Origin of the sequence: Bombella sp. ESL0385, assembly GCF_009725755.1 — a bacterium.
GTDB lineage: Bacteria > Pseudomonadota > Alphaproteobacteria > Acetobacterales > Acetobacteraceae > Bombella > Bombella pollinis.
On the sequence record NZ_WNIJ01000001.1, the window covers coordinates 689,896 to 919,625 of the forward strand.

General features: G+C 53.6%; 204 protein-coding genes, 5 tRNA genes and 1 pseudogene (2 of these 210 only partly in view). 135 read left to right on the top strand and 75 right to left on the bottom strand.

Translation table 11 applies throughout. The features are described from left to right. On the bottom strand, window positions 1-249 hold the 5' end (the start) of the coding sequence (locus GM557_RS03145; RefSeq protein WP_155572924.1) for an MFS transporter. Its footprint begins 954 nt before the window's first position; 249 of the gene's 1,203 nt are visible here — the first part of the coding sequence; the start codon lies at window positions 247-249; its stop codon lies off the left edge, out of view. Window positions 250-368: 119 nt separating this feature from the next. On the opposite strand from GM557_RS03145, the gene GM557_RS03150 reads away from it, so the two are divergent. The 3 genes from GM557_RS03150 (at window position 369) to GM557_RS03160 (ending at window position 2,869) form a co-directional block, all read left to right on the top strand. Next, window positions 369-527 carry a hypothetical protein gene (locus GM557_RS03150; RefSeq protein ID WP_155572925.1) on the top strand — a complete coding sequence of 53 codons (159 nt, stop codon included), beginning with the start codon at window positions 369-371 and terminating at the stop codon, window positions 525-527. A gap of 81 nt (window positions 528-608) precedes the next feature. Then, on the top strand, window positions 609-1,226 hold the full coding sequence (gene rpsD / locus GM557_RS03155) for a 30S ribosomal protein S4 (RefSeq protein ID WP_043560719.1): 618 nt from the start codon (window positions 609-611) through the stop codon (window positions 1,224-1,226). An 89-nt stretch (window positions 1,227-1,315) separates the two neighbouring features. Further along, on the top strand, window positions 1,316-2,869 hold the full coding sequence (locus GM557_RS03160; RefSeq protein WP_099026130.1) for a peptide chain release factor 3: 1,554 nt from the start codon (window positions 1,316-1,318) through the stop codon (window positions 2,867-2,869). Here GM557_RS03160 and GM557_RS03165 read toward each other — a convergent pair. The 6 genes from GM557_RS03165 to aroB all read right to left on the bottom strand — a co-directional run bounded on the left by GM557_RS03165 (window position 2,866) and on the right by aroB (window position 10,954). Further along, on the bottom strand, window positions 2,866-3,777 hold the full coding sequence (locus GM557_RS03165; RefSeq protein ID WP_230880585.1) for an endonuclease/exonuclease/phosphatase family protein: 912 nt from the start codon (window positions 3,775-3,777) through the stop codon (window positions 2,866-2,868). The two genes, GM557_RS03160 and GM557_RS03165, sit on opposite strands and share 4 nt — an antisense overlap. Next, entirely contained in the window at window positions 3,767-4,459 is a 693-nt protein-coding gene (locus GM557_RS03170; RefSeq protein ID WP_155572926.1) for a carbonic anhydrase, read from the bottom strand. The genes GM557_RS03165 and GM557_RS03170 overlap by 11 nt, the downstream gene beginning before the upstream one ends. 136 nt (window positions 4,460-4,595) lie before the next feature. Then, entirely contained in the window at window positions 4,596-7,235 is a 2,640-nt protein-coding gene (gene alaS, locus GM557_RS03175) for an alanine--tRNA ligase (RefSeq protein WP_155572927.1), read from the bottom strand. A 92-nt stretch (window positions 7,236-7,327) separates the two neighbouring features. Next, window positions 7,328-7,762, bottom strand: coding sequence for a GtrA family protein (locus GM557_RS03180; protein WP_155572928.1), 435 nt, complete (start codon window positions 7,760-7,762; stop codon window positions 7,328-7,330). Between the two features lie 176 nt (window positions 7,763-7,938). Beyond that, window positions 7,939-9,087 (bottom strand): OmpA family protein, encoded by a 1,149-nt coding sequence (locus tag GM557_RS03185; RefSeq protein ID WP_155572929.1) that lies wholly within the window; start codon window positions 9,085-9,087, stop codon window positions 7,939-7,941. 187 nt (window positions 9,088-9,274) lie between these two features. Further along, window positions 9,275-10,954, bottom strand: a complete 1,680-nt coding sequence (gene aroB, locus GM557_RS03190; protein WP_155572930.1) for a 3-dehydroquinate synthase — start codon at window positions 10,952-10,954, stop codon at window positions 9,275-9,277. A gap of 131 nt (window positions 10,955-11,085) precedes the next feature. Here aroB and GM557_RS03195 point away from each other — a divergent pair, with 131 nt between their 5' ends. The 3 genes from GM557_RS03195 (at window position 11,086) to GM557_RS03205 (ending at window position 13,241) form a co-directional block, all read left to right on the top strand. Next, window positions 11,086-11,289 (top strand): hypothetical protein, encoded by a 204-nt coding sequence (locus GM557_RS03195; RefSeq protein WP_155572931.1) that lies wholly within the window; start codon window positions 11,086-11,088, stop codon window positions 11,287-11,289. 14 nt (window positions 11,290-11,303) lie between these two features. Next, window positions 11,304-12,200, top strand: coding sequence for a tyrosine recombinase (locus GM557_RS03200; RefSeq protein ID WP_155573485.1), 897 nt, complete (start codon window positions 11,304-11,306; stop codon window positions 12,198-12,200). A gap of 72 nt (window positions 12,201-12,272) precedes the next feature. Then, complete coding sequence (locus GM557_RS03205) at window positions 12,273-13,241, top strand: acetyl-CoA carboxylase carboxyltransferase subunit alpha (RefSeq protein ID WP_099026123.1); 969 nt, start codon at window positions 12,273-12,275, stop codon at window positions 13,239-13,241. A 126-nt stretch (window positions 13,242-13,367) separates the two neighbouring features. Here the strand turns inward: GM557_RS03205 and GM557_RS03210 are convergent, their stop codons facing one another. Continuing rightward, window positions 13,368-14,207: a DNA adenine methylase gene (locus tag GM557_RS03210; protein WP_155572932.1), complete on the bottom strand. Its 840-nt coding sequence runs from the start codon at window positions 14,205-14,207 to the stop codon at window positions 13,368-13,370. A 208-nt stretch (window positions 14,208-14,415) separates the two neighbouring features. Here GM557_RS03210 and GM557_RS03215 point away from each other — a divergent pair, with 208 nt between their 5' ends. Further along, complete coding sequence (locus GM557_RS03215) at window positions 14,416-15,135, top strand: MutH/Sau3AI family endonuclease (protein WP_196424584.1); 720 nt, start codon at window positions 14,416-14,418, stop codon at window positions 15,133-15,135. Between the two features lie 45 nt (window positions 15,136-15,180). On the opposite strand, the gene GM557_RS03220 is transcribed toward GM557_RS03215, so the two are convergent. Beyond that, entirely contained in the window at window positions 15,181-15,945 is a 765-nt protein-coding gene (locus GM557_RS03220) for a molybdopterin-binding protein (protein ID WP_155572934.1), read from the bottom strand. Window positions 15,946-16,080: 135 nt separating this feature from the next. On the opposite strand from GM557_RS03220, the gene GM557_RS03225 reads away from it, so the two are divergent. After that, a complete protein-coding gene (locus tag GM557_RS03225) occupies window positions 16,081-16,974 on the top strand; it encodes an SMP-30/gluconolactonase/LRE family protein (RefSeq protein ID WP_155573486.1) in 894 nt (297 codons plus the stop codon). Window positions 16,975-17,002: 28 nt separating this feature from the next. On the opposite strand, the pseudogene mutT reads toward GM557_RS03225, so the two are convergent. Continuing rightward, window positions 17,003-17,410, bottom strand: a pseudogene (gene mutT / locus GM557_RS03230) (8-oxo-dGTP diphosphatase MutT); the annotation flags it as partial. Window positions 17,411-17,650: 240 nt separating this feature from the next. Here mutT and GM557_RS03235 point away from each other — a divergent pair. Continuing rightward, entirely contained in the window at window positions 17,651-20,128 is a 2,478-nt protein-coding gene (locus tag GM557_RS03235) for a TonB-dependent receptor (RefSeq protein ID WP_370513416.1), read from the top strand. 43 nt (window positions 20,129-20,171) lie between these two features. On the opposite strand, the gene GM557_RS03240 is transcribed toward GM557_RS03235, so the two are convergent. Further along, the gene (locus GM557_RS03240) at window positions 20,172-21,047 is read right to left on the bottom strand and encodes an ATP-binding protein (RefSeq protein WP_155572936.1); all 876 of its coding nucleotides are present in this window, start codon (window positions 21,045-21,047) and stop codon (window positions 20,172-20,174) included. Between the two features lie 88 nt (window positions 21,048-21,135). On the opposite strand from GM557_RS03240, the gene yajC reads away from it, so the two are divergent. Then, complete coding sequence (gene yajC / locus GM557_RS03245) at window positions 21,136-21,486, top strand: preprotein translocase subunit YajC (RefSeq protein ID WP_099026118.1); 351 nt, start codon at window positions 21,136-21,138, stop codon at window positions 21,484-21,486. 83 nt (window positions 21,487-21,569) lie between these two features. Here the strand turns inward: yajC and GM557_RS03250 are convergent, their stop codons facing one another. Both GM557_RS03250 and GM557_RS03255 read right to left on the bottom strand, forming a co-directional pair. Further along, window positions 21,570-22,178 (bottom strand): superoxide dismutase, encoded by a 609-nt coding sequence (locus tag GM557_RS03250; protein WP_155572937.1) that lies wholly within the window; start codon window positions 22,176-22,178, stop codon window positions 21,570-21,572. A 212-nt stretch (window positions 22,179-22,390) separates the two neighbouring features. Beyond that, complete coding sequence (locus GM557_RS03255; protein ID WP_099026116.1) at window positions 22,391-22,999, bottom strand: NYN domain-containing protein; 609 nt, start codon at window positions 22,997-22,999, stop codon at window positions 22,391-22,393. Window positions 23,000-23,366: 367 nt separating this feature from the next. Here GM557_RS03255 and rpoZ point away from each other — a divergent pair, with 367 nt between their 5' ends. The 27 genes from rpoZ to dapE all read left to right on the top strand — a co-directional run bounded on the left by rpoZ (window position 23,367) and on the right by dapE (window position 48,426). Then, complete coding sequence (rpoZ, locus tag GM557_RS03260; protein ID WP_155572938.1) at window positions 23,367-23,732, top strand: DNA-directed RNA polymerase subunit omega; 366 nt, start codon at window positions 23,367-23,369, stop codon at window positions 23,730-23,732. A 112-nt stretch (window positions 23,733-23,844) separates the two neighbouring features. After that, window positions 23,845-26,151 carry a bifunctional (p)ppGpp synthetase/guanosine-3',5'-bis(diphosphate) 3'-pyrophosphohydrolase gene (locus tag GM557_RS03265; RefSeq protein ID WP_155573488.1) on the top strand — a complete coding sequence of 769 codons (2,307 nt, stop codon included), beginning with the start codon at window positions 23,845-23,847 and terminating at the stop codon, window positions 26,149-26,151. Between the two features lie 5 nt (window positions 26,152-26,156). Further along, window positions 26,157-26,588 (top strand): holo-ACP synthase, encoded by a 432-nt coding sequence (gene acpS / locus GM557_RS03270; RefSeq protein ID WP_155572939.1) that lies wholly within the window; start codon window positions 26,157-26,159, stop codon window positions 26,586-26,588. A 67-nt stretch (window positions 26,589-26,655) separates the two neighbouring features. Further along, window positions 26,656-27,495, top strand: coding sequence for a signal peptidase I (gene lepB, locus GM557_RS03275; RefSeq protein ID WP_155572940.1), 840 nt, complete (start codon window positions 26,656-26,658; stop codon window positions 27,493-27,495). Continuing rightward, window positions 27,495-28,247, top strand: a complete 753-nt coding sequence (gene rnc / locus GM557_RS03280; RefSeq protein WP_155572941.1) for a ribonuclease III — start codon at window positions 27,495-27,497, stop codon at window positions 28,245-28,247. The genes lepB and rnc overlap by 1 nt, the downstream gene beginning before the upstream one ends. Beyond that, window positions 28,240-29,181 carry a GTPase Era gene (era, locus tag GM557_RS03285; protein ID WP_155572942.1) on the top strand — a complete coding sequence of 314 codons (942 nt, stop codon included), beginning with the start codon at window positions 28,240-28,242 and terminating at the stop codon, window positions 29,179-29,181. The genes rnc and era overlap by 8 nt, the downstream gene beginning before the upstream one ends. Before the next feature lie 94 nt (window positions 29,182-29,275). Then, entirely contained in the window at window positions 29,276-30,013 is a 738-nt protein-coding gene (gene pyrH, locus GM557_RS03290) for a UMP kinase (RefSeq protein ID WP_155572943.1), read from the top strand. Window positions 30,014-30,064: 51 nt separating this feature from the next. Beyond that, the gene (frr, locus tag GM557_RS03295; RefSeq protein WP_099026109.1) at window positions 30,065-30,631 is read left to right on the top strand and encodes a ribosome recycling factor; all 567 of its coding nucleotides are present in this window, start codon (window positions 30,065-30,067) and stop codon (window positions 30,629-30,631) included. Between the two features lie 68 nt (window positions 30,632-30,699). Further along, entirely contained in the window at window positions 30,700-31,386 is a 687-nt protein-coding gene (gene uppS, locus GM557_RS03300; RefSeq protein WP_155573489.1) for a polyprenyl diphosphate synthase, read from the top strand. Continuing rightward, window positions 31,383-32,150, top strand: a complete 768-nt coding sequence (locus tag GM557_RS03305) for a phosphatidate cytidylyltransferase (RefSeq protein ID WP_155572944.1) — start codon at window positions 31,383-31,385, stop codon at window positions 32,148-32,150. Before uppS ends, GM557_RS03305 begins: the two co-directional genes overlap by 4 nt. 89 nt (window positions 32,151-32,239) lie before the next feature. Next, complete coding sequence (gene dxr, locus GM557_RS03310; protein WP_155572945.1) at window positions 32,240-33,415, top strand: 1-deoxy-D-xylulose-5-phosphate reductoisomerase; 1,176 nt, start codon at window positions 32,240-32,242, stop codon at window positions 33,413-33,415. After that, window positions 33,415-34,503, top strand: a complete 1,089-nt coding sequence (rseP, locus tag GM557_RS03315; RefSeq protein ID WP_230873252.1) for an RIP metalloprotease RseP — start codon at window positions 33,415-33,417, stop codon at window positions 34,501-34,503. The genes dxr and rseP overlap by 1 nt, the downstream gene beginning before the upstream one ends. A 226-nt stretch (window positions 34,504-34,729) precedes the next feature. Next, entirely contained in the window at window positions 34,730-37,237 is a 2,508-nt protein-coding gene (gene bamA / locus GM557_RS03320; protein WP_155572946.1) for an outer membrane protein assembly factor BamA, read from the top strand. 54 nt (window positions 37,238-37,291) lie between these two features. Then, on the top strand, window positions 37,292-38,212 hold the full coding sequence (locus GM557_RS03325; protein ID WP_155572947.1) for an OmpH family outer membrane protein: 921 nt from the start codon (window positions 37,292-37,294) through the stop codon (window positions 38,210-38,212). A gap of 18 nt (window positions 38,213-38,230) precedes the next feature. After that, a complete protein-coding gene (lpxD, locus tag GM557_RS03330; protein WP_155572948.1) occupies window positions 38,231-39,274 on the top strand; it encodes a UDP-3-O-(3-hydroxymyristoyl)glucosamine N-acyltransferase in 1,044 nt (347 codons plus the stop codon). A gap of 168 nt (window positions 39,275-39,442) precedes the next feature. Continuing rightward, the gene (gene fabZ, locus GM557_RS03335) at window positions 39,443-39,862 is read left to right on the top strand and encodes a 3-hydroxyacyl-ACP dehydratase FabZ (protein ID WP_155573491.1); all 420 of its coding nucleotides are present in this window, start codon (window positions 39,443-39,445) and stop codon (window positions 39,860-39,862) included. Between the two features lie 5 nt (window positions 39,863-39,867). Next, window positions 39,868-40,725, top strand: a complete 858-nt coding sequence (gene lpxA / locus GM557_RS03340) for an acyl-ACP--UDP-N-acetylglucosamine O-acyltransferase (protein WP_155572949.1) — start codon at window positions 39,868-39,870, stop codon at window positions 40,723-40,725. Then, on the top strand, window positions 40,722-41,561 hold the full coding sequence (locus tag GM557_RS03345) for an LpxI family protein (RefSeq protein ID WP_370513417.1): 840 nt from the start codon (window positions 40,722-40,724) through the stop codon (window positions 41,559-41,561). Before lpxA ends, GM557_RS03345 begins: the two co-directional genes overlap by 4 nt. 19 nt (window positions 41,562-41,580) lie before the next feature. Further along, window positions 41,581-41,988: a lactoylglutathione lyase gene (gene gloA / locus GM557_RS03350; RefSeq protein WP_155572950.1), complete on the top strand. Its 408-nt coding sequence runs from the start codon at window positions 41,581-41,583 to the stop codon at window positions 41,986-41,988. 155 nt (window positions 41,989-42,143) lie between these two features. Beyond that, window positions 42,144-42,278, top strand: a complete 135-nt coding sequence (gene rpmH, locus GM557_RS03355; protein ID WP_018979184.1) for a 50S ribosomal protein L34 — start codon at window positions 42,144-42,146, stop codon at window positions 42,276-42,278. Then, entirely contained in the window at window positions 42,278-42,628 is a 351-nt protein-coding gene (gene rnpA / locus GM557_RS03360) for a ribonuclease P protein component (RefSeq protein ID WP_266137725.1), read from the top strand. Before rpmH ends, rnpA begins: the two co-directional genes overlap by 1 nt. After that, entirely contained in the window at window positions 42,625-42,846 is a 222-nt protein-coding gene (gene yidD, locus GM557_RS03365; protein ID WP_155572952.1) for a membrane protein insertion efficiency factor YidD, read from the top strand. The genes rnpA and yidD overlap by 4 nt, the downstream gene beginning before the upstream one ends. Before the next feature lie 122 nt (window positions 42,847-42,968). Then, window positions 42,969-44,762 (top strand): membrane protein insertase YidC, encoded by a 1,794-nt coding sequence (yidC, locus tag GM557_RS03370; protein WP_155572953.1) that lies wholly within the window; start codon window positions 42,969-42,971, stop codon window positions 44,760-44,762. Continuing rightward, on the top strand, window positions 44,762-45,424 hold the full coding sequence (gene yihA / locus GM557_RS03375) for a ribosome biogenesis GTP-binding protein YihA/YsxC (protein ID WP_155572954.1): 663 nt from the start codon (window positions 44,762-44,764) through the stop codon (window positions 45,422-45,424). The genes yidC and yihA overlap by 1 nt, the downstream gene beginning before the upstream one ends. A 50-nt stretch (window positions 45,425-45,474) precedes the next feature. Then, window positions 45,475-46,389, top strand: coding sequence for an acetylglutamate kinase (gene argB, locus GM557_RS03380; protein WP_155573493.1), 915 nt, complete (start codon window positions 45,475-45,477; stop codon window positions 46,387-46,389). A gap of 52 nt (window positions 46,390-46,441) precedes the next feature. Further along, window positions 46,442-47,272, top strand: coding sequence for a 2,3,4,5-tetrahydropyridine-2,6-dicarboxylate N-succinyltransferase (gene dapD / locus GM557_RS03385; RefSeq protein ID WP_155572955.1), 831 nt, complete (start codon window positions 46,442-46,444; stop codon window positions 47,270-47,272). A gap of 8 nt (window positions 47,273-47,280) precedes the next feature. Then, the gene (dapE, locus tag GM557_RS03390; protein ID WP_155572956.1) at window positions 47,281-48,426 is read left to right on the top strand and encodes a succinyl-diaminopimelate desuccinylase; all 1,146 of its coding nucleotides are present in this window, start codon (window positions 47,281-47,283) and stop codon (window positions 48,424-48,426) included. On the opposite strand, the gene GM557_RS03395 is transcribed toward dapE, so the two are convergent. The 5 genes from GM557_RS03395 to def are packed head-to-tail and all read right to left on the bottom strand — an operon-like array spanning window position 48,423 to window position 53,372. Further along, a complete protein-coding gene (locus GM557_RS03395) occupies window positions 48,423-49,571 on the bottom strand; it encodes an AGE family epimerase/isomerase (RefSeq protein WP_155572957.1) in 1,149 nt (382 codons plus the stop codon). The two genes, dapE and GM557_RS03395, sit on opposite strands and share 4 nt — an antisense overlap. After that, the gene (rfaE2, locus tag GM557_RS03400; RefSeq protein WP_155572958.1) at window positions 49,571-51,058 is read right to left on the bottom strand and encodes a D-glycero-beta-D-manno-heptose 1-phosphate adenylyltransferase; all 1,488 of its coding nucleotides are present in this window, start codon (window positions 51,056-51,058) and stop codon (window positions 49,571-49,573) included. The genes GM557_RS03395 and rfaE2 overlap by 1 nt, the downstream gene beginning before the upstream one ends. A gap of 32 nt (window positions 51,059-51,090) precedes the next feature. Next, entirely contained in the window at window positions 51,091-51,891 is an 801-nt protein-coding gene (gene truA, locus GM557_RS03405) for a tRNA pseudouridine(38-40) synthase TruA (protein WP_155572959.1), read from the bottom strand. Further along, a complete protein-coding gene (gene fmt, locus GM557_RS03410) occupies window positions 51,884-52,816 on the bottom strand; it encodes a methionyl-tRNA formyltransferase (RefSeq protein ID WP_155572960.1) in 933 nt (310 codons plus the stop codon). Before fmt ends, truA begins: the two co-directional genes overlap by 8 nt. Window positions 52,817-52,820: 4 nt before the next feature. Continuing rightward, window positions 52,821-53,372, bottom strand: coding sequence for a peptide deformylase (def, locus tag GM557_RS03415; RefSeq protein WP_155572961.1), 552 nt, complete (start codon window positions 53,370-53,372; stop codon window positions 52,821-52,823). Between the two features lie 173 nt (window positions 53,373-53,545). On the opposite strand from def, the gene GM557_RS03420 reads away from it, so the two are divergent. Next, entirely contained in the window at window positions 53,546-54,064 is a 519-nt protein-coding gene (locus GM557_RS03420; protein WP_230873253.1) for an Hsp20 family protein, read from the top strand. A gap of 49 nt (window positions 54,065-54,113) precedes the next feature. Further along, on the top strand, window positions 54,114-54,323 hold the full coding sequence (locus tag GM557_RS03425) for a DUF1150 family protein (RefSeq protein WP_155572962.1): 210 nt from the start codon (window positions 54,114-54,116) through the stop codon (window positions 54,321-54,323). An 8-nt stretch (window positions 54,324-54,331) separates the two neighbouring features. Here the strand turns inward: GM557_RS03425 and lptB are convergent, their stop codons facing one another. The 6 genes from lptB to GM557_RS03455 form a co-directional block, all read right to left on the bottom strand. Then, the gene (lptB, locus tag GM557_RS03430) at window positions 54,332-55,078 is read right to left on the bottom strand and encodes an LPS export ABC transporter ATP-binding protein (protein WP_155572963.1); all 747 of its coding nucleotides are present in this window, start codon (window positions 55,076-55,078) and stop codon (window positions 54,332-54,334) included. Next, window positions 55,075-55,995 (bottom strand): LptA/OstA family protein, encoded by a 921-nt coding sequence (locus tag GM557_RS03435; RefSeq protein ID WP_230873254.1) that lies wholly within the window; start codon window positions 55,993-55,995, stop codon window positions 55,075-55,077. The genes lptB and GM557_RS03435 overlap by 4 nt, the downstream gene beginning before the upstream one ends. A 7-nt stretch (window positions 55,996-56,002) precedes the next feature. Further along, window positions 56,003-56,743, bottom strand: coding sequence for an LPS export ABC transporter periplasmic protein LptC (gene lptC, locus GM557_RS03440; RefSeq protein WP_155572964.1), 741 nt, complete (start codon window positions 56,741-56,743; stop codon window positions 56,003-56,005). Continuing rightward, the gene (locus GM557_RS03445) at window positions 56,740-57,717 is read right to left on the bottom strand and encodes an SIS domain-containing protein (RefSeq protein ID WP_155572965.1); all 978 of its coding nucleotides are present in this window, start codon (window positions 57,715-57,717) and stop codon (window positions 56,740-56,742) included. Before GM557_RS03445 ends, lptC begins: the two co-directional genes overlap by 4 nt. Before the next feature lie 12 nt (window positions 57,718-57,729). Next, window positions 57,730-58,380: a ribonuclease D gene (locus GM557_RS03450; RefSeq protein WP_155572966.1), complete on the bottom strand. Its 651-nt coding sequence runs from the start codon at window positions 58,378-58,380 to the stop codon at window positions 57,730-57,732. Between the two features lie 60 nt (window positions 58,381-58,440). Beyond that, window positions 58,441-58,527, bottom strand: a tRNA-Leu gene (locus GM557_RS03455). Window positions 58,528-58,746: 219 nt separating this feature from the next. Between GM557_RS03455 and GM557_RS03460 the strand changes: the two genes are divergently transcribed. The 4 genes from GM557_RS03460 to GM557_RS03475 all read left to right on the top strand — a co-directional run bounded on the left by GM557_RS03460 (window position 58,747) and on the right by GM557_RS03475 (window position 68,041). Next, the gene (locus GM557_RS03460; protein ID WP_155572967.1) at window positions 58,747-60,180 is read left to right on the top strand and encodes an NAD(P)-dependent oxidoreductase; all 1,434 of its coding nucleotides are present in this window, start codon (window positions 58,747-58,749) and stop codon (window positions 60,178-60,180) included. Beyond that, a complete protein-coding gene (gene gltB, locus GM557_RS03465; protein WP_155572968.1) occupies window positions 60,180-64,742 on the top strand; it encodes a glutamate synthase large subunit in 4,563 nt (1,520 codons plus the stop codon). Before GM557_RS03460 ends, gltB begins: the two co-directional genes overlap by 1 nt. A 72-nt stretch (window positions 64,743-64,814) precedes the next feature. Beyond that, complete coding sequence (locus GM557_RS03470; protein WP_099026083.1) at window positions 64,815-66,635, top strand: M3 family oligoendopeptidase; 1,821 nt, start codon at window positions 64,815-64,817, stop codon at window positions 66,633-66,635. Window positions 66,636-66,682: 47 nt separating this feature from the next. After that, window positions 66,683-68,041 (top strand): AarF/ABC1/UbiB kinase family protein, encoded by a 1,359-nt coding sequence (locus tag GM557_RS03475; protein ID WP_155572969.1) that lies wholly within the window; start codon window positions 66,683-66,685, stop codon window positions 68,039-68,041. Window positions 68,042-68,104: 63 nt separating this feature from the next. Here GM557_RS03475 and GM557_RS03480 read toward each other — a convergent pair whose 3' ends face one another. Continuing rightward, a complete protein-coding gene (locus GM557_RS03480; protein WP_099026081.1) occupies window positions 68,105-68,461 on the bottom strand; it encodes a hypothetical protein in 357 nt (118 codons plus the stop codon). Between the two features lie 168 nt (window positions 68,462-68,629). On the opposite strand from GM557_RS03480, the gene uvrB reads away from it, so the two are divergent. From uvrB to gshB, 4 genes are all read left to right on the top strand, one after another. After that, window positions 68,630-70,765, top strand: a complete 2,136-nt coding sequence (gene uvrB / locus GM557_RS03485; RefSeq protein WP_155572970.1) for an excinuclease ABC subunit UvrB — start codon at window positions 68,630-68,632, stop codon at window positions 70,763-70,765. A gap of 2 nt (window positions 70,766-70,767) precedes the next feature. Further along, window positions 70,768-71,673 (top strand): aldose 1-epimerase, encoded by a 906-nt coding sequence (locus tag GM557_RS03490; protein ID WP_155572971.1) that lies wholly within the window; start codon window positions 70,768-70,770, stop codon window positions 71,671-71,673. Between the two features lie 5 nt (window positions 71,674-71,678). Beyond that, window positions 71,679-72,179 (top strand): transcription elongation factor GreB, encoded by a 501-nt coding sequence (greB, locus tag GM557_RS03495; protein WP_099026078.1) that lies wholly within the window; start codon window positions 71,679-71,681, stop codon window positions 72,177-72,179. Window positions 72,180-72,241: 62 nt separating this feature from the next. Beyond that, the gene (gene gshB / locus GM557_RS03500) at window positions 72,242-73,228 is read left to right on the top strand and encodes a glutathione synthase (protein ID WP_099026077.1); all 987 of its coding nucleotides are present in this window, start codon (window positions 72,242-72,244) and stop codon (window positions 73,226-73,228) included. A gap of 12 nt (window positions 73,229-73,240) precedes the next feature. On the opposite strand, the gene GM557_RS03505 is transcribed toward gshB, so the two are convergent. Next, window positions 73,241-73,549 carry a hypothetical protein gene (locus GM557_RS03505; protein WP_155572972.1) on the bottom strand — a complete coding sequence of 103 codons (309 nt, stop codon included), beginning with the start codon at window positions 73,547-73,549 and terminating at the stop codon, window positions 73,241-73,243. A 188-nt stretch (window positions 73,550-73,737) separates the two neighbouring features. On the opposite strand from GM557_RS03505, the gene GM557_RS03510 reads away from it, so the two are divergent. From GM557_RS03510 to GM557_RS03520, 3 genes are all read left to right on the top strand, one after another. Continuing rightward, complete coding sequence (locus tag GM557_RS03510; RefSeq protein ID WP_155572973.1) at window positions 73,738-74,397, top strand: class I SAM-dependent methyltransferase; 660 nt, start codon at window positions 73,738-73,740, stop codon at window positions 74,395-74,397. 64 nt (window positions 74,398-74,461) lie between these two features. After that, window positions 74,462-75,691 (top strand): hypothetical protein, encoded by a 1,230-nt coding sequence (locus tag GM557_RS03515; RefSeq protein WP_155572974.1) that lies wholly within the window; start codon window positions 74,462-74,464, stop codon window positions 75,689-75,691. 52 nt (window positions 75,692-75,743) lie between these two features. Then, on the top strand, window positions 75,744-76,664 hold the full coding sequence (locus tag GM557_RS03520) for a heme o synthase (protein WP_155573496.1): 921 nt from the start codon (window positions 75,744-75,746) through the stop codon (window positions 76,662-76,664). 199 nt (window positions 76,665-76,863) lie between these two features. Here GM557_RS03520 and GM557_RS03525 read toward each other — a convergent pair whose 3' ends face one another. From GM557_RS03525 to GM557_RS03555, 7 genes are read right to left on the bottom strand one after another with little or no spacing between them, the layout of a single operon-like run. Further along, complete coding sequence (locus GM557_RS03525; RefSeq protein WP_155572975.1) at window positions 76,864-77,829, bottom strand: Tim44-like domain-containing protein; 966 nt, start codon at window positions 77,827-77,829, stop codon at window positions 76,864-76,866. Window positions 77,830-77,836: 7 nt separating this feature from the next. After that, window positions 77,837-79,183, bottom strand: a complete 1,347-nt coding sequence (locus GM557_RS03530; RefSeq protein ID WP_155572976.1) for a TldD/PmbA family protein — start codon at window positions 79,181-79,183, stop codon at window positions 77,837-77,839. Further along, on the bottom strand, window positions 79,180-80,448 hold the full coding sequence (locus tag GM557_RS03535) for a pitrilysin family protein (protein ID WP_155572977.1): 1,269 nt from the start codon (window positions 80,446-80,448) through the stop codon (window positions 79,180-79,182). Before GM557_RS03535 ends, GM557_RS03530 begins: the two co-directional genes overlap by 4 nt. A 48-nt stretch (window positions 80,449-80,496) precedes the next feature. After that, on the bottom strand, window positions 80,497-81,894 hold the full coding sequence (thrC, locus tag GM557_RS03540) for a threonine synthase (protein WP_155572978.1): 1,398 nt from the start codon (window positions 81,892-81,894) through the stop codon (window positions 80,497-80,499). Window positions 81,895-81,920: 26 nt separating this feature from the next. Next, window positions 81,921-82,931, bottom strand: coding sequence for a hypothetical protein (locus GM557_RS03545; protein WP_155572979.1), 1,011 nt, complete (start codon window positions 82,929-82,931; stop codon window positions 81,921-81,923). A 54-nt stretch (window positions 82,932-82,985) separates the two neighbouring features. Continuing rightward, window positions 82,986-83,264, bottom strand: coding sequence for a hypothetical protein (locus GM557_RS03550; RefSeq protein WP_155572980.1), 279 nt, complete (start codon window positions 83,262-83,264; stop codon window positions 82,986-82,988). Then, window positions 83,261-84,733, bottom strand: a complete 1,473-nt coding sequence (locus tag GM557_RS03555; protein ID WP_155572981.1) for a PepSY domain-containing protein — start codon at window positions 84,731-84,733, stop codon at window positions 83,261-83,263. Before GM557_RS03555 ends, GM557_RS03550 begins: the two co-directional genes overlap by 4 nt. 203 nt (window positions 84,734-84,936) lie before the next feature. Between GM557_RS03555 and GM557_RS03560 the strand changes: the two genes are divergently transcribed. Further along, window positions 84,937-87,174, top strand: coding sequence for a TonB-dependent siderophore receptor (locus tag GM557_RS03560; protein ID WP_155572982.1), 2,238 nt, complete (start codon window positions 84,937-84,939; stop codon window positions 87,172-87,174). Window positions 87,175-87,238: 64 nt separating this feature from the next. On the opposite strand, the gene GM557_RS03565 is transcribed toward GM557_RS03560, so the two are convergent. Then, window positions 87,239-90,031, bottom strand: a complete 2,793-nt coding sequence (locus GM557_RS03565) for a [protein-PII] uridylyltransferase (protein ID WP_196424586.1) — start codon at window positions 90,029-90,031, stop codon at window positions 87,239-87,241. 40 nt (window positions 90,032-90,071) lie between these two features. Further along, a complete protein-coding gene (gene mutS, locus GM557_RS03570) occupies window positions 90,072-92,768 on the bottom strand; it encodes a DNA mismatch repair protein MutS (protein WP_230880586.1) in 2,697 nt (898 codons plus the stop codon). A 179-nt stretch (window positions 92,769-92,947) separates the two neighbouring features. Here mutS and GM557_RS03575 point away from each other — a divergent pair, with 179 nt between their 5' ends. Beyond that, window positions 92,948-93,421: a GAF domain-containing protein gene (locus tag GM557_RS03575; protein WP_155572984.1), complete on the top strand. Its 474-nt coding sequence runs from the start codon at window positions 92,948-92,950 to the stop codon at window positions 93,419-93,421. Window positions 93,422-93,425: 4 nt separating this feature from the next. On the opposite strand, the gene murJ is transcribed toward GM557_RS03575, so the two are convergent. Genes murJ through tsaD form a run of 4 tightly spaced genes read right to left on the bottom strand, consistent with a single transcriptional unit; the run spans window position 93,426 to window position 97,623 of the window. Beyond that, on the bottom strand, window positions 93,426-94,982 hold the full coding sequence (gene murJ / locus GM557_RS03580) for a murein biosynthesis integral membrane protein MurJ (RefSeq protein WP_155572985.1): 1,557 nt from the start codon (window positions 94,980-94,982) through the stop codon (window positions 93,426-93,428). Between the two features lie 3 nt (window positions 94,983-94,985). Then, window positions 94,986-95,483 carry a glutathione peroxidase gene (locus tag GM557_RS03585; protein WP_155572986.1) on the bottom strand — a complete coding sequence of 166 codons (498 nt, stop codon included), beginning with the start codon at window positions 95,481-95,483 and terminating at the stop codon, window positions 94,986-94,988. Between the two features lie 56 nt (window positions 95,484-95,539). Further along, window positions 95,540-96,511 carry an NAD(P)H-dependent glycerol-3-phosphate dehydrogenase gene (locus GM557_RS03590; protein ID WP_099026062.1) on the bottom strand — a complete coding sequence of 324 codons (972 nt, stop codon included), beginning with the start codon at window positions 96,509-96,511 and terminating at the stop codon, window positions 95,540-95,542. Then, window positions 96,508-97,623 carry a tRNA (adenosine(37)-N6)-threonylcarbamoyltransferase complex transferase subunit TsaD gene (tsaD, locus tag GM557_RS03595; protein ID WP_155572987.1) on the bottom strand — a complete coding sequence of 372 codons (1,116 nt, stop codon included), beginning with the start codon at window positions 97,621-97,623 and terminating at the stop codon, window positions 96,508-96,510. Before tsaD ends, GM557_RS03590 begins: the two co-directional genes overlap by 4 nt. Window positions 97,624-97,692: 69 nt before the next feature. On the opposite strand from tsaD, the gene hemC reads away from it, so the two are divergent. Together hemC and GM557_RS03605 are read left to right on the top strand one after the other, a co-directional pair. Next, window positions 97,693-98,742, top strand: a complete 1,050-nt coding sequence (gene hemC, locus GM557_RS03600) for a hydroxymethylbilane synthase (protein WP_099026060.1) — start codon at window positions 97,693-97,695, stop codon at window positions 98,740-98,742. 2 nt (window positions 98,743-98,744) lie between these two features. Then, a complete protein-coding gene (locus GM557_RS03605; RefSeq protein ID WP_155572988.1) occupies window positions 98,745-99,428 on the top strand; it encodes a uroporphyrinogen-III synthase in 684 nt (227 codons plus the stop codon). Between the two features lie 46 nt (window positions 99,429-99,474). Here GM557_RS03605 and secB read toward each other — a convergent pair whose 3' ends face one another. Further along, the gene (gene secB, locus GM557_RS03610) at window positions 99,475-99,993 is read right to left on the bottom strand and encodes a protein-export chaperone SecB (RefSeq protein WP_155572989.1); all 519 of its coding nucleotides are present in this window, start codon (window positions 99,991-99,993) and stop codon (window positions 99,475-99,477) included. 330 nt (window positions 99,994-100,323) lie between these two features. Between secB and GM557_RS03615 the strand changes: the two genes are divergently transcribed. The 7 genes from GM557_RS03615 to GM557_RS03645 all read left to right on the top strand — a co-directional run bounded on the left by GM557_RS03615 (window position 100,324) and on the right by GM557_RS03645 (window position 106,896). After that, window positions 100,324-101,019 carry a Tim44/TimA family putative adaptor protein gene (locus GM557_RS03615; protein WP_196424587.1) on the top strand — a complete coding sequence of 232 codons (696 nt, stop codon included), beginning with the start codon at window positions 100,324-100,326 and terminating at the stop codon, window positions 101,017-101,019. Window positions 101,020-101,105: 86 nt separating this feature from the next. Continuing rightward, complete coding sequence (locus tag GM557_RS03620; RefSeq protein WP_155572991.1) at window positions 101,106-102,329, top strand: murein transglycosylase A; 1,224 nt, start codon at window positions 101,106-101,108, stop codon at window positions 102,327-102,329. Beyond that, a complete protein-coding gene (locus GM557_RS03625) occupies window positions 102,326-103,150 on the top strand; it encodes a site-specific DNA-methyltransferase (protein WP_155572992.1) in 825 nt (274 codons plus the stop codon). Before GM557_RS03620 ends, GM557_RS03625 begins: the two co-directional genes overlap by 4 nt. A 21-nt stretch (window positions 103,151-103,171) precedes the next feature. Continuing rightward, window positions 103,172-103,744 (top strand): Smr/MutS family protein, encoded by a 573-nt coding sequence (locus GM557_RS03630; protein WP_266137669.1) that lies wholly within the window; start codon window positions 103,172-103,174, stop codon window positions 103,742-103,744. Between the two features lie 151 nt (window positions 103,745-103,895). Beyond that, window positions 103,896-105,035: an ABC transporter substrate-binding protein gene (locus GM557_RS03635; RefSeq protein WP_155572993.1), complete on the top strand. Its 1,140-nt coding sequence runs from the start codon at window positions 103,896-103,898 to the stop codon at window positions 105,033-105,035. A gap of 7 nt (window positions 105,036-105,042) precedes the next feature. Then, window positions 105,043-106,119 carry an iron ABC transporter permease gene (locus GM557_RS03640; RefSeq protein WP_230873257.1) on the top strand — a complete coding sequence of 359 codons (1,077 nt, stop codon included), beginning with the start codon at window positions 105,043-105,045 and terminating at the stop codon, window positions 106,117-106,119. Then, on the top strand, window positions 106,120-106,896 hold the full coding sequence (locus GM557_RS03645) for an ABC transporter ATP-binding protein (RefSeq protein WP_155572995.1): 777 nt from the start codon (window positions 106,120-106,122) through the stop codon (window positions 106,894-106,896). A gap of 26 nt (window positions 106,897-106,922) precedes the next feature. On the opposite strand, the gene hemF is transcribed toward GM557_RS03645, so the two are convergent. Further along, window positions 106,923-107,828: an oxygen-dependent coproporphyrinogen oxidase gene (gene hemF / locus GM557_RS03650; RefSeq protein ID WP_155572996.1), complete on the bottom strand. Its 906-nt coding sequence runs from the start codon at window positions 107,826-107,828 to the stop codon at window positions 106,923-106,925. Window positions 107,829-108,137: 309 nt separating this feature from the next. On the opposite strand from hemF, the gene GM557_RS03655 reads away from it, so the two are divergent. Then, a complete protein-coding gene (locus GM557_RS03655; protein WP_155572997.1) occupies window positions 108,138-109,034 on the top strand; it encodes an S-methyl-5'-thioadenosine phosphorylase in 897 nt (298 codons plus the stop codon). 100 nt (window positions 109,035-109,134) lie between these two features. Here the strand turns inward: GM557_RS03655 and GM557_RS03660 are convergent, their stop codons facing one another. Then, window positions 109,135-109,923 carry an SDR family oxidoreductase gene (locus GM557_RS03660; protein WP_155572998.1) on the bottom strand — a complete coding sequence of 263 codons (789 nt, stop codon included), beginning with the start codon at window positions 109,921-109,923 and terminating at the stop codon, window positions 109,135-109,137. A 297-nt stretch (window positions 109,924-110,220) separates the two neighbouring features. Between GM557_RS03660 and groES the strand changes: the two genes are divergently transcribed. Both groES and groL read left to right on the top strand, forming a co-directional pair. Next, a complete protein-coding gene (gene groES / locus GM557_RS03665) occupies window positions 110,221-110,511 on the top strand; it encodes a co-chaperone GroES (RefSeq protein ID WP_099026048.1) in 291 nt (96 codons plus the stop codon). 57 nt (window positions 110,512-110,568) lie between these two features. Further along, window positions 110,569-112,230, top strand: coding sequence for a chaperonin GroEL (gene groL / locus GM557_RS03670; protein WP_099026047.1), 1,662 nt, complete (start codon window positions 110,569-110,571; stop codon window positions 112,228-112,230). Between the two features lie 118 nt (window positions 112,231-112,348). Here the strand turns inward: groL and GM557_RS03675 are convergent, their stop codons facing one another. Beyond that, the gene (locus GM557_RS03675; protein WP_155573499.1) at window positions 112,349-115,279 is read right to left on the bottom strand and encodes an ATP-dependent DNA helicase; all 2,931 of its coding nucleotides are present in this window, start codon (window positions 115,277-115,279) and stop codon (window positions 112,349-112,351) included. 108 nt (window positions 115,280-115,387) lie between these two features. Here GM557_RS03675 and GM557_RS03680 point away from each other — a divergent pair, with 108 nt between their 5' ends. Then, a complete protein-coding gene (locus GM557_RS03680; protein ID WP_155572999.1) occupies window positions 115,388-117,004 on the top strand; it encodes a lysine--tRNA ligase in 1,617 nt (538 codons plus the stop codon). Between the two features lies 1 nt (window position 117,005). Beyond that, window positions 117,006-119,057 (top strand): lysylphosphatidylglycerol synthase domain-containing protein, encoded by a 2,052-nt coding sequence (locus tag GM557_RS03685; protein WP_155573000.1) that lies wholly within the window; start codon window positions 117,006-117,008, stop codon window positions 119,055-119,057. On the opposite strand, the gene GM557_RS03690 is transcribed toward GM557_RS03685, so the two are convergent. Beyond that, window positions 119,028-119,636, bottom strand: coding sequence for a 2'-5' RNA ligase family protein (locus tag GM557_RS03690; protein WP_155573001.1), 609 nt, complete (start codon window positions 119,634-119,636; stop codon window positions 119,028-119,030). The genes GM557_RS03685 and GM557_RS03690 overlap by 30 nt on opposite strands. A 93-nt stretch (window positions 119,637-119,729) precedes the next feature. Here GM557_RS03690 and GM557_RS03695 point away from each other — a divergent pair, with 93 nt between their 5' ends. From GM557_RS03695 to cyoD, 5 genes are all read left to right on the top strand, one after another. After that, window positions 119,730-120,497: a Bax inhibitor-1/YccA family protein gene (locus tag GM557_RS03695; protein ID WP_155573002.1), complete on the top strand. Its 768-nt coding sequence runs from the start codon at window positions 119,730-119,732 to the stop codon at window positions 120,495-120,497. A gap of 438 nt (window positions 120,498-120,935) precedes the next feature. After that, on the top strand, window positions 120,936-121,931 hold the full coding sequence (gene cyoA / locus GM557_RS03700; RefSeq protein ID WP_230880588.1) for a ubiquinol oxidase subunit II: 996 nt from the start codon (window positions 120,936-120,938) through the stop codon (window positions 121,929-121,931). A gap of 14 nt (window positions 121,932-121,945) precedes the next feature. Next, a complete protein-coding gene (gene cyoB / locus GM557_RS03705; protein WP_155573003.1) occupies window positions 121,946-123,943 on the top strand; it encodes a cytochrome o ubiquinol oxidase subunit I in 1,998 nt (665 codons plus the stop codon). A gap of 18 nt (window positions 123,944-123,961) precedes the next feature. After that, entirely contained in the window at window positions 123,962-124,576 is a 615-nt protein-coding gene (gene cyoC / locus GM557_RS03710; RefSeq protein WP_155573004.1) for a cytochrome o ubiquinol oxidase subunit III, read from the top strand. Continuing rightward, window positions 124,576-124,914, top strand: coding sequence for a cytochrome o ubiquinol oxidase subunit IV (gene cyoD, locus GM557_RS03715; protein WP_155573005.1), 339 nt, complete (start codon window positions 124,576-124,578; stop codon window positions 124,912-124,914). The genes cyoC and cyoD overlap by 1 nt, the downstream gene beginning before the upstream one ends. 143 nt (window positions 124,915-125,057) lie before the next feature. Here cyoD and fdxA read toward each other — a convergent pair whose 3' ends face one another. The 3 genes from fdxA to GM557_RS03730 form a co-directional block, all read right to left on the bottom strand. Continuing rightward, complete coding sequence (gene fdxA, locus GM557_RS03720) at window positions 125,058-125,390, bottom strand: ferredoxin FdxA (protein WP_155573006.1); 333 nt, start codon at window positions 125,388-125,390, stop codon at window positions 125,058-125,060. A gap of 102 nt (window positions 125,391-125,492) precedes the next feature. Further along, window positions 125,493-125,786 carry an RNA-binding S4 domain-containing protein gene (locus GM557_RS03725; RefSeq protein ID WP_155573007.1) on the bottom strand — a complete coding sequence of 98 codons (294 nt, stop codon included), beginning with the start codon at window positions 125,784-125,786 and terminating at the stop codon, window positions 125,493-125,495. Beyond that, a complete protein-coding gene (locus GM557_RS03730) occupies window positions 125,783-128,338 on the bottom strand; it encodes a helicase-related protein (RefSeq protein ID WP_230880589.1) in 2,556 nt (851 codons plus the stop codon). The genes GM557_RS03725 and GM557_RS03730 overlap by 4 nt, the downstream gene beginning before the upstream one ends. Window positions 128,339-128,413: 75 nt before the next feature. On the opposite strand from GM557_RS03730, the gene GM557_RS03735 reads away from it, so the two are divergent. The 4 genes from GM557_RS03735 (at window position 128,414) to GM557_RS03750 (ending at window position 132,029) form a co-directional block, all read left to right on the top strand. Then, the gene (locus tag GM557_RS03735) at window positions 128,414-129,823 is read left to right on the top strand and encodes a M17 family metallopeptidase (protein WP_155573008.1); all 1,410 of its coding nucleotides are present in this window, start codon (window positions 128,414-128,416) and stop codon (window positions 129,821-129,823) included. A 244-nt stretch (window positions 129,824-130,067) separates the two neighbouring features. After that, window positions 130,068-130,469 carry a MarR family transcriptional regulator gene (locus tag GM557_RS03740; protein ID WP_155573009.1) on the top strand — a complete coding sequence of 134 codons (402 nt, stop codon included), beginning with the start codon at window positions 130,068-130,070 and terminating at the stop codon, window positions 130,467-130,469. Window positions 130,470-130,474: 5 nt separating this feature from the next. Continuing rightward, window positions 130,475-131,626, top strand: coding sequence for a DegT/DnrJ/EryC1/StrS aminotransferase family protein (locus tag GM557_RS03745; protein WP_230880590.1), 1,152 nt, complete (start codon window positions 130,475-130,477; stop codon window positions 131,624-131,626). After that, the gene (locus GM557_RS03750; protein WP_155573010.1) at window positions 131,613-132,029 is read left to right on the top strand and encodes a hypothetical protein; all 417 of its coding nucleotides are present in this window, start codon (window positions 131,613-131,615) and stop codon (window positions 132,027-132,029) included. The genes GM557_RS03745 and GM557_RS03750 overlap by 14 nt, the downstream gene beginning before the upstream one ends. Before the next feature lie 19 nt (window positions 132,030-132,048). Here GM557_RS03750 and GM557_RS03755 read toward each other — a convergent pair whose 3' ends face one another. Together GM557_RS03755 and GM557_RS03760 are read right to left on the bottom strand one after the other, a co-directional pair. Beyond that, window positions 132,049-133,266 carry an AI-2E family transporter gene (locus GM557_RS03755; protein WP_155573011.1) on the bottom strand — a complete coding sequence of 406 codons (1,218 nt, stop codon included), beginning with the start codon at window positions 133,264-133,266 and terminating at the stop codon, window positions 132,049-132,051. A 64-nt stretch (window positions 133,267-133,330) separates the two neighbouring features. Beyond that, window positions 133,331-135,244 carry an ABC-F family ATP-binding cassette domain-containing protein gene (locus GM557_RS03760; protein WP_155573012.1) on the bottom strand — a complete coding sequence of 638 codons (1,914 nt, stop codon included), beginning with the start codon at window positions 135,242-135,244 and terminating at the stop codon, window positions 133,331-133,333. A gap of 111 nt (window positions 135,245-135,355) precedes the next feature. Between GM557_RS03760 and ndk the strand changes: the two genes are divergently transcribed. After that, window positions 135,356-135,778 (top strand): nucleoside-diphosphate kinase, encoded by a 423-nt coding sequence (gene ndk / locus GM557_RS03765; RefSeq protein ID WP_099026036.1) that lies wholly within the window; start codon window positions 135,356-135,358, stop codon window positions 135,776-135,778. Between the two features lie 79 nt (window positions 135,779-135,857). Here ndk and purN read toward each other — a convergent pair whose 3' ends face one another. Next, window positions 135,858-136,445, bottom strand: a complete 588-nt coding sequence (gene purN / locus GM557_RS03770; RefSeq protein WP_155573013.1) for a phosphoribosylglycinamide formyltransferase — start codon at window positions 136,443-136,445, stop codon at window positions 135,858-135,860. An 8-nt stretch (window positions 136,446-136,453) separates the two neighbouring features. Next, on the bottom strand, window positions 136,454-137,512 hold the full coding sequence (gene purM, locus GM557_RS03775) for a phosphoribosylformylglycinamidine cyclo-ligase (protein ID WP_155573014.1): 1,059 nt from the start codon (window positions 137,510-137,512) through the stop codon (window positions 136,454-136,456). Window positions 137,513-137,623: 111 nt separating this feature from the next. Here purM and GM557_RS03780 point away from each other — a divergent pair, with 111 nt between their 5' ends. The 4 genes from GM557_RS03780 (at window position 137,624) to GM557_RS03795 (ending at window position 142,975) form a co-directional block, all read left to right on the top strand. Beyond that, the gene (locus tag GM557_RS03780; protein ID WP_155573015.1) at window positions 137,624-138,358 is read left to right on the top strand and encodes a DnaA ATPase domain-containing protein; all 735 of its coding nucleotides are present in this window, start codon (window positions 137,624-137,626) and stop codon (window positions 138,356-138,358) included. Between the two features lie 205 nt (window positions 138,359-138,563). Then, entirely contained in the window at window positions 138,564-140,726 is a 2,163-nt protein-coding gene (locus tag GM557_RS03785) for an RNA degradosome polyphosphate kinase (protein ID WP_370513419.1), read from the top strand. Between the two features lie 2 nt (window positions 140,727-140,728). Beyond that, window positions 140,729-142,246 carry a Ppx/GppA family phosphatase gene (locus GM557_RS03790; protein ID WP_155573017.1) on the top strand — a complete coding sequence of 506 codons (1,518 nt, stop codon included), beginning with the start codon at window positions 140,729-140,731 and terminating at the stop codon, window positions 142,244-142,246. A gap of 9 nt (window positions 142,247-142,255) precedes the next feature. After that, window positions 142,256-142,975 carry a CDP-diacylglycerol diphosphatase gene (locus GM557_RS03795; RefSeq protein WP_155573018.1) on the top strand — a complete coding sequence of 240 codons (720 nt, stop codon included), beginning with the start codon at window positions 142,256-142,258 and terminating at the stop codon, window positions 142,973-142,975. Window positions 142,976-142,989: 14 nt separating this feature from the next. On the opposite strand, the gene GM557_RS03800 is transcribed toward GM557_RS03795, so the two are convergent. Together GM557_RS03800 and lysA are read right to left on the bottom strand one after the other, a co-directional pair. Next, the gene (locus tag GM557_RS03800) at window positions 142,990-145,653 is read right to left on the bottom strand and encodes a DUF4175 family protein (RefSeq protein WP_196424588.1); all 2,664 of its coding nucleotides are present in this window, start codon (window positions 145,651-145,653) and stop codon (window positions 142,990-142,992) included. A 5-nt stretch (window positions 145,654-145,658) separates the two neighbouring features. Then, window positions 145,659-146,984 (bottom strand): diaminopimelate decarboxylase, encoded by a 1,326-nt coding sequence (lysA, locus tag GM557_RS03805; RefSeq protein ID WP_155573020.1) that lies wholly within the window; start codon window positions 146,982-146,984, stop codon window positions 145,659-145,661. Window positions 146,985-147,165: 181 nt separating this feature from the next. Here lysA and GM557_RS03810 point away from each other — a divergent pair, with 181 nt between their 5' ends. Beyond that, a complete protein-coding gene (locus GM557_RS03810) occupies window positions 147,166-148,401 on the top strand; it encodes a hypothetical protein (RefSeq protein WP_155573021.1) in 1,236 nt (411 codons plus the stop codon). Window positions 148,402-148,407: 6 nt separating this feature from the next. Here GM557_RS03810 and GM557_RS03815 read toward each other — a convergent pair. The 3 genes from GM557_RS03815 to GM557_RS03825 form a co-directional block, all read right to left on the bottom strand. Next, window positions 148,408-148,484, bottom strand: a tRNA-Arg gene (locus GM557_RS03815). 30 nt (window positions 148,485-148,514) lie between these two features. Further along, window positions 148,515-148,591 (bottom strand) — tRNA-Arg (locus GM557_RS03820). A gap of 91 nt (window positions 148,592-148,682) precedes the next feature. Then, a complete protein-coding gene (locus GM557_RS03825) occupies window positions 148,683-149,222 on the bottom strand; it encodes a hypothetical protein (RefSeq protein ID WP_230880633.1) in 540 nt (179 codons plus the stop codon). On the opposite strand from GM557_RS03825, the gene guaA reads away from it, so the two are divergent. The 3 genes from guaA (at window position 149,190) to pyk (ending at window position 153,229) form a co-directional block, all read left to right on the top strand. Beyond that, window positions 149,190-150,785, top strand: a complete 1,596-nt coding sequence (guaA, locus tag GM557_RS03830) for a glutamine-hydrolyzing GMP synthase (protein WP_370513420.1) — start codon at window positions 149,190-149,192, stop codon at window positions 150,783-150,785. The two genes, GM557_RS03825 and guaA, sit on opposite strands and share 33 nt — an antisense overlap. 155 nt (window positions 150,786-150,940) lie before the next feature. After that, on the top strand, window positions 150,941-151,840 hold the full coding sequence (locus GM557_RS03835; protein ID WP_196424589.1) for an SH3 domain-containing protein: 900 nt from the start codon (window positions 150,941-150,943) through the stop codon (window positions 151,838-151,840). 24 nt (window positions 151,841-151,864) lie between these two features. Continuing rightward, window positions 151,865-153,229, top strand: coding sequence for a pyruvate kinase (pyk, locus tag GM557_RS03840; RefSeq protein WP_099026025.1), 1,365 nt, complete (start codon window positions 151,865-151,867; stop codon window positions 153,227-153,229). Window positions 153,230-153,359: 130 nt separating this feature from the next. Here pyk and GM557_RS03845 read toward each other — a convergent pair whose 3' ends face one another. Next, entirely contained in the window at window positions 153,360-154,253 is an 894-nt protein-coding gene (locus tag GM557_RS03845) for a prephenate dehydrogenase/arogenate dehydrogenase family protein (protein ID WP_155573024.1), read from the bottom strand. Further along, window positions 154,254-155,246 carry a lysylphosphatidylglycerol synthase domain-containing protein gene (locus GM557_RS03850; protein WP_155573504.1) on the bottom strand — a complete coding sequence of 331 codons (993 nt, stop codon included), beginning with the start codon at window positions 155,244-155,246 and terminating at the stop codon, window positions 154,254-154,256. It lies immediately after the preceding gene. 148 nt (window positions 155,247-155,394) lie between these two features. Between GM557_RS03850 and hpnA the strand changes: the two genes are divergently transcribed. From hpnA to cls, 11 genes are all read left to right on the top strand, one after another. Next, entirely contained in the window at window positions 155,395-156,402 is a 1,008-nt protein-coding gene (gene hpnA / locus GM557_RS03855) for a hopanoid-associated sugar epimerase (RefSeq protein WP_155573025.1), read from the top strand. Window positions 156,403-156,428: 26 nt separating this feature from the next. Beyond that, on the top strand, window positions 156,429-157,298 hold the full coding sequence (hpnC, locus tag GM557_RS03860; protein ID WP_155573026.1) for a squalene synthase HpnC: 870 nt from the start codon (window positions 156,429-156,431) through the stop codon (window positions 157,296-157,298). A gap of 86 nt (window positions 157,299-157,384) precedes the next feature. Next, a complete protein-coding gene (gene hpnD, locus GM557_RS03865; RefSeq protein WP_155573027.1) occupies window positions 157,385-158,269 on the top strand; it encodes a presqualene diphosphate synthase HpnD in 885 nt (294 codons plus the stop codon). Beyond that, window positions 158,266-159,558 (top strand): hydroxysqualene dehydroxylase HpnE, encoded by a 1,293-nt coding sequence (hpnE, locus tag GM557_RS03870; RefSeq protein ID WP_266137686.1) that lies wholly within the window; start codon window positions 158,266-158,268, stop codon window positions 159,556-159,558. Before hpnD ends, hpnE begins: the two co-directional genes overlap by 4 nt. 33 nt (window positions 159,559-159,591) lie before the next feature. Further along, a complete protein-coding gene (shc, locus tag GM557_RS03875) occupies window positions 159,592-161,547 on the top strand; it encodes a squalene--hopene cyclase (RefSeq protein WP_370513421.1) in 1,956 nt (651 codons plus the stop codon). Next, a complete protein-coding gene (locus tag GM557_RS03880) occupies window positions 161,547-162,176 on the top strand; it encodes a hypothetical protein (protein ID WP_155573029.1) in 630 nt (209 codons plus the stop codon). Before shc ends, GM557_RS03880 begins: the two co-directional genes overlap by 1 nt. Window positions 162,177-162,347: 171 nt before the next feature. Then, window positions 162,348-163,136 carry a 30S ribosomal protein S2 gene (rpsB, locus tag GM557_RS03885; RefSeq protein WP_099026018.1) on the top strand — a complete coding sequence of 263 codons (789 nt, stop codon included), beginning with the start codon at window positions 162,348-162,350 and terminating at the stop codon, window positions 163,134-163,136. 124 nt (window positions 163,137-163,260) lie between these two features. Continuing rightward, the gene (tsf, locus tag GM557_RS03890) at window positions 163,261-164,172 is read left to right on the top strand and encodes a translation elongation factor Ts (RefSeq protein ID WP_155573030.1); all 912 of its coding nucleotides are present in this window, start codon (window positions 163,261-163,263) and stop codon (window positions 164,170-164,172) included. Window positions 164,173-164,259: 87 nt separating this feature from the next. Beyond that, complete coding sequence (gene recO, locus GM557_RS03895) at window positions 164,260-165,030, top strand: DNA repair protein RecO (RefSeq protein WP_155573031.1); 771 nt, start codon at window positions 164,260-164,262, stop codon at window positions 165,028-165,030. 43 nt (window positions 165,031-165,073) lie between these two features. Beyond that, window positions 165,074-167,284 carry a DNA topoisomerase IV subunit A gene (gene parC, locus GM557_RS03900; protein ID WP_155573032.1) on the top strand — a complete coding sequence of 737 codons (2,211 nt, stop codon included), beginning with the start codon at window positions 165,074-165,076 and terminating at the stop codon, window positions 167,282-167,284. Window positions 167,285-167,303: 19 nt separating this feature from the next. Continuing rightward, window positions 167,304-168,725 (top strand): cardiolipin synthase, encoded by a 1,422-nt coding sequence (cls, locus tag GM557_RS03905; RefSeq protein WP_155573033.1) that lies wholly within the window; start codon window positions 167,304-167,306, stop codon window positions 168,723-168,725. Here the strand turns inward: cls and GM557_RS03910 are convergent. Further along, window positions 168,643-169,422, bottom strand: coding sequence for an endonuclease/exonuclease/phosphatase family protein (locus GM557_RS03910; RefSeq protein ID WP_230880591.1), 780 nt, complete (start codon window positions 169,420-169,422; stop codon window positions 168,643-168,645). The genes cls and GM557_RS03910 overlap by 83 nt on opposite strands. A 113-nt stretch (window positions 169,423-169,535) precedes the next feature. Between GM557_RS03910 and metC the strand changes: the two genes are divergently transcribed. After that, complete coding sequence (metC, locus tag GM557_RS03915) at window positions 169,536-170,759, top strand: cystathionine beta-lyase (RefSeq protein ID WP_155573034.1); 1,224 nt, start codon at window positions 169,536-169,538, stop codon at window positions 170,757-170,759. A 114-nt stretch (window positions 170,760-170,873) separates the two neighbouring features. Next, a complete protein-coding gene (locus GM557_RS03920) occupies window positions 170,874-171,038 on the top strand; it encodes a hypothetical protein (RefSeq protein ID WP_155573035.1) in 165 nt (54 codons plus the stop codon). A 46-nt stretch (window positions 171,039-171,084) separates the two neighbouring features. On the opposite strand, the gene GM557_RS03925 is transcribed toward GM557_RS03920, so the two are convergent. The 3 genes from GM557_RS03925 to GM557_RS03935 form a co-directional block, all read right to left on the bottom strand. Then, window positions 171,085-172,581, bottom strand: coding sequence for a YifB family Mg chelatase-like AAA ATPase (locus tag GM557_RS03925; RefSeq protein ID WP_155573036.1), 1,497 nt, complete (start codon window positions 172,579-172,581; stop codon window positions 171,085-171,087). Between the two features lie 98 nt (window positions 172,582-172,679). Beyond that, the gene (serA, locus tag GM557_RS03930) at window positions 172,680-173,960 is read right to left on the bottom strand and encodes a phosphoglycerate dehydrogenase (protein WP_370513422.1); all 1,281 of its coding nucleotides are present in this window, start codon (window positions 173,958-173,960) and stop codon (window positions 172,680-172,682) included. A 65-nt stretch (window positions 173,961-174,025) separates the two neighbouring features. Then, the gene (locus GM557_RS03935) at window positions 174,026-174,820 is read right to left on the bottom strand and encodes an inositol monophosphatase family protein (RefSeq protein ID WP_155573037.1); all 795 of its coding nucleotides are present in this window, start codon (window positions 174,818-174,820) and stop codon (window positions 174,026-174,028) included. Between the two features lie 68 nt (window positions 174,821-174,888). Here GM557_RS03935 and GM557_RS03940 point away from each other — a divergent pair, with 68 nt between their 5' ends. The 4 genes from GM557_RS03940 (at window position 174,889) to smpB (ending at window position 177,963) form a co-directional block, all read left to right on the top strand. Then, a complete protein-coding gene (locus GM557_RS03940) occupies window positions 174,889-175,638 on the top strand; it encodes a 3-deoxy-manno-octulosonate cytidylyltransferase (protein ID WP_155573038.1) in 750 nt (249 codons plus the stop codon). Then, window positions 175,629-176,468: a prephenate dehydratase gene (locus GM557_RS03945; protein WP_155573039.1), complete on the top strand. Its 840-nt coding sequence runs from the start codon at window positions 175,629-175,631 to the stop codon at window positions 176,466-176,468. Before GM557_RS03940 ends, GM557_RS03945 begins: the two co-directional genes overlap by 10 nt. A gap of 82 nt (window positions 176,469-176,550) precedes the next feature. Continuing rightward, window positions 176,551-177,450, top strand: coding sequence for a 4-hydroxy-tetrahydrodipicolinate synthase (gene dapA / locus GM557_RS03950; RefSeq protein WP_155573040.1), 900 nt, complete (start codon window positions 176,551-176,553; stop codon window positions 177,448-177,450). Between the two features lie 9 nt (window positions 177,451-177,459). After that, entirely contained in the window at window positions 177,460-177,963 is a 504-nt protein-coding gene (gene smpB, locus GM557_RS03955; protein WP_099026006.1) for an SsrA-binding protein SmpB, read from the top strand. 85 nt (window positions 177,964-178,048) lie between these two features. On the opposite strand, the gene GM557_RS08995 is transcribed toward smpB, so the two are convergent. Next, entirely contained in the window at window positions 178,049-178,747 is a 699-nt protein-coding gene (locus tag GM557_RS08995) for a cold-shock protein (RefSeq protein ID WP_304488802.1), read from the bottom strand. 243 nt (window positions 178,748-178,990) lie between these two features. Continuing rightward, window positions 178,991-181,093 (bottom strand): ATP-dependent DNA helicase RecG, encoded by a 2,103-nt coding sequence (gene recG, locus GM557_RS03965; RefSeq protein WP_155573041.1) that lies wholly within the window; start codon window positions 181,091-181,093, stop codon window positions 178,991-178,993. A 107-nt stretch (window positions 181,094-181,200) separates the two neighbouring features. Between recG and mfd the strand changes: the two genes are divergently transcribed. Both mfd and GM557_RS03975 read left to right on the top strand, forming a co-directional pair. After that, window positions 181,201-184,695, top strand: coding sequence for a transcription-repair coupling factor (gene mfd, locus GM557_RS03970; protein ID WP_155573509.1), 3,495 nt, complete (start codon window positions 181,201-181,203; stop codon window positions 184,693-184,695). 18 nt (window positions 184,696-184,713) lie between these two features. Continuing rightward, window positions 184,714-185,190: an Rrf2 family transcriptional regulator gene (locus GM557_RS03975; protein WP_155573042.1), complete on the top strand. Its 477-nt coding sequence runs from the start codon at window positions 184,714-184,716 to the stop codon at window positions 185,188-185,190. Here the strand turns inward: GM557_RS03975 and GM557_RS03980 are convergent. Further along, the gene (locus GM557_RS03980) at window positions 185,180-186,028 is read right to left on the bottom strand and encodes a glycosyltransferase family 32 protein (protein WP_155573043.1); all 849 of its coding nucleotides are present in this window, start codon (window positions 186,026-186,028) and stop codon (window positions 185,180-185,182) included. The two genes, GM557_RS03975 and GM557_RS03980, sit on opposite strands and share 11 nt — an antisense overlap. Further along, window positions 186,018-186,809: an RlmE family RNA methyltransferase gene (locus tag GM557_RS03985; RefSeq protein WP_155573044.1), complete on the bottom strand. Its 792-nt coding sequence runs from the start codon at window positions 186,807-186,809 to the stop codon at window positions 186,018-186,020. Before GM557_RS03985 ends, GM557_RS03980 begins: the two co-directional genes overlap by 11 nt. Window positions 186,810-186,946: 137 nt before the next feature. Between GM557_RS03985 and GM557_RS03990 the strand changes: the two genes are divergently transcribed. The 8 genes from GM557_RS03990 (at window position 186,947) to GM557_RS04025 (ending at window position 195,552) form a co-directional block, all read left to right on the top strand. After that, on the top strand, window positions 186,947-187,969 hold the full coding sequence (locus tag GM557_RS03990) for a DUF475 domain-containing protein (RefSeq protein WP_155573045.1): 1,023 nt from the start codon (window positions 186,947-186,949) through the stop codon (window positions 187,967-187,969). Window positions 187,970-188,053: 84 nt separating this feature from the next. Further along, window positions 188,054-188,127: transfer RNA gene (locus GM557_RS03995), tRNA-Gln, on the top strand. 54 nt (window positions 188,128-188,181) lie between these two features. Continuing rightward, window positions 188,182-188,255 (top strand) — tRNA-Gln (locus GM557_RS04000). Window positions 188,256-188,370: 115 nt separating this feature from the next. Continuing rightward, on the top strand, window positions 188,371-189,759 hold the full coding sequence (hemN, locus tag GM557_RS04005; RefSeq protein ID WP_155573046.1) for an oxygen-independent coproporphyrinogen III oxidase: 1,389 nt from the start codon (window positions 188,371-188,373) through the stop codon (window positions 189,757-189,759). 145 nt (window positions 189,760-189,904) lie between these two features. Further along, window positions 189,905-191,389 carry an IMP dehydrogenase gene (gene guaB, locus GM557_RS04010; RefSeq protein ID WP_155573047.1) on the top strand — a complete coding sequence of 495 codons (1,485 nt, stop codon included), beginning with the start codon at window positions 189,905-189,907 and terminating at the stop codon, window positions 191,387-191,389. A gap of 48 nt (window positions 191,390-191,437) precedes the next feature. Continuing rightward, a complete protein-coding gene (locus GM557_RS04015) occupies window positions 191,438-192,751 on the top strand; it encodes an RsmB/NOP family class I SAM-dependent RNA methyltransferase (protein ID WP_155573048.1) in 1,314 nt (437 codons plus the stop codon). 115 nt (window positions 192,752-192,866) lie between these two features. Next, on the top strand, window positions 192,867-194,717 hold the full coding sequence (locus GM557_RS04020; RefSeq protein ID WP_155573049.1) for a sodium:proton antiporter: 1,851 nt from the start codon (window positions 192,867-192,869) through the stop codon (window positions 194,715-194,717). 133 nt (window positions 194,718-194,850) lie between these two features. Further along, the gene (locus GM557_RS04025; protein ID WP_155573050.1) at window positions 194,851-195,552 is read left to right on the top strand and encodes a response regulator transcription factor; all 702 of its coding nucleotides are present in this window, start codon (window positions 194,851-194,853) and stop codon (window positions 195,550-195,552) included. 67 nt (window positions 195,553-195,619) lie between these two features. Here GM557_RS04025 and GM557_RS04030 read toward each other — a convergent pair whose 3' ends face one another. Continuing rightward, window positions 195,620-196,417, bottom strand: coding sequence for an exodeoxyribonuclease III (locus tag GM557_RS04030; RefSeq protein WP_155573051.1), 798 nt, complete (start codon window positions 196,415-196,417; stop codon window positions 195,620-195,622). Between the two features lie 101 nt (window positions 196,418-196,518). Here GM557_RS04030 and GM557_RS04035 point away from each other — a divergent pair, with 101 nt between their 5' ends. The 5 genes from GM557_RS04035 to rpmG all read left to right on the top strand — a co-directional run bounded on the left by GM557_RS04035 (window position 196,519) and on the right by rpmG (window position 202,308). Next, entirely contained in the window at window positions 196,519-197,547 is a 1,029-nt protein-coding gene (locus GM557_RS04035) for a dipeptidase (protein WP_155573052.1), read from the top strand. Window positions 197,548-197,841: 294 nt separating this feature from the next. After that, the gene (uvrC, locus tag GM557_RS04040; protein ID WP_155573053.1) at window positions 197,842-199,740 is read left to right on the top strand and encodes an excinuclease ABC subunit UvrC; all 1,899 of its coding nucleotides are present in this window, start codon (window positions 197,842-197,844) and stop codon (window positions 199,738-199,740) included. A 29-nt stretch (window positions 199,741-199,769) separates the two neighbouring features. Next, on the top strand, window positions 199,770-200,336 hold the full coding sequence (gene pgsA, locus GM557_RS04045) for a CDP-diacylglycerol--glycerol-3-phosphate 3-phosphatidyltransferase (protein ID WP_266137731.1): 567 nt from the start codon (window positions 199,770-199,772) through the stop codon (window positions 200,334-200,336). Window positions 200,337-200,456: 120 nt separating this feature from the next. Further along, on the top strand, window positions 200,457-201,992 hold the full coding sequence (locus GM557_RS04050; protein ID WP_155573054.1) for a hypothetical protein: 1,536 nt from the start codon (window positions 200,457-200,459) through the stop codon (window positions 201,990-201,992). 148 nt (window positions 201,993-202,140) lie between these two features. Then, a complete protein-coding gene (rpmG, locus tag GM557_RS04055; RefSeq protein WP_043561310.1) occupies window positions 202,141-202,308 on the top strand; it encodes a 50S ribosomal protein L33 in 168 nt (55 codons plus the stop codon). Between the two features lie 81 nt (window positions 202,309-202,389). Here rpmG and GM557_RS04060 read toward each other — a convergent pair whose 3' ends face one another. Both GM557_RS04060 and eno read right to left on the bottom strand, forming a co-directional pair. After that, complete coding sequence (locus GM557_RS04060; RefSeq protein WP_155573055.1) at window positions 202,390-202,716, bottom strand: septum formation initiator family protein; 327 nt, start codon at window positions 202,714-202,716, stop codon at window positions 202,390-202,392. 140 nt (window positions 202,717-202,856) lie between these two features. Further along, a complete protein-coding gene (eno, locus tag GM557_RS04065) occupies window positions 202,857-204,140 on the bottom strand; it encodes a phosphopyruvate hydratase (protein WP_155573056.1) in 1,284 nt (427 codons plus the stop codon). A gap of 113 nt (window positions 204,141-204,253) precedes the next feature. On the opposite strand from eno, the gene GM557_RS04070 reads away from it, so the two are divergent. Then, window positions 204,254-204,736, top strand: a complete 483-nt coding sequence (locus GM557_RS04070) for a DUF3429 domain-containing protein (protein WP_155573057.1) — start codon at window positions 204,254-204,256, stop codon at window positions 204,734-204,736. Here the strand turns inward: GM557_RS04070 and kdsA are convergent. From kdsA to tpiA, 4 genes are all read right to left on the bottom strand, one after another. After that, window positions 204,727-205,554 (bottom strand): 3-deoxy-8-phosphooctulonate synthase, encoded by an 828-nt coding sequence (gene kdsA / locus GM557_RS04075; protein ID WP_370513423.1) that lies wholly within the window; start codon window positions 205,552-205,554, stop codon window positions 204,727-204,729. The two genes, GM557_RS04070 and kdsA, sit on opposite strands and share 10 nt — an antisense overlap. Next, window positions 205,551-207,194, bottom strand: a complete 1,644-nt coding sequence (locus GM557_RS04080; protein ID WP_155573058.1) for a CTP synthase — start codon at window positions 207,192-207,194, stop codon at window positions 205,551-205,553. The genes kdsA and GM557_RS04080 overlap by 4 nt, the downstream gene beginning before the upstream one ends. 140 nt (window positions 207,195-207,334) lie before the next feature. After that, window positions 207,335-207,718 carry a preprotein translocase subunit SecG gene (secG, locus tag GM557_RS04085; protein ID WP_155573059.1) on the bottom strand — a complete coding sequence of 128 codons (384 nt, stop codon included), beginning with the start codon at window positions 207,716-207,718 and terminating at the stop codon, window positions 207,335-207,337. Between the two features lie 18 nt (window positions 207,719-207,736). Then, entirely contained in the window at window positions 207,737-208,531 is a 795-nt protein-coding gene (gene tpiA, locus GM557_RS04090) for a triose-phosphate isomerase (RefSeq protein ID WP_155573060.1), read from the bottom strand. 164 nt (window positions 208,532-208,695) lie between these two features. Here tpiA and GM557_RS04095 point away from each other — a divergent pair, with 164 nt between their 5' ends. From GM557_RS04095 to GM557_RS04150, 12 genes are all read left to right on the top strand, one after another. Continuing rightward, entirely contained in the window at window positions 208,696-210,660 is a 1,965-nt protein-coding gene (locus GM557_RS04095; protein WP_155573061.1) for a peptidylprolyl isomerase, read from the top strand. Beyond that, window positions 210,660-212,132: an anthranilate synthase component I family protein gene (locus tag GM557_RS04100; protein WP_370513424.1), complete on the top strand. Its 1,473-nt coding sequence runs from the start codon at window positions 210,660-210,662 to the stop codon at window positions 212,130-212,132. Before GM557_RS04095 ends, GM557_RS04100 begins: the two co-directional genes overlap by 1 nt. A 39-nt stretch (window positions 212,133-212,171) precedes the next feature. After that, window positions 212,172-212,771 (top strand): aminodeoxychorismate/anthranilate synthase component II, encoded by a 600-nt coding sequence (locus tag GM557_RS04105; RefSeq protein ID WP_155573062.1) that lies wholly within the window; start codon window positions 212,172-212,174, stop codon window positions 212,769-212,771. Continuing rightward, the gene (gene trpD, locus GM557_RS04110) at window positions 212,771-213,844 is read left to right on the top strand and encodes an anthranilate phosphoribosyltransferase (protein ID WP_155573063.1); all 1,074 of its coding nucleotides are present in this window, start codon (window positions 212,771-212,773) and stop codon (window positions 213,842-213,844) included. The genes GM557_RS04105 and trpD overlap by 1 nt, the downstream gene beginning before the upstream one ends. A gap of 50 nt (window positions 213,845-213,894) precedes the next feature. Beyond that, entirely contained in the window at window positions 213,895-214,857 is a 963-nt protein-coding gene (trpC, locus tag GM557_RS04115; RefSeq protein ID WP_196424590.1) for an indole-3-glycerol phosphate synthase TrpC, read from the top strand. Window positions 214,858-214,969: 112 nt separating this feature from the next. Continuing rightward, window positions 214,970-215,974 (top strand): pyruvate dehydrogenase (acetyl-transferring) E1 component subunit alpha, encoded by a 1,005-nt coding sequence (gene pdhA / locus GM557_RS04120; protein WP_099025980.1) that lies wholly within the window; start codon window positions 214,970-214,972, stop codon window positions 215,972-215,974. 3 nt (window positions 215,975-215,977) lie between these two features. Further along, window positions 215,978-217,354 carry a pyruvate dehydrogenase complex E1 component subunit beta gene (locus tag GM557_RS04125; protein ID WP_155573064.1) on the top strand — a complete coding sequence of 459 codons (1,377 nt, stop codon included), beginning with the start codon at window positions 215,978-215,980 and terminating at the stop codon, window positions 217,352-217,354. 5 nt (window positions 217,355-217,359) lie between these two features. Then, entirely contained in the window at window positions 217,360-218,607 is a 1,248-nt protein-coding gene (locus tag GM557_RS04130; RefSeq protein ID WP_155573065.1) for a pyruvate dehydrogenase complex dihydrolipoamide acetyltransferase, read from the top strand. 2 nt (window positions 218,608-218,609) lie between these two features. After that, window positions 218,610-220,016 (top strand): dihydrolipoyl dehydrogenase, encoded by a 1,407-nt coding sequence (gene lpdA, locus GM557_RS04135; RefSeq protein ID WP_155573066.1) that lies wholly within the window; start codon window positions 218,610-218,612, stop codon window positions 220,014-220,016. Window positions 220,017-220,018: 2 nt separating this feature from the next. Further along, a complete protein-coding gene (gene lipA / locus GM557_RS04140; protein WP_155573067.1) occupies window positions 220,019-220,996 on the top strand; it encodes a lipoyl synthase in 978 nt (325 codons plus the stop codon). Then, complete coding sequence (locus tag GM557_RS04145; protein WP_155573068.1) at window positions 220,996-221,460, top strand: type II toxin-antitoxin system RatA family toxin; 465 nt, start codon at window positions 220,996-220,998, stop codon at window positions 221,458-221,460. The genes lipA and GM557_RS04145 overlap by 1 nt, the downstream gene beginning before the upstream one ends. Window positions 221,461-221,586: 126 nt before the next feature. Next, complete coding sequence (locus GM557_RS04150) at window positions 221,587-221,904, top strand: hypothetical protein (RefSeq protein ID WP_155573069.1); 318 nt, start codon at window positions 221,587-221,589, stop codon at window positions 221,902-221,904. Between the two features lie 66 nt (window positions 221,905-221,970). Here the strand turns inward: GM557_RS04150 and GM557_RS04155 are convergent, their stop codons facing one another. Beyond that, window positions 221,971-223,872 (bottom strand): lytic transglycosylase domain-containing protein, encoded by a 1,902-nt coding sequence (locus GM557_RS04155; protein WP_155573070.1) that lies wholly within the window; start codon window positions 223,870-223,872, stop codon window positions 221,971-221,973. After that, window positions 223,835-224,488 carry a TerC family protein gene (locus tag GM557_RS04160; RefSeq protein ID WP_155573071.1) on the bottom strand — a complete coding sequence of 218 codons (654 nt, stop codon included), beginning with the start codon at window positions 224,486-224,488 and terminating at the stop codon, window positions 223,835-223,837. The genes GM557_RS04155 and GM557_RS04160 overlap by 38 nt, the downstream gene beginning before the upstream one ends. 224 nt (window positions 224,489-224,712) lie before the next feature. Between GM557_RS04160 and purB the strand changes: the two genes are divergently transcribed. The 6 genes from purB to purL form a co-directional block, all read left to right on the top strand. Further along, window positions 224,713-226,044: an adenylosuccinate lyase gene (gene purB, locus GM557_RS04165; protein WP_155573072.1), complete on the top strand. Its 1,332-nt coding sequence runs from the start codon at window positions 224,713-224,715 to the stop codon at window positions 226,042-226,044. 114 nt (window positions 226,045-226,158) lie between these two features. After that, window positions 226,159-226,923, top strand: a complete 765-nt coding sequence (gene purC, locus GM557_RS04170; protein WP_155573073.1) for a phosphoribosylaminoimidazolesuccinocarboxamide synthase — start codon at window positions 226,159-226,161, stop codon at window positions 226,921-226,923. Next, window positions 226,920-227,162 carry a phosphoribosylformylglycinamidine synthase subunit PurS gene (gene purS, locus GM557_RS04175; RefSeq protein WP_370513425.1) on the top strand — a complete coding sequence of 81 codons (243 nt, stop codon included), beginning with the start codon at window positions 226,920-226,922 and terminating at the stop codon, window positions 227,160-227,162. The genes purC and purS overlap by 4 nt, the downstream gene beginning before the upstream one ends. Next, the gene (locus GM557_RS04180; protein ID WP_155573074.1) at window positions 227,159-227,896 is read left to right on the top strand and encodes a Rap1a/Tai family immunity protein; all 738 of its coding nucleotides are present in this window, start codon (window positions 227,159-227,161) and stop codon (window positions 227,894-227,896) included. The genes purS and GM557_RS04180 overlap by 4 nt, the downstream gene beginning before the upstream one ends. Further along, window positions 227,893-228,591, top strand: a complete 699-nt coding sequence (gene purQ / locus GM557_RS04185; RefSeq protein ID WP_155573075.1) for a phosphoribosylformylglycinamidine synthase subunit PurQ — start codon at window positions 227,893-227,895, stop codon at window positions 228,589-228,591. Before GM557_RS04180 ends, purQ begins: the two co-directional genes overlap by 4 nt. Continuing rightward, window positions 228,591-229,730, top strand: the 5' portion of a protein-coding gene (gene purL / locus GM557_RS04190) for a phosphoribosylformylglycinamidine synthase subunit PurL (RefSeq protein WP_155573076.1). 1,101 nt of this gene lie beyond the right edge of the window; the window shows 1,140 of its 2,241 coding nt (coding positions 1-1,140); its start codon is at window positions 228,591-228,593; its stop codon lies beyond the right edge, outside the window. The genes purQ and purL overlap by 1 nt, the downstream gene beginning before the upstream one ends.

A 229,730-nucleotide genomic window follows, 5' to 3' on the forward strand; every position in this document is an offset into this window, starting at 1 on the left:
TGATAGATGCGCCCCAGCAATCGCCATTACAGGTGCGCCAATGACGACCCCTAAGGCATAGGCGGAGATGACGGAACTTGCATGCTCGACAGAGATATGAAGTGCCTTGGAGAAGGCGGGCAGAATGCCCATCATGGCGAATTCGCCCGTGCCAATGGTGAAGGTACCCAGCATGAGGGCTGCAATGGCCGGGGCAAACCCATGTGGTGGGGTAAGCTGTGGCCCGGTGTTGGTTTGAGTTTGCTCCATGAGGAAGCATTCTCCCTTAATGACAAAGAGGTATATGGGGCGATATTACGGGATAGCGAAGGCGTTTTCCAAGATGGACTTATAAAAACGCATCTTAATTTTATAGTTTTTATAAGGCGATGGTAGCGATTGCTTCCTGTTTCTTGACATTCCTCATCCCTTCATGTACTCGCAACCCCATTGCCGGGAATGTGGATGGTCTGGCTGGGAGGCAGCGCGCTGTGGCGTTGTTCTTCCGTATGGTCGTAGGCGATTCCGTTCTGTCTAACCATTGTTGAACATGGGGAGAGAGCCTACCGGTGCAACAAAGGGCTGCCGCGCAGAATCGGTACGTCTGAGAGAGAATACGGGTTTAACCGATGTCAAAACGTCTTGAGAGCAAGTATAAAATTAACCGCCGCCTTGGCGTTAACCTGTGGGGCCGTGCAAAATCCCCCGTTAATCGCCGTGAATATGGCCCCGGCCAGCATGGGCAGCGTCGCCGTCAGAAGCCATCTGACTATTCTGTTCAGTTGATGGCGAAGCAGAAGCTGAAGGGTTATTACGGTAACATCAGCGAGAAGCAGTTCCGCCGTTATTATGATGAGGCTGTGCGCCGCAAGGGTGATACGTCTGAGAACCTGATTGGTCTGTTGGAGCGTCGTCTGGATGCGGTTATTTACCGCCTGAAATTTGCTATGACGCCATTTGCTGCACGTCAGTTTGTCAGCCACGGCCATGTGTTGGTGAATGGTAAGCGCGTCAATATTCCTTCTTACCTCGTGAAGGAAGGGGATGTGATTGAGGTGCGTGAGAAGTCCAAGCAGCTCGCAATTGTTCTGGATTCCGTCCAGAGTGCTGAGCGCGATGTGCCTGAATATATCGAGGTTGATCATCGCCAGATGAAGGGTACCTTCATCCGCGTGCCGCAGCTTTCCGATGTGCCGTATCCGGTGCAGATGGAGCCGAATCTGGTGGTCGAGTTCTACTCCCGCTAAGAGACGGTTTTTGAGCCGTATAAGAGACGCCGGGCGGTTTGTACCGTCCGGCGTTTGCTGTTTCATGCTCATAAGTGAGGAAAGTCCCTATGTCCGAGTCTCCTAAAGCTGGTGATATTGCAGCGGAGGTGTCACGCCGGCGCACATTTGCCATCATCTCCCATCCTGACGCTGGTAAAACCACGTTGACAGAGCGTATCCTTCGCGCTGGTGGGGCGATTCAGCTAGCTGGGAATGTGCGGGCCAAGGGGGAGCGGCGGCGCACCCGTTCGGACTGGATGAGCATTGAGAAGGACCGTGGTATTTCTGTTGTTACCTCGGTGATGACCTTCAATTACGGGGGCTGTGTCTTTAACCTGCTAGACACACCGGGCCATGAGGATTTCTCTGAAGATACATACCGCACGCTAACGGCGGTGGATTGCGCCGTGATGGTGATTGACGCGGCAAAGGGGATTGAGGCACGGACGCGGAAACTCTTTGAGATTTGCCGGTTGAGGGATATTCCCATCGTCACCTTCATCAATAAGATGGACCGTGAGGCACAAGATTGCTTTGAGCTGCTTGATGAGATTTCTAGCGCATTGGCGTTGGATGTCTCCCCTGCGACATGGCCGGTTGGGCGTGCTGCAAAATTTGCCGGGATTTATGATATCCGCACCAAATCTCTGCATCTCAAAGAGGAGTTAGCAGAGGATGATGAACGCTTGCAGCTGATGCGGGAGGAGGTAGAGCTTGCTGAGGGCGTATTGCCCCCCTTTGAGCAAGAGTTTTTTGATGAGGGCCATTTAACGCCCGTCTTTTTCGGCTCCGCGATGAAGGAAATTGGCGTTACGGATTTGCTGGATGCGCTTGTTGCGTACGGGCCGCCACCGCGCGCGCAATCCTCTGAGACGCGTGAGGTTGAGGCAACGGAGGAGAATGTCACGGCCTTAATCTTTAAGATTCAAGCCAATATGGACCCTAACCATCGGGACCGCATGGCCTTTGCGCGTGTGTGCTCTGGCCGTTTAACGCGTGGTATGCGCCTTAAACATGTGCGGGTTGGTAAACAATTCGCCCTGCACACGCCGCAATTCTTCTTCGCCCAAGACCGTCAGTTAGTGGAGGAAGCCTTTGCAGGTGATGTGGTGGGCATCCCGAACCATGGCACATTGCGGATTGGGGATACATTAACCGATGGCGAGGAGCTGCGCTTTACCGGTGTGCCTCATTTTGCACCAGAAATTCTTCGCCGTGTGCGTTTAGATGATGCTATGAAGGCCAAGAAACTCCGCCAAGCATTGGTTGAATTAGCAGAGGAAGGGGTTGTCCAGCTCTTTCGCCCTCAAGATGGAGCACCGCCGATTGTCGGGGTGGTGGGTACCTTGCAGCTTGATGTTCTACAATCCCGCCTGAATGCTGAATATAACGTGCCTGTTGGTTTTGAGAGCACGCCCTTCACTCTAGCGCGTTGGGTTACGGGCGAAAAGGCGGCGTTGGAGCAATTTACGGCTGTCAATCGTAGTGCCATGGCTGATGATTTGGATGGAGACCCCGTCTTTCTCGCTGGTTCAGGCTTTATGATGAATCGCGCTATGGAGATGAATGAGGCCCTCAGCTTCCATGATATTAAGCAGATTGGGCTTGTTGAGAAGGCTTAAGGCAAAGCTAGCTGGACAGAAACGGGGCAATGATCCGAGAGGGTTATGCCCCGTGCTGTATGGGGAAAGACCATAACCCTTAGACTATCGGCAATAAGCCACTCCCGCGCTTGGTTGCCGAGGATAATATGGTCGATAAATTGCCGCCCTCCTAAACATGGGCTGGAGAAGCCAGCAGTGGTCAGGGTGAGGGGGGCATCGCTTTGCAGGGTTTGCATAAGTGGGTCGAGCGGGGTGAGGCGGCGGTTAAAATCGCCTAGAATGGCAAAAGGGATACCGTCATCTTGACGGTCTAAAATCCAATTTTCAATGACGTGAAATTGTTGATAAAGCAGCCGACAAGCCCGTTTTTTAGAGGTCAGTGGCTGGGCCCAGCAGCCTGTTTTTAAGTGCAGGATGAGGAGGCGTAAATGGGCATCCCCATGATGGATGGTGATGTCTAGCCCCCCTCTTAGGGGGTGGTGATGGCCCTCTTGTAGTATATTGAGGGCCGTAAGCTCCGGGTTGAGGGTTGCTGTCAGCCCCTTATCGCGCCGCATAGCAAGGCCGACTTGCTGGATGATGGGGTCAGGCGCAAAGAACAGAACATAATCCTGCGGGGGGAAAACCTGTCGTGCTGCGTCTGGGCCATCGACTTCCTCAAAGGCGATAAGGTCGCTTTGGAGCTTCTCTGCATAAGCGCGCAAGGCAGCAAAATCGGCCTGTGTCCGGGTAGGGACGTTAGGCGGTAAGGCGGGGTCATTAGCGGGGCGGAGGGTGAGCCAATCCATATTCCAGCTTGTGAGTTTAAGCGGGGTAGAGGCTTGAGCGGATGAGAGGAAGCCAAAGAGCATGGCACATAAAAAACCGCCTACGAGCGCGCGCAGGCGGTTTTTATAGTTTGTCATGATGGCATGATTAAACATCATTGGGGTTTTTATTTTTTCTAAGGATAGCGATAGCCTCTTTGACGGAATGTTCTGTTTTGGCATCCTCAGTAAGAATATAAACACGGCCCTTCTTAATATCGTAATACCATCCTTGCACATTTAGCTCCCCACGGGAGAGGGCTTTGGCAACGATGGGATGGGTTTTTAGATGTGTAATCTGCAAACGAACATTTGCTTCCGCAAGGTCGCGCACATCCTTAGGGCCGACATCTTCGGCACGGAGGTCACTAATAGTCGCAGCGGCGGCCTCTGCATTATGCAACCAACGGCGGACGGTGGGCATATGTTTTAGCTTGTCCGGTTCCGTAGCTAAGTCGATGAGAGCCGACATAGCCCCGCAGTTAGAATGACCGCAGATGATGATGTTCTTTACCTTGAGCGCACCGACAGCATATTCAATGGCTGAGGCGATTGCCCCAACCATATTGCCATAGGCGGGGACGATATTACCGACATTGCGGATGAGGAACAGCTCACCCGGCTCTGTCTGTGTAATCAGGCTAGGGCTGATGCGGCTATCCGCACAGGTGATGAACAAGGTTGGCGGGGTCTGATCGTAAGCTAGACTCTGGAATAGATCCTGCTTTTGTGGATACACTTCGCTCTCGAAAGTCTGCACGCCATCCAGCAGCTCTAGCAGAGTGTTACGGTGAAAGACCATATTTTTGTTTCCCCGGTTAAGACGCCTCATACAAAAATAAAAGATGGCGTAATGGCAGGTGGAGCGATAGAGAGATACAGCCCTATCGCTCCGCACCCTTAAAAAGATTTTTAATCTCCGTCTAGCTGAAAAGACCTTAACCCTCTGTAAGTTTACGGCGAATCATCTCAAACACAGCTTCAGCAGCGGGTTCAGTCCCACCGGCTTGGGCCATGTCGGGACGGCCACCGCCACCTTTACCATCCATGAGGGCAGAAGCCTCACGGACAAGGGCTACAGCATCAAAACGTGTGGTGAGGTCTTTGCTAATGGCAATGACGATGCTGCCACGCTCATTCGCCCCGGAGATTAACGCGACAACGCCGGAGGAAATCTGTTTGAGCAGCCCCTCAGCTAGTCCTTTGAGGTCCTTGGGGTTTACATCCTCCAAGAAGCGGGCTGCAAGCGTAACACCGTTGATTGTCTCGCTTGATGCCGCACCATCCCCCGTTGTTAGCTTATGTTGCAGAGAGGAAATCTGCGCATTTAAGGCTTTGCGCTCCTCTAACAAAGCGGCAAGACGAGCGGGAGCCTCAGCCGGTGTGACCTTGAGCAGAGCGGCCATCTCGGCAAGGCGGTCCTCACTAGTGCGAATAGCCTGTTCTGCTGCGGCCCCACATACGGCCTCAATGCGGCGCACACCAGATGAGACCCCGCTTTCGGACAGGATGCGGAAAAGGCCAATCTCACCCAGACGGTTTACATGCGTTCCGCCGCAAAGCTCGATGGAGTAGGCTTGGCGGTTTTTCTCATCCTCATCCCCCATGAAGACAACGCGCACCTCGTCGCCATATTTCTCACCAAAGAGGGCCATAGCCCCGCTCTCAATGGCTTGCTCCTGCGTCATGAGGCGCGTTTCAACCGGGCTATTTTGCCGGATGCGCGCATTAACCTCAGCCTCAATGTGCTTTAGCTCCTCCTCAGTGAGGGGACGGGGCTGGCTGATGTCAAACCGCAAACGATCCGGCGTGTTGAGGCTACCTTTTTGGGTGACATGCTCGCCAATGTGACGGCGCAAGGCCTCATGCAATAAATGTGTGGCAGAGTGATGCCCGCGCACGGCCGTCCGGCGTGTATGGTCGATTTCGGCATGGACATCCATACCGGGTTTGAGGACACCCTCCACCACGCGGCCATAATGCACGATGAGCGTGCCGTTCTTCTTTTGCGTATCGGTGATGTCGATTTTCAAACCGGGGCCTGTGAGCGTGCCGTGGTCGCCCACTTGCCCACCACTCTCCCCATAAAAAGGCGATTGGTTGAGAAGAATAGCGACTTCATCACCCGCTTTTGCCTCGGCGAGTTCATCACTACCGCGGAAGATAGATTGCACTTGGGCATCCGCGGCTTCACTTACATAGCCGAGGAACTCCGTCCCCCCGAAGCGGTCGCGCGCATCAAACCACACAGTCTCTACAGCACTATCGCCAGAGCCCACCCAGGCCGCACGGGCACGTTGGCGTTGCTCAGCCATGGCATTTTCAAAGCCTGCCTCATCCACTTTATGGCCGCGCTCACGGAGGACATCTTGGGTAAGGTCCAGCGGGAAGCCAAATGTGTCGTAAAGCTTAAAAGCCACATCACCGGGGAGCTGCCCTTTGCTGGAGAGGCGTCCCATTTCCTCTTCCAGCAGAGCCATCCCACGGCCAAGTAAGGCGGTGAAGCGTTCTTCCTCGCCTTTCATGGTCTCAGCAATGAGGGCTTTATGCTGGTTTAGCTCTGGGTAGGCATGGCCCATCTGTTGGATGAGCGCGGGGAGGAGGCGATAAAAAACAGGCTCCTTCGCGCCCATGAGATGGAGATGGCGCATGGCACGGCGCATAATGCGGCGTAAGACATAGCCGCGCCCTTCGCGGGAGGGGAGAACACCATCGGAGATGAGGAAGGCTGTAGAGCGTAAATGGTCAGCCACAACGCGATGGCTGGTTTTAAAACGCCCATCAGCATCTTGATGCATTAACTCCGCAGAGGCCTCAATTAAAGCGCGGAGGGTATCTGTATCGTAATTATCCTTCTTACCCTGCATAACGGCAGCGAACCGCTCTAGCCCCATGCCGGTATCAATAGAAGGATGGGGGAGGTTGGAGCGTTTGCCCTCACCTTCCTCAAAGAATTGCATAAAGACGAGATTCCAAATCTCGACAAAGCGGTCGCCATCTTCATCAGGGCTACCGGGAGGGCCCCCAGCAACAGAGGGGCCGTGGTCGTAAAAGATTTCGGAGGAGGGGCCACAAGGGCCAGTATCGCCCATGCGCCAGAAATTATCAGAGGTAGCAATGCGGATGATTTTTTCGTCCGTAAGACCTGCGATTTTTTTCCACAATTCTGCGGCTTCATGGTCATCTGCATAGACAGTAACAAGCAGCTTTTTCGCAGGGATGGAGAAGCCCTTGGTTAGGAGTGTCCAAGCGAATTCAATCACTTCCGCTTTGAAGTAGTCTCCAAAGCTGAAATTACCCATCATCTCAAAGAAAGTATGATGCCGGGCTGTATAGCCAACATTATCAAGGTCGTTATGCTTCCCGCCCGCCCGGACGACCTTTTGGGCTGTTGTTGCACGCTTGAAGGGTAAGCTCTCTTGCCCGGTAAAGACGTTTTTAAAAGGGACCATCCCCGCATTGGTAAAAAGAAGGGATGGGTCATTTTGTGGCACAAGAGACGCAGAGGGTAGAATCTGATGACCGTGAGATTCAAAGTAGCTGAGGAATTGAGAGCGGATATCGTTGGTGCTGATCATGAGCCTATAAGTCCGAAGGGCGGAAAGGAGGAATGCTTTCCGTATGTTAGAGGATTCCCGCGTTATTGGAAATGGCAGGATTCTTAGTCGGATTAGTCTTTCTTTTTGTGAAAGACGAAATGATGACAGAAGGCGAAATTGATGAACATGCCGCCAGCCGTGCCGCAAAGAAGGGCGATAAAAGTATAATGGCGTGTAAGGGGCCAGAGGCTGAACAGAGCCAGCACAATTCCGCGATTGATGATAAATCCGGGTAAGTTAGCGAGGATGAATCGTCCCCATTGGTGATGAAGTGTATAGCTTTCGCGGCAACGGTCGCGGAATGTCCAATAACGATTTAACAACCAGTTATTGCTAGAGGCCACAATATAAGCAAGCAAAGCGGCGAGGCGCAGGCCAAGGGCATGACGAAAGAGCGATAATGTAGCCCAATCTACCAGGAAGCCTATCGCACCAACGATACCAAAATAGAAGAACCGTTGGAGGAGGGGATAATATTTTTGCCAGTTTTGTTTGATGAGGTGCATTGCTTCTTTTAGGTGCCAACGCTGTGAGGGATGGAATAGCTAGGGGCTTAGCATAGCTTGGCTCTAGACGTAAGGATTTCTAGAACGGTTTTAGAGATAAAAAGCCCACAAAAAAGGGCACCCGGAGGTGCCCTCTTTCACAAACCTTAGATGGTCCGCTGAGTGTTCATCTGAACTTACTTCAGGATGATCTCAACACGACGGTTCTGCGGCTCACGTGTGTTTTTAGCTGTTGTAACCAGCGGCTTGGCATCGCCGTAACCGTGGATGTCGATAGCTGTAGCAGGCACGCCGAGACGGACCAGCTCAGCCTTCACGCTGTTAGCGCGCTTGATGGAGAGACCCATGTTGTACTTCTCACCACGCGGGCCAGGATGAGCAGCGGAGTTATCGGTGTAACCGTTAACTTCGATGCGTGTTGTCTGGACGTGTGTGGAAGCTTGAGCAGCCTGAGCAACGATCTCACGAGCGCGACCTGTCAGGTTGGACTTATCCCAGTCGAAGAAGACGAGGTAAGTGCGAGCAGCCTGAGCCGGCGGCGGAACGACAACATGCGGTGCAGCAGGCGGAGCTGGCGGTGCGCTGTTGAAGGCGTAACGAACACCGAAGAGGAACTGGTGGGTATAGCGTGTGCCATAACCAACGCGATCACCGCGTTCACCGTCATGATGCAGGTAGTGACGGCCGTTGGAGCCCCCCCCTGAAGAACCAGCCTGACCGATGAAACGATACTGGGTGGTCAGAGCCAAACCGGGAACGCCTGGGATGTCGTAAGCCGCACCAACAATACCCTGAGCAGCGAGGCCACCTGTGGTGTTGTTGAAGTTAGGATAGTTTGTGCCGCGGTTGTAAACCTTACGGTAGTTCTGCCACATATAGCCAGCACCGATACCAACGAACGGTGTGACAGGGAAGTTGTTCAGGCCGAACATGCCGAGGTCAATGTCATACAGGACGTTGACGAACGCGCCATAGCCTTCGCTCTTACCATGAGCGTGACGTGTTCCACCATCAGCGAAGGTGCCTGTCAGACGATTGATATGCGTCTGGTTGTAGTTACCCTCAACCTCAGCACGCAGGCCGTTGCCGAAGCCATAACCAGCGGACAGATAGCCGTTAAAGCCTGTGCCGGAGTGCATTTTGCCGTAGTCTTGCGTAGCATCGCGCTTGATGCTGCGGCCTGTGCCAACGCGGGCACTCTGGTGCTGAACCAGGTTATAGCCGGCTGCCATATCGACATACGGGCCGGTGATCGTGCTGGCCATGGCGAGGGAGGGCAGAGCCACCATCGAGGTCATGGCGAGAAGTGCATTACGAATACGCATTTACTTCATCAGTCCTTAACATTGTGTAACATACGGCCATTACGGTTGGCGGGCATCGGAATGATCACCGTGTGAAGCCAGCGCGGCCGATGAGTCTGATTTAGGGGAAAGATGCCTCAAAGTTAAGAGCTTTTAGGCATCTCTGTTGCGAAGAAGTAGATACTGTGTCTAATTGAACACAGATTGATTAAGGGGCGAACCCTTCGGCAAGAAGGAGAGCGCGAACATCCTCCAAGGCGACATCACGACAGGTGAAGGCTTTGCCAATGCTGTGGAGGAGGACGAAGGTTACTTTTCCTTCGCGGAGTTTTTTATCCCGCCCCATATGTGCCAGAAGAGTCGCTGTACTGAGATTATGGGGCAAGTCGGCCTTTCCTACAGGCATATTGAGCTTATGTAGATGGGCATCTAGGCGTGCGAGATCGTCTTGGGGGGCGAGTCCCATTTTGACCGAAAGAGCAAGAGCCATATGTAGGCCGATAGATACAGCCTCCCCATGTAAGAGCCGCCCATCATAATGAAACTCGGCCTCAAAAGCGTGGGCGAAGGTATGGCCCAGATTAAGCAAGGCGCGCCCGCCAGAGTGGGCAGATTCCCGCTCATCGTCTTGTACGACTCCGGTTTTAAAGAGGCAGGCACGGCGTACCGCTTCGCCTAGAGCGGCAGGGTCGCCTTTTAAGACGGCATGGCCATGTTGCTCACACCATGCGAATAATCTTTCATCCGCAATTAAGCCTGACTTAACGATTTCTGCATACCCCGCTACGAGCTGGCGTGGGGGGAGTGTGTCCAGCACGGTTGTATCAGCTAGAACGAGGTTAGGCTGCCAGAAGGCTCCGATGAGATTCTTCCCGGCTTTTGCGTTGATGCCGGTTTTCCCGCCGACAGAGCTATCAACTTGAGCAAGCAATGTGGTGGGGATTTGGATAAAGGGTACGCCGCGCAAAATGCTTGCAGCAACAAAGCCAGCAAGATCCCCTACAACACCACCGCCAAAGGCTATGATGGTTGTGCCGCGCTCTATCCCTTGGGCGAGAATCGTTTCAATGACGTCTTCAAATCGCTTGAGGGATTTGCTGCTTTCCCCGGGCGGTACGGTGATGGTGGCAAAATGGATGCCAGCGCGGGTGAGGCTTTCTTCTAGCGCAGCGAGATGCAAGGAGGCGACCGTGCTATCTGTGAGGATAACAGCGCGGTTATTGGGCAGGTGAGGGCGGATGCGTAAGCCTGCATCATGCAAAAGCTGAGGGCCGGTGAGTACTTCATAGCTATGGCCTGCCAATGTAACGGGAACATGATGCGGTGGTGTGGCTGTGGCGAGTTGGGTTGTGATGGTGTGTGTGGCGTGTTCCACGCTTTCATCTCCACATTCGATGATGAGGTCGGCCTCTGCGTAATAAGGGTAACGCTCTTGGGCGAGGCGGCGGAGGGTTGCTTCTGGGTCGCCTTGGGCTAAGAGAGGCCGGTTATGGCGATTATGGAGGAGACGTTTGAGGAGGGTTGGCATGGGGACATGCAACCATATAGTGCAAATGTCTGTTCGTTTATGGCTAAGGGCGCGGGTGCGTGGGTGCATCCACGCTCCGCCGCCTGTGGCAAGGATACATGGCCCCCCCTTGAGGAGGCGGCGTATGACCCGATGCTCTCCCGCACGGAAATGGGCCTCTCCATGTTGGGAGAAGATTTCTGCAATGCTTTGGCGGCTTGCTTTTTCAATTTCGGCATCAGTATCGATAAAAGGGATACCGTAATAGTGGGCAAGTTGGCGGCCTAGCGTGGTTTTGCCAGCCCCCATGAGGCCAACAAGCACAATAATATGAAAAGGGGGCTTCTCTGACGAAGCGCGCGGGGAAGGAGAGTGCGACATAGCGTTTTTCTATCACGGCTAAAGAGGCGGGGGTAGGTCTCCTCTATGTTTAAGAGCATGTTGGAGAAGGAGGGTTTTTAAAATGGCTTCTTCCCTTTATAAGCGTGTCATATCCTTTGGGGAGTGATTTTATGAAAGTCATTGTGCGTTTGGCTGTGGCCTTATTGGTCCTGATTATACTGGCAGGGGGCGGCTATATCTTAACGCATGGGGAGCATGCTCCTGCTCCTGTTATGGTTCATCATGACTTAGTGCCCCATGCTGCACCTAGCGCGCCAGCACAGACAAGCGGGGGGGCAAGCTTGCCGGAGCTACCCCCTGTTGGAGGGCATTGAAGCATCGCACTTTTATGGTGGAGTCTGCGGCTCTTATAGATTCGTTCTTGGAGACGATGTTGGCCGAGCGCGGGGCGGCTCAAAAGACGCGGCAAGCTTATCGTGCTGATTTGGAGGATTTCGCCCGTTGGTGTGCGCCGGAGTCCGTAGCTGTAGTGCCAGCAATGCGTGTTCACGCCTATTTTGCGGCGTTAGGGCGCGCGGGGCTTGCCGCACGCACACAAGCGCGGCGGCTTTCTGCCCTTAAACAATTTGCCCGCTTTTTGCTTCAAATGGGTGTGCGTGAGGATGATTTTACAGCAGGCCAAGCAACGCCACGTTATCAGGCAGGCTTGCCTCATCCGCTTAGCGAAGCTGAGGTGCAAAAACTGTTAGAGAAAGGCACGCGCGGCCATGCTGATGTGCGGCGCGATTTACTGGCTCGCGTAGCGTTAGAGCTGCTCTATACAACGGGCCTGCGGATTAGCGAGCTCCTCACCCTTCCTGCGCAGGCAGTGCGTCATAAGGGAGGGATGTTGCCCATCCGCGGTAAAGGCGGGCGGGAGCGGCTTGTGCCGTTCTCTTATGCTGCGCGCGAGGCGGCAGAGGCCTTGATAGCTTATGATAGTGTGTTGGATAGCCCGTGGCTGTTCCCCGGTCGTAACCCCAAAAAGCCTCTAACCCGGCAGGGTTTTGATAAGATTTTGCACGCTTGTGCGCTTCAAGCGGGAATAGACCCGCAACGGGTTAGCCCGCATGTATTGCGACATTCCTTTGCTACACATTTGCTCAATCGTGGTGCGGATCTTAGAGCGTTACAGATGTTGTTAGGTCATGCTGATATTACGACCACGCAAATTTACACACAGGTGATGACAGAGCGGTTGAAAGAAACTGTTCGGCAGTATCATCCCTTAGGACGAAGGGGATAAGGGGCGAGTTTCTCGTTAGGAAATGCAAATAAGGGCTATTTTAGGCTTTCTTGGCGTGCTATCGGGCAGGGTATGCGCCAGTTCCTAGATTTTGAAAAATCAGTTGCCGAGCTTGAGACCAAGATCGGTGAACTTCGTCAGGTTAGCCGCCAAGAAAATGGGGCCGGCCTGGATGGTCTGAATATTGATGAGGAAATGACCCGTCTGTCTGAAAAGGCGGATAAGCAGCTTCGCACTTTGTATGGCAAATTAACGCCATTGCAGAAGGTACAAGTTGCACGCCATGCACAGCGGCCTCACGCTTTGGATTACATCGAATCCCTCATGACAGAATACACCCCTCTTGCGGGGGATCGTCTTTTTGGGGATGACCAAGCTCTTATCGGGGGGCTTGCGCGCTTTCGGGGTCAGCCTGTTGTGGTGATTGGCACAGAGCGTGGCTCTGATACAGAGAGCCGTTTGCGTCATAATTTTGGGATGGCACGGCCAGAGGGGTATCGTAAGGCGCAGCGTTTGATGCGTCTGGCAGAGCGTTTTGGCCTACCGATTCTCACTTTTGTGGATACTGCTGGCGCATGGCCGGGGATTGATGCTGAGGCACGCGGTCAGGCCGAGGCGATTGCGCGGGCGATTGATACATGCCTGCAAGTAAAAGTGCCGTTGATTGCTACCGTAATTGGTGAGGGTGGCTCTGGTGGGGCGATTGCCATTGCCGCAGGGGACCGTGTGTTGATGTTAGAACATGCGATTTACTCGGTTATTTCGCCAGAAGCGGCGGCTTCTATTTTGTGGCGGGACCCGAAGATGGCCCCTAATGCCGCTGAAGCTTTGAAATTGACAGCTCATGATTTGAAGAAATTAGGGCTGATTGATCAGATTATTGAGGAGCCTGTTGGTGGTGCACAGCGTATGCCTGCCGAGGCGATTGACCGTGTTGGTGAGGCCATCGCAGAGGCTTTGGCCGCTGTGAAGGCAATCCCTAAAGAGGATTTGCTGCCATCCCGCCGGGAGCGTTATTTGGAGATGACGCGCGCTCACTGATGTGTAGGTAGTATTACGCCGTATAAGGCCGCCCCTCTCATTATAGGGGCGGTTTTTTTATGGTGAGACTGGTATGTGGCAGCTTTAAGGGAGTTTTTTTAGTACCTTAGAAGGCTCTGTATTACATCAATAATTCTTCACAATAACCTCGTTTGGCTCTTTTCCTCTGCTTCCCCCTTTGCAGTTAATGGCTCTTTTGGCGGATACTGTTTTGATATCAAAATCGCGATATAGCTCTCTAACAATCTCGGTATTAGAGTTAGAGAGCATGGCTTTTACCCCTTTGTGTGAAAGCTCTTTAAAGAGTGCGGCAAGGTCTTCTTGGTCTTGCAGAGTAAACCCCTGCTTTGTGTAGCTAGAAAAGTTAGCTGTTGGTGTCAGCGGCACATAAGGGGGGTCGAGATACACAAAATCCCCTTTTTGAGCGGTAGAACGCACTTTTTTATAATCATGGCGGCTAATGGATATAGATTTTTCATTAAGATAGCCATGGATAGCGGTTAAGTTTGTCGCATCTAGGATGTTTGGATTTTTATATTTGCCGAATGGGGTATTGAATTGGCCCTTTTTATTCTCTCGATACAGGCCGTTAAAGCATGTTTTATTCAAGAATATAAACCGGCTGGCTTGCTCTACCTTGGAGAGCGTAGTCGGGTCTTGGGCGCGTATGGCGTAAAAATAATCAGGGGTGTTCTGATGTCTGCTGAGAGCCTGCAATAGGCGGGGCAATTCATCTCTGATGATCGTATAAGCGTTGATGAGGTGAGAGTTAATATCCGAGATGGCCGCCTTTTGGGGCAGTTGGCTAAAAAAGAGTGCGCCACCGCCTAAAAAAGGTTCATAATATGTATCAAATCTTTCAGGCAGTTCCTCTTGCAGGATAGCAACTAATTGACGTTTACCGCCAGCCCATTTCACAAATGGTTTGGGGTGGATAAAATTGCTTTTGTCTCTTGAGAGAGGCATTTTGCTGATTTTCTTCCAGACAAAGGAACAAAGGAATACCTTGTTTAATGATATATCATACCTATTTATGTATGGCTATTATAGAAAATATCTTAGATTGACATAAGCTTTAATACATTCTCTATCTTAGGACAGGGCGTTTTTTAACGGTCTATCTTTATAGCGTTATGGCTTCAGCTTACTAAAAAACATGAGTAGGGGATATAAGATGACAAAAAAGACCATATCAAGGGATGAGGCTCTACATAATTTACGAAAATATATAGGCCATGATTTAGGGCTTTATGCTGAGAAATATAACATTACTATAGAAAAAGATGGAAAGATTAATAAAGGGTGGAAAGGGCAGGTTTTAGAACAGTTAGCGGGTTTGGATAATAACAATATTAGGGCACCAGACGGAGGAGATTTTGAGTTAAAATCTGTAGTGCATACAAGAAAAGGCGATAAATGGGACCCCAAGGAAACAATGGCCATTACGATGATAGATGAAGCGTCCTTAGCGAAAGAGGATGATTTTTATAAAACTCATCTATGGAGCAAGTTAGAAAAATTAATATGCTGCGCTACCTCTTTTGAGGGGAGCGGGGCGAAGACAAGTAAATTATTAAGCGTAACCTCTTTTGAGTTTTTAGATGGTGATGAGACAATAAAGGAGATAAAGAAAGACTATGAGGATATTAGAGAGAAATCTATAAAAGATGGTTTCCATAGTTTAAGTGGAAAAGATGGAACATGGATTCAACCAAGAACAAAAGGTCAAGGAGGGGTTAATCCAAGAACTGGGCAGCCTAACCCTAAGACCCGTGCATTTTATGCGCGCAAAGATTTAGTGAGGAAACTCTTCGAGCCTAATGCCAAGGCTAAGTCTTCCTTACATAAGGTCTCTGGCGCGCAAATAGGTATCCCACTAACAGATGACGAATAAACGCACTGACTCCCCGTTGGGGGAAGGGGCCGCTTAAAGGCGTGTTTAGTCTGTATGACGGGGAGGGTCGCCTTCTAGCGGTGTGAAGCCGAGGCCTTGCAATAAGTGCTTAAGGGCGGCCCCTGCATGGGAGACGGCTTGGTCATCATACCCTTTAGCTACAAGAGCCACGCCGCGTTTTGGGCCGGCATTAAAGGGGTAAGAGCCAATATCTAGCATAGGGTAGTCATGTTGCAGGGCAGTGAGGGGCTCAGCAAGGTCGCCTTCATACACATCATAGCTATACCAGCTTACGCTGGATAAAGGGGAGCCTGCCTCTAATTGCGGGATGAGCCATGAGACCATGGCTTGAAAAATACGCGGCACCCCCGCCATGACATGGACATTGCCTAAAGAGAAACCCGGCGCGGTGGAGACGCTGTTTTTAATAGGCGTTGCCCCTTGGGGGAGCCACGCCATACGCTGGCGAGCTTTATTAAAGCTCCCAGCAGGGAAAAGGGCTTCAAGCTGGCGGAAGCTTTCCTCATGGCATATCAGCGGGACGTTAAACGCCTCAGCAATGCACGCGGCGGTAATATCATCATGGGTGGGGCCAATGCCCCCGCTTGTAAAGAGGAGGTCGAACCGGGCGCGACATTCATTAACCGTTGTGATGATATGAGCAGGAATATCGGGGATGACACGGACCTCTACCAACCGAATCCCTTGATGATTGAGGGCTTGAGCAAGGACGCGCACATTTGCATCTTGTGTGCGGCCGGAGAGAATCTCATTACCAATGACAAGAAAACACGCTGTACGGGGAGCCATAAGCCTAGAATTACCTTATAATAGCCACATCCCCACAGGTTGTAGGATGTCCTATCAGCCTAGGGACGTGATGAAGGATGTATGAACCACCCTCACTATGGGCCTATTCCGGTGGTAAGAAAAGGAGTGTTCGCTATGGAGCTAGAATATCACAAACCTGTTTGTCTCTCGGACCTTCGCGCCATGCTAGGGGAGGGACCAGTTTGGATAGCGGCAGAGCAGTCCTTTTATTTTGTGGATATTCATAGCCATCGCGTCCATCGCTATTGCCTTGCAGATGCTACGCTCAAGAGTTGGAATGCCCCTAATCGGATTGGCTTTCTTCTCCCTGTCAGTGATGGCACATTTTTGGCGGGGTTGCCTGATGGGTTGCATCGGTTTGATGTTAAAACCGGGTATTTTGAACATGCGTGCACGATAGAGGCAGAGGATCCCGATAACCGCCTTAATGATGGCTGTGTGGACCAAAAAGGGCGTATCTGGTTTGGCACGATGGATGAAGGCGAGAGCCGGGAGAGTGGTGCCCTGTACCGTGTTGAGCATAAAAAGGGTCAACTTAGCGTGTCTCATTGGGATAGTGGCTATACGGTCTCAAACGGGCCAGCGCTCTCACCTTGTGGCAAGGTACTTTATGCTTGCGATAGCCCGCGCCAACGTATTTATGCGTTTGATATTACAGAGGCAGGCGAGCTTAAAAATAAGCGTATCTTCGCAACCCTGACGAAAGGGTATCCCGATGGTGTGGTGACCGATAGTGAAGGTAATCTATGGTGCGGCACATGGGCTGGTGGTCAGATTACGCGTTTCCGGCCTGATGGAACGATGATGGAGCCTATCGCTTTGCCAGTCTCTAATGTAACGAAGGTTGCTTTTGGGGGCGTGGATTATAAGACCGTTTTTGTAACGACCGCACGGAAGGGCTTAACCCCTGGTATGGCAGAGGCGCAGCCTCAAGCGGGGGGGATTTTTGCCTTCCGTACCGATATTGCTGGTAACCCCCAACATAGCTTCGCGCTGGAGCCGCTATAAGGCGGCGTCTCAGCCATTATGCCCGCTATTAGTGAGTGAGCAATTCTTGGATGTGGGGGATGAGGGGCGCATCTGCCTTTGGCATAGGATACGTCCCTAAATCTTCAGCAGAGACCCAAGCGAGGGTTTGCCCTTCCCGCCCGATAGGGTCGTTCTCCCATTGCCGGACGACATATAGCACCATGAGGAGATGGAAGGTTGCGCAATCCTCACTCACAAAAGTAAGGGGCTTTAGGGCTTCTGGTGCCACAATGAGGCCCAGCTCCTCATGGAGTTCGCGCACTAAGGCGGCCTCTGGTGATTCGGGGACTTCGACCTTCCCACCGGGAAACTCCCATAATCCTGCAAAGCTTTTGCCCTCTGGACGTTGGGCCAGCAGGACCGTGCCATTATCTTTTATGAGAGCGGCTGCTGTGACGAGTAAGGTACGGGGACGGAAGGGTGTCGTCATGCAATATTCCCATTAAGATGGACTGACCAGAGGAAAGATAAGGTTAAAATGCGCCTTTTATGCCACAGGGGGAAGAGGAAAAGTTAAAAAATGGACACAATGCTTGGCGTAAGCGCAGTAGGCCGGTAAGGAAACCGGCCTGTTATGAAAGGATAATCATCGGTTATTCTGTAACAGTGTGTGGCTAGTTTATCACCATTGGAATATGCGAGGGATTTGAGCATAGTGCGCCGTCATCTTCTTTTATCGTCTGTTGTGATGTCTGTTGGCTTGGGGGGCGCGTCTGCTTTTGCACAGACAAAGCCGCAGAAGCCTGCTTTAGCACATGGAACAGCAGGCAAGAAGCTGGCGTCCTCTATGGCTGCGCATCCGGCAAAGAAGGGGGCTGCGCCTGCCCAGCAGGCGGGGGTTCATGCTGCTCCAGCTCATCATAAGCCGAAATATGTTTCCGCAAAAGGCGTGCAGACGCTCTCTGTTCATGCAGGGCATGTTAGCCGCGCGGCAGAGATGGTGGTGCCGAAAAGCGTGATGAAGCAATATGTCCCCGGTACCAGCCCGTATAAGGCGTTGGACCGTATGCCGGGGGTTAGTTTTACCTCGACTGACCCTTTCGGTGTGGATAGTTTTGGGGCCAATCTTTACGTCCGTGGTTTCTTTATGAATCAGCTAGGCGTAACGCTTGATGGCATCCCGCTAAATGACCAGACCTATCAATCGGTTAATGGGTTGAGCTTGGCCTCTGCTATCATCCCTGATGATATTGATAGCATCACTATGTCCCAAGGTGGGGGTGGGGTGGATGTCCCCTCGACCAACACGCTGGGCGGGACAATTCGTTTTACCTCAAGCGACCCGGCCGATAAATTGGGGGGGAAGGTTAGCCAAGCTTTTGGGAGCTATGGCTCCTATCGGACTTATGCTCGGTTTGATTCTGGACGGCTGAATGAGTCGGGGACGAAGTTTTACACCTCTTATGCGCGTACAGATGAGGGAATGTGGGAAGGGAAGGGTGATCAGTTCCTCCAACAAGTGAATGCGAAGTTAGTGCAACCTGTTGGTGAGCGTAGCAAAATCTCTGCTTTTTTTGACTGGACAGACCTGCAACAGCAAAATTACCCAGACCTCTCTTTGGGGATGATTCATAATCTGGGATGGCGTGTGCCTCATCTCTATCCTGATTACAAAAAAGCCTATCAATGGGCGCAGCAATGCAATAGTAGCCCGAATAATTTTCTCGCTTATCCGGGGTCTAATGGGCAGGTCAATGCGTGCCAAATGCCGTATTATGACGGGGGGCAGCGTGAGACGAACTTTTTAGGTGGGTTGAACTTCGATTTCGCATTAACTGACCATCTCACATGGCACACAACTGTTTATGGGCATGGGCAGTCGGGTAATTATAGTTACACAGCCGCCGCCTCTGCTGCTTCGACCGACCCGGACCTCCAAGTAGCAACACCTAATGGTGTACCGCTTTATCAAGAGGTGTGGAAGAATAGCCAGCAGCGTTTTGGGGTTAATAGTAGCCTGCAATATCGTATTGCTCATCATAAAATTGAGACCGGTATTTGGTATGAGAATAATAACCAAACAGCAGGTTTATATAATTACCTAGAGCCAGAATTAGGGGCGGGGAATCCTGTTAAAGCCGTTGGGCCATATAATGTGTATGGCCCAGCTGACCGGGTATATAACTTCCGCTGGCGTACCAATGTGGTGCAGACGCATCTACAGGATATTTATAGCATCACGCGTAATTTGACGCTGACAGCGGGCTTCCGTTCTCTTATCTCCCAGACATCTGGTGGTGGGCATGAGAATGATAATTCATGGGCTGCGCTGGATGCAGGGGGGCTGCCTGCTGGCTCCTTACATGCGACAGGGGCATTTTTGCCGCATTTCAATCTTGATTGGCGGGTGAATCGCCATCATGAGTTCTATATTGATGTCTCTAAGAATATGCGTGCTTATGAGGTCTCCGGTACAGGGGTGGCAAACTCCCTCTTTTCCGTCCCGAATCAGCAGGAGTTCCTACGGCAAAAGGCGCAGAGCAAGCCTGCAAGAGCATGGACCTATCTAGGGGGGTATCGTTTTACGACCTCCATTGTGCAGCTAGATGCTACCGTTTATCACTCCACCTTAATGCACGAGCTTCTCGCTGGGGCACGCGGGACGATGTTTAACCCGATCTCTGAGGAGTTTGACTTCGGGCGTATCTCTATGACGGGGGCGAATGGGAGTATTGCCATCCGTCCATTGCCGGGCTTGGTGATTACCAATACGCTTAGCTATAATAGGGGGCGATATGAGCGTAATATTACCTCTAGCGCGGGGAATTATTATCCGCTCAAAGGTAAGAGCATCGCTAATTACCCAACATGGATGTATAAAGCCTCTATTGCCTATACATGGCATGGATTGAACGCGCATCTTGATGCGAATTATTTCGGCCGGCGTTATTATAGCTTTATGAATGATACCTCTATTGGTGGTTATTGGCTGGCCAATACAGGGGCTAGCTATACGTTTAAGAAACTGGCTGGCGTGCGTGATGTTACAGTGAGTTTTAACGTCTATAACCTCTTAAATACAAAATATATTGCCATGATGGGTGAGAATAATAACCCACCTGTAGGGGATTATCAGTCCCTAGAGCGTGGGGCCACGCGGGAATATTTCGGGACGATTAGCGCAGCGTTTTAAGGGGAAGGTCCAGCCTGTATTATGAGAGGCTGGACCGATTGTGCTAGCGTTGTGCTGTTGCAAGCTCTGCAGCAAGGGCGGTTATAAACTGAGCGGCGACCCGGCCAGAGCGGCTTCCTCGTTGGATAGCCCATTGGAGGGCACGGCGGTGGAGGTCCTCCTGAGCGATGGGGAGGTGCCTTTCTGCGGCATAAGCATCAATGATGCTGAGATAATGCTCCTGCGTTGCCCCATACAGGCCAATCCAGAGGCCGAAGCGGTCGGAGAGGGAGAGTTTTTCCTCAATCGCTTCCCCCGGATTGATGGCATCTCCGGCTTCATTATCAATCATATGACGAGGCATGAGATGGCGGCGGTTAGAGGTTGCATAGACCAATACATGCTCTGGCCTGCCTGCAATGCCACCATCTAGGATGGATTTGAGCGATTTATAATCGGCATCTTGTGCCTCAAAGGAGAGGTCATCACAAAAGAGGATGACCCGGCGGGTGCTACAGCGCAATAGGGCGAGAAGCTGCGGGAGAGTGTGGAGGTCATCGCGGGGGATTTCGATGAGGGCGAGGGGAGGCTGGCCTGCCTTGCGCTGCTCCTCATTCACCCGGAGAAGGCAAGCTTTGACGAGGGAGGATTTCCCCATCCCGCGCGCACCCCATAGCATGACATTATTTGCCGCTAAGCCTTGGGCAAAAAAGCGCGTATTGGCCAGCACTTTTTGCATTTGCTGGTCGATCCCTTTTAACAAAGAGAGTGGGACGGTCTGCATAGCTTTAAGTGGTTGTAGGTTGGCTGTTGTGCCTTGCCAGAGGAAGATGTCGCTGCGTTCATCCTCTAATACGGCAGGGTCTGCTGGGGGTGGGGCGATGCGCTCCAAACTCTCGGCGATGCGGGTTAAAAGGGGGAGGAATGCAGCGGAAGGCATGGTCTTTTCCTAGAATGAAGGTTGACGTGTGGTGTCGGCACTATATGGTCGCCAAGCGTTTCTCCCTAAGATGGAACTAAACTGACTTATGAACAATCTTCTTTTCTCTACAGCCTATGCGGCTGATGCAGCAGCTAGCCCGTTTAGTGCAGCGGGATTGGTGCAATTTGCTCCAATCCTTTTGGTGTGTGTTGTGTTCTATTTCTTGCTGATTCGCCCTCAGCAAAAACGCCAGCAGAAGCTGCGTGAGGAGCAAAGCAATTTGCGCCGTGGTGACCGCATCGTGACCTCGGGCGGCATTGTGGGGACTGTGCAAGCAACCCGTGATGATTCGCAGGAAGTGGATGTGGAGATTGCCCCCGGTGTGAAGGTGAAGGTCATCCGCAGCACGATTAACACCGTCCTTTCACGCGAAGGCAAAGCGGCTAACGATTCATAATCGTTATAAACGATGCCCTAAAGAACCCCCGCCACGAGTAATCATGGCGGGGTTTCTTTTATAGATGCCGTGGGGCAGGAGGTTTAGGCCCCTTTAAGGCAGGCCTCGGCATAGTCGTAATTAGCGAGCTTATCGAGGAAGTTTGTCACATAATCAGGGCGGCGATTGCGGAAGTCCAGATAATAGGAATGTTCCCACACATCTAGCCCAAGGAGTGTACGCCCTTCATCCTCGGAGAGGGGGTTGGCGGCATTAGCGGTTTTGGTAACCTTCAGCTTGCCATCAGAGCCTAAAACCAGCCACGCCCAGCCGGAGCCGAACTGCGTTGTTGCGGCTTGTTTAAAGGCGGCCTTAAAAGCATCGACAGAGCCGAAATCCTCAACCAGCTTCTTCTCTAACGCACCGGGGATGCGCCCGCCTTTAGGGCTGAGGCAGTTCCAGAAGATGATGTGGTTCCAATGCTGGCCAGCATTATTAAAGACTGGGGTGAGGGCGGAATCTGTATGGGAGAGGGCGATAATTTCCTCAAGGGATTTACCAGCAAGTTCTGGTTTACTTTCAATAAACCCATTAAGGGCCGTAACATAGGCTTGATGATGTTTACCGTGATGCAGCTCCAGCGTTTCTTGGCACATGCCAGCAGCAGCCAAAGCATTTTCCGCATAGGGGAGTTTGGGGAGCTCAAAAGCCATTGTGAATCTTCCTTACTTATAGGAGAGGGGAGGCACGGAGTACCGACCCCCTCATGACGTCCCTTTAGCTATGGCGGCGGTGCGGGAACGTCAAGGGAGCGAGAGGAGAGATGGGCAAAAAAAGAGTAAAATGGTCCAAATAATCTTATAATTGAGAAATCGTATCAAAAAAGCCCCGCTCTAGCAGGGCGGGGCTTTTAGGGAGGGGAGAATTATTCCCCATCATCATAATCATCATCGACATCAGCAGGATGACGAATAGGCGGGCGGGAGCGGTTATCGGCATTGCGGCGGGTGAAATGATGGGCAATATCCGCCAACTCTACAAAATGGTCGGTCTGGCGGCGGAGGTCATCACCAATCATTGGGGGGGTGGTTTTAACGGAGGAGATGACTGTCACACGGACACCACAAGCTTGCACCGCCTCTACAGCACGGCGAAGGTCGGAATCGCCACTGATGATGACGATGTGGTCCAACCGTGGGGCCTGCTCGATAAGGTCCACAGCCAGCTCGACATTCATATTCCCTTTGATGCGGCGTTGGCCAGATTGGTTGGTGAACTCCCGTGCTGTTTTAGTGACGAGATGGTAGCCATTATAAGCAAGCCAATCTGTCAAGGGGCGTAGGGGGGAGTAATCCTCTGTCTCTGGCATAGCAGCGTAATAAAAGGCGCGTTGAAAGGCTGATTGCTGCTCAAACAAATCCCGCAGTGCTAGGAAGTCCACCTCAAAGCCAAGATTGCGGGCTGCATGGTGGAGGCTGGCCCCGTTGATGAAAAGTGACGTGCGATCGTTTTTGCGTAGCAGAAGGTTAGACATATAGCTCACTATAGGATTTTAAGTTGATGGGGTTATGCTAGGAGGAACGTCCTGTTTGCTCAGGTTTAGACCGTCAAATACTCTTGGCTTATGTGGTGGTAAACACCTTTTTCTTTCCCTGCTCCATAAATGGCTTTTGTGATGATGTAGCATCATCTGTGGTAAAGGCATGCCGCATGGAGGACAGGACAGCCCCTATGCCCCTTCTTACAGCTTTACGTTGCATCAATAAAGAGATTTATGATAGTTGCTCGCACAGATTGTGCGATAGGTGGGTGTGATGCCATTCTTTTCGTGCTAGGCTGGGGCGGCTTTGCGAGAGAGCAAAGTCTGCTCGGTGTGATATTACAGGGGGAGAGCCAGTTTTATGGCACGTGTGACCGTAGAGGATTGCATTGAGAAGGTTTCAAACCGTTTTGACCTCGTATTGCTGGCTGCTCAGCGGGCGCGTGGTCTCTCCCGTGGGGAGGAGTTACAGGTCCCACGCGATAATGATAAAAATACTGTTGTAGCCCTGCGTGAAATTGCGGAGGACCATGTCAGCCTTGAAGGGCTGAAGAATGGGATTGTCCGCTCCATGGGCCATCAGCCAGAAGTTGAGCCTTCGGATGAGGAAGTGCTAGATTTGATCCCAACAGACCAGAATATCTTTGGTTTGCAGGATGTCTCCGCTGAGGAAGAAGCCGCTAATATGGCTGCTGATGAAGCTGGTTCTGGCCGGAGACGTCGCTAATCTTTAAAAGACCGCCTCCTCTGTAAGCGGGGGAGGGGGTTGTTCTCGCACTGTTCTCCCAATTAGGGGGCTAGCGGGATGGAATGGAGGCGGGGTCGTGGGTGGTGAGTCGTTGCTTTCATCTGGAGGTTCAGAGGGAAAAACGGGTGAGACGGCCAACCCCGCGCCTAAAGACTTTTATCCGCCTATTCATGGTCTGTTAGAGCGTATTCGGCAATATGATGCTTATGCCGACCTTGCCCAGATAGAAAAAGCCTATGACCTAGCGGCAAAAGCACATGAGGGGCAATGCCGTGATAATGGCGACCCTTACATCACGCACCCTATCGCCGTAGCGAATATTTTGGCGGGGTTTCATATGGACCCTGTCTCCATCATGGTGGGTTTGCTCCATGATACGGTGGAGGATACGGGCGTTACGCTGGAGAGCTTAACGCAGCAATTTGGTAAAGATGTTGCTGCTATTGTGGATGGCGTAACCAAGCTTACGCGTTTGGAGCTGCAATCCGACCGGACAAAACAAGCAGAGAACTTCCGTAAGCTCGTTTTGGCGATGTCGCGCGATATTCGTGTCCTCATCGTCAAATTGGCCGATAGGCTGCATAATATGCGGACCTTGCATTATGTGCAGCGGACGGATCGCCGCCAGCGTATTGCGCGTGAGACGTTGGATATTTACGCTCCCCTTGCCGAGCGCATCGGTATGGACCGCGTTAAGACAGAATTGCAGGATGTCGCTTTTGCGAATCTGGAGCCTGATGCTGATGCGACTATTCGCGCCCGGTTGAATTATCTGCGTGGCCAAGGCGCGGATATGATTGAGCAAATACGTTGTGAGTTGCTCACTCTTTGTAAAGAAGCTGGGGTAGAGGGGGCGGAGGTTGTTGGCCGAGAAAAGACGCCTTATTCCATCTGGGAGAAGATGAAGCGGCGTAATGTCGCCTTTGAGCAGCTCTCGGATATTATGGCCTTTCGTATCCTCGTGCCTACGCGGGAGGCATGTTATGCGGCCCTGGGGGCTGTGCATGGGGCTTACCCGATGATTGCCGGGCGGTTTAAGGATTATATCTCCACGCCGAAAACAAACGGTTATCAATCCTTGCATACAGGGGTGACGCTTTACCGCCCTCATAGCCAAAAGATTGAAGTGCAAATCCGCACGCCAGAGATGCACGACCTTGCCGAAAATGGCGTGGCCTCGCATTGGAGCTATAAAGATGGCTCTAACCCGAGTGAATATGAAACGGCTGTCTTGTCTGAGACCTTCGGGGCTTACACGCGTAAGCTGCGTTGGGTGCAAGATTTGTTGGATATTTTGGAGGATAGCCAAGGCCCTGATGAGTTCTTAGAGAATACGAAGTTAGAGCTTTATCAAGACCAAGTCTTTTGCTTTACCCCCAAAGGGCAGCTTATCTCTCTCCCGCGTGGGGCGACCCCGGTGGATTTTGCCTATGCGGTGCATAGCCAGATAGGGGATCGCTGCGTTGGGGCTAAGGTGAATGGTAGGCTCGTCCCGCTAAAGCATATTTTGCAAAATGGGGACCAAATCGACATCATGACCGCACGGGGGGGCACACCTTCACCCTCGTGGGAGCGGTTTGTCGTTACCGGCAAAGCGCGGGCGCGTGTACGGCGGTTTGTTGCTCTCCAACAGCGGCAGAATAATGTAGAAAATGGCCGTGGTGCGGTGGCGCGGGCCTTCCGTCAAAAAGGGGTGGATGGCTCTGAAAAGGTGTTGGAGGGTATTTTAGGCACCTTAAAGCAGAATAGCCTTACAGATTTATACGGGGCTGTTGGGGCGGGTCATATAGACCCGAAAGATGTTGTTGGGGCGGCATATCCCGAGCTTTCCCGCCAAGGGCGCGCCCCGCGGATTGTCCCCGGCTTATCTCCGCGTTTGGAGGAGCGGTTAGGCCAGCGGCCTGCACCACCCAAACCCCTTAATAGCCATGATAGCCCCTTGATTGAGGGCATCGGGAGTGGGATTGAGATTAATTTCGCGGGGTGTTGTCGCCCTCTGCCGGGGGACCGGATTGTCGGGATTATTGCGCCCTCAAAAGGGGTGACGGTGCATCGGCGGAAATGTCATAATCTCAGCATGTTCTCCGACATGCCGGAGCGTTTTTTGGAGATTTCGTGGAGCGATGAGGCTATGGGGCGTGTCGGGCGGGATGCCCCCCGCTATATGGCGCGGCTCTCTGTTGTGGCAGGGAGTGACCCGGCTGTTCTTGCGGCTCTTACCAATCTCGCAACGCGGCATGAGGCGAGTGTGGTGAATTTGCGGATTGTGAATCGTCAGCTCGATTTTATGGAGATTTTGGTGGATTTGGAGGTCCGTAATAAAGGCCATCTTGCCACGGTATTAGCGAGTTTCCGCTCCGAGAAAGGCGTCCTCCAAGCAGAGCGGACGAAGGGATAACCCGTATGATTTTGGGCATTGGGGTGGATGTCTGCGCCATAGCGCGGATAGAGGGAGCCTTGGCGCGGCATGGGGAGGCGTTTTTGCAGCGTGTTTTTACGCCAGCGGAGCAATCTTACATACGCAGCCTCGCCCCTACGGCCCAAGCGGGGGCTTGTGCCAAGCGTTGGGCAGCAAAGGAGGCTTGTGCTAAAGCTTTGGGGACAGGCTTTGCCGAGGGCGTGCAGATGCAGGATATAGCCGTGGAGCGTAACGCGAAGGGTGCGCCGCTTATGAGTCTCTCTGGTAAGGCTGCGGCTCTTTTGCAAAAGCGTACGCCAGCGGGTCATTATGCTGAGATTTTGGTGAGTATGAGTGATGATGCCCCTCTCGCAATGGCACAGGTTTTGATACAGCTTGTCCCTATAGGTGATGTAGAGAAAAGCGCAGCACGGTAAATTAACGCATGACCCCACAGGCCAAGCAGGCTATGCCGGGTGGGTTAGATTTAGGATATAGAGAGATATGAGCGCAGAGACACCATTAGAGCCATCAGAGCAGAAGGAGAGCCTTGGGGCCTCTATTCGGCAGATTATTTTATGGATTGTGCTGATTGTGGCTGTGCGGTCTTTATTGGTGGAGCCTTTTAATATTCCCTCCGCCTCGATGGTGCCTACTCTGCAAGTGGGGGATTTTGTTGCTGTCTCTAAGATGAGCTACGGCTATTCCCGCTATTCCTTCCCGATGTCGCCTTCTTTCATCTCTGGGCGTTATTTTGCCAGTATGCCTCATCGTGGGGATGTGGCGGTGTTCCGTTATACGCAGAATACCTCCATTGATTATATCAAGCGTATTGTTGGCTTGCCGGGGGACCGGATTCGTATGGAGGAGGGGCGGCTCTTCATCAATGGGCAGGCCGTGCCAAGGCAGGATAAAGGCCCTTATAGCGTGCAGGATGAGCGTGGCTATGTGCTTTCTGGCACGCGTTATCGTGAGGTGATACCGCGGGAGGATGGTCGCGTTGTTGCGCATGATATTTTGAAAATGCGTGACCATGACCTCGCTAATAATACGCCGGAATATATCGTCCCGCAGGGCTGTCTTTTCGCTATGGGGGATGATCGAGATGATAGCTCTGATAGCCGCTTCCAAGGGGGGCGTGAGACAGGGGCGTGTGCGGCCCCACCGGGGAATGCGTATCTCAGCGATAGTAGCGGGCATGACCTCGGATTCGTCCCTGTAGGGAATCTGGTGGGTAAGGCGAAGGTTGTTCTTTTCTCTGTAGAGATGCGCCATCCAGCATGGCAATTTTGGTACTGGCCTGTGGAGATTCGGTGGGGCCGCTTTTTACACGGTATCGACTAATGATGACACGAGAGGACGCCGTTCGCCTTGTGGAAGCTAAGCTGAATCATCATTTTGAGGATTCAGCTCTGTTGCATGAAGCTTTGACCCATCGCTCTGCCGTGCCTCGGCGGGCAGGGCGGAATCGGGGACAGAAGAAGGACCAAAAGGGCGTAAAGAAGCCCCGTGGGCAAGGCTCTAATGAGCGGTTGGAGTTTATAGGTGACCGTGTTTTGGGCTTGCTCATGGCTGAATGGCTGTTTGAGCGGTACCCAGAGGAGCAAGAAGGGGCCTTAGGGGCGCGCCATGCACATTTGGTCTCACGCCCTGTTTTAGCCCGCATTGCGGAGCGGATTGAACTTTCTGAGGCTATACAAATTGCCCAACATGAGGAACATGCCGGGATTCGCGAGTTAGCGAGTGTCCTTGCCGATGGGATGGAGGCCCTTTTAGGGGCGTTATATCTTGATGCTGGGCTGGAGCCTGCACGGCATGTTGTCCGCCGCTTATGGGATAGGGATATTGAGCGGAGCGGCCAGCCGCATAAAGAGCCTAAAACGTTATTACAAGAGTTTTTGCTAGGCCGTGGGGAAGCTTTGCCGCATTATGAGCTGACGTCTGCTGAGGGGCCATCTCATGCGCCTGTATTTTGTGTGGAAGTGCATGCGCTAGGGCAGGTCGGTGTTGGGCAGGCAGGCAGTAAACGCGCGGCAGAAAGTGCTGCTGCAAAAGCGTTGTTAAAGCAGTTAGGACGGGAGGTGGACCATGACTGAGGCTTTTACCCATCCAGAGACATTATCCCCCGCTCATGATGGTGTGGCTCGTTGCGGGTTTGTGGCTCTAGTAGGGGCTCCTAATGCTGGTAAATCCACCTTGATGAATTATATCGTGGGGACCAAGCTTTCCATCGTTAGCCCTAAAGCACAGACGACACGCTTTCGGACTTTAGGCATTGTCATGCGTGGGGCAGCGCAGATTGTGTTTGTGGATTTGCCGGGGATTTTTAAACCCCGTCGGCGGTTGGACCGCGCGATGGTAAAAGCGGCTTGGAGCGGTGTGCAAGATGCTGATTTAAGCCTTTTATTGATTGATAGCCGCATTGGTTTGACGGATGAAATCCGCGACATCATCACCACGCTAAAGGAAAGCAAACGTCCTGTCTGGTTGGTGCTGAATAAAACCGACCTCATCGCCCATGATCAGCTTCTCCCCCTGACTAAAGCCGTTACGGATTTGCTGCGGGTGGAGGAGGTGTATATGGTCAGTGCGCGCTCTGGTGACGGGGTGGATGGGTTGTTAGATGGGCTGGCCAAAGTCTTGCCTGCAGGGCCATACCATTATCCAGAGGATGACCTAACGGACCTGCCTGACCGTTTTCTTGCTGCTGAGATTGTGCGGGAGCAGGTGTTTTTACAGACCCATGAGGAGATTCCTTATCATGCCACTGTGGAGACGGAATCGTTTAAAGTGCGGCCTGATGGGTCAATCCGTATTGATGTAACAGTTTATGTCTCGCGGTCTGGTCATAAAGCGATTTTGATTGGCGAGCGCGGCCAGCGCATCCGGGAGATTGGGATGCGGGCGCGGAAGCAGCTATCAGGCTTGCTTGGCGCGCCGTGCCATCTTTTCCTGAATGTGAAGGAACGTGCAGCATGGGATGAAGAAACAGCCCGCCTCCGTGCCCTTGGTCTTGCTGAGCATAGCTGAGGGTTATGAGTTTTTCTTGTTTGCTGAGAGTTGGCTCTGTATGAGAGGGCTGACAAATATCCGGACACCCCTAAGCTAGAGAGCCCCTACGATTATGAGTTCCGCCCCACAAAACCCTTCCTTCCCTTATAAACGTGTTCTCCTCAAAGTGTCTGGTGAGGCCCTCATGGGCAAAGGGACAGCCGGTGTAGACCCGGAGATGGTGGATATGGTCGCGGCCGATATTGCCGCCGTGGTCGCGATGGGAGGGGAGGTGTGCCTTGTTGTTGGGGGCGGCAATATCTTTCGCGGGTTAGCCGCAGCAGCCAAGGGGATGGACCGCGTACAGGGCGATTATGCCGGGATGTTGGCAACGGTTATCAATGCGCTCATGTTGCAAAATGCGTTGGAGAAGCGCGAGGTTGAAACCCGCGTGATGACGGCTATTCATATGGCGTCTATCGCTGAGCCTTACATCCGGCGGCGTGCTTTGCGGCATATGGAGAAGGGGCGAGTTGTTATTTTCGCTGCGGGGACGGGTAATCCTTTCTTCACGACCGACACCGCCGCGGCGTTACGCGCAAATGAGATGGAGTGCGATGCCCTCTTTAAAGGGACGCAGGTTGATGGTGTTTACTCTGACGACCCACGCCGCAATCCTGAAGCCACGCGGTATGAGCAGCTTACCTATATGGATGCTTTAGCACGCAACCTGAAGGTTATGGACGCTGCCGCTGTGAGCCTTGCGCGAGAGAATACGCTGCCCATTATTGTTTTTAACATTCATGCACCGGGTGCCTTTGCTGCGGCGATGAAGGGGGAAGGACCCTTTACGCGCATTGTTGAAGGCTGAGGTAAGACGCGCTAAGCGCGTTTAAAAGAATGGTTTTTGAGGAAGCATGTTATGAGTACAGAATTAAACACCCTGTTAGATGACCTAAAACGCCGCATGGAAGGCGCGATAGAGAGTTTGCGGCGAGACCTCTCCGGCCTGCGTTCTGGTCGGGCTAGCCCTAATTTGTTGGAGCCGGTGCGGGTGGAGGTTTATGGCTCTGTTGTGCCGCTCTCGCAGGTTGGCTCTGTCGCTGTGCCAGAAGCGCGTATGCTAACAGTCTCCGTATGGGATGCTAGCGTTGTGTCCTCTGTTGAGAAAGCGATTCGCGATAGCGGGCTGGGGCTGAACCCTGCCGCTGAGGGTCAGACGATTCGTGTACCCATCCCTCAATTGACGGAAGAACGCCGCAATGAGATGGCCAAAGCCGCGGCACGCTATGCCGAAGGCGGACGTGTTGCTGTGCGTGGTGTCCGCCGTGATGGGATGGATAAAGCCAAAGGGCTAGAGAAGGATGGCGATATCAGCCAAGATGACCTGAAGGTCTGGACAGCTGCCATCCAAAAACTAACCGATGATTATATTGGCCGGGTTGATACGCTGCTTGCTGATAAAGAGCGTGATATTAAGCAGGTCTGATCGCTAGAGTCGTGGTGGCTTCTTCCCTCTCATCATCTGCTAAGGATGTTCCCGCCGTGCCGCGCCATATGGCTGTGATTATGGATGGTAATGGGCGTTGGGCGCAGCAGCGCGGCTTACCTACAGTGCAGGGCCACCGCGCTGGTGGGGAGGCTGTGCAGCGTTGTGTGCGGGCTGCCATACAAAATGGGGTGAAGTATCTCACCCTTTATGCTTTCTCCTCCGAGAATTGGCGGCGCTCTGGTGATGAGATCAAGGACCTTACCGGTCTGATGCAATTTTACTTGCGCCATCGCTTTAAGGAGCTGGATGAGCAAGGGGTACGGCTGCGGATTATTGGTGAGCCTGAGCGTTTTGGGGCAGCTTTTTGTAAAGAGTTACGCCGTGCGGAAGATAAAACCGCACAGAATACGCGGCTAACGCTAATTTTGGCTTTGTCTTACGGGGGGCGTGCAGAAATTGCCGCAAGTGCGCGCGCTTTGGCAGAGCAAGTAAAAGCCGGGACATTACAGCCAGAAGCGATTGATGAGGGCCGCTTTGCCTCCGCTTTGCAGACACATGATGTCCCAGACCCGGATATTGTGGTCCGTACAAGTGGAGAGGCACGCCTGTCCAACTTCCTCTTATGGCAGTCTGCCTATGCGGAACTGATTTTTCTTGATGTGTTCTGGCCGGATTTTAGCGAGGCTGATTTTGCAGAGGTTCTCCAGCATTATAAAAGCCGCCAACGGCGGTTTGGGGGACGGCCATCATGACGGAGCTGCAAAAGCGTATTCTCTCTAGCCTCGTTTTAGTGCCTATCGTGCTGTTTTGCTTATGGTCGGGCGGATGGGTGTACCGGGCATTAGTGCTTCTGGTTATGATTGGTCTGGTCTGGGAGGGTGAAAGCCTGCTCGGCCAACGGATGAAAACTCTGCGTGGTGTCTTGTTGATGTTATGGCCGCTTTGCGCGGGGTTGATCGCGATTAAGGGGCAATGGTTGGCTGTGGCGTCTTTGGTGGGGGCGAGTCTTTTGTTTGGTCTCCCCACTTGCGGGCCGGTGTTGGTCTCCATTTTTGGGGGGATTGCCCTTTTATGGCTGCGTAGTCGCCCAGAAGGCTTGTATGAGACACTCTTTGTCATATTTGCCGTGATTGCGAGTGATAGTTGCGCTTATGCGACAGGCCGTTTGATTGGCGGGCCTAAGCTTGCCCCAGCGATCTCCCCCGGTAAGACCATTTCTGGCTCTATCGGAGGGATTATAGGAGCTGTGGTGATGGGCGGGGTCATTGCTCATGCTGCGGGGGCGGGTTGGTCTGTTAGTGCCTGTCTTATGGGGGGCATTTTAGCCATTGCGGCCCAATGTGGGGACTTGATGGAAAGTGCCTTTAAGCGGCGTTTAGGGGTAAAGGACTCGGGTAAGCTGATTCCCGGTCATGGCGGGTTGCTAGATAGGCTAGATGCGCTGTTACTGGCAGCCCCCATTGCGGCGTTATGTGCTCTATGCAGCGGTCAGGCAGCCTTGTGGACACTATTTTAGACTTATTTCTTTAAGGATTTGGTGGGTGATCTGCTATAGGGCAGAGGCTTTTATGCGAGATGATGGAACAATTAAAGGAGAGGGTGTTTATGGGTGGAGGTTCTGAGCGGCGGCGGGTCAGCGTATTAGGCAGCACGGGCAGTATTGGTGTTTCTACCGTTGACCTTTTAAAAACGCAGGCAGAGTCCATCCAAGTGCGGGCTCTGGTAGGCGGGCGGAATGCGGCTCTTTTGGCAGAGCAAGCGCGTGCGTTAAATGCGGAGCTAGCCGTCTTAAATGATGAGAGCCATTATGCCGAGCTTAAAGAGCGTCTAGCCGGGACATCTACAAAGGTCGCAGCAGGGCGGCAAGCTGTGATTGAGGCAGGCGCGCTAGAGGCAGATTGGACCATGGCCGCCATCACAGGGGCGGCGGGTCTCGCCCCTACATTGGCAGCGGTGCAAAATGGGCATCAGGTCGCTTTAGCCAATAAAGAAGCCCTCGTTTGCGCGGGGGATGTCATGCTCAAGGCCGTGCGCGATGCCGGGGCAGAGTTGCTGCCGGTTGACTCCGAGCATAATGCGATTGTCCAATCCCTCGGCGGGGCGGATATGTCTTTAGTGGAGAAGATCGTCCTTACCGCTTCTGGCGGGCCATTCCGCCGGGCGAGCAAGGAGGAGATGGCCAAAGCCACGCCAGAGCAGGCTTTAAAGCATCCAACATGGTCTATGGGGGCGAAGATTACGATTGACTCAGCCTCTATGGCCAATAAAGGGTTAGAGGTCATTGAGGCCGCACGCCTCTTTTCGCTGCCGGAGCATCAGATAGATGTTCTGGTTCATCCGCAATCGGTCGTGCATGGGATGGTGTGTTTTCGGGATGGGAGCTTCGTAGCCCAGATGGGTACGGCTGATATGCGGATTCCCATCGCTCACACATTAGCGGCCCCTACGCGGATGGAGACAAAATGCGAGCGGTTGGATTTTGTAAAGCTTGGCCGGATGGAGTTTGAGGCCGTTGATGAGGACCGTTTCCGCCCTCTCGGTCTAGCTCGCCAAGTATTGCGAGCAGGCGGTGTGGCCCCAACGGTGTTCTCCGCCGCGAATGAGATTGCCGTTGAGGCGTTTTTAGCAGGGAAGATTCGTTTCCTCGGTATTGGCCAGCTTATTGAGGCAAGTTTGCAGGCTATGCCCGAGAATCCAGAGCCAACCTCTTTGGAGGATATTTATCATTGGGATGAACGTGGTCGCGTCCTCGCCCGTGAGCAAATGGAGCGTATGAGCTGATGATGCATACCGTATATACGGTTATTGCCGGGTTAGTCGTTTTTGGGATTGTCGTGTTCGTTCACGAGATGGGGCATTATTTGGCCGCGCGCTGGCGTGGGGTGCAGGTGGATGTATTCTCCATTGGTTTCGGCCCAGCTCTGACATCATGGCAGGACCGGGTAGGGACAAAATGGCAAATTAGCCTCTTGCCACTGGGGGGATATGTTAAGCTGCATGGCTTTGAGAAGCACCCTGATGCCCCCGCTGAGGAAGGCGATGAGAACGCCTTCAACCGCAAGTCCGTTCTCTCCCGTGCGCTTGTAACTGTCGCAGGGCCGGTGTTCAATTTCTTACTGACCATCATATTATTTGCTGTTTTGCTTTCATGCTTCGGCAAACCAGAGGCAAAGCCCGATATTGGTAGCCTCGCTGCTAATGGTGCCGCTAGCCGTGCGGGCTTAAAGTTGGGGGATGAGATTACCAAGCTGGATGGGCATCGTATCCTCAGCATTGGTGATATTCAGACGCAAGTAGCGGCTCATCCGGGGGCAGTGATGCAGGTCAGCGTGATGCGGGAGGGCAAAGAGCTAGAACTCCCCGTGACGTTGGATCGTCTCACACAAGATGGGCATGAGGTCGGCCGTTTAGGCGTGGGCTTTATGTTGAAGCATGGGGCACCTTTGCCTGTTTACAAGGCTATTCCCGCAGCGTTTGGGCAAACATGGGATATGTGCGCTAATATGCTGGAGGGCATTTGGCAGATTGTCAGTGGGCAGCGGAGCGCGAAGCAGCTCTCGGGGACGATAGGCATTATTCATATGTCCGGCCAAGCGGTGGACTATGGGGTGGCGAGCGCAGTTGGGTTTGTGGCACTTTTGTCGCTTAATTTAGGTTTGATTAATCTGTTCCCCGTGCCGATGCTTGATGGCGGGCATTTGCTGTTTTATGCCTGCGAGGCTGTCTTAGGTCGTCCTTTATCAGAACGGACACAAGGTTACGCGCTGCAATTTGGATTATTGCTCGTTGTGGCTCTTTTTGTCTATTCAACAGTGAATGATCTCAGGGGGTTGGGTGTTTTTCACTGGTTGTTTGCACATGGGGGTTGATTTTTGCCCCCTCAATGAGGGAAAAGACCATACTTGGGTAGCGTATTATAACTAAAATAAGTGGGTCTTTGGTCATTATATGGTTAAAGAGCTGCGGTGGGTTGCGCTATGCGTATAGGACTGTGTTGAGCGGCTTGCATCGGAATGATGTGGGATGGCTGTTCGTAGAACTTTGAGACGAGGAATACCGGTTTTGTCAGGATTGCGTACAAAAAGCTTTCGGCCAATGGCCGTTCGACTGGCTCTGCTGGCGTCTGTCTGTACGGCACCAACCCTGCTTAGTGCTGCACAGGCTGCGCCTCTGGGAGGTCATGGGCGTGGGGGGCATGCTCATCCCGTAGCGAATCAGGCCGAGCCGGGGGGGCTCGCCTTAGGGGGGATGATTCAGTCTATTGATGTTCGTGGGAATACGCGGATTGAGACCAGCACCGTCCTATCATATTTAGTGGTGCAGCCGGGCGATAGCTTTAACCGCGATGCTCTTAATCGCTCCTTAAAAACATTATACGCAACGGGTTTGTTTCGGGACGTTACTTTGCAGCGTCAAGGCAGCACGTTGATTGTCAATTTGGTAGAAAATCCGGTGGTGAATCGGATTGTTTTTGAGGGAAATCATACCCTCAAAGATGCTGATTTGAGAAAAGAGATTAGCTTGCGGACGCGTGCGGTCTTCTCAACACAAATTGTTGCCGCAGACCGTCAGAAGATTTTGAATATGTATGCTGCCCGTGCCCGCTACGGGGCAACGGTGGTCCCGCAAGTGATTCGGCTATCGCATAATCGTGTTGATGTCATTTTTAATATTAACGAAGCGCAGCAGACGCTAGTGCGGAAAATCTCCTTTGTGGGGAATAATACCTATAGTGAGGCTGTATTATCGCATGCGATCTCCTCCAAGGAATCTGCATGGTATCGCTTTTTCTCATCCTCTGATGAGTATAATCCAGAGCGCGTCCGGTATGATGCAGAGCTGTTAAGGCGGTTCTATTTGCATAATGGTTTTGTGGATTTTCATCTTGTTGATTCCACAGGCGAGTTATCACCGGATCATAAGAGTTTCTATATCACCTTCACGATCCATGAGGGACCACGTTATAAGCTGAATAAGATTGGCGTGCGCTCTAATGTGCATCATGTCACCCCAGAGATGGTGAAGAAGCATATCGAGGTTTATAAAAACCAGTATTATGACGGCACAGCCGTGCAAGATAATGCGACCGATATGCAGGAATGGTTGCAGGCAAACGGTCATCCCTTCGCGATGGTCCGTCCAGAGATTGCACGCAACCCAGAAAAGAAGGTGGTTGACCTCCTTTTTGATATTGTGGAAGGTCCACATGTTTATGTGGAGCGGATTGATATCAACGGCAATACTGTCACGCGTGACCATGTCATCCGCCGTAATCTGCCTATGGTCGAGGGGGATGCTTATACGCCCTTCAACCGCAAATATACAAAGATGGCCCTGCAAGATATGGGCTATTTTAGCAGTACAAATGTGGATCAAAGCCAAGGCTCTGCTCCAGATAAGGTTAATGTCAGTGCTAATGTGGTGGAGAAGCCAACAGGGGAGTTCTCCCTTGGTGGTGGGTACTCGACAGATGCCGGTGTGATGGGGAATGTGGGCCTCAAGCAGCATAACCTTTTAGGGACAGGTGTGGATGCTGGGTTCTCCGGTACGGTTGCGTATTACGAGAAGCAGGCGGATTTGTCTTTTACAGACCCTTACTTTTTAGGGCGTAACTTTGTTGCTGGGTTTGATATTTATACGGTTCAGAATAATTATCAAACGTATCAGAGCTATAATGAGGGGCAGTATGGTGCCTCTATCCGTCTAGGCTACGCTTATAACCGCTATCTTTCCCAATCGTGGACTTACACGGTGGTGGATCGTCATGTGGGTAATGGCGTGCCGAATCAAGATTATGCAGGGTGGCAGGATGATACGCCTTCTGTCTATGTGCGTAATGCGGCGGGTTGGTCTCTGCTATCGCAGATTGGTACTACGATTACATATGATCGGCGCGATAACCGCATGAACCCACGCTCTGGTTATGTTGTGAGCGCGGGCGGGGAGTTTGCTGGCTTAGGGGGTAATGAGAAATATTACCGCGTAAAGGCAAATGGTGCGTATTATGTACCGTTGGATGATTTGACAGGAACCCATAATTGGGGCCTCCAATTTAAAGGTGGCGTGGGTTACATGCATGACTGGAGCTCTAGCGGGGATAGAAACATCGTTGATAACTTCTATCTCGGTGGTGAGAATCTGCGCGGCTTCCTGCAAGGTGGTGTGGGGCCGCGTAGCTCCCACTATCCTGCCCCCTGTCATCCAACCGCAGCGAATAATACGCTCGCACAAGCGCGTAATGGTTATTGCCCCGGTGCTGGGCAGGATGACCTGTTAGGGGGTACTTTCATGTACACAGCCTCAGCGCAGGTGAACTTCCCGCTGCCATTTGGCGAGAGTCTCGGTATTTCTGGGCGTGGCTTTATTGACGCAGGTAGCCTCTCTGGCAAGCGCGTGAAGGACCGTAGCCATTATCGTAATTTTAATGACCCCTATTATACGCCAATCGGTGGTAGCACGATGACGCCGCGTGTCTCTGGTGGTTTGGGGATTTCATGGAAAAGTCCTTTCGGATTGGTTAATATTGATGGTGCTGTGCCGATTCGGCGTGAGAGAGGGGACCGCCTGTATCCAATTCGCTTTGGCTTTGGGCAGCAATTTTAAAATCTGTTGAGCAGTCTTTTCGTTACGCTAGGACTTTTTGGATAAGAGGGTTTCATGTCACGCTTTTCCGTCTCTTTGATGCTCGCCAGCACGGTGGCTCTTTTGCCGCTAGGGCAGGCTGTTGCTGCTGACAATAATGGAAGTGGGGCATGGTTCGTGCCGAAGGCGGCTCAGCCAGCCACCCCAGCAGTGCATCACCATGCTGCGGCGGCTCCTACGGTGCCTGTGGCTTCACAAAATGCCGCTGGTGTGGATGATGGAGCCTCTGATGAAGGTGAGGGTGATGCACCACAGCAGGCCCCGGCTATTTTGCCACTTCCTGCTGTGCCTAGCTCACCAGCTGTTCCACGGGAGGATGCTCCACCACCGCTTACATTGGGGTTGATTAGTGTCCAAGGTGTGATGCAGCTTTCTACAGCAGCGCAAGAGATGCAGCAGGTCCTTGGGGCACGGCGTGATCGCCTCGCACAGCAGGTCCAAAAGGAAGAAGCGGCATGGCGGGAGGAGCAGCAGAAGCTCCAAGTGCAAGCGCGTAGTCTGACATCCGACCAACTCCAGCTGCGTGTACGGCATTTGCAAGAACGCCGCGCGAAGGATCAGCATGATTTTGGCAATCAAGCACGAATCATTCAAGAGGCTTATCAAGTGGCCTTCCATCAGATTGAGCGGGTGTTGGAGCAACGCGATGGCATTATTGCCAAGGTTGCGGCTGCCCATGGCATGAATCTTATCCTCCATGCGGAGCAGGCAGTTCTTCATGTTGATGGTCAGGATATTACCGAGGAAGTGGCAGACCGCTTGAACAAGGTTTTGCCCCATGTGTTCATCCCTGCCGATGGTGTGGACCCGGAGGTTCTGGCAAAATCTGGTAAAATGCCGACTACTGCTGATGAGGAGCGTATGATGCAGGCTGCACAGCAACCACCTGCACCTGCGCAAACACCAGCAGCAGGCTCTGTAGTACGGCGTCACTAAAACCAGAGGGCGGCGGCCATGGGGGCGGATGCACAGAAAACACAATTACCGGGTGATTCTCGTTTCTTCACGCGTGCTGGGCCGTTTTCTCTAGATGAGTTGGTGAAGGCCACCGGGGCGGAGGCAACGGGTCCTGCTGGGGGAGGAACCCTCTTTGAGGGGGTTGCTCCGCTCCATGCAGCAGGGCCGCAGCATGTTAGTTTTTGTGATAACCGTCGTTATCTGCCTTTGTTAGAGAAAACGGGGGCGGGTCTGGTCGTGCTAGGGCCTGCTTTTGTTGATAAAGTGCCTGAGGGCTGTACCGCGCTGGTGAGTCGTGAGCCTTATTTGCTCTGGTCCCGTGTTGCGCGTTTATTCCATCCTTTACCGCCTGTTCAAGCCAAACGGCATCCTACTGCCGTTATTGGGCAGGATGTTACGATTGGGGAGCGGGTGGAGATAGGGCCGTTCGCTGTTATTGGTGATGGGGTGAGCCTTGGGGATGGCTGTGTGGTTGGCGCGCATGCCTCGGTGGGCGACCATGTTGTTATAGGGGCAGGGTGCCGGATTGGGGCGCATGTTTCACTTAGCCACGCCTTGTTGGGGGAGCGCGTGGTTTTGTATCCCGGTGCGCGGATTGGGCAAGATGGTTTTGGCTTTGCCGTGGGGCCGGAAGGGTTTGAGACGGTCCCGCAGCTAGGTCGTGTTGTGCTGGGTGATGGTGTTGAGGTTGGAGCGAACTCAACTATTGATCGTGGATCAATGCGTGACACGGTGATTGGGGCGGGGACACGCATCGATAATCTGGTGCAAATAGGCCATAATGCACAGCTTGGCCGTTGCTGTATTGTTGTGTCCCAAGCGGGTGTATCTGGGTCCACCGTGATTGAGGATTTCGTAACGATTGCCGCGCAGGCGGGTCTGATTGGCCATATTCATATTGGCCGTAAGGCGCGGATTGGTGCGCAATGCGGCGTTATGAATGATGTGGAAGCGGGGGCCGATGTGATTGGTAGCCCCGCGATGCCTTTCCGAGAGTTTTTTCGCAATGTGGCGACATTAAGGAAGTTGTCGCGCAAATAACATTCCCGGATTGGTTTTTGGGGATTTTTTTGGTAAAAGGGGCAAAGATTGCTCCCTTCATCCTAAGGTGATGAGGGCTGGTCGCGTTTTGTCAAAAAAATCCGGGAGATGAAATAGGTGGGAGAGGCTGCTGAGCAGACACATCAAGTGCCAGAGAGCGTTGATGTCATGCAGATTATGAAGGCGATTCCGCATCGCTATCCTTTCCTCTTGCTGGACAAGATGGAAGACATTGAGGCAGGGGAATCCGCTGTCGGCATTAAGAATGTGACAGTTAATGAACCTTTCTTTCAGGGGCATTTCCCGGCGCGGCCTGTTATGCCAGGTGTTCTCATCATTGAGGCCATGGCGCAAACAGCGGCAACCTTGGTGGTGCTAACCCTCGGGAAGGCTTTCGAGGGGAAGTTGGTCTATTTCATGACGGTGGAGAACGCGAAGTTCCGCCGTCCTGTTGGTCCGGGCGACCAGTTGCGGATTCATGTTAAAAAAGAGCGCGCACGGGGGACTGTGTGGCGTTTTCGTGGGGTGGCAAAGGTTGATGATGTCGTTGTGGCTGAGGCATCATTCAGCGCGATGATTGTGGACTGACTTTGATGCCAGAACCGGGACATCTCCCTAAAAAGACGGAGATTCACCCCACCTCCTTTGTGGACCCACAAGCGACTTTAGGCCGAGGGGTACAGATAGGCCCTTGGTGTGTGGTGGGTCCGCATGTGCGTATGGGCGATGATGTCCGCCTGCATGCGTCTGTTATGATAGAGGGGCATACTGTTGTGGAGGAAGGGGTGGAGATTTATCCCTTCACGACAGTGGGGTATCCCCCGCAAGACTTAAAATATAAAAAAGAGCCGACACGGTGCCATATTGGGGCGCGGACCATCGTGCGGGAGAGTGTCACAATTCATCGTGGTACAGCCCAAGGCGCGGGGGAAACCCATATCGGGCGAGATTGTCTCATCATGGCCAATGCCCATATCGCGCATGATTGTGTGTTGGGTGATGGTGTTATCATTGTCAATAATGTGGTGATGGGCGGTCACGTGATTATTGGGGAGCAAGCACGCATTATGGGATCGGCTGCGTTGCATCAGTTTGTCCGCATTGGCCGTGGGGCCGTTGTGGGGGGGCTGTGCGGTGTGGAGATGGATGTTATCCCCTATGGGAGTGTTTTAGGTAACCGTGCTCGTCTCGTAGGGCTTAATTGGGTAGGGCTGAAACGTGCGGGGGTGGATGCAGGGGAAATCCAGAAGATGCGTCTTGCTTTTCGGGAATTATACCCTCGTATTCGTGGAGGGGACGCCCTTTTAGGGGAGCGTGTGAAGGCTGTTCGCCAAAAATATGGGCATATTGAGCGTGTGGCGGAGATGCTCCACTTTATGGAGGCCCCAACGCGCCGCGGTCTGACCCGCCCGGGGAGAGGGGCTGCGTGGGAAAAGGATGATGAGGGGTGATCCAGCAAGAGCGGGTTGGGATTTTAGCCGGTGGTGGTCCCTTGCCTGCTCGTGTTGCTGCGGCCCTACGCCAGCAAGGGCGTGAGCCGTTTCTTATCGGTTTTCAAGATTTTGTAGATGAGGCGTTGCTTACGCCCTACCCTCATGAGGTTATACGCCTCGGTGAGGCTGGGGCGATTCTGCGCGCTTTGAGGGCGCAGCATTGCCGAGAGCTTGTTTTAATAGGCCCAATTAAGCGACCCTCATGGCGGGCTTTACGGCCTGATGCAGAGGGGATGCGCTTGATAGGCCGGTTAGGCCGCGCCCTCTTTGCGGGGGATGATGGCCTTCTTGCTGCGATTGTACGCCTATTGGAGGAGGAAGGCTTTCGCATCCGTGGGGCGCATGAGTTTCTCACACCGTCATGTTGCCAGAAGGGAGCATGGGGCAGGTTTCAGCCTGATGAACAAGCGTTAGCGGATATAAAGCAAGCGATGCATATTTTATCCGTGATGGGACCGCTAGATATTGGGCAGGGCTGTGTTGTTCAGCAAGGGCTGACCTTGGCGGTAGAAGCTCTGGAGGGGACGGATGCGATGCTCCAGCGTTGTGCGGCTTTGCAGCAGGAGGGGGCGGGCGGGGTGCTCGTTAAAATGCCCAAAGCGGGGCAAGAGCTGCGTGCTGATATGCCAACAATCGGTCCGATGACTCTTGTAAGGGCGGCAGAGGCTGGGTTGCGTGGGATCGCTTTTCCCCCACAGCTGACCTTGGTGCTGGATGAGAAGCACTGTATAAAAGAGGCAGACCGTTTAGGATTGTTTCTTTATGGCTTGGGGGCGGAAACACCCTCTTTATAGAGAGTAGGACGAAAGAGATATGAGCATTTATCTTCACACAATGGTTCGTGTACGTGACCTTGAGCGTAGTTTAAGCTTTTACCGGCTGCTAGGCATGCGTGAGCTGCGGCGGTTAGAAGTGCCAGAGGGGCGGTTTACGCTGGTTTATATTGGCTATGGCGGCAATGAGCATGGTGAAGCGGAAATTGAGTTCACCTATAATTGGGACCAAACAGAAGATTATACTCACGGCACGGGCTTCGGGCATTTTGCTGTTGGGGTGCCAAATGTTGCGGAGGCGGTAGAGGTTGTTCGCCAGGGAGGTGGGCGCGTTACGCGTGAGGCTGGGCCGATGGGCAATACGGGCATTGTGATTGCCTTCGTGCAGGACCCTGATGGCTATAAGATTGAGCTGATTGAGAAAGCTGACGCTCCGAAGCCTGCCTAAGTTCTAATGCCTTATAAGCAATGAGTGGGCATTGTAGGATTGACAGAGTAGGGCCAGCCCCTTAAAAGCCACCCCTAAGTGGAGGGGCGTTATTGGGTGCGTCCTGTTCTAAAACGTGCCATTGAGCATGTTCTAAAGATTAGAGGATAGAAAGAATGAAGCGCACATATCAGCCTTCCCGTCTGGTTCGTAAGCGTCGTCACGGCTTCCGTACACGCTCCGCTACTGTTGGCGGGCGTCGCGTGCTGGCTAACCGCCGTGCAAAAGGTCGTAAGAAGCTTTCTGCCTAATTATGGAGCGGCTTGACCGTCTCAAAAAGCGGTCGCAGTTTCTATATTTAGCCCGTAAGGGGCAGAAGGTCGTGTCTCCCGGTCTCATTGGGCAGGTTCTGCCGCGAGAGGGGGATGTGGGGGTGCGTGCTGGTTTTACCGTAACGAAAAAGGTCGGTAATTCTGTTGTGCGTAATCGCACCCGCCGCCGTCTGCGTGAGGCTTTACGTGTGAGCGTGAAGGAGGAGGGCTGCCCTCCTTCTGGTGACCTTGTTTTGATAGGCCGTGCCGCAACGAGGCAACGGCCTTTCTCTCTTTTAAAGAAAGATGTTCGGAAAGTCCTCCGCGCCTTAGAGGGTGAGGGGAGATGAGGCATGTGCTTAGTGTCTTTTTGGTCGGTTTAATAAAGCTGTACCAGATTTTGCTAGGGCCGCTTATGGGTGGGCGTTGTCGTTTTTACCCGTCTTGCAGTGCTTATGGTGAGGAATCGATACGCCGATATGGGCCGTTTTATGGCTCTTGGTTGACGATACGCCGTATTTTAAAATGTCATCCCTTTCATCCGGGGGGTGTGGATCATCCCCCTTAGCAGCCTATTTAATAAGGGCGGGATGGATAAAAAAATGAACCCGGCTATTGTTTTAGGGATGATTTTACGCCAGTGAAGGGCCATCTACCCTTCCAGTTCAACGAAAGAGCGGCTCTAGCCCGATGGAAAGTAGCAAAAGATTTATCCTCGCTTTTGGCTTATCAGCGTTAATTCTGATTGGCTTTAATTTTCTTGTGCCGCAGAAAGCGCATAAGCCAGAGGCCGCGCCCCCACCGGCTCCGGCCTCTGTTGTGGCGAATCAATCGCCCGCTGTTACGACTCCTATGGCCTCTCCGGCTGTGGCAGAGGCAGCACAGGACGACCACAAAGAGCATCGTCTAGCGGTGCGGAGTCCTGATGTGCAAGGCTCCTTCAATCTGCGCGGGGCGCGGTTGGATGATTTGGAGCTTACGCGCTATCGCGAAACGATCGCCCATGATAGTCCGCTCGTGCGGTTGTTGGATAAAGCAGGCAGCAAAATGCCGACCTATCTTGTGTTAGGCTGGCAGAATGGGGAGGGGGATAAAACCCGTGTGCCTGATGAGCAATCCCTCTGGCAGGTCGATGGTGGGCAGGAGGCCCTTACACCAGAGCAGCCCGTGACGCTTTATTGGGATAATGGCGCGAATGTGCGCTTCATTATTCATTTAGCGCAGGATCGTCACTATATGGTGACGGTACGGCAGGAGGTGGAGAATCACTCTGGCCAGCCTGTCTCACTTTATCCTTTCCAACGGATACAGCGTGATTATCTGCCGCAAAACACAGGCTCTTTAACAGAGTTTGAGGGCCTTGTTTCCGTCATGGAAAATGACCTGACACGCAATGGGTATAAAGACATTCGTGGTGATGCTGGCAAGCCGAATCATGTCTCGTGGGAGGCCACGAGCAAAGGTGGTTGGGGTGGCATTACGGATAAATATTGGTTAGCAGCCATCGGGGCGGATTCGGCTTTGCCTGTCCGTTTGCAAGAAAGTTACCTCCCACAGAGCGGCTCTTATCGCGCAACCTTTACCCCACAAGAGCCGATGGTCATTCAGGATGGTGCGCGGCTAGGGCAGGGGAGTTACCTGTTTGCTGGTGCGAAAGAACCCGGATTGCTGCGTTATTATGGCCGCAAGCTAGGTTTGCCCCGCTTTGATGATAGTATTGATTTCGGTTGGAGTGCTTTCTCCTACCTGAATAAGCCCATCCTTTTCGTGCTGCATTGGCTTTATATCCATATTGGTAATTTCGGCCTTGCTTTGATGGCTTTAACGCTGTTGGTGAAGATTGTTCTCTTTCCCTTGGCGTCTAAAGCGGCACAATCATCAGCACGTATGCGGCTCGTGGCCCCTAAAGTCACGGAGATACGGCAGAAATATAAAGATGACCCGGTGACGATGAATCAGAAGGTCATGGCCTTGTATAAGGAGGAGCAAATTAACCCGGTTGGGGGTTGTTTGCCGATGCTTATCCAAGCTCCTATCTTCTTCTGCTTGTATAAGATGCTGAATCTGAGCATTGATGAGCGGCACGCGCCCTTCTTTGGGTGGATTAAGGACCTCTCCGTCCCAGACCCAACAAATCTGTTTAACTTATTTGGTCTCTTGCCGTTTGACCCAACCCATATTTTCTCCTTCTTGCATCTTAGCGTCTGGGGAGCGGCATTGGGCATTACCTTCTGGCTGTTGCAGAAGCATAGCATGATTCAGATGGACCCAGCACAGGCACGGATTATGCAATTCATGCCGGTGGTGTATGTCTTTGTGATGTCGAGCTTTCCTGCTGGTCTGCTGGTTTATTATACATGGAACAACGTGCTGACCTTCCTCCAGCAACATTATATCGAGCGGCGGACGGCCCTGCCTGTACCGTTGATGAAGCTGGGCGGGCGCGCTTTGCGTAAACGCTTTGGCAAGAAGAACGAGCCGTGATGCCACATCATATCCCTGCTCTGAGTGAGGAAGAACTTGAGGAAGGTCGGCGGCTTTTTGCAGGCCCTTGTGACTTCTTCTTCGGCGCGCAGACGATCGAGCAGCTTCCCCCGCCAGAGCGGGCAGAGGTGGCGTTTGCAGGACGCTCTAATGTAGGCAAATCCAGCATCATTAACGCTTTGACGGGGCGGCGGGCTTTGGCCCGTGCCTCATCAGAGCCGGGGCGGACAAAGCAGCTTAATTTCTTCGACCTCGGCGGGCGTCTTTCTTTGGTGGATATGCCGGGTTATGGCTTTGCTAAAGCCTCCAAAGCGGTGAAGGAAGATTGGCAGAGGACGATGTTCGCTTATTTGCGTGGTCGTCCGAATCTGGCTCGTGTGATTTTGCTGATTGATGGCCGGGTTGGCCTTAAGGCCTCTGATAAAGAGGTCTGTGCCCTTTTGGATAAAGCGGCGGTTGTCTTTCAAATCGTGCTGACAAAATGCGATGCTTTATCCCCCACGGTTCTAACAGAGCGTGTGAAGGAAGTGGAAGCCTTGGCGAAAAGCCATGCGGCAGCTTTCCCCCATATTGTGGCGACAAGTAGTACAACTGCGTTGGGTATTGCGGAATTGCGTGGCATAATAGCGCAGTTTGCTGAACCCGCTATTGGGCGTCCTTGAAAAATAGTGTCTGAGAGTGAATGGTCATGTCTTCTTCATCCTCCCCTCCTATGCCACTCCCGGAAGAATTTCTGGCGTCCGATAAATTAAGCGAGCAAGAGCAAGCGGCTATTCTTGCAGGGGCTTTGCCTTATCTGCGTCGCTATGCCGGTGATACTATTGTGGTGAAATATGGCGGCCATGCAATGGTTGAGAATGACCTTGCCGCGACATTTGGGCGCGATATTGCCTTGCTCAAGCTTGTGGGGATTAACCCCATCGTGGTGCATGGCGGGGGGCCGCAAATTAACGCTATGATGAAGCGTCTGGGGGTTGAAGCCCAGTTCGTGGACGGGCTGCGCGTGACAGACCGTGAGATGATTGATGTCATCGAGATGGTCCTCTCCGGTACGGTCAATAAGCAAGTGGCAGACCTTATCAGCCATGCAGGGGCCTTGGCCGTTGGGATTTCCGGCCGGGATGGGCGTTTGATTCAGGCCGAGCGGTTAGTCCATTATCGCCGGGGTGATGCGGCACATCAGGAGGCTATAGACCTCGGCTTTGTCGGCACGCCTGTGCGGGTGGAGCCGCGCGTTCTTTATGCGCTTTTAGGGGCGGGGTTGATTCCCGTTGTTGCTCCTTTAGGGGCCGGTAAGGAAGGCGAGATTTATAACATTAATGCCGATACAGCCGCCGGGGCCGTAGCGGGGGCTGTGCGGGCCTCTCGTCTATTGATGCTGACCGATGTACCCGGTGTTTTGGATGAGCATGGTAAGCGCATTGAGGAGCTTACCGCAGCAGAGGCACGCCGGCTTATTAAAGAGGGGCATATCACAGGCGGGATGATTCCGAAGGTGGAGACATGCCTTAAAGCCGTGCAAGCAGGGGCTAAGGCTGCGGTTATTTTGGATGGTCGCGTGCCTCATACATGCTTGCTAGAGCTGTTTACCCGCGCTGGACCGGGCACGCTCATCACGGCAGAATGAGGAAAAGGGCACGCTATTTGCCTTCATGATGGTTGTTAAAAAGGAATGAATTATGGACCACGCAACGCTGCGTAAGCATGTAGAAACTTTGTGGGAGGACCGTGCAAGCCTCTCTCCTCAAACCAAAGGGGAGGCGCGCGATGTCGTAGAGGCTGCTCTGGCCGGGTTGGATAACGGGACCTTCCGTGTTGCAGAGCAAAAGGGCGAGGAGCGTATTGTTCATGAATGGCTGAAGAAGGCCGTTCTTATGTCCTTCCGTCTTTATGAGTCCGAGCCTATGGCTTATGGCTGTGGTGGTGCCCCGGGCTTTGATAAAGTGCCGCTCAAATTTGCTGGTTGGGGCAAGGCTGAGTTCGAGAAAGCAGGCTTCCGCGCTGTACCGGGGGCTGTTGTACGGCGTTCGGCTTATATTGCGCCGGGTGTGGTTTTGATGCCCAGCTTCGTTAATCTCGGTGCCCGTGTGGAAAGCGGCACAATGGTTGATACATGGGCCACAGTGGGCTCCTGCGCTCAAATTGGGAAGAACTGCCACATTAGTGGTGGGGCAGGGATTGGCGGGGTGCTGGAACCCCTCCAAGCCGCACCGGTGATTATTGGGGATGATTGCTTCATCGGCGCACGCTCTGAGGTGGCTGAGGGCGTCGTGGTCGAGCGTGGCTCTGTTCTCTCCATGGGGGTTTTCCTTGGGGCCTCCACGAAGATTGTGGATCGCACAACAGGTGAGATTCATATGGGCCGTGTCCCGGCTTACTCTGTTGTTGTGCCGGGTACATTGCCACCCAAGACACCGGGTGGGCCTTCTTTAGCTTGCGCGGTCATCGTGAAGCGTGTGGATGAGCGGACACGCTCTAAAACATCCATCAATGAGCTCTTGCGCGACTGAGTGACCTTATGAGCCTGTCATCTTCCCTGCGGGACCCGCTTGCCCTTGTGCAGGCCCTTCTTCGTTGTCGTTCTGTTACCCCGGCTGATGACGGAGCTTTGGGCGTCGTGGCAGAGGCGTTGGAGATGATGGGCTTTACCGTCAGAAGGTTGGCCTTTGGCCCTAAGGGGGAGGAGACCCCCAATCTTTATGCGCGGTTAGGGGAGGGTCGTCCCTGCCTTTGCTTTGCTGGTCATACAGATGTTGTGCCCCCCGGTGAGGGGTGGAGCAGCGACCCATTTGCGGGGGAGGTGCGCGAGGGTCGTATTTATGGCCGTGGTACAGCGGATATGAAAGGCGGTGTAGCGGCCGCTCTGGCCTCTGTAGCGCGCCGGCTGGAGGCCGGGCCTCTTAAAGGAAGCCTTGCCTTCCTGATTACAGGGGATGAGGAAGGCCCCGCGCATTACGGCACACGCTCCGTGTTGGAGTGGATGAAAGAGCAAGGGGAACAGCCTGATTTCTGCCTCCTGGGTGAGCCGACCAACCCAACGGAGATGGGTGAGGTGATTAAGATTGGCCGCCGTGGCAGCATGAATGCCGTCATTGCGGTGCGTGGGGTGCAGGGGCATGTGGCCTATCCACATTTGGCAGATAACCCCACCCATCGGCTTGTGAAGATTTTAAGTGACCTAACAGCGCGTGTGCTGGACCAAGGCAATGAGTGGTTCGCGCCCTCATCTTTGCAAATTACCAGCATTGATGTCGGTAATTCTGCAACGAATGTGATTCCCGCTACGGCACAAGCGCGGGTGAATATTCGCTTTAATGACCTCCATACGGGGGAAAGTCTTTCGGGCTGGATAGAGGATGTTGTGGCGTGCCATACAGCGCATGGCACGGTGGATGTCTCCATCAGTGGGGAAGCCTTTCGCACTATAGCGGGGGCGGAGGTAGAGCATCTCTCCCAAGCGGTGGAGGCTGTAACAGGGCAGACGCCGAAGCTCGATACTGGCGGGGGCACGTCCGATGCCCGTTTTATCACGCATTGCTGCCCTGTGGCGGAGTTCGGTCTCGTGGGGGCAACGATGCATAAATGTGATGAGCATGTCTCCCTCGCTTCATTGGAGGAGCTAACCCAGATTTACGGGGAGTTCATGCAGCGTTTTGGTGTTTAAGCGGGTGGGGCGTTAAGGATAGCCTGCCCCGCGCTATAGATATGATACAAGCTGCTAGCGGGCATATGGTCCGTTGCGCTGTTGCCTGCTTCATCTAGCCGGTCAATCCACCCACCAAAGAGCGTAGCAGGCGCGTATTGGGTGAAGAAAAGTTGGCTCATACGACATAGACGTTGATACCGCGTAGCAGGATCAGCGGGCGCGTGTTGAGCGAGCAGGCGCATCATCTCCGTTTGGGGCCAGATGCGTGTTGTGGCCTCTAGTAGGGTACCATCATCATATAACGCATCGGGTAGGAGTGGACCGGGAACAGTTTGGTGGAGGCGGTCATAGAGCTTATGTTGAGCCTTGCGTGCAGCAGTGGCGTGGGCACCTGTTGGGGCAAGGCGATGATACTCTCCTAACAGCCAGCACCATTCGGCTTGATGGCCGGGTTCGACACGATTGCGCCCATAGGGTTCTTCTGGCGTCCAAGCGGGGGTAAAGAACTCCAACAGCGCATCTGTCCCTTGAGGAATGAAGGCGCGCAGGGCCAGAGCCAGAATAGCTTCTGCATGATGGAGAAAAACCTCCCTTTGTGAGACTTCAAAAAGGGTCAGGCAGGCTTCCAGAAGATGCATATGCGGGTTTTGGGAATGTCGCTCAGAGAGGGCAGGAATAGCGTCACGATACCCCCCTTGAGGGGATGGAAAGAGGGCATCAATCTCAGCAAGGCTTTCCTCAGCTATGGTAAGGAGGGCTGTATCCCCGCTAAGGCGGTAGGCCCATCCATGGGCAAAGAGGATGAAAGCATGGCCGTAAAGGTCGCGCTTGGTGTCAGAGGGGGCAAGGTCCGGCCCTAAAGCAAAGACCCATCCCGCTTGACCATCAGCACGATGATAGCGTTTGGTGAGTTGTGCCAAACAGGCCAAAGCGCGTTCTCCTGCTTTATAATGGCCGTTTAAAGCCGCTTGGCAATAAGTCGCAACCTGACGTGCTTGGACCATCAAACGGCGATGAGGGAGGGGGATGGGAGCGCCTGCAAAGGTGAGGCGTTCATGATACAAGCCAGCTTGTTCATCAAAACCAGCTTGGTTCCAGAGGGGTAGGGCCTTCTGGCATAACCATGAGTGCCATTGTGTTTGCTCTGTTGTGAGAGACGGCATTAGGGAACGTCCTTTAAAGGGTGCGTGTCATCCATGATTTTAACGATGCGGCTTGTGGAATGGCCATCTAGCAGTGGAGCAAGGCAGACCCGTCCGCCATAGGCCTTGACGAAATCTCCCCCTACGACTTCATCCTCTTTGTAATCAGCCCCTTTAACGATGATGTCCGGTTTAAGGGCGGTAATGGTCTCAAGGGGGGTGTCCTCATCAAATAGAACAACAAGATCGACATGGCGTAGGGCGCGTATAACCGTTGCGCGGGCTTGCTCATGCTGCAAAGGCCGCCGTGGACCTTTGAGCCGTTTGATAGAAGCATCGCTATTGAGGGCTACAATGAGTTTATCACCTTGCCCTGCAGCATATTGAACAAGGGCAACATGGCCGGGATGGAGCAAGTCAAAACAGCCATTCGTAAAGACGACCGAAGCCCCATGACGCTTCCACGTCTCCACAATCGCACAGGCATCAGTAAGAGGGAGGTAAGAGCCGTTATCGGCAATTTCCGCGAGGAGATGCTGATGCAATTCCTCATGCGTCACATAGGCTGTGCCTAATTTGCTCACCGCAATAGCGGCGGCTGTGGTAGCCATAGTGACCGCGCTGGGGAGGGTATGACCATCGGCCAACGCGCAGGCGATTGTGGCGATGACCGTATCGCCCGCGCCAGAGACATCATACACCTCTGAAGGATGAGCTTGGCAATGGAGGGGGGCGGCCTCTTGCTGCCAGAGGGTCATTCCTTTCTCGGAGCGTGTGAGGAGGATATCGCTACCTGTAAGAGAGGCTATGGCTGTGCAGGCTTGTTCAATCTCTGCCTCCTCATCTAAGGCCCATTCATGTCCAGTAGGCGGGCGGATAGAGGCGGTTTTTAACGCGGTGCGCAATTCTTGCCGGTTGGGTGTTAAAAGGCTTGCCCCACGATAGGCGGATATATCAGCCCGTTTAGGGTCCACTAAGATAGGAATGTCCCGTGCGCGAGCGGCGGCAATAACATGTTGCAGCACATAATCAGACAGCACACCCTTGGCGTAGTCGGAGCAAATGAGGATGCGGCTTGTCTCTAACGCGGTGAGCGTTGCAGCAATGAGGGCATCCTCAACCGCACGGGGGAGGGGGTTCAGTTTCTCTTGGTCTAAGCGAACAATTTGTTGCCGCCCGCTAAGAACACGGGTTTTGGTAATGGTTGTCCAGTTAGGATCGGTGATAAGGCCCGTTAAAGCGATGTCCGACCATTGTGCTAGGGCCTGACGGAGTGTTTCTGCCGCAGGGTCCTTGCCTACAACTCCGATGAGATGGACCGGATGGCCAAGAGCCGCTGCATTCACCGCGACATTTGCGGCCCCACCGGGGGTTACATGCTCTTGAGTGTGCAATAAGACGGGGACGGGGGCCTCTGGGGAGATGCGATTGACCTCACCGCTAATATATTGGTCTAAAAGCAGGTCGCCCAGAATGGTGATGGTGCGGGTTGTTACAGGCTTGGACAAAATACATACCCCTTCATAGAAGTCATAGGATGTTAGCGCGTTTGGGTTGCGAAGGGATTATCAGGATAACCAACATCCATCAGGCATAGCCCATCAGGTGGAGCCGTAGGGCCTGCTTTGCAGCGATTACGGGCCTCTAAGGCTGTTTTTACACGCTCGGGGGACCATTGATGATGGCCAACTAACGCTAACGTTCCCACCATATTGCGGACTTGATGATGGAGAAAAGAGCGTGCTTGTGTATCAATATACACAGCCTCTCCCGAGCGTGTGATGGTCAGCTCATCCAAGGTGCGGAGGGCATCACGCGCTTGGCAAGCGACAGCACGGAAGGATGTAAAATCGTGACTGCCGAGGAGGTGATTGGCCCCCGCCTGCATTGCCTCAATATCGAGCGGGGCGCGAATATGCCAGACAAAGCCCTCCTGCATCGCAGGCCGAGCCGGGCGGTTGAGGATGGTGTAACGATATCGCCGCCATGTTGCAGAGAAGCGGGCATTCCATCCATCCGGTGCGGGGGCAGCCTCTAAAATGGAGATAGGGTGGGGTTTGAGGTGATAGCCCAGCGCATCACGCACAGCTTTGCGGCTGAGCGGGGCATCTTCTGGGAAGTCTAAATGCGCGACAAGCCCCGCTGCATGCACGCCCGAATCCGTCCGCCCTGCCGTTACGCTGCTGACCTTGCGGCCCTGTGTGAGATGCTGCGCAGCTTCTTCAATCAGTTGTTGGACGGAAAGGCCGCTCTTTTGCCGCTGCCAGCCTACAAAGGGCCGTCCATCAAACTCAATACGAATAGCCCAGCGGCTAATACCGGGGGGAGCAGCATCAAACAAAGCGGGTCCCTTTGCTAAGCGTGGTACCGCGGAGGAAGGCGTCTCGTGCCATCATGGCTCGCCCCGGTTTTTGAATTTGCTCAATACGCAAACAGCCTTGCCCGCACGCAATGGTTAAAGCGTTATCCAATATGGTGCCCGGCATAGGGGATGCAGCGGTGAGAGCAGTGGCTTCGGCGTCATCCACTAGCGTTACGGCCCCAATGCGATAGCTTTGCTCATCCAATAAGGCATAGCTTCCTGGCCAAGGGATAAAGGCCCGGATTTGCCGCTCAATCTCATGGGCGGGGCGTGTCCAATCGATATGCCCATCTTTGCGTTCTAAGCGCGGGGCGTAGCAGCTTTGGGCATCATCTTGCGGGAGAGGGGTGGGGTGCTCGGCTAAAGCACGGACGATTAAACGCCCACCACTCTCCGCTAATTTATCATGCAAGCTCCCAGCGGTATCCGTGGGGGTGATGGGTGTGGCCTCGGAGAGAATGACCGCCCCCGTATCAAGCCCTTTATCCATCTGCATAATGCAGACACCGCTTTTTTCATCCCCAGCGCGAATGGCTGATTGGATGGGCGAAGCCCCCCGCCAACGCGGCAGGAGGCTGGCATGAATATTTAAGCACCCAAGGCGGGGAGCATTAAGAATCGCCTCTGGAAGAAGCAACCCATAGGCCGCCACAATCGCCGCATCTGCGTTGAAGGATTGGAAGATAGCCAGCTCTTCCTCATTATGGCGCAGTCTTTCTGGGGTGCGAACAGGAATGTTTAGCGCATCTGCGGCCTCATGCACGGGTTGCCGGCGTAATGACTTCCCCCGGCCTGCGGGGCGTGGGGGCTGGGTATAGACGGCCACAATATCATGGCCCGCTTTTATAAGCGCATGAAGGGCAGGGACGGCAAAATCCGGCGACCCCATGAAGATGAGGCGCATGGGTTTATCGTCTCCGTTTTTGTTCCTTCGCTAGACGCCGCATAATCATATTGCGTTTTAGCGAGGAGAGATGGTCCACAAATAAAATACCATCGAGATGGTCAATCTCATGTTGGATACAGGTGGCCAGTAAGCCCGATGCCTCTTGCTCAATGGTCTCACCAGCTAAATTACGATAGCGCACACGGATGGATTCCGGGCGGATAACCTCAGCATATTGGTTAGGGAGGGAGAGGCAGCCTTCCTCTCGCGCGGCGAGTGTCTCAGCAGAATCGATGATTTCTGGATTGATGAGGACCATCGGGTCGCGTGGTTCATCTTCGCGGGCAACATCGACAAGGACAAAGCGTTGGCTTAGGCCCACTTGTGGGGCCGCAAGGCCAATACCGGGGGCCTTATACATAGCCGAGAACATCCCCGGCAGAGCCTCACGAATCCCGCTCATATCCTCTGGTCGTACCTCATGGGCGACACGGCTGAGAACAGGTTGCGGCGCAACAAGAATTGACGTTGGGGCTATATCATCAAGCCGCTCAAGAAAATCTAAGTCTTTCATACGGCTATGTTAGCGGCTGGGCGGTGTTAATTCCAGCGTCTTCTTTGTATGCCTAATGAGGGAGGGCTTGCATCTTAGGAGGTGGATTATCATATCATGCAGCGTGGGGGATGCCTTTGGTAGGGTCGCCTGCTTGTTATCACGTCTCGCTCCTTGAGGAGGCCGTTTCGCTTATGTCGTCAGGACGTCTTTTTACATCCCCCATGTTTTTGGGGTTTGACCATTTGGAACAAATGCTTGAGCGTGCTTCAAAAACAGCATCAGACGGTTACCCGCCGTATAATATTGAGCAGTTAAGCCGTACGGCTCTGCGGATTACCCTTGCTGTGGCAGGGTTTGTGATGGATGATTTGCAGATTACCCAAGAGGATAATCAGCTCGTCATTCGTGGTCGCCAAGCTGATGACGCGCAGGGCCGCGTGTTCATCCATCGCGGGATTGCAGCGCGGCAGTTTCATAAAGCCTTTGTCTTAGCAGAAGGCATTGAGATTGCTGGGGCGTGGCTTGATAATGGCTTGCTGCATATCGACCTCCATCGCCCAGAGCCAGAGGTGCGGATAAAACACATCACCATCCAGCAAGGCAGTGCTGAGCTTGCCACTGCGATGCCCGATATAGCCCGCCGGGATGATGTAAGCCCCGCGCGTGACCTATCCCCTGTGATGGAGGAGGGGCCGTTTGGGCGGGAGTAAGAAGGGGAAGCCCACTCAAACTAAGTCCGCACATGATGTTATAGAGGAGATGCACGCCCGTGCCCGTGCGATGACAGGTGCGGAGCTGCGGGATTGGGGTCTGACAGAGGTCGCTTATCTGCGGCCTCTCCCCTATGAGGGGGCTTCTCTTGTGGCAATTTATGCCGCTGATGGCACACCCGTAGCGATTGCTGAGGATGAAGCCAGCGCGGTTGATGCCATCCTCGAGCAAGATATGGTGCCGACCTTCCTGCATTAGCTCTGGGATTAGAGGGAGAAGTTCTCCCCCAGATAGACGCGGCGAACGTCCTCGTTAGCCACAATGGCTTCCGGTGTGCCTTCCATTAAGACGCGCCCGCTATGGAGGATATAAGCGCGGTCAATCACTTCCAGCGTTTCGCGGACATTATGGTCAGTAATTAACACGCCAATGCCGCGATCTTTTAGGTGCGAGACAAGGTCGCGAATCTCACTCACCGCAATAGGATCAATCCCCGCTAGAGGCTCATCTAGGAGGATATAATTAGGCTGGCTAGCAAGAGCGCGGGCGATTTCTAGCCGCCGCCGCTCACCCCCTGATAGAGCAAGGGCAGGGGACCGCCGCAGCCGTGTAATACCAAACTCTGCAAGCAGGCCATCTAGCATAGCGTGGCGTTTGTCGCGGTCTTTCTCTACTGCTTCGAGCGCGACAAGAATATTCTGCTCAACATTTAACCCACGGAAGATGCTGGCTTCTTGGGGGAGATAGCCAACGCCTAAGCGTGCCCGGCGATACATGGGGAGGGGGGTAATATCAGCACCATCAAGGGTGATGCTGCCCATATCGGCCTGCACAAGACCAACAATCATGTAAAAGCTGGTGGTTTTCCCTGCCCCATTCGGGCCAAGTAGCCCCACAGCCTCACCTCGTTGCACATGGAGGGAAACATCATGCACAACAGTGCGCTTTTTATAGCTCTTGGCAATGCCATGTGCGGCTAAGCCGGGGGTCTCGCTGATAAGGTCGGTAGTCATTGCTTGGTCTCATTTGGGACAATTAGGCCCTGTACAGGGTCACTAGAGCCAGAGAGCATGTGGGAAATGCCTGTTTTAAAATCCACAATCGCTTGGGAGCCGTTATTTTGATTTTGCCCTTGGGTGACATGTACATTACCCACCATACGGGCAAGTTGCGGCCCAGCCAGATACACCCCTCGGTCCCCCGTGGCGGTTTGTCGCTCGGTGCGGACGACCACATGCCCCCAACCGTAAGCGCGGTCTAGATTTGTGTCTTGTTGGTCAGAATTGTTAGCACTCTGCCCCTTTTGGCTGGCACGGTTAGCCGCCTTCTGGGCATCAGTGAGCTCAAAAGCTTGCATAATATCGGCGGTGATGCGTTTGCCGTCACTCGTATTGACAGTAGCATCTCCCCAGCCGATGGAGACGCGCGTATGGGGGTAATATTCCACAAGGTCGCGTGCGGTGAGGAGATGGCGTGGGCTTGTGAACTTCATGGCTTTGCCAGTCATCAGCATGACGCCTTTATCGACATCATAAAGCCCGTGATCCCCCCATCCTTGGTCCACAAGGTTATAGATATGGACATGCCCAAAGGCCTCTACGCGGTAAAGCTCCATATTCCCCGTATCGCTCTCTGTAGTTTGTGCGCTTTGGGGTTTGGGGCGGAGATAACCAACCAGCGTATCTGCATCCACAGTCATATCACCACGTTGGGCACGCGCTCCACCTGTGAGGGTAACGGTCTGGCGGTTATGGTCGTAAATCTCCTCCTTCTTCCAAAAGAGATGCACAACTTGCCCGTGTGATTGGTCGGGCATGACAGTATCAGCCGCATGAGCAGAGCAAGGGGCTGCAAGAAGGGAGGTGGCGAGTGTTAACCCGGCCACTGCCAGAGGAGTATAAGAGCGAGAGAGGACAGAAAAACGCATCATGCCCTCCTTATGGGCTTTTTACGGGTTTGGGAGAAGAGGGGGTGGGCGATAAATCAGCAAAATGATTCGTCTTTCCTGCCCCGATGAACTGAATCGTATTTGTTTGTTGGTCCATAAAAGCCCCTTCAGCGTCCTGTGTGCCAAAAGGCCCTTCTGCATGGACCCAATCATGCGTGGCGACAATTTGTTGTGGCAGGTCGATATCAGCCGTAGGGCTATTCAGTAATAAGCCATCACTGCGATAAAGGACAACATGGCCGGTTAGGGTCAATGTTTGTTCATGCTGGAGGTACATCCCTATATCAGCCCTCACATGAATCCATTGCCCGTTATGGAGCATAATATCGGCCACGGGGTCGGTCATATCAATGCGGTTATGCTCGCTTTGCTGGGCGATGCGCGCGGTGAGCGTGTAGGGCCGTTCATGCGAATCAATATCGTGATAAATAGCGTGTTCCATCATACCGCTATCAGTATGGGTATGGCGCATCATCTCTAAGATAGCTTTATTTTGGTGGATGAGATGATTGATCTCCGGCCAAATGGCAATGCAGAGCAGCATAAAAGCTGCAAAAGCTGGCAATCCCCATTTCGCCCGTTTGAATAATAGGCGGCGGCGGGCCATTGCGGCGGCAGAGGGCGGTGTACGCCGGCGCGCGAGGGCCTCTTGCCGTAATTGGGCTAGTTGCTGCGTTTTTGCTGCGCGGTCTGGGTCAAAATCATCTCGATTAGGAGGGGGAGCCTTCATGAGAGACCTGCCCGTAAAAGGTCATGGATATGGAGGATACCAAGAGGCCGGCGTTCTTCATCCAAGACGAACAAGCTGCTCACAGGGGTGGGACGGTGGCTCATAAGATGTTGCACCTCCTGTGCGCGGGCATGTGCTGTTGTGGTGAGCGGGCTGCGATTCATAATATCGGCTGCATAGGTTGCATCAAGGTCGCGCTCCAAAGCGGGGCGGAGGTCACCATCGCTGATAAAGCCACTTAGGCGGCCAGCTTCATCTAAAATGCCGATACAGCCAAAGCGTTTGCGCGTCATTTCTAAAATGATAGAACGCAGCGGCATGGTCTCTTGCCCGAGAGGCATCTCATCGCCGCTATGCATAAAGTCACTTACAGGGCGTAAGCGCGCGCCTAATGTGCCAGCAGGGTGCAGTTGGTGGAAATCGTCTTGATTAAACCCCCGGCGGCCTAAAAGGGCAATCGCTAGAGCATCACCCAGAGCGAGTTGCAGCAGGCAAGAGGTCGTAGGGGCTAGGCCCATTGGGCAGGCCTCGGGCACTTGTGGGAGGATAAGCGGAATCTGCACAGCACGAGCAAGGGTAGAGTCGGGATTGCTGGTGAGGGCAATTTGCACCAACCCCAATCGCGTCGCATGGAGGAGAATCGGGGCTAATTCATCCGTCTCGCCGGAGTTGGAAAGATAGAGGATGACATCGCCACGCTCGACCATGCCGAGGTCCCCATGTGCTGCCTCAGCAGCATGGAGAAAGAGGGAGGGGGTTCCCGTGGAGGCTAAGGTCGCGTTGATTTTACGCCCAATATGGCCAGACTTCCCCATCCCTGTGAGAACAAGGCGGCCTTTCATAGTGAGGATAGCCTCTAAAGCCGCCTCAAACCCTACCTGCATAGGCCCTTGCAAAGCGGCTTCAAGCTGCTCAAGCCCCTGACGCTCCATCAATAAGGCGTGGCAGGCTGTCGCGAGGGAGGGAGAGGTCATGAAGCAGTCGTATCAAGCGCGGTGAGCAAAAATATCCGACACATCATAGCCGAGAAGGTCTAGCTTTGCACGGGTGGGTAGAAACTCATAACAGTCTTGAGCAAGCTCACGCCGCTCTTCGCGGATGAGCATAGCTTCTAGCTTCTCCCAAAGGGCATGGAGGTACAACACATCAGAGGCTGCATAGCGGAGCTGCTCCTCTGTTAAATGCGGGCTCCCCCAATCGGAGCTTTGTTGCTGTTTGGACATCTCAATACCGAGAAGCTCCCGGCTGAGATAGGCAAGGCCATGCTTATCGGTGAATGTATAAACAAGCCGTGCGGCGATTTTTGTGCAGATGATTGCGTTAAGCGTGATGCCCAAATAATGCTGCAATACAGCGACATCAAAGCGAGCAAAATGCATCAGTTTGGTGACAGAGGCATCTTGCAATAAGGCTTTGAGATTCGGGCAATGATGATAGCCGCGCCCGCCAAGATGTTCCGGGATGAATTGGACAAGATGTGCCTGCCCATCCCCGCTTGAGAGTTGAACAAGGCATAGCCTATCGCGGTGAGGGTTAAGGCCCATTGTCTCGGTATCAATCGCGACAATTTTCCCTAGGTCCAATCCGTCCGGGAGGTCGCCCTCATGAAGATGAATGGCGTTGTGCGGAGTACTCATAAAACCACCGGATTGTCTAAGGGGAGAACACATCCCCCCACATGAGCGGGGAGAAAGCCTTGGTGCCCAGAAGAAGACTCGAACTTCCACGTCCTTGCGGACACAGGCACCTGAAGCCTGCGCGTCTACCAATTCCGCCATCTGGGCTTGAGGAGGGTTCTAAGAGGAACTGGTCTTTTTTGCAAGATGCTAAACAAGGCAGAGAGAAAAGGTCCGCTTCGGAACTATTTTATAAAGAGAAATAAGTTAAGAATCATTCTTAGTAAGAATAGGAAGATAAAATTAGTCAGCAATGCTGTCTATTTTTCTATTTCGCATCTGTTTATGAAAAGGGCTTAGATTATATAGCGAGGGATGGGGCGTAAAATGGCTGAGCAGATGTTGCAATTTGTAAAATGGTCTCAAAAACGCCCCACAAAACGCTCTGCTGCGGAGAGACGCCGGGATTTTAGGGAGATTTATGAAGGTTTCCGCTCGGACGCTGCGCGGGAGCAAGCCTCTCGTTGTTCGCAATGCGGTATCCCTTATTGCACGGTGCATTGCCCGTTAGGCAATATCATCCCCGAATGGTTGCGCTTAGCGACAGAGGGACGGTTACAGGAGGCTTATGCGCTGTCCTCCCAAACCAATAGCTTCCCTGAGATTTGCGGGCGTATTTGTCCCCAAGATCGCCTTTGTGAGGGGAATTGCGTCATCCAACCCGGCTTTAAGAGCGTGACCATCGGGGCAGTAGAGCGGTACATTACCGAGACCGCTTTTGAGGAAGGCTGGGTGCAACCACGCACACCGCGCCATGAGATAGGGCAGAGTATCGGGATTGTTGGCTCTGGCCCGGCGGGTTTAGCCTGTGCCGAGCGGCTGCGCGCGGCGGGGTATGAGGTGCATGTTTATGAGCGGCAGGAGAAGCCCGGCGGGTTGCTCATGTATGGCATCCCCGGTTTTAAGCTAGATAAAAGCGTGGTGGAACGCCGCTGGAAGTTGCTGGAGGCACAAGGCATTATCTTTCATCTAGGCCAAGCGATTGGGCATGGTGAAGGGGCGATTGCGTTAGAGACCTTACGCCAGCAGCATGATGCTGTGTTTCTAGCGACAGGTGTGTATCGGGCGCGGCAGGTCAAAGCCCCCGGTGTGGGTTTAGCCAATGTGGTGGAGGCCCTGCCTTATCTTAAAGCCTCCCAAAGTGATGAAGCCACAACAGAGAGCCTTACAGCGCGAGGGAAGCGCGTTGTTGTGTTAGGTGGTGGTGATACGGCAATGGATTGTATGCGCACCGCTATTCGGCAAGGGGCGGCGGATGTGGTCTGCGCGTATCGGCGGGATCGTGACAATATGCCCGGCTCTCGCCAAGAAGTGCTCAATGCCGAGGAAGAAGGCGCGCGGTTTGAATGGATGCTCACTCCAGAGGCCTTCTTAGGCGATGGGCATGTGGAAGCTGTGCGGCTGCGTGAGATGCGCCTTGGTGCGGCTGATGAGACAGGCCGTCGAGCCGTAGAGCCGACCGAGCAGGTGAGAGACCTTAAAGCCGATATGGTGATTTGCGCTTTGGGGTTTGAGGCAGAGCCTCTCCCCACCTTATGGGCAGAGCCAGACTTAGCGGTGACATCGTGGGGGACATTAGCTGTGGGGGAGCGTGGCTATGAGACGAGCCTACCCGGTGTGTTTGCTGGGGGGGATATTGTGCGCGGGGCGAGCTTGGTTGTGTGGGCTATTCGTGATGGGCGAGGGGCGGCAGACGCCATCATGAAGCATCTTTCTGCCTGCTCTGTGAGTGAAGAACCATCCGTTGGGGAGTGTGCCTAATGTCAGCCTCTTACAAACATTCTAAAAGCGCATCCTCTTCAGCCGAGACAGCGCAGGGTTTTGTGGCTTCTTATCAGGCGAATCTCCAACGGTTGGAGGGGTTGTACGACCCTCGCCAAGAGCATGATGCTTGCGGTGTTGGGCTGGTCGCAGCGATGGATGGCAAACCCAGCCGTGCCGTGGTGAAAGCGGGTATCGAGGCGTTAGGTAATATTTGGCATCGCGGTGCAGTAGATGCCGATGGCAAAACCGGGGATGGGGCGGGGATTCATGTCGAAATCCCGCAGAACTTCTTTGAAGATGCCATTCATAATGCGGGGGATTTACGGATTCAGGGCCGTATTTCTGTCGGGATGGTCTTTCTGCCTCGTACAGACCTTGCCGCGCAGGAGCGGTGCCGGCAGATTATTGAGACAGAAATCCTTAAATTTGGGTACGGGATTTATGGCTGGCGGCAAGTGCCGATTAATACAGCCTGCATTGGCGAAAAAGCGAATGAAACCCGCCCCGAGATTGAGCAGATTATGATTCGTAACGCGCTGGGGCGTGATGAGGAGACGCTCGAGCGTGACCTTTATATCATCCGCCGGCGTATTGAGAAGGTGGCCACACAGGCGCATGTGGATTTATATATCTGCTCTCTCTCATGCCGTTCTTTGATTTATAAGGGCATGTTCCTTGCGGAAAATCTGACGGATTTTTACCCTGATTTGCTTGATGAGCGTTTCATCTCTCGCTTTGCGATTTACCATCAGCGTTACTCCACCAATACCTTCCCAACATGGAAGCTCGCGCAGCCCTTCCGCAAGATTGCTCATAATGGGGAAATCAATACGCTTTCGGGCAATGTGAATTGGATGCGCGCGCATGAGACGCGCCTGAGCAGCCCTAAGCTTGATGCTTATATGGACGCCCTAAAACCGGTTGTGCAGGTTGCAGGTTCCGACACTGCGGCGTTGGATAATGTGTTCGAGCTGCTGACATTTGCGGGGCGTCATGCGCCTTTTGCTAAAGCGTTACTTATCCCCGCTGCTGCGGGGGCGAACTCGTCCCTCTCTAGCCGGGCGAAGGCGTTTTACCGCTATTGCAATGCCGTTATTGAGCCATGGGACGGCCCTGCGGCCTTATGTGGTACAGATGGCCGTTGGGTGATTGCGGGGTTGGATCGGGCAGGTCTTAGGCCCTTGCGCTACAGCCTCACAAAGGATGGGTTGCTGATTGTTGGCTCTGAGACGGGGATGGTCCGCGTGCCTGATGAGGCCATCGCACAACGGGGGCGGCTAGGGCCGGGCCAAACCCTCGCGCTCGATTTGGATGAAGGGCGTTTTTACACACCTGATGATGTGCAAGAGCAGCTCATCACACGGCAGGATTATGAGGGCTGGATTAAAGAGGGCATCCAAGACCTTGCCCCTATAATGGCACAGGTGAGTGAGCCTGAGGGCATCGACCCTGAAACACTCCGCCGCCGTCAATTAGCGGTCAACCTCACTTATGAGGATATGGAAGCCACACTTCACCCGATGGTGGAAAATGGGAGCGAGGCCTTGGCCTCTATGGGCGATGATACGCCCTTGCAGGTGCTCTCGCGCTATTATCGGGGCCTATCGCATTATTTCCGCCAAGGCTTTAGCCAAGTTACTAACCCCCCGATTGATAGTTTGCGAGAGACGCGGGCTATGAGCCTTGTGACCCGCTTGGGGAATCTGGGCAATATCCTTGCGGAGGAAGCAAGCCAATGCCGGCTTCTTCAACTCTCTAGCCCGATTTTAACCAATGGGGAGTTCCATCGCCTTCAGGAGATGTGCGGTTCGCAGGGGGCAACGATTGATTGCACCTTCCCCGTAGCAGATGGGGAGGAGGGCATGCGCGCGGCTTTGACCCATCTATGCCAACAGGCTGAGGAGGCCGTGCGCGGCGGTTGTGCGCATCTCTTCCTCACAGATGAGCATAGTACGGCAGAGCGTGCCGCCGTGCCGATGGTGCTGGCTGTAGCGGCGGTGCATGTGCATCTCATCACGCATAGTTTGCGGACTTTCACCTCCGTGAATGTACGAGCCTCAGATGTGTTGGATGTTCATAGTCTAGCGGTGATGGTCGGTGTTGGGGCCTCGACTGTGAATCCGTGGTTGGCTCAGCAAAGCATTGCAGAGCGTCTCCGCCGGGGCCTGTTTGGCAAAATGACCCTTCGCCAAGCGATGGAGCAATACCGTAAGGCCGTGGATAAAGGCCTTTTGAAGATTATGTCCAAAGCGGGGATTTCGGTCGTCTCGGCTTATCGTGGGGGCTATAATTTCGAGGCAATCGGCCTGTCGCGTGCTTTGGTGGCGGAGTTCTTCCCCGGTATGGCCTCGCGTATTTCGGGCATTGGGCTGCCGGGCATCGCGCGTAATGTCATCAAGGCGCATAAACGCGCATGGCAAGCGGCGAATATTTCGCCCCTGCCCATTGGGGGACGGTATAAAATCCGCCCCGGTGGGGAGGCTCATTCCTTCTCGGCGAGTGCTGTGCATATGCTGCAAACGGCAGTGCAGGCCAATAGTTACAAGCTCTTTCGCCGTTATGTTGAGACGTTGGAAGCCCAAGAGCCTGTTGCTCTGCGTGACTTGTTGGATTTCCGCTCCACCGCGCGGCCTATTGATGTTGATGATGTTGAAGGCATCACTCAAATTCGCCGCCGCTTGGTGGCACCGGGTATTTCCCTCGGGGCTTTAAGCCCTGAAGCGCACGAGACCTTAGCCATCGCCATGAATCGCATCGGTGCGAAGTCTGATTCCGGCGAGGGGGGGGAGGACCCGGCGCGGGCGATGCCGCGGCCAAATGGGGATAATGCGTCCTCTGCGATTAAGCAGGTTGCCTCGGGGCGTTTTGGTGTTACGGCAGAATATCTCAATAATTGCCGCGAGCTGGAGATTAAGGTTGCTCAAGGGGCAAAACCGGGGGAAGGGGGTCAGCTTCCGGGCTTTAAAGTGACGGAGCTGATTGCACGCTTGCGCCATGCAACACCGGGTGTGACGTTGATTTCTCCACCCCCGCATCATGATATTTACTCCATCGAGGACCTCGCCCAGCTGATTTATGACCTCAAACAAATCAATCCAGAGGCCAGCGTGACGGTCAAGCTTGTGGCACGGACAGGCATCGGCACGATTGCTGCTGGTGTGGCGAAAGCCAAAGCGGATGCGATTTTGATTTCTGGTCATTCAGGCGGGACAGGGGCGAGTGCCCAATCCTCCATCTATTATGCAGGCTTACCATGGGAGATGGGGTTGAGTGAGACGCATCAGGTGTTGATGCTTAATCGCTTGCGTCATCGGTTGAAGTTGCGTGTGGATGGCGGGATTAAAACCGGGCGTGATGTCGTCATGGCCGCGATGTTAGGGGCGGAGGAGTTCGGCATCGGTACGGCGGCTCTGGTAGCGATGGGCTGTATCATGGTGCGGCAATGCCATACCAACACCTGCCCTGTTGGGGTATGCGTGCAGGATGAGGAGCTGCGTAAGAAGTTTGAGGGCACACCAGAGAAGGTGATTAACCTCTTTACCCTCATTGCCGAGGATGTTCGTAATATCCTTGCACGTTTAGGCTTCCGCTCCCTTGATGAGATTATCGGGCGGACAGATTTGCTGCATCAGGTCTATCGTGGCTCGGATTATTTGGATGATTTGGACTTAAACGCGCTGCTCGTACAGGCCGATACGGGTGGTTTTGCCCGCCATTGCACCCTAGAGGGCCGTAATGAAGTGCCTGATACGCTTGATGCGCAGATTATTGCTGATGCTCAACCACTCTTTGAGCGGCGCGAGAAATTGCATCTTCATTATATTGTCCGCAATACACATCGCGCGGTGGGGACGCGTCTTTCCTCCCTCATCACCCGCCGCTTTGGGATGGCAAGTCTGCCAGAAGGGCACCTCACATTGTCGTTGCGCGGTTCTGCGGGGCAATCGCTAGGGGCTTTTGCCGTGCAAGGGCTACGCATTGAGGTAGAAGGGGATGCGAATGATTATGTTGGCAAAGGCCTCTCTGGGGCGACCTTAGTGCTGCGGCCTAGCAAAGCCACACCTTGTGCGACAGAGAAGAACGCCATCATCGGCAATACGGTGCTTTATGGGGCCACGGCGGGGGCATTATTTGCCGCTGGGCAAGCGGGGGAGCGATTTGCTGTGCGTAACTCCGGTGCTATTGCCGTGGTGGAGGGCTGTGGCTCTAATGGTTGTGAATATATGACCGGCGGGACAGTCGTTGTGCTGGGTAAAGCGGGCGATAATTTTGGGGCAGGCTTTACCGGTGGAACAGCTTATGTGCTGGACCGGGAAGGGGACTTCCTCAAACGGGTGAATCACGACACGGTGATGTGCCAGCCCGTGACAGCACAACGCTGGAAGGACGAGCTACGCACCCTTGTAGAGCGGCACGAGCGTGAGACAGGCAGTGCCTATGCAGCGGACTTACTGCACCATTGGGATGAGATGATGCCGCATTTTTGGCATGTCGTGCCGAAGGATTATGCTCGCATCATTGGCTATGAGGAGGCGGATTTAAAAAATCTTTCGGCCTAATTTAGCCTAATGAGGTGAGGAGAGTGATAAAGGGTGTTTTCAGAGGCTGCTTGCTTGCGGTAGTCTGACAGCATGATAACATCTTTTCTCACCTCGCCTTCGTCTGTCTCAGCCTCTGGCCCGGTTGCGGCCCCACGCTGGGATTTGTCAGACCTCTATACCTCACCAGAGGACCCAGCCCTTGAGTCGGACTTCATCCGCTTAACAGCGGAGGCTCAGAGCTTTGAGACCCGCTGGAAGGGTAAACTTGGCAAAGCCTCCGCTGCGGAGCTGGCCCATGCCCTGCAAGGGTATGAGGTGATAGAGGAGGGGCTCGGGAAGATTGGCTCTTATGCTCAGCTTCTCTTTGCGGCCCATACGACAGAGGCCAGCGTAGGGCGGTTTGCCCAGAGCGTGCGTGAGCGTCTAACGGCTCTTTCGGCTCATCTGCTCTTTTTCCCCTTGGAGCTAAACCGGCTTGATGATGCTGTTTTAGAGGCTGGCTTTCAGGAGAATAAAGACCTCGCCTCATGGCAATCTTATCTGCGGGATTTACGCGTCTTTCGGCCTTATCAGCTCTCTGATGAGGTAGAGCGTGTATTGATGGATATGGCCGTGTCTGGTCGTAATGCGTGGGTGCGTCTTTTTGATGAGACCATGGCCGGGCTGATGGTCCATTTTGAGGGGAAAGACCAGCCCCTTGGTGATGTGTTCAATTACCTTACCGATAGTCAGCGTGAGCGGCGGGAGGCCGCGGCAAAGGCCATTAGTGCGACATTAGCAGCGGAGAATAAGCTGCTTGTTGGCATTACCAATACCTTAGCAAAGGATAAAGCCACAACTGATGCCATGCGCGGTTATCCGCGCCCTGTGAGCAGCCGTAACCGGGCCAATATGGTGGAGGATGAGGTTGTTGATGCGCTGGTGGATGCTGTGCAGGCGGCTTTCCCGCGTTTATCGCACCGCTATTACAGCATGAAGGCCCGTTGGCTGGGGTTAGAGCAGCTGGAGCATTGGGACCGTAACGCCCCTCTGCCAGATGTTCAGGATAAACGGCTAAGCTGGGATGAGGGCAAGGCTATTGTTCATCGCGCTTATCAGGATTTTGATGAGGAGATGGGCCGTCATGCTCATAGTTTTTTGAGCAATCCATGGATTGATGCGGCAGCAGTGCCGGGTAAGTCCTCCGGGGCGTTTGCGCATCCTGTTGTGCCGTCTGTCCATCCTTATTTATTGATGAATTATCATGGCCGCCCGCGCGATGTGATGACCTTAGCCCATGAGATGGGGCATGGGATTCATCAGATGTTAGCAGGGCAGAAGCAGGGCTATTTACGCTCCAACACGCCTTTAACGTTGGCAGAGACAGCCTCAGTTTTTGGGGAGATGTTGACTTTCCAATCTCTATTGGATGGGGAGAGTGACGCTAAATGCCGCCATCATCTCCTCGCGTCCAAAGTGGAGGATATGCTCAATACTGTGGTGCGGCAAATTGCCTTTTACCTCTTTGAGGTACAGGTCCATGATGAACGCCGCAAAGGGGAAATCCCTGCCGAGCGTTTAGGGGAAATCTGGCGTGATGTGCAAACGCGCAGCTTAGGGCCGGCCTTCCATTTCACCCCGGATTATGACCTTTATTGGTCATATATCCCACATTTCATTCATTCGCCTTTTTATGTCTATGCTTATGCGTTTGGCGATTGTTTGGTGAATGCCCTTTATGGTGTGTACCAGGATAGTCCCGCAGGTTTTGCCGGTAAGTATAAGGAGATGTTGGCCGCTGGGGGGACGTTGCGTCACCAAGAGCTGCTCGCTCCTTTTGGGTTGAATGCGGGTGATCCATCCTTCTGGACGCGTGGGTTGGATGTGATTTCTGGCCTTATTGACCAGCTTGAGGCCACGCCTCATTCCTAAAAGGTCATTCCCCGCCCTCATGGGCAGAGTAAAGAAGGATGATGAGCATGGCGCGTGAACGTGACATCGATAAGACCGGCTTTGTCGATAACATGCAGCGTATGTTTCAGGCATCTGGCATGGTGGGCGGTGTTGCAGTGCGCATGGCAGGCCATAAGCTGGGGCTGCGCAGCAATAAAACGAGCCATGCGGAGGAGTTACGCGCTGTTTTAGGCTCATTAAAAGGGCCGATGATGAAAGCCGCGCAGCTTCTCTCCACCATCCCCGGGGCTTTGCCGGATGAATATGCGGAGGAGTTAGCACATCTCCAATCCAATGCGCCGCCTATGGGGTGGAGCTTCGTGCAACGGCGGATGAAGGCCGAGCTAGGGCCGGGCTGGGAGGGGCATTTCCGCTCTTTTAGCCATGAGGCTGTTGCAGCGGCATCATTAGGGCAGGTGCATCGCGCGGCTTTGGCCGATGGGCGCGAGGTTGCATGCAAACTGCAATATCCCGGTATGGCCGGCGCGATGGAGCAGGATTTAAAGCAGCTTAAACGCGGTTTAGGGGTCTTTAGTCTTGTGGGTAATGCCATTAGGCAAGATGAGGTCTATACCGAGCTTGCGGAGCGGATGCGCGAGGAGTTGGATTATATTCGTGAGGCCAGCCATGTGCGGCTTTACCAGCATATGTTGGCCGATGTGCCAGAGGTTACCGTCCCTCACCCTGTGGCAGAGCTAACAACAGGGCGACTTTTGACGATGGATTGGGTGCCAGGTCGCTCCATGAAGTCCGTTTTGGCCGAGCAACGCTCCCAAGAGGAGCGTAATGCGATTGCGGTAGCGTTGTTTAAAGCATGGTACACGCCTTTTTATCGCTATGGGGTGATTCATGGTGACCCGCATATGGGTAATTTTACCGTGCGAAAAAATGGCGGGTTGAATCTGTTGGATTTCGGCGCGGTGCGGATTTTCTCGCCTCGTTTTGTAGAGGGTGTCCTTGCGCTTTTTCATGCTCTGCGGGATGGGGATGAGGAGCGCGCTTATGAGGCTTATTATGCTTGGGGCTTTAAGGATATTTCCCGCGAGCGTGCAGCGGTGTTGAATGAATGGGCACGCTTTTTCTACCGCCCTTTGATGACGGACCATGTTTGTGATGTAGGGGAGAGCAATAACCCCCAAGAGGCCCGTAAAGTGTTAGAGCGTGTTTATGAGGGGTTAAAACGGACGGGCGGCATCACCTTACCGCGTGAGTTCGTGATGTTAGACCGCTCTGCCATTGGGTTAGGCAGTGCCTTCTTACGGTTGGGGGCGAAGGTGAATTGGCACCGGCTCTTTATGGAGCTCACACAGGACTTCACGGTGGAAGCCCTCACAGCCCGCCAAAAAGAGGCCTTGGAGAAAGCGCAGGTTAGTCCCGCTCAGTAAAAATAAGGCCCAACGCGCTTAATACGTGTTGGGCCTCATCATAATGCAGATTATGGCCGGTCCTTACCGGAGGAACTTCTTTAGCAATGCGCCACCAATCTCTTGGATAACATCTTGCTGAAGAGACTTGCCGAAGTTTGCGACATCGCCGCCTTGCTCCCCAGAGCTTGCTCCGTCTGTCTTTTCACCAAGATGGCTAACAAGCCCAGCAAGCTGCCCCACAAGGTCGCCCGCATGGCCTTGACCATTTTGGAAGATGGAGGAAATTTTCTGGAGGCTCTCGGCCCATTCACCAGCTTGCGCATCGCCATTTTGGGAGGCTTCCTGCATTTGGCCGGTTAACCGGTCAATGAGTTGAAAAGCCTCTTGCGCTGTGTTGCGAAACTGCGTGTAGCTCCGCGTAATTTGTTCAATATCCATAAGGGTCCAACCTTTTTAGAGATGTGACGTTTGAAGAAGCGGGCTCGCGGTAAATAATCTCTCAAGAGCTACTAGTTTTATAGGGATGGAGCAGCCCGAGGAGGGCGAGCCATTTATTCCGTCATTAGCATCTTGTGATAGCAGAAAGATAGTCCCATTTTAGGGGGCATGGTAGTCTCATCCTCTCGTAAGAAGAAAAAACCTATCGCCCCGCGTCAGACGGATTTTTTCCCTGAACGCCAACCGGCAAAGCCAAAGCTAAAGCGGCTTGTTGTGCAGTCGGACTATGAGCCTTCTGGTGATCAACCCCAAGCGATTGCAAGTTTGGTAGAAGGGTTGGCCGCTGGAGAGCGGGACCAAGTGCTTATGGGCGTGACAGGCTCTGGTAAGACCTTCACCATGGCGAAGGTGATTGAGGCCGCCCAACGCCCTACGCTCATCATGGCCCCCAATAAGACCTTAGCCGCCCAGCTTTATAGCGAGATGAAGCAGTTTTTCCCCGATAATGCGGTGGAATATTTCGTCTCCTACTATGATTATTACCAGCCAGAAGCTTACGTTCCGCGCTCAGATACGTTCATTGAGAAAGATAGCCAGCGTAATGAGCGCATCGACCGGATGCGCCATGCCGCCACACAAGCATTGTTGGAGCGCAATGATGTCATCATCGTAGCGTCTGTCTCTTGTATTTACGGTATTGGATCGCCCGAATCATATGCGCGGATGAAGATTCGCCTCGTGCCGGGGGAGATTATCGACCGTGACGACCTCATCCGTCATTTGGTGGAGCTGCAATATCAACGCAATGACCTCGCTTTTGAGCGTGGAACCTTCCGTGTGCGGGGGGAGCAGGTGGATATTTTCCCCATCCAGAATGAGGATCGCGCTTGGCGTGTAATGCTCTTTGGTGATGAGGTGGAGAGTATTACAGAGTTCGACCCGTTAACAGGGGAGAAAACGGCAGAGTTGGAGGAGGTAAGCCTCTATGCCAGCTCTCATTACGTCACGCCCCGGCCAACGCTGAATCAAGCGATGGTGAGCATCAAAGATGAGCTGCAAGAGCGGATTCGGTATTTCCAAAATGCGGGGAAACCGCTGGAGGAGGAGCGCATCCTCCAACGGACCAATTTTGACCTTGAAATGCTAGAGACAACAGGCGTGTGTAAGGGGATCGAGAATTATTCCCGCTATCTCTCTGGGCGTAGGCCCGGTGACCCGCCACCAACCCTCTTTGAATATCTCCCCGAAGATGCGTTGCTCATTGTTGATGAGAGCCATGTGGGCGTGCCGCAAATTGGTGGGATGGAGCGAGGCGACCGCGCACGGAAGGAAACGCTGGCGGATTTCGGCTTTCGTTTGCCATCATGTTTGGATAACCGGCCTTTATCTTTTTCGGAGTGGGATGCGTTCCGCCCGCAAAGTATCTTCGTTTCCGCCACGCCAGGGCCGTGGGAAATGGAACAAACAGAAGGGGCCTTTGCCGAGCAGATTATCCGCCCCACAGGCTTAACAGACCCGATAACCATCATCCGCCCGGTAGAAGGGCAGGTGGACGATTTGTTGCATGAGGCCAAAGCCACGATTGCCGAGAATGGTCGTGTTCTGGTCACAACCCTCACAAAACGCATGGCCGAGGATTTGACAGAATATCTCTCCGAACATGGCGTAAAGGTTCGCTATCTCCATTCCGATATTGATACGTTGGAGCGCATGGAGATTATTCGAGATTTGCGGCTAGGCGCGTTTGATGTGCTGGTGGGCATTAACCTCCTGCGGGAGGGGTTGGATATTCCCGAATGTGCCCTTGTGGCGATTCTTGATGCGGATAAAGAGGGCTTTTTGCGCTCGCGTACTTCGCTTGTGCAGACTATTGGCCGTGCCGCTCGTAACGTGAATGGCCGTGTCTTACTTTATGCGGATAAGGAGACCGATAGCCTACGTTATGCGATTGAGGAAACAGCCCGCCGCCGTGAGAAGCAAATGGCGTGGAATGAGGCCCACGGCATCACCCCGCAAACTGTGCGAAGCCGTATTAGTGATACGCTCTTTCAAGAAGAAATCGCGGGCAAGGAGCCTTCTGCCGAGGCAGACCCACAGCTTACCCTTGATGAATTGCGTAAAAAGATGCGAGAAGCCGCAGCAGAGCTTGACTTCGAGCAGGCAGCGGCCTTTCGTGATGAGATTCACCGGCGGGAGGCAAGTGATATTGGCTTGGTAGCTCCCCCCATGCCCGCCAAAGCCGCCCCCCAAGGGCCAGCCCGTAAGACGACCAAACGGACAAGCAAACGCAGAAAGAAGGATTAGCCATGTTAACCCTAAAGAGAGACGAGCAGAGCCTTACTATCCTGCCTGATGTCGGGGCCGCTTTGGTGCAATGGCAGGTGCGGGGGCATGATATTCTTCGCCCTGTCGCTAATGAGGCTTTACGCGGGCAAAAGGGTATAGCGGTGGGGGCTTACCCGCTTCTGCCTTATGTGAATCGTCTTGCGAAGGGGCAATTCGCTTTTGGGGGGGAGGCGCATCAGCTTGCTTTGAATATGGAAGGCTGCCCTCATTCTATCCACGGTAATGGGTGGGAGCATGAATGGCAGGTCTCTCATAAGACGGAGAGCCACGCTATTTTGACCTTCGAACATAAGCCAGAGGATGAAGCGGCGAAGCGGGAATGGCCTTACGCGTATCGAGCTGTCATCTCGTATGAGTTACGCGCTGATGGGCTGCATATCTCTTTAGTGATGAAGAATTGCGATGAGCGTGACCAGCCTGTAGGGTTTGGCTTTCATCCCTTCTTCCATGCAACAGAGGCAGCCCGTTTAACCTTTAACGCGGCCTCCGTGTGGTTGACGGATAAGACAGGCCTGCCAGAGACGCAAAAAGCCTGCGAGGGGGAGTGGGATTTCTCCAAAGGGCAGGCTTTGGCAGGGCGCGTGTTGGATAACGGTTTTGCAGGCTTTACCGGTTCTGCGCTTTTGGAGCCATCCCCTACAATTCCGTCTGTGACGATAAAGGCGGATGGAATATTCTCTCATCTGGTGGTGTTCTCCCAACTCGCTGATGACTATGTGGCTATTGAGCCTGTAACGAGCATGACGGACGCGCTTAATCGGCCTGATAGTGCAGGGCGGGGCGTACATGTTCTTGCGCCGGGGCAAAGCTGTGGGGGGATGCTGCATGTCCAAGTTGAGGCCCCACGCCGCCCGGCAGAAGGCTAGGCTGTATGGCTGGTGAGAAGATTGCGCTGCATCGTTATCTCTCCCCTCAAGGGGCTGCGCGGATGCGGGCGGAGCTTAAAGAGCTAACCCAAAAGGAACGCCCGCAGGTTGTGGAGATTGTCTCTTGGGCGGCGAGTAATGGGGATCGCTCCGAGAATGCGGATTATCAATATGGTAAACGCCGCCTCCGCGAGATTGACCGGCGCATCCGCTTCCTAACCAAAAGGCTGGATCAGGCCGTGATTGTGGACCCCGCCGCGCAGACCAATCGCCAGCGTGTCTTTTTTGGGGCTACTGTATGTTACGCTGATGAGGAGGACCGCCATTATACGGTGACCATCCTCGGTGTGGATGAAGCGCGGTTGGAGCATGGGGAGATTAGCCTGCAAGCCCCTGCTGCACGGGCCTTGATGAAGGCGGCTGTGCATGATGAAGTGACTATGCACACCCCCTCTGGCCCTGTATTGGTAGAGGTCCTATCTATCACCTATCCTCATCCGGCTTAAGTCCGGCCTAAGAGAGCCATCTGGCTTGCGCCTTTGTGACCTGCTTTGCGGAGTAATAAGTTATGGTGTCGTTATCATCGTCCTCATGCCGTGTGGCTGTGCAGATGGACCCGTTGGAGGAGATTAATATTGATGGCGATTCCACCTTCGCATTGATGTTAGAAGCCCAACGGCGTGGTCATGAGCTTTATGTCTATCATCCCACCACATTGTCTTTATTGGAGGGGAAGGGCACCTCAAGCCGCCTCCAAGCGCGGGGACGTAAGGTGAGTGTCCAGCGTAAAAAGGGGGACCATGCGGCTTTTGGCCCAGAGGAGGTATTAGACCTCGGCAGTTTTGATGTCATTCTCATGCGGCAAGACCCGCCTTTTGATATGGGCTATATCACAGCGACCCATATGTTAGAGCATATTCATGGCACAGGGCCGGGGCGGGCATTGGTGGTGAATGACCCTATCTCGGTGCGCAATGCGCCAGAGAAGTTGCTGGTCACGCATTTTCCCCAGCTTATGCCGCCAACCTTGGTTACATGGGATAAGGAGGCGATTGCCGCTTTCCGCCAGACGCATAAGGACATTATCCTCAAGCCTCTGTACGGCAATGGTGGGGTGGGCATCTTTCGGGTGAAGGAGGATGATGAGAACTTCTCATCCCTTTTGGAGATGCACTTCTCTCGCTCGCGTGAGCCTTTAATGGTGCAGCGTTACGAACCTGCTGTGCGGTTAGGCGATAAGCGCATCATCCTTGTAGATGGGGAGCCGATTGGGGCGATCAACCGCGTGCCAGCCCAGGGTGATGCGCGCTCTAACATGCATGTCGGTGGTCGTGCCGAGCGTGTGGCCCTGACAGCGCGGGATAAGGAGATCTGCAAAGCGATAGGCCCTTACCTTAAAGAGCACGGGCTTATCTTCACCGGCATTGATGTGATTGGCGATTGGCTGACGGAGATCAACGTCACGTCCCCAACAGGCCTACAAGAGCTGGATCGCTTTGATGGCATTAATAGTGCTGGGTTAATTTGGGAGTGTATTGAGGGGCGTCTAGCCTGACCTCTTTATACCCTATGGCTGGTGCGGGGGAGGTGGAGCATCACCCTCCGCACCATGCTTCTGCATCTGTTGAGGCGATGGCTCTGTGTTTTCCCCTTCTTCTGCTTGTGAGGGCTTTTTAGAGGGGTGGAGATTTTCGCGGAAGGGGACGGCTATACCGTCAGAGAAATAGCCGTCCTTTATGTCGATACTTTTAGGCATTTTATCGCGCGTAAAACGGTTAATCGCCCAGGGGATGAGTTTCTCTTTATAATAAACGAGATACAGGCTTACCCATGTAAGCAGGCAGAGCAGAGCAAGAATGAGGTTAAGATGCTTCATCCTCATAGTCCTGCCTCTTAGACCAAGGCGATGCAAGGCAGATACGCAATTTTTTTTACATTATACTGCTCCGTGACCTTGTCATCTAAGGGTGATGAGAGGCAAGAAGGAGGCGAACTGACTGGTGTCAGTAGCGATTATGCTCCCCGCTTTAATTGGGGGCAGACTGTTGAGGCTGCGTTTTTTTCATGGTGTCTTCCCCTAACCCTCGTTCTTCTCTTGATGCAGATAGTGTGCGTGAGGCGTATCGCCGTTGGGCACGGATGTATGACAAAGTCTTTGGTGGTGTCTCTGCCTTTGGGCGGCGGCGGGCTGTAGCCGCGGTGAATGCCCTATCGGGAGAGCGCGTGCTGGAGGTTGGTGTTGGTACCGGGCTTGCTTTGCCCTCTTATCGGGCTGAAAAACGCATTACAGGAATCGATCTTTCAGAAGATATGCTGGCCTTAGCCAAAGAGCGCGTAAAGCGCGATGGCCTGCGTAATATTGATGAACTTTTGGTGATGGATGCAGAGCAAACAAGCTTTGCTGATAATAGTTTTGACATCGCCGTAGGGATGTTTGTGGCTTCTGTGGTGCCGCATCCTGACCGCCTGTTGGCCGAGCTAAAACGGGTGGTAAAGCCGGGGGGGCATATCCTTTTTGTCAACCACTTCCTAGCCCGGGGGGGGATTCGTTTGCATGTGGAGCGTGTGATGGCACGGGCCTCGCGTGCGCTAGGTTGGCATCCTGATTTTGCGATTGAATCACTCCTGCCCCCGGAGGATTTAGCGCGTGCGACGATTACACCTGTTCCTCCAGCGGGGTTGTTTACCCTCGTGACATTGCCGCCAGAGCCGTCTAAAGAATAAGGTCTTCCATTCGTTTAAGGATGGTTAGATTGGATTGAGACAAGAACAAACTGGCATCAAAGACGTGACTGCAAGGCCCTTATTTCATAAAACATCCTCCGTTCCAGCGTATCAGGGGGGCGGGGCGTTCTTCCTATTGGCATTTTTTGCGGGCATGTTAGGGGGAATGTTAGGGCTGCCTTTCCTCCATGTGCAACCCTCTGCTGGTGTTGTGGTGGCTCATGCGTTGTTGATGACGCTTTATGTCGTCTGCCCTGTGATGTTGGGGGGCATGGCGCAATGGTTTCTCCCCAAGCTGTTAAAGGGTGAGGGGATGGCCCTCCCCACTGCCTCTCATATTGGGTTTGTGCTGTTAGCTGTCGGTGTGTTTTTGCTGCCTGTTATGCCCTATGGGGGGTTAGCCCTTTGGGCCTTGGGGATGTTGGCTTTGGCCGTCAATGTTCTTGCCACAATATTGGAGATGCGCTCTATCACCTTTCGGGCGTTTCCTCCCCTCATTTGGGCTTTTGTGGGGAGTGCTTTGTCCGTTCTCATCGTAGCACCGGTTCTTTTGGCTTTCCTCGTGCGTAGTGGCTTTGCGGGTGGTGGGGCAACAGCTTTGCTGGCAGTCCTGCATGGTGGGGTCGAGATGAGCTTGCTGAGCGTTCCTTCTTTAGGGATTATTGTTGCAGCCCTGCTCCCTGCCAAAGCGGAACGTGGCATGGTCGTACGATGCGCCCCTTATGCTTTTGGGGTGATGGGGCTTGTGCCTGTTTTATGCTGGGCAGACCATCTATTTGGGGGGCTATCCTCCACGGCGTATAGGGTCGGGCTTGTGGTGGGGCTCGCGATGCCCTGCTTGGCTCTTTTAGGAGCGTTTCTAGTTGATATGTGGCGCGCACGTTTGCCATCCGGCCCTGTGGCAAGCTGGGCCTCTGGTGGTTTGGTGTTGCTTTTAGCGGGCTGGATTTTGATGGTGTTGGGGGATGTGCAGTCACTCCCCTTTGGGCTTTCAGGCGCGGCGAGCCATCAATTAGTTATGTTTGGTAGCTTATTGGCATTAGGCGCGGCATTTTATGCGTGGTGCTCTACGGGGTTGGCTCAGCATAATAAAGGGCTGGCCTTTTTTGGCTCCCTTCATGCTTTTGTGACATTTATAGGGGCGGTCTGCTCGGTCATGCCGCAGCTTGCTCTCCCCGCGGTTATCTTGATGACGGCGAGTCTGGTCATGTTCGGCTTGGTCGCAGGGCGGCTTTGGTACGCTCTGTTAGTGGCGCGTGCCAACATTAGAGCCGAGCTTGAGTGTAAAGGGTAATCGCATCATGCAGGCATCATCCACACCATCCTCATCGCTACTAACGCGGTTTATGGCTATGTTGCGTGTAGAGGGGCAAAATGGTGATGCCGCCTTGCAAGATTGGATCGCCTTGCTCAAACCGCGGGTGATTTCGCTGGTTGTATTTACGGGGCTTGCAGGCATGGCTGTGGCCCCTAAATGGCCGTCTATCCCCGTTGGTCTTGTTATCATTGCTTGTATTTGCATCGGGGCTGGGGCGGCTGGGGCCATCAATATGTGGTATGACCGCGATATTGATGCGATTATGAAGCGTACGCAGGTTCGCCCTGTGCCAGGCGGGCGTGTAGAGCCGACGAGCGCGCTGGTTTATGCCGTGATTCTCTCCGTGGCGTCGGTTGTGGTGCTGTGGTTGGCGACAAACCTGCTCGCAGCGGGGATTTTGGCGTTCTCCATCTTCTTTTACGGCGTGATTTATACGATGTGGCTTAAGCGTAGCACGCCGCAGAATATTGTGATTGGTGGGGCGGCGGGGGCTTTCCCCCCCATGATAGGCTGGGCTGCGAGCATGGGCTCGCTAGATGTGTTGCCTGTAGTGATGTTCGCGATTGTCTTTTTATGGACGCCGCCGCATTTTTGGTCTCTCTCCCTTTATGCGTGTAAGGATTATGAGAGTGCGGGCATCCCCATGTTGCCAGTCGTAAAAGGTGCACGCCATACGCGCTGGCAGATTGTCATTTATACTGTGATTTTAAGCCTTGTCTCGCTCGTGCCGAGTGTGGTGGGTCAATGTGGCTGGTTCTACACAGTTTGCACCAGCCTGTTAGACCTCGGCTTTATCTATTACGGGCTGCGCGTTCTCTGTGATAAGCAAGATGACAAGGGTAACAGCCTGACAAAGGATAAACCAGCTCGCTACGCTTTTCGCTACTCGCTGGCATATCTCTTTTTTCTCTTTTGTGGTCTATTGATTGATAGGGTTCCTCTGATATGAGCGATCTTAATACGACCCCCCGTCGGCAAGGCCGCCTTTTTGGCATTGTTGTTGGCTTGTCCTTCTTTGCTCTTTCCCTTTTTGTGGCAGCTCTTTATCGGCTGTAAGGTGCCCTCAATAAGGGCCTATAAAAACCCCACATCCCACCAGCACAGGCAGGATGCGGGGTTTTCTTTACCTATGCTCAGCAGGTGTAAGATTACCCTGCTTGTTGGATGGCAGAGAGAATCCAATTACCGCGTCCATCGGCCCGGAGGAAGGTCCAAAGCTCTGTAATAGTTTGTGGCTCGGTTTTGCTGCCATCAAGCACTGTGCCCATACTATCGGTCGTGACATCGACAGCAGAATATTGCAGAGCAACGCTAGCATAAGTGATGTTGCCTTCTCGCCATGCCTCGGCGAGGTCCCCACGAATGAAACGTACCTGAGAGACAATATTGCGCGCCCCACGGCTTGTAAGCTCAGAGAGTTGGTTATTGAAGTAACTCACCATCTCCGGCGTGGCCATACGTTGCAGGGAGGCCATGTCCTGCGCGCTCCATGCCGCTTGGACATTGAGCAAGAGTTGTTGGAAGCTCTGATAATCCTCTGGTGTTAAGGTAACATCTTGTGCTGGTGTCGCCTGAGGTTGGCTGGGGAAGGGAGATGCCCCACCATTAGCGGGCGTAAACCCCGTTGTAGGGCCATTATTCGTGCTTGAGGATCGCCGCCATAATTTGATGATGAAGTTTATCAGCAACGCAACGAGCAGTGCTTGGAAGATAAAGCCAAAGAAGGAACCGCCACCACTAAAGCCCCCAAAGAAGCCATGCCCGCTAAGCATTCCAAAAAGGCCAGCCCCTAAGAAGCCACCGGCCAAGCTGGTCAGGAAGGGATGACGTGTCGCAAAGGGAGGGCGCATCCCACCACCAAAAGCAGGACGGTTAAAGCCACTGCCCATGGAAGGCTCTGCCGTGCCGTAAGAGGGGGTGCGTGGGGTCATGCTACGGTCCATAGGCCGTGTCCAGCTAGGGGTAACGCTGGTGCGGGGCGGTGCGCTCCATGTACGGGAGCCACGGCTGCCAAGGGAGGAGCCCATCCCAGCGCGGGCCTCAGCGGCAGGGGCGAGGGCAAAGAGCGGCAGGCACAGCACCGCTGTGGCAAGAGGGATAAGACGAATACGCATAATCGGGTTAGTCTCCAGCAAGACTCATATGGTCGATACGAATGGTCGGGGCGTGATAACCAGCCATGAGGTCGAGGTCATTGGCCGGGATAAGGCGGGCAAACATCTCAAGCAGATTGCCAGCAATGGTAATGCCAGAGACAGGCTCGGCAATCTCACCATTGCGAATCATAAAGCCAGAGCCACCACGGCTATAATCCCCAGTGAGCATATTGATGGCATTGCCCATAAGTTCTGTCAGTAACACGCCTTCTTTAATATCAGATTGCAACGCAGAGGGGGAATGGTCTCCAGGATGGAGATAGAATGTGGAAAGACCCGGCCGTACACTCCCTCCGCTGCGGACAGCCCGCCCATTGCTTGTAGGGAAGCCTAGCTTACGCGCGCAGCGGCTATCTAGCAACCAGTGGTTGAGTTGGCCATTCTCAACAAGATTTAATGGAAGAGTCGCGCTCCCTTCACCATCAAAGGGGCGAGACCCCGCAAGGCGAGGGAGGGTTGGGTCATCAGTTAAGGTGATGCCCTTATGAAAAAGGGCCGCTCCGCGCTTATCTTTAAGAAAGGAGGCCTCTTGTACAATGGCCGCGCCATTAATAGCTGCGGCGAAATGCGCTAAGAGAGAGGAGGAGACGCGTGGGGCGAATAATACGGGATAAAAGCCCGTTTTAGGCCGGATAGGGTTGAGACGAGCCAACGCATGACGGGCTGCTTCATCCCCTAAGTGAGTCGGATTGTGCAAATCGGCCTGATGCACCGCGTTATGGAAGGCATAATCACGCTGCATATGCGGACCTGTGCCTGCCACAACGCTGATGCTTCGGCTATGCCCACTGCGTTGATACTGCCCCGCAAAACCTGCGCTTGTGGCAAGGGCAATGTCATGCGTGCTGGCACTCGCTGCGGCCCCGCTACTATTTGTGATGCCCTTATGGGCGAGGGCCGTACCTTCCATTTCCTTCGCTGTGGCGAGGAGGGCGTCTATCTCTGGTGTGGGTGTGGAGTCAAAGAGGTCTAGCTTTGTGATGGCCTCTTGTGGGAGCGGGATGAGCGGATGCTCGGCTAATCCATCCCCTGGGGAGGGCGGAACGGCTTGAGCCATCGCACAAGCGCGTTCGGCTAGCTGGTCGAGTGCGTGTGTGGTGAGGTCATTGCCTGACACACTGGCAACACGCCCTTGATGAAAGACACGCAAGCTGAGGGAGAGCCCCTCTGCATGGCGGATGCCCTCCGCCTTGCCTTGCCGAATCATAGCAGAGCGGTTCTGGCTCCGCATAATGAGGGCATCAGCATGGTCCGCTCCGTGATGGCGCGCACGTGTGAGAGCATCGTGAAGGGAAGTGAGGAGGTCTGTCATGCCGCCTTCAAAGCGTTATGGAGGCTATCCAGCGTTGGAATGTTGCGCGCGGGCCCCATAGTGGTGAGGGTTGGTGCCCCTTCAAAGATGGTGCGTGCCATAGCGAGAACATCGCCCTCTGTCACAGTGTCAATCTTGCGGACAATCTCCTCTGTCGAGATGATGCGGTCATGAACCTGGATTTGCCGCGCAATTTGGGCGCAACGGCTGCCTGTACTTTCCAGCGACATGAGCAAAGAGGCTTTTAGCTGCGTGCGGGCGCGATTGAGCTCCTCATCATTGATGCCATGTTGCAGATTGCGTAGCTCAGCAAGGGCGGCGGGGATGAGTTCATCGGTTTTATCTGGCCCTGTCCCAGCATAAAGGCCGAACAAGCCGCTATCAGCAAAGGGGCTAGCGAAGGAATAGACGCTATAAACCAAACCGCGCCGCTCCCGGATTTCTTGGAACAAACGGGAGGACATGCCCCCACCGAGTAAGGTGGAGAGGACCATCGCGCTATAATAGCCTTGCTCCCGATAGCCAGGGGCGGGGAAGCCCATAAGGATATGCACCTGGTCTAGCTTGCGTTCTGTCTGCTTCATCCCCCCTTTATAATGGGCGGGAACAGCTGGCGGGGGCGTATGTGTGGGGAGGTCGGCAAAATGTTTGCGGACTAATGCGACCACCTCATCATGATGGAGATTCCCTGCCGCGGCGATGACCATATTTTGCGTGCTATAATGGCGGTGCATATAAGCCATTAAGGTGTCACGGCTCATAGTAGCGATGCCGTTTTCCGTCCCGAGGATGGGGCGGCCCATCGGTTGGTCGGGATAAGCACAATCCTGAAAATGGTCAAAAACGATGTCATCAGGCGTATCATTGGCTTGGCCAATTTCCTGCAGAATAACGCCCCGCTCACGCTCTACCTCCTCTGGGAGGAAGGTGCTGTGGGTGAGAATATCGCCAATGAGATCCACCCCTAAAGGGAGGTCATTTTTAAGGAGCTTGACGTAATAAGCGGTATTTTCGCGCGCCGTATAGGCGTTGATATACCCGCCGACATTCTCAATCTCCTCGGCAATGCGGATGGCAGAGCGGCGTTGTGTGCCCTTAAAGGCCATATGCTCAAGGAAGTGAGCCGCCCCGTTTGTCTCTGCCTCCTCATGACGGCTGCCAGCGGCAACATAGGCCCCAAAAGAGACCGTCTCGACCCGTTCCATTCGCTCTGTGACGATGTTGAGGCCATTATCAAGAGTTGTACGTTTGATTTGTTCGTTCATGCAGTTTCGTGATGGTCCATGCGTGTAAAAGAATGGGATATGCGCACTTTAACGGCCCCGATGAGCGCGCACAGCCGCTTTGACCTTGTCTATATCGTTTGGCAGGACGTCATAACGCTCCTTACGAGAGAACAAGTCGGCCAGATGAGGGGGAAGGGCTGGGTGAATCCCCGTTGCTTTTTTCACCGCATCGGGGAACTTTGCTGGATGCGCCGTGGCAGCGGCAACCATCGGCACGCCTGCCTCGCGGAAGCGTTTACCCGCAGCAAGGCCGATGGCCGTGTGAGGGTCCGCTAGATAATGGCTGCTTTTATAAAGTGCGCGCATAGTCTCGGCAGTGTGCTCATCATCCAAGGCCATGCCAGAAAAGATCTCCCGAATTTGCTCCCACGCATCATGGGGGACCGCCATGCACCCGGTTTGGCGGAACTCCGTCATAATAGCGCGGCAGCGGTTGGAATCCCGGCCTAGCATCTCAAACAATAACCGCTCGAAATTGGAGGAGACTTGAATATCCATCGAGGGTGAGAGGCTCGGCTCCACCTTGCGCTTGGTCATGTCGTTATTGAGGAGGAAGCGCGTGAGAATGTCATTACGGTTGGAGCCAACGCAGAGATGCTCAATGGGTAGGCCCATCTGGCTGGCGACCCATGCGGCGAGAATATTGCCAAAATTACCCGTCGGCACAGCAAAGGAGACAGGCCTATCCGGCCCACCAAGGGCGAGGGCTGCATGTACATAATAGGGGATTTGTGCGGCAATCCGTGCCCAGTTGATGGAATTAACAGCCGAGAGCGAACATTCCTGACGGAAGGTCTCATCAGCAAACATGGCTTTCACCATATCCTGACAATCATCAAAATCGCCCTCTATGGCGATGTTGAGGACGTTATCCTCCAACACGGTGGTCATTTGCCGCCGCTGGACCTCGGATGTCCGATTATGGGGGTGGAGGATGATGATGGAGATATGCTCTCGCCCGCGGAAGGCCTCAATCGCGGCAGAGCCTGTATCGCCAGAAGTAGCCCCAACGATGGTTACATGGTGGTTGCGTTGCTTCAACACATATTCAAAAAGGCGGCCAAGCATCTGCATGGCCATATCTTTAAAAGCGAGGGTAGGGCCGTGGAATAATTCTAGCGAGAACAGCCCGTCATCCACCTCAACTAACGGGGTAACAGCGGCATGGTCGAAGGTGCCATAAACCTCCCGCGCCATTGTGCGGAGTGTATCGCGGTCTATGCTGCCTTCGGTAAAGAGGCCGATGACCTCTGCAGCAAGGTCAGCATAAGGGAGGGCACGCCAGCTTGTTAAGGTCTCACGCGGGATGTGGGGCCAATGGTCGGGCATATATAGCCCGCCATCATCGGCCAATCCGCTGAGAAGGATATCGGAAAAATCAGGAGCAGCGGCATCTAATGTGCCGCGAGTAGATCGATAACGCATGGAACCTCTATAACACTGAAATGCCATTAGGGCAGAGCAATTTCCAGAAGATGATAATGGCTATCTGCTGCTGTTGGGCCAAGCAGGACCGCCAAATGGCGTTGTGGGCTGGTTTTATCCTTTAAAACAGTGAGGGCTTGGGCATCATAAAGCCGGTCATCATGGAGGAGACGCAGCGGGATTCGGTCTGGCCCAAAGGCGAGGAGGTCGCCATGCTCAATATCAGCCATATAAAGCACATCGTGGCTATCTATCGTTAGGCCACCAAGGCTAGGGGTGCGCCGCCAATTCGCCATGCCCTCAATGCGTTCAGCTGGGCCGAGGCTCGGGTCGGTGAGTAGGTTTGTACCAATGCGATAAAGCGGCCCTGTTGGAGCCTGATAAAAAAGCCATTGGCGGTTGTGATCTAAAGCGAGGAAGCGGATATTCCCGCCTGTCTCTGCTTGGCCGCTAGCGGTGGTAACAGGCTGCCCCCGGCGCATAAGAGGGCCGTGCCCGCTCAAGGTAGGGGAGCCTTCTAACAGCCGTTGCATTTTGCCTGTTTTTAGGTCGATGATGATAAAGGCCGGGACGCCATCATCAGCAAGAATGGCGGTATCATGCGCAATACGCATCGCTGCGATATGGCTACCCGTTGTGAGAACTTTTGTAATGCTAATATGATTAAGAATAACACCAGTATCAGGCGCGAGATTGAGGAGCTCTGGCTTAGGGGCTGGGGCTACAGCCCATAAGCCTTGTGCTGTAGCGGTGACGGCACTGAGGGGGGGAAGCTCATCCATGAGGGTGGTGAGGCGGCCATCAACGGGGTCTAAGCGGTAGAGCTTGCCTGTTTTGTCTAACGTAAAGGGAGCCCCAGCGGGGAGGGCTGTGAGCACAGGGGCGAGCGGTTGGCTGAGGGGGAACTCCTTTACCACCTGCGCAGGCGTGGGAACATCCCGCCAAGGGCGGTCCGCATGTGCGGCAGTACTCACGCCCAAGAGGGTGGCAGGGAGGATTAAGGCTGAGGCCAGAAGGCGAGAGAAACAGACTTTCATAACGGGTATTTTGAGGCTTCCTGTCATTTTTGCAAGTAGTGTTCCGCTAAGGTTTCATTTTCGCATGAGCTTTTGGGGAAGGTAAGGCAAGGCAATGCCGAGGAAAACACCCATAAGTGGCGCGCTAAAGCCCCAGAGAAAAAGGCCATCTAGCCCTGCAAGGCGATAGCTTAGGGCTAAGGCGATGAAAGGGCCTGCGATATAGCAGGAGCGTTGCCATGGGGTAGAGCGTGGAAGATGGCATGGGTTCTGCCGCCTATGGGGAGGCAGGCTGTTGAGATAACAGAGCCCAATGAATCCCCATAGGGGGAGGAGTATCAGGAGGGTTATCATCGTTTTGACCTCAAAATAGCGCGTTTTTTGGCATAATGAGGATGGTAAAGAAGGGCCAATAGGCACGCCCCTCCCAGACAGGCAGCAAGAGCATCAATGCTAAGAAAAAGGGCTGGGCGGCCTGTATGGAAGGGACGAGTGGCAAGGTCTAGCCCGCTTGTGCCAAGGCCTAAGAGCATCAACATCATCAATAAATGGCGGGCAGCATGGCGGCTTATCAAGGCGTAAAGAAGTGATACACCCCATAAGGTGAAGAAAAGCCCTTCCTCCCATAAGATGGGGGGGAGGGGGGCAGGGAGCCGTGTACTCCAGAAAAGAGCAAGGGTGGCGAGGGGTAAGCCGAATATTGTCGCCATGCTCACTGCGCGATAGAGCCGTTGCTGAATATGCTGACTGTAAGTGATGGCGTGATGATGGCAGAGGTGATTTTGCTCCGATTGTAAGAACAGCCTCATGCCGGAGCCGATAATTAAGCACCCTAAAAGGCCAGTGAGCCCATAAAGACAACGTGTGACGAACCCCGCCCAGCGCAGGTTATGCACCCCGAGGAAAACGCTATGTAGAGTAGGGCATAAATTGTGCGGGGGAAGGCGCGGGCGTGAAGCTGTTATGGCTTGGCGGTAAAGGCAGAAATGTAGTGTATCAGGGGCATATAAGGCGAGCTCTTTGCCCGCAAGCATGAAGAAGCCATCGCCCTCATCACCCCATTGCTGTTGTGCGTTTTGGGCTAATTTGGTGATGAGTGCATCAGAGATAGGGGGTGATGTTTGACTATGGGCCTGATGGCGGTTTGCAGGTCGTGCTGCGTGGGAGGGCGGATTGATAAAATGAAGGAGTTTTTGGGATTGCAGCACAAGGCCAGAGCCCCCCACGATGAAAAGAATTGGTATGCTGAGCGTTCCCCCAAGGAGGTGGAGGTCCAACCATTGGCGATGGCGTGCCGCATGAGGGCGGAAAAGGAGCAAGTCAGGGAGAAAGCGGCGGAGTTGAAGCCATAAACCGCTGATGAGGGCTATCATCAAGGTCAAGCCAGCTAAGGCAGTGAGACATTGTCCCCACGGCGTAGGAAGATACAGGCTGCTATGGAGGGTGGTGAAAAAGGAGCCCCCGACAACATCCGATGTGAGGAGAGGCAAGCCGGTATCGGCAGCAAGCGTAGGGCCGCGGAAAATATGGCCATCATAATGCCATAGGCGGAAAACAGGGTCTCGTTGTGAGGGCAGTTTTAAAAAGGCGAACAGGCCTTTATCAAGCTGGGCTTTAAGCTGATGGCTTGCCTCTATAAGGCCGGTTTGGCTCATGGGAGGGGAAGAGGGGCGCAAGGCTGCCTCTGGCTGCATCCAGTTTTGGACTTCTGGCCCAAAGCAAGCAAGGCTCCCTGTAAAACAGAGGATGAATAAAAAGACCCCAAAGGGAAAGCCAACCCAACGGTGGATAACGCGCAAAATGGTGCGGAGCCTAGGGGACATAGGGGTGCGACAACATATGAATGAGAATTGTTCGCATCTTTAATGGGCTTTCTAAACGCTGTAAATGGCGGTGAGAAAGATTGTTAAATGTCGGCAACAGAGGGAGGGGGAAGGTGAGAGTGCTGATAAAGAATCATTGCGAATAATTTTCATTTACATATAAACAGCACTCCCTGGCTCCCTTATTTAGGATGATTGAAGAGATGGTGTCTCTATTTCGTATGTCTTATAAAACTGTTGGTTTATGGGGATTGGTGGTTGGGAGTAGTGTGGCAAGCACACCTTTATGGGCTGCGGAATCATCTCACTATGCTCCTGTTGGTAAAGGAAAGAGTGACGCACAACACCCTTCTTCCAAAGTGACGAAAGCGAACCTAAAACAGCAACACCCTCCACAAGAGACGATCATCGTTAAAGCGCGGCGGCGTGAGCGGATGGAGGTTCAGCTTGGGGGGCAAGCTGGTGTGTTGGGGACTAAAAAGGGGTTAGACCTCCCCTTTAACCTCCGTAGCTATACCTCCAGCATGATTTTGAATCAGCAATCACAGACATTAGGTCAGGTTTTGGAGAATGACCCCTCCGTACGGACAACCTATGGCTACGGCAATTTCTCGGAAGTATTCATCATTCGTGGTCTGCCTATTTATGGGGATGATGTTGCCATTAATGGGCTTTATGGCATTACCCCGCGCCAGCTTGTCTCACCGCAGCTTTATGATTCTGTGCAGGTGATGAATGGGGCGAATGCCTTCCTCAATGGGGCGGCTCCCGGTGGGACCTCTATTGGTGGGAATATCAATCTTCAATTCAAACATGCCGGGAAAGACCCGCTATTACGCGTGACAGGCGATTATACCGGGACAGGCCAAGGCGGCGGTAATGTGGATATGAGCCGGCGGTTTGGGGAAAGTCAGCAATTTGGTGTTCGCTTTAATGCTGCTGGAATGGACGGGCAGACCTCCATCCACGGGGAGCGGCGACATTCCGTGGCATTAGGGTTGGATACGGATTGGCATAATGAGGCAGAGACAACCCGCATTACGATGGATATTAACTACCAGAATCAGAACGTCCAGCAGGGGCGCGGTGGGGTTTTGTTATCATCTGCCTTAACCTCTGTCCCCAAACCAACGGCACCGTCTCATAATTGGGGCCAGCGTTGGAGCTATGAAGACATGCATTATGTCTTTGGGATGGTGAATGTAGAGCATGACCTTAACAAGCACATCACGCTTTACGGAGCGTTTGGCGGGTTAACAGGGAAAGAGGAAGGGAATTATAGCTCTCTCACCGTGACGAACGCCCAAACAGGGGCGGGGACAGATGGCTTCCTTTATGTGCCGTATCAGGAGACGAATGAGAGTACGCGTGGCGGGGCGCGTGTGCATGTTAATACCGGGCCATTAAAGCATGAGATTAATCTTGGGGCATCCAGCTTGTGGAATGAGGTTGCACGCGCATGGGGTTTTGGGAAGTCGAGTGCGAGCAACCTCTATGCACCTATTTATTCGCCTTTGCCTGAAACGACCTTAACAGGGGGGAATGTTCATCATCCTAAAAGAGATATGATGACACGGCTTTATAGCGTGTTCTTCTCCGATACTGTGTCTTTCTGGCATGACCGTATCGCTTTGACAGGGGGCTTCCGTTATCAGAACATTATGACAAAATCCTACGGCTATAAGCAGGTTTTGACGGACCATTATGACCGTGATGCCATCACCCCTGTGGTAGGGCTTGTCATCCATATGACAAAACATTCCTCCTTTTATTTTAACCGTGTTGAAGGGTTGGCGCCGGGCCCACAGGCAACAGGGGCGAATATTGTTAATATGGGACAGCTCTTTGCCCCAGTGCGGACAGTGCAATATGAGTTCGGCGGGAAGTACGATATTGGACGGTTTAGCGCGTCTTTAGCTTTTTACCGCTTAACGCAGCCTAATAGCTATGTCCGCCCTTATGGCAATACAGGGCAAGGTATTTTCACCGTGGATGGAGAGCAGCGTAACCAAGGGATTGAGTTCAATATCAATGGGGAAATTATCAAGGGCCTGCGCTTTAATGGGGGAACGGCCCTCATTGATGCCAAACAGATGAAAGGAACCTATGAAGGGCAACGGGCCATCGGGGTGCCCGGTTATACGATCAATGGGAATATAGAATATGACATCCCTTTTGCTAAAGGGCTGACCTTAACGGGGCGCGTGATTCATACTGGCCATCAATGGGCGAATGCACAGAACACACAGCGTATTGCCAACTGGACGACTTACGACCTCGGCGGGCGATATACGTTCTTGATGACGCGTAAACAGCCTATGACATTACGCTTTGGTGTAGAGAACCTGACCAATAGCCATTATTGGGCATCCTCTTATGGTGGCTATCTGACAGAGGGGCTACCGCGGACCTTTAAAGCCTCGTTGACAATGGATTTATAAGACCAGCTTATGGAAAAGGACCATGCAGTAAAATGGCATGGTCCTTTTTAAGGGGCGGGTAAAGCTAGGTTGGTGGCTCTGCTGTTTGATGGAGGGTGTTGATTAACGCAGCCGCCAAGGCTTCTTCCTGCGCTGGGGAGGTGAGTTTATGGCCCGTTGCATCAGTGATGTAAAAGACATCCACCGCGCGTAGCCCATAGGTCATAATATGGGCGGAGGAGATATGCAGCTTCATCCGGCTGAGCGTGGCTGTGATGTTGTGCAGAAGAGCAGGCCGGTCCCGCCCATTGACCTCCACAATACTACAGCTTTCTGAGGCTTCATTATCAATAAGTACTTGCGAGGGGATATGCAGGGCCTCTAGCCGCCGTGTAAGCGGGAATTGCGCTGCCTTGAGCGTCTCGCTGAGGTCAATCTCACCATGAATGGCTTGGATGACCGTCTCACGCAAGCGGTCCAGATGCTCTTCCTCTATAAAGGCTTCCCCATAGGGGTCTTGGAACCAGAATGTATCGAGCACCATATTGCCGTTAAGCGTATGGATGCGCGCATCGGCAATGGAAGCCCCACATAACGCTAACGCCCCTGTAATGCGGGAGAATAGCCCCGGTTGATCCTTACAAAAAACAGTTAGCTCTGTAATGCCGCGCTCTGGTAGGGGGGCGATATCTAAGAGGATGGCATCATCCCGCCCTTCGGCACGATAGCGGCTAACAAGCCGTGCATGGCGGAGCTGGCTATCTCCATCAAAGCCGAGCCAATAGCCCGGGCGGCCTAACTTGATGAAATGAGCAATATCAGCAGGGGTCATGCCTTCTGCCTGCAATGCCTCTTGGACAAAGATTTTATTTTGCTCTACGCGTTCATCATCTTCTTGGGCTTGTAATCCACCCTCTAAGACATCAGCTATACGGCTGTAGAGGCGGCCAAGGAGAGTCGCCTTCCACGCATTCCATGCGTGTGGGCCAACGGCGCGAATATCAATAATGCTAAGGAGCAATAAAAGCCGGAGCCGCTTGGGGGACTGGATAATATCGGCTAGGTCTAAGATGGTTTGTGGGTCATCAATATCCCGGCTAAAGGCGGTGCGGGAGAGAAGTAAATGATGCAGCACAAGCCATGAGACTGTATCGCTATCGCTAGCAGAGAGACCAAGTTGTTGGCAAATGCGTGTAGCAATTTGTGCGCCAATTTCGGAATGTCCGCCCCCACGTCCTTTGCCAATATCGTGCAATAAGGCTGCGAGATAAAGGATTGTCCTTTGGGTAATGGTGCGGGCAATTTTATAAGCAAGAGGAAGCTCATCAGCCATTTGCCCTTGCTCAATTAGCCGTAAAATACGGATAGATTCAATGATGTGGGCATCAACACTATAAAGGTGATAGCCGTCAAATTGTGTCCGCCCTAAAATGCGAGACCAGCCGGGGAGGAAGTGTGAGAGTATCCCCGTCTCATTAAGCAAAGGCAGCCAGAAGGTGCGCTCTTTTATTGCCTCATGAGTAGGGGCGTCTGCTGGGGCATGGGCCTCTTTTAATGGGTCGCACAGGAGTTTTAAAAAGAGGGAGGCAGCCTCTGCGTTTTCGCGTAGGGCCGCGCTATGGCGTTCAAAGCGGATGAGTTGCTGTAGGGCTGTTGGATGAAGGGTGAGCTGATGGCGGCGGGCACAATCAAGAAAACGGAAAACCGTCACCGGCTCTTTAACCAAAGCGAGAGGGTTCGGCAGGCTAAGATAGCCATCAATACGTTTAAAAGCCTCAGGCCCGGCCTCAATATGCGGGGGGCTTTGCTGGATTTGATGGCGCAGATAGAGAATAAGAGCCGGTTGGAAAACATGCGATAGCCGCATCACCGCGCGTGCCATAAGGAAATGATGCCGCATAAAGCGATCCACCCCACGCTGATGGCCATGATTACCATAACGCATCCGCGCGCCAATAATGGGCTGGACGTCAAACGTTAGCCGTTCTTCATTACGGCCGGTGATGTAATGGAGGTGAAGGCGGACTGTCCAAAAGAAGTTCCATAAAATGCGGGTACGGGCGACCTCACGCTTTGTGAGTAAGCCTAATAAGGTGCTGATAGGCGCAAGACCGCGTGCATGTTGGCGGGTGGATTGCTCTGGTATATCATAGCCAAGAGCTGCATGGCCTATCCAGTTTAGGACTTGTAGGTCCCGCAATCCCCCTTTGCCTTCTTTAATATGGGGCTCGACAAGGTATGGGGTATCACCAAAAGCGAGGTGACGTTCCTCTCGCTGAGCGATGGCCCCGCGGATGAATTTTTTAAGCGAGGGGCCTTTAAGGTAAATATCATGCTGTTTGCGTAATGTATGGGCCAAAGCGGTTTGGCCATAAAGAGGACGAATATCTAAGAGGGTGGTGCAGGCTGTTTGGTCGGTTTTAGCCATCTCCATTGCGCTCTCTATGGTGCGGGTCGCATGGCCAACGCGCAAGCCAAGGTCCCAAAGCGTATAGAGGACATATTCAATAGATTTGATGAGATCGGCTGAAGGGGGCGTCTGGGTGAGAAAGAGGAGGTCCACATCGCTAAAAGGTGCCATGAGGGCCGCCCCATATCCCCCTGTCGCACAAAGGCAGAAGGCTTCACTATGTGCAGGCTGTTCCGTTTCAGAGCCGGGGAGGCCTGCATAACGGGCGAGTGTCTCGATAATATGGTCCATCAAAAGAGCGAGGTTACGGGCTGTTTCGACCCCGTTTGTCTCGCGTTGCTCAAAGGCTTGGCGGATATGCTCACGCCGTGTCCCAAGCTCTGTCCGCAAACGTGTGAGGGCTTCCTCCCTTGGGATGAGGGGCTGATAGGGCGATGGGGGGGCGGAGGTGTAAGGCGTGTTGGTCATAGGGCATTCCCATCTATCGGGGCGGTGGGCCGGGGGGTGGTCATGAGGCTGCACTCTCATCATGCGGCGTGTTGGCGGTGGGGTGCCCTTCAAGCAAGGTTTTTAACTGATAAAGGACGTTATGGGCCTCTCGTGGGGAGAGGGAGTCTGGGTCTAGTTCTTTTAGCGTATGCTCTATGGTGTCTAGCGCGGTGGGTGGTAACGCTGGTTGGGGAGAGGGGTCTTGTTGCTCAAAAAGGGGAAGGGAGGCGGCATGGTGGTTGCTTCTGTGGTCTTCTTCTAAACGGGTTAGAAGCGTACGGGCGCGTTGGATAATAGTAGTCGGTATTCCCGCTAATTTTGCAACATGTAAACCCCAGCTTTTTTGTGCGAGTCCGGGATGGACTTCATGTTGGAAGATGACCTCTCCCTTCCATTCCCGCACGGCCATTGTATAGGCCCCAAGGCGGGGGAGTGTGTCCAGTAATGCGCCAAGCTCATGATAATGCGTGGCAAAGATGGTGCGGCAGCGTAATTGGGAATGGAGTGCCTCTAACGTTGCCCATGCGATGGAAAGCCCATCCAGCGTTGAGGTGCCACGACCAATTTCATCCACCACGACCAGGGAACGCGGCCCCGCTTGGTTGAGGATAGCGGCAGTCTCAGTCATTTCCACCATAAAGGTGGAGCGGCCACGCGCGAGGTCATCAGCGGCTCCAACGCGGGAGAAGAGACGGTCCACAATCCCAATTTTGGCCTCTTGAGCAGGGAGGGGGAGGCCGGCTTGGGCAAGAATGACCGCTAGAGCATTTTGGCGGAGGAAGGTCGATTTCCCCGCCATGTTAGGCCCGGTGAGTAAGATAGCGTGCTTCTCTGGCGGTAGGGCGCAATCATTCGCGATGAAGGGGCTATTATGGGCGGGGTTATCCTGCAAAGCCGCTTCCACCACAGGGTGACGGCAGGCATGGAGGCTGAAATCCTGCCCCTCGGTCATGACCGGGCGGCACCATGAGCCGCGTGCCATGAGAGTAGCGCATGAGAGCAGAACATCCAGCTCGGCCAAAGCAAGGCCGATTTCATCAAGGGCAGGGGTGTTTAGGCATTGCTGGGCGAGGTCGGTAAAGAGGTGGCGTTCTAATTGGTCTGCTTTTTCAGATGCTTCTAAAATAGCTTGATTAAGGGATGTGAGTTCTTCGTTGGAGAAACGCGCGAGGCTTGCCGTCCCTTGGCGGAAGCTTAACTCCTCATGCTGGCGTAAGGTACGACCGGCCGCCGTGGGGACCTCAATAACATAACCAAGTTGATTGTGATGGCGGATACGCAAGCTCGTTATGTTATAATGCTCTGCCAAACGTACTTGAAGCTGAGCCACCAAACGGCGACTATTATCGCGGAGGTCCCGTTGATGGTCTAATTCCGCATCAAAGCCGGGGGCGATGACCCCGCCATCCTCAATCTTGGCGGGGAGGTCCGGGTTTAGCGCAGCGTCTAAGCGTTCAAGTAAGTTATCAGCACGGCCATAAAGACTTGCCCCGATTTGGCGGATGCGAGCGGGCATTGCGTCTGTTGCGAAAGCTTTAAGGGCCTCTGTAATCAGGTTAGCCGCCCTGAGCGTATCGCGGAGTGCTGCAAGGTCCCGTGGGAGGGGGCGTCCGCTAGAGATACGCCCTAAAGCACGCGCTGAATCAGGTGCCTGTTTGAGGATCTCGCGTAACGTAGTGGCAAGCTGAAGGTGTTGATGCAGCCAATCCCACCCCTCTTGTCGTTGCGTGATGAGGGTGAGGTCTGTGCTAGGGCTGCTAAGCCATGAGGCGAGCAGACGCGTCCCCGCTGCCATTGTGGTATGGTTAACACTGCTAAAAAGAGTGTGTTTTGTCCCGCCATCGCGGGATTGGAGAATATCAAGGCTGCTGCGTGTAGCAGGGTCTAGCCCCATGATGGTGTCTAAACCATGGTCGATGGGTGGGGCTAAGCGGGGGAGGCCGCCAGCCTGACTACGGCGGACATAATTTAGCAATACCGCACAAGCTATGCTTTGCTCTGTACTGAAATCCCCTAACGAATCTATTTGAGCAACGTGATAAGCCTCTTTTATCGTGCGCTCTGCTGCGGCTTGGTCTGGGCAGGCCGTGGAGGGGGTGAGAAGGCCTGCATAATCAGCAGGGATGAGGGATGGCTCAGCTACAATCTCGGAGGGGGCGAGGCGGGCAAGAAGTTCCGCTAGCGTATCGCGTTTGAGGCTAAGCATTTCCAACGTGCCGGTGGAAATATCAATCCACGCTGCGCCAAGCTGCTCTTTACGGCGTTTATCAGGGGCAATAACGGCAAGGAGGGTGTTAGCCCGCCCAGCTTCTAGGAGTTCATCCTCTGTGAGGGTGCCGGGAGTTATAACACGGATAATCTCGCGCCGGAGCGGGCCTTTTTGGCCTTTACTTGGGGTTTCCGTCTGCTCGGCAACAGCAACGCGAAAGCCACGGCGGATGAGGCGGGAGAGGTAAATCTGCGCCGTGCCAACAGGGACGCCGCACATAGGGATAGGGGCATCATCATGCATACCGCGCTGGGTGAGGGTGATGTCCAAAGCCAGAGAGGCGGCTTCCGCATCCCCGAAGAATAATTCGTAAAAATCCCCCATGCGGAAGAAAAGTAACGCGTCAGGTTCTTGGTGTTTTAGGCTAAACCACTGCTCCATGGTCGGTGTGACCTTGCCCGTTTTTTGAGCGGGGATTGGGGGGATATGTGGTTTCTGGTCGACCATGCAGAGAAGGGAGCCCTAACGAATATGTAATAATTTGACTAGGTTAGCTAAGATTAACAAGGATTCAACCGCTAAAGCGACTATTTTCTTGCCCTAAAATGGGGAAAAGGCTGGGTATAGGGGGAGATATGATATATTCCCTCTTGTCATCACAGTATTGAGAACGGCATGGTGTGTTCATGAGTACTGCACCGCAAAATCCAATTTTATTTGATGATGTTCTGCCGATGGCCCAAGGATTGCTAGAGGCCGAATGTGATGAGATTGCTAACCTCGCCAATATCGCTGCTTTGTTGTTTGAGGCAATGGCTCAAGTAAATTGGGTTGGGTTTTACATGATGAAAGCCGGCGATCTTGTGCTTGGGCCTTTCCAAGGGCGGGTTGCTTGTACGCGGATTGCTGTTGGTAAAGGCGTGTGCGGCACAGCCGTAGCAGAGCGTGCGACCCAGCGCGTGGCGGATGTGCATACCTTTCCCGGTCATATTGCCTGCGATGGGGCCTCAGCCTCGGAGATTGTTATCCCGATTATGCGCGGCGGGCAGGTTTATGGCGTGTTGGATATTGATAGCCCCGTGACGAATCGTTTTTCAGCAGATGACCAAGAGCAGCTTGAATCATTAGTCCGTTTGATAGAAGCGCATTTCGCTGGCTGAAGGCTTAGCGTTTTAAGCGTTGGAGGAGACGTGCGCGTAGCTCGGTGAGGTTTAAAACACCGAGGAGAAGGAGCAGCCCCCCATAAAGGGCCGCACTGCTGCTGATGAGCAGCATCAACATCCCTAATTTGGGTAGGGCATGCCAGTTGGGGAGGTTAGGGGTAAAGAGGGCGGCTCCACCCCATGCCCACAGCCCCATCAGCACGCCTGCCCCTAGGATACGCCCCGCGCGCGTCAGGCTTGTCATGGTGGGGCGGAAGGAGTCTCGCCGCCATAACATCCAGCCGAGGGCGAGCATATTCACGAGTGCGGCTAAGGTGCTGGCAAGGGGCGGGGCAAGATGAGCTAATGTGCGGTAAAGGAGGAGATTGAGGGCGAGATTGAGCCCTAGCGTGACGAAACCGATACGCACAGGCGTTGTGGTATCGCCCTCAGCAAAAAAGGCCGGGGCTAATAATTTCACGATGATAAAAGCGGGCAGGCCAAGCGCATACATACGCAAAGCCGCTGCGGAGTTGTGAACATCACGGGGGGTGAAGTGCCCATAGCCAAATAGGGTTGCCATAATTTCTGGGGCGAGGCTGAATAGGCCAATCATTGCCGGTAGGCTAAGGAGCAGCGCGTAATCCAGAGCGCGGTTAAGGCTTGCTTGGAGGGCGGGGCGGTCATTGGCGGTGATATGGCGTGTAAAGAGGGGGAGAAGCGTTGTGCCTAACGCCGCCCCTAAGACGCCTAAAGGCAGCTGATTAACGCGGTCAGCAAAATAGAGCCACGAGATAGAGCCTGTGGGTAATAAGGTGGCGATGATGGTATCAATCGTGAGGTTGATTTGCGTTACGCCAGAGCCAATAAGCCCCGGCATCATACGGCGGAGTAAGCGTTTTATGTCGGCTGAAAGAGTGGGGCGGACCAAAGGGGGCATGACCCCGGCGCGTTTAGCGGCCCATAAAAGGCCAGCGAGTTGGACAATACCAGAGAGGGTAATGCCCCAAGCACTGGCTGGGGCGACGCTATGTTGCCCGCAATAAGCCCCGATTAAGATGGCCGCAATCCCAACAATATTGAAGCTGATATAAGCAGCAGAGGCCGCCGCAAAATGGCTGCGTGCATTGAGGATGCCCGCCACAAGGGCCGCGCCGCAAATCAGCACCGTATAGGGCATTGTAATGCGCGTGAGCTGGACTGCGAGGGTGAAACGCTCTGCCCCAGAATGGCGGAAGCCGGGGGCGATGAGGTTAATCACCCATGGCATGAAGATTTCAGCAAGGAGGGTGAGGAAGGTGAGCCATAGCAGCAATAAAGAGAAGGCTTGCCCTGCGAGTAAGAGAGCTTGCTTGCGGCCCTGCTCCTCATAACGTGCGGTAAAGAGCGGCACAAAGGCTGCGTTAAGCGCGCCCTCGCCAAATAAGCGGCGGAACATATTGGGCAGGCGGAAGGCGATTTGATACGCATCTTGCACCGCTCCCGCACCGAGGAACATAGCAAGGAGCTGGTCTCGCACAAGGCCGAGCAGGCGGGAGAGCATGGTCCACCCGCCAACAGTGAGGAGGTTCCGCAGCATAAATTAGCGGCGTTGTGCGCTTACCCGTTGGATTTCCTCCAACAGACGGGGGGCATGCGGGGTTGTGAGGGGGGTGAACCAGCGTTGTAAATGCCCCTCCCGATTGATGAGATATTTATAGAAGTTCCAACGCGGGCGGGAGAGGAAGCCGCCCTCCTTTGCTAACCATTGAAAGAGCGGAATCGCCGCATGTCCCTTGACGATGGATCGCGCGGTAAGGGGGAAACTCACACCATAACGCCGTTGGCAGAATTGCTTAATCTGCCCTGAATCCCCCGGCTCTTGCTGGCCAAAATCATTACTGGGAACGCCTAAGATGATAAGTCCATCCGGCGTAGAATGGCCCATCTCCCGCCAGAGTTGTTGGAGGCCCTCATATTGCTTGGTAAAACCACATTCTGATGCTGTATTGACGATTAAAACCGGACGCCCCCGCCATTGTGAGAGGTCAATCTCTCCCCCTTCAAGCGCGGGTAGTTTGAAATCATACAGGCTGGTCATGAGGGTATATCCTGAAAGCAGCATAAGGCCATAAGAGCCGGACTCGGGGCGGCATATTATTCAAAACAAGGAGGACGGTCCAATAATTCATCACGGGCTTGATGGGGGGTCAGCTCCCCGGAGAGTAAGCGGGTGATGACATTAATAATGGGCGTATCAATTTCAAAACGGCGGCCAAGTTCGCGTAGGGTTGGGGCGGTGAGAACGCCTTCTGCCACTGTATTGCGGCGGGCGAGGATGTCATCAATATTCTCGCCCTTACCCATTGCCACACCAAGGCTATAATTGCGTGAGCCCGCCCCCGTGGCAGTGAGGATGAGGTCCCCCATCCCAGCGAGGCCGTACATAGTGCGCCCTTGCCCGCCCATAGCTTCGACAAGGCGGGCGGTCTCGGCTAAAGCACGGGTAATGATGGCAGCACGGGCATTTTCTCCCATGCCTGCCCCCACACTAATGCCCGCCCCAATGGCGATGACATTTTTCGCAGCCCCAGCAAGTTGCACACCAAGCGGGTCCGTACTGGCATAAAGACGTAAGCTCGGTGTCGTGAGGGCCTGCGTAAGTTGTGCGCTTAATGCGGCATCCTCTGTAGCTAGCGTGGCCGCGCTGGGCATACCTTGGGCGACTTCGATAGCAAAATTGGGACCGGATAAAACCGCAGCAGGGCGGCCGGGCATGGTTTGGGCGAGGACCTCCAACGGGAGGAGGAAGGTGCCTTGCTCCATCCCTTTGCAGCATGTGACGACAGGGACATGAGCAGCAAGCTGCTTTTGTAGTGCAAGGCTTGTATCACGCAGCCCCTGAGTGGGGACGACCAGCAACACAATATCCGCCTCGCTAGGCAATGAGCTGGAAATTGTAACGCTCTCGGGGACAGTCACTTGGGGGAGATGCGGCATGTTGCGCGTCCCTGCGGGGACGGGGGTGCGCGTCCATAAGCTGACCTTAGCAATAGGGGCGAGGCTACAGGCGAGGGCGATTCCCCACGCTCCAGCCCCGATGACGGCAATGCGTGGCGGGGCAGTCATGATGATGGCTCCATTAACGAGGGGGAGATTGAAGCAGAAGGATGAGCAGAAGGCGCGCAGCGTTCGCTTAAGGGCCAACGAGGGCGTGGGGCAAGGGCGATATCACCGGGTTGCTCACCTTGATATAGGCGTTCCAAAGCGGCCCAGCCAATCATGGCTGCATTATCGGTGCAGAAGCGCAAAGGCGGGGCGAGGAAGGCGATATGATGCTCTTGTGCAATGTTCTCTAAGCGTTGGCGCAGCGTTTGATTCGCAGCCACCCCACCCGCTACGACCAAAGCCGTGACAGGTGGGGCTATAGCGAGAGCTTGCTTTACACGGTCTGTCATTACATCAGCGACAGCTTGCTGAAAGGATGCAGCAAGGTCTGCGGCGATGTGTCGAGGCAGAGCCTCTCGGCCAAAGGGTTCAAGATGGCGGGAGACGGCTGTTTTAAGCCCGGAGAAGGAGAAGTCACAGCCGGGGCGACCTTTGAGCGGGCGGGGCAGGGTGTAAGCGCGGGGGTTACCCTCTTTTGCCAGTGCCTCCAAAGCGGGGCCGCCGGGCCAGCCAAGGCCAAGCATCTTTGCAACTTTATCGAAGGCTTCCCCCGCAGAATCATCAATCGTACCGCCAAGACGGCGATATTGGCCGACGCCTTCCACAAGGATGCATTGGCAATGCCCCCCAGAGACTAACAAGGCTAAGTAAGGGAAGTTTGGTGCGGTTTCTTCTGGGCGGAGAGAGGCCGGTAGGCGTGGTGTGAGGATGTGCGCTTCAATATGATTAATGCCCATAAAGGGCTTCCCGCGCGCCATGGCTAGCCCCTTGGCGTAAGAGCTACCAACAATCAAACCGCCAATTAAACCGGGGCCTGTCGTGGCGGCAAAAAGGGCAATATCGCTAAGGGCTAGCCCTGCACGCTCTAAGGTGAGGTCCACAAGGCTGGGCAAAGCTTTAAGATGGGCACGGGCGGCAATTTCCGGCACGACCCCCCCTAAGGCTGCGTGGTCCTCTTGCGAGAGGACGCTTTCCCCCAACAAGGTGCCATGACTATCGAGAATCGCGCAGGCGGTATCATCGCAGGAGGTCTCAATAGCTAAGAGGGGGGTGAGGGAGGATAGGTCGGACATAGTGCCTTATTATGCCGGATTCTCCAGAAGCATGACACCCCTTAGAAAATCGGTTATGGAGGGCAGACCATGAATGCTTCTTCTTTTTCTTCCGCTTCGCTCCAAAAGGTCGCTGCTGAGGCAGCGCGCCGTTCGCACGCGCAAACCCCGCCGGACCGCCGTAAACTCCCCTTACGAGTGGGGACGCGGGCATCCCCACTGGCCCTTGTGCAAACGCGGCATTTTTTAACGCGGCTAACGCGATTTTGCCCCGTATTGCGGGATATGGGGGCTTTTAAAGAGGAGCAGATGCAAACCTCTGGCGACCTGAATCTAAAAGACAGGCTCGCTGAGATTGGCGGAAAAGGGCTGTTCTCTAAGGAAATTCATGAGCTTCTCGCTGTCGGTGGGATTGATTTTGCCGTCCATAGTCTCAAAGACCTTGAGACGCATCTCCCGCCGGGGCTTGTGCTAGCTTGTACGATGAAGCGTGAAGATGCGCGCGATGTCCTCATGCTACGTAAGCGTGGGGTAAAGGTGGACCCGGCCAAGCCGTTTGATTGCCTGCCAGAAGGGGCCTTAGTGGGCTGTGCGTCTGTACGGCGGCAGGCGCAGATGCTCCATGTCCGGCCAGACCTCCGCTTCACCCTTCTGCGTGGAAATGTGCAGACTCGCTTGGATAAGCTGGGTGCGGGGCAATGTGATGCCACCTTGTTGGCTTATGCGGGGCTAAAACGGTTAGGCATGGAGGACCGGATTGATGTTCCTCTCTCCCCCGAGGTGATGTTGCCTGCCTCTGGCCAAGGGATTGTCGGCGTTACCGTGCGCGAGAGCGATCATGAATTACGGGAGCTTCTCTCAGCTATTGAGGACCCGGAGGCCCGCGCTGTTGCGACGGCTGAGCGTGCTTTATTGGCAGAGCTTGATGGCTCGTGCCGGACCCCGATTGGGGGCTATGCCCAGTTGAAAGAAGGGCGGTTGCATCTCTCTGGCCTTGTGGCGAGTGAGGATGGCACCTTCTTGCTACGGCGTGAGTATGAGGGCCTCCCAGAGGATGCCGCGCGGATGGGGTATGAGCTTGCTTGTGAGCTAAGGCGCGATACACCACCGGCGATTTTTGCAAAGATTGTTCAATCATAAAGATGATGCGCCGGGTTGTTCTTATCACCCGGCCAGAGCCGGGCTTGTGGGAGACGCTTGCGCGTGTGCAGGCACAAGGTTGGCACGGTGTGGCAAGCCCTGTGATGCACATACAGCCCACCCCGCCTATTGCTGATTATCCCTGCCAGGCGATGTTGGTGACGAGTCGGCAGGCCCTCCCTTTTTTAGCGCATCAGAATCGAGAGCGTTTGGTCCTGACTGTGGGGGAGGCCACAGCGCGTCATGCGCGGGCGATGGGCTTTCAGCATGTCGAGGCTGCAAGTGGTGACCAAGAAGCGTTAGAGACTCTTTGCCAGCAAAAAGGCTTGCGCGGGCCGAGCCTTGTTTTGGCGTGTGGACGTGGGCGTGATGGCCAGCTTTATGGGGCAGGGCTAGTGCAGTCCTTGGGGGTGCAACGGCTCGAGGCGTATCATGTGCGGCCGGTTCCGTCTTTAAGTGATGCAGCCCTGAGGGCTCTTGCTCATGATGAAGTAGCGGCCATCTTCTTTTATTCGCGTGAGACGGTAACGCTTTTTATGGAGCTCTGCCCCGCAGAGCTACGCGCTGTATTACGCCATTGCCGTGCGCTTTGCTTGTCGGAGGCCATCGCAGCCCATGCCAGAAGCTATAATATATGGGGCGAGGTGGAGTTTGGACCTCCTCTTACCCTTTTGGGCCACATATAGCGGCTATGGAGGGTAAAAGGAGGCCAAGAGGCTAGGCCTTCGGTGATTATGCTTCGCCTTCTGGCTCGGGGAAGTTTTGTTCCTGCTTTGCTTGCCATAGGGCTGCGAAATCAATCGGCTGGAGAACAACCGGCGGGAAGCCCCCATCACGCGTTACATCACTGATGATGGCGCGGGCGAAGGGGAAGAGCAAACGAGGGATTTCAACCAACAGAATCGGCTCAATCAGCTCTTGGGGTGGGTTCTCTAACGTGATGATGGCGGCATAGGAGAGCTCTGCAATAAAGACGACAGGCCCAGCCGTTTGTTCACCCTCAGCAGGGGCCTCGGTGGCTTCTGCACGGATGATGAGCGTGACCTCATAGATGGATTGCTCTTCCTCAATTCGGCTGGCTTGGACATCAATATTCACACCTACTTGCGGTGGTGCTTGGAGGGAAGCAAAGGTCGCTGCCCCGCGGGGGACTTCAAAAGAGAGGTCCTTTGTATATTGCAGATTAATGGCCAAAGGCAGGGCTGGCGGGGTGTTATCTTGTGCAGCGGTCGGGCCGTTAGAAGCTGACATGGGGGTCATCCTTGCATGATGTAGAGAGTAGGTTCGTAAAAATGATGTAAGCATACTGTAGTGAAGTGACCTTCACCATGGGCAGAGGCGTCTATCTTCTTTTGCCGGTAGCATGTCTTGGAGACAGGGCCAAGCGAGGGAAACATCTTTTATCGGGGCTCCGATATGTTTATTTAGCGGGGGTAAAAGCATCTCCTTTATATATGCATCATTTACGGGGATGTAATAGAGGCACTTGAGATTGTGGCGGGGGCGTCCTACCTTTGAGCTATTGTTGGGTGGGGGTGTTGAGGCTCCTTCCTTATTAGGATGAATAATTTAGGACATAAAATGGCGGACTTCCCTTGGGACATTGTGATGTGGGCCGTGTTGGCTGTCATTATTGGCAGCGCCGTGTTTTTCGTATTAGGGCGGCGTATAGGGGCGCAGGCCTTCCGGCGGGAGACCATCTCCTCGCCCCGTCCGGCGCAGCTTCCTAAGCAACCGGGTGCGACAGATGCCCTCAAGCCGCCACCATTACCAAAGAGCGTAGGGCTAGAGCAAAAGGCAACAGAGTACGGCCTCCCAGCGGAGGGAACAGCTCTTGCACAATCTCTGGCGCGAGTCGGTAGCGTAGTGAATGGCTTCTCAGCAGATTATTTTCTTAAAAATGCGGAAGATATGTTTGCGCGCACCGTTAAAGCCTTTGCCTGTGCTGATAAAGCTGTGTTGAAGTCTGTGCTTGCTCCTGCGGTTTTAGAGTCTTTTACAAAGGTTTTGGATGAGCGTGCCGAGCGGCATGAGCGTGTGCATCTGGAGCTAAGGCAGATTGAGCGGCTGGATTATGTCTCCATTACTGGTGTGGAGGTAGGGGAAGGCCCGTGCCAGATAGGGGTAAGAATTGTCTCATGGCAGGTGAGTTATTGCCGCGATGAGAAGGATGTTATCGTAGAGGGAACAGAAGCTCTCACGGAGTTCCGTGACCGTTGGGTGTTTGAGCCTAAAGTGAATGGGCAATGGATGATTGTTGCTACACAAGCTGACTAAGAGGTTCCTTCTGCGCTAAAGGGCCTCCCTGCGGGGCGTAATGCTAAGAAACTAGCGTCTATTAGACTGGGTTATGGTGTGTTCGTATGGCAAAGCATTATTCTCCGTTAGTATGTTTGGTAATGGTCCCACTTTGCATAGCACTAGCGGGGTGTATGCCGGGTTTGCCTTCTGCGCAGATGGATGTAAAACCCGCCGATTATAGCCAGCTCTCCGGTTGGGAGCGGGAGGATCATCTCCAGCTTTTTAAGATGCTAGCGGAGGAGTGTCAGCGTATAGACCACCTACCTGCCGGGACGTTCCTTGGTGGGGCGAGTACGTTGCCGTCTGGTAAGAATGTGGAGGAATGGAAGGGTGTTTGTACCGCTGTAAAAACGGGGGCAGTCGACCAGCCAGCGCAGGCACGGCAGTTCTTTGAGGCATGGTTTCAGCCTTACCTGATTACAAAACAGGCTTTCTATACAGGGTATTATGATCCAGAGGTCCCCGCATCCCTTACAAAAGGGGGAGAGTATCAGGTTCCGCTCTATCGCCGTCCAGCGGATTTGCTTCATGGTCGTAATGCGGCAGGTGAGTTAGAGTTCGGCCACTGGGTTGATTCTGTTTTCCGCCCGTATGATGACCGCGCCACGATTAATGCAGGTTCGTTAGAGGGAAAAGGATTGGAACTTGCATGGTTGAAAAGCCCTGTGGACCTTCTTTTTCTACAAACGCAAGGCTCTGGCCGTTTGAGACTACCTGATGGTGGGGAGTTATTTGTCGGATATGATGGGCGCAATGGTCGGCCTTATGTCCCAGTCGGTCGTATTTTAGTGCGCCGTGGCGCGATGCGTGCAGAAGATGTTAGCGTCAAAACCATCCGGGCATGGTTGGAGGCTCATCCAGACCAAGTAAAATCGGTCTTAGAATCCAATCCAAGCTATGTCTTTTTCCGTTCGGTGGAGCGTAAAGCGGGGGAAGGACCTGTAGGCGGATTTGGTATTGCTCTGCAAGCACAACGCTCTTTGGCTATTGATAGGCATTTTGTAAGTTATGGTATGCCCGTTTGGGTGGAGATAAATGATAAAGGCCGTGATGGGCAGGCTGTTTCATGGGCGCATATGACCTTTGCTCAAGATTCGGGGAGCGATATACGCGGGGCAGGTCGTGGGGACCTCTTCCTTGGGGAAGGGGAGAAAGCTGCCACGATTGCAGGGGATATGAAGGTATATGGCCGGATGTTTGTCTTAGCCCCGCGCCTCTCTTTGCCTAACGCACCGAATGTGGGTGCTAGCACAGCCTCTGCCAGTGGGGGACAGACGGCCAAATGATACGTGCGCGTCGCGAGACGCTAGGAGAACATGCTTTAATCCGGGGTGATTGCCTCAGCGTGATGCGGCGTATGCCTATAGGGAGTGTGGATGTCGTGGTGACATCGCCTCCTTATAACCTTGGTCTTGCCTATCGCAGTTATAAAGATAGCCTCTCTGAAGAAAGCTATTTGGATTGGATGGAGCTTATCTGCCAAAAGATAGCCCGTGTTCTTAAAGAAGATGGTTCGTTCTTTCTTAATATTGCAGGCTCCTCCGCACAGCCTTGGTTACCTTTTGAGCTTATGGTCCGGCTGCGTGGTATCTTTGTGCTGCAAAATCATATTTCATGGGTCAAATCTATAGCCATTGGTGAGGTCACGCATGGGCATTTTAAGCCTGTAAACTCCCCGCGCTATGTTAATCGTAATCATGAACATATTTTTCACCTCACCAAACAAGGTGCAGTAGAGCTTGATAGGCTAGGGGCGGGGGTGCCCTTTACGGATAAGAGCAATATTCATCGCCGCCAACATCAAGAGGATAGGCGGTGTCGGGGGGATACATGGTTCATCCCTTACGAGACGGTACGGAGTCGTCACGCGCGGTATAGCCATCCCGGTATCTTTCCCGTTGCCTTGCCAGAGCGTTGTATTCGCCTGCATGGCTTGAGGCCTGATATGATGGTATTAGACCCCTTTATGGGCACAGGCACCACCCTTATCGCCGCAGAGGCGTTAAAGGTGCGGTCCATCGGGATTGAAGCCGATACAACATATGTCCGCTTTGCGCGTAAGCGTCTGCGTGCGATGATAGAGCAAGGCCAAGAGGCGGATGTATGATGGAAGTGGGGCGGTAAGAGCGTGGCAAAGCGAGCATTAGGTGAGGATGAAGCCGCCCTTTGGCGTGCCGTGATGCAGGATGTCACGCCATTGCGCTCTCGTCAGGCTGTTAGGGCGGTGCGTCCGCCTAAGTCCCCTCATAAGCCAGAGTTAAAGCAAGAGGCGGGGGTAGAAACGCGGGCGCAGCCTGCCCCAATGGTGATGATGCAGCTTGCCGTATCGCCAGCTAAACCGCTCATCAAACCTCGGCCTGTGCCGCATGTGGGGGTGAGGGCGGCTGGGTTGGATGATACACAATGGCGGCGTCTCTCACGGGGGCAATTACGCGTTGATGCACGGCTCGATTTACATGGCTATATCGTGCAAGAGGCTTTTGAGGCGTTCCATCGGTTTATGCAACGCGGCCGCGTGATGGGGTGGCGATGTGTGGAAATTGTTACAGGGCTAGGTAGCGGGGCGCGCGGCGGAACCATACGTCAGGAATTGCCCTTGTGGTTGCAGCGCGGTGATATTGCGCCCATGGTGTTGGGGGTTGTTCATAGTCATCGTGGGAATCAGGGGGCTTTGAGGGTTTTATTACGGAAAAAGCGTTAGTTGACGAGAAAGATGTTATTTACCCTTGGATAAGGGCTTAGGCTCTTTTATAGATAGCGTAACGCGAATGATTATTAATTGAGGCATAAAGTCCAGACCATCGAGCAGAAGCAACGATGGGCCGGCGTCTCTAGCGGATAAAGGCGTAATAATGATGGTCTCACTCAAAAGCTTCTTTAATTCTGTAGGGTTAACAGTAGCCATGCTGGCGGGGGCTATGCTTCCGTTATCAGCACAGGCGAAGGATGTGCGTGATATTACGGGCGAGGTTGTCTCTGTCCCGGACCATCCGCAGCGGATTATCCTTGGTGAAGGACGGCTGATTTACGCGCTGGAGCCTTTAGAAGGCCGCCATTTGTTTGACCATATTGTGGGTTGGCAAGGGGAGTTTCGCGAGGCAGATACGCAGAATTATGAGCAAATGCTCAAAACCTTCCCAGAGGCGGCGCGTGTTGCAGTGATTGGCCGCACAACAGCCGATACGATTAGCCCAGAGAAGGTGCTAGACCTCCACCCAGACCTTGCCATCTTTAGCACAACAGGCCACGGGCCGGGGCAATCTGGCGATGTAACAGCGCGGCTTAGAGCAGCGCACATTCCTGTTTTATTTGTGGATTTCCGCCAAGACCCGGTAAAGACGACTGTGCCGAGTATGCTCATTTTAGGGCAAGCTCTTGGTCGTGAGGCCGAGGCCAAGGCCTATACAGATTTTTATGAAGAACGGTTAAAGGCTATTCGTTCGGTCGTGGAGACCATCCCAGAGGCACAAAAGCCGACTGTATTCATCAATATGCTAGCCGGGGCACGCCAAAGCTGCTGCCATACAGCTGGGCGTGGGAATATGGGTGCGTTTATTGAGGCCGCTGGTGGTCGTAATATCGCGGCATCTCTTTTGCCCGGTTATATTGGGGATGTCTCTGCCGAGATGGTTATCGCCCAAGACCCTGACGTGCTTATCTTGGATGGGACACGCGGCCCCGGCCATAGTGGTCCGGGCCTAAAGATGGGCTCTCAAGTCACGCCGGAGATGGCAGAAGCCTCATTAAATAGCCTCCTACAAGCCCCGGAGCTTGCAGGGTTGAAAGCGGTGCGGAATGGGCGTGCTTATGGCATTTGGCATACATTTTATGATAGCCCCTTCAATATCCTAGCGATTGAGGTCATGGCTAAGTGGTTTTACCCAGAGCGTTTTAAGGATTTAGATCCAGAGGCGGATCGTAGCCTTGTGCAGAGCCGCTTTACGGCTATGCCAAATAGCGGGACATATTGGATCAAGGCGCATGCCCAATAAGGATGTTATGAAAGACAGTGATGCTTCATCTGCGGAGATGACCCGTCTAGCCGCACGTTTGACGGGCATACAAACGGCCTACGCACAGCTTACGCGTCATAGGGTGGCTTTGTTGGGCATATTGGGTGGGTTGATACTGCTCTCATTATTGTTGGACTTCTCCTTAGGCCCAGCAGGGTTGGGGCCGCGCGCTTTAGTACATGCGCTCCTTAACCCCTCCTCCGGGACAAATGGTGTGATTGTCTGGCATATTCGTTTGCCTTACGCGCTTATGGCTATCCTTGTTGGGTGTGCTTTAGGCATTGCCGGTGGCGAGATGCAAACTGTGTTGGATAATCCATTGGCCAGCCCTTACACGCTTGGCGTGTCTGCGGCTGCGGCCTTTGGGGCATCTTTAGCGATTGTGCTGCATTGGCACATTCCTTATGTGCCAGAGACATGGATGGTCCCGCTAGAGGCCTTCTTATTTGCTGTTGGATCAGCTTGTTTGCTGGAGGTTGTGGCACGGGCACGGGGCCATTCCACCACGATGGTGGTTTTATTTGGTATTGCGCTTGTGTTTACCTTCCATGCTTTTGTGGCGTTGATGCAGTTCATTGCTGATGAGGATGCCCTACAAGACCTCGTCTTTTGGACAATGGGCAGTTTGACACGCGCTGATTGGGGGAAGATTAGCGTCATGGCGGTAGGCTGTGCGGTGGTCTTGCCTTTCTGCTTCCGTGCGGCCCCAGCTCTGACGGCTCTGCGTCTAGGCGAGGACCGTGCGGCGAGCTATGGGGTGGACGTTAAACGCTTGCGGATGATGTCTTTATTGCGGATTAGCATCCTCTCGGCCTTGGCGGTGTCCTTTGTGGGGACGATTGGGTTTGTCGGGCTGGTAGCCCCGCATATTGCACGGCGGCTTTTGGGGGAGGATCATCGTTTTTATCTTCCCGGTTCTGCTTTATGTGGGTGCTTGATAATGTCTCTTGCCTCCATCGCGGCAAAGAACATCATGCCGGGGGTTGTGATTCCTGTCGGGATTGTGACCTCCTTAGTGGGGATTCCTTTCTTCCTTGCTGTGGTTTTACGAAAGGGGGCGTAGATGCTGGAGATTGAGAGCCTTTGCGTCCATTATGGGCGGCGGGAAGTGCTGCACCGTATGACATTGGCCCCCATGCAAGCAGGGCGTGTTACAGCCCTTTTGGGGCCGAACGGGTCGGGAAAATCGACCTTTATGCGCGGTATTGCGGGGCTTATTCGGGCAGAGGGGCGTATTCGCCTAGGGGGGAAGGACCTCTCTAGCCTTGCCGTGGGGGAGCGGTCACGCTTAGCGGCGTATTTACCGCAGAGCCTTCCTCCAACAGTGCATCTTCAGGTGATTGAAGCAGTGATGGTAGCGCGCCGAGCGGGCGAGGCTGTCTCGGCTGAATGTGCGTTGCGCGATAGCACTGATGTGTTGGAGGAGCTGGGGATTGGCCATCTTGCCCTCCGCTATATGGATGAGCTCTCCGGCGGGCAGCGTCAGATGGTTGGTCTGGCACAAGCCTTAGTGCGCCGTCCCGCGATGCTGTTGCTGGATGAGCCCTTAAGCGCGCTAGATTTACGCTATCAGTTTGCTGTGATGGATGTTGTGAGGCGGGAGACGCGTAAACGCAATATCGTCACATTGCTGGTTGTGCATGACCTCAACATCGCTCTCCAACGCGCTGATGATGTCGTCTATATGCGCAATGGTCGCCTTGTCGCACAGGGTAGCGTGATGGGTGTTACCACACCTGAGGTTCTCGGTGATGTTTATGGGGTTGAGACCCGTCTCGAGGTCTGCCCCCGTGGCCTGCCTCATGTGCTGGTGGATGGCATTATAGGAGAGGATGCTTAAAAGAAGGGCATCCTCTTATAAGGGGATTAGGGCCAGATGACCTCTGGCGGCATGGACATAAGGATAGCCTCCGTATTGCCACCTGTTTTTAACCCAAAGAGCGTGCCTCTGTCGTAAAGGAGGTTAAACTCCACATAACGACCACGCCGTTTGAGCTGCGCTAAGCGGTCTTCCTCGGTCCACGGGGTGAACATGCGCTTGCGAACAATGGCGGTATAACATTCCAAAAACGCATCGCCGACATCGCGGGTGAAGGTAAAGTCGCTTGCGAGATTACCGCTATCGAGCCAATCGTAAAAGATGCCCCCAAGCCCGCGTGGCTCATTGCGATGTTTGAGGAAGAAATATTCATCACACCAAGCTTTAAAGCGTGGGTAATAAGCAGGGTCGTGCCTATCGCACGCTTGCTTAAAGGCGGCATGAAACATAGCCGCATCATCAAGAGCTTCTTGGCTCTCGGGGAACATGGGGGTGATATCGCCACCACCGCCAAACCAGCCCTTGGAGGTCAGGATCATCCGTGTGTTGAAATGCGCTGCACTGACATGCGGGTTACAGGGATGAGCTACGAGAGAAATACCAGTAGCAAAAAAGCGTGGGTCATTTTCTGCTCCGGGGATGGATTTGCGGAACTCCGGCGTGAACTCCCCCCACACGGTGGAAATATTGACGCCCACTTTCTCAAAAACGCGCCCTTTCATGACGGACATAACCCCGCCGCCACCTTCAGCACGCTTCCATGATGTTTGTTGGAAGCGACCAGCCTCCGCACGCCCCTTCAATGTTGGGGCATTTTCTGCAACAGCTTTATCCTCCAAAGCTTCATAAGTAGCACAAAGCCGATCACGCAGGTTCTCAAACCAATATTGGGCGTCTTTTGTTAGCCCAGTATGAGGGAGATCGGGGAGAACAAAGCTCGTGGAGGAAGGCATAATAATCTTCCTATTCTTCATAGAAGGATGTGATTTCTTTTACTTTACCATAGGGGGGATGCCTCACAAGACAAAAAGCCGTGTTCGCTTACTGGCTGTTCCTGATGCTGTCATTAGTAAAGGAAATGATTATGCTTTCCTTCATTTTATGGTGTAAGGGCAGAAGGAGGGCGTAATAATTTTTGCTCTTGATTTTAGGGGTGCCCTGCTGAAAAACTCTCCGTTATCAGAGGAGAGACTGTCAGCAGCCTGTATGGGGGCAATGTGCCCATCAGTAAGGCGAGTTCAGGCAGGATGAAGTGAGGATTTATGGTTGCAGAAGATACAATCGAGCCTGTCATCGGTGTTATCGGAGGCTCCGGCCTTTATGAGATTGATGGGCTGGAAAACCGGGAATGGCGTCGTTGTGAGTCGCCATGGGGTAAGCCTTCGGACGAGCTGCTTTTTGGTACGCTGGAGGGTGTGCGATGCGTCTTTTTACCACGTCACGGCCGTGGGCATCCTATCCCACCTTCCCATTTGAATTATCGTGCCAATATTGATGCGTTAAAACGCGCAGGCGTGACGGATATTATCTCCCTTTCTGCTGTTGGCTCTTTGAAGGAAGATTTAGCTCCCGGTCATTTTGTGTTGGTTGACCAGTTTATCGACCTCACACAAGGCCGCCCCCGGACCTTCTTTGAGGAAGGCTGCGTGGCCCATGTGGCCATGGGTGAGCCTGTTTCAGCACGAATGGCTAAAACATTAGCGGAAGAAGCTGAAAAGCTGGATATTTCCGTCACGAAGGGCGGGACTTATGTGGTGATCGAGGGGCCTCAATTCTCCACACGGGCTGAGAGTGAGCTTTATCGCTCTTGGGGGGCGTCTGTCATTGGGATGACAAACATGCCAGAAGCACGTCTCGCGCGGGAAGCAGAGATGAACTACGCTACCGTTGCGATGGTGACGGATTATGATTGCTGGCATGAGGAGCATGAGCATGTCACGGTGGAGGCTGTAATTCGGACGATGAAGAGCAACTCCACCCATGCGCGGGAGCTTGTCCGCCGCGCTATTCCTGCCCTTGGGAAGCCGCGGCCTATTTGCACAGGCCCCGGTGCGGCAGAGCGTGCGTTGGATAACGCCATTATCACCCCGCCAGAAGCACGGGATTTTGCGGCTATTTCACGTTTGGATGCGGTCGCAGGCCGTGTTTTGATGGGCTAAGTCCAGCCTGTAATGATGCAGGAATGACGCTGTAGAAAAGCCCCTCTGTTCCATCGTAAGCAGAGGGGCTTTTTTTATCTTTTTCTAGGATGAATGGGGCCTAAAATCCGTGAAGCAAGCCGCCATCAATCGGGATGCGCGTCCCGGTGATATAAGCGGCAAGCGGGCTTGCGAGAAATGCTACGAGATGGCCGAACTCCTCAGGCTGGGCATAACGGCCTGCGGGGATCCCAGCTTCTTTTTGTTTGCGAAACTCTGCGAGGGGAATACCCGCCTTTTCGGCACGGATTTTATTAAGCGTTGCGGTGCGCTCTGTCTCAAACCGACCGGGGAGAATGGTGTTAACAGTCACGCCATCCTGCGCTACCTCACGCGCAAGCGTTTTGCCCCAACTCGCTAAAGCAGAGCGTAACGCGCTAGAGAGAACAAGATTAGGGATAGGCTCCACAATACTGGTGGAGGAAATCATAAGGATGCGCCCAAATTGCCGTTGCCTCATCCCCGGTAGATATTGGCTGACAAGCTGCATAATGGGCAGCAGCATGGTTGTGGCTTCTTGCTGCCATAGGGCTGGGTCGCACTCTGTTGCAGGGCCAAGGGGCGGGCCGCCGCCATTGCCGATGATAATATCAACTTCTGGCAAATCTGCTTTTAAGGTTTTGAGGCACGCTTGGACACTCTCTTGAGAGGCAAAATCTACACTATGCCACTGTGGTGTGATGCTTGTCTCAGCCGTGATTTTTGTTGCAGCCTGCTGGAGGGTCGCCTCATTGCGGGCGAGGAGATAAGGGCGTACCCCTTCTTTTGCAAGGGCTAGGGCGGCCCCTAGTCCCAGCCCTTGGCTACCCCCCATAATAATGGCCGAGCGGCGCGTAAGATGTAGGTCCATAATCTGGCTCCCCCTTTTAAAAGACCTTCACACCATTCATCCTCTCGGAGAGGAGCGCAAGAGGGAGATGGTGTTTGACATAGAATAAGAAAATCTAATGAATAATAGATATTAAAAGGCAATAACGATTAAAAAACATCATAAGGACGCCTCTCTCCTGCTTGACGCTGCTAGAGGGCATCACTATTTCTCATTCGCCCCACAAAATGGGGAGTTTTCTTGGTGCGCTGCTAGATTGAGCGCAATAACCCGGCTGCGCTGCTTTATGAGAAGGGCCAGCCTAGAATGGAGTAATCCATGACGAAATTTCGTCCCCTTCACGACCGTGTAGTGGTCCGCCGCTTAGATGGTGAGGAAAAAACCGCTGGTGGCATTATCATTCCTGAGACCGCTAAGGAAAAGCCAATGGAAGGCGAGGTTCTCGCTGTTGGCTCTGGTGCCCGTAACGAGCAAGGCCAGGTTGTGCCGTTGGATGTTAAAGTGGGCGACCGTGTCCTCTTTGGCAAATGGTCCGGCACTGAGGTGAAGGTCAATGGGGAAGACCTGTTGATCATGAAAGAGAGCGACATTCTTGGCGTTGTTGGCTAAGGCTGCGCCCTCTCTTTAAATCCTGTTCTGACCTTTGTTTAAGGAAGTGATATTATCATGGCTGCTAAAGACGTAAAATTTGGTGCAGATGCTCGTGAGCGTATGCTCCGTGGTGTGGATATTCTCGCCAATGCTGTGAAGGTGACACTCGGCCCTAAAGGCCGCAATGTCGTGCTGGATAAAAGCTACGGTGCCCCGCGCATCACTAAGGATGGTGTCTCTGTCGCTAAAGAGATCGAGCTTGCTGATAAGTTCGAGAATATGGGCGCGCAGATGGTGCGTGAGGTATCCTCTAAGACCAATGATGTTGCTGGTGATGGTACCACAACAGCTACAGTTCTGGCTCAGGCTATCATCCGTGAGGGGGCTAAAGCTGTCGCTGCGGGCATGAACCCGATGGACCTCAAACGCGGGATTGATAAAGCCGTTCTGCGTGTTGTGGAGGAGCTGAAAAACCGCACTAAGAAGATTTCTTCTCAGGATGAGATTTCTCAGGTCGGCACAATCTCTGCCAATGGTGAGTCCGAAGTTGGTAAGATGATCTCCGAAGCTATGGGGAAAGTCGGTCATGAGGGCGTCATCACGGTAGAAGAGGCCAAGGGCCTGCACACCGAGCTTGATGTTGTTGAGGGCATGCAGTTCGACCGCGGTTACATCTCCCCGTACTTCGTGACAAACACGGAGAAGATGACCGCTGATTTGGAAAACCCTTACATCCTGATTCATGAAAAGAAGATTTCTTCCCTTCAGCCGATGCTGCCGCTGTTGGAGAGTGCCGTTCAGTCTGGCCGTCCGCTGCTCATTATCGCTGAGGAAGTGGATGGCGAGGCTCTGGCAACCCTGGTTGTCAATAAGCTGCGCGGTGGCTTGAAGATTGCTGCTGTGAAGGCTCCGGGCTTTGGTGACCGCCGCAAAGCTATGCTGGAGGACATCGCCATCGTCACAGGTGGGCAGGTTGTCTCTGAGGAAGTTGGCATCAAGCTGGAATCTGTAACGCTGGATATGCTTGGCACAGCCAAGAAGGTGCATATCGATAAAGAGAACACCACCATCGTTGAGGGTGCTGGTGCGGCAGAGGCTATCAAGGGCCGTTGTGCACAAATCCGCTCTCAGATTGAGGCCACAACCTCCGATTATGACCGCGAGAAGCTGCAAGAGCGTTTGGCTAAGCTTGCTGGTGGCGTTGCTGTCATCCGCGTTGGTGGTAGCACCGAGGTTGAGGTGAAGGAGCGTAAAGACCGCGTGGATGACGCTCTGCACGCAACCCGCGCTGCGGTTGAGGAAGGCATCGTCCCCGGTGGTGGTACGGCTCTGGCCCGTGCAAGCCTGCTGTTTGATGATCTCTCCTTCGAGAATGACGATCAGCGCGCCGGTGCCCATATTGTGCGCAAGGCTCTCCAAGCTCCGCTGCGTCAGATTGCCCATAATGCGGGTGAAGATGGTGCCGTGATTGCTGGTAAGGTGCTGGAGCTGAGCAATTATAACGAGGGCTTTGATGCTCAGAAGGGTGAGTATAAGGACCTCGTAGCGGCTGGTATTATCGACCCGACAAAGGTTGTGCGTACGGCTCTGCAGGATGCAGCCTCCGTTGCTGGCCTGCTCATCACTACCGAGGCTATGGTTGCCGAGCGTCCGGAGAAGAAGTCCGATGATGCTGCTGGTGCCGGTATGGGTGGCATGGGCGGAATGGGTGGCATGGGGGGTATGGGCGGCTTCTAATCGCTCATCCTTCCCCATCCCGGTCATGTGGCCGGGATGGCCACCTGTCACGACAGGTCAAAAGAAAAGCCCTGTTTCTTGCCGGAGCGGGGCTTTTTTTATGCGTTGTTTTTGTGCGTTATGGGTTAAGAAACCCATTAATATCCTCCAACGCTTCAGCAAGAGGGAGCCTTTGGATGGGCACTCCCTCGGGGAAGGCGGAGAGTAAGCGGGAGGGCATGCGGCGGTCTAAAATAATGAACACCCCGCGGTCATCCGCACGGCGAATAAGCCGCCCAAAGGCTTGTTGTAGGCGCATCCGGGTGATGAGGTCGTCATAATCACCAGGCCTGCCGCCGGAGAGATGGCGGCGGCGTTCACGGTGGAGGATATCGGGCCGTGGCCAAGGGGTGCGCTCTAACACGACCATACGCAGGGCCTCACCGGGGACATCCACGCCATCGCGCATCGCATCTGTGCCGAGTAAGCAGCTATTGGTCTCGGTGCGGAAAACATCCACCAAGGTGGCGTTATTCATCGCATCAATATGCTGGGCATAGAGGGGGATATGGTTCATCCCCAAAGGTTCATGAATACGGCGATGAACCTCTTTAAGCCGATTAATGGCGGTAAATAACCCTAACGCGCCGCCATGAGCAACTTCAAAAAGGGCTTGGAAGGCTTGCGCCTGCGCGGCAGGGCCTTTGGCGAGGTCGGTAATGATGTAAGCGCGGGTTTGATGGGCGTAATCAAAGGGACTCATTAAAGAAGCCCGCATAGGCGGCTTGAGGAAATGCGTCGTCCCTAGCCGCCTTTCAGCGCGTTCCCAGCCGTCTTTTTCATCATCATCAGCTTTGCGGTCCCGCAATGTTGCGGAGGTAATAAGCAGCCCGTGGGTGGTGCTTTGCAGTGTGCTGGCAAAGGGGATAGTAGGGTCTAACCAATGGCGGTTGAGGGCAATATTATGCCCCTCTTGCCCAAAGCGTGCCGTGGGTAAGAGTTCGCGATGGATGAAGTCCACAAAGGTGGGGAGTGTTGGGCTGAGGGGAGAGCTTGCAAGGATAGAGCGCAACATACTAATCCACCCCTGCAAACGGGAGAGGGCACGGCGGTAGAGGCTGCGTATTGCGCCTTCCACCCGTTGTTGAAAAGCGGTGTCGAGCTCCTCTTGGTCTTCCAACGCCTCACGAAGAATACGCAGGATGTCATCAAGTGGGGTGACAATCGCTTGCAGAGCAGTAAGGAGGGCCTCGGTTTGGTCTTTCAGAGTCGGGGGAATAGGGTGGAGGTCACATTCTTGCCGTGCATAGGCTCCATGCTCGCCTCGTGTTTGTAGGCTGATTTCTGCCAAGCGGGCATCAAGATGGGTATCAAGAGATTGAAGAAAAGCCTCTGCTGGTTGTTGTGCTGCGGCATCATCTAGGTTGGCTTCATGCTCGGCTTCCATAATAGGAGCATTGAGGCGGTTTTGCCGTGCCTCATGGATCCGGTCGCTCCAACCGGGGCGGGGTAAGCCTTGCTGCGTGGCATAGACCAGTTTTTGGAAGGGGTCTTTTAGGGCAGGGAGAGCCTCTATGAGGTCCTCCATCCGGCGTAATAAGCCGCGTGCGCGAGAGCGGCTCCCTTCCGCACCGAGAATCCAACGCCGTAGCTCTGCGGTTTCTAACCCGGAGAAGGTGAGGGAGAAGGCACTATCGGCAGCATCGGGGATGTGATGGCCTTCATCAAATACATAACGGGAGGGGATGCCGTTTTCATCGGGCAAATTGCCGGGGGCAAGCTCTTGGGGGAGGAGGGCGTTCCATGCCGCTTGGGAGAGGACGAGCGCATGATTAGCGATGACGAATTGGGCATGATGGGCACGGCGTATGCCATGCTCGATAAAGCAGCTTTGATAATGTGGGCAGGCCGAATGGATGCATTCACCGCGCCGGTCTGCCAGCGTATTTAATAAGCCACGTTGAAATAGCTCCCCAAACCAGCCGGGGAGGTCGCCCCCCATGAGGTCACCATCCTGCGTATGCTCAGCCCAAAGGGCGAGAAAGATAAGTGGGATAAGGCCATGTTGCTCATGCGGGGGGCGGTTAAGCCACGCATTTGTGAGGTCTTCCAAGTTTAAAAGGCAAAGATAATTCTCACGTCCTTTACGGATGACGGCTTGCTCCCGCCGCTCTATTGGGTCGGGATAGAGGCGGGTGAGTTCTTGCTCAATTTGGCGTTGTAGATGGCGTGTATAGGTGCTGACCCATACCGCCCCATCGTTCTTTTCCGCCCATAAGCTGGCTGGGGCGATATAGCCCATCGTTTTGCCTGTGCCTGTTCCAGCCTCGGCCAACATGATGTTGGGGGCGTTGGCAATATCGCGTGGGGCAAAAGCATAGCTGGCAGCAGAGGCAAAATCCGCTTGGCCGGGCCGTGGCTCTGCCGTGTGACCGAGCAAGGTGGCGAGGCGTTTGCGGGCCTCTTGCGGGTCCACCGGTTGGCTAGCGGCTTGGGGGCGAGGCGCGCGCTCCTCCCATTGGGGGAGACGTTTCCATATTTTCAGCGCATCAATCTCTTGCGCGCGGTTGGGGGGTGTTGTGTCAGGCGATGGCGGAAGGGCCTGCGTGACGATGTCATGCCAGCTCCACCCTGCTTGCTTTAGGGAGGGAAGAAGGAGGCGAATTGTGGCAAGGTGATGAGGTGGACGCGCGGGGAGGTCATCAAGCAGCTTCTGCGCGATTTCATAAAGGCTATCAGCTTGGAGGGGCTGTGTATTCTCGGGGGCGATGAGGCCAAGCTCTAAGGCGAGGCCACGGGCGGTAGGGGTAACATTACGCGCAGGATGAATGAGAAGGAAAAGCTCCAGCAGGTCTAACCACGGGGCTGGTGGGGGTTCTGGCGGGAGGTCCAACAGGCGTAGCGTGGCCGGGCCGTGGATGAGCAAAGGCGGGGGAAGCTGGTGTAATGTGCTGCGCAGCTCCTCTAACGGTAAGTCCAGCATTTCCCCATCAGGTGTGATGAGGGAGGATAAGCCATGGCGGGCAATGAGAGCCGGGGCATCAAAAAAGGAGTGAAAAAGGCTGGGCATTGCTGCTACCATACACGCGAATGGTCTTTTCTGCGAGAGAGAAGACATGCCTCCCTCGCATTAGGATACTTGACCCGTAGAGTGTGGCTTCATAATTACCGTGGGATTATGACAAAACATTCACCGTCTTCTCAGACTGATTCGTCCCTTCCCAAGCTCTGGCCGTTTGAGGAAGCCCGCAAGCTCGCCGCCCGAGTGGCAGAGAGGGACCCTAGCAAACCGGTCTTGATGGAGACAGGTTACGGCCCCTCTGGTCTGCCGCATATTGGCACATTTGGCGAGGTAGCGCGGACAACATGGGTCCGTCAGGCATTTGAGGAGCTTACAGGCCGTAAGACCCGGCTCTTGGCGTTCTCTGATGATATGGACGCTTTGCGTAAAGTGCCGGGCAATGTGCCACAACAAGAGATGTTGGCAGAGCATCTCGGCTTGCCCCTCTCACGTATTCCTGATCCTTTTGGTACGCATGAAAGCTTTGCGGCCCATAATAATGCTCGCTTGCGTCAGTTTTTAGATGCCTTTGGCTTTGATTACGAATTCGCCTCAGCCACTGATTATTACACCTCTGGCATTTTCGATGCGGCTTTGAAGCGTGTTCTGGAGGAGCATGATCGCATTATTGAGGTCATCGCCCCTACATTGGGGAAGGAACGCCGCGCGACTTATTCCCCCGTGCTGCCCATCCATCCAGAGACGGGCCGTGTCATGCAGGTGCCTATCATCAGTGTGGATCCTGATGCTGGTACAGTGGCTTGGAAGGATGAGGGTGGCAAGAGCTTTGAGACCTCTGTGTATGGCGGCCAGGCCAAAATGCAATGGAAGGCGGATTGGGCCATGCGCTGGTACGCCTTAGGGGTCGATTACGAGATGTCCGGTAAGGACCTCATCGATAGTGTGAAGCTTTCCTCCAAAATCTGCCGTATTTTGGGGAAAGAGCCGCCGCTAAATCTGACCTATGAGCTGTTCCTTGATGCTCATGGGCAGAAGATTAGTAAGTCCAAAGGTAATGGCCTCTCGGTAGAGGAGTGGCTGCGCTATGGCCCGGCGGAAAGTTTGGCGCATTATATGTTCCAGCAACCTACGCGGGCGAAGCGGCTTTACACCGATATGATTCCGCGTGCTACGGATGAATATTTGGCCCTTGTGCAAAAGGGCGAGCAGCAAACAGCGGAGGAGTTCCGCTCTAATCCGGTTTGGTTTGTGCATGATGGGACGTTACGCCCGCAAGATACCAGCCCGGTTTCCTTCACAGCTCTGTTGAATCTGGCTAGTGTGGCGAATGCGCGGGAGGTGGAGACCTTGTGGAAGTTCCTGCGCCGTTATGATGCGTCTCTCTCGCCAGAGACACATCCTTATGTGGCGCGGTTGGTGCAACATGCGTTGGATTATTTTAATGAACGCGTCCGCCCGACAAAGGTCTTCCGTGCCCCAACGGAGACAGAGCGCAAAGCGTTGGAGGACCTTGCCGCCACGCTAAAGACTGTACCCGAGACGGCCAGCCCGGATGATGTGCAAAATGTCGTCTTTGAAGTAGGTAAGCGGTATTTTGCCAAGCCAGAGCTGCGGTCATGGTTCGGTTGTTTATATGAGGTCCTACTGGGCCAGAAGGAAGGGCCGCGCTTTGGGATTTTTGCAGCACTCTTTGGGCTGAAAGAAACCATTGCTTTGATTGATGAAGCTCTAGCGCACCCTGTAGATGCCCATGCTGGAGAGGCTGAAGGCTAAGATGGCCGAGCATGCCGGTACGCCGCAGGAGGAGCCTGCCCAAACGCCATGCTCTGTAAAGGGTAAATGGTTAAGGCGGTTGCTTACTCGGTTGCCTGCATTGGTCGGGCTGGTGTTGTTGGTCGCTGCCATTATTGTGATGTGGCGTGAGGTGCAGCATCTTTCCTTCCCCCAAATTATTGGGGGATTACGGGCTATCCCCGCTCTGAGTTTGTGGGAGGGGGCGGGGGCTACTTTGCTCTCTTATGGGATTTTATCGTTTTACGATGGTCTTGCATGTCGCCATGTGGGGGCGGGTGTCTCGTGGGGGCGTTCGGCCTTTGTGGCGTTTTGCTCCTATGTGTTGTCTCATAATCTAGGCTGTGCTGCGATATCAGGCACGGCGGTGCGCTATAGGCTGTACCGAAATTGGGGCGTCTCGGGGCGGAAGATTGCCTCCATCGTCGCGTTTTGTTCAATTACATATTGGCTGGGGATGATTGGCTTAGTTGGGGTTATTTTGCTCACTCAGCCGGGCATTATCCCTTATATTCGCACGATGCCGCTTTGGGTGCCTAAGCTTGCCGGGGGTGGTTGCTTTGCTGTTTTGCTGGCTTATGTACTCATCCCATGTTGGAAGCGTGAGATAACGCTTTATAAATGGACTTTGCCGCTCCCTACATGGCGTATCGGGCTGGGGCAGATTCTTGCGAGTATGGCCGATATGTCCGCCACGGCTTTGATCGCCTGGTGCGTGATGGGTCCTTTGCCTGCGGGATGTAACCTAACCTTTGGCGGGTTCCTCGCGATTTATATCGGGGCTTATACAGCGGGGCTTTTGGCCAATGTTCCCGGGGGCCTCGGTGTGTTTGATAGCACCATGATGCTGGCTCTCTCCCCGTGGTTTTCCATCCCTCATATTATGAGCGGCATCCTCGTTTTTCGCCTATTTTACTACATTATCCCCTTACTTGTGGCTGGGCTGATGTTCGCAGGGCATGAGTTAATGGTACGCGGGGCTCCCTTCCTAGCGCGCTTTGGTCGTGTGGTTGAGGCCAGCCAAGCGTTGCGTACGTCTGAGGGGGACTTCTCCACCATCGTGGCAACGAGTAGCCAAGCCGTGTTGGGCGTGGCGTTGGTGCTGTATGGGCTGCTTACGCCTCTCCCTGCGTTTCGTTCCTCTCTAGAAGGGGATGTGATGCAAGCTGCGGCCTTTCTTCTGGTGGTCGCTGGGGTGGTGTTGATCGCCCTCTCCACAGGGCTTTCGCGCCGGGTTGCACTGGCATGGCGGCTCTCGGTGATTATGTTGAGCAGCACGGTGGGGATTTTAATGTTACGGCAAGCCCATTGGGCCGTGTTTGTTGTGGTGATGGCTATGTTAGTAACGTTAATCCCGTTTCGGAAGGCCTATTATCGGCAGGCTTATTGGCGGGTAGAGCCATGTTCTCCCTTTATTCTTGCCCCTTTATCCTTATGGCTTTGCGGTTTGGCAGGGGTGAGGTGGATTGCACGTCAGCATCATTTAGGGCCGATTTGGTGGCGGGCAATGGTTTATGATGCCCATACAGCCATAGGCCGCTGGGTTTTGGGTGGCTCGGCTTTATGTTGCTTATTAGGGTTCGGCTTAGCCCTCCGGCGGGCACGTTTGCATGTGCAACCATGGACCCTGACGATGAGGATTCGTTATGCCTGTTTGCAAGATGCGCGATCGGCTCTCCCCATACCGCAGAGCCGTGGTTTAATGCCGGAGGGCATTGTCGCTGATGCAACCGGTACCGCGGCTTGTGCGGTGATGCGTTTAAGCCCTTTTCTGTTCTCAGAGCCTATTTTGCTATGCCTTGGGGGAGCAGTAGGGGCCCCTAAACAGCGGGCCGGAGCGATTTGGCGATTGCGCGATTATGCGGTGCAGGAAGGATGCCGCTTAGCTATTTTCCAATACGGCGCACGGCAGGCAGAGATTTACCGCTCTATTGGCTTAGAGGCGTTCTCTTTAGAGGCAGAAGATGGGTGGTTTTTGCTCTGTCGGGTAGAGGATTATCTAGCTTTACGGAAAGTCATCGGGCTTTGGGGATGAACCGAGCGCATCATCAAGGAGAAGGCTGGGGATAGCGGGATATTGTTCCAAAAGTTGAAAATGGTCCTCGCCGTGAGAATGGAGATATTCTAGGAGCATGAGGTGATCAACCATCATGGGTGAACTGTGAAAGAGGTTATGACGTTGCACCCATGTCATAAGGTCGGTTGGGGCAGCGGGGTCGAGCCGTGCAATGGTCATTGTGGGGATGAAGGGGCGGCGCGATGCTGTAAAACCAGCACGTCTTAGTAAGGTTGAGAGCTTCTTTTGGAAGGTAATGAGTGCTTGCTTAGGCGTTATCCCAACGCTGAGCGTATCTTCAACCTCCCCTAAATGATGGCTGACCTCCTGCAATGTGATGGAAAAAGGCTCCCAGTGGAAATGGGAGAGCGTGGCATCTAGCTCCTCTAAAGCATGGCGTGCGGTGATTCGGCCTAAAGTGTAGAGAGGAATCATACAATGTGCAGGCGGGAGCCAGCGTACCTCATTTAAACTATCACGCAGCACGTTAAGTTCGTCTTGCATGGTAGCGGAGAGGGGGAGAGCGAGGAGGAAAGACATAGGGGGAGTGTAGTTCATCTTGACTTCAGCAGGAAAGACCCCACATTTTGCATAGGTTGGGGATGATGTATCCCTTTAGACTTATAGTTTAATTCCGGAACAGTGGGTATCATGGCTTTTTATTCCGATTTTGACTCCTCACGGGGATACTCGGCCGCTGCAGCGTTTGATGCTGGTTTGCGCGCTTATATGGTGCGCGTTTATAACTGGATGGCATTCGCTCTGTTTCTAACAGCCGTTACGGCTTATGCCGTGGTTCATACCTCTCTGCGGACGTTGTTTTTCCACGTGGTGCAGCGGGGGGACGAGTTTGTATTGGCCCCAACGGGCTTAGGTATGGTGGGGGTTTTCGCGCCGCTCGCTTTTGTTCTTGTGCTGTCATTTGGGGTTAATCGTCTCTCCCGCTCAACTGCGCAGATGCTTTTTGTGCTCTATAGTGTTGTTATGGGCATTAGCATGGCCTCTATATTGATGGCCTATACTGGGGCTTCAGTTGTGCGGACCTTCTTTATTACGGCATCGCTTTATGGTGTGATGTCCTTATGGGGCTATGTCACGAAGCGCTCTCTAATGGGGATGGGCTCTTTCTTAATGATGGGCCTGATTGGTCTTGTTATTGCCTCTCTTGTGGCGCTGTTTATCCCCTCACAAGGGATGACAACGGTAATCTCCTTCATCGGAGTGCTGATTTTTGTAGGGTTTACGGCTTACGATACCCAGCGCATTAAATTTTCTTATCAGAGTTACGCCTCGGCTTTGCCAGCTGAAGCATTGGGGAAGATGAGCGTGTATGATGCGCTCTTTATGTACCTAAATTTTGTTAATCTTTTTCAGTTTCTTCTTCAATTTACTGGGACGAGATCAGGTGGCCGTGACTGACTTTAGAAGAGTCGGAACATTGCATAAAATAAGAAAGGGGCCAGAGCTGCCCCTTTTTTGTTGCGATTTTTTGCGATTAGGAGGATAATGAGAAATTAAAATACGTAGACTCTATTTTGTAATCTCATTGTGATGACATATAAGGAATGGCGGCTAACTGGTCTTTTTTGTAAGAAAGACCAAGGGGGTCTCTTTTTTTGTTGAAATTGACCCCTTGTAATCTGGGCCATTCCAGATGATTAAAAGTGGCGACACTGGGGCGTTTGTACGTCCTATATTTCATTAAGTACGGGGGGAGGTGTTCCCCCTCGTTGTCAGGATACGAACGGGAAAGGCACATATAAGATGACGACGTTCGATAGCAGTTGTGCTGTCCTGACTGTGTCAGAAAGTGTTCTGACCCCTTTTGTGGCAGAATAACAGATAGAGGCAGGATCCATGAAAAGACTCTGGCGATTTTTCCCGGCGTTGCCTGCATTGATGCTGTCGGGCTGTACGGTTGATCTTCTTCAACCCGCAGGTCCGATCGGGGAAGGTAATCGCGACATGATGGTGCTTGAATGGGCCGTCATGATGTGCGTTGTGGTTCCAGTAATTATTGCGACCCTCATATTTGCGTGGAAGTACCGGGCATCTAATGAGAAGGCCGAATATTTGCGGAACTGGTCACATTCAAACAAGATTGAGGTATTTATCTGGGGTGTACCCATCCTCATCATTCTTGTTCTGAGTGGCTTTAACTATTGGAGCACGCATTATTACGACCCGTATAAGCCTATCTCTAAAGAGATGCTGGCTAAAGTTGGTGCGCCAAATGCAAAACCGCTCCGTGTGGAAGTGGTCTCTCTGGACTGGAAATGGTTGTTTATTTACCCAGATCTCGGGATTGCTACCATCAATGAGCTTGATGTTCCCACAAAGACTCCTCTGGATTTCCGGATTACGTCTGATAGTGTGATGACATCCTTCTTCATCCCTCAGCTTGGGTCTCAGATCTACAGCATGGCAGGTATGGAGACGCAGCTCCACCTATTAGCAAGCCGTCCGGGTAACTATCAGGGTGAGGCCGCTCAATATACAGGGCCGGGCTTCTCTGATATGCGCTTCCGCACGATTGCTATGCCCCAAGAGCAGTTTGAGGCATGGGTGCAGAGCGTCCATAACACTGAAAATCCGTTCGTAGCTAAAGAGGCACTGGACGCACAAACTTACCCGAAATATCAGGCCCCGCCGGCTGTCTCTAACGAGGTAGCACCAAAACCGGCTCCGGTTCTGTATTTCTCTAACGTGCAGTCCGGCTTGTTTGAGAGCATTGTTGCGAAATACAATGTTGGCAACAATGCCCACGGGAAAGATAGCAAGCCTATGGGTGATATGCCTATGGATACGCATTCTGACTCTCAGATGGCTGCGCCTTCTAATACCGGCATGTGAGGACTAATCTAAAGATGCTCGGAAAACTTACCCTTTCTGCCATACCGTATGATGTGCCGATTCTTGTCGGTACATTTATTGGTGTGGCTGTAATCGGGATTGCCGTGCTTGCGGCAGTCACTTACTTTAAAAAATGGGGTTATTTGTGGCGCGAGTGGTTAACCACCGTTGACCATAAGAAGCTTGCCGTTATGTACGTCATCCTCGGCCTTGTCATGCTTGTGCGTGGCTTTGCTGATGCGGTGATGATGCGTACGCAGCTTGCCCTTGCTTACGCTGGTAACCCCGGTTACCTGCCGCCGCACCATTATGACCAAGTCTTCTCCGCTCATGGCACGATCATGATTTTCTTCATGGCCATGGTGATTATGCAGGCTTTGTTCAACTTCGTGGTGCCGCTGCAAATTGGTGCGCGTGACGTTGCATTCCCGCTGATTAACTCAATCAGCTTCTATATGACGTTGGTCAGTGCTATCCTCATCAACATCTCCCTGTTTGTTGGTGAGTTCTCCAATGTTGGTTGGCTTGGCTACCCGCCAGTCTCCGAGTTGCAGTTTAACCCCGGTGTTGGTGTGGATTATTACATCTGGTCTGTGCAGATTTCCGGTATTGGGACGCTGCTTACCGCTGTAAACTTCATCACAACGATTGTTAAGCTCCGCGCCCCCGGCATGAAGTGGATGCATATGCCTGTCTTTACATGGACGGCATTCTTCTCCTGCATCATGATCCTGACGACCTTCCCGGTTCTGACGGTCTCCATGGCGTTGCTAGCACTGGATCGTTACGTTGGGATGCACTTCTTCACCAATGATGGTGGTGGTAGCGTTATGCTCTACCTGAACTTGATTTGGTCTTGGGGTCACCCAGAGGTTTACATCCTCATCCTGCCTGCTTTTGGTGTCTTCTCCGAAATCGCAGCAACCTTCTCCGGCAAGCCGCTCTTTGGTTATGCCACGATGGTTATTGCAACGGGTATCATCACCTTCTTAGGCAGCATTGTGTGGGTGCATCACTTCTTCACAATGGGTGCTGGGGCAGATGTGAACACCTTCTTCGGTATTATGACGATGTTCATCGCCGTGCCGACAGGTGTGAAAATCTTCAACTGGCTCTTTACCATGTATAAGGGGCGTGTCCGCTTTGAAGGCCCGATGAACTGGATTGTCGGCTTCATGATCACCTTCTCCATCGGTGGTATGACCGGTGTGATGATGGCGATGCCTGCAGCGGACTGGGTGATTCATAACTCCCTCTTTTTGGTGGCGCACTTCCATAACGTGATTATCGGTGGTGTGTTCTTTGGTTATGTTGCTGGTCTGAGCTACTGGTTCCCGAAGGTCTTCGGCTTTAAGATGCGCGATGTTTGGGGGAAATGGGCGTTCCGTTTCTGGTTCGTTGGTTTCTACGTCTCCTTCATGCCGCTCTATGTCGTTGGTCTGGAGGGTATGACCCGCCGTATGAACCATTATGACAACCCTAATTGGCATCCTTGGTTGCTGGTGGCTTGTGTTGGTGTGTTCATTTTGGCGGCTGGTGTGGCATGTCAGGTCATCCAATTTGTTCTCGCAGCGTTTGATGCGGTGAATAAAAAGCCTGATGCGCTAGACCTAACAGGCGATAACTGGGGCTCTGGCCGTACGCTGGAGTGGTCTTTGCCTTCCCCTGTACCGCATTATAACTTTGCTCGTTTGCCGGTCGTTCGCGGTTTGGATACATTCCATATCGAGAAGGAGCTGGGTCGCCCAGCACCATTGGCTGAGCTAGAGCCTATCCATATGCCAAAATACTCTGCCGTTGGTCCTGTCCTCGGGGCTTGCGCGCTGGTGATTGGCTTCGCCCTTGTCTGGCATATTTGGTGGGCTGTGATTGCGGGGCTAGTGGTATCCTTCTTCACTGTGGTTCACCGTAGTGCGAATTTGGATATCGACTTCTACGTCCCTGTAGAGGAGATCCGCGCTGATGAAGAAGCTTTTGCCAAGCGGCTTGCCGCTGCTCAGGCAGCAGAGTAAAGGGAGGCGATGAAAACCATGTCTTACGACACAACTCACGCATCCGTTGCTCATAACGAGGAGCATGAGCATCATCAGCAGGAAACCACAATTTTTGGTTTCTGGGTCTATTTGATGACGGACTGCATCATTTTCGGCACGTTATTTGCCGTTTTTGCATCGCTCTGCCATCATTTTGCTGGTGGGCCAACGGGGAAAGAGCTGTTCGACATCAAGAATGTTGAGATCGAAACAGCTATCCTGTTGCTCTCCTCTATTACCTACGGCTTCGCGTCTATTAATGCGCATAAGAAGAACAAAGGTGCCGTGTTGGTTTGGCTGTTGCTGACCTTCATCCTCGGTGTCTCCTTTGTCACCCTTGAGATTAAAGAGTTCCATGAACTCGTAGCTCATGGGGCAGGGCCGGATAAATCCGCCTTCCTGTCTTCTTTCTTCACGTTGGTGGGGACGCACGGGCTGCATGTCACGATTGGCCTTATCTGGATGTTCATTTTGTTCTTCCAGGTTATGGGCAAGCAGGGGCTTAGCACTCGGATGCAAACAAAACTGACATGCTTGAGCTTGTTCTGGCATTTCCTTGATATTGTTTGGATTTGCGTCTTTTCCTTCGTCTACCTGGGGAGTGTTGTCTAATGAGCGAGAATCATACGACATCGCACGAAGGTGAGAGCCACGGCTCTTACGGCTCCTATATTGTTGGGTTTGTTCTTGCTGTTATCCTGACAGTGGCGTCTTTTGCCACTGTCTTGAGCAAGGCCTTCGCCTTCTGGCAGACGATTGCCATTCTTGCTGTGTTGGCGACAGTTCAGGTTGTTGTGCATCTGGTCTTCTTCCTCCATATGGGGACGAAGAGCTTGTCTCAGCGTCAGAATCTTGCTGCCTTCATCATCACAGTGTTGATGGTTGCAGTGGTGATTGCGGGTTATCTGTTTGTCCTTTGGGATGCCCAGATGAATATGATGCCCGGCTGATACGCCGTTTCATCTTTCAAGATGAGAAAAAGCCGGTGGGGGCCAACTCCACCGGCTTTTTATGTCTGGATGATTAGCGTAAGAAAAACCCCCGGAGAGTTCAGCTCATCCGAGGGTTTATTATAGGGCGATAAGAGGGGGGGTTAGTCCTTATGAGGCTCCTCAGAGAGCATCTCCCGCTTACCTTCTTTACCGTTCCATTCTTCACGGTCAGCCGGTGGGGTCCCTTTTTGGGTTATGTTAGGCCAAATTGTGGAATATTTGGCGTTAATCTCCATCCAGTCCGCAGAGCGTTCATCACTATCTGGGAAGATGGCTTCTGCGGGGCATTCAGGTTCACATACGCCGCAATCGATACATTCATCAGGATTGATGACAAGAAAGTTCTCACCCGCGTAGAAGCAGTCAACAGGGCAGACTTCCACACAATCCATAAACTTGCAGCGCACGCAGTTTTCTGTGACCACATAGGTCATGATTGCCGTCTCCGGTTTGGTGTTACAGGCCAGCCGAACGGCCCCTTTTAAAGATTCCTGCACTGATATGCCGAATGATGGGGGGCTTTTGCAAGTCTATTGTCAGGAATTACCGCTCTTTTCCTCAAGTTCTTCATAGAGAAGGGCGGCTTCTTTAGCGGGGCCGCGCCGCTCGCCAAGCTGTATAACGCGCCAAATACAGACTTTTTCGTCCCAGTGGGGGGAGGCAAAACTCACAATATCGCCAATATGGAGGTGTGCGTGGGTTTTATGCGTCCTTTGGCCATTAATGCGGACACGCCCCTTGCGGATGAAGGCAGCACAAAGGCCGCGCGTTTTGGCAAGCCGCGTGTAATAAAGCCAGAGGTCTAGCCGTTGATGTGGCTCTGTACTCATGAGGAGGGGCGTATAGCCCAGTTCTGGAGGGCAGCAAAGGGGGAGTCGGCCACGGCGCGTTGGGGTTTGCGGGTCTTTTTTGTACGTGTTGGGGCTGTTTTATGTTTATGCGGGCGTCCTAGAATAATGAGGGGCGCAGCAGGCCCATAGCGTGTTTCCTCTAAAGGTTGTGGAGGATGGTGGGCAATGCCCAGCCCTTTTAGGAGGGCGGGGAGGAGGGCGGATTTCACCCCAAGGGAGGAGGCGAGCGTGGGGGGAATGAGCTGGTTATGGCGGGGTGGCTTGCCATGAGGGCGAAGGAGACGCAAGAGCGCGTTTAATTTATCGAGTCGTATATGGACAGGGCCGGCATTCTGCCATCCGGGTGGTGGGGTGGGATAATCTGCGCTGGGTAGGCAGATAGACCCGGCATGAGGGATGCGATACTCCCGTCCATGCCAGATAGTATGAAGCAGGCTCATCATAGGGAGATAGGCTGGTTTAAACAGGCGTGGGCAGTAAATAAATTGCTCCCCAATCTGTACACCGTGATGATGGAGGAAGCGTTTTTCTTCGCGCGAGATTGCGCGGTCCTCCGGCAAGGTTGGTGTTGTGCCGCCATCTTTACGCAAACGATACGCCAAACCGCGTAATGAGGCCGTCTTTTGGAGGTGCGCTTCCATCTGAAAGAAGGGGGCAAGTGTTTTGCGCAGCAGTGCGTTGATGAGCGTATGAAGATGTTCCTGCACTTGGCGGCTCTGATATGTATCGCGAAACTCCCCCGGTAGAAGCTGGCTATGGGGGTTAAAGAGGTCCTCGCCACGGGTCAGGCTGGCGATATGCGCGCCTTCCCAATGGATATGCCCAGCCTCTGTGATGTGCAGGGCGGTCATCTCTTGTTGGAGGAAGTAGCGTATCCGCGCGGGCATTGCGTGGTGGAGGGCGCGTTTGCCTGCTTTGAGGAGCAATGCACTCTCTTGAGGGTCCGCCGTGGCGTCCAGATTCATACCAAAACCGGTGATACGGCCAATTTCATGGCCTTCCACAAGGATGCGATTTTGGGGCGTTATGGCATAGAGGGCCTCAACACGTTGCCCGGTGTCCGAGCGGCGGAGCAGGGCCGTGGCACGTTTATTGACAAAACGTTCTTTCAGCCTCTCATGTAATGTATCAGAGAGACGGTCCTCCACTGTGCGGCAGCGTTCTTGCCAATGGCGGCTTTGGGGCATCCAGCCTGTCCGAGCGGCGATGTAAGCGCAGACACGCACACCAGAGAGCCTGTGCATGAGCGTATCCATATCGCCATCCAGCCGGTCAAGCCCGCGTAATTGGCCTTCCATCCACGCAGGGGGGATGCGGTGATGCTTTAAGAGGTCGAGAAATAAACGGCCACAAAGGCGAGTATGGCTACCATCACCAAGCTTGCGGAAGTCCGGTATCTGGCAGACTTCCCATAGGAGAGTTGTGGCCTTTGTACCGCGTGCAGCAGCGCGAATATCCTCCATCTGCATCAAGCCGGTGAGGACATCAAGGTCCGAAGCTGTGCGCCCGGTGATGAGGCCGGGGCGTGGGGGTTTACGCATCAAGCTGTGATACAGCGTTTCAGGAGAGCTATAATCTAGGGCCGTTTGCCGCCAATAAAGGGCGTGTAATGGCTCAAACTTATGGTCCTCCACAGCCTTGATGAGCTCTTGGCTCATAGGGGGGCAAGAGCCTGTGGTGCCGAAGGTGCCATCATGCATCCCACGGCCTGCTCGCCCGGTGATTTGAGCCACCTCTTGCGGGGTTAGAGCGCGGGAGGCAAGGCCATCAAACTTATGCAAGGCTGCAAGGGCAACATGGTCCACATCCATATTCAGCCCCATCCCGATGGCATCAGTCGCTACGAGATAATCAACATCGCGATTTTGATAGAGGGCGACTTGGGCATTGCGTGTTCTAGGGCTGAGGCGGCCCATAATAATCGCACAGCCCCCGCGCTTTTGGCGGATGGCCTCGGCAATGGCGTAAACCTCCGTGGCGGAGAAAGCCACAATGGCAGAGCGTGGAGGTAAGCGTGTGAGATTCACCGGCCCTATATTAGTAAGGTGGGAGAGACGGGCGCGGGTCTCAATCGTAATGGAGGGGATAAGCTGTTTGAGCAAGCCGCGAATGGTCTCCGCACCGAGGAAGAGCGTCTCTCCCGTCCCACGTGCATGGAGGAGGCGGTCGGTGAAAATATGCCCGCGATCAGGGTCCGCAGCGAGCTGGATTTCATCAATAGCGATGAAATCCACTTTGCGGTCCAGCGGCATTGCTTCCACTGTGCAAGAGAACCAACGTGCATGGGGAGGGATAATCTTTTCCTCCCCTGTGAGGAGGGCGACATGGCGTTCGCCTTTTAGTTTGACGAGCCGTTCGTAATTTTCGCGCGCAAGCAGGCGGAGGGGGAAGCCGATAATCCCACTCTGATGCGCCATCATACGGGTGAGGGCGTAATGGGTCTTACCGGTATTGGTTGGCCCTAAAATCGCATGAATAAGCCGTGGGGGCTGGCCCGCCGCAGGCATAAAGGAGGAAGAACGTGCTGTCATGGGTGGAATGATCTTGCGTGAATGCGATAAAAGCAAGACATTCTCTATAAGAGTTTTTTGGTGGAATGGTTTTTTATGTCTAATGCCCCTTTTTTGCCCCTGTGCGCCCCCTGTGATGGGGAGGAGACTTACCCGCTTCATATCGTAGAAGCGGGGGAGTCTGCTGCGCTTTCCGCTCTATTAGGGCGTGATGAGCCTTTTTTGCGCGCGCAAGGCTTTGAAGGACGTGCGGGGGATTTTACCCTTTTGCCGGGTAAGGAGGGGATTGCCGGGGCGGTATTTTGCATCAAGCCTACGGCAGGGCCTATGCCTTATGGGGCTTTGTCAGCAAAATTGCCAGAGGGGCGTTGGGTTCCGCAGTTTCATCCGCAGGCTCAGGGGCAAGACACAAAGGCGGCTTTGGAGGAGCTCATTCTTGGCTTCTGCTTAGGGGCGTATCAGTATCATCTAAAGGGGGCTGCCCAACATACCCCCAAAGCGCAGCCTAAATTATGTATCGCCGCAGAATATGGGCGCGAGGCGCGTCTCCTTGCGCGGGCGGCGTGGCTGGGGCGTGACCTGATTAATAGCCCGGCGAATCTGATGGGCCCTGCGGAATTAGCGGCGGCAGCCCGTCACATGCTGGAGGAACGTGGGGCCTGTGTTGAGCTGATAGAAGGGGAGGCATTAAGACAAGCGTACCCATGCCTTGCCGCTGTGGGGGCGGGCTCGGACCGGGAGGCTGTTGTGGTGGTCGGGCAAAAACCCGGGCGGAGCAAAGCAGCCCCGCGCCTCTCTTTAGTGGGTAAAGGCGTATGTTTTGATACAGGCGGTTATGACCTCAAGCCCGGCTCCTCCATGGCGAAGATGAAGAAGGATATGGGTGGAGCGACATTGATGCTCGCCCTGGCCTGCGCGATTATGGAGGCGGAGCTAGATGTCGCTTTGGAGATTCGCCTTGGTTGTGTGGAGAACAGTATCTCCGGCCATGCGATGCGGCCGGGGGATGTGTTGACCACGCGGAAAGGGCTGCGGGTAGAGGTCGGCAATACGGATGCAGAAGGGCGTTTGGTTCTAGCTGACCTCTTGACAGAGGCCGCAGAGAGCCAGCCGGACCTTATCATAGATGCCGCAACGCTTACCGGGGCTGCGCGTGTGGCTTTGGGGCCAGATTTACCCGCCCTTTTTAGTAATGATGATGCATTAGCGGCGCATATTCTTGCCGCTGGGCGTCATGCGCATGACCCGCTTTGGCAGCTCCCATTATGGGCTGATTATGATGAATGGATGGATAGCCCCATTGCTGATTGTAACAATCTTTCCTCTCGGCCTATGGCCGGGGCGATTACAGCGGCGTTATTCCTCCAACGCTTCGTCCCAGAGGGGCAGAGATGGGCGCATATTGATACTTATGGATGGAATGATAACGCACGCCCCGGCCGGCCTATGGGGGGTGAGGTGCTAGCTTTAAGGGCGTTGTTCCGTGCGGTTTCGGAAGGTTTCTAAAAAGTAATGATTCGTTATAGCGTGTATAACTAGCTGTTTTTATTCATTTTTAATGAGGTTTGTCTTTAGGAATAGCAGCCCTGCGTTGGGCGTGGTTGTTATTTCGATACATAAGCGTCACAAATTAGAATAGGACTAAGTAGAAATCGCAAATATGATGTATCCCACCGGCCAGCGGGGAGGGCGTATATGCGCTAACTGGCAGAGGGTAAGTCGCGTTGTAAAAGAGCGAAAGAGAGTTTTTATGAGTCGAAATGGCGATAACCGCATGTTGCAGCTTTTGCGCGATACGATTGTGTCCACCGTGCGCGGTGATGGGCCGGACCTTTCTGCGCGGCAATTATCTGTGTTTTTGAGCTGTTATTTGGATGATGGGGCTCATACCGTTCGGGGCTTAGCACAGTCTTTGAATGTCTCTAAACCCGCTATCACCCGTGCGTTGGACCGGTTGAGCGAGCTTGATTTAGCACGCCGTAAGGTGGACCCGTTGGACCGCCGCTCCATTCTTGTTCAGCGGACATTAAAAGGCTCGGCCTATCTGCGTGGGTTGCGGGATGTGATGGAGGAAGCTTGCGGGGATGAGATTATCCTCCGTAAAGCGGCTCGTCCGGCTGTAGCATCCTTCCAAGCGCGGCGGGCTGGGTAAGTATCTTGGTGGGAGTTGTTCCCTTTCTGGATCTTCCTGCCCAGCAGCGGCGTCTTGGCGCGGCGTTGCGGGAGCGGATGGAGCGGGTCTTAACCCATTGTTGTTTCGTAATGGGGCCGGAGATTGCAGAGCTTGAGGCGCGTTTGGCTCTTTATGGGGGGGCGCGTCATGCTGTGGCTGTCTCCTCCGGTACAGATGCGCTTTTAACCGTCCTCATGGCGGAGGGAATTGGGCCGGGGATGGCGGTGTTCCTACCTGCTTTTACATACACGGCCACGGCAGAGGTTGTTCTGTTATTAGGCGCGAAGCCGGTTTTTGTGGATGTGGAGGCGGATAGCTTCCAACTCTCTCTTGCCTCCTTGCAGGCGCGTGTTGCCGCGGTAAAGCAAGCGGGAGAGGTGGTGCCAAAGGCGATTATCGGGGTTGATTTATTTGGCCAACCTGCCCCGTGGGATGCGCTAAAGAGCTTTGCCACACAAGAGGGCCTAACCCTCATTGCGGATTGCGCTCAATCCTTTGGTGCGGCCTATAAGGGGCGGAAGTTGGGGCATGAGGCCATGGCTACGACTCTGTCTTTCTTCCCATCTAAGCCGCTAGGTTGTTATGGCGATGGCGGGGCTATCCTCACTGATGATGATGATAAGGCGGCTCTTTACCGCTCCCTGCGCAGCCATGGGGAGGGGCAACAACGCTATGAGGTGCAGCGCATTGGCCTTAATGCGCGGTTAGATAGCTTGCAAGCGGCGGTTCTCTTGAGCAAGTTGGATGTGTTTGAGGAGGAGCTGCAACGGCGTGAGGCTGTGGCACGCGCTTATGATGCAGGCTTGCCCTCTCTCATCACCTCACCTGCACGTGTGGCAGAAAGCCAGAGTGCATGGGCAGTCTATTGTGTGAAGCTACCCTCTCTATCTTTGCGTGAGTCTTTAAGGCAACATCTCACACAAGCGCAGATTGCAACGGCTATTTATTATCCCAAACCATTGCATCATCAGCCAGCCTATCAGGCGTGCCATGATGGGGTTCCTTTACCTGTGTCGGAATCGTTAGGAGAGTACGTCTTGGCTCTGCCAATCCATCCTGACCTTACCGATGAGGCCGTAGATTATGTGATAAGAGAGAGTCAAACATGGGCGAGAGAGCAGCATGAAGCAGAATGACGAATATCTTCTTATGTTTGCGGCGATTGTGATTATTCCTGTTGTGGTGATTTGGTATTTTGCGTGGCCTATTTTGCGCCCGTGGTCCCTCCCAACGGTTGTTCATGGCACGGTGGAGCAGGCTCAGCAGCAACGTAGCCTCACTGAGGATGAAGTAAAGGCGATGAATCTTTGGGTGCAACAGTATCGGACAGGCTGGGGGATCCCAGGTGAGGTACCCCCTAAGAATATGCCTGCGCTCGCTGTGTATCAGATGAGCAGTGCAGAGGGCCGCCTTGTCATTCTCTCCGCATGGCATTTTAAGCATGGGGATGATGTTGTGGGGATACAAACCCAACCGGGGGGCGCATATAGGATGCGCTCCTTCGACCGTGGGACCCTCCATTTGCCGGGCCTCCCTTAAAAAGGCGGTCTTGCTTTCCTCAGGTGGAGGGAGGCGGGGTGGTTTTATCTTTTTCCTTTTGTTTGGTCTCTTGTTTACTCGCGGCTGCTTTTTCTTGAGCGTTCTGAGCAACTTCTTTTGGGGTAAGCTCGTTCGTCTCTAATCGGGTTTTGGTGGCATCTTCCAGCGGGGGCATGGCTTTATCAAAGACAGCGAGGAGGGCTGCGGTGATGGGGGAAGCCAGCACGAGCCCCGGCACCCCAAGGATGGAGCCAAAAACGCTTTGGGAGAGGATGGCTAGTGCTGGGGGCATATGGACCGCACGCCGTTGGATGAGCGGGGCGAGGATATTGCCCTCACAAAACTGGATAACGCTATAGAGGATGGCCACGAATAAAACTTCATGCGTGCCAAGAGAGAGGCTGATGAGCAAGGCAGGCACTGCCCCTAAAATCGCGCCGATATAGGGGATGAAGTTGCACAACCCTGCGACAACGCCCAAAGCGAGGGCAAGGGGCATCCCGATGAGATATAGCCCAATACCGGAGAAAAGCCCTACGGCGAGCATGTCCAACGCTTGGCCTGCGGTCCATGCCCATAAGGTATTGCCTGCGCTATAGAGGAGCGTGCGTGTGGCTTCGCGTTGGTAAGGAGGGATGAGACGGAGGAAGCCGTTGATGTAAAGAGATGGTGAGACGGCAAAATAAAAGGCGGCGATTAAAACAACAAAAATCGTACCGATTAAACCAACCGCACTGCCGAGCAACCCGGTCACGGAGCCTGCAATCCCAAAGCCTAAACTGCTGAGGGAAGCTGTTTTATCATTCCCGCCAAGGGAGGTTGGCAGATGGTTTAAGACCATTTGGCCGAAAGTTGTTTGGGAGAGATGGGAGCGGAGATCGCTTGATTGCACAACGAGAGCATTTTTTAGGCTGATAAACTGCTCCCCCATAGAGGGGCCACTACTCCAAATAAGAGCGGCAAATAGCCCAATAATGCTAAAGGCTACGATGCTAATTGCGATTGTATAGGGGATGAAGGGTAAGCGGCGGCGGAGGATACGCGCAAGCCCATGCAAAACAATCGCCATCAATACCGCCGCAAAGAGGATGGCAAGGACTTCTCCCATCAACCAAACAGCCAGCATGATGAGAGAGAGACAAAGCGTTAGACGGATAATGCCATAAATGCGGTCTAACGCGGTGGTGGGTGTTTGCTGGGCTGCGGGAGTCGGCGGGCGGTTGAAGAAGAAAGGCATGCTGGGCGAGTCCTGCAACGGGCGGTGAGTTGGTGTGCTATAATGTGGGTTATTTAATGGTGGGTCAATTTGTGGCTTGCTCTAATTCGTCTTGGGCTTCTAGCCATTGTAGCTCGGTCTCCTCTTGTTTTTGGCGGACAAGGGCGAGGTCGCTATTTAATGTGGCGATGTCTCCAGCGTGGTTTGCTTGGTAAAGGGCAGGGTCTGCTAATTTTGCTTCAAGCTGTTCTTTGGCTTTTTCCAAGCGGGAGAGGCGGGTTTCCAGCTCCCGAATCTTACGGCGGAGGGGGGCAAGCTGGCGGGTTTGCTCTTTGCGTTGGGCACGTTGTTGGTTTTTATCAGGCGTTGTGGCGGCTTGTGCGCCGTGTGCAGCGGGGGAGGAGGCTTGTCGCGTTGCCTCTAAAGCGTGTTTAGCGCGGGCCTCTAGCCAGAGGCGGTAATCATTCATATCCCCGTCAAAAGGGGTGATGGTCCCGTTTGCGGCGATCCAAAGCTGGTCAGCTACGGATTCGACTAAATGACTATCATGGCTGATGAGGATGACGGCCCCTTCAAAAGCACTGAGAGCGCGGATGAGCGCATCGCGGGCATCGAGGTCTAAATGGTTGGTTGGCTCATCTAATATGAGTAGATGAGGGGCGTGACGTGTGGCAAGGGCGAGGAGGAGGCGGGCTTTCTCCCCACCAGAGAGATTGCGGACGGGTGTTTCGGCACGTTCAGCATCGAGCCCAAAACGGGCTAGTTGGGCACGCACTTGCGGGGGTGTGGCATCTTTTAACGTGCGGGCCATATGTTGGATGGGGGTTTCATCCACAATAAGCTCATCTGTTTGATGTTGGGCGAAATAACCAACCCGCAAGCGTGATGAAGGCTGAAATATCCCTCCCATAGGGGTGAGCTGACCGGCGAGTAATTTGGCGAAGGTTGATTTGCCATGCCCATTTTGCCCCAGTAGGGCGATGCGGTCCTCACTATCGAGCCGCAAAGAGAGATGGTGAAGAATTGTGCGCTCCCCATATCCGACAGAGACATCCTCTAATGTGAGCATGGGGGGTGGGAGCGCGCCGGGGTCGGGGAAGGTGAAATGGGTAGGGGTATCCTCCACGACTGAATCAATTTGTGGCAAGCGGGCGAGGGCTTTTAAGCGAGATTGCGCTTGTTTGGCTTTGGTCGCTTTGGCACGGAAGCGCGCCACAAAGGCTTCCATCTTTGCACGTTGGTCTGCCAGCTTTTCCGCTTGGCGATTTTGTTGGAGCTTCTGCTCGGTGCGGATTTGGACAAAACGCTCATAGCCGCCGGGGGTGAGGGAAAGCTTTTTTTGGTCTAAATGGGCAATGGCTTGCACGCTGTTATCTAGTAACGCACGGTCATGGCTGACAATTAACGCCGCACCGGGGAAGCGGCTTAGCCAATTTTCCAGCCATAATGTGGCTTCAATATCCAGATGGTTTGTTGGTTCATCAAGGAGTAGAAGGTCAGGGGCGAGGAATAAGGCACTGGCAAGGGCAACGCGCATCCGCCAACCACCGGAGAAGTCATTGACCGGGCGATGTTGGGCCTCTTGGTCAAAACCTAACCCGGCGAGGATTGTACTAGCACGCGCTGGGGCAGCATGGGCATCAATAGCGAGTAAGCGTTCATGCACATCAGCAAGGCGGGTAGGGTCGGTTGTGGTTTCGGCCTCGGTGAGGAGGCGGGTGCGTTCCTCATGGCTGTTAAGAACGGTCTCTAATAAGGACAGCTCGCCGGAAGGTGTTTCCTGCTTGACCCGCCCCATCGTGGCACGGCCAGAGAGGGTAATGCTGCCGCCATCTGGGGCGATGTCCCCGGCGATGGCCGCCAGCAGCGTGGACTTCCCCGCTCCATTATGGCCGATGAGCCCGATGCGTTTACCTGGCTCAATAGTGAGGGAGGCTTGCTCTAGCAGGGTACGGCCTGCGATGCGTAAGGTAAGGTCGGTGATGGAAAGCAGGCTCAACGCACACACTCAGCAGGGAAAGATGAAAAAAGATGGCTCTAACCCTATCAGGAACTCCTTTTTTCCTCTAGGGGAAGTTGGAGATAGAGGGCTCTTTATAAGGAGGGACTTATGGCTCTGGAACGTACATTATCCATCATCAAACCGGATGCAACACGCCGTAATCTGACAGGCAAGGTGAATACTGTTTTTGAGGAAGCTGGCCTGCGTATTGTAGCCCAAAAGCGTATTCAGCTGACAGAGAAGCAAGCCGGGGCTTTTTATGAGGTCCATAAGGAGCGCCCCTTCTTTGGGGAGCTTGTGTCTTTTATGTGCTCCGCGCCGGTTGTTGTGCAGGTGCTAGAGGGCGAGAACGCCGTGGCGCATCATCGTGAGGTGATGGGCGCGACCAACCCCGCCGAGGCGGCTGAAGGGACTGTGCGTAAGCTTTATGCTCAAAGCATTGGTGAGAACTCCGTTCATGGCTCTGATAGCCTTGAGAATGCTAAGCGTGAGATTAGCTTCTTCTTTGCGGAGACGGAAATCCTGCCCTGATGAAGCAGTGGCGTTAGCATGATGTTTGGACATGCTGTGAAGGGGAGCCATTATGGCTCCCCTTTTTTATGCTTGGCTTTTAGGTGTGGCGTTGTGTGATGAAGTGCTTGAGCGTTTCGGGATAGAGGCGGTGTTCTTGCTCCAAAACGCGGGCGGCGAGGGCATCAGCATCATCATGGGGTAGGACAGGGACGCGCGCTTGGGCAAGGATGGGGCCTTCATCCACCCCATCGGTGACGAGGTGAATGGTACAACCATGCTCTTTAGCACCCGCTTTTAGGGCGGCTTCATGCGTATGGAGGCCGGGGAACGCAGGAAGCAAGCTGGGATGAATATTAATCATCCGCCCCTGCCATTGCTGGACAAGCCAAGGGGTGAGAACGCGCATATAGCCTGCAAGGCAGATTAACTCCGCACCAGAGGCTCGCACGGCTTCATCTATGGCACGTTCATGCGCTTCACGGCCCTTCCCATAGTCTTTATGGGGGATGCAGAGCGTTTTAATCCCTGCCTTGCGAGCGGTGTCTAACCCAGCGGCATCGGCCTTATTGCTCAGAACAAGGACAATTTTAGCTGGGAAGTCCGGGCGGGCGCAGGCCTCCATTAACGCGAGCATATTACTACCGCGCCCGCTAATGAGGATAGCGATGGGGGTTTTCGTCACCATAAATCGCTTCAATCCAGATTTAATGGCGCAGTGAGGCGGAAAGGTGTGGTGCTGCGGACAACACGGCCAATCAGCATGGCGTCTTCATCCAGCTTTTCCAATTCCGTCATGAGTTTTTCGGGTTCGCTGGTGATGAGAACCATACCAATCCCGCAATTAAAGACCTTGAGCATTTCATCTTCAGATACAGGGCCTTGCTCGGCAAGCCATGAGAATACACCGGGGAGTGGCCAGCTTTGCCCATCTACTTCCACACCGAGTCCTTCTGGCAGGACACGCGGTAGATTGCCCGGCAGGCCACCGCCTGTGATATGCGCGCAGCCATTGAGGAGCTTCTTCTCATGTAAGGCAAGCACGGTTTTGACATAAAGCCGTGTGGGGGTCAGGAAGGCTTCTGCCAAAGTTTGCTTTGGTGAGAAGGGGGCGGGGTCCTTCCAGCTTAGACCAGAGGACTCCACGATATGACGAACGAGGGAGAACCCGTTGGAATGTACCCCAGAGGAGGGCAGAGCGATGAGACTATCGCCCTCGCGAATGGTGGCAGGCAACATGGCATCGCGCTCTGCTGCCCCAACGCTGAAGCCGGCGAGGTCATAATGGCCTTTGCCGTAAAGGCCCGGCATCTCCGCTGTTTCCCCCCCAACGAGGGCGCAGCCACTTTCCTTACAGGCTGCGGCAATCCCTTTAATAATCCGCTCTGCCACGGAGACGGAGAGATGACCTGTTGCCATATAATCAAGGAAGAAAAGCGGCTGTGCCCCTTGGACGATGAGGTCATTAACGCACATAGCGACTAAGTCGATGCCGATTTCATCATGCAAGCCGCTCTCGATAGCGAGGAGGAGCTTTGTGCCCACGCCATCTGTACAGCTGACGAGGACAGGGTCCTTTAACCCAGCGGCTTTGGGGTCAAACAGGGCACCAAACCCACCAAGCCCGCCCATAACACCGGGGCGATTGGTTGCTTTGGCCGCGGGCTTGATGGCGTCAACCAGAGCATCTCCGGCTTCAATATCAACACCGGCGGCTGCATAACTTGCATTGGGGGGAGAAGGGGTTTTGGTCATGGAGAGAGGGTATTCCTGCTGGTTGATGCTGGCCTCTTTATAGAGCATCCTGCACAAAGACGGAATGTAGGGCGTGTGGAATCATTGAGGCGATAGGCGAGAAGGGTAGATATGGGCGACAAGAGAGAGCAGGACACGCCCTTTAGCGTACAAGCGCAGCTAGCATTGGATTTGCAGCAAAAACGCCATTTTTCGGCAGAGCGTTTTATCGCAGGGGGGTCTAATGCTTCAGCACGGGCTTGGTTAGCACGGCCCCAATGGCCAGAAGGGCGGTTGTGGTTATGGGGGCCTGCGGGGACGGGCAAGACGCATTTGCTTCATATATGGGCCGCAGAACAGGAGGCGATTCTCTGTGAGGCATCCGCACTATCATGTGCTCCAGATGGTGCATTGCGCGTGGGGCAGCAGATTTTGGAGGCCAGTGCTGCGCCTTTGGCGATTGACCATATCGAGAGGGTGGGCAGTGAGGTTGCGTTGTTGCATCTCCTTAACCGTGCTCATGCGGCAGGGCAGCGTGTGTTGATGGCCTCTCGTCATCCTCCTGCACGGGGTGATTTTGCATTACCGGACCTTGCAAGCCGGTTGCGCGCAACTGTAACCGCTGGGCTGGAGGAGCCAGAGGATAATGTGCGGGCAACATTATTGCTTTCCCTTCTGGCGGAGCGTCAGCTTGTTGTCCCGCAATCTGTGACCGAGTGGTTATGGCGGCGTTTGCCACGCACAGGGGAAGCATTGGTGCAAGCTGTGCAAAGATTGGATGAAGCAGCGATGGCACAAGGGAGTGCGATTAGCCGTAGTCTCGCAATGAATGTTCTAAAAGATTTATTAAAGGACGAGCATTTATAAGAATAACCCCTGCTAGATTAAAGGGGATTGTCATAGAAGCTTCATAGTAATGCGTCCTATTTTGTTGCGATAGTGTATTTACCGCTCAGGCGAATAAATAAAATAGCATGGAAGGATTGCCATGATGAAAGAATGGTTGTTGTAATGATGTTCACATTCGGGTGTCCCCATTGGGATGCTGGCAGAAGCTTGGAGGAGAACTGACGTGACTGACAGAACCGATTCTGCACATCATGGGGAGCATGGGGAAGCTAAGAGCCAACGTAGCTATCACCATCTTGATTTCATCAATAGGGAATTATCATGGTTGGCCTTCAACCAGCGCGTTCTGGAAGAAGCAGAAGACTCAACCAACCCTCTGTTGGAGCGGGTGCGCTTCCTCTCCATTAGTGCGGGGAATATGGACGAGTTTTATGCCGTCCGTGTTGCTGGGTTGGTCGATCAAGTTCGCGCTGGTGAGGGGAAGAAGAGCGTTGATGGCTTAACCCCCACTCAACAGCTAGAGACTGTACGGCATCAAGCATGGCGTATGCAGCAGGAGCAGCAGCGCATTTGGCACAGTGTCCGTGCTGAATTGGCAAAAACTGGGATTGTTATCGAGTCGGTCGATAAGCTTCACCATAGTGATAAAGGGTGGCTGGATAAGTATTTTGAGGAGCAAGTCTTCCCTGTTCTTACTCCGGTGGACTTGAACCCTACCCATCCCATGCCTTTCATCCCCAGTGGGGGGCAAGCCTTGGTGTTGCGTTTGCGGGATGTTGATACGCATAAGCATAAGGCTGATGGCCTTGTTGTTATGCCACCGCAGATTCCACGTTTTATTCGCCTGCCAGATAAAAATGGGCAGATTCGCTTCATTGCGCTGGAATATCTTATTGCGCATTACACAAAACGTCTTTTCCCCGGGCTGCACGGCGTACCAACAGGCATGATGCGTATTGTGCGGAACTTGGATGTTGACTTGGAGGAAAAAGCAGAGGACTTGCTCAATACGTTTGAGAAAGCCGTGCAAGACCGCCGCCATGGTGTATGTATTCATTTAGAGGTAGAGGGAACAATCCCGAAGCACTTGGTCCGTAAGTTGGGCCTAGAGCGTGATGAGGTTGTTTTGCTGCCGAAGATGGCCGGTATGGGTGATGTAAAGCAACTTATCGTCTCCGATAGGCCAGAGCTGCTTTTCTCCCCCTTCCATGCGGCTATGCCTCAACGTGTATTGGACCATGATGGCGATTGCTTTGCCGCCATTAAAGAGAAAGACTTGGTAGTTCAGCATCCTTATGAGAGCTACGATGTCGTGGTCCATTTCCTCCAACAGGCCGCGCAGGACCCGAATGTTCTTTCCATCAAACAATCCATTTATCGGACATCGCATGATAGCCCGATTGTCCATGCGTTAATTGCCGCTGTGGAGGCCGGTAAATCCGTCACCGCTGTGGTGGAGTTGCGGGCACGTTTTGATGAGGAGGCCAATATCAACCTTGCTCGTGCGCTGGAGGCGCGGGGTGTACAGGTTGTTTACGGGCTGGCAGCTTATAAGACCCATGCAAAGATGATTCTTGTCGTCCGGCGCGAGGGTGAGCGTCTGCAATCTTACGCTCATTTTGGGACGGGGAACTATCATCCTAGCACGGCGAAGATCTATACAGACATCTCCTTCTTCACCTGTGACCCTGTGTTAGTGGAGGACGCAGCACGCCTCTTTAACTACGCAACAGGCTGTGCGAAGCCGCATTTGCAAGCTCTGTGCTGCTCCCCGCTGACAATCCGTTCTACTTTGGTGGAATTAGTGCAGGCGGAGATAGCTCACGCCCGTGCTGGTCGGCCAGCGCAGATTTGGTTGAAGATGAACAGCCTTGTCGACCCTCAGTTGATTGAGCTGCTCTATGATGCCTCACAGGCGGGTGTGTCTGTTAAAGCTGTGGTGCGGGGGATTTGCTGCCTGCGTCCGGGCGTGAAGGGTCTCTCTGAGAATATTGAGATACATTCCATCGTTGGGCGTTATTTAGAACATGCGCGTGTCTTTGCCTTTGGTAATGGGGAAGGGCTTCCTTCGCCATATGCTAAGCTGTATATCTCCTCGGCAGATTGGATGAAGCGTAATATGGACCGGCGGATTGAGGCGATGGTTCCCATTACTGACCCTGCCGCTCATGCGCATATTCTAAACCAGATTATGGTTGTGAATATGCGGGATACGCTGCGGAGTTGGAAGTTGCTGCCAAATGGGAAGTGGGAGCGCATGGCACCGGGAAATGAGCCACTTTCTGCTCATGACTATTTCATGGCGCATCCATCTCCTGCATATGGGGAGGAGATTGCCCCCGTAGGGTCCGAGTCTCGTACCGGGGTAGCCGTACAGGAGTCGTAAGGATGGTAGAAAGCACAGCGCAAGGGGGGGCTGCTCGTCAGTCCCGCCGGGCGGCGATTGTGGACCTTGGGTCTAACTCGGTGCGGATGGTGGTGTATGAAGGGGTTGCGCGCAATCCCGTCCCCATCTTCAACGAGAAGGCAACGCTCAGGCTCGGTGCTGGGTTAGAGGCAACGGGCCTGTTGAGCGAGGAAGGCATCGAGCGCGCGCTGGAAGTGCTGTCGCGCTATCAGGCGATTGGTCAGGCAATGGGGGTTAAGCCCTTTGATGTTCTGGCAACGGCTGCGGTGCGGGATGCTCGTAACGGAGCGGAGTTTGTAAGAGCAGCTCAATTACGGATGCCTGAGGCACGTTTTCGTGTTCTAAACGGGGAGGAGGAAGCCGACTACTCCGCTACGGGCGTGTTATGTGCCCTTCCTGATGCTGATGGCGTGGTGGCAGATATTGGCGGTGGCTCGCTAGAGCTGATTCGTGTGCGGGATAGTGCGTATTTTGATGCTGGGACAACGCCTCTGGGTGTGATTCGCCTGCGGGAACGCTCAGATGATGATGTGGAAGCAGCTAGTAAAATCGCGCGGAAGACCCTTGCTGATGTAGCATGGTTAGAGGATGCAAAAGGGAAGCCACTTTATCTGGTAGGTGGGGCGTTTCGTGCTTTGGCCCGCTTACATATGGCGCGGACAGATTATCCGTTGAATATGGTTCACCTATTCCGTCTTAACCGGCAAGAGGCGGTGGAGATGGCGGAGTGGGTCGTAGGGGCGAGCCGCAAGCAGATGGAAAAGGTGGGGAATGTCCCCCGCAAGCGGATGATTGATGCCCCCTTTGCGGCACAGGTTCTCCTAGCATTGCTTGATAGGACTGAGGCTCCAGAGGTCATCTTTAGTGCAGAGGGGCTGCGTGAGGGTTGGTATATGCGTGAGGTTGCCGCGCGCGTAGCCGATGAGGAGCCGATGCAAGCTCTGGTTCAGGAGATGGAAGGGCGGTTGGGGCGTAATCCCTCTTTTGCTGAACCTTTATATATGTGGCTGACCTCTGTCTTTTTGGAGCGATTGGGCTGGAAGAAGGATTCATTCCTTGCTTTGCAATTCCGCCTAGCCTGTATGGTCTCCGATGTTGGCTCTTATGATCATCCGCAATATCGGGCTGAGCAGACATATCGGCGTATTTTATATTGTCATGGTGTTGGCTTCTCGCATGAATCGCGGGCCTTTCTCGCGCTTGTTTTGGCAGGGCGATACGATATCGATCGTGATAGCTCGGTTTTGGAGCCTTCGCGCCGGTTGCTGAGTAAGGATTATTATGAGGCGGCAATCCAGCTAGGGCAGGCCTTCCGCCTCGTTTATGTGCTTTCTGCCGGGACGGAGACTTTACTAGAGGGGACGCATCTTACCATTAAAGATGAGGACCAGTTGGTTCTTAGCTTACATGGAGGGCGTTTGCGCTCTGGTGGGAATGCTGTTTCACGCCAACTCAATCGTTTAGCTGAGTCTCTGGGGTTAGAGGCTGATTTACAATAGCTTGCTTTTATGAGGATGGTCATATCCCGCAAAGCCGTGGTCTGCCTTATTGGCGGGGCCGCGGCTTTGGTGCTTTTAGCGGTGTTATATCTTTTTTATTGGTCTTATCAGAGCAACGCTTTGTGGCGTATCGTGCGTCATTGTGGGGTGGATTCTGATCACAACCCTTGTGCCGTATATAAGGCGAAGGATGGCTATGCCATTCTTAAAGCGCGTGAGGGGAGAGGGCAGTATTTGCTTATCCCGACTCAACCTTTGCGCGGTATTGAATCAGCATATCTTTTGCGGAGTGATAGCCCGCCTTATTTAGCGCAAGCGTGGGGGTATCGTCAGCTTGTTGCACAAGCCTATGGCTGGCCAATAGCGGATACTCGCCTCTCTTTGGCCATCAATTCCCGCAGGGCGCGTAGCCAAGAACAGCTTCATATTCATATAGATTGCGTGCGTAAGGATGTATGGCAACAAGTAACGCATTTACCGCAGGAACAATCGGCGGGGGAGCTGCGTTTATTAGGGCATATGTATCATTGGTGGCGCATTCCTGCACGTTCCTTACCTTTATGGCGCATTGAGTCCATCTTTCCTCAAGGGGCGGATGAGACGGAGCGTGGTCGGTACGGCTTGGCTGTAATCGCCGTGCAAGAGGGCTTTATTCTGCTGCGTAGCCGTGCTGCTGGGATGGTGTGGGGATATGCGGAGGAGCTACAGGATCATCACTGTACGCCATAATTGCACGATGCCCGCTAATGGGATTGGCGCAGTGGGGCGAGCAAACGGTTGAGGTAATCAAGCTCGCTTTGCGGGCGTGTGCGGTCTGAGGCCCGGCGTTGGAGTTCGCGCTCAATATCATGGGCGCGGTTTGTATCATGGTCGGGGATATGGGCATCAGAATCCGAGCTATCATCCATCTTCCGGCCTAGCGGGTCTTGGTTTTTAGGTTGTTTCTCGTCTTCTGGTTCGTCATTATCCTGGCCACCATTAGGGTCATCCTCTGGGGAGACACCAGCACTGCCATTGGGGTCTTCTGTTGAGGAGGCAGAAGGTGGTGGGATGAAGCCAAGATGGCCTTTACTCGTCTGCTGTGCTGCGGCTTGATTTTTCTTCATATCATGGCGCGCTTGGGAGAGGTCCTCCAAAACAGTTTGGATGGTGCGCACACTGACCTCATCCTCTCGGTTAGCCAGATTATGCAGAACAGGCCCCATATCCGCTTCGGCTTTTACGAGATTAGGCATTTTCTTTTTTGTTAAGGCTTCACCGCGTTTATTTAAGATATGGGTAAGGTGGCGGAGGGCATATTGCGTGGCATGGTCTTGTTGGCGACCTTCTGCATGGCTGAGAAGGGCCGTAGGGTCTAGCGGAGTGGTGGCGGGGCCAGTGCCCTCATGCGAGGCCATGCCTAATTGGCTGAGCAACTCCGCCGTGGACATTTGGGAAACATCCTTATGCGATTCCATAACCGAGGAGGTGGGTTGCTCCGCAGCGAGGCGTTTTTGAGCATGATTGAGTAGCTCTGTCTCTTGGCGGATAAGCTCGCGCAGGGCCATGCGCTGGTTGCGTGCTTCAGCTTGTGCCTGCATGGAGGCAGCTAGTGCTTGCATATCTGGCAAGGTTGCTTGGCGCATTTGCTCGGCAGGTTCCAGCATGGCTTTAAGATGCTCTAGGGCTTGTGGAATATGGCCTGCTAGGGCTTCAGCCTGCACATGCTCGGCAAGGCGTACCCAGGGCATCCCTTTGCCATCCGGCATAGGCATGACCAACCCATTACGATTCGCTTTTTGGAAGATGAAGGCGAGGTGTTGCCCCAAGGCCTCTTTGAGACGATTCAATTCATCATGCAGAGCGTCTTGTTCATGAGGCGGTGGAGGGCTTGGTTGTTGGGCTAACGCCAGTAAATGCAACCGCACGGCATTTTGTAGAGCACGAACATGGAGCATAGACGCGGCAATGACCTCGCCGGTTTGTTCGCGGTCTTCTTCATAAAGAGCGTTGAACCATAGTTGCTCGTTAATATGTTCGCTTGGAAGGCCCGCTATGATGCGTTGACGGAGCCAAATAAGAGGCAAAGCGACATCAGAGGGTAAAGAGAGCGAGGTAAGAAGGCCCAGTGCATGGGCTGTTTGGGTAGGGTCATCCTGCCCACTCGCAAGGCGGAGCCGTAGAGCGAGCAAAGCACGGCTGACGGGATTATGAAACGGGCGATGGCCAAGCCGGAATGTTTGTGGTGGGGAGCAAGCTTGTTTGTTGGAGCTACTTGTTGCGCAGAGGCGGCCTACGACCTTTAGCCCTGCAAAGGGGTTGTCTGAGAGGTCCAGCGATGTGGTCTCATGTGCTTTGCGTGTATGTGGTTTTAAGGGAAGGGGGCTGCGTATTTCGTGCGCTTTATTCGGCGTATGAGAGGGGGGAATGATGGGGTAGAACCGTACCTCCAATGCTGTAACGCCATGAGGCTGGGCAACAGACCATGGAATATGAGTATGCCAGTCATCACTTGTTTTGGGGCCAGCTTTGCCATCCCAACGGATATCAGGGGGGGTATCATGACTAATTTGCACAGACCAATGGCCCATGACCCGGCCACGATAGGATAAAGTGAGGGTGTGGCTTTTAATGAGGGCCGTTTCTATTTGCCATTCCCCTGTAGGGAGATGATTATAGTGAATATGTTTCTGCCCCCGCAAAGAAGGCCTAGTTGTAGCCCCCCCTACGAGGATATGCACTACCGCGCCTTCTGGTAAGGTGAGAGGGGGCATATGAGGGGTTAGGAAGAGAGGAGCCCCCGGTGCGTAATGTGGCAGGTTGACCCATCCTTGAAGCGTAGGGAGCGGGACGGAATCGTCATCATGACCGGGGAGGAAACCCGCTTTTAGGCGTAAGCCAAGGTGCGGCCCCGCTACGCTTGCGAGGCTAATAAGGCCGATGAGAAGACAGAGCGCGGTTAACCGCTCTGCCCAATGATGGAAGAAACGAGGGGGGCGTAGGCGCAGCGTTCTCAGTGAGTCCAAAAGCTGCTGGTGATGGAGGGCCCAAAGCTGTCCAGCTTGATGTTTTTGCTCTTGAGAGGCTGTTTTTATTAAAGCGGGACGGTCTGTAAGAGCCTCAAGCGGACGGAAGTTTAACCCTCCATCGCGGGCTATGCATTGATCAATATCCTCTAGTGAGGGGGGTGGGCTATGATATAGCGCGTAGCTTGCCCAGCCGATAACACTTCCAAAAAGAGCAAGCTCCAGCACAAAATGAAGATAATCCGGCAGAGATTGCGGAAGGTGGAGGCAGGCAGCACACCCCCATAGCCCGATAAGCAGCACAAGCCAGCGCAGATAGTGCCACACACGCTCCACCTGCAACCGGCGGGCGGCTTTCCGCTTGAGGCGCGCAAATTGGGGGGGGAGGAGTTGGGCCTTCACGAGCGTTAGGGGCGGGCTAACCAGCTAGGGACAACGTCTTGTGCGAGAAGCTCATCAAGCGTTTGGCGTTTACGGATGACGGCCTCTTGGCCATTACTAATCATGATTTGTGCTGCAAAAGGACGAGAATTATAGGTCGAGCTCATCACTGTGCCATAAGCCCCTGCATCTAAAAGGGCAATAAGGTCGCCTTTTTTAAGAGGTGGTAAGGTACGTTGACGGGCGAAAATATCGCTGCTTTCACAAATCGGGCCAACAACATCAACGCGTTCTTCAAGCGTGTCTGTAGGTGGGGCGTGTAAGGGTAAGATACCATGCCATGAATCATACATAGCGGGGCGAACAAGGTCATTCATCCCGGCATCAATGATAACAAAACGGCGCGCTGCCTCTTTAACATTAATAACGCGCGCAAGCAGCACCCCCGCCGGGGCTGCGAGCCAACGGCCCGGTTCGATATGAAGGTGAACGTCCAATCCCCCCAATGTCTCGGCAATGACCTTAGCCCAGAGCGCAGGCGGGGGGGCGTCCTCACCACGATAGGCGATGCCAAGCCCGCCGCCGCAATCAATATCGGTGACAGATAAGCCATCTGCGCGGAGGGTCTTAACGAGCTCCGCAATGCGTTCATACCCTTTGCGGAAGGGGGCTTCCGCCAGCATTTGGCTACCGAGATGGACCGCTAGACCGACAAGCTCCACCCCCTTCATCTCCTGCTGTGTGCGGCGATATAAGGCAGGGATGAGGTTATAAGCGATGCCAAACTTATCTTCAGCGCGTCCGGTTGTGATTTTACTATGGGTTTGGGCATCAATATCGGGATTAACGCGGAAGGCAACGCGCACACGTTGTTGAAGGGGCTCGGCAAGGTGGTTGATGCGGGTTAGTTCTTCAATACTTTCGATATTGATTTGGCCTATGTTTTGCTGGATGGCATAGGTCAATTCGTTATCAGTTTTACCGATTCCCGAAAAGACGATATGGCGCGCTTCCATCCCCGCTGTAAGGGCGCGCTTTAGCTCCCCCCCGCTGACAACATCCGCGCCAAAGCCACATTGTGCGAGGACGTTTAAGCAGGCTTGATGATCCTGCGCTTTTACGGCGAAATGATAGCCCATAGATAGGCCGCGCTCTTTAAAAGCGGCCTGCATGTTATGTGCACGTTGGCGCAATGTGTCGGCACTGATAACCCAGCTTGGCGTACCATAACGCTCAGCAAGGGGGGCTAGGGCTGTTCCATCCATCATTAAACCCTGCTTGTTGTCATAATGCAGGCTGGGATGAGTCGCGAGGAGGCGATGGAAGGTCGGGTCTGAAGCTGCGGAAGTCATGCCTGCATGATTACAGACCAGTAGCGTAAATGGGAAGATGTCTCTTTAGAGAAAGCATTCACTTTGGCTCAGCCAGCAGCAAGAATGATGGGCTTCTGAAATCCTTTATTTAATAAAGAATGTTATAATCCCGGCTTATAGAGGGAGATTTTTCTTATAAAAAGGAGATTATTAAAACATTATGACGAAAAGAAAGATACTTGTCACATTTGCAGGGCGTGAAGACCGGATGGGTCTTTTAAGAAAGCATATTTCGTCCTTATTAGATGCCGGGTTTTTGGATGAATGGCATGTATGGGATTTTACAAGAACAGAAAAAGACCGTGCTTATATTTCATCACATTATGGTCCTGCATGTTTTTTAAGGCCAGAGGCGGGGTATCATTCTGTTGGGATGATAGAGCGTGGTGCAGGGCGTGATGTGGCATTCATGGCGGCATCAGATGTGCATGTCGCCATTAAACCAGCCGGTCATGATCAATTTTTGGAATATGTGATTGGGGGGTGGCAGAATCGTGGCTCGATGATTCGGCAGTTAGAGGGGGCTGCTTTTTCAACGTATGAGCGGCAGGCAGGGCAATGTTTGCATCAAGCCAGTACGCCGTCTGTTTTATGTGGGCATCTTAAAGATAAGCTGCGAATTCACTTGAGTGATGAAGGGGTGTTGCAGCTTGGCGTCTCTGCTTACCAATTCCCAGAGGTCCCCTTGCGGGGCGATATTGGTGAGGTAGAGGTTTTCATCCGTGGTGGGTTTGGGAGTTCGGTAGAGCTGCCAGAGGTTACAGGGCCGATTCGGCGTTTTATTGGGGATAGGGGATGCCAGAAGCCTTATTGGCAGGCTTATCAATATTATGTGGAGCGTTATGAGGCGTATAAAGAGGCCATCTTCTTAAAATGTGATGATGATATTATTTACCTGCAAGAAGATCGCATTGCTGACTTTATACGCTGTATTGAAGAACGAACCGATAAGTTTCTCATCTCGGCTAATGTCGTGAATAATGGTGTCTGTGCTTATCTTCAGCAACAAGCTGGGCATTTGCCGCAGGCTCTTGGGGCTTTTGAACATCCTGAAGGGGGTTTTGGAGGGAGCTTATGGCAAGATGGGCAAAAAGCTTATGACGTACATCGTTATTTTGTAACGCAAGGCAAGCCTGCCTTCCCGTTAGGGGAAGCGTTGATGGATGTGGAGGCGCGTCTTTCCATCAATTTCATCGGTTGGCGGGGGGAGATGTTGCGTTATATGCAAATAACGCCGCAAGATGATGATGAGCATATGCTAAGCGTTGTTCTGCCACGGTTTCTTGGTAAAAAGGTGGCGATTTTCTCGGATTTTATGGTCAGTCACCTCAGCTTCTTCCCGCAAGAAGACGCTGTGAAAGCTGATGAAATCAGCAAGCTGTACGATACTGCATGAGGAGATTGGTGCACCCGGGAGGACTCGAACCTCCAACCCCCAGATTCGTAGTCTGGTGCTCTATCCAATTGAGCTACGGGTGCAGGGCCTAAAAGGCTAGGCTATAACCCACATGGTGCACCCGGGAGGACTCGAACCTCCAACCCCCAGATTCGTAGTCTGGTGCTCTATCCAATTGAGCTACGGGTGCATCGTGTTGAGGAGGCTTTTATCTGGTCTTCTCAAAAGGTGCAACCCTGCTGAAAGGCTTTTTATAGATTTTCAGCAGGGAGGGGGCCGCCTTAGCGGCGCGTCAGGGTGATGTGGGCATGGCAGCGGGGGGTTGTAAAGTTCCCGCCGATGGCTGTGCCTACGGGATAGCCCTCAAAAACCTGCCGGTAGGGAGTGTGATTCATCCCTTCATCCACTTGCTCAGCATGATAGCTTTGCTGGCCCGGCTGGTAGGTGCCGTGCAGGGCAGCAGAAGTCATACCGGGGTTAAAAACAATATCCTTCCCGCGAATACGCAGAGAGGACATATTCTTTGTAGGGCAGACTCCCTCATCTCTTACAAGCTTGCCGACCCATGTACCGTATGGGTCGTGCGCGGGGTCGGGTAGGGAGGAGCAAGCCCCAAGGAGAAGAAGGCCAAAGAGACAGGGGAGAGGAGTAAGACGCATAGGCAAGCTCTGATAAATATGTTTTGAGGGTAAAGCCGCAGGAAAATAAGGATGACCTTGGCGGCCTGTCGTCTTATAGAGATAGCACGAAATGACTATTGTGCCATATCCAGAAGGCGAGGCCGGACCGTGACGCAGAAAAGCGCAGAGACTCTTCAACATCTTGATGAAACCCTTCATGAGGACTGTATCCTGATTTTGGATTTCGGTAGCCAAGTGACCCAGCTCATCGCTCGGCGTGTGCGGGAAAGCGGCGTTTATTGTGAGATATGGCCTTTTACCTCCACATTGGAGAAGATTCGCGCTTTTAACCCGCGTGGGATTATCCTCTCTGGTAGTCCCGCTAGTGTGCATGATGATAATGCACCAACCCTACCAGAAGGTGTGTTGGAGCTTGGCCGCCCTATTTTAGGAATCTGCTACGGCCAGCAAGTATTGTGCCACACACTTGGCGGGCGTGTGGAGACGCATGATCATCGCGAGTTTGGCCGTGCTTATATTGATGTCGCGGAGGAATGTGCGCTCTTTCATGGCCTGTGGGCACAAGGTGGGCGTGAGCAAGTATGGATGAGCCATGGGGACCGCGTTACGGCTCTCCCACCTGGGTTTAAGGCCGTTGCTTATTCCGAAGGTGCGCCATTTGCCATCATCGCTAATGAGGAGCGGCGAATTTATGGCGTGCAATTCCACCCGGAGGTTGTTCATACCCCCCACGGGGCAGAGTTGATTCGCAACTTTACGCATGATGTGGCGGGCTGTTCTGGCACATGGACAATGGCGGGCTTCCGTGACCTAGAGATTGCCCGCATCCGCAAGCAGGTGGGTGATGGCAAGGTGATTTGTGGCCTATCTGGTGGGGTGGATAGCTCTGTTGCGGCGAAGTTGATTCATGATGCGATTGGCGATCAGCTAACCTGCATCTTCGTGGATCCCGGTATTTTACGGGCTGGGGAAGCGGATGAGGTGGTAAAGACCTTTCGGGATCGCTTTAACATTCAGCTCGTTCATCGGGATGCTTCCGACCTGTTCCTTGGTGAGCTGGCAGGGGTTACGGACCCGGAGGTAAAGCGCAAGACCATTGGCCGCTTGTTCATTGAGGTGTTTGAGCAAGAGGCAGCGAAGCTAGGGGGCGCACAATTCCTCGCGCAAGGGACATTGTACCCGGATGTGATTGAGAGTGTCAGCTTTAATGGTGGGCCGTCTGTGACGATTAAGTCCCATCATAATGTGGGTGGCTTGCCAGAGCGGATGAATATGGAGTTGGTTGAGCCGCTGCGTGAACTCTTTAAGGATGAGGTGCGTGCTTTAGGCCGTGAGATTGGCGTGCCAGAGCATATTGTGGGGCGGCATCCCTTCCCCGGGCCGGGGCTGGCTATTCGCATCCCCGGGGATATCACGCGGGAGAAGCTGGACCTTCTACGTAAGGTAGATAGCATCTATCTGGAGGAAATCCGTAAGGCTGGCTTGTATGACGAGATTTGGCAGGCTTTTGCTGTCCTGCTGCCTGTGCGTACAGTCGGTGTGATGGGTGATGACCGCACTTATGACCAAGCGTGCGCCTTGCGTGCCGTCACTAGCACGGATGGCATGACGGCGGAGGTCTATCCCTTTAGCTTCGAGTTCCTCAACCGGGTTGCAGGGCGCATCGTGAACGAAGTCCGCGGTATTAACCGCGTAACTTACGACATCACCTCCAAACCCCCGGGTACGATCGAGTGGGAGTGAGCAAGGCATAGCGCCGTGCAGAGGGGTGTTTTATGTCTTCCAACCCTGCCCCGCTTTTCTGGCAGGGCAGGGTTGCTCCTTATAGGGGCATTTTTTGGGGGAATGAGGGTGAATACGGCTTGCCCAAATGCTCATCCCTTGGCAGGGATAAGGGGATGAGAGTGTTTGTTCCTTTTTCCCACAGGTTATTTAAGCAAGGGGTTGTGCCCTTTGCGGTGATGGCCTTGTCGCTCGGGGGGCCTGCTTATGGGGTGGGTCAGGAGCAAGACGAGTCTCAAAAAAACCATCGCGTTCATCACCATGGCAAACATCATGCAGGGGCGCAGGCTCATGCAAAGGAGGCGAAAGCTGCGAAAGCAAAAGCCGGAGCTGGGAAAGGCTCGCCTCATGCGGCCAAGCATGGGGGAGGGGCTGCGCGTAATCGTGCGTTGGAGCGTAAGGCGGCCGCTGCCGCCGCGGCGGCAAGTGCTGCAAAAGCTGCCCATCCTGCTCCGCCAGCCGTGCCCGATAATGTAGGGACGGAGACGAAATTGCCGCTCCCACGCTTTGCCTCTATGCGAGCAGACCGTGTGTATATGCGGCGCGGCCCGGGTGAGCGGTACCCGATTGATTGGGTGTATCATCGCCGTGGGTACCCGGTGAAAATTGAACGTGAGTTTGGGGTTTGGCGTCTTGTGGAAGACTCAGATGGCCAAAAGGGATGGGTGCATCAGGTCACACTGCATAGCAGCCGTTCCTTTCTTATACCCGGCTCCTCATCCTATGATGGGGATGCGTCTAAAGTTTCGATCACGGGGCATGCTGATTCGCGCATTGTGACCTATCGGTCCGCGGGAGAGGTAGCACGGGGTCAGAATCGTGACGTCCCGCTGATGAGCTCGGAGAAGCCTGATCAGAAGATTGTTGCCCTGCTAGAGCCGGGTACAGTTGGTACGATTAAAGCTTGTCCACAGGGTTTATCATGGTGTCATGTTACAGTCAGGGGCTATGACGGGTGGGTTGAACGCCGCCTGTTATGGGGGCTTTTACCCGATGAAATCATTCAGCCTGACTGACCAAATGAAAAGTCGAGGAATGTTATGACAGCCAACATCCATCATCGCCGCACGCGGATTGTTGCGACCCTCGGGCCGGCATCACAGACTGCTGAGCAGATTCTTAATCTTGCCAAGACTGGTGTGAATGTTTTCCGCCTGAACTTCTCCCACGGTGCTCATGATGAGCACGCCGCCCGCCACAAAGCTGTGCGCGAGGCTGAGGCCAAGCTGGGGCGTCCTCTGGCTGTTCTGGCGGACTTCCAGGGCCCCAAATTGCGCGTTGGCGTGTTTAAAGACGGGCCGGTTGAGCTGAAGGTCGGGCAGAAGTTTAACCTAGACCTTGATAAAGCTCCGGGTGATGCTCATCGCGTTAACTTGCCGCACCCAGAGATTATCTCTGCTATTGATGTCGGTCATCGTCTGTTGCTGGATGATGGTAAGCTGGCTCTGCGTGTCACCAAGAAGAACAAAGACTCTCTGGAGACTGAAGTCCTCGTTGGTGGGAAGCTTTCCGAGCGTAAGGGCGTGAACGTCCCTGACGTTGCTCTGCCAATCCCTGCTCTGACAGAGAAGGACCATAAGGACCTTCAATTCGCCCTTTCCATCGGGGTGGATTTGATTGCCCTCTCCTTCGTGCAGCGTCCGGCTGATATTCAAGAAGCACGTGACATCGTTAAGGGCCGCGCTTGGATCATCACCAAGCTGGAAAAACCACAAGCTGTTGAGTGCCTTGAGGAAATCATCCGTCTCTCTGATGGTCTGATGGTGGCTCGTGGGGACCTTGGTGTGGAGCTGCCTGCTGAGGATGTGCCTGTGATTCAGAAGCGCGCCATCAATGAGGCACGCCGTCAGGGTCGCCCGGTCATCGTGGCAACACAGATGATGGAGAGCATGATCTCCAGCCCAGTGGCAACGCGCGCAGAAGTCTCTGACGTTGCAAATGCCGTTTATGATGGTGCCGATGCTGTTATGCTCTCTGCTGAGAGTGCGGCTGGCTCTTTCGGGCCGGAAGCTGTGGCAACGATGGTGCGTGTCACCTCCCGCGTGGAGCAGGACCCAGAATGGCGTGCCCGTATGGACCGTATGCGCCCGGTTGCTGAGCATACCATCCAAGGGGCACAGGCTAAGTCTGCCTTTGATGTAGCGCGTAATGCGCGTGCGGAGGCTCTGGCTGTGCATACAGAGAATGGCCGTAGTGCTGTGCTGGTCTCTCGTGAGCGTCCGCATGAGCCTGTTGTGGCTCTGACCAACGCGGAGACATCACGTCGTCTCTGTGTGGTGTGGGGTGTGTTCCCGAAGGTTGTCTCCAGCAAGGATGATGTGAAGGCTGTTGGCGAGTTCGCTAAGAGCGGTGAGCATGTTGTTCTGCTCGACAGCTCCAAGAACCTGCGTATTGTTAAGGTCTAATCCCTACGGATTGCAGGTCATCACCTCTGATGGTTTCAGTCGTCAGAGGTGATGAGACTAAAAGCCCCCGGCAGGGTTCATCCTCTGCTGGGGGCTTTTTTATAATGGGGTCGTTATAGCGTGAGGGCGGTTAGTTTTGGGGCTCTGGCATCAAGCCGCGCCGAATATGCCGCCCGCGTTGGAGGTTTTGCATTATGGCCTCGCTATCATCTTCTTGAATGGCTTTAACCATGCGATGCGCATCTTCCTCAAACCGCTTAAATGTGGCGAGGAGGACATCTTTATTGGTCAGGAAAATATCGCGCCACATAATCGGGTCGGATGCCGCAATGCGTGTAAAATCCCGAAAGCCAGAGGCCGCATATTCTAACACATCAGTTTGTAGGTCAGCCGAAAGCCGGTCTGCTGTGTTGCAGATAGTAAAGGCCAGTAAATGCGGCAAATGGCTCACAATGGCACATACTTGGTCGTGATATTGGTCGGTCATTTGCCGTGTGCGTGCCCCACAGCGGTGCCAAAAGGCCTCCATAAGCGCGATGGCCTCCGGTGCAGTGCCGGGGGGTGGGATGAGGAGCGTCCAACGGTCCTCAAATAAGGTGGCAAAGCCAGCATCTGGGCCGGAATATTCCGTCCCTGCCATAGGATGGGCAGGGACGTAGCTTACCCCCTCGGGTAGGAGCGCGTGTATCTCTGGCCCTAAGTTGCTGCGAACAGAGGCGACATCACTTAGAATAGAACCGGGCTTCATATGGGGGAGAATAGTGGCGGCAACAGCTCTAACAGCCCCTGTTGGGATGCACAGAATTACAAGGTCAGACTGCGCCGCTGCCGCGATGAGGTCGGTTGTGGTCTCATCAGCGATATTCAGCGCGGTTACGCGGTGGAGAACAGCCTCTTGGCAGTCCGCAGCGATGAACTTTTGGGCGAGTGTGCCTGTTTGTCGAGCACGGCGGAGGATGGAGGAGCCAATTAATCCCGGCCCAACGATGGTTATGGTCTTAAAGAGAGGGGGGGTATCAGCCATTTAGGAACGCCGCTTTAAATGCCGGAACTCATAGAGCTGCCATAAGAGTAGGACAGGGATGCCGATGACAATATCCCGCCCACGGCGTAGTAGGGAAATGCTCATGGCGATGTCGGCATTAATACCAAAGAGATGCCCTAAAGCAACATAACCAGCCTCTTGCACACCTAAAGAGCCGGGGATGAAAAAGCCAGCAGACATAATCCCGCAGACAACACCTTCAATCGCTAACGCATTGAGAAAGCTGCAATGCGCGCCAAGGAGAATGATGGAGAGCCACGTCATAAAAGCACTGCCCATCCAGCAGAGAAGGTGCATCCCCGCGCCTAGTCCGATGCGTGCCGGGTTACCCCATAAGCCTTCCATATAGGATTGGAAGTTCTCAGTATTATCGGCAAGGACATCGCGCCATTCTGCGGAGATATGTTTGGCAAAAAAGCGTGCAAGGGCTTGCAGGGCGTTCCCGCTGCGTTGCTGTGTCCAAATAAAACCAGCCACCCCGCAGGTGAGAAACACCATCCCAATACTGAGCGGCCACATAAACCGCCCTGCATCGGCCTGGCCAATCAGGCACAGGAGGGCGATGATGATAAAAACAATCTGGCCCAAAACTTCGGTTGTAATATCGACAATATTTGCGGCAATACCCTCCATCCAGTTAATGGGCTGCTCATTGGTGGTATGGCGGGCATGGCCAGCGGTTGTGGCACGGATGCCAAGTAGCATCCCGCCGAGTTGGGAGAAAGGCAAGCAGGCCGCTGCGGCATCTCGTACAAAACGTGAGGCGGTTAGCCGGGTAAAACTAATATCGGGGATGCTGCTCTTCCATGCGAAGCCGAGAAGAAAATTGACAGCGAGTTGGCAGAGAAGCAGCAGAAAAAAGCCCGAGAGGCCAATTTTAGCAAGGCTTAGGAGAATCGGATGTATCCCAGCCCGCAAGGTGAGGATGCAAAAGAGGGTAATTCCTGCCAGAGACAGGATGTAGGGGAGCATTTTCTTCAAGATGGCCGCCGCAAGTCAGTTCAGTTTGACCCCTTCTAGGCTACTCTGGGAGGAAGGTCCAATCAGAGGGGGCTTTACCGGCTATGCAGTGGGGGCTTATATCCCTCAAGATAATGCTGGTAGGAAGGAAAGAGCGGTTATGGCAGAAGAAATCACCCTGATTACCGGTGCAACCGGCTTTGTAGGGTCCGCTGTGGCGCGCGTTTTGCTAGAGCGCGGGCATAAGCTGCGTCTTTTTGTCCGCCATACATCAGACCGCAGTAATGTAGCGGACCTACCGGTGGAGTTCGCTGTTGGGGACCTTTCCGACCAAGCGAGCATGGAGGCTGCGTTGGAGGGGGTATCCTATCTCTTTCATGTCGCAGCGGATTATCGGTTATGGGTGCCTGACCCTGATGCGATGATGCGCGCGAATGTGGAGGGTACGCGTCAGTTAATGATCGCGGCTAAAAAAGCAGGTGTAAAGCGGGTTGTTTATTGTTCCTCCGTTGCAGCTCTTGCCACGGCCCGCAATGGGGTGCCGGCTACGGAATCATCCCCTGTGACGGAGGATCAGATTGTTGGGGCGTATAAACGCTCTAAATATCGTGCAGAGCAAGAGGTCTTACGCCTTGTGCGGGAGGAAGGGCTGCCCGCGGTGATTGTAAATCCCTCCACCCCAGTCGGGCCACGCGATATTAAGCCAACCCCAACAGGGCAGATGATTCTTGATGCTGCTACAGGGCGTATGCCCGCTTATGTGGAGACGGGGTTGAATATCGTCCATGTGGATGATGTTGCTGAAGGCCACGTCCTTGCTTTTGAGCGTGGGACGATTGGCGAGAAATATATTCTCGGCGGGGAGAATATCATGCTGGGGGACCTTTTTGGCATGGTAGCGGAGATTGTGCATAGAAAACCCCCGCGCATCCAGCTCAAGCAATCATGGTTGTATCCTGTTGCCTGTGTGTCGGAGCTATTAGCGCGCAGTTGTGGCATAGAGCCGCGCGTAACACGGGAGATGCTGGTGATGTCTAAGAAGCTGATGTTCTTTTCCTCAGAGAAAGCAGAGCGCGAGCTAGGCTACCGTCCCCGTGCGGCGCGTCAGGCCCTTACGGATGCGATTGCGTGGTTTAAAGCCCATAAATCAGGGCAGTTTTCAGCATGATAACGGAGTCGGGCGGGGAGGGTTATATGCAAGAGCAAGAAGAGGCACGCCTGTGGGGGGCGCATGATGTTTCATCCGCAAAAGGGATGAAGGATGAGAACTTCCCGGTCGGGTCATTCCTCATTGCTCCGCGCGTGAGGCCGGCTGTTCATGCTTATTATCGTTTTGCGCGTATTGCTGATGATATGGTGGATAATGCCGAACTTTCTGCCACGCAAAAGGTGGACCGGCTGACAGCGTTGCGGGATGTCCTTTACGGGCGGCGGCGTCCGCCTGCTGGGCGCGCTGATGGGTGGAGTGCCGTTGTGCTACGCACTGTGCTGCAAGAGCATGGCCTGCCTTTGGAGGTGGGGGGCGATTTAATCACCGCTTTCATTATGGATGCTGAGAAAGCCCGTTACGAGCATTGGTCGGAGCTTCTGCATTATTGCCGTTATTCCGCCAATCCTGTGGGGCGGTTTTTGCTGATGCTGCATAAGGAGAGTGAGGAGACATTCGGCCCTTCCGATGCGCTTTGCACGGCGTTGCAAATTGTCAATCACATGCAGGATGTTAAGGGTGACCTTAAAACGCTGAATCGGTGTTATGTGCCTTTGCCTTGGTTGGCGGCAGAAAATGTGGGGATAGAGGACCTCCTTCTCGCGCGGAGTAAGCCGGGTGTGCGGCGCGTGTTTGACCAAATGCTCGCCCATGTTGATGCGGTAAATGAGGAAGCGGCCCGCCTGCCTGCTTTGGTAAAGGATCGCCGGATGCGCTTAGAGGCTGCGGTTATTGTTGCTTTATGCCGCCGTTTGAGCGCACGCTTACGCCATCAAGACCCGATAGCAGAGCGTGTAGCTCTCACCAAACTAGATGGCCTGCGCGCATTAAGCTGGGCGATGCGGTATATCCGTTGAGTTCTTTTAATGTGTAGCTCTTGGCCTGATATGGCCTTTAAGAGTAAGACAGATTTACATTACTGTTAGAAAAGCAAGAGGAAGATATGGTCTCCACACATCACAAAGAGTCCCAAGGTTTGCCCTGCGCTCCATCGGACCTAAATTATGTGGAGGAGATCGTTAACCGTTCTGGCACATCCTTTGGGCGCGGGATGAAGATTCTACCCCCTATAAAGCGCGATGGCATGTATGCGATCTACGCTTTCTGCCGGCTGGTGGATGATATTGCCGATGGTGATATCCCTCTGGATGACCCAGCCTTCGTTTTGGAGGGGTGGAAAGAGCGCATCGCTGCTTTGTATCAAGGCCATACAGAAGATGCGCTGGACCGTGTCCTTCATGCTGCGATTGAGCAATTCGGTTTGCAGCAAGATGATTTCATCGCCGTGATTGAGGGGATGAAGATGGATTGCGGCGCGCCCATTATTGCGCCTGATGAAGCCACGCTGGATTTATATTGCGACCGTGTGGCCTCGGCTGTGGGGCGGCTTTCTGTTCGCATATTTGGCACGCCAGAGCCAGAGGGGGATGAGCTGGCTTATCATCTGGGGCGTGCGTTGCAGCTTACCAATATTTTGCGGGATGTCGCAGAGGATGCCTCCCGTGGGCGGCTTTATCTCCCTACTGAGCTTTTGCAGCGTTATGGCGTTCCTGCCGATCCAACTGAGGCTCTTTATGCTGTCGGGCTAGAGGGGTTGTGCCGGATTATCGCAGGGCGGGCGGAAGACCATTTCCGCAAAGCTTATGCGGTGATGGCCCGTTGTCCTGCGGCAACGGTACGGCCAGCGCGCATTATGGCAGCTTCATACCGCGTGACCTTAGCCGCACTCCGGCGGCGTGGTTGGAGTAACCCAGAGGCGCCTTTACGGGTCTGCTCGGTATGGAAGAAGCTTTCCATGCTCTTAGCGGCCTTTGGGGTCTCGCTGTGAGCCATGTTCACATCATCGGCGGGGGGCTTGCTGGCCTTTCTGCCGCAGTGGAGCTTGCCCCCCAAGCGCAGGTAACACTTTATGAGGCTGGCCCTGCCTGTGGTGGGCGGGCACGGTCCTTTCACGATAAAGCGTTGGATTGCGTGATTGATAATGGCAATCACCTTATTCTTTCAGCAAATCCCTATACATTTCGTTATCTGGACCTTTTAGGTGCGCGCGGTACGTTAAAAGGGCCGGGGAGGCCGCTTTTCCCGTGGTATGATTTAGAGGCGGACCTTTCTTGGGTCTTGCGGCTCTCTAAGGGGCGGATTCCCTTTTGGTTATTCCGTAAAGAGCATCGCGTGCCGGGGATGAGATGGGGGGAGTTGATGGCCCTCCCGCGTTTGATGAAGGCTGATGACGATATGTGTGTGGGGGAATGTCTCTCATCAGGAGCATTGTCGCGCCGTCTGTTGGAGCCTTTGGCGGTCTCTGCGTTGAATACGGATATTGAGCAAGGAAGTGCCCGCTTGCTGGGCAATATTGTGCGGCAAACCTTAGCTAAGGGAGGGGCGGCATGTTGCCCTTGGACGGCTGCGCATGGTTTGTCAGAAAGTTTCGTCACTCCGGCTATGGCTTATCTGGAGAGCTTTCATGCTCAAATATTAACGGGGACGCGCGTATCTGCTTTGCGGGAAGAAGGAGGGCGCATTACGGCGTTAGAGACATCTGGCGGGGAGGTTTCCCTTGGGGCTGAAGATGTCGTTATTCTTGCTGTACCGGCCCCTGTGGCTACGGGGTTGATGCCCTCCATTACTGGCCCTGATGCATTTGAGAGCATTGCTAATGCGCATTATCGCTTGGCAGAGCCGCTTAAACCGCATGCAGCATTGCGTGAGGCAGGCTTTATGGGGCTTGTCGGCGGTGTGGCGGAATGGGTCTTTCTGCATGATGAGGTTTTGTCTGTCACGGTGAGTGCGGCGAACCGTTATGCAAGCTGGCAGAATGACGAGATGTTAGCCCATATGTGGCAGGAGCTTCGGCAAGCGTTAAATCCTGCTTTACAGCATCCTCTGCCAGAGGTAATGCCCGCTGCACGGTTGATCCGTGAAAAACGGGCCACCTTTGCAGCCACGCCAGAACAGGATAAGAAGCGGCCTGAGGCAAAAACCTCATACGCTAATCTTGCTCTTGCGGGGGATTGGACGGATACCGGTCTGCCTTCAACGATTGAAGGGGCTATTAAATCTGGTCTTGCCGCAGTGGATGCGTTGGGTTTTCGTTCGGCCGTGAGTGATGTGGCATAAGGCCGATATTGTGGAAAGTGGAGGAGAGATTCAGTGAGCGCGACGTTGTCCCGTCATAAAATTGATGCCACAGCGGTGGAGCAAGCGGTTAAGGCCTCGCACACCGCTTTGGGCAAACGTCAAAAGGAAGATGGTCATTGGGTCTTCGAGCTAGAGGCTGATGCCACCATTCCTGCTGAATATGTCTTGCTGCGGCACTTTCTCGACCGGATAGATGAGCCTCTTGAGCAAAAAATAGGCGTGTATCTCCGGCGTATCCAAGGGGTGCATGGGGGTTGGTCTCTTTATACGGATGGGAAGTTCGACCTCTCAGCGAGCGTGAAGGCCTATTTCGCCCTCAAGATGATTGGCGATGATATTAATGCCCCCCATATGCGCCGGGCGCGTGCGGCCATCCTTCAACATGGCGGGGCTGAGCGGAGTAACGTTTTTACGCGGATTCAACTCGCTTTATATGGGGAAGTGCCGTGGCATGCCGTCCCTGTTATGCCGATAGAGCTGATGTTACTGCCGCGAAAGGCCTTCTTCTCCGTTTGGAATATGTCTTATTGGTCCCGCACGGTCATTGCCTCGCTTTTGATTCTTGTGACGCGTAAACCATTAGCGATTAATCCGCGTGGTGTGCATGTGCAGGAGCTATTTAAAACTCCCCCAGCACAGGTGAAGGATTGGATACGTGGGCCTTATCGCTCCATTTGGGGGCGGCTCTTTACCTATCTGGATAAAGCTTTGCGTCCCGTTGTGCCGCATATTCCACGCTCTATTCATGCAAAAGCGATTCGGACAACTATTCAATTTGTGGAAGAACGGCTTAGTGCGGGTGGGTTAGGGGCTATTTACCCCTCCATGGCCAATGTCGTGATGATGTATCGGGTCATGGGCGTGCCTGATGATGATCCACGGGCTGTAGAAGCTTGGCAAGCTGTGCAAGATTTGCTGGTTGTGAAGGACGATGAGGCTTATTGCCAGCCGTGTGTCTCGCCTGTGTGGGATACGGGGCTTTCTGGTCTTGCGATGATGGAGGCCGCGACAGGCCCCAAAGCTGTACAGAATGCCGAGACAATGGCTGCTTTGGAGAAGGCGGCGTCATGGTTGCGTGAACGGCAGATTCTTGATGTGAAAGGCGACTGGGCGATTAATACGCCGCATCTGCGCCCGGGTGGCTGGGCCTTTCAATATAAAAACGATTATTATCCTGATGTTGATGATACAGCCGTTGTCGGGATGTTGCTGCATCGGATGGCCCCAGAGAAAAACGCTCCTGCGATTGAGCGCGCGCGGGAATGGATTATTGGGATGCAAAGCAGTAATGGCGGCTGGGGGGCATTTGATATTGATAACGATCTCGAAGCTCTCAATCACATCCCGTTCTCAGATCATGGTGCGTTGTTGGACCCGCCAACGGTAGATGTCTCAGCACGGTGTATCTCCTTCCTAGCGCAGTTGGGGCACCCAGAGGATAAGGACGTTATCCGTAAGGGGATCGACTATATTCGCAAAGAGCAGGAAGTCTCTGGTAGCTGGTTTGGCCGGTGGGGAACGAATTATATTTATGGGACATGGTCTGTATTATGTGCCTTGAATATTGCCGGTGTCCCCCATGATGACCCGATGATTCAACGCGCTGTTGCGTGGTTGGAAAGCGTGCAGAATGATGATGGCGGCTGGGGTGAGGATTGCGCCAGTTATGAGGGGGCTCCGCAAGGGGTATATAAGGAGAGCCTACCGACCCAGACAGCATGGGCTACCCTTGGGCTCATGGCTGTCGGGCGGCAGGAGAGCGAGGCTGTGCAACGTGGCATGGCCTATCTTACCCAAGCGCAAGATGAGGCAGGGGAATGGCACGAAGCCCCCTATAATGCTGTTGGCTTCCCTAAGGTCTTTTACCTGCGTTATCATGGTTATAAGCAATTCTTCCCGCTTATGGCTTTGTCGCGTTATCGCAATTTGGCCTCTAGTAATTCGGGCCGGGTGGAGTACGGCTTTTAATGCTCGGCATTATTGTGGGATTAGCGCAAGAGGCTCGTTTGGCTGAACGCTATTTCCCTCATGCGAAAATCGCCCTTAGCCACGCGCATGAGGCAGGGGCGAAGCGGGCGGTTGCCTCCCTAAAAGAAGCCGGGGTGACGGAGCTGCTCTCCTTTGGCTGTGCAGGTGGGTTGGACCGTACCTTACAGCCGGGGACGATACAGCTTGCCGATTACGTTTTTGTTGAAGGGAAAAAATACCCGACCTCCCCAGCCTTAAATACGCGTTTTGGGGCGGGGCAGGCGGTCATCGGCGGTGGGGTGTATCATAGCCCGATTATGCTCGATCGTGCGGCTGAAAAAGCCGCCTGCTTTACGCGCAGCCAGTGTTCTACAGTGGATATGGAGAGCGGGTTAGTGGCACAAGCGGGCCTGCCTTTTGCCGTGCTGCGTGTTGTGTGTGATGATGCGGGGCGAGACCTTCCCCCTGCAGCGCGCGATGGGCTGCGTGAGGGGCGCATTGATATTGCTGCGTTAATGGGGTCCCTAATACGCCATCCGCTGCAAATTAGTGCGCTTATCAGTTTAGGGCGCGATGCTGCTCATGCAGGGCGTGTTATGGAGCGGTTTTTACAAAAAATAACATCCTAGCCCCAGCGGCAGCGCGGGAGGCTTGTTTTCTCTCCCTCCCTCGCTTATAGGAGAGCTATCTTCCTTCGTAAGGGGAGGTGTATTTCGCACGCATAGCCCGCAATCACCTGGTGTTCCCGTTAAGGGGGCGTTGCTATGCGGAGGTTTAACCAGAGTTAGAGAGATTTTACGATGGCAATGCCACAATTCACAATGCGTCAACTGCTTGAGGCTGGTGTTCATTTCGGTCACCATACCCGCCGTTGGAACCCTGCTATGGCACCGTATCTTTTCGGTGTGCGTAATCAGGTTCATATCATCGACCTTCAGCAGACTGTACCGCTGTTAGACCGCGCTTTGAAGCAAGTGCGTGACACGGTTGCTTCTGGTGGGCGTGTCCTGTTTGTGGGGACAAAGCGCGCTGCAGCGGATCTCGTGGCAGAGGCAGCACAGCGTTGCGGCCAGTATTACGTGAATCACCGTTGGCTCGGTGGTATGTTGACGAACTGGAAGACCATCACCGGTTCCATTAAGCGTCTGCGCGGCATTGATGAGATGCTCGCTGGCGATACAACGGGCCTGACGAAGAAGGAAATCCTCGACATCACCCGTGATCGTGAGAAGCTGGAACGCTCCCTCGGTGGGATTAAGGATATGGGTGGCCTGCCGGACCTTCTGTTTGTGATTGATACAAACAAAGAGAAGCTGGCTGTTGAGGAAGCCAATAAGCTGGGCATCCCCGTGATCGCTGTGCTGGATAGCAACTCCGACCCTAAGGGTGTGACCTTCCCCATCCCCGGTAACGATGATGCTATCCGCGCTATTGCAACTTATTGCGAGCTGATTTCCGGTGCTGTGCTGGATGGTATCTCTGCCGAGTTGGCAGCATCTGGCCAGGATATTGGGGCTTCTGCGGAGCTGCCAGTGGAGGAGACCGCCGCTGTAGAGAAGGCCGAGGCTGCCGCTCCGACAGCTGGCTAAGCTGTATAAAGTAAGCGTAGCGTCTAGCCCTATGCGGGATGCTACGCTGCCTATGTGCGTATAGAGAGCCGCACAGCCGTGGGGTCCCCGTGGCTGTGCCGCTTGTTATTAGAGGTTAGAGACTATGGCAGAGATTACAGCAGCAATGGTGCGCGAGCTGCGCGATGCAACAAGTGCCGGCATGATGGATTGTAAAAAAGCCCTGACCGAAGCTAAGGGCGACATGCAAGCCGCGATTGACTGGTTGCGGAAGAAGGGCCTCTCCCAAGCCGCAAAGAAATCCGGCCGTGTGGCGGCTGAGGGTCTCGTTGCTGTAGCGGTTGAGGGCAAAAAGGCTGCTCTGGTTGAGGTGAACGCGGAGACGGACTTCGTTGCGCGTAATGATGCCTTCCAGCAGGCTGTGGAAGATATCGCCAAAGTTGCGCTGAAGGTCGGTGATGATTTAGAGGCTGTTAAGGCCGCTAAAATGCCGTCTGGTCGTACAGTGGCTGATGAGCTGACCCATCTTGTCGCAACAATCGGCGAGAATATGAGCCTCCGCCGCGTGAGCGTGCTGAGCGTTCCTTCTGGCGTTGTAGCGAGCTATGTCCACGGTGCGCTGCGTCCGGGTGTTGGCCGCATCGGTGTGTTGGCTGCGATTGAGGCTCCTTCCGAGAGTGAGGCTCTGCTCACATTGGGTCGTCAGATTGGTATGCATGTTGCAGCCACCAGCCCGACCGCTCTGGATATTGATAGTGTGGATGCTGCTGCTGTGGCGCATGAGCGTAAGGTGCTGGAGGAGCAAGCCCGTAACTCTGGCAAGCCAGAAGCTATCATTGAGAAGATGGTCGATGGGCGTATCCGTAAGTTCTATGAGGAAGTGGTTCTTCTGGAGCAAGTCTGGGTGCATGACGGTGAGAGCCGCGTGAAGGAAGTTGTCAAAAAGGCTGGGGCAAAGCTGGTCGGCTTTACGCGCTTTAAACTCGGTGAAGGCATCGAGAAGGCTGAGACAGACTTCGCGGCTGAGGTCGCTGCGGCTTCTGGCCAAAAGAAATAAGCCTTATTAGGGGTTTATGATGAGAAAAGGCCTCCGTTACTATAGCGGGGGCTTTTTTCATGTTACGGCCCTAAAAGGGAGGGACGTATGGAGTGGGAAGAGCCAGCGATTATTTTGCGGTTGTCCCTCCATGGTGAGAGCAGCTTACGTGCTACGATATTGACGCAAAAGCGTGGTATGTATCATGCGTTGGTGCATGGGGGACGCTCTCGCCGGCAAACGGGGTTGTGGCAAGAGGGCAGCCTTATCATGGCCCGCTGGAAAGCCCGCCTGCCAGAGCAGCTAGGCTATTTGACGGCAGAGCTTGTTAGGCCCAGCGCGTCTTTTCTGTTGGATTATCCCCTCGCTCTAACCTTGTTGAGCAGTGCGTGTAGCCTTTGTAGTGAGGCCCTTGCAGAACGTGAGCCGCATGAGATTCTCTTTTCCTCTCTGACGCATTTTTTAGGGGCTTTAAGTGTCTCCCCAGCTAAACCGCCTGTTGCGCTCTATTTACGGTGGGAGCTGCTTTTGCTGCAAGAGCTTGGTTATGGCTTAACGCTGGATCGCTGCGCTGTTACGGGGGCGAGTGAGGGGCTTGCTTATGTCTCCCCCCGTACGGGGCGCGCTGTGAGTGAGGAGGGGGCAGGGGAGTGGAAGGATCGACTTCTCCCTCTGCCGTCCTTTTTATATGACGAGGAGGCCGAAGGCCGCGCAGCAGATTGGCTAGAAGGAGCCCAGCTGAGCGGTTATTTTCTGCAACGGGCTGTTTTTGCGACGCATCACCGTCCACTCCCTGCCGCGCGGGAGAGATTAATGGCCGCTTTACAGCGGGCTGTTGTCGCTAGCAGCACTGGACATGAGGGCAAAGAGCGTGTCTAACCTGTTGCGCATATGCGTCTGAATAAAGAGAGCAGGAGAGCTTATGACGGGGGACCACGCCGGGCATATTGAAGATACACGGCTGGCAGAAGCGTTGAGCGAGCGTTATCTGGCCTATGCGATGTCCACTATCACATCGCGTTCCCTGCCGGATGTGCGCGATGGTCTTAAGCCCGTGCATCGGCGTTTGCTCTATGCGATGCAGCAGCTCAAGCTAGACCCAAGCTCTGGCTTTAAGAAATGCGCCCGCGTGGTGGGGGATGTGATTGGTAAGTTCCACCCCCATGGTGATGCTTCCGTTTATGATGCGTTAGTCCGCCTAGCGCAGGATTTTGCTGTGCGTTATCCCTTGGTGGAAGGGCAAGGCAATTTCGGCTCGATTGATGGCGATGGTGCAGCAGCCATGCGTTATACAGAAAGCCGAATGACAGAAACCGCGCGCATCATGCTGGAAGGCATTGGCGATAATGCGGTCGATTTCCGCCCGACTTATGATAATGAGGACCAAGAGCCTGTTGTCTTGCCGGGGTTGTTCCCCAATTTGTTGGCTAATGGGGCGGCGGGGATTGCTGTGGGGATGGCCACAAGCATCCCCCCTCATAACGCGGCGGAACTTTACCAAGCCGCACGTTTATTGATTGAAAAACCAGATTGTACCATCGCGGAGCTTTTAGAGCTTGTCCAAGGGCCGGACTTTCCCACGGGAGGGCTATTGGTGGAGGACCGGGAGACGCTCATCCAAGTGTATGAGACAGGCCGGGGGAGTTTCCGCATCCGGGCGCGTTGGGCTGTAGAGAAAGGCCGCGCTGGGGCATGGAGCATCATCGTCTCGGAAATCCCTTATCAAGTGCAAAAGGGTAAGTTGATCGAAGATATCGCCAAGAAGATGGAGGAGCGTAAGCTGCCCCTTCTGGCAGATGTGCGGGATGAAAGCACAACGGATATAAGATTAGTCTTGGAGCCTAAAACCCGTAATTGTGCCCCAGAAGTGCTGATGGAGACGCTCTTTAAACATACGATGTTGGAGAGCCGTTTTAGCTTGAATATGAATGTGCTGAGCCAAGGGAAGATCCCCGGGGTCTTGTCGCTAAAAGCGGTATTGCAGGCATGGTTAGAGCATGTTCATGAGGTTTTAATCCGCCGGACGCAGCACCGTTTGGATGCGGTATTGAAGCGGCTGGAGATTTTAGAAGGGTTCTTAAAGGTCTATCTAAATCTAGATGAGGTCATCCGCCTCATTCGGGAGGAAGATGAGCCAAAACCCGCTTTGATGAAGGCGTTCTCCCTCAGTGAATTGCAAGCCGATTATGTGTTGAATATGCGTTTGCGGTCTCTGCGGCGTTTGGAAGAAATGGAGATACGTAAAGAGTGGGATGGCCTTGGGAAAGAACAAGCCACGCTGGAAGCCCTTTTAGGCTCTGAAAAACGCCGTTGGAGCCGGATCGGTAAAGACCTCCAAAAAATGCAGGCTCTTTTTGAAGGGGGAGCTTATGGGGCTCGCCGCACCATTATAGGGGAAGCCCCTGCAACTATTGATACGTCCGCCGCCCTTGCGGTGGAGCGGGAGCCTGTGACGGTTCTACTCTCGCAAGAAGGGTGGATCCGTGCGGTAAAGGGGCATGGGCATGATGTAGCGAATCATCGTTTTAAGGAAGGCGATGGGCTGGCTTATGCTGTGGAATGTCAGAGTACGGACCGCCTGTGCATGATGGCAGCAGGAGGCCGCGCTTTTACGTTAAAAGTGGCAGACCTGCCGCGTGGTCGTGGTTTTGGCCAGCCGGTGCGTACTTTGGCAGACCTTGCCCAAGAGGACCAACCGGTGGCTCTCTTTGCATTAGGTGATGATGAGAGCCGCTATATGCTGACAAGCAGTGATGGGCGCGGGATGCAGGTTTCAGCCGGGAATCTCGCAGCTGAGAAGCGGACAGGGCGGCAGGTCTTTAATCTGCGCGATGGGGCTGTGGTGCAGTATGTCCTCCCAGCGGAGGGAACGCATGTTTTGTGCCTGACAACCAATAAGCGCGCGCTGATTTTCCCGTTGGAGCAAGTGGCCGAAGTGGCAAAAGGCGGGGGAGTGAGTTTGCAAAAACTGGCTGCCGGGGCAAGTTTAAAGCAGGTCCGGCTCTTTTGCCTTGATGAAGGGCTGATATGGCAAGATGGCCAACGGGCACGCTCGCCAGAGGATTTAGCGCCGCTTGTGGGGCGTCGTGGGAGTGCTGGCCGGGTCGCACCGCAATGGATGTTACGGCGTTAAGAGAGGGGTGCGGCCCTATATGGCATCGTTCTTTTCAGCCTCTTTTTGGTTTGGTGCGCTGCATATTGCGTTCTCGCTCGGTATTACAGCGCATGTGTTGCTAACAAAACGGGACACGGCCGCTGCGACAGGGTGGATCGGCATTTGCTGGTTTATGCCCTATATGGGGCCTATCCTATATTTATGCCTCGGTATTAATCGGGTGCGGCGGCGCGCGCAAAAATTGCGGGAATATACTAGCCCGGAGGAAACCGCCTTCCTCGCTAAATGGACGCATGATGCTCAAGATAGTTTCATGAATCCGTTGATTAAGATGTTGGATGGCTTGACGGGCTTACCCTTATTGAAGGGGAATCAGGTTGAGTGCCTTCATAATGGTGACCAAGCCTACCCGCATATGTTGGAGAGTATTCATCAGGCGGAGCGGTCCATCCTCTTATGCTCTTACATTTTTCGGTATGATAAAATTGGTCGCCAATTTGTAGATGCCCTTGCCACAGCGCAGCAGCGCGGTGTTGAGGTGCGTGTGTTGGTGGATGGGATTGGCAGTGGCTATCTCTATAGCCCCATTATCAAGCAGTTGCGACAACGTCATATACGCTGTGCGCGTTTTATGCATTCGCTATGGCCGTGGCGGATGCCTTTTGTCAATTTGCGGGATCATCGTAAGATTTTGGTGGTGGATGGCCGTGTTGGCTATATGGGCGGGTTAAATATTGGGGATGAAAATTGCCTCAATAACGCTACCCACCGCCGTATGCCGGTGGCAGATACACATTTCCGCCTAGAAGGCCCCGTTGTACAGCAGTTATCAGAAGTCTTTATTAAAGATTGGGCGTTTACAACGCGGGAGGAGCTGGACGGCGAGCGTTACTTCCCAGACCCCGTTGCAGCAGGGGATATTCCTGCACGGGTTGTGACATCTGGGCCGGATATGGAGGTGGAGCTTATAGAATATACCATCCTCCAAGCCATTATTTTGGCACGGCATCATGTTTGTTTCATGACGCCTTATTTCATCCCCGATGATCGTTTTGCAACAGCGTTAGAATTAGCCGCATTGCGTGGTGTGGTGATTGATATTGTTGTGCCGCATAGAAGTAATCATCCCATCACCGATTATGCGCGTGATGCATGTTTGCGGCAGTTGGTACAGGCTGGTTGTCGTGTTTGGTTAGGTGCGCCGCCCTTTAATCATTCCAAATTAATGACAGTCGATACGATGTGGAGCTTTGTCGGTAGCGCGAATTTGGATAGGCGGTCATTGCGGCTCAATTTTGAGAGCAACATAACATTGCATGATGAGGCAACCGCCGCTCATTTGGAGGGCTTCATCCTAGCCCATTGTAACGACAGGCTTACCTTGTCGGATATTGAGGTATGGCCGTTGGTGACAAGGTTGCGTAATGGGGTATGTCGGCTCTTTCTCCCTTACCTTTAAGGGGGAGAAAGGTTTCCACTTCATCATGAGGGTAAAGGGTGACGGCAATAGGCCGGTGGTCCGAGCCAAAACGGGGATAAGCGCGATGGCTTAGGGCTGAGAAGCCACGTGTTAGGCAGCGATCCAGCCGGAGGGGGACTTTATCAAGCATCCGATGTGTTTGTTCACGCGGGCCGACATCTTTAAAGCCACGGAGCATAGCAGGCCCAACTTGGTTAAAATCCCCCATAATGATGGCGCGCTCTGAGAGTTCTTGCCGGATAAGGCGTAGCTGGCGGCGGTTGAGGATAGGACCGTGGGAGAGATGCACATTGGCGATTGTAAAGGGGCCGAAGCCAATATCAAACTCCAATAATTGCGCCGAGCGATGAGCGACTAGCCCCGGTTGGAGCATGTGCAGCCGGGGCGGGGTTTGGAAGGGGAAGCGACTCCAACAAGCTGTCCCATGCACACGCCCCTCGGAAGCGAGGCGGCTATAATGACCACCAACGAGGTCCGGTAGGCGGTTTGTAAAAGGGCGACATTCTTGCATCAGTAAAATATCAGCCTTGGTTGTACGCAGTAGCAGGCGAATATCCTCTAATGTGGCACCATCTTCATGGAAGAGATTCCAACTAACGAGCCGAAGATAGGAGGTAGAGGGTATTGTCGAATCCTGCATGAACATGGCCTGAGATTTAGCAATAGAAAGATTCATTCTATACCGTTTTTAAGAGGAAAAACACCATGAAGCCGAGTTGGGTAGTTTAGGGTTAGGCGGCGCGCTATAAAGAGCGAAACGGATCCAGCAAGGGGGGCTATGGGGTGGATATGGAAAAGACACCATCATCTGAATCATCAGAGCGCATCATTGGGGCTGGTTGGCAGAAATTAGCGACCTTTTTAACCCATGCGGGGCGGCAAAAGCCGGAGCGCGATGGTAGTTTTGTGAATCCACCTATCGAGCGTGGCTCTACTGTAGTGTTCCCCACTGTGGCGGATATGGAGGCCCAAGGGGCACGGGCTTATGAGCATGAGCTTGTTTATGGGGCGATGGGTAACCCCGTTCAGCATGAGTTAGAGCGCGTTATTGCTGCGCTAGAGGGCGGGCAGCATACGCAGGTTGTTAATTCTGGCCTAGCTGCTTGTACAGTAGCCTTGCTCGCTTTTTTAAAGGGCGGGGATCATCTCTTATTACCCGATTCGGTTTATGGGCCGACACGGCGTTTTGCGGTTAATTTTTTGGCCCGCTTTGGGGTGGAAATCAGCTTTTATCCTCCGCGTGCGAACGAGGCTGAATTGCGGGCTTATATGAAGCCTCATACAGCGGTTATCTTTGCAGAAAGCCCCGGTAGCCATACATTTGAGGTCCAAGATATTCCCCTGTTAGCGCGGATAGCACATGGGGTGGGGGCACGCTTATTGCTGGATAATACATGGGGGATTGGGGCGTTTCAGCCTTTTACCCATGGGGTGGATGTGTCCATTCAAGCTTTGACGAAATACCCCGCAGGCCATGCCGATGTGATTTTAGGGGCGATTACGGTTCAAAAACCAGAGGATTGGCGGGCCTTGCGCCGTGCAGCGATTGAGCTTGGGGCCTGTGGCGCACCAGATGAGTGCTGGTTGACATTACGCGGTTTAAAAACGATGGCCGTGCGTTTGGCACAGCAAGCCCGCTCTGCTTATGCGTTAGCGCAATGGTTGGAGAGCCGACCAGAGGTTGCTTGTGTGCGTCATCCTGCTCTGCCTTCTTGTCCCGGTCATGCGCTTTGGAAGAGGGATTTCCAAGATGCAAGTGGGCTATTTGGTGTGGAATTAGCAGCGGGCATCACGCAAGAGGCGATGATGGCTATGTTAGAGAGCTTGGAGCTATTTGGTATAGGCGTAAGCTGGGGCGGGTATGAAAGCCTTGTACTGCCTACATCTGGTGGTTTGAAGCGGACGCATCATGAAGGTTTGCCCAGCGGGGCGGCGTTTCGTGTCCAAGTGGGACTAGAGGATGTAGATGACCTGAAAGCAGATTTCTTTAAGGCCTTGACGTTACTTACATAGTTAATTTACTACGCGTTAATGTATTAAGGACCTCTATTGTTCTATATCAATGCGTGAGGCGTGGGAATCGTCTTTCCTAGAGGGAAGATGACCTTGGTTTTAAAGGAGCGTATTATGACCAATGCGTTGTTCCTTGTGCTTAACCTAGAGACAGAGGCGTTAGAGGCCCTGAAGGACTATACTGCCTCACATAATGAGACAATGGAGCAGGTGATGTTCCAAGCTCTTGAGGAATGGGCGTTAAATCGCTTTATTCGTTGGCCAGAACATACTGAGTAGAACGTGCTTTTCTATCACATCAGGTAAGGGCGCGTGTCTTCGGGGCCTATAGTGCATTACGGTAAGAAAGAGCCTCGGCTACATGCTGTTTTTGTACGGTGGTGGCTGCGTCTAAATCCGCGATGGTGCGGGCTACGCGGAACATGCGCGTAATACCGCGATGAGAGAGTTTCATCCGTAGGGCGGCTTGCTCGGCAAGGGTGCGGGCTTCGTCCTCAAAGGCAAAGCCTTCTGGCGGCATAGCAGCATTACACGCCCCTTGTCGGGCGAGTTGGCGGTCATAAGCTTGTTGGACGCGCGTGCGTACTTCTGCACTGCTCTCACCCGTAGGGGCGCGGCTGATTTCTAAGGGGGAGAGGGAATGGACATGGACGCATAAATCCATGCGGTCCATCATCGGGCCGGAGATGCGGGCAGTGTATTCTTGCGCACAACGAGGGGCTTTTTTACAAGCGCGTTCGGCATCATGGACATAGCCGCACCGGCAGGGATTCATCGCCGCGATGAGTTGGAAACGCGCTGGATATTGCGTATGCCGTGCCGCGCGGGAGATGGTTACTTCCCCTGTTTCAACAGGTTGGCGCAAACCTTCCAGACAATTACGGGGGAACTCGGGGAGTTCATCAAGGAAAAGAACGCCATTGTGAGCGAGGCTAATATCGCCGGGCATAGCTTTAGGACCGCCGCCAACGAGGGCAGGGAGGGTCGTGTTATGATGCGGTGCGCGATAAGGCGGGCGGTTGATGAGCCTACCCGCCGGTAATAGCCCGCTAATGCTATGGATGCGGCTCGTCTCTAGCATTTCAGCAGGGGTAAGCTCAGGCAGGATGCTCGGTAGGCGGCTTGCTAGCATGGATTTGCCAGAGCCCGGCGGGCCAGACATCAGCAGGGAATGACGCCCCGCTGCGGCAATCTCCAACACACGGCGTGCTTGCATCATGCCCTTAACATCTTTGAGGTCCGGCCCGTAATCGGGAGGTTGTGGCGTGGGTGGAGGCTCTGGCGGGAGGGGTTGTTCTTTGCGAAGATGGCCAATGAGTGCCTTAAGGGTCGGGGCAGCAATAATGTTAAGCTCTGGATGGCCCCAACGGGCTTCTGCCCCTTGAGAGGCCGGGCAGATTAAGCCACGCTCCTGGCTGACAGCCGCTAATGCCGCACAAAGAACGCCCCTAACAGGGTTTATCGTGCCATCTAAGGCGACTTCCCCTAAGGCGGTGAGCGGGGCTGTGGCCTCTGGTGGGATGACGCCCATCGCGACAAGGACGCCTAGCGCAATAGGGAGGTCGAAATGCGCGCCCTCTTTGGGGAGGTCTGCTGGTGTGAGATTAACAAGGATGCGCTTAGGGGGGAGGGCAAGCCCCATAGCGGAGAGGGCAGCCCGAACACGCTCGCGTGATTCCGCAATAGCGCGGGCGGGCATACCAACGATGATGAAAGACGGTAACCCGCTGGAGATTTGCACCTCCACCATGACCGGCAAAGCATCAATCCCCATAAAAGTGAAGCTTTGGATGCGGGCAAGGGAAGGAGGCGTAACCGCCATAACGCTAGGATTCCGTCATATAGGGGCTTGTGGGACGATACCCCGCCATCATAGGCGTATTCATGATGGGCGGGGGCTGATAGAGAGGCGAGGCCTCTTTACGCGCTCATGAGCGGGCGGATAGAGCGGGCCCGTAACGTCCCTTTCAAACCGCGAAGCTGCTCGAGCAGGGCTTTCTCCAATGTGGGGATGTCCTGCCCCGGCTGAGCCTCAGCCTCGGTGACGACATAGCCAAGCTCGCCATCTGTTTGGAGGAACTGCGCTGTGAGGTTGCAGGCCGACTTCGCAAAAATATCGTTGATTTGCCCTAAAATACCCGGCTGATTGGCATGGACGTGCATAAAGCGCATCCCACCGGGGCGTTCGCCAAGCTGTACTTGCGGGAAATTGACCGCCCCGATGGTTGAGCCAACATCGGAATATTCCACTAGCTTTTGGGCGACTTCCACACCGATGCGCTCTTGTGCTTCCATCGTGGAGCCACCAATATGAGGGGTGAGCAACACATTCTCTAGCCCTTGCAGCGGAGTGGTAAAACGCTCTTGGCTGCTTTTTGGCTCGACAGGGAAAACATCAATCGCAGCCCCCATCAAATGCTTATCTTTAAGCGCGCGGGCGAGGGCCTCAAGGTCCACAACCGTACCACGGGCATTATTGAGGAGGATGGAGTTAGGCTTCATCGCACGGATTTCTGCCTCGCCAATCATGTCCTTTGTCTCTGGCGTTTCAGGAACATGCAGGGTGACAATATCGGACTGGCTTAGCAATTCCTCCAACGAGGCAACGGCGATGGCGTTCCCATGGGGCAGGCGCGGGGCAATATCGTAGTAAAGTACGCGCAGGCCGAAGGATTCCGCTAAAACAGAAAGCTGAGAGCCGATGGAGCCATAGCCAACAATGCCGACTGTCTTGCCGCGTACTTCCCACGCATTGGCGGCGGATTTCTCCCATCCACCTTGATGGCAGGCTTCCGAGCGGGAGGGGATGCGGCGGAGGAGCATCACAATCTCGCCCATGACCAGCTCCGCAACGGAGCGCGTATTGCTAAAAGGTGCGTTAAAGACAGGAATACCGGCCATACGCGCGGCATTAAGGTCCACCTGATTGGTCCCAATGCAGAAGCAGCCAATCGCCATTAGGCGGTTAGCAGAATGGATAATCTCGGCTGTAAGGCGCGTACGACTGCGGATGCCGACCATATGGACGCCATCAAGGGCCTCTTTAAGGGCATCACCCTCTAAAGCTCCTTTTAAGCGGGTAACAGAGGCATAGCCTTGTTGCTCTAGGTAATTAACCGCACTGTCATGAATCCCTTCCAACAGAAGGATTTTAATACGGTCTTTAGCGAGGGAGAGGGTCATAGCGGGTAACCTCATCATAAAGGCGGGTGCCAACATGAGCGCGGCACGAAAGGAATCGTTCTTTATCTGTAACGGACAGCGCGTTAAGAGGAAAGGGCCTCTATCGCCTCCTTATGGAGGGTTGGGTTGGCACAAGCGAGGATAGTGCTATCACTTTCTAGTGTTAAAGCATTGCCTGCCCAATCTGTCACGCAGCCACCGGCCCCCGTGATGATGGGCAAAAGAGGCCCCCAATCCCACGGTTTGAGCGTATCTTCTGCGATGATGTCGATATGACCTAAACAGAGCAGTCCGTAAGCGTAAGCATCGCCGCCCCATGAGGTCCGGCGCGTTTGTTTTTGGAGTTTTTGGAAGCATTGATATTGCGCAGGGCGGAAGATTTCTGGTGCGGTGCAGGAGAGTTCAGCCTCATGGAGGGGGACGTGCTGACATGTGCCGATATGGCCGGGCATGTGAGGGGCGTCATAACGGCTGGGTGCGCCTTCAACCCCTATCCAGCGTTCATTGGTTATTGGTTGGTCGATGATTCCCAAAACAGGGCGGCCTTTGTAAAAGAGAGAGATTAAACTCGTAAAGCTGGGGCGGCCTGTCACAAAGGCGCGCGTGCCGTCTATAGGGTCTAAGACCCAGAGCCATTCATTATCTATCTGGCCAGAGTGTCCCGCTTCCTCTCCTAAGATGGCATGGTGGGGCACATGCTGGGTGAGGAGGGCCCGCATAGCGGCCTCGGCCTCTTGGTCAGCTTTGGTAACGGGACTGTCATCCTCTTTAGCATGAATAGTAAGTGACTGCCGAAAATAGGGAAGAATGACCCGCCGCGCGGCCTCGGCGCATTGTTGGGCGAGGGGAAGATAGTCAGAAAAAGCGGGGTGGGACATAGGGCGGATATGCCTTTATTCTTACGGAGTAATTGACGAGACGCAGGGAGCGCGGCAATCAAGGACTCATGCGAGCGATTATTGTCATCCCCTCCAGAATTGCCTCTACGCGGCTTCCACGCAAGGCTTTGGCTTTAATTGATGGCGAGGTGATGATTGTTCATGTCGCCCGGCGTGCTGTGGCGGCTGGGTTGGGGCCGGTTTTAGTCGCTGCGGGCGATGATGAGATTAGCGCGGCTGTCTCCCATCTTCCCGGTGTGGAGGTGGTTTTAACAGACCCCGCTTTGCCCAGTGGCTCGGACCGTGTGCAAGCGGCGTTGGCTGTTTATGACCCTCACGAACATTACGATTCTGTCGTTAATCTCCAAGGGGATCTCCCTTTGATAGACCCCCAGATGATTGCAAAATCATTGCGCCCTTTAGAGGATGAGCAGTTTGCAATCGGCACCTTAGTGGCTCCCGTGCAGAGCGAGGCTGAAGCTAAGGCCGAGTCGGTTGTGAAGGTAGCCTGTGCGTTTCAGCATGATGATGCTGTAGCGCGGGCCTTATATTTTTCGCGCTCTGTGATTCCGTGGGGAGTGGGGCCTTTATGGCATCATGTAGGGGTGTATGCGTGGCGGCGTAAGGCTTTAGCGCAATTTGTGAGATTGCCGCCTTCTTTGTTAGAAAAACGCGAACGTTTGGAGCAATTACGCGCTTTAGAGGCTGGCATGGCGGTCGGCTGTGTGCAGGTGGCTCATGCTCCGTTAGGTGTGGATACAGCAGAGGATTTAGCGCGGGTCAGGGCGCATCTGGGGGAGAGAGCATCATGCCGGTAATTGCATTTCAGGGCCGACCGGGTGCGTATTCCGACCTTGCATGCCGTGCAACCCGGCCGGGCTGGGTTACCCTACCATGCCGCAGCTTTGCCGAGACGATTGAGGCCGTGCGGGATGGGCAAGCCGATGAGGGGCTTTTACCGTGTGAGAACTCTCTTGCTGGGCGTGTGGCGGAGATTCATGCGCTTTTGCCAGAGGCGGGGTTAAAAATTGTTGGGGAGCATTTTCAGCGCGTGGAGCATTGCCTATTAGCCGTACCGGGGGCACGGCTTGAGGATATAAAGCGTGTTCATACGCACCCTGTAGCGATGGCACAGGTACGCGGCTTGCTTGCTCATTATGCGTTGGAGCCTGTGACGGAGTTTGATACAGCAGGCGCGGCGGAGCTTGTAGCTGGCTGGGGGCGGAAGGAAGATGCAGCCATTGCGTCCTCTCTAGCGGGGGAGCTGAATGGGTTGAATATTCTGCAACGCAATGTTGAGGATGCTGCCCATAATACAACGCGCTTTTACCGTGTTGCCCTGCCAGATTCTGTTACAGATGCTATGGCTGGGCAACCGATGATGACGACATTGCTTGTCCATATTCGGCATGTGCCGGGGGCTTTATGTGATGTCTTAGAGTGTTTTGCACGTTATGGAGTCAACATGACGCGGATTGAGAGCTATATGCTGGGGGGCTCTTTTGAGGCGTCTCGTTTTTTGATGGATATAGAAGGTGCGGTGGAGGAGCCAAAGGTGCACCATGCCCTCACCGCGTTGGTAAAGGTAAGCGAGGGCCATCATATTTTGGGGAGTTACCCACGGAGTCCCTTCCGTGATGAGATGTGACCTTTCTCCCAGAGGGGAGGATGCTTATAATGGTGGCATTATTTGTTGTGATGATTGAGAGATGAGGGCGGAGAGTATCATTATGGCGCAGACGATTAATCAGCACTATCGCGGCTCTTTGACCGCCCTTATCACCCCGATGAAGGCGGATGGCACGCTTGATGAGCAAACGGCTGCTCGTTTGATTGAGCGGCAGATTGAGGGGGGGACGACAGGGCTTATACCCTCTGGCACAACGGGGGAGAGTCCTACACTCTCTCATGCTGAACATGGCCGTGTTGTTGAGCATTGTGTCGAGGTGGCAAATGGGCGCGCCTTGGTGATGGCGGGGGCTGGCTCTAACAGTACGCATGAGGCTGTGGGGATGGCTCGTCATGCCCATAAAGTAGGGGCAGATGCGTTGTTGGTTGTCGTGCCTTATTACAATAAACCAACGCAAGAAGGGCTTTACCGGCATTTTATGACGGTGGCAGATGCGACTCCTTTGCCGCTTTGGCTTTATTGCATCCCCGGCCGCTCAGTTGTGGATTTAACGCCAGAGACTCTAGGTCGCCTTGCTCAGCATCCTAATATTGTGGGTACAAAGGATGCCACGGCGAATCTCACACGCCCGATTGCGGTGCGGCGTGTTGCAGGGGCGGCGTTTAATCAGCTTTCTGGTGAGGATGGGACGATTTTATCCTTCCTTGCGGCAGGTGGGCATGGCTGCATTAGTGTGACCTCTAACGTAGTGCCGGAGCTTTGTGCGCAGCTGCATCGGCTTTGGCAGGAAGGGAAGGTGCAAGAGGCGATTGCGCTGCAAGATAAGCTTATGCCGTTGCATGATGCTCTTTTTGCTGAGACAAGCCCTGCCCCGGCAAAATACGCGCTGTCTCGTTTAGGCCTTTGCACTCCGACTTTGCGTTTGCCGATGGTTGAGCCGCGTGATGAGACGAAGAAGCGGGTTGATGACGCTTTACGTTCGCTTGGGCTGTTGGGTTAAGACGCGGATATGGCAGCGAGTAAGAAAAAGACAAAAGGCGGGCTGATTTCGCACGGTATTGCCGCGCAGAATCGTAAAGCCCGTTTTAATTACTCCATCATAGAGACTGTGGAAGCCGGACTGGTGCTAAAAGGGCCAGAGGTAAAAAGCTTGCGGATGGGGCGGGCTACATTGTCCGAATCTTATGCGGTTGAGCGCGAGGGCGAGCTTTGGCTGATTAACTCCTATATTCCAGAATATCAGGGCGGGGTGTTGTCCCGTTTTGATACGCGGGCCCCACGGAAGCTTCTGCTGCACCGTAAGCAATTAGCTAAATATATTGGGGAGGTCACAAAGGCTGGGGCGTCTCTTGTGCCGTTAGATATTCATTTTAACGCGCGCGGTGTGGCTAAAGTAACGCTTGGCCTTGGGAAAGGGCGGAAGAAAGAAGATAAACGCCACGCGATTGCTGATAGAGACTGGCAGCGCGATAAAGCGCGCCTGCTGCGTAATAAAGGACGTGGTGAATATTGATATAAAAAACCCCACAGCATGCAGGCCGTGGGGTTTTTTATAAGGTGGGAGAGGTTGTAAAGGCACAACCTCCCTTTTCCTTTGCTTATTCAGCGGAGAGCTGTACAGCCTCAGGGCCTTTATGGCCTTGGACGACATGCATCCCAACAGCCTGACCATCAGCTAAGCTACGCAGGCCGGACCGCTCCAAAGCAGAAGCGTGGACGAATACATCCTTACCCCCAGCTTCTGGTGTGATGAAGCCAAAGCCCTTGGTGGTGTTGTACCATTTTACAATCCCGCGCATTTCTTCAGCTTGGGAGAGATCTGGTGCAGGGTGGAAACGCTCGCGCTCTTGCCGCATAGGCGGTGCGGAGTGGCGGGGGGCTTCCTCTGTCGCAGTGCTGGCATCAACAGAGAGAACCTCGGCGACTTGGCGGCCTTTGGGGCCTTGGCCAACGCGTACAACAACAGTTGTGCCCGGTGCAGGCTCGCCATGGCCGATAGTGTTCAGCGTATTCGCGTGGAGGAAAACATCCCCGCTACCATCGCTCAGCCCAACAAAACCGAAGCCACGCTCGGAGTTGAACCATTTAACCGTCCCGGTGATTTCGGGGCCTGTGGGAGTGATTTGCGGGCCACCACGGCCGCCACCGCCACCACGGCGGGGGCCACCACCAAAGCCACCACGCGGCGCATCGTAACTGCCGCGATCGTCAAAATAGGAGGGTTGGGTCATAAAATCGCGGTCAAAACCGCCGCGGCGGGAGGAAAAGGAGCTGCGGTCGGATCTATTATTTCTCAAGTGTCTCGTCCCGTACTGGGGTCATCAGGGAGGGGAGCAACATTCTGCTACCCTCAGGGTCTTAAAAGGCACCGCCATTCATGCGGTCCGATTAGGACGGTAGCATGTTTTTTCACTTACGCCATATGAAAAAGAAAAAACTGCGAAGATTTTTCAATCTCTTTAATTAAGGAAGACACTATTAAAGAATTACTATAAACTAGTCGCTTGGTTATCAATAAAATTGATTCAATATCCAGTCTTCTACCCAGCGGCGAGCAATCGTCCCGGCATAGCGCGGTCAAACAGATGGAGGAGGTCTTGCAAAGCTGCTCCGCGTGGGCCTTGTAAGGTGGGGTTACGCGTTAGCTCACGCTGGCTATCATGGCGCATAGCGGTGAGGAGCAAAGCAAGGCGTGTGGGGTCGGCAAGGCGAAAGCCCGGTAAGCCAGATTGGCGGCTGCCTGCAAGGTCGCCCCCACCACGGATGCGGAAATCTTCATCAGCGATGAGGAAGCCATCCTCAGTATCGCGTAAGAGGGAGAGGCGTTTTTTCGCGGTGAAGCTGCTCTCCTCACTATGGAGGAGGAGGCAGTAAGATTGTTGTGCCCCACGCCCCACCCGACCACGGAGTTGATGAAGCTGGGCAAGGCCGAAACGCTCAGCTTGCTCAATGACCATAATCGTTGCATTGGGGATATCAACGCCGACTTCAATCACCGTTGTGGCAACAAGGAGGCGTGTTTTGCCTTGCTCAAAGGCGGTGAGGGCCTTTTGGCGTGTTTCAATATCCTGTTTGCCGTGGGCAAGGCCGATGATGGGGCCGAATCGTTTGGTGAGTGCGGCCCAGCGTTCCTCCGCTGCGGCGGCACTTTGGCTTTCACTCTCCTCAATAAGAGGGCAGACCCAAAAGATTTGTTTTCCTTGCTCTAAGGCGCGCTTTATCCCTGCGAGAATATCATCCAATAGGCCCATATTATGAACAGTCGTATGGATGGGTTGGCGTCCGGCGGGTTTGCTATCCAGCCGGCTAACACCCATCTCGCCCCATTCTGTGAGTTGAAGTGTGCGGGGGATGGGGGTGGCTGTCATGACCAGCACATCAGTTGCAGGGCCTTTTGTGGCGAGCTTCATACGCTGCTCCACCCCAAAACGATGCTGTTCATCAATGACAGCAAGCCCGAGGTCAGCAAAGATGACACCATCTTGAAAGAGTGCATGCGTGCCGATGGCGATTTTAGCATGACCATCGGCCAGCTTGGCTAAGGCAATCCGCCGGGCACGCCCTTTGATGGAGCCACTTAAAAAGACAAAGGGCACAGGGCAGAGGGCTTCAAAGGTGCTGGCATGTTGCTGAGCGAGGATTTCGGTCGGGGCCATGAAGGCCGCTTGAGTGCCGGCCTCTACAGCATGGAGCATGGCCATCATTGCGACAAGGGTTTTCCCTGCCCCTACATCACCTTGCAAAAGGCGCATCATCGGGGTGGGTTGGCGCATATCAGCGGCAATTTCATCCATGACACGGCTTTGGGCTGCGGTGGGGCGATGGCCAAAACGCTCCAAAAGCTGTTGGCGGAGTGTGCCATCTCCAATAAGGGCACGCCCCTCGCGCGCCTGCGCTTGTTGGCGGGCCATCCCTAAGCAAAGCTGGTCAGCGAGGACTTCATCAGCGGCAAGGCGTGCGCGTGCGCGCTCTAAAAAGGGGGTGGGGTCCCCTTGTTGGGAGAGGCTTTCGGGCAGGTGTAAGGTTTCTAATGCCGTTTTAAAGGACGGCCAGCGATGTTTTTGCAGGAGGGGGGCATCTAACCATTCAGGGAGGTCATCGGGGATGAGGGCCAAAGCGGCCTTCATGGCACGGCGCACGGTGGAGGGGAATAATCCAGCCGTTAAGGGCCAGACAGGCTCTAACCACGGGAAGTTATCTCTCTTCTCCCACGCGATGATATGGTCTGGCCGGGAGAGTGTGAGGCGGTCATGATAATGTCCTACTTTACCAGAGACGAGAATCTCCGTGCCTTCAGGGGGGAGGAATAGTCGCCCTTTTTGGAAGAAGGTAATCTCTAACATGCCCGTTTCATCATGGGCGGTGAGGATGGTCGGTTGGGAAGGCCGTGCAGGACGGCGAATGCCTAAGACGCGGACATGGCTTGTGAGTACGTCCCCCGTTGGGAGGGCGCGTCCTTCGGCAAGGGTCATTATTTTTCGGCGGTCAATGAGCTTTTCTGGCAGGGTAAAGAGCAGGTCAATCACCCGTTTGCCGCCGCTAATTTTGCTTAATAATGTGGCATGGCGTGCTGTGAGTCCCGGCAAGCTCGTCAGCGGGGCCAAAAGCGGGGTAATCCGCAAAGAGGGAGGGGCAAGGGGCATAGCGTGTAAACGGCTTTTGTGCTGACAGAGGGCCGAGGGAGCGTTATAGGGTAGCAAAACCATCAGATAATAAAAATACTCTTATCTCATGAGGGGAGCCTGCTTTGATGCACGCTGAAGATTCTGCCATGGCGTCTTTTGGTCCGACTATCTGGGGTGTGCCAGATGGCGCGGTGGCGTTTTTGCTGCGTCAGCGTTTGTCAGAGCATCAAGGGACGATTGTGCATGTCGCTCATGATGATGCCGCTTTAGCGTCCCTGGCTGATATGCTGAGTTGGCTTGTGCCAGAGGTAATGGTGCTGCGCTTTCCTGCGTGGGATTGCCTACCTTATGATCGTATCTCGCCTAATCCGTCCATCGTTGCAGAGCGTACAGCAACCTTAAGCCATTTATTGGAGCCCGCACCGCCCACAGGCCGCATTGTGCTGACGACAATCCATGCGATGATTCAACGTGTACCGCCGCGTGCCGCTTTTGCGGGCCAGACACTCCACATCAAACGTGGTGATATGGTGGAGGCTAATCACCTTGCTGAGCAGCTGGTGGGGAATGGCTATAGCCGTGTTGATACCGTGATGGAGCGCGGCGAATTTGCTATGCGCGGGAGCATCTTCGACCTCTATCCCGCTGATGCGGGGGAGCCTGTGCGGCTCGATTTCTTCGGAGATGAGGTTGATAATATCCGTAATTTTGATGCTGCAACCCAGCGTTCGACAGAGGCGCGGGAGGGGTTCAGCCTTACGCCCGTGTCGGAATATGCATTGGATAAAGCCAGCCTAAGCCGTTTTCAGACAGGATGGCGGGATGTGTTTGGCAGCGGTGCGATGGAGGATGTGCTGTACCGGCAATTATTGGAGGGACGCCGGGCCAGCGGGGCAGAGCATTATCTACCGCTTTTTCATGATGGTGATGGCCATCATATGGAAACTTTGTTGGATTATCTGCCAGATGCCGCGGTGAGTTTTGAGCGTGAAACGCCAGAGATTTTTATCGCCCGGTTGGAGATGATTGCCGACCATTACCAAGCGCGTTGCGCGGCGGGGCATGAGGGGGAGCTGCCTTACCGGCCCCTACCGCCGCATCGTTTATATCTCAATCGCCATGGGTGGGAAGGGATGTTGAAGGGCCATCCCACCGTCCTATTATCACCCTTTGCGCGCCCTGATGGAGCTGAGGGGATAGAGGCAGGCTATAAGCCGGGGCCTGTTTTTGCCAGCATGGGCGGCGCGGGGCGAGAAGGGATTTTTCAGCAATTTGCAACCCATGTACAAGCATGGGCGAAAGAGGGGCGGCGCACTTACCTAACGGCATGGAGCAATGGTTCGCGGGAGCGGATTGCGACCCTCTTACGCGATCATGATATTGCGTGTGAGAGCTTTGAGGGTTGGCCCGAGGCCGCAGCTATGGCGCGTGGGGCGGTTGGGCTGGTTGTTCTGGGGCTAGAGCGTGGCTTTACGGGGGGAAGAGTCGCCTTTGTCTCCGAGCAAGATTTATTAGGAGAGAGGTTAGCCCGCCCACCAAGGCGGCGGCGAAAGGGTCAAGATTTTATCACCCAAATTGGCGAAATTGCCGAGGGTGACCTTGTCGTCCATGAGGAATACGGCATTGGGCGTTATGTTGGGCTAGAGACCGTGCGCGAAGGGCGTGTAGCGCATGATTATCTCTCCATCCTTTATGATGGGGAGCAACGCTTGCTTCTGCCTGTGGAGAATATCGACTTGCTTAGCCGGTTTGGCTCCGAGCAAGGGACGGTGCAGCTTGATAGGCTAGGTGGGACATCATGGCAGGCGCGTAAGGCGAAGATGAAGACACGCCTGCGCGAAATGGCCGGGGAGCTGATTCGCACCGCAGCGGCACGGGCGATGAAGGAGGCCCCCATCATGGCTCCCGCAGAGGGGTTGTGGGATGAGTTCTGCGCGCGATTTCCTTTTATGGAGACGGAGGACCAATCGCGCGCGATTGCCGATGTGTTGGAGGATTTAAGCAGCGGCAAGCCGATGGACCGCCTCGTCTGTGGGGATGTCGGCTTTGGTAAGACAGAAGTCGCCTTACGCGCGGCGTTTGTCGCGGCTCTTTCTGGTATGCAAGTGGCTGTCGTGGTGCCCACAACCTTGCTCGCACGGCAGCATTATCTTGGCTTTAAACAGCGTTTTGAGGGGCTACCTGTGCGGGTAGAGCAGCTCTCACGCATGGTGAGCGCAAAAGAAGCCACAAAAGTGCGCGATGGGTTGGCTGATGGCACGGTGGATATTGTCATCGGGACTCATGCGCTCCTCTCCAAAGCAGTGTCTTTTGAGCGGCTAGGGATGCTGATTATTGATGAGGAACAGCATTTCGGCGTGGCGCATAAAGAGAAGCTGAAAGCTATGCGCGAGGATGTCCATGTGCTGACCCTCTCCGCAACCCCGCTTCCCCGCACGCTTCAGCTATCGCTCTCTGGTGTGCGGGAGATGAGCTTGATTGCCACCCCGCCGACAGACCGGCTCTCGGTCCGTACTTTCATCACGCCTTTTGATAAAGTGATGATTCATGAAGCCATTCAGCGAGAACGCTTCCGCGGGGGGCAGATTTTCTGCGTTGTGCCGCGTTTATCGGATATGCAGCATATGGCAGAGCGGCTTAAAGAGATTGTGCCAGATGCCCGCATTACCGAGGCGCATGGCCGCCTCACCCCCACCGAGCTAGAAACGGTGATGACGGAGTTCTCGGAGGGGAAGTACGATATTCTGCTCTCCACCAATATTGTGGAAAGCGGCTTGGATATGCCGCGTGTTAATACGATTATTATTCATCGGGCGGATATGTTTGGCCTTGGCCAGCTTTATCAGCTTCGTGGTCGTGTAGGGCGGGCCAAACAGCGTGGTTATGCCTATCTGACATGGCCACAAACGCACGTATTATCCTCATCTTCCATCAAACGCTTAGAGATTATGCAGACGTTGGATTCTTTAGGGGCAGGCTTTACGCTCGCCTCGCATGACCTCGATTTACGCGGGGCGGGGAACCTCTTAGGCGATGAGCAATCTGGCCATATTCGGGAGGTGGGGATCGAGCTGTATCAACAGATGCTGCAAGATGCGGTGACGGATTTGCGGCGGATGCGTGATGAGAGCGATGAGGAGGATATAGGCTGGACACCGAACATCATTCTCGGTTTGGCTGTCCTCTTGCCGGAGGATTATGTAAAAGACCTGCCTGTTCGGCTTGGTTTATATCGCCGCATCGCCGCTTTGAAGGACGAAGCTGATGTGGATGCGATGCGGGTAGAGCTGGTGGATCGCTTCGGCCCGCTGCCCCAAGAGGTAGAAAATCTGCTTGATGTTGTGATGATTAAAAAACTCTGCCGCGATACCGGGGTGGAGCGGTTAGAGGCTGGTCCTAAAGGCATGGTGCTTCAGTTCCGCAAGAATAAGTTTGCTAATCCAGATGGGTTAATCCGTTGGGCTGCGCGGAATGAGAAAGCTGGGGTGAAGATACGCCCGGACCATAAGCTTGCGATGGTGCGGGAAATGACAAACGCCGTACGCATTAATATGGCGCGGAAAATCCTCGCTTCTCTAGGTAAATTGCTGGAGAAAGCACGCCAGAGTGATGCGGCATAGGGTAGGGGGATTAGGGCTATGCGCTTAACCCTTTATACGGATTACGCCTTTCGGGTTTTAATTTATCTGGAAACACAAAAAGACCGTCTTGTCTCTATTGGGGAGATTGCCCGTGTTTATGGAGTCTCTGAAAATCATTTAGTAAAGGTGGTGCATCGCTTAGGGCAGCATGGCTTTATTAAGACGCTGCGTGGGCGCAAAGGGGGGCTGCGTTTAGGGCGTGATGCGGCGGAGATTTATCTGGGTGATGTTGTCCGTTGTACAGAGGATGACCTCGCCCTTGTAAGCTGCATGCGTAAAGATGAGGCAGCAGCGGGCTGTATTTTGGTGGGGGGATGCCGTTTAAAGCAGACGCTGTTGAAGGCACGTTTTGCGTTTATGGATGTGCTGGATAGCGTTACGCTGGCCGATGTAACTGCCCCGCATGAACGTACGATATTGATGGATGCTGTGCAGGAGGTAATTGCCACACCGCATGAGGGACCTAAAGGTTAGGCCGGAATCTGCGCCAATTTGCCGTAGTTTGTTGGTACGCAAAGTGCGAATAAGTCGGCAAGGCCTGCTCTATATGCGGATGAGGGATAAAGATAATCCCTGAATCTGTTAGGAAGCTATCAATCTCTTTAAAAGGAACATCATGCGTTTTTAGCTGTTGGGCAATCCAATTCATGGTTCCCATGACCATTGCTCCGGGGCCGGTAATGGCCCAGACATTTTCAAAAACACCTGTCTCGACAAAAGCGCGGACCTTGTGGAACATCGTTTCCATAATATGCTGCATGATGGGGTTCCCGGCCTCGTAAATGAGGATGTCATTATCAAGGCACCACGGATTGCCCACGGAGTAAGGTAGCAATGTCTTAAAATGGGCTCCTTTGGTTATGTCCGTAACGGGGGCGTGGCAGATAACATCGGCATCAATATACACACCGCCTTTGATATGCAGGTAACATAACCGCCAAAAATCAGAGAGCATGGCAGGATGGGGGCAAGCCTCATACAGGGCTGCAATATCCGTGCCGAAATGCGCCTCAATAAACGCCCGAGCGGAGTCGGCATTGGCACGATGATAGGTGAAGTCAGGATGAGCGAGCCGGACGCTCTCCATGGCGGTGAGAATATCATCGGGCGGGGGCGTACTATCCCAAAATTGAGCAATATGTTTGGGTATGCGTCGTGGGAACTCCTGCGGCACAGAGCGCGAAATTGTAGGAAAGAGACGGCTCTCTAAGGCTAAGGCAAGGAGCGCAAAACACCCGTCATGTTCCCCTCGTAATGCCGCTTGGAACATCTCTTGGAAGGGAGCGGGATAATCTGGGAAATCAAAGCTCATCGCGGAAGCCAGTGGCAATGACGTAAAGCTCGCTCGATTCCTTACGGGAGGCAGGCGGCTTGACGTGCTTCACAACGGCGAAGTTGCGCTTCATCAGGTCTAGCATCTCTTTTTCTGACCCACCTTGGAAGACTTTTGCAATAAAGGCCCCGTCCGTAGCGAGGATTTTTAAGGCGAAGTCGAGTGCATTTTCAGCTAAGGCCATAATGCGGATATGATCAGTTGCAGCATGGCCTGTGGTGTTAGGTGCCATATCGGACATCACAAGGTCTGCGCGCCCGCCAAGCATGTTTTGGAGCCGTTCTGGCATGTCGGCTTCCATAAAATCCCCTTCGATGATGTCGGCCCCCGGTACGGGGTCCACTGGTAGTAAGTCCACCCCAATGACCTTAGCCGCCCCGCGCTTAACGGCAATCTGCGCCCAGCCCCCCGGTGCGGCACCCAGGTCCACCACGCGGCTACCGGGTTTGATGAAGTGGAAGCGGTCATCCATCTCCAGCAATTTGAAGGCCGCGCGGGACCGCCAGCCTTGTTGGCGTGCCGCACTGACGTAGGGGTCATTTAATTGGCGATTGAGCCAGCGTTGCTGGGCAGGGGTGCGCCCACGGGCTTTGCGTAGTTTGACGGTCTGCGTCCGTAAGGTTTGGGAGGCAGAGGCATCATCGGCGGGGTCGCGTGTGCCGGGTGTGCGTGAGTGACGCAAGGGCTTGCCGGGAACACGTTTTGCGGCTCGCTCTTTAGCAGGGCGGCGGGATGAGGGAGGTGTATCTTTTGGGCTCATAATGCGAGAAGATAAGCCCTTCCATCCTATCTGCAAAGGCCGCTTCGTCTTTTTGTTGCTGCAAGAGGCTTTTTGCCTGTAAGGGGCTGGCAGAGACATTGTGTTAGCCGTTGCACTAGAGAAGATAAGGGCCTTTTGTGAGACAATTTTACGCCGCCTTTATGGTTGCAGCCTTCGCCTTATGTATAGGGGCAGGCTTAGGATATTGGCAGACAGCGAGCCTTACCGGGGTGCTTATGGGGGTAGAGGCTGTAGCGATTCTAGCCCTGATGGAAACTGCTGAATCCATGGATAATGCGATTGTCGATTACGGTATTCTCAAAACCATGTCTCCACAATGGCAACGCCGTTATATGAGCTGGGGGATGCCGATTTCAGTTTTAGGGATGCGGTTTCTTTTCCCCATTCTGCTTGTGGCTATTGTCGCGGGGCTTTCCCCGTGGCAAGCGGCGCGTTTGGCGATGATGGAGCCGCAGCGTTATGCCCATATCATGCTCGGTGCGCGGGATATGATCGCCTCTTTTGGTGGGGCATTCCTCCTCCTTATCGCGCTGAATTACTTTTTAGATGATGATAAAACCCATCATTGGGTCACATGGGTGGAAAAGCCAGTAGCACGGCTTGGTGGGGTCCCCGCCTTGCCTGTGGGGGTGACATTAGCGGTGCTGATGGGGGTAAGCCGTTTGATGGCCCCCGGGCATGACCCGTTAGCCTTTCTCTTTTGGGGCTGTGGGGGGATTGTTGCCTATATATTGGGCAAAGAAGTTCTCGTCTGGTTGATTGGTGAGCCCGGTGCAGCCCCCCTTATGATGAAGGGCGGTTTGCTCAGCTTCCTCTATCTAGAGTTTATTGATGCGAGCTTCTCTTTTGATGGTGTCATTTCGGCGTTTGCTATTACGACAGACCCTATCATAATCGCCCTTGGCCTTGGTGTGGGGGCCATGTTTGTACGGTCTATGACCCTCTCCATGCTGAAAACGAACGCTTTGGCAGAGTATGTTTATGTAGAGCATGGGGCGTTTTATACCATCCTTATTCTGTCTCTTTTGATGCTATGTGGCGTGTTGGTCTCTGTACCAGAATGGATAACGGGGCTGGTCGGGCTATTATTGATAGGCGGGGCCTTTTTGGCGAGTCTGGCGCATAAGCGTCAGGGGTGAGGGGGTAGAAACAAGGGAAAAACGCGCCTGCCCTCTTGCGCCGGAAAATGAATGACGTTAGAAACCCGACTGCATACACCGCCTTGGGAGATAGTTTAGCGGTAGAACTACCGGCTCTGACCCGGTCAGCCCTGGTTCGAATCCAGGTCTCCCAGCCATTATGAGGGTGTTATGTTTAGCAGGCCGTCTTAGAGCGGTCTCACAGTGCCGCTTGGGAGATAGTTTAGCGGTAGAACTACCGGCTCTGACCCGGTCAGCCCTGGTTCGAATCCAGGTCTCCCAGCCAGTTATCTTAGCTTAAATGATGCACAAGTTCGCTTAACATACGCTTCAGATTTGCGTATCAGCGTATGCCGCTGTAAGGGAAGGCTCCCTTCTTCAAGGTTGGAGCATGGCACGATATGGCTGCAAAAATCTCATCTGATTTAATAGCGCGTTATGCGGGCAATCTGCCGCGTTATACCAGCTACCCAACTGCTGTTAGTTTCACTGATGCTATTGGTCCGCAAGATGTGGCAAGCTGGCTAAAGGCTTTGCCGGCTGAGCAATCGGTCTCGCTTTATTTTCATGTCCCTTTTTGTGATGAGCTATGCCGCTTTTGTGCCTGCAATACGGCTGTGATGCGGCAGGAGGAGGGACGCAAGGCATATGGGGCGTTATTGCTAGAGGAGATGCGCCGCGTTATCGCCCTGATAGGGCAAGGCCGCCTTGTACGGCATCTTCATTTTGGGGGAGGGACGCCGACAACCTTACCGCAGGATGTTTTGCGGGAGGTCATGGCCGCTGTGCGTAGGGCGTTCCAGATAGCTCCAGATGCAGAGTTGGCTATGGAGATGGACCCGCGTCATGTTCCAGAGGGGATGTTGCCACTCTTGGCGGAGTTGGGGTTTAATCGCATCAGCTTTGGGGTGCAGGACCTTAACCCACGCGTACAAGAGACATGCGGGCGCGTACAATCTTATGAGCAAACTCTCGCCTGTGTGCAGCAAGCCCATGCCGCCGGGGTGCATGGGGTGAATATCGACCTCATCTATGGTCTGCCTTATCAAACGGTGGAGAGTGTGAAGGACACCGCCCAACGCATTGTGGCCATGCGACCAGATAGATTAGCTGTTTTTGGTTATGCTCATGTCCCGTGGAAGCAGAAACGCCAGCAACTCATCCCTCAGGAGGCCTTACCCGGTACGGAGGAGAGGGTTGAGCAAGCGGCGATGATTGATCACGTCTTGGTAAAGGCGGGCTATAAGCCCATTGGGCTAGACCATTACGCCCATCCAGATGATGCAATGGCGCGCGCTTATGAGGCCGGGACACTGCATCGGAACTTCCAAGGCTATACGATTGATTCCTCACCTGTTTTGCTGGGGATGGGGGCCTCGTCTATCTCCATGACGCCAGAGGGATATTATCAGAATATCCCCTCCACAGCCGCTTATAGCCGTGCTTTGAAGGAGCAAGACGGCTTGCCCATCGCCCGCGGTGTCTTTCGCACACAAGATGATCGTTGGCGGGGGAAGGTGATTGAGACCATCATGTGCCTCTCTGCTGTGGACCTTACCCCTTATATTCCAGAAGGGCAGGCTCTAAGTCAGGCTTTTGCTGCGGAGTTAGAGGCGTTACGCTCTTTTGAGGAAGATGGGTTGATTCACTGGCAAGGGAATCACCTTAGCCTGACAGAAAAGGGCAAGCCTTTCCTCCGGCATGTGGCAGCGGTGTTTGATGCACGGCAGAAAGAGCTTGCCGCAAAGCAAACAGGCCAAGCGACGCCGCGTTTTTCGGCTTCATTGTGAGATAGAAGGGCCATAGTGGCGGATTTTCTTTGCCTCCCTTTGCAGAGTGCGTTATGAGACCCTGCCAACGGCTTAAAACCTATCAATAGGGTTAAGCTGACCGAGTTGTATTGACACAGGACGCACGAGCGAGGGCGTAGGCAGCATGACAAACTTCCCACAAGAGAGACTTTATAACCGAGTGCGTGATGCCTTGGCCTTTGATGATGTCCTTATTGAACCTGTTGAATCCTCTGTTCTGCCGGGGCAGGTCAGCACAAAGACGCGCCTTACCCGTAAGCTTAGCCTGAATATTCCACTTCTTTCCTCCGCTATGGATACAGTGACGGAAGAAGAAATGGCTATTTGCATGGCCCAGCAAGGCGGTATGGGGGTTATCCATAAAAACCTAACGCTGGAGGAGCAGGCTGAGCAGGTCCGCCGTGTGAAGCGTTTTGAGGCCGGGATGGTAGTTAATCCCGTAACAGTTGGGCCGGACCAAACCCTGCGGGAAGTCCATGAGATTATGGCCCGCAATGGGATTTCTGGCCTCCCAGTTGTGGAGAAAAGCGGCAAGCTGGTTGGGATTTTGACCAATCGTGACATGCGCTTTACCGCTGATGAGACAACACTTGTCCGCGATATGATGACCCATGAAGGGTTGGTGACGGTTAAGCATGGGGCATCGCCTGAGCAAGCCCGCCAACTCCTGCATGACCATCGGATTGAGAAGCTCCTTGTTGTGGATGATGCAGAGCATTGCGTGGGGCTGATTACCGTTAAGGATATGGATAAAGCAACGACCCATCCTTTGGCGGTAAAGGATGCTGAGGGCCGGTTGCTCTGTGCGGCGGCTATCGGCGTAGGGGAAGATGGCCTCCGCCGTGGGGCTGCCCTTGTGGATGCGGGGGTGGATGTGCTGGTGGTTGATACCGCCCATGGCCATTCCCGCGGTGTGTTAGAAACTGTTGCGCGATTACGGGACCGTTATGCGGATGTGCAGCTCATTGCGGGGAATGTCGCGACACCAGAGGCTGCACAAGCTTTGATTCGCTCCGGTGCAGATTGTGTAAAGATTGGCATTGGCCCAGGGTCCATCTGCACAACGCGTGTGGTGGCGGGTGTGGGTGTGCCGCAATTCTCTGCGGTGTTGGAGACAGCGGCCGCCTGTCATGAGCTTGATGTCCCCGCTATTGCCGATGGGGGGATTCGGACCTCTGGCGATATCGTCAAAGCCATTGGGGCGGGTGCGGATGTTGTGATGGTTGGTTCCATGCTCGCAGGATGTGAGGAAAGCCCTGGTGAGAGCTTCCTTTATCAGGGGCGGACCTATAAAGCGTATCGTGGTATGGGCTCCATGGGGGCGATGGCCCGTGGCTCGGCGGATCGTTACTTCCAAGGGGAGGTACGCGATACGCTCAAGCTGGTTCCAGAGGGGATTGAGGGGCAAGTGCCTTATAAAGGCCCGATGGCAGCGGTGGTGCATCAGCTTGTTGGGGGGCTGCGGGCTGGTATGGGTTATACAGGCTCCGCTACCGTGGCAGATTTGCAAGTTCGGGCGAAGTTCCGCAAAATTACGAATGCTGGCCTGCGCGAAAGCCATGTGCATGATGTGACCATCACGCGGGAAGCACCGAACTATCGCCTGTAAGGTGATTTTTCCCTTTCCTGAAGGACGGAAACAGGGTAGGCGGGGGCCATGACCCCCGCTGCTCGTCTCTCTGGTGCGATTGATCTGCTTTGTGCGATTCAAAATGCGCCTCATCGTCCGGCTGATGCCGTGGCTAATAACTTCTTCCGCGAACGCCGCTATATTGGTGGCGGGGATCGCAGGGCTATCTCGACCTTAGCGTGGGATGTGCTGCGGGCGTGGCGGCGGCTGCATTGGCATTTACGGGCAGAGTTACGGTACCGGCATGAGGATATTTCCCCACGGCTTTTATGCGCGGCGATGCTGCATTTTGTGGGGCAGCCTTTATCCTCCATTCAGGCGTTATTTAGTGGGGAGCGTTACGCGCCAGCCCCATTGAGTGAGCGTGAATATGCGATGCTGGCGGCATTAGAGGGCCAATCCATCACAGATGAGAAACAATCCCTCCCTGTCAGGTTGGAATATCCTGATTGGTTGCACCCTTATTTAGAGCGTGATTTCGGTGAGCGATTGGAGGAGGAAATGCGTGCCCTCATGGGGGCTCCAACGCTCGACCTCCGCGTGAATCTGCTGAAAGGAACGCGTGAGGAAGCCTTGCGCCGCCTTAAGCGGGAAGGGTTTGATGGGCAGCCAACGCCTCTTTCCCCTTGGGGGATTCGTCTTGAGGGCCGCCAGCCCGTTACCGCTGCGGCACTTTTTCGGGATGGTCTGGTAGAGATTCAGGATGAAGGGAGCCAGCTCATCGCTGCGGCGGTGGATGCCCGCCCCGGCGAGCGGTTGCTTGATTATTGCGCTGGTGCGGCGGGAAAGACCTTAGCTATTGCCATGACGATGGAAAATAAGGGTCAAATTGTCGCATGTGATGTCTCCTCTATACGGTTGGAGGGGGCTGTAAAGCGGTTGCGCCGGGCGGGTGTGCATAATGTGACGCGCCATCTCCTCAAAGAGGGAGATAAATGGGCCAAACGGCGGGAAGGGCAGTTTGAGACGGTATTGGTCGATGCGCCTTGCTCTGGTACGGGAACATGGCGGCGTAACCCTGATGCACGGCTGCGGCTAAGTGAGACGGATGTACAAGAGCTTTGCGTAAAGCAAGCCGCTATTTTGGATATTGCCGCACGGCTTGTTCGCCCCGGTGGTAAATTGGTTTATGCCACATGCTCTCTCTTAGGGGTGGAGAATACCCAGCAGATAGAGGCCTTCCTTAAAAGAAGGGCTGATTATCAGCGCCTTCCTTCAGCGCGGCGGTCTTTATTCTTGCCAGAGAGCTTGCGCCAAGATTCTGCCTTTGCCCTTACCCCCTATAGCTATGGGACAGATGGCTTTTTTGTTGCGGTGATGGAGCGTAGCGCACAAAATTAAGCCTCTTACAGCCTTATTAGCGTGATGGCGGAGCTTTTCTGCCATGGAGCGTTTGTGTATTTATTGTGAGAATGGCTGATATTCGGCTACGCGCAATGGAGGAAATACGCTCCCTATGGCCTATGATGTTCTCTTTGGTGTGGTGCTAACATTTGGAGCTGGTATGCTGGCGCAATGGGTGGCGTGGCGTCTGCACTTGCCAGCAATTGTGTTGCTGTTTGCTATGGGGCTGCTTTTTGGCCCTGTGCTAGGCTGGTTAAACCCCTCCGAAACATTAGGCCATGCCTTCCGTCCGCTTGTCTCTATGCTGGTCGCCTTGATCGTGTTTGAAGGCGGCCTTGCGCTGGATCTTCGTCAGTTACGCGAGGCTGGGCAAGGGGTTGCACGTTTGACGATGGTGGCCTTGCCTATCAACTGGCTCTTAGGCTCCATAGCGGCGCATTATGTTGCACGGCTGGAGTGGGGGCCGTCTTTTCTCTTTGGGGCGATTATCGTGGTGACGGGGCCTACGGTCATTCTGCCTTTGCTACGCAGTGCCAAGTTACAACCGCGTGTTGCTGCCTTTTTACGGTGGGAAGCGATTGTGAATGACCCGCTAGGGGCTATTCTTGCTGCGGTTGTGATGCAGGTTATGTTGCTGCATCTCGACCTGCATAAACAGATGCTCTTTGTCCACACCTTGCCTGATATGGTTGTGGCGGGGGCTTTGTCTGTTGCTGCGGGGATATTGCCTGCTTATTTGCTCAGCTATCTCTTTACGCGGGACTTAATGCCGGAGCTGCTAAAGGTCCCTGTCATTCTAACACTAGCCCTGGTTATTTTTGAGGCCTGCACATTGGCGATGGAAGGTGCGGGGCTAATCGCCGTAACCGTTTTTGGCATGATGCTGACCAACTTACACCCGCCGGGGATGAATGATCTAAAACGCACAAAGGAATCCCTTGTTGTGCTGATGGTCTCGGTATTGTTCATCCTCCTCGCGGCGGATTTGCATCGTGGGGTTCTGGCACGGCTCTCGGTCCCGATTTTATTGCTGACCTTAGTGGTGTTGTTTGTGGTGCGGCCACTGGGGATTTTCCTCTCCACATTAGGCACAACGATGAGCTGGCAAGAGCGGCTTTTTGTTGGCTGGATTGCCCCGCGCGGTATTGTTGCAGCGGCTGTGGCTGGGGCTGCGGGGATTAAATTGGCAGAGGCGGGGTATCCTTCGGCAGAGTTGGTGATGCCTGCAGTGTTTGCAGTCATTGCTGTGACGATGATTTGCCATGGCTTTTCCCTCGGTCCCCTCGCACGGCGGCTGCATCTGACACTCTCTAACGAGCCAGCTTTGGTCATTCTAGGCGGTAATGCGTGGTCAACGGACCTCGCCGCATGTTTGAATGAGGAGAAAGTACCCGTCTTGCTTGTTGATACAACAGCGCAAGAGCTTATGCCTGCTGCACGGCTCGGGGTACCTGTTTTAAAGACGGAACTCCTCTCCGCAGCCGGGCAAGAAGCTTTGGAGGAGCGGCCCGCCGATTATCTGATCGCGACAACAGGGGATGCGATTTATAACGGTATGGTTTGTGGGCATTTAGCCCCTCATATGGGGCGGGAGCGCGTTTATCAGGTTAGCCCCGGTGTGGCACGGCTGGACCTCTATCGTGGTCTTTCGCGTGATGCGCGTGGGAAAGTACTGGGAGAGCCGGGATGGAACTATACGTTTTTTGATACGTTATTTAGTCGTGGTTGGCGTTTTAAGAGCTATACCGTTACGGAAGTAATGGCTGATTTGTTGGAAAAAGAAGAAAACCGGATCGATCTGCTCATCGTACGCCGTGGGACGGGTATCTTTATACGCTCGGCAGAAGATAGGACTAAGACGAGTCCAGCTGCGGGGGATTTGGCTATTTCCATGTTCTCGCCAGAAGGGCAAGAGGCCTTTACCGGGGTAAAAGAGGAGGCAGAGCTACTTGAAGAGGCATAGCCTTCTGTTTTTAAACGGATTAGGGTAGTGTTGGTTGGTTAGTAGCAGTGCTATGCTTTTCAGGCTCTTTTTTGGGGGGATGTTGAGGGCAAGGCTGTAACTGAACTGTATTTATGAACAGGATTTTTGAGACATGAATACGCGGCACTCAATATTGATTGTTGACGATGATGATGGTTTAGGTTCCGTCTTAGCGGCTCAGTTGTCAGAAGGAGCGGCTTATCGGGTAGAGCGGGCAACCACGCTTGCTCTTGCAGAGGAAGTGTTGGGTCGTTCTGAGGGGCGGATTAATATTGTCTTGTTGGATGTGAATCTTCCTGATGGTGATGGCCGGGAATTTTGTGCGGCATTACGTAAAAAGGGGTTAGCAATCCCTATTATCATCATGACAGGATCTCATGATGAAGATGATGTCATTCGTGGTCTTGATGCAGGGGCGAATGATTATGTGGCTAAGCCTTTTCGCATTGGTGAGTTAAAGGCGCGTGTGAGAGCGCAGCTGCGTTTGTTTGAAAATAGCGAGGACGTTGTTTTTGATATTGGTCCTTATGTCTTTCGCCCCGCAAACAAGCAGCTTTTTGAGCCTAAAACAGGTCAGCGGATTCATTTAACAGAGAAAGAGACAGCTATCCTTAAATATCTCTATCGCGCAGGAGGGCAGCCGGTAGAGCGTGATGTGCTGTTGCATGAGGTCTGGGGGTATCACGCCTCTGTAACGACCCATACATTAGAGACCCATATTTATCGCCTTCGCCAAAAGATAGAGCCGGGGCAAGGCCGAGCTGGGATTTTGCTGACAGAGGGTGGGGGCTATTGCCTTAACCCTAATGTGTAAGACGTTCTCCAAAGCAGGCTGGTCCTATCATGTTAGGTCAGCCTGCACTCTTTATAGGGTGGTATTGTTAGAGGGTAATGTCCATCATGACCGGTGCATGGTCGGAGGGGGATTCCCAGTCGCGTAGCGCGCTGAGAACGGTGATTTTTTGCATATTGGGGAGAATATCTGGCGTGGCCCAAATATGGTCCAACCGGCGGCCACGGTTAGATTTCTTCCAATCTCGGTTGCGATATGACCACCATGTATAGAGTTTTTCTGGCTCTGGGATGGCAGTACGCATGGCATCTTCAAAGCCTGTGTGCATCCAGTCTAACAGGCCGGATGTCTCAATGGGTGTGTGGCTAACAATTTTGAGGAGCTGTTTATGGCTCCATACGTCATGCTCTAGCGGGGCGATGTTTAAATCCCCCACAAGGATGCTTCTTTTAGGAGGATGGGCTGTAAACCACTCTTTTGCTTCTTCTAAAAAAGCGAGCTTATGGGCGAATTTTTCGTTCTCGTCTGGGTCTGGTATGTCGCCACCAGCAGGGACGTAGAAATTATGAAGATTCACCGGGCCGGAGTCTGTATGAAGGCGCGCAGCAACATGGCGGCAATCCATCTTGCCGCACCAATCAGGTGCATGAGATAGGGCGGGCTCTAACGGTATGCGTGATAGAATCGTCACGCCGTTATAGCTTTTCATCCCGCGATAAAGCTGATGCGGATAGCCTAGGGCCGTTAACGCCTCTTGGGGGTAGAGCGGGTCGGGGACCTTTGTTTCCTGAAGGCAGATGACATCAGGGGCGTATTCTTCGCTTAGACGCGTTAAGAGGGGCAGCCGGAGGCGAAGTGAATTGATATTCCATGTAATAAGACGCATGGCTTTTGATCCCTCTTTAAACGGAAAAATTCAAGTATGATCTTGCGATTACGGCTTATTACGCCACATTGAAGCGTATAGCGAAGGAAGGGGCCTTATAGATGTCTATTTTCATCATGGATACGCATATTGATATTCCGTGGGAGGAAAAAACGGCGGATGGCCTTCCCAGTTGGCACAAGCGTGACCAAGCTGATTGCGCCCAGCGAGATGTAGAGCGGCGGTTTACGGTCCCCAAAGCGAAAGCGGGCGGGTTAGGGGCGGCTTGTTTAGCAGCCTATACACCACAAGCAGGCCTTGATGAAGCTGGTCATGCGGCGGCGTGGCGGCGGGCGCAAGCTATGTTAGAGGCAATAGAGGATATGGTTCCCCATTATCTTGAGGGGCAGGCGGCTCTATGTCACACAGCCGCGCATATACGGCAGGCGGCGCAAAATGGGGAGGTCGCGCTCATCCCGGTGATGGAGAATGGTTATCCGATAGGAGAGGATGATAGCCGTATTGGTTGGCTCGCTCAGCGTTATGGGGTGCGTTATATGACCCTTACCCATAATGGGCATAATCTCCTAGCGGATTCCGCAGTGGTACGAGAAGGCCCAGAGGAAGCACATGGCGGCTTATCCTCGCTAGGCCGCCGTGTGATTCAACAGATGAATCGTCATGGCATGTTGGTGGATGTCTCACATGCATCGCGCAAGACGATGATGCAGGCTGTGGAACTTTCCGAGGTGCCGGTTTTTGCTAGTCATTCTTGCGTGCGGGCTTTGTGTGACCATCCGCGTAATCTGGATGATGGGCAACTAGATGTGTTGAAGGCGAGTGGCGGGCTTATCCAAATCACAGCCATGGGGGCGTTTTTAAAACGTGGCGGTGGTGGCACAGCGGCGGATTTTGCGAAGCATGTGCTGTACGTTATCCGCCGGATAGGTGTGGAGCATGTTGGTCTCTCCTCCGACTTTGATGGCGGGGGCGGCATAGAGGGCTGGCAGGATGCTGGTGAGACCCATCAACTCATCCAAACATTACAAGAGCATGGGCTGGATGATAGTGAGATTCGCGCTGTGGCGGGTGAGAATATGCTTACTCTTTTGGAGAAGGCAGAAGAAAGAATGACGAAGAGTCAAATATAATTTTCCTTTTTGGCGATGTTTTGGGTATTTTCTGTCCACTATTTTTTTCAGAAACGGGATTGACAGTTATATCGGGGGGAAAAGGGGGGAACATCTATGTTACGGGTTAGAAAACCTTTTATAAATCGTTGTTTTTCAGATAGTTAGTGATGGTGACTAAAAAATAGGCAATCTCTCAAAAAGGAGAGAAACTCTGCGATGCGGCGTTTTACCCTTGGGGTATTCACAGCTTTTTCCACAGGAATAGTGGATGAGTTTGCTAAGCCTTATAAAATCAGGAAGAATTGGCGGTAAATGAGCATTATGGCTGAATCCCCTCACGGTGTGGCTGCGATTCGGAAGGCCCTGAAGACAATCCCTGACAGTCCGGGCGTCTACCGTATGGTCGGGGCGAAGGGGGAGGTGCTTTATGTTGGTAAGGCCCTAAACCTTAAGAAACGTGTAACCTCTTATACCCATCTCTCTCGCCTATCCGAACGTATTCGTCTGATGGTGACGCTTACTATGGGGATGGAGATTGTCGTCACCAGGACAGAGGCCGAAGCTTTGTTGCTAGAGGCCAATTACATCAAGCGGATGAAGCCACGCTTTAATATCCTCTTGCGGGACGATAAATCTTACCCGTGGTTGTTGCTAAGTGGGGACCACGCTTACCCTCGCCTAATGCGCCAAAGGGGGAAACCGATAAAAGGGGCGACTTATTGGGGGCCTTTTGCGTCATCTCGTGCGGTGGATCAGACGATTCAGGTGATTCAACGGGCTTTTATGCTGCGGACATGCACCGATAGCGTGTTTGAATCCCGCACTAGGCCTTGTTTGCTTTATCAAATTAAGCGTTGTTCTGCCCCCTGTGTGGAGCGGATTAGCGCGCAGGAATATCAAGCGTTAGTTGGACAAACGAAGGAGTTCCTCAGCGGTGGAGGGCGGGAGCTTCAACAACGGCTCACAAAAGAGATGGAAGATGCCGCGGAGGAGATGGCTTTTGAGCGTGCTGCGCTGATTCGGGACCGTATCCGCGGCTTTGCGAATCTTCGAGCCTCAGGTGCGATTAATCCCATTACTATTCGAGAAGCAGATGTTGTGGCTTTGTGGCAGCAAGCGGGACAGAGCTGCATACAGGTTTTCTTTATCCGAGGAGGACGAAATAATGGGAACCGCGCCTTCTACCCGCGTCATGCGAAGGATGAGCCAGCGGCAGATGTTCTCTCTGCTTTTTTATTGCAATTTTATGAGGATAAACAACCACCCGCTCAGATATTGACGAATCTTGCTCCGCAAGAGGATGCTTTGTTGATGGAGGCTCTGACACTACAGCGCGGGCATAAGGTGCAGATACTCCAACCACAAAGGGGGGAGAAAAAAGATGTGTTGGATCATGCCATCCTCAATGCGCGCGAAGCGTTAGAACGCCGCTTAGCAGAGACAGCAGGACAGGCGGCTCTTTTGGAAAAGGTGGCGGATTTGTTTGGTCTTCCTGCGCCGCCAAAACGTATCGAAGTGTATGATAACTCTCATCTGATGGGCCAAGCCCCTTATGGGGCGATGATTGTTGGCGGGCCGGAGGGGTTTGTAAAACGGGCTTACCGTAAGTTTTCCATTCGTGGTCCTGTGGCACCGGGCGATGATTTTGGAATGATGAAGGAGGTTATGAGCCGCCGTTTTGCACAATTAAGTATGGAGGATGCAGGGAGTGAGGCATGGCCAGATCTGTTGTTGATTGATGGCGGCAAAGGCCAAGTACGAGTCGTAAAAGAGATGCTTGAGGAGAAGGGCCTGTCCTCCATTCCGATTGTGGGGATTGCGAAAGGGGTGGATCGCAATGCGGGGCGAGAGTGGTTTTTTGTCGAAGGGCGGGAGCCATTTCAATTACCTGTTAATGATGCTGTCTTATATTATCTACAACGCCTGCGTGATGAGGCGCATCGCTTCGTGATTACAACCCATAGGGCTGGTCGCTCTAAGGCGTTAACGCGCTCAGGGTTGGATGATGTGCCCGGCATTGGCCCAGCACGGAAGAAGGCATTGCTGACACGTTTTGGGTCTGTCCGGCAGGTGCGCCAAGCGGCAATAGAGGAGTTAGAACATGTACCGGGAATTAATCGTGAAATGGCGCAGGTCATTTATGGATATTTCCATCCAGAATGGGTAAGAGAGCAAAGTGACGTCTCCGAAAAACCCTGGCTAGATTCATAGTTAGGGCATGGCCTGCCGGATAGGGATACATAGTGCTTAATCTTCCCAATCTTCTGACTTTGTTCCGTATTCTTGTGATCCCGTTATTAATCGGGTGCCTCGCTGGTGGTGGCATCTGGGCAGATATTGCTTTTTGCTTATATGTTGGGGCATGTGTGACGGATTATCTGGACGGAGCCTTAGCACGCAGGCAAGGTTTAACGTCTGACTTAGGCCGGATGATGGACCCGATTGCAGATAAGCTCTTGGTGGGTAGTTTGCTTTTAGCCCTCGCCGGGCTGGGAGGCTTGCATTTTTGGTCCCTCTATGCAGCTATTTTGATTATGTTGCGAGAGATTTTAATTAGTGGGTTGCGGGAATATATGGCCTCTCAAAATCAGACAATCCCTTCAACTCGTTTGGCGAAATGGAAAACGGGGATACAAATGGTGGCCATAGGTTTGCTCATTCTTGGGCAAGGGGGTATTAGTTCTTTCCATGATGTGGCCCGGTATTTTGGGTTTATGGGGGCAGTATTGCTTTGGCTGTCTGTGATTCCTACCCTTTTGACAGGAACAGGTTATTTAAAAGCAACTATGGCACGGATGCGGGTATAAAAGGTGGGATATCAGTCAGATAAATCAAATAGCCATGCAGGGGCTTACCGCCTTCTTCTCTTGTCAGAGCCTGCTTATAAAACACGTATTATGCACCGGATGATGCCCAAGGGCGATGGGATGAGGCGGGCTAGTCTCGTTATTTTATCGTGTTTAACGGCAAGCTGTACGGGGTGGGATAGGCGTGCAGGGGAGATGTTTAACCCCATCGGCAACCCTAACTCTCCCGATGCACAGAGTGAAGTGGCACGCCGTGTGCGGGGCGAAGTTGCGAGTACAACCCCTATCCTTCCAGAGGAAGGCGATATTTGGCCCGGCCAGCCAGAGCCTGTGCCAAGCTTACAGGATGTAAGCCGCTCCAATAGTCAGTTCATTAATAAGTGGCATCAATTAAGGCCACAGCTTGAGGCGGACCTGAAGCATCAGTTGGCTGATGGGCAGGGTTTAGCGGTAGGCGAGGATGTTGGCAAACGCTATGGATCTGGCAAAGCGATTATGCCAGCAGAAACCCCTTTGCCATCGCATGTGCAGGATAATGCTGATGCTTATCTAGAGCCAGTGGATCAGAAAAAGGCGGAGCAATCTGCCAAGGCTTTGTTGGCCGAAAGCCATGTAGATTCTGTTCCTCTTCCCGATATAAAGCCTCAGCCTCAGCCTCAGCCTCGGCCTCAGCCCCAGCCTCAGGCGCAGGAGGTTGTGCAGAAGGAGGCTACATCTTCTCCAGCTCCGCAGGCGCATGTCGCTCCGCCGCCACCTGCTGCGCTTATTGTGGTGCCGCCTTTGCCTGCCACTCGGCAGGCCACCGTGCAGCCTGAACATAAGGAGACAATGGCTAAGCTGGAGAGAATGCCAGCTGCCCCTGTTGTGGCTCCTATCGCTTCGCAAAAAGCACCATCTTCCGTTGCGCCGGTTATTGTGCCGCCTGCACCGGTACACGCTCCCATCAAGGAGGAGGCGAAGAAGATGCCTCCTGTAACGGCACAAGCGTCTCGGTATAGTGAGGATGTTGCTGCAGTTTTCGCAGCTGGTGGTGGGGCATTGCCGCTACATGAATATGGTAGCAGGCATGAGAAGACTCCGGCCAAGACTACGCCATATAGCGCACCGATTGCCTCTGCCGTGCCAAATACTGTACCCCCTAAAACGGAACGTGTGGAAGCAAGCCCTCAGCAATGGAATGATTTTGGGGAGGAGGCAACCAAAGCTTCTACCGTCTCTAGGCGTCATGATAACGTAAAGGCTTCGGTTGTAGAGCCACTTGTACCGGGGGCGGTCTCTATTCCTAATGGGGATGGGACCTATACCTTTATCCGACCGGATGGGACAATTAAGGTCGTAAGCGAGATACGCGGTGGTGCCTTTAAGAAGGCCACAACGCACCACTCTGATAAGAGTTTAAGTCTTACGGAGGAGTATGCAAAACCGCGTTATGTACGGCCTACTCAACAGCTAGAGAATAATCGATATGATTGGGAAGGCGATGTGATTAAGCTCTCTGAGCGGGTAGGAGAGGAAGATACGATGACAGTGAGGCGGAAGGGCGGTTACCATAAAGGGACATCCTACCGTGGACATAGTGTTGTAAAGCATGGTCATTCTCGCCATCATGCGTCTCGTCATCGCTATAATGATTTGGATGCTTTTGGCGATAGATAAAAGATAATTGCTTTTAGGGGGAATCTTCTGCCAAAAAGGCTTGACCTGAAAGGCACAAGGTATCATTCTCCCGTCCAAGTATTCGGGAATATGCTGCTTGGAATAATGGTGAAGCGGCATCCCATCACGGCAGCAGTCCGAGGGTAGTATGGCTAAGACAAATGTTATCATGATCCGTCTCGTTTCTTCCGCAGATACGGGTTATTTTTATGTGACGAAGAAGAACGCACGCACAGCAACAGGCAAGATGGAAGTGCGTAAGTATGACCCTGTTGTGCGTAAGCATGTGGTCTTTCGCGAAGCGAAGATTAAGTAAGGGTCTTCGTAGAAATCTTATAAAAAAGGCGGCTCACTCTGGGCCGCTTTTTTTGTATCTGGAGGTGATGGGAAGACGCGTTTAATAAAGCGGGTGTTTATCCCCATAAGGAATGACTAAATCGCCTTTGAGACTATCATTCAGCATAGCGCGGCTTCGCTCGTCCAACATATCAGAGTCGAGGGCATTTTCATTAAGGGCTAAAACGCGCCGCCGCCAGATATTTTGCTCTGCATGGGCATTAGCTAAGGCTAGCTGCGCCTCTGCCTGTAGGGTCTTTTGGTGCTGATAGGCCCTAATCCCTAACTCGCCATGAAGGGCGTTCCAGACGAAATAGGCCGCTAGGAGAAGAAAGAGGAGAGGGGCACAGATAGCTCTTACGCTGCGCCGTAAAAAGACGAACACCATATCCCCCTTAACGTCTCGTAAATAAAATCACGGAATCACCCTATAAAGGATTTTTGCAACAAGCAAGTTACGCAGAGGATATAAAAAAACCCCGCCTTGTGGGCGGGGTTTCTTTTAGACCAATGGCCTATGGCTGAAGATTACTTGTGTGTCTTCAGGATGCTGCGACCAGCATATTGTGCGCTATCACCAAGCTGCTGCTCAATGCGGATCAGCTGGTTGTATTTTGCCATACGGTCAGAGCGGGACATGGAACCTGTCTTGATCTGCCCTGTGTTCACAGCAACGGCGAGGTCAGCAATGGTGCAATCCTCTGTCTCACCAGAGCGATGGCTCATCACAGTCGTGTAGCCAGCGCGTTGAGCCATTTCCACAGCACGCAATGTCTCTGTCAGAGAGCCAATCTGGTTAACCTTAACGAGTAGGGAGTTAGCAACGCCCTTCTCAATGCCTTCAGCAAGACGCTCAGGGTTTGTTACGAATAAATCGTCACCAACGAGCTGAATCTTGTCGCCGAGACGCTTTGTAAGCTCCTGCCAACCTTCCCAGTCATCCTCAGCAAGACCATCCTCGATGGAAACAATCGGGAACTTCTTGGTCAGGCCTTCCAGATAATCGACCATCTCGCTGGAGGAGAAGCTCTTGCCTTCCCCCTTCATCTCGTAACGGCCGTTCTTGTAGAACTCTGTGGAAGCGCAGTCCATAGCAAGGGTAATGTCTTTACCAAAGCTATAGCCAGCATCTTTAACGGCTTTCTCGATATAGCCGAGAGCGTCTTCTGTGGAGTTTAGGTTAGGCGCAAACCCACCTTCGTCACCTACATTGGTGTTCAGGCCATTCTTGTGCAGCTCTTTCTTCAAACAAGCGAAGATTTCAGACCCCATACGGATAGCTTCTGCAACGGAGGAAGCACCGACTGGCTGGATCATGAACTCTTGGAAGTCGATAGCATTATCAGCATGCTCACCACCATTGATGATGTTCATCATCGGGACGGGCAGAACATGAGCAAATGTGCCACCGACATAGCGGTATAGCGGCAGGTCCAGCTCCTCAGCTGTAGCGCGGGCAACAGCGAGGGAAACACCGAGGATGGCGTTTGCACCCAAGCGGCCTTTATTTGGTGTGCCATCCAGCTCAATCATGGCTTTATCAATGGCAATCTGGTCTTCAGATTCCATGCCACGCAGCTTATCGGCAATCTCTGTGTTAACAGCGTTGACAGCCTTCAGGACGCCCTTACCGTGGAAGCGTTTTTTGTCGCCATCGCGCAGCTCCACAGCTTCGTGGGCACCGGTGGAGGCACCAGAGGGAACAGCAGCGCGGCCGGTCACACCGGAGGCTAGTTCAACATCTACCTCAACAGTCGGGTTACCACGGCTGTCCAGAATTTCGCGGGCAATAATATCAACAATTGCGCTCAAGGGACTTCTCCTGACTCTATGCGGCGGAGCCTGCACGGCCTATCATCAGGCGCGAAGCAACATCCGCTTACACCTTATTTTAGTCTCAAAAACCGGGCCTGAGGTCAATTAAGATGCGACAATTTCCTGTCACGGCAGCCATGCTTATTGTGCTTGGCGGTGTTTTGCCTTTGTTAATGGGCGGCTGGCTCTTTTTGGCGGGGATTGTCATGTCTCTGCCGCATTTAACACTCGTTTTGCTTACGTATGGGGGCTGTCTCTTACCCTTTTATGGGGCGATGAATTGGGGTTTCTTAGCCTGCAAGCCCACCATCATCCTCCCGAAAAGGGAAAGCCTGCGTGATAAGCGGGCGATTCTCTTGGGGTGTTTTGCGTTTTTATGGGGATGGTTAGCCATGGGTGTTGGGGCCTCTGGCTCTTTAAAAATAGGTTTTGCGCTGGAAATAGGGGGCTTTCTCAGCCTCATCTTATTAGAACGACTCGCAAACCGGCATGGTGACTTCCCGCCCGGTTATTTTCTGGTACGGGTGATTAGCAGCATTTTATGCGTGATTGGCTTCGCGCTCGCGCTTCTTTCTCCGCAAGGTCAGTTCTGAGAGCCTTGCTTTACCAAACGGTCTATGCCGATGAGCGGCTCTAACAAAGCGCGCATATCGGCAAGGGGTATCATCGTAGGGCCATCACTAGGAGCGGTATCAGGGGTCTGGTGCGTCTCGATGAATAGCGCACTCACTCCCGTTGCAACAGCCGCACGGGCGAGGGGGGCGACAAACTCCCTCTGCCCACCAGTTGCATGGCCTAACCCACCGGGTTGCTGGACGGAATGAGTGGCGTCGAACACAACAGGATAGCCCGTCTGGGCCATAATCGGCAGGGCGCGCATATCGTTAATAAGCGTCCCATAACCAAAACATGTCCCGCGTTCACAAAGGAGGATGCGGTGATTGCCGGTGGATTCCAGCTTTTCAACGATATGTTTCATATCGTAGGGGGCGAGGAACTGCCCTTTTTTTACATTCACAACCTTGCCGGTTTTTCCCGCTGCGATGAGGAGGTCCGTTTGCCGACAGAGAAAAGCAGGAATCTGAAGGACATCCACAGCTTCTGCTACCGGGGCACATTGCTCAGGGGCGTGGACATCAGTGAGAACGGGGATTGAAAAATGAGCGCGAATATCGGCGAGGATTTTAAGCCCCTCTACTATTCCCACACCACGCGCAGCGCGGAGGGAGGTGCGGTTCGCTTTATCGAAGCTGCTTTTATAAATGAGGTCGATACCCAACTCACGGCAGAGCGTGCTTAACGCCTCCGCCATGAAGAAAGCGTGGTCACGCGATTCGATTTGGCACGGCCCAGCAATAAGGCGAAAGGGCTGATCCTGCCCTAGGCTGAATGTCCCTAAAGGAACATTCACGCCTTATCCTCCCGTGTTTGATGCTCTTTTTTGGCCGCCCCGATAAACCCGCTAAAGAGAGGGTGTGGGTCAAAGGGTTTAGAGAGCAATTCTGGGTGATATTGCACACCGATGAACCAGGGATGGTCAGGATATTCAACAACTTCAGGCAGAACACCATCAGGCGACATGCCAGAGAAGCGGAGAGAGGTTTTCTCCAGCACTTCACGATAATGAACGTTCACTTCCCAGCGATGGCGATGGCGTTCGCGGATGTCGGTTTTACCGTAAATGGCCGCCACGCGAGAGCCTTCGACCAGCTTAGCCGGGTAGGCCCCTACGCGCATAGTCCCGCCCAAATCGCCCCCTTCGCGGCGGCGGAGTAGCTCTGTCCCACGGGCCCATTCCGTCATTAGCCCGACTAACGGTTCTTCTGTAGGGCCGAACTCGGTAGAGGAGGCTTTTTTCAACCCGGCGAGGGAGCGGGCACATTCGATAACGGCCATTTGCATCCCAAAGCAGATGCCGAGGAAGGGGATACGGTTTTCCCGCGCATAACGCACGGCATTGATTTTCCCCTCCGAGCCACGCTCGCCGAACCCACCGGGAACGAGGATGCCATCCATGCCGCGTAGCTGGTTCTCAAGTTGGGCGGGGTCTTCCAGATTTTCTGCATCAATCCAGTTCATATGGACGCGCACATCTTGGGCGATTCCACCATGGAGCAACGCTTCGGCAAGGGATTTGTAGCTATCGAGTAAGGCCGTGTATTTACCAACAATCCCGATGCGTACTTCCCCTTTAGGCTCACGCACACCACGGACAATCTTCTCCCAGCGGGAGAGGTCTGGTGCGGTATCATGTGGCAGGCCAAAATAACGGAGGACTTCGCGGTCCATCCCTTGTTCATGATACGCAATAGGGCAGGCATAGATTGTATCGACATCTAAAGCGGCAATGACAGCTTCAGGACGAACATTACAGAAGCTGGCAATTTTTTGCCGCTCTGTTTGCGGGATGGGTCTATCGGACCGGCAGAGGAGAATCTGTGGTTGTAAGCCAACATTTTGCAATTCTTTGACAGAATGTTGCGTTGGCTTGGTCTTTAATTCTCCCGCGGAGGGGATATAGGGCAGAAGGGTGAGGTGCACGCACATCGTGTTCTCATGGCCCAAATCATTCCGTAATTGGCGAATCGCCTCTAGGAAGGGCAGGCTCTCAATATCGCCGACTGTCCCGCCAATCTCGACAAGGACGAAGTCATAGCCATCAGTATCGGAGACAACGGCCTCTTTAATCGCATCGGTAATATGCGGGATGACCTGAACTGTAGCCCCAAGATAATCGCCGCGCCTCTCGCGCGCGATGACGTTGGAGTAAATCCGCCCCGTTGTGGTGTTGTCGGAGCGGCGAGCATGCTCCCCGGTGAAACGCTCATAATGGCCGAGATCAAGGTCTGTCTCAGCACCATCATCGGTGATGAACACCTCCCCGTGCTGATAAGGGCTCATCGTGCCCGGATCAACATTGAGATAAGGGTCCAGCTTCCGAATGCGGACTTTATGCCCACGAGCTTGGAGGAGGGCAGCCAGAGCTGCCGAGGCGATACCTTTACCGAGGGAGGATACAACCCCACCCGTCACAAAAACAAAGCGCGTCATGGGAGGCCCTTATATAGCGAAGAGGCAGGGAAGGGGAAGTAGATTATGGCTTAACTTCCCCTAAAATTAGTGCCCTAAAATTAATGAGCAGGTGTTTGCTCATTTTGTGTCTGTCCCTGCGTCTGTGCGGGAGCAGTTTCTTAAAACTCGTCACTGGCTTTGCTATCATCCTGTCCCTGCGTCTGTGCGGGAGCAGTAGGAGCCTGCGGGGCCGCTGCTTGCGGTGCAGTTTGTGCAGCTGGTTGGGATACAGGCGGATGAGCGAGAATATCACGCCCATTGCTCGCACCAGAGGAGGCTCCGCGATTCAAGATGGCAAGGACCAAGCAGAGAATCATAAACAGGGCAGCTAGCACCGCCGTACTACGGGTGAGCAAGGTAGCCGTGCCACGCCCAGACATAAAAGAGCCAAGACCCTGACTATTGCCAACGCCAAGACCACCGCCTTCGCTACGCTGAATCAGGATAACGCCGATAAGGGCTAGGGCAACCAGAACAGTGAGGATAAGCAATAATGTGGTCATTCAATCAGGGTCCAAAAGTTACGAAGTCAGTTGAGGCGTCGTGGCCTCAGCCGCAGCGGTGATAATATCTAAGAAGCTCTGCGCCTCCAAACTAGCACTGCCAACAAGCACTCCATCTACGGCTTCGATAGACATAATGGAAGGGGCCTGTACAGATGTTACGGACCCGCCATACAGGACCGGGACGCGAATGTCATCTGTCATCAAGCGCATAGGCAATAAAGCACGAATGAGAGTTAGCTTCCTTTGGAGTTCCTCATGGGAAGGGGTAATCCCACTACCAATGGCCCAAACAGGCTCATAAGCAACGATTCCGCGGAAGCCTCTTGTAAGAGAGCCTTCAATTTGGCTGGCAAGGACACTTGCCGCACGGCCCTCATTACGTTCAGCAAGGTGCTCGCCAATACAGACAATCGGGGTCACGCCCGCAGCCGTAGCGGCTTTGACCTTCTGGCGAATCACGGCATCTGTTTCACCATGATTCTGGCGGCGTTCAGAATGGCCAAGGATGACATAGCTAGCCCCTAGAGCTTTGATCATCTGCGGGGAAATATCCCCCGTAAAAGGCCCTGATGCTGCTGGATAACAATCTTGCGCCCCTAAAGCGAGCTGCTCATTTGGTAGGCCAATTTCATCAAGCTCGCTATGAACCCCAGCCAGTTGAGTAAAGGGTGGGCATAGGATGGTGTGGAGGCGGCTAGGCGGAGGATTGTCCCTTAATCCTTGAGCAACTCCGCGTGCAAGCTCTAGGCCATATTCGTGGCGGGCCTGCATCTTCCAGTTCCCAATGACGAATTTGGGTACAGTGGTCATTCTGCTCTCCCCCGGTTTCGCTATGGCGTACTTCATCGCGTTATCATGCAAATGATAGCCATGGCGCGCTGGTCAATTTGTCTCAGCATCTCTATGCTAGGGTAGCTTAGCGGGTTTTTCCGCTTAACGCCATTCCACCATTAGATAAGTGATACGCGCTTTCGATGATTACTGCTCTGCGTCATTTCCTGGTTGACTCTTGGTTGGGTCGGGTCATTGCCTTGTTAGTCTTTGCCTCCTTTATTGTTTTGGGGGGTACTTTCTTCAGTATTGATGGGGGAGGTATCGGCCTCAATGGGGATGTTGTGGTGCAGATTGGCTCCCACAAAGTCACACCCATTGAGATGCAGCAGGCAATACAACGGCAAATCGCTTATGCCATTCAGCAGAATGGTGGCTCGCCAGAGATTCTTAAAGCTCCGCAAGCGCGGGGGGAGCTTGGTCATACAGCGTTGCGTAGCCTTATCTTGACGCAAGAAGGTGAGGTTGCTGGGCGGCGTAATGGCCTTAATCCTAGCGATGATACGATTCGCTCTGCAGTATTCTCGATGCCGATCTTTCAGGATCCAACAGGCAAGTTTGACCCGCAGAAGATGGAAGCTGTGCTGAAGGGCAATCAGCTCGACCATCAGAGTTTGGTAAATGAGACGCGGAGCATGCTTTATGCCGCCGCAACGATGTATAGTTTTGGTCAGGGGTTGGTCGCCCCGAATGCACAAGTTGATTGGATGGTGAATTTTTTCAGCCATGGGCGTGTGGTGGATATGATTCGCCTGCCTTTCTCCTTGGGAGAAGTTGCAACCCAGCCGACAGCTGAGCAATTAAAGCGGTATTATCAGAATCATCTCTGGCAATTTCGTGTGCCGGAATACAGGCATGCACGCCTAGTTGTGATAACAGCAGGCAGTGTGGCGAAGACCATTAGCGTTTCAGATGATGACTTGAAAGCTGCCTTTGCGCAGAAGATGACAGACCCTGCCCAAGCTGCGCGTTATAATACGCCAGAGCTACGAACGGTGGAGGTTCTCGCTGTAACAGACAAAGCTCTTGCTTTGCAAATTGCGACAGCGTGGAAGAAGGGAGCGACGTGGGATGCGTTGCAAAAACAGCATCCGAGTGCGATTCCTGCCTCCTTGAATGACGCTCGGATAGCAGACTTCCCAGACCCAACATTAGGTAAAGCCGTTTTTGCTACAGAGGCGGGGGCGGTTTCTGATCCTATTCAGACGGCAGCCGGATGGAGTGTAGTGCATGTTATCTCTGTAAAACCTGCACATCATGCCAATCTTGCTGATATGAAAGAAGGTTTAAGGGAGGATATCGCTAATGCCCGTGCCATTCCGCTACTTCAAGAGCGTGTGCGGATCTTGGAGGAGGAAGTGGCAAAATCTGCCACATTAGAGCAGATTCCCGCAGATATTGGGGCATTTCCTTTGGCAGGCACAATGGATGAGAGAGGCAATATCCCTAGCGGGGAGCCGGCTCCTCTGCCGGGTGATGCTGCTTTGCGTGAGGCGTTGTTGCAGCAGGTCTTTAGCCAAAAGAAAGATGAACCTCCTCATATTGTTACCCAGCCTGATGGGAGTGCTTTTGCGGTCTTGGTGGATAATATCGTACCAGCCCACCAAGGCAGCTATGAGGAAATGGGCGATAAGGTTAAAGAGGCATGGCTTGATGATGCGCGTAAACATGCGATGGAGCAACGCGCAACCAGCCTGTATCAGCATGCTAAAACTGATGGCTTGCGCCGTGCAGTGGATGGGCAAGGTGAGGCGTCCCTTCTGCAAAAGGATGAGCATTTCCCGCGTCTTCAGCAACGTCAGGATGTTCCTGCTCTTATTCTTCGTGCCGCTATGGAGCAGAAAGAGGGTGAGACCGTTATGCTCCAAGAGGGGGATGGCTATTGGTTGGTGAATGTGACGGGCAGCTATGAGGAATCGCCGAGTTTCACAACTACATTGCGCCAGAATATCACGAGCCAACTGGCGGAAGCATATCGGAGTGATGTGCGTGAGACATTAGGCATGTCTTATACGCGCTCCGCCCCGCCGCGGCACTTTAATGCCGCTTTGTTTGATGACATTAATAATCGGGTCTTCAGCAGTGTTTCAGGAAGGTTTGGGCAGTAGTGTGTAAGATTCTTCATAGGGTAGAAGCGGCAGACCTTCTTACTCCGCTCTCTGTATTCCTGCGTTTATCTCGCCTCGCTGATGATCCTTACCGTCTCTTTTTTGAGAGTGTAGAAGGTGGGGCCGCGCGGGGGCGTTATTCCATTATCGCTTTGCTGCCCGATACGGTTTGGCGGTGCCAAGATGGGCAGGCCTTTCGGGATGGCAAGCCGGAGGCAGTAGCCCCCCTGACCTCGCTTAAAGCTTTGTTGGATGAAAGCCGGATGCCCTTGCCAGAAGGCTTGCCGCCGATGATTGGCGGCGTCTTCGGGGTGTTGGGTTATGATATGGTCCGGCAGATGGAGGATTTGCCCAATCCCCCGCCTAATGACCTGAGCCTCCCCGAAGGGGTGATGATTCGTCCGCGGCTTTTTGCTGTATTTGATACAGTGCGGGATGAGTTGATTTTAGCCACACCGCTGCGTGAGGGGACGACAGAGCAAGATGGCGAGGCTTTGCTAGCCAAAGCAGTGGAGGCTTTACGTCAACCCGTGGCAGACCCTGCCGAATCCCTCCCTGAAGGGACGACACTGGCGGAGCCTGTCTCCAACATCACGCATGAAGCTTTTTTGCAGAATGTCAAAAAAGCGCAGGATTATATTGCGGCGGGTGATGCCTTCCAAATTGTGCCAAGCCAGCGTTTTACAACGCCCTTTCCCCTTTCCGGTTTGGCATTATATCGCAGCTTACGGCGGATTAACCCCGCACCATTCTTATTCTTGATGGACCTTGGGGGCTTTACGCTTGTTGGGTCCTCGCCAGAGATTTTGGTGCGGATGCGCCAAGGGGTCGTTACGGTGCGTCCTCTGGCAGGTACGCGCCCGCGTGGGCGGGACCGTGCGCATGACCTTGCTTTGGAGAAAGAACTTCTTGCCGATGGCAAGGAGCTTGCCGAGCATCTTATGTTGATTGACCTAGGGCGTAATGACGTTGGCCGCGTAGCGCAGCTTGGCACGGTAGAGGTGCCAGAACGCTTTGTGGTGGAGCGTTATAGCCATGTCATGCATATTTCCTCCACCGTGACGGGGAAGGTAAAAGCGGAATGCGGTGCGTTGGAGGCCCTCTCGGCAGCTTTCCCAGCGGGGACGCTCACAGGGGCCCCAAAGATTCGCACTATGGAGATTATTGATGAGCTAGAGCCAACACGGCGTGGCCCCTATGCTGGGTGTGTTGGTTATTTTGGTGCGGATGGGGACATGGATACCTGCATCGGCTTGCGTATGGCCTTGCTGAAAGACGGGCATATGTATGTACAGGCCGGTTGTGGTGTCGTGGCTGAATCCAACCCCGAGGCGGAGTATCAAGAGACGAGAGCGAAGGCACGTGCGCTCTTTAGCGCAGCAGAAGCAGCGATTGAGCAAGCGGTGCATGTAGGGCAGCAAAAGCATTCTGCCCCGAGGGGGATGAAAAATGCCGCGCGACATCTCATCTGAGATAACAGCAAAATGTGCTGCGATTGAGGAGACAATCAGATGATTTTGTTGATTGATAATTATGATAGCTTCACCTTCAATTTGGTCCATCATTTTGGGGCGTTAGGGGTGGAATGTGCGGTGAAGCGGAATGATGCCCTCACTGTAGAGCATGCTTTGGCGATGAAGCCTTCTGCGATTGTGCTATCCCCCGGTCCTTGCTCACCTGATGAAGCGGGGATTTGCTGCGCGTTGATCGAAAAAGCAGCGGGCAAGGTGCCTGTTTTGGGGGTTTGTCTTGGGCATCAGGCGGTAGGGCAGGTCTTTGGGGCAGATGTTGTGCGGGCAGATGTACCAATGCATGGCAAGATTAACGCCATTCATCATGATGGAAGTGGGGTTTTTGCAGGGTTGCCTAATCCGGTGGATATGGTGCGCTATCATAGCCTAACGCTAGACCCGGCGACTATTCCCGATTCGCTTATCGTTAATGCGCGGACAGAGGATGGCGTGGTGATGGGGGTGCGGCATCGGGATTATCCTATCCATGGCGTACAGTTTCACCCAGAGAGTATTGCCTCTCATTCCGGGCGGGAATTGCTAGCGAACTTCCTGCGTCTCGCTCATGTCCTACCACCCCATAAAGGTGCAGTGAGTTAATGGCACGGCAGGGGACGCCTTTCACACCGTTTTTGAGTAAGGTTGTTTTAGGTCAATCCTTGAGTGCTGAGGAGGCCGAAGCTGCCTTTACGCTCATTATGGGGGAGCATGTCTCGGAGATTGAGCTTTCTGCGTTCTTGACCGCTCTTTACATGCGCGGGGAGACGTCTGCCGAGCTTTCTGGTGCGGTACGCGCTGTGCGTCGTGCGATGCAAGCTTTAAAGGATGTTCCTGACGATACCGTAGATGTATGCGGGACGGGGGGCGATGGGCTGGGGACGTTGAATGTCTCCACCGCGACAGCCTTTGTTTTGGCGGGGCTTGGTGTGCCTGTGGCGAAACATGGGGGGCGTGCCTTATCCTCCCGTGCAGGGGCAACTGATGTGTTGGAAGCATTGGGCATCCCTGCTGAGGCTAGTCACGTTGTGCAGGAGACGCGTCTGCGGGAGGATGGTCTTGCATTCCTTGCAGCACCTTATCACCATCCGGCGATGCGGATTGCTACCCCAGTGCGGAAAGGTTTGGGGTTTAGGACGTTATTTAATTTGCTCGGCCCGCTTTGTAATCCTGCGCGGGTGCGGCGACAGTTGGTTGGCGTGTTTGATGAAACGTGGTGCCAGCCTGTTGCTCAGGTTTTGGGGGAGCTGGGCGGTACGTCTATTTGGGTGGTGCATGGCCATACGGATGAAGGTGGCATTGATGAGCTTACTTTAGCAGGTTCCACGCATAATGAGGTGTGGGAGGCTGGTCAGATATTCTCTTTTGATATCACGCCCGAGATGGCAGGCTTACCCTGTTATGAGATTGCGGCCCTAAAAGGCGGGGACGCACAGGCAAATGCGCAGGCGATGAAGCGTTTATTTGCCGGAGAAAAAGGCTGTTATCGGGACACCGTTTTGTTAAATGCCGCGATAGGCCTACATGTCGCAGGGCGTGGTAATTTGTTAGAGAATGGTGCGCTTTCCGTCCCCGCATTGCGGCGCAACATTGCTCAAGCGGCGCACTCTTTGGATGAAGGAGACGCACAGGAGGCTTTAATCCGCGCCCAAAGGGGTGTAAGGGCACAGAGTTGAACGTGTAAAACCGTTCGTGATTTGTTTTAAGGTAAAGATTCAGGACGATCATGATTTTCTTGCCACAGCGGTCGATGGCTGCTTTTGCTCCTGCTGATGATGCAGGACAATCGCCAATATCTGAGTCCCCAGCTGGGGGTGATGTAGCAGAGGCCGCTAAATCGGAAGATGCTACTCCACCCTCTGTAGACGGAGGGGATAGTGCCGCTGCGGATAACGGGGCCAGTGTGTTGGAACGTATTTGCGCGCGGACTCGCCTTGATGTCGAACAACGGATGCAGGTGTTGCCCCTCAAGGAGATTGCCGCGAAGGCAAAAGAGGTCTCCATGCCGACCCGTGGTTTTGGGCAGGCTTTGCAGCATATTACGGCAGATAAGCGCGTTGGGTTGATTGCTGAGGTGAAGCGGGCGTCCCCCTCTGCAGGTATTTTGCGGCCCGATTATGACCCTGCTCAAATTGCTCTATCGTATCAGCGGGCAGGGGCAAGCTGTATTTCCGTTTTGACGGAAGGGTCATGCTTCCATGGGAGTGTGGAAGATTTAAAAGCCGTCCGTGAAGCCTGTAGCCTACCGATTTTGCGGAAGGACTTCATTTTAGAGCCGTGGCAGGTGCATGAGAGCCGTTTGATTGGGGCAGATTGCATCCTTTTGATTATGGCTATTTTGAAGGAAGAACAAACAGCCGAGCTTATCGCTCTCGCGCGAGGGCTGGATATGGATGTATTGTTGGAGGTCCATAATGAGGAGGAGCTTAATAAGGCTCTTGCTTATGATAGCTTCCTCATTGGTATTAATAACCGTAACTTGAAGACATTAAAGACGGACATCCAAACAACATTAGACCTTGCCCCGCAAGTGCCGCCTGATCGTCTCGTTGTCTCAGAGAGTGGGATTGCGACATCGGAGGATTTGGCAAAGGTTGGTGAAGCTGGATGTAGTGCTGTTCTCGTAGGTGAATCATTATTGCGGGAGGAAGACCCCGGCCTCGCAGCGCGCCGACTATTAGGTTTCTAAAGAGTACTGTGTTGGTATAAAATGCCGCGTTAATGTGTGAAATGCTGGTATTTGGGGAGGAGTGTTGTTACAACTCCGCTCCATTGTAAAATTGCAATCCTGGGAGAGTGTCATGGGTTCTATGACGGATGCGCCGAACCGCCAGAATGGCCCGGTGCTATCGAAGGAGGAAATGGAACGTGCTTATAGGGAGATGCTCCTTGTCCGCCGTTTTGAGGAGAAAGCCGGTCAATTATACGGTATGGGGCTGATTGGCGGGTTCTGCCATCTCTATATCGGTCAAGAGGCCGTTGTCGCAGGGATTGGCCTTGCGATGAAGAAGGGTGATCGTTCCATTACCTCTTATCGCGATCATGGGCAGATGCTCGTTGCTGGGATGACAGCGCGTGGCGTGATGGCCGAGCTTACGGGTCGTTCTGGTGGGTATTCCCACGGGAAGGGCGGCTCTATGCATATGTTCTCTAAGGAGCAAGAGTTCTATGGGGGGCACGGCATCGTTGGCGCGCAAGTGGCGTTAGGGACAGGCCTTGCCCTTACCAGCGCGTATAAAAAGGACGGGGCTATCTCCATTGTGTATTTTGGGGAGGGTGCCTCCAACCAAGGGCAGGTTTATGAGAGTTTCAACCTTGCCGCTCTGCATAAATTGCCGTGCCTTTATGTGATTGAGAATAACCGTTACGGCATGGGGACATCGATCGAGCGTGCCTCTGCCTCTAAGGACCTCTCAAAGAATGCTACCCCGTGGGGGATTCCATCACGCAAAGTAGATGGGATGGATGTCGCTGCTGTTTATCAAGCGGCAAAAGAGGCCATGGAGCATTGTCGCTCTGGCAAAGGGCCTTTCTTGTTAGAGATGGAAACATATCGTTACCGTGGACACTCCATGTCTGACCCGGCGAAATATCGCCAGCGTTCAGAGGTGGATGAGATGCGCCAAACGCGTGACCCGATTGAATCGTTAAAGGCGGAGATGATTAAACAGGGAATTGATGAATCGTTCTTCAAAACCGTGGATCACGACGTGAAGGCCGTTGTAAAAGACGCAGCCGAATTTGCCGAAACAAGCCCAGAGCCGGATGCTTCCGAACTGTGGACTGATGTTCTGGTGGGAGAATAAGCCATGGCCTCTCCAATTCTTATGCCCGCTCTTTCCCCTACAATGGAGGAAGGGACTCTGGCCCGTTGGGTTAAAAAAGAGGGTGATGCTGTTCGCTCTGGCGAGGTTATCGCAGAGATCGAGACTGACAAAGCCACGATGGAGATGGAAGCTGCCGAGGATGGCGTGCTAGGCCGTATTCTCATCGATGAAGGTACAGAGCATGTGGCGGTAAACACGCCTATTGCCGTTCTGTTGGAAGAAGGCGAGGATGCCTCCGCAGCGGACGGGCTGGACCTTGGTTCAAAAGCCAAACCCACATCCAAGGTAGAGAAGATTGTCCCCAACGCGGCGGCATCTGCTCCGCAAGGGCCTGCTCAACGCTCTACTGCTGAGCTTGTCGAGCCTGAATGGGGTGAGACAGCAGACATTACAGTGCGCGAGGCTTTGCGTGATGCGATGGCTGCGGAGATGCGCCGTGATGAGGATGTCTTTCTGCTAGGTGAGGAAGTCGCCCAATATCAAGGGGCTTACAAGGTTAGTCAGGGCTTGTTAGATGAGTTCGGTGAGAAGCGTGTTATGGACATGCCCATTACCGAGCATGGCTTTACCGGTATGGCTGTCGGGGCGGCTCTCTCTGGTGTGAAGCCGATTGTTGAGTTCATGACGATGAACTTTTCCCTCCAAGCGGTGGACCACATCATCAACTCCGCAGCGAAAACGCGTTATATGTCCGGTGGGCAAATGTCGTGCCCGATTGTTTTCCGTGGGCCGAATGGGGCAGCGGCGCGTGTAGGGGCGCAACATTCCCAATGTTTTGGCAGTTGGTACGCGCATATTCCCGGCCTTAAAGTTGTCGCGCCATGGTCTGCGGCGGATGCGAAGGGGCTGCTTCGTGCTGCTATTCGGGACCCGAACCCTGTCGTGGTGCTGGAGAATGAGATTCTCTATGGCAAGAAGTTCCCTTGCCCGGTGGATGAGGATTTTGTTCTGCCCATCGGTAAGGCTAAAATCGAGCGCGAAGGGAAGGATGTCACCTTGGTGGCGTTCTCCATCATGGTGGGTGTTGCGCTAGAGGCCGCAGAGCAGCTTGCTGCACAAGGCATTGAGGCTGAGGTGATTAACCTTCGTTCGCTCCGTCCGCTTGATACGGAAACGATCATCAAGAGCGTGAAGAAAACCAATCGGATTGTCTCGGTTGAGGAAGGCTGGCCTGTAGCGGGTATTGGATCCGAGATTTGCACCATCGCGGTGGAGCAAGCATTTGATTGGCTAGACGCCCCGCCAGCGCGTGTATGCGGGTTGGATATTCCTTTGCCTTATGCTGCGAATTTAGAGAAACTGGCCCTGCCTAAGCCTGAGTGGATTGTTGAGGCTGTGCGTAAGCAGTTGGGAGACTAAAACCAATGGCAACCAATATCTTAATGCCTGCTCTGTCTCCGACTATGACAGAAGGGACGCTGGCCCGGTGGGTGAAAAAGGAAGGCGATGCCGTTCAGTCCGGTGATGTTATTGCCGAGATTGAGACTGATAAAGCCACGATGGAAGTCGAAGCTGTGGATGAGGGGATTCTTGGTAAAATCCTCATCCCAGAGGGGACGGAGCATGTGGCAGTAAAGACGCCCATCGCCATCCTTGTGGAGGAGGGAGAAGCTGTCCCTGAGGCTCCTGAAACCGCACCTGCTGCGGCGAAGGCTGAAGCCCCTGCACAAGCTGAAAAGCCCGAGCCAGTGGTGATTTCTTCTTTTGACCCGGCTCAACAAACATCAACGCAGAAAGCGGATAAAGGGGAGCGGATTTTCATCTCCCCCTTGGCCCGCCGTATTGCGAAAGAAAATGGTGTTGATATTGCCAGCCTCACCGGGACAGGGCCGAATGGCCGTATTCTGCGCCGCGATGTGGAGAAAGCAAAAGGGCAGACATCTAGCACCACTGCATCATCTGCCACAGCGGCCTCAGCAGCGGGCTCTGTTGAGCGTGTAAAACACTCCGGTATGCGGAAGGTTATCGCCCGCCGCTTGACGGAATCTAAAACACAAGTGCCGCATTTTTACGTCTCGGTGGATATTGAGCTTGATGCGCTCTTGGCCCTACGCAGTCGCCTTAATAAAGCTCTTGAAGCTGAAGGCTGCAAAATCTCTGTCAATGACATGATGATTAAGGCCGTGGCTTTGGCGTTGAAGCAACAGCCGGGCCTGAACGTCCAGTTCACCGAAACCGAGATGCTGCATTTTGAGGATGTGGATATTTCCATGGCGGTTTCCGTGCCGGATGGATTGGTGACACCGGTTGTCCGCCAAGCTGATCGCAAGAGCTTGAAGGAGATTAGCCAAGAGGCCCGCAGCCTTGCGACCCGTGCGCGGGAGGGCAAACTTTCTCCAGAGGATTACCAAGGCGGGACATTCTCTATCTCCAATATGGGGATGTTCGGGGTGAAAGATTTCGCTGCGATTATCAATCCACCGCAGGCGGCTATCTTGGCTGTGGCATCGGGTGAGAAACGCGCTGTGATACGCGATGGTGAGCTTGCTGTTGCAACGGTGATGACGGCTACTCTCTCGGTGGATCATCGTGCGGTCGATGGTGCCCTTGGTGCGCAATGGCTTAATAAATTGCGTGACCTTATTCAAAACCCTTATTCACTGGTGCTGTGATCATGTCTGACCTTTTTGATCTTATTGTGGTCGGCGGCGGTCCGGGTGGCTATGTGGCGGCTTTGCGGGCTAGTCAGCTTGGGATGAATGTCGCTTTGGTGGAAAGTACCCATATGGGGGGCGTCTGCCTTAATTGGGGGTGCATCCCTACCAAAGCTCTGTTGCGCTCTGCGGAGGTTTACCACAGCCTAGGGCACTTGAAGAAATATGGGCTTTCGGCCAGTAATCCTTCCTTCGACCTAGAGGCGATTGTAAAACGCTCTCGCTCAGTAGCGGAGGGAATGGGCAAAGGTGTGGCTCATCTCTTAAAGAAGGCGAAAGTTAAAACCTTTGATGGCCACGCTAAATTAGCAGGCCGTGAGGGTGAGGCGCATAAAGTCTCTATTACAAAAAATGGTAAAGAGACTGGCCAGATTCGTGCCCCGCATGTCATTTTGGCAACTGGTGCGCGGGGGCGGCAGCTACCGGGGTTGGAGACAGACGGCAAGCTCATTTGGGGCGCGCGTGAGGCGATGACGCCGGATAGTCTGCCAAAGCGTCTCTTGGTTATTGGCTCTGGGGCGATTGGGATTGAGTTTGCGTCCTTCTATCGGGATTTGGGCTGTGAGGTCACGATTGCCGAGGTCGCAGAGCGTATCCTCATGACCGAAGATGCCGAGATTAGCGCACAAGCGCATAAAGCGTTTGAGAAGCGGGGTATGACCATCCATACAGGGGCAAAAGTTGGCCCGCTGAAGAAGGGTGCTAATGAGGTCTCCACCACTATTGAGACAGCGAAAGGCAAGCTGGACCTTACGGTGGACCGTGTAATCTGCGCGGTCGGTATCGTGGGGAATGTGGAGGAGCTTGGCCTTGAAGGCACCAAGGTGAAGGTTGATCGCTCCCATATTCAAACAGATGAGTTCTGCCGCACGGCAGAGCCGGGCATTTATGCCATTGGTGATGTGGCGGCTCCACCGTGGCTTGCTCATAAAGCAAGCCATGAAGGGGTGATTTGCGTGGAGAAAATCAGCGGTCGCTCCCCAGAGCCGCTCCATATTCGCAACATCCCCGGCTGTATTTATGCACGCCCGCAGGTGGCTTCTGTGGGGCTTAGTGAGGAGAAGGCGAAAGCCGAAGGTTATAAGGTCCGCGTGGGGCGGTTCCCCTTCTTAGCGAATGGGAAAGCCGTTGCTATGGGTGAGCCTGACGGCATGACCAAAACGGTTTTTGATGCTGAAACGGGCGAATTGCTAGGGGCCCATATGATTGGGGCTGAGGTCACAGAGATGATTCAAGGCTATGTCATCGCCCGGACGGGTGAGTTGACTGATGCCGAGTTGATGGAGACGGTGTTCCCCCATCCAACCATCTCTGAGACAATGCATGAGGCTGTCCTCGCCGCTTATGAGGGTGCGCTGCATATTTAGGAATGGCTCAGCGCATCGTCATTAATCATCAAAAAGACCGGATGGCCGCTTTGCGTCATCCAGAGAAGGCGCACCGGCCCGATAACCCTATCCAGAAGAAACCTTCATGGATTCGGGTGCGGGCTCCGGGGAGCAATCCGGTCTATGATGAGACGCATGGCCTCATGCGAAAACATGGCCTGACGACAGTATGTGAGGAGGCTGCATGCCCCAATATTGGGGAATGTTGGTCCCAACGCCATGCGACTATGATGATTATGGGGGAGATTTGCACGCGCGCTTGTGCGTTTTGCAATGTCACGACAGGTCTCCCGCATAAATTGGACCCAGACGAGCCGGCTCATGTCGCGGAAGCCGTGGCGAAGTTGGCGCTCAAGCATGTCGTTATTACATCGGTGGATCGTGATGATTTGCCCGATGGGGGAGCGCAACATTTTGCGGATGTCATCCAAGCGATTCGTGTTCTTGCGCCAGAAACAACGATCGAGATTTTAACGCCGGATTTTCTGCGTAAGCCGGGTGCGTTAGAGGTTGTTGTTGCTGCACGGCCGGATGTGTTTAACCATAATATCGAGACCGTTCCGCGTTTATATCCGGGGATTCGACCGGGGGCGCGTTATTATCAATCTATTCGCTTATTGGATGATGCTAAGCGGCTTGATCCATCTCTTTTTACGAAATCCGGCATGATGTTGGGTTTGGGGGAGGAGAAGATGGAAGTCGCACAAGTGATGGATGATTTTCGTATTGCGGATGTCGATTTCCTAACATTAGGGCAATATTTGCAACCTACGGTTAAACATGCCGCGGTTAAAGATTTTATCACGCCAGAGCAATTCGCTGACTATGGGGCCATGGCGCGGGCGAAGGGGTTTTTGCAGGTTAGTGCATCCCCCCTCACGCGCTCCTCTTATCATGCGGATCGTGATTTTGCAGAGCTACGCGAAGCCCGTGCGCGCCGTTTAAAAGGGGAGAGCTAATGCCAACACATGCCGAGCAAAGGTTAATTCCTTACTCTAGCGAGCAGCTCTTTGACCTTGTGGCGGATATAGAGAGATATCCTGAGTTCCTCCCTTGGTGTGTGCGGGCTGCTGTGCGCTCTCGGTCGGAGAAGGAATTATTAGCTGATTTGACCATTGGCTTTGGCCCTTTCCGGGAGACTTATACAAGCCGTGTTCAGCTAGACCGCCCTCATCAGATTACAGTAGGGTATGAACGCGGGCCTTTTAAGCATCTCAAAAATATATGGCGTTTCACCCCTGAGGGAGAGCATTGCCGTGTTGATTTCTTTGTCGATTTTGAGTTCCGCTCCCTTTTGCTGCGCAATGCGATAGGAATGGTTTTTAATGAAGGCGTGCGCCTTATGGTGAAGGCCTTTATCACACGCGCTAGTAAGGTTTATGGCCCACCGCACACTATAGTATCGGGGGCTCATCTCTCATAAGGCTTCGCTTATAGGATAAATAATTTTATGTAATAATTCTTTTAGATAAGAATGATTGTCCTAAAGGCTTATCCATTCTAGGATAGCTCCCGTCATCACAAGAAAAGGATGATTGAGGAGGATTTTATGAAGAAACTATCTCTTTCCGCTATTGCTCTGCTCGGCCTGACGGCTGCTGCTGCTCCGGCTTTCGCTGCTGATGAGGCTGCTGCTCCGGCACCGGCTCACCATGCTCATCACGCTGGTCACCATCATCATGGCAAGAAATGCGGCATGAAGCATGGCCAGAAGAAGGATGAGGGCAAGGCTCCGCAAGCCACTGATGACCTGAACAGCACATCTCTGGATAAGGCACGGCCTGCTGCTCCTGCTGCTTCCGCACCAGAGGCTGCTCCGGCTCCTGCTGCTAACACAGGCGTTTCGGATGCGAACTCCAAGCACTAATAATGAGTGTTAAGCACACATTATAGTGGAAGAAGCGGCCCAATCGGGCCGCTTTTTTTATGGGTGTTATTGTGGGGCTAAAGCATAAAGAGACATATCGGCTTCAATATGTTCGATATACAGGCGCGTTTCTTTATAAGGGAGTAACAACACCCAACGGAGCAATATATCTTCATCACCAACGCTTGGGGTTATAGGGCTTTCCATCTCGTCTTGCCAGCGTTTGGCTCGTGTTGGGCCAGCATTATAGGCGGCTAATGTGTAAGGCAGTACATTATTAAAACGTGACAGCATATCTTCTAGGTAAAGACTGCCGATTGTGAGGTTAGTCTCCGGGTCTTGGAGGTCATGTGCCGAGGTTAGTTTATAAGAGAGATGATGTTGTCGGATAATCTGCTGGGCCGTGGGGAGGAGAAGTTGGGTTAGGCCAATGGCGTGACGCGGGCTTATGGCAGCTTCATCCATGCTGCTTTCTTGCCGGACCAAGGCCGGGAGTAAGCCATTAGGCAAAGCCGGGGAGGATGCGAGAGGGAGTGAGGGATAGCCACCGGGGTAAAAGGCTACCCCAAGCCGCGCAAGTTGCCGTGTCGCGAGGATGGCGATTTTTGGTAGTGGGAGGGATAAAGCAAGGCGGGCAATGGCGAGTTGTGCTGCTTTATCATCGGCTTCATGGACTTGAAGATACGCTAAAATCAGCATAGCGTTAAAAGCATCGCCTTCATGCCATAAGTCTATGCTTGCTTGTAGCAAATCCTCACGTGCGGGATTATGTCCCGCTGGGGTAGGAGGGAGCGTGCGGAGCTGCCTTTGTAAGGCTTCATAAAAATCCGCATTGCGGAGTGAGCTGGATAAAAAAGGCGCGTGCGTTATATGGGCTAAAGCAAGTTGGCCGTAAAAGGTGGTGGGATAATTGCTCGCCTTTTTATAAGTCTCTAATGCCGTATGTGGATGCAGGCTCTCCTCTGTACGGGCAAGCCAATAAAGCCCTTCAGCATGTTTATTAAGGTTATTTTCTTCGGCCAGAGCTTTAAAATAAGGATGCGCTTGGGGTGGATTATGTAAAAAGGTAAAGGCGATATAGCCCATAAGGGAGCGTGTTTCTGGTGTTTGTTGATGAGGCGGTATGGCTTGCATAATGGTAAAGCCAGTAGAGGCAGCCTCTACGCGCCCTGTACGCAGCAAGGCCCGAACGAAATTAGCCCGTTCAGTTTGCCAATCTGCTGGGCTTGGGGGAAGGAGAGGGCTGCTTGCTGTGCCGGGCTTCTTCGTAAGCCAAAGTGATGTGGCTTCATCAAGCCGATCATGAAGGCGTAAATATTTCAGGCGATAATAAAGAAGGGAAGGGTCAGAGCTGGCAGCATTGGCTTGATAAAGCGCATCAGCATCGGAAGTGGAAAAACGGTTTGTCAGACGGGCATAAAAGAGGGCGTGCCATAGCTCCGGGGTACGTTCTATTTGCTGTTTGGCGGTATTTATAGGCCCCGTATGCTCTAAGAGTTCGTAACGGGCGATTTCATCTTCAGGGGTAAGATATGGAGTAAATTGTCGCAGGAATAACGCCATTTGCTCCCCATCCATGGGCTGCTCCCGCCATAAACGCCGCGCCTGTTGGGCAAGGTTAGGGAGAAAAGGCGCGCAGGTAGCGAGGAGGTCCGCACGTTGAATAGGGCGCGAAGGGCAAAGAGTTTGTCGTACCGTTGGGTCTGGCTCTGCAAGAAGGGCGCGTTCATAACGGCTTTCGATTCGTTTTTGCAGGGGCCAATCTGGTTTTTGTGCTAGAAAAGCCGCATATCGTGTGGGAGGGTAGTTGGTACCGTCTGAGGCGATTAGAGCGCGCCATTCTTCAAAACGGGAGGGGGTTTGCCCCCATGCTGTTGTAACAATGCTGCCGAGATAAAGTAGGGTTAGCCCTCTTAAAAAAGGACCTGATTTACGAGAAAAGAGGAAGCGGAACATCGCGAATGCCATGAATCAAAAGATGGATGCTTAGAACAAGCATGATGACTAAGCCTACCCATTCTAACCGGCGCAAACGGAGCAACTGCGCGGGAGCCATCATAACGCCAATCGTGATTGCTAGAATAGATATTACAAGGCCGCTGATGAGAATGATGTGGTGATGAATGGAAACGCAAGCAACGGCTAAGATATTATCCAATCCCAAAGCGAGGTCAGCCATAATGATTTTGGGAATCGCCTCTATTAAGTTGGCTGAGTGAGAGCTTTCGGTTTCTGGATCAGGCGAGGTAAGGGTACGGAATAAGATCCAACTGGTCCATAAAAGGAGAATAGCGGCGATAATCTTCGTATAAGAGAAGACGAGCATATCGCTTAGGATGAGTGTTAGGCCAATTCGTAGAAATGCCGCCAAAGCGGAGCCGAAGATAAGAGCTGTACGGCGGTATGAGCGGAGGTGTTTTTGGGCTAAATCGGGGTGCGTTTGGCGTGCTATATCCAGCCGAGGCGGCCTGATATGCTCGACAATATTTTGCAGAATCACCACATTATAGCCACTCAATGCTAGATTCAGAATAATGGTGAGGCACACCATCATGATGAAATAGAGAGGAGACACCATGGTCATATGTTCACTTGAGCTCTAGGGTAGGCTGTTAATCTTCTATCTATAAACAAAAAATCTTTTTAATGTGAGAGTGGATGAGCGGTTAAGCCGTGCTGTGTGTGTTTTTCTGCCATGGTTTTTGTGAATTAAGGACTCATTGTTAGATAGCGGGTTTTCGGCTCTGGGCAAAAGGGGCAGTTTTAGGCTAATCAGGGGATAATTGCCCTTCTAGCAGGAGTTATAACATGGTCCCCCGCTATTCGCGCCCACAGATGACAGCCATTTGGTCCCCTATAAACCGGTATCGCATCTGGTTTGAGATTGAGGCCTTGGCGTGTGAGGCTTTGGCGCGCCGGGGGGAGATTCCGGCAGAGGCAGCTAAAGTTATTCGCACAAAAGGCGATGCCGCGATGGCCGCTTTTAGTGAGGCTGATGTAGCGCGGATTGATGAGATTGAGGCAGAAACACGCCATGATGTGATTGCCTTCCTCACATGGTTGGCGGAGAAGGTTGGGCCGGAGAGCCGTTTTGTCCATATGGGGATGACATCTTCGGATGTGTTGGACACATGTTTGGCGGTGCAACTAACACAAGCAGCGGATATTTTGTTGGAGGATATGGATATTCTCCTTGCCGCCCTGAAGAAGCGCGCTTTTGAGCATAAACACACCGTTACGATTGGTCGTAGCCACGGTATCCATGCCGAGCCGATGAGCTTTGGGCAAAAATTGGCGGGCCATTATGCTGAGTTCGCCCGTAATCGTCGCCGTCTCGAAGTTGCGCGGGAGGAGATTGCCGTATGTGCTATCTCTGGTGCGGTAGGCACATATGCGCATATCGACCCAGAGGTGGAAGAATATGTCGCCTCTCATCTGGGGCTAAAGGCTGAGTTTGTATCCACACAGGTGATTCCACGGGACCGCCACGCCGCTTTTTTCTGCGCTTTGGGTGTGATTGCTAGCGGGATTGAGCGGCTTGCTACAGAGGTACGTCATCTTCAACGCTCCGAAGTGCGAGAAGCGGAGGAGTTCTTCCATGCTGGGCAGAAAGGCAGCTCCGCCATGCCGCATAAGCGTAACCCTGTTTTGTCCGAGAATCTCACGGGCCTAGCACGGTTGGTGCGCTCTTATGTCACCCCAGCACTGGAGGATGTGGCTCTGTGGCATGAGCGCGACATTAGCCATTCTTCTGTAGAGCGGAATATCTGCCCCGATGGGACGATTGTGTTGGATTTCGCCCTTGCGCGCCTTTCTGGCATGATAGAAAAATTGGTCGTCTATCCAGAACAAATGCTGGCTAATGTTGAGAGTTTGGGCGGGGTTGTTCATTCTGGTGAAGTCCTGTTGGTACTGGCGCGTGCTGGTATCTCGCGTGAGGATGCGTATCGGATTGTTCAACGTGCTGCTATGGCGACTTGGACAAAATTAGGCACATCGGAGGGCCGTACCTTCCGTGAAAACCTAGAGGCAGACCCAGAAGTTGCAAAACATGTTGAGCCTGCTGTGTTGGATGATGCGCTAGACCCGGCGCGCCATTTGCGTGCGGTGGACCATATTTTTAAGCGCGTATTTGGTTAAAGGGACTTTATGAGGCAGAGCCACAATTTGTGGCTTAGGCTCGTATAAGGGTATCTCTTGTGATATAGGGGCCGAAAAGGCTTTGATAGGCCCACTAGTTAAGGATGAAATGGCATGGCTCGCCGGCGTCAGATTTATGAAGGAAAAGCCAAGATTATCTTTGAAGGGCCTGAGCCGGGAACGGTGGTTCAGTATTTCAAAGATGATGCAACGGCAGGTAATGGGGCAAAGAGTGGCGTCATTACCGGTAAAGGCGTCCTGAATAATCGCATTAGCGAATATTTGATGCTGCGTCTTGGTGAGATGGGTATTCCTACGCATTTCATCCGTAGCTTAAATATGCGGGAGCAGCTTGTGCGGGAGGTTGAGATTATCCCGTTGGAAGTTGTGGTACGTAATGTAGTGGCTGGTTCGCTTTCCAAGCGGTTTGGCTTGCCGGAGGGGGAGCGTCTGCCTCGCACTTTGGTGGAATATTATTATAAGAATGATGCGCTGAATGACCCTCTCATCTCGGAGGAGCATATTGTTACCTTTGGGTGGGCTCATCCGCAGGAGCTGGAGGAGATTCAAAGTTTAGCGTTGCGGGTGAATGATTTTCTCTGCGGATTGTTTACCGGGGTTGGCATTACGCTGGTAGATTTTAAGTTGGAGTTTGGGCGTCTTTGGCAAGATGACGAGATGCGCATTGTACTGGCTGATGAGATTTCGCCAGATAATTGTCGTCTTTGGGATAGCCAAACACAGGAAAAAATGGATAAAGACCGTTTCCGCCGGGATATGGGCGGTGTTGGTGAAGCTTATCAAGAGGTGGCACGCCGCCTTGGCATCTTGCCAGAAAATGGGCAAGTCGAGACTGTATCTACGGAGGGTATGCGGTGAAAGTCAGAGTTTTTGTATATCTGAAAAATGGCGTGTTAGACCCACAGGGTAAAGCGGTTGAGCATGCTCTGCATTCTCTCGGTTTTGAGGAAGCCTCCGATGTGCGCATTAGCCGTGTGGTTGATTTGCACGTTAAGGCTAATGATGCCGCTGCGGCAAAAGAGCAAGGCGAGAAAATGGCGCGTGTTTTGTTAGCTAATGAGGTTATTGAGGATTTTCGTGTGGAGGTAAGTGCGTGAGAGCTATCCGTAACATAGGGTTTGCATTGGCCCTTGGCCTTGCCTCTTTGTGTGTGGGGCATGCCGCTCATGCTCAGCGTGTCTCTACCGTATCGGGGGAGGAGCTAGCGCGGAGCTGTGATAAGCAGTCTCGTTTTGCTGCGTGTAGTGCCTATCTTGCGGGCATTACGGATGGGGCTTCTTGGTCTCAAAGCTTTGGGCTTTTGCTTGGCTCTGCGCCGTCTCCTGCGTTTTGTATCCCGGCGCAAGTTAAGGGGGTGCAGATTCGGTCTCTCGTTGTAGGGTGGCTTGCTGGTCATAGCACAGCTCTGGGGCAGCCAGCAGGGCGGGGTGTTTTCCAAGCCTTGCATGATAACTATACATGCCCCTCTGGCGTAGCGAGTTTATATGCGGAGCGGCGGGCGCAAGCACAGCGTATTTCATCTCTGCCGGGTAAGGGGTTGGTGGCTCTGTGCAGTCATAATGCTGGCTTGCCAGCCTGTAATGGCTATCTCGCAGGGACAATGGATAGTGAGATTTGGTCACGCAATTTCTCCACTATTGAGGGAGCGCATAACCCGATGGCATTTTGTGTCCCTAAAGAGATGAGAATGTCTCAGCTGCGCGCCTTGATTGTCGGTTGGTATGCTGGTCATGAAGATGCGTTGAACGAGCCAGCAGGACGCGGTGTTTATCGGGCATTGCATGATAACTACCCTTGCTATGCGGGTACGCCGTCAGGGGATAACAGATGAAAATAGGCATTGTCGTTTTTCCCGGCACGAATCGCGAGCGGGATATGGCACAAGCATTTCAGGTGGCTTCTGGTAAAGCTCCTCAAATGTTGTGGCATCAGCAGGATAATGTTGATGGGTTCGATTTAATTGTCCTGCCGGGCGGCTTTAGCTTTGGCGATTATCTGCGTAGTGGGGCTATGGCAGCACATTCACCTATTATGCGGGCTGTTCGTCAGTTTGCAGAGAAAGGGGGATATGTTCTGGGGGTCTGTAATGGCTTCCAGCTCCTTACGGAGGCGCAGATGCTCCCCGGGGCGTTATTGCGTAATGCGGGCATGCGCTTTTTGTCGCAGGATTGTCACCTTAAGGTAGAAGGGCGCGATAGCATCTTTACCGCTGGTTGGGAGCGTGGGGCCGTATTTCGCGCGCCTTTAGCCCATGGGGATGGGAATTATACTGCCGCCCCAGAGGTCTTGGACCAGTTGGAGGGTGAGGGGCGTGTGGCGTTCCGTTATTGTGATGCGGCAGGTCAGGTGAAGCATCATGATGCACATGTTAATATGAATGGCAGTGCCCGATCGATCGCGGGTGTGTTGAGTGAGAATCGCCGTGTTTGTGGGCTTATGCCTCACCCTGAAAATCTAACAGAAGACATATTGGGCGGCACAGATGGTTTGCCCCTCTTTAATGGGATTTTGGAGGGATTAGGCTAATGGTAACCGCTGTTGTTAATCTCGAATTGGCGCGTTCTTTTGGCCTCAAAGATGATGAGTATGAGAAGGTACTCACCATTATGGGGCGCACGCCGAGTCTGACAGAGCTTGGTATTTTCTCGGTGATGTGGTCGGAGCATTGTTCCTATAAATCATCGCGTCTGCATCTGAAGACTTTGCCTACAAAGGCCCCCTGGGTGATTCATGGCCCCGGTGAAAATGCTGGGGTGATTGATATTGGGGATGGCTTGGCCGCTGTTTTTAAGATGGAGAGCCATAACCACCCCTCTTTCATCGAGCCATATCAAGGGGCAGCGACAGGTGTTGGGGGCATCCTGCGTGATGTTTTCACAATGGGTGCGCGCCCTATTGCGAACTTAAATGCCCTACGCTTTGGCGACCCGTCTCATAAAGACACAAAACGCGTTGTTGATGGTGTTGTGCGCGGTATTGGCGGTTATGGTAACTGCATGGGAGTACCAACCGTTGGGGGCGAGGTAAACTTCCATCATTCCTATAATTGCAACCCGCTTGTTAATGCCATGACCGTTGGCTTAGCACGGCAGGATCGTATCTTCCTTTCTGCTGCGGCGGGGGTGGGGAATCCGGTTGTTTATGTAGGGTCTAAAACAGGACGTGATGGCATCCATGGGGCGACGATGTCCTCCGCGGAGTTCGATTCCGAATCGAGCTCAAAAAGGCCGACTGTTCAAGTTGGGGACCCGTTCACAGAGAAATTATTGCTCGAAGCTTGTTTAGAACTCATGGCAACGGATGCTGTGATTTCCATTCAGGATATGGGTGCCGCAGGGCTGACATCATCTGCTGTGGAGATGGCTAGCAAAGGTGGTGTCGGGATTGACCTAGATCTAGACCATGTGCCGCAGCGCGAAACCCATATGCAGGCTTACGAGATGATGCTCTCTGAAAGTCAGGAACGCATGCTCATGGTGCTGCGTCCTGACCGGACAGAAGTGGCCCGTAAGATTTTTGAGAAATGGGAGTTGGATTTTGCAATTGTCGGCACGCTGACAGATAGCGGACGTATTACGGTACGTCATAAAGGTACTGTAGAAGCCGATATTCCCTTGGGCCCATTGGCTGATGAAGCTCCAATTTACGATCGCCCGACAGTTCCG

What these genes read in the sequence shown, in the direction of transcription:
- ndk (WP_099026036.1), top strand. Translation starts at nt 135,356, where the DNA reads ATGGCTCTGGAACGTACATTATCCATCATCAAACCGGATGCAACACGC.
- lptB (WP_155572963.1), bottom strand. Translation starts at nt 55,078, where the DNA reads ATGACTACCGACCTTATCAGCGAGACCCCCGGCTTAGCCGCACATGGC.
- GM557_RS03550 (WP_155572980.1), bottom strand. Translation starts at nt 83,264, where the DNA reads ATGATAACCCTCCTGATACTCCTCCCCCTATGGGGATTCATTGGGCTC.
- rpsB (WP_099026018.1), top strand. Translation starts at nt 162,348, where the DNA reads ATGGCAATGCCACAATTCACAATGCGTCAACTGCTTGAGGCTGGTGTT.
- dapA (WP_155573040.1), top strand. Translation starts at nt 176,551, where the DNA reads ATGGCGCAGACGATTAATCAGCACTATCGCGGCTCTTTGACCGCCCTT.
- lipA (WP_155573067.1), top strand. Translation starts at nt 220,019, where the DNA reads ATGGCTCAGCGCATCGTCATTAATCATCAAAAAGACCGGATGGCCGCT.
- rpsD (WP_043560719.1), top strand. Translation starts at nt 609, where the DNA reads ATGTCAAAACGTCTTGAGAGCAAGTATAAAATTAACCGCCGCCTTGGC.
- GM557_RS03490 (WP_155572971.1), top strand. Translation starts at nt 70,768, where the DNA reads ATGTTAACCCTAAAGAGAGACGAGCAGAGCCTTACTATCCTGCCTGAT.
- GM557_RS03325 (WP_155572947.1), top strand. Translation starts at nt 37,292, where the DNA reads ATGTCACGCTTTTCCGTCTCTTTGATGCTCGCCAGCACGGTGGCTCTT.
- GM557_RS03555 (WP_155572981.1), bottom strand. Translation starts at nt 84,733, where the DNA reads ATGTCCCCTAGGCTCCGCACCATTTTGCGCGTTATCCACCGTTGGGTT.
- murJ (WP_155572985.1), bottom strand. Translation starts at nt 94,982, where the DNA reads ATGCTGCGGAACCTCCTCACTGTTGGCGGGTGGACCATGCTCTCCCGC.
- purQ (WP_155573075.1), top strand. Translation starts at nt 227,893, where the DNA reads ATGAAAATAGGCATTGTCGTTTTTCCCGGCACGAATCGCGAGCGGGAT.
- tpiA (WP_155573060.1), bottom strand. Translation starts at nt 208,531, where the DNA reads ATGACCACTGTACCCAAATTCGTCATTGGGAACTGGAAGATGCAGGCC.
- GM557_RS03795 (WP_155573018.1), top strand. Translation starts at nt 142,256, where the DNA reads ATGAGGATGGTCATATCCCGCAAAGCCGTGGTCTGCCTTATTGGCGGG.
- secG (WP_155573059.1), bottom strand. Translation starts at nt 207,718, where the DNA reads ATGACCACATTATTGCTTATCCTCACTGTTCTGGTTGCCCTAGCCCTT.
- GM557_RS04020 (WP_155573049.1), top strand. Translation starts at nt 192,867, where the DNA reads ATGGCCTATGATGTTCTCTTTGGTGTGGTGCTAACATTTGGAGCTGGT.
- GM557_RS03565 (WP_196424586.1), bottom strand. Translation starts at nt 90,031, where the DNA reads ATGACCAACACGCCTTACACCTCCGCCCCCCCATCGCCCTATCAGCCC.
- GM557_RS03680 (WP_155572999.1), top strand. Translation starts at nt 115,388, where the DNA reads ATGACAAAACATTCACCGTCTTCTCAGACTGATTCGTCCCTTCCCAAG.
- guaB (WP_155573047.1), top strand. Translation starts at nt 189,905, where the DNA reads ATGACAAACTTCCCACAAGAGAGACTTTATAACCGAGTGCGTGATGCC.
- GM557_RS03250 (WP_155572937.1), bottom strand. Translation starts at nt 22,178, where the DNA reads ATGGCTTTTGAGCTCCCCAAACTCCCCTATGCGGAAAATGCTTTGGCT.
- GM557_RS03420 (WP_230873253.1), top strand. Translation starts at nt 53,546, where the DNA reads ATGTCGTCAGGACGTCTTTTTACATCCCCCATGTTTTTGGGGTTTGAC.
- GM557_RS04095 (WP_155573061.1), top strand. Translation starts at nt 208,696, where the DNA reads ATGATTACTGCTCTGCGTCATTTCCTGGTTGACTCTTGGTTGGGTCGG.
- hpnD (WP_155573027.1), top strand. Translation starts at nt 157,385, where the DNA reads ATGGTCTCCACACATCACAAAGAGTCCCAAGGTTTGCCCTGCGCTCCA.
- mfd (WP_155573509.1), top strand. Translation starts at nt 181,201, where the DNA reads ATGCACGCTGAAGATTCTGCCATGGCGTCTTTTGGTCCGACTATCTGG.
- secB (WP_155572989.1), bottom strand. Translation starts at nt 99,993, where the DNA reads ATGTCAGCTTCTAACGGCCCGACCGCTGCACAAGATAACACCCCGCCA.
- GM557_RS03735 (WP_155573008.1), top strand. Translation starts at nt 128,414, where the DNA reads ATGTCTAATGCCCCTTTTTTGCCCCTGTGCGCCCCCTGTGATGGGGAG.
- GM557_RS03590 (WP_099026062.1), bottom strand. Translation starts at nt 96,511, where the DNA reads ATGACTGCCCCGCCACGCATTGCCGTCATCGGGGCTGGAGCGTGGGGA.
- pdhA (WP_099025980.1), top strand. Translation starts at nt 214,970, where the DNA reads ATGGGTTCTATGACGGATGCGCCGAACCGCCAGAATGGCCCGGTGCTA.
- GM557_RS03200 (WP_155573485.1), top strand. Translation starts at nt 11,304, where the DNA reads ATGGTGGAGTCTGCGGCTCTTATAGATTCGTTCTTGGAGACGATGTTG.
- aroB (WP_155572930.1), bottom strand. Translation starts at nt 10,954, where the DNA reads ATGTCGCACTCTCCTTCCCCGCGCGCTTCGTCAGAGAAGCCCCCTTTT.
- gltB (WP_155572968.1), top strand. Translation starts at nt 60,180, where the DNA reads ATGTCAGCCTCTTACAAACATTCTAAAAGCGCATCCTCTTCAGCCGAG.
- GM557_RS03975 (WP_155573042.1), top strand. Translation starts at nt 184,714, where the DNA reads ATGCGCTTAACCCTTTATACGGATTACGCCTTTCGGGTTTTAATTTAT.
- rpmH (WP_018979184.1), top strand. Translation starts at nt 42,144, where the DNA reads ATGAAGCGCACATATCAGCCTTCCCGTCTGGTTCGTAAGCGTCGTCAC.
- dapE (WP_155572956.1), top strand. Translation starts at nt 47,281, where the DNA reads ATGAGCCTGTCATCTTCCCTGCGGGACCCGCTTGCCCTTGTGCAGGCC.
- GM557_RS03920 (WP_155573035.1), top strand. Translation starts at nt 170,874, where the DNA reads ATGACCAATGCGTTGTTCCTTGTGCTTAACCTAGAGACAGAGGCGTTA.
- cyoD (WP_155573005.1), top strand. Translation starts at nt 124,576, where the DNA reads ATGAGCGAGAATCATACGACATCGCACGAAGGTGAGAGCCACGGCTCT.
- GM557_RS03675 (WP_155573499.1), bottom strand. Translation starts at nt 115,279, where the DNA reads ATGCCCAGCCTTTTTCACTCCTTTTTTGATGCCCCGGCTCTCATTGCC.
- GM557_RS03160 (WP_099026130.1), top strand. Translation starts at nt 1,316, where the DNA reads ATGTCCGAGTCTCCTAAAGCTGGTGATATTGCAGCGGAGGTGTCACGC.
- GM557_RS03620 (WP_155572991.1), top strand. Translation starts at nt 101,106, where the DNA reads ATGGCAAAGCATTATTCTCCGTTAGTATGTTTGGTAATGGTCCCACTT.
- GM557_RS03475 (WP_155572969.1), top strand. Translation starts at nt 66,683, where the DNA reads ATGGCGCGTGAACGTGACATCGATAAGACCGGCTTTGTCGATAACATG.
- groES (WP_099026048.1), top strand. Translation starts at nt 110,221, where the DNA reads ATGACGAAATTTCGTCCCCTTCACGACCGTGTAGTGGTCCGCCGCTTA.
- GM557_RS03225 (WP_155573486.1), top strand. Translation starts at nt 16,081, where the DNA reads ATGGAGCTAGAATATCACAAACCTGTTTGTCTCTCGGACCTTCGCGCC.
- hpnA (WP_155573025.1), top strand. Translation starts at nt 155,395, where the DNA reads ATGGCAGAAGAAATCACCCTGATTACCGGTGCAACCGGCTTTGTAGGG.
- fmt (WP_155572960.1), bottom strand. Translation starts at nt 52,816, where the DNA reads ATGCGCCTCATCTTCATGGGGTCGCCGGATTTTGCCGTCCCTGCCCTT.
- cyoB (WP_155573003.1), top strand. Translation starts at nt 121,946, where the DNA reads ATGCTCGGAAAACTTACCCTTTCTGCCATACCGTATGATGTGCCGATT.
- GM557_RS04160 (WP_155573071.1), bottom strand. Translation starts at nt 224,488, where the DNA reads ATGACCATGGTGTCTCCTCTCTATTTCATCATGATGGTGTGCCTCACC.
- GM557_RS03845 (WP_155573024.1), bottom strand. Translation starts at nt 154,253, where the DNA reads ATGGCTGATACCCCCCCTCTCTTTAAGACCATAACCATCGTTGGGCCG.
- GM557_RS04070 (WP_155573057.1), top strand. Translation starts at nt 204,254, where the DNA reads ATGCGACAATTTCCTGTCACGGCAGCCATGCTTATTGTGCTTGGCGGT.
- GM557_RS03725 (WP_155573007.1), bottom strand. Translation starts at nt 125,786, where the DNA reads ATGAGTACAGAGCCACATCAACGGCTAGACCTCTGGCTTTATTACACG.
- GM557_RS04030 (WP_155573051.1), bottom strand. Translation starts at nt 196,417, where the DNA reads ATGCGTCTTATTACATGGAATATCAATTCACTTCGCCTCCGGCTGCCC.
- yidD (WP_155572952.1), top strand. Translation starts at nt 42,625, where the DNA reads ATGAGGCATGTGCTTAGTGTCTTTTTGGTCGGTTTAATAAAGCTGTAC.
- hemC (WP_099026060.1), top strand. Translation starts at nt 97,693, where the DNA reads ATGAATGCTTCTTCTTTTTCTTCCGCTTCGCTCCAAAAGGTCGCTGCT.
- GM557_RS03445 (WP_155572965.1), bottom strand. Translation starts at nt 57,717, where the DNA reads ATGACCTCTCCCTCCCTCGCGACAGCCTGCCACGCCTTATTGATGGAG.
- alaS (WP_155572927.1), bottom strand. Translation starts at nt 7,235, where the DNA reads ATGATCAGCACCAACGATATCCGCTCTCAATTCCTCAGCTACTTTGAA.
- GM557_RS03470 (WP_099026083.1), top strand. Translation starts at nt 64,815, where the DNA reads ATGATAACATCTTTTCTCACCTCGCCTTCGTCTGTCTCAGCCTCTGGC.
- GM557_RS03585 (WP_155572986.1), bottom strand. Translation starts at nt 95,483, where the DNA reads ATGACCAGCCTGTATGATTTCAAACTACCCGCGCTTGAAGGGGGAGAG.
- GM557_RS03640 (WP_230873257.1), top strand. Translation starts at nt 105,043, where the DNA reads ATGAAAGACAGTGATGCTTCATCTGCGGAGATGACCCGTCTAGCCGCA.
- smpB (WP_099026006.1), top strand. Translation starts at nt 177,460, where the DNA reads ATGGCAGCGAGTAAGAAAAAGACAAAAGGCGGGCTGATTTCGCACGGT.
- gshB (WP_099026077.1), top strand. Translation starts at nt 72,242, where the DNA reads ATGGTGTCGTTATCATCGTCCTCATGCCGTGTGGCTGTGCAGATGGAC.
- purM (WP_155573014.1), bottom strand. Translation starts at nt 137,512, where the DNA reads ATGACCAAAACCCCTTCTCCCCCCAATGCAAGTTATGCAGCCGCCGGT.
- recO (WP_155573031.1), top strand. Translation starts at nt 164,260, where the DNA reads ATGGAGTGGGAAGAGCCAGCGATTATTTTGCGGTTGTCCCTCCATGGT.
- GM557_RS03625 (WP_155572992.1), top strand. Translation starts at nt 102,326, where the DNA reads ATGATACGTGCGCGTCGCGAGACGCTAGGAGAACATGCTTTAATCCGG.
- GM557_RS03655 (WP_155572997.1), top strand. Translation starts at nt 108,138, where the DNA reads ATGGTTGCAGAAGATACAATCGAGCCTGTCATCGGTGTTATCGGAGGC.
- uvrB (WP_155572970.1), top strand. Translation starts at nt 68,630, where the DNA reads ATGGTAGTCTCATCCTCTCGTAAGAAGAAAAAACCTATCGCCCCGCGT.
- argB (WP_155573493.1), top strand. Translation starts at nt 45,475, where the DNA reads ATGCCACTCCCGGAAGAATTTCTGGCGTCCGATAAATTAAGCGAGCAA.
- GM557_RS03185 (WP_155572929.1), bottom strand. Translation starts at nt 9,087, where the DNA reads ATGCGTATTCGTAATGCACTTCTCGCCATGACCTCGATGGTGGCTCTG.
- GM557_RS03935 (WP_155573037.1), bottom strand. Translation starts at nt 174,820, where the DNA reads ATGTCCCACCCCGCTTTTTCTGACTATCTTCCCCTCGCCCAACAATGC.
- mutS (WP_230880586.1), bottom strand. Translation starts at nt 92,768, where the DNA reads ATGGTCGACCAGAAACCACATATCCCCCCAATCCCCGCTCAAAAAACG.
- GM557_RS03535 (WP_155572977.1), bottom strand. Translation starts at nt 80,448, where the DNA reads ATGAACGAACAAATCAAACGTACAACTCTTGATAATGGCCTCAACATC.
- GM557_RS04125 (WP_155573064.1), top strand. Translation starts at nt 215,978, where the DNA reads ATGGCCTCTCCAATTCTTATGCCCGCTCTTTCCCCTACAATGGAGGAA.
- hemN (WP_155573046.1), top strand. Translation starts at nt 188,371, where the DNA reads ATGGCTGCAAAAATCTCATCTGATTTAATAGCGCGTTATGCGGGCAAT.
- GM557_RS03615 (WP_196424587.1), top strand. Translation starts at nt 100,324, where the DNA reads ATGGCGGACTTCCCTTGGGACATTGTGATGTGGGCCGTGTTGGCTGTC.
- GM557_RS03980 (WP_155573043.1), bottom strand. Translation starts at nt 186,028, where the DNA reads ATGAGCTTTGATTTCCCAGATTATCCCGCTCCCTTCCAAGAGATGTTC.
- GM557_RS03220 (WP_155572934.1), bottom strand. Translation starts at nt 15,945, where the DNA reads ATGGCTCCCCGTACAGCGTGTTTTCTTGTCATTGGTAATGAGATTCTC.
- GM557_RS03985 (WP_155573044.1), bottom strand. Translation starts at nt 186,809, where the DNA reads ATGAGCCCAAAAGATACACCTCCCTCATCCCGCCGCCCTGCTAAAGAG.
- GM557_RS03825 (WP_230880633.1), bottom strand. Translation starts at nt 149,222, where the DNA reads ATGTTGAAGAGTCTCTGCGCTTTTCTGCGTCACGGTCCGGCCTCGCCT.
- GM557_RS04050 (WP_155573054.1), top strand. Translation starts at nt 200,457, where the DNA reads ATGAGGCGGGCTAGTCTCGTTATTTTATCGTGTTTAACGGCAAGCTGT.
- dapD (WP_155572955.1), top strand. Translation starts at nt 46,442, where the DNA reads ATGGACCACGCAACGCTGCGTAAGCATGTAGAAACTTTGTGGGAGGAC.
- GM557_RS03560 (WP_155572982.1), top strand. Translation starts at nt 84,937, where the DNA reads ATGGTGTCTCTATTTCGTATGTCTTATAAAACTGTTGGTTTATGGGGA.
- GM557_RS04105 (WP_155573062.1), top strand. Translation starts at nt 212,172, where the DNA reads ATGATTTTGTTGATTGATAATTATGATAGCTTCACCTTCAATTTGGTC.
- era (WP_155572942.1), top strand. Translation starts at nt 28,240, where the DNA reads ATGACTGAGGCTTTTACCCATCCAGAGACATTATCCCCCGCTCATGAT.
- GM557_RS03945 (WP_155573039.1), top strand. Translation starts at nt 175,629, where the DNA reads ATGCCGGTAATTGCATTTCAGGGCCGACCGGGTGCGTATTCCGACCTT.
- GM557_RS03880 (WP_155573029.1), top strand. Translation starts at nt 161,547, where the DNA reads ATGCTCGGCATTATTGTGGGATTAGCGCAAGAGGCTCGTTTGGCTGAA.
- lysA (WP_155573020.1), bottom strand. Translation starts at nt 146,984, where the DNA reads ATGACTTCCGCAGCTTCAGACCCGACCTTCCATCGCCTCCTCGCGACT.
- parC (WP_155573032.1), top strand. Translation starts at nt 165,074, where the DNA reads ATGACGGGGGACCACGCCGGGCATATTGAAGATACACGGCTGGCAGAA.
- purC (WP_155573073.1), top strand. Translation starts at nt 226,159, where the DNA reads ATGGCTCGCCGGCGTCAGATTTATGAAGGAAAAGCCAAGATTATCTTT.
- uppS (WP_155573489.1), top strand. Translation starts at nt 30,700, where the DNA reads ATGGCTGTGATTATGGATGGTAATGGGCGTTGGGCGCAGCAGCGCGGC.
- GM557_RS03510 (WP_155572973.1), top strand. Translation starts at nt 73,738, where the DNA reads ATGGTGTCTTCCCCTAACCCTCGTTCTTCTCTTGATGCAGATAGTGTG.
- bamA (WP_155572946.1), top strand. Translation starts at nt 34,730, where the DNA reads ATGGCCGTTCGACTGGCTCTGCTGGCGTCTGTCTGTACGGCACCAACC.
- cyoC (WP_155573004.1), top strand. Translation starts at nt 123,962, where the DNA reads ATGTCTTACGACACAACTCACGCATCCGTTGCTCATAACGAGGAGCAT.
- GM557_RS03195 (WP_155572931.1), top strand. Translation starts at nt 11,086, where the DNA reads ATGAAAGTCATTGTGCGTTTGGCTGTGGCCTTATTGGTCCTGATTATA.
- acpS (WP_155572939.1), top strand. Translation starts at nt 26,157, where the DNA reads ATGATTTTGGGCATTGGGGTGGATGTCTGCGCCATAGCGCGGATAGAG.
- hemF (WP_155572996.1), bottom strand. Translation starts at nt 107,828, where the DNA reads ATGCCTTCCTCCACGAGCTTTGTTCTCCCCGATCTCCCTCATACTGGG.
- GM557_RS03150 (WP_155572925.1), top strand. Translation starts at nt 369, where the DNA reads ATGGTAGCGATTGCTTCCTGTTTCTTGACATTCCTCATCCCTTCATGT.
- rpmG (WP_043561310.1), top strand. Translation starts at nt 202,141, where the DNA reads ATGGCTAAGACAAATGTTATCATGATCCGTCTCGTTTCTTCCGCAGAT.
- purN (WP_155573013.1), bottom strand. Translation starts at nt 136,445, where the DNA reads ATGGTGACGAAAACCCCCATCGCTATCCTCATTAGCGGGCGCGGTAGT.
- tsf (WP_155573030.1), top strand. Translation starts at nt 163,261, where the DNA reads ATGGCAGAGATTACAGCAGCAATGGTGCGCGAGCTGCGCGATGCAACA.
- groL (WP_099026047.1), top strand. Translation starts at nt 110,569, where the DNA reads ATGGCTGCTAAAGACGTAAAATTTGGTGCAGATGCTCGTGAGCGTATG.
- GM557_RS03645 (WP_155572995.1), top strand. Translation starts at nt 106,120, where the DNA reads ATGCTGGAGATTGAGAGCCTTTGCGTCCATTATGGGCGGCGGGAAGTG.
- GM557_RS03170 (WP_155572926.1), bottom strand. Translation starts at nt 4,459, where the DNA reads ATGGTCTTTCACCGTAACACTCTGCTAGAGCTGCTGGATGGCGTGCAG.
- lpdA (WP_155573066.1), top strand. Translation starts at nt 218,610, where the DNA reads ATGTCTGACCTTTTTGATCTTATTGTGGTCGGCGGCGGTCCGGGTGGC.
- tsaD (WP_155572987.1), bottom strand. Translation starts at nt 97,623, where the DNA reads ATGTCCGACCTATCCTCCCTCACCCCCCTCTTAGCTATTGAGACCTCC.
- recG (WP_155573041.1), bottom strand. Translation starts at nt 181,093, where the DNA reads ATGCCCCTTGCCCCTCCCTCTTTGCGGATTACCCCGCTTTTGGCCCCG.
- GM557_RS03690 (WP_155573001.1), bottom strand. Translation starts at nt 119,636, where the DNA reads ATGAACTACACTCCCCCTATGTCTTTCCTCCTCGCTCTCCCCCTCTCC.
- GM557_RS03460 (WP_155572967.1), top strand. Translation starts at nt 58,747, where the DNA reads ATGGCTGAGCAGATGTTGCAATTTGTAAAATGGTCTCAAAAACGCCCC.
- GM557_RS04155 (WP_155573070.1), bottom strand. Translation starts at nt 223,872, where the DNA reads ATGGCATTCGCGATGTTCCGCTTCCTCTTTTCTCGTAAATCAGGTCCT.
- GM557_RS03575 (WP_155572984.1), top strand. Translation starts at nt 92,948, where the DNA reads ATGAGTACTGCACCGCAAAATCCAATTTTATTTGATGATGTTCTGCCG.
- GM557_RS03480 (WP_099026081.1), bottom strand. Translation starts at nt 68,461, where the DNA reads ATGGATATTGAACAAATTACGCGGAGCTACACGCAGTTTCGCAACACA.
- lpxA (WP_155572949.1), top strand. Translation starts at nt 39,868, where the DNA reads ATGCCAGAACCGGGACATCTCCCTAAAAAGACGGAGATTCACCCCACC.
- yihA (WP_155572954.1), top strand. Translation starts at nt 44,762, where the DNA reads ATGCCACATCATATCCCTGCTCTGAGTGAGGAAGAACTTGAGGAAGGT.
- lptC (WP_155572964.1), bottom strand. Translation starts at nt 56,743, where the DNA reads ATGAAGGCTCCCCCTCCTAATCGAGATGATTTTGACCCAGACCGCGCA.
- GM557_RS04025 (WP_155573050.1), top strand. Translation starts at nt 194,851, where the DNA reads ATGAATACGCGGCACTCAATATTGATTGTTGACGATGATGATGGTTTA.
- GM557_RS03505 (WP_155572972.1), bottom strand. Translation starts at nt 73,549, where the DNA reads ATGAAGCATCTTAACCTCATTCTTGCTCTGCTCTGCCTGCTTACATGG.
- GM557_RS03925 (WP_155573036.1), bottom strand. Translation starts at nt 172,581, where the DNA reads ATGGCGGTTACGCCTCCTTCCCTTGCCCGCATCCAAAGCTTCACTTTT.
- GM557_RS03180 (WP_155572928.1), bottom strand. Translation starts at nt 7,762, where the DNA reads ATGCACCTCATCAAACAAAACTGGCAAAAATATTATCCCCTCCTCCAA.
- GM557_RS03240 (WP_155572936.1), bottom strand. Translation starts at nt 21,047, where the DNA reads ATGCCTTCCGCTGCATTCCTCCCCCTTTTAACCCGCATCGCCGAGAGT.
- GM557_RS03910 (WP_230880591.1), bottom strand. Translation starts at nt 169,422, where the DNA reads ATGAATCTTTCTATTGCTAAATCTCAGGCCATGTTCATGCAGGATTCG.
- gloA (WP_155572950.1), top strand. Translation starts at nt 41,581, where the DNA reads ATGAGCATTTATCTTCACACAATGGTTCGTGTACGTGACCTTGAGCGT.
- GM557_RS03605 (WP_155572988.1), top strand. Translation starts at nt 98,745, where the DNA reads ATGATGCGCCGGGTTGTTCTTATCACCCGGCCAGAGCCGGGCTTGTGG.
- GM557_RS04130 (WP_155573065.1), top strand. Translation starts at nt 217,360, where the DNA reads ATGGCAACCAATATCTTAATGCCTGCTCTGTCTCCGACTATGACAGAA.
- GM557_RS03205 (WP_099026123.1), top strand. Translation starts at nt 12,273, where the DNA reads ATGCGCCAGTTCCTAGATTTTGAAAAATCAGTTGCCGAGCTTGAGACC.
- GM557_RS03435 (WP_230873254.1), bottom strand. Translation starts at nt 55,995, where the DNA reads ATGATGCGTTTTTCTGTCCTCTCTCGCTCTTATACTCCTCTGGCAGTG.
- hpnC (WP_155573026.1), top strand. Translation starts at nt 156,429, where the DNA reads ATGCAAGAGCAAGAAGAGGCACGCCTGTGGGGGGCGCATGATGTTTCA.
- GM557_RS03450 (WP_155572966.1), bottom strand. Translation starts at nt 58,380, where the DNA reads ATGAGTACTCCGCACAACGCCATTCATCTTCATGAGGGCGACCTCCCG.
- GM557_RS03425 (WP_155572962.1), top strand. Translation starts at nt 54,114, where the DNA reads ATGCACGCCCGTGCCCGTGCGATGACAGGTGCGGAGCTGCGGGATTGG.
- GM557_RS03810 (WP_155573021.1), top strand. Translation starts at nt 147,166, where the DNA reads ATGACGAAAAGAAAGATACTTGTCACATTTGCAGGGCGTGAAGACCGG.
- lepB (WP_155572940.1), top strand. Translation starts at nt 26,656, where the DNA reads ATGAGCGCAGAGACACCATTAGAGCCATCAGAGCAGAAGGAGAGCCTT.
- GM557_RS03635 (WP_155572993.1), top strand. Translation starts at nt 103,896, where the DNA reads ATGATGGTCTCACTCAAAAGCTTCTTTAATTCTGTAGGGTTAACAGTA.
- GM557_RS03520 (WP_155573496.1), top strand. Translation starts at nt 75,744, where the DNA reads ATGGCTATGTTGCGTGTAGAGGGGCAAAATGGTGATGCCGCCTTGCAA.
- GM557_RS03660 (WP_155572998.1), bottom strand. Translation starts at nt 109,923, where the DNA reads ATGGACCTACATCTTACGCGCCGCTCGGCCATTATTATGGGGGGTAGC.
- serA (WP_370513422.1), bottom strand. Translation starts at nt 173,960, where the DNA reads ATGATGAGGTTACCCGCTATGACCCTCTCCCTCGCTAAAGACCGTATT.
- GM557_RS03215 (WP_196424584.1), top strand. Translation starts at nt 14,416, where the DNA reads ATGACAAAAAAGACCATATCAAGGGATGAGGCTCTACATAATTTACGA.
- GM557_RS03780 (WP_155573015.1), top strand. Translation starts at nt 137,624, where the DNA reads ATGGGCGACAAGAGAGAGCAGGACACGCCCTTTAGCGTACAAGCGCAG.
- pyk (WP_099026025.1), top strand. Translation starts at nt 151,865, where the DNA reads ATGACAGCCAACATCCATCATCGCCGCACGCGGATTGTTGCGACCCTC.
- yajC (WP_099026118.1), top strand. Translation starts at nt 21,136, where the DNA reads ATGAACAATCTTCTTTTCTCTACAGCCTATGCGGCTGATGCAGCAGCT.
- GM557_RS03740 (WP_155573009.1), top strand. Translation starts at nt 130,068, where the DNA reads ATGAGTCGAAATGGCGATAACCGCATGTTGCAGCTTTTGCGCGATACG.
- lpxD (WP_155572948.1), top strand. Translation starts at nt 38,231, where the DNA reads ATGGGGGCGGATGCACAGAAAACACAATTACCGGGTGATTCTCGTTTC.
- GM557_RS03755 (WP_155573011.1), bottom strand. Translation starts at nt 133,266, where the DNA reads ATGCCTTTCTTCTTCAACCGCCCGCCGACTCCCGCAGCCCAGCAAACA.
- GM557_RS03695 (WP_155573002.1), top strand. Translation starts at nt 119,730, where the DNA reads ATGGCTTTTTATTCCGATTTTGACTCCTCACGGGGATACTCGGCCGCT.
- metC (WP_155573034.1), top strand. Translation starts at nt 169,536, where the DNA reads ATGGAAAAGACACCATCATCTGAATCATCAGAGCGCATCATTGGGGCT.
- GM557_RS03940 (WP_155573038.1), top strand. Translation starts at nt 174,889, where the DNA reads ATGCGAGCGATTATTGTCATCCCCTCCAGAATTGCCTCTACGCGGCTT.
- cls (WP_155573033.1), top strand. Translation starts at nt 167,304, where the DNA reads ATGGCATCGTTCTTTTCAGCCTCTTTTTGGTTTGGTGCGCTGCATATT.
- GM557_RS03790 (WP_155573017.1), top strand. Translation starts at nt 140,729, where the DNA reads ATGGTAGAAAGCACAGCGCAAGGGGGGGCTGCTCGTCAGTCCCGCCGG.
- pyrH (WP_155572943.1), top strand. Translation starts at nt 29,276, where the DNA reads ATGAGTTCCGCCCCACAAAACCCTTCCTTCCCTTATAAACGTGTTCTC.
- frr (WP_099026109.1), top strand. Translation starts at nt 30,065, where the DNA reads ATGAGTACAGAATTAAACACCCTGTTAGATGACCTAAAACGCCGCATG.
- def (WP_155572961.1), bottom strand. Translation starts at nt 53,372, where the DNA reads ATGAAAGACTTAGATTTTCTTGAGCGGCTTGATGATATAGCCCCAACG.
- GM557_RS04015 (WP_155573048.1), top strand. Translation starts at nt 191,438, where the DNA reads ATGACCCCCGCTGCTCGTCTCTCTGGTGCGATTGATCTGCTTTGTGCG.
- GM557_RS04035 (WP_155573052.1), top strand. Translation starts at nt 196,519, where the DNA reads ATGTCTATTTTCATCATGGATACGCATATTGATATTCCGTGGGAGGAA.
- GM557_RS04145 (WP_155573068.1), top strand. Translation starts at nt 220,996, where the DNA reads ATGCCAACACATGCCGAGCAAAGGTTAATTCCTTACTCTAGCGAGCAG.
- fabZ (WP_155573491.1), top strand. Translation starts at nt 39,443, where the DNA reads ATGCAGATTATGAAGGCGATTCCGCATCGCTATCCTTTCCTCTTGCTG.
- rseP (WP_230873252.1), top strand. Translation starts at nt 33,415, where the DNA reads ATGATGCATACCGTATATACGGTTATTGCCGGGTTAGTCGTTTTTGGG.
- GM557_RS04150 (WP_155573069.1), top strand. Translation starts at nt 221,587, where the DNA reads ATGAAGAAACTATCTCTTTCCGCTATTGCTCTGCTCGGCCTGACGGCT.
- GM557_RS03165 (WP_230880585.1), bottom strand. Translation starts at nt 3,777, where the DNA reads ATGATGTTTAATCATGCCATCATGACAAACTATAAAAACCGCCTGCGC.
- GM557_RS03750 (WP_155573010.1), top strand. Translation starts at nt 131,613, where the DNA reads ATGAAGCAGAATGACGAATATCTTCTTATGTTTGCGGCGATTGTGATT.
- trpD (WP_155573063.1), top strand. Translation starts at nt 212,771, where the DNA reads ATGGCACGGCAGGGGACGCCTTTCACACCGTTTTTGAGTAAGGTTGTT.
- GM557_RS03730 (WP_230880589.1), bottom strand. Translation starts at nt 128,338, where the DNA reads ATGACAGCACGTTCTTCCTCCTTTATGCCTGCGGCGGGCCAGCCCCCA.
- GM557_RS03850 (WP_155573504.1), bottom strand. Translation starts at nt 155,246, where the DNA reads ATGCTCCCCTACATCCTGTCTCTGGCAGGAATTACCCTCTTTTGCATC.
- GM557_RS03685 (WP_155573000.1), top strand. Translation starts at nt 117,006, where the DNA reads ATGGCCGAGCATGCCGGTACGCCGCAGGAGGAGCCTGCCCAAACGCCA.
- thrC (WP_155572978.1), bottom strand. Translation starts at nt 81,894, where the DNA reads ATGCGTTATCGATCTACTCGCGGCACATTAGATGCCGCTGCTCCTGAT.
- uvrC (WP_155573053.1), top strand. Translation starts at nt 197,842, where the DNA reads ATGAGCATTATGGCTGAATCCCCTCACGGTGTGGCTGCGATTCGGAAG.
- fdxA (WP_155573006.1), bottom strand. Translation starts at nt 125,390, where the DNA reads ATGACCTATGTGGTCACAGAAAACTGCGTGCGCTGCAAGTTTATGGAT.
- purB (WP_155573072.1), top strand. Translation starts at nt 224,713, where the DNA reads ATGGTCCCCCGCTATTCGCGCCCACAGATGACAGCCATTTGGTCCCCT.
- GM557_RS03305 (WP_155572944.1), top strand. Translation starts at nt 31,383, where the DNA reads ATGACGGAGCTGCAAAAGCGTATTCTCTCTAGCCTCGTTTTAGTGCCT.
- yidC (WP_155572953.1), top strand. Translation starts at nt 42,969, where the DNA reads ATGGAAAGTAGCAAAAGATTTATCCTCGCTTTTGGCTTATCAGCGTTA.
- trpC (WP_196424590.1), top strand. Translation starts at nt 213,895, where the DNA reads ATGATTTTCTTGCCACAGCGGTCGATGGCTGCTTTTGCTCCTGCTGAT.
- cyoA (WP_230880588.1), top strand. Translation starts at nt 120,936, where the DNA reads ATGAAAAGACTCTGGCGATTTTTCCCGGCGTTGCCTGCATTGATGCTG.
- GM557_RS03525 (WP_155572975.1), bottom strand. Translation starts at nt 77,829, where the DNA reads ATGCGTATTCGTCTTATCCCTCTTGCCACAGCGGTGCTGTGCCTGCCG.
- dxr (WP_155572945.1), top strand. Translation starts at nt 32,240, where the DNA reads ATGGGTGGAGGTTCTGAGCGGCGGCGGGTCAGCGTATTAGGCAGCACG.
- greB (WP_099026078.1), top strand. Translation starts at nt 71,679, where the DNA reads ATGGCTGGTGAGAAGATTGCGCTGCATCGTTATCTCTCCCCTCAAGGG.
- GM557_RS03545 (WP_155572979.1), bottom strand. Translation starts at nt 82,931, where the DNA reads ATGAAAGTCTGTTTCTCTCGCCTTCTGGCCTCAGCCTTAATCCTCCCT.
- rnc (WP_155572941.1), top strand. Translation starts at nt 27,495, where the DNA reads ATGATGACACGAGAGGACGCCGTTCGCCTTGTGGAAGCTAAGCTGAAT.
- GM557_RS03255 (WP_099026116.1), bottom strand. Translation starts at nt 22,999, where the DNA reads ATGTCTAACCTTCTGCTACGCAAAAACGATCGCACGTCACTTTTCATC.
- rpoZ (WP_155572938.1), top strand. Translation starts at nt 23,367, where the DNA reads ATGGCACGTGTGACCGTAGAGGATTGCATTGAGAAGGTTTCAAACCGT.
- GM557_RS04080 (WP_155573058.1), bottom strand. Translation starts at nt 207,194, where the DNA reads ATGACGCGCTTTGTTTTTGTGACGGGTGGGGTTGTATCCTCCCTCGGT.
- GM557_RS03835 (WP_196424589.1), top strand. Translation starts at nt 150,941, where the DNA reads ATGAGAGTGTTTGTTCCTTTTTCCCACAGGTTATTTAAGCAAGGGGTT.
- GM557_RS03395 (WP_155572957.1), bottom strand. Translation starts at nt 49,571, where the DNA reads ATGCCGTCTCTCACAACAGAGCAAACACAATGGCACTCATGGTTATGC.
- GM557_RS03210 (WP_155572932.1), bottom strand. Translation starts at nt 14,207, where the DNA reads ATGCCTCTCTCAAGAGACAAAAGCAATTTTATCCACCCCAAACCATTT.
- GM557_RS03530 (WP_155572976.1), bottom strand. Translation starts at nt 79,183, where the DNA reads ATGACAGACCTCCTCACTTCCCTTCACGATGCTCTCACACGTGCGCGC.
- GM557_RS04060 (WP_155573055.1), bottom strand. Translation starts at nt 202,716, where the DNA reads ATGGTGTTCGTCTTTTTACGGCGCAGCGTAAGAGCTATCTGTGCCCCT.